The sequence below is a fragment of the Sorangium sp. So ce385 genome (genome assembly GCF_051474135.1).
In the GTDB taxonomy this organism is placed as follows: Bacteria; Myxococcota_A; Polyangia; order Polyangiales; family Polyangiaceae; genus Sorangium; species Sorangium cellulosum_D.
The window spans coordinates 6,035,661-6,266,346 of record NZ_CP150337.1; the positions used below are offsets into that span (position 1 = coordinate 6,035,661).

Annotated in this window: 177 protein-coding genes and 2 tRNA genes (2 of these 179 only partly in view); 100 read left to right on the forward strand and 79 right to left on the reverse strand. The window is 73.2% G+C overall.

Annotation, left to right across the window (positions count from 1 at the left end; genetic code table 11):
* From WME83_RS21935 to WME83_RS21945, 3 genes are all read left to right on the forward strand, one after another.
* Window positions 1-753, forward strand: the 3' portion of a protein-coding gene (locus WME83_RS21935) for a TolC family protein (protein ID WP_437321235.1). The gene continues 738 nt to the left of window position 1, outside the view; only the last 753 of its 1,491 coding nucleotides appear in the window; its start codon lies beyond the left edge, outside the window; the stop codon is at window positions 751-753.
* A gap of 161 nt (window positions 754-914) precedes the next feature.
* Window positions 915-2,510, forward strand: a complete 1,596-nt coding sequence (locus tag WME83_RS21940; RefSeq protein WP_437321236.1) for a 3,4-dehydroadipyl-CoA semialdehyde dehydrogenase — start codon at window positions 915-917, stop codon at window positions 2,508-2,510.
* Between the two features lie 63 nt (window positions 2,511-2,573).
* Window positions 2,574-4,130, forward strand: coding sequence for a protein kinase domain-containing protein (locus tag WME83_RS21945; RefSeq protein WP_437321237.1), 1,557 nt, complete (start codon window positions 2,574-2,576; stop codon window positions 4,128-4,130).
* Window positions 4,131-4,302: 172 nt separating this feature from the next.
* On the opposite strand, the gene WME83_RS21950 is transcribed toward WME83_RS21945, so the two are convergent.
* Window positions 4,303-6,975 carry a dynamin family protein gene (locus tag WME83_RS21950; protein WP_437321238.1) on the reverse strand — a complete coding sequence of 891 codons (2,673 nt, stop codon included), beginning with the start codon at window positions 6,973-6,975 and terminating at the stop codon, window positions 4,303-4,305.
* A gap of 162 nt (window positions 6,976-7,137) precedes the next feature.
* Between WME83_RS21950 and WME83_RS21955 the strand changes: the two genes are divergently transcribed.
* The 6 genes from WME83_RS21955 to WME83_RS21980 all read left to right on the forward strand — a co-directional run bounded on the left by WME83_RS21955 (window position 7,138) and on the right by WME83_RS21980 (window position 19,711).
* Complete coding sequence (locus WME83_RS21955) at window positions 7,138-12,342, forward strand: pentapeptide repeat-containing protein (RefSeq protein ID WP_437321239.1); 5,205 nt, start codon at window positions 7,138-7,140, stop codon at window positions 12,340-12,342.
* 169 nt (window positions 12,343-12,511) lie between these two features.
* Window positions 12,512-13,099, forward strand: coding sequence for a Uma2 family endonuclease (locus WME83_RS21960; RefSeq protein WP_437321240.1), 588 nt, complete (start codon window positions 12,512-12,514; stop codon window positions 13,097-13,099).
* 98 nt (window positions 13,100-13,197) lie between these two features.
* Window positions 13,198-13,992, forward strand: coding sequence for a helix-turn-helix domain-containing protein (locus WME83_RS21965; protein ID WP_437321241.1), 795 nt, complete (start codon window positions 13,198-13,200; stop codon window positions 13,990-13,992).
* Between the two features lie 24 nt (window positions 13,993-14,016).
* A complete protein-coding gene (locus WME83_RS21970; RefSeq protein ID WP_437321242.1) occupies window positions 14,017-14,478 on the forward strand; it encodes a DoxX family protein in 462 nt (153 codons plus the stop codon).
* A 332-nt stretch (window positions 14,479-14,810) separates the two neighbouring features.
* Window positions 14,811-15,851 carry a hypothetical protein gene (locus tag WME83_RS21975; RefSeq protein WP_437321243.1) on the forward strand — a complete coding sequence of 347 codons (1,041 nt, stop codon included), beginning with the start codon at window positions 14,811-14,813 and terminating at the stop codon, window positions 15,849-15,851.
* Between the two features lie 104 nt (window positions 15,852-15,955).
* Window positions 15,956-19,711 carry a TIR domain-containing protein gene (locus tag WME83_RS21980; protein ID WP_437321244.1) on the forward strand — a complete coding sequence of 1,252 codons (3,756 nt, stop codon included), beginning with the start codon at window positions 15,956-15,958 and terminating at the stop codon, window positions 19,709-19,711.
* Window positions 19,712-20,134: 423 nt separating this feature from the next.
* Here WME83_RS21980 and WME83_RS21985 read toward each other — a convergent pair whose 3' ends face one another.
* The 4 genes from WME83_RS21985 to WME83_RS22000 form a co-directional block, all read right to left on the reverse strand.
* Window positions 20,135-20,485 carry a hypothetical protein gene (locus WME83_RS21985; protein ID WP_437321245.1) on the reverse strand — a complete coding sequence of 117 codons (351 nt, stop codon included), beginning with the start codon at window positions 20,483-20,485 and terminating at the stop codon, window positions 20,135-20,137.
* Between the two features lie 530 nt (window positions 20,486-21,015).
* The gene (locus WME83_RS21990) at window positions 21,016-22,041 is read right to left on the reverse strand and encodes a hypothetical protein (protein ID WP_437321246.1); all 1,026 of its coding nucleotides are present in this window, start codon (window positions 22,039-22,041) and stop codon (window positions 21,016-21,018) included.
* Window positions 22,042-22,161: 120 nt separating this feature from the next.
* Window positions 22,162-25,020, reverse strand: a complete 2,859-nt coding sequence (locus WME83_RS21995; RefSeq protein ID WP_437321247.1) for a serine/threonine-protein kinase — start codon at window positions 25,018-25,020, stop codon at window positions 22,162-22,164.
* Between the two features lie 310 nt (window positions 25,021-25,330).
* Window positions 25,331-26,812 (reverse strand): hypothetical protein, encoded by a 1,482-nt coding sequence (locus tag WME83_RS22000; RefSeq protein ID WP_437321248.1) that lies wholly within the window; start codon window positions 26,810-26,812, stop codon window positions 25,331-25,333.
* A 370-nt stretch (window positions 26,813-27,182) separates the two neighbouring features.
* On the opposite strand from WME83_RS22000, the gene WME83_RS22005 reads away from it, so the two are divergent.
* Window positions 27,183-27,917, forward strand: a complete 735-nt coding sequence (locus WME83_RS22005) for a hypothetical protein (RefSeq protein WP_437321249.1) — start codon at window positions 27,183-27,185, stop codon at window positions 27,915-27,917.
* 85 nt (window positions 27,918-28,002) lie between these two features.
* Here the strand turns inward: WME83_RS22005 and WME83_RS22010 are convergent, their stop codons facing one another.
* The 4 genes from WME83_RS22010 to WME83_RS22025 form a co-directional block, all read right to left on the reverse strand.
* Entirely contained in the window at window positions 28,003-29,067 is a 1,065-nt protein-coding gene (locus WME83_RS22010; RefSeq protein ID WP_437321250.1) for an outer membrane protein assembly factor BamB family protein, read from the reverse strand.
* A 197-nt stretch (window positions 29,068-29,264) separates the two neighbouring features.
* Entirely contained in the window at window positions 29,265-29,855 is a 591-nt protein-coding gene (locus tag WME83_RS22015; protein WP_437321251.1) for a Uma2 family endonuclease, read from the reverse strand.
* Window positions 29,856-29,912: 57 nt separating this feature from the next.
* Entirely contained in the window at window positions 29,913-30,500 is a 588-nt protein-coding gene (locus tag WME83_RS22020) for a Uma2 family endonuclease (protein WP_437321252.1), read from the reverse strand.
* A gap of 204 nt (window positions 30,501-30,704) precedes the next feature.
* The gene (locus WME83_RS22025) at window positions 30,705-31,331 is read right to left on the reverse strand and encodes a CDP-alcohol phosphatidyltransferase family protein (protein WP_437321253.1); all 627 of its coding nucleotides are present in this window, start codon (window positions 31,329-31,331) and stop codon (window positions 30,705-30,707) included.
* Window positions 31,332-31,579: 248 nt separating this feature from the next.
* On the opposite strand from WME83_RS22025, the gene WME83_RS22030 reads away from it, so the two are divergent.
* Complete coding sequence (locus WME83_RS22030) at window positions 31,580-34,003, forward strand: PQQ-binding-like beta-propeller repeat protein (protein ID WP_437321254.1); 2,424 nt, start codon at window positions 31,580-31,582, stop codon at window positions 34,001-34,003.
* A gap of 45 nt (window positions 34,004-34,048) precedes the next feature.
* On the opposite strand, the gene WME83_RS22035 is transcribed toward WME83_RS22030, so the two are convergent.
* Window positions 34,049-34,630, reverse strand: a complete 582-nt coding sequence (locus WME83_RS22035; protein WP_437321255.1) for a septal ring lytic transglycosylase RlpA family protein — start codon at window positions 34,628-34,630, stop codon at window positions 34,049-34,051.
* Window positions 34,630-35,175, reverse strand: a complete 546-nt coding sequence (locus tag WME83_RS22040) for a hypothetical protein (protein WP_437321256.1) — start codon at window positions 35,173-35,175, stop codon at window positions 34,630-34,632. Before WME83_RS22040 ends, WME83_RS22035 begins: the two co-directional genes overlap by 1 nt.
* Window positions 35,176-35,379: 204 nt before the next feature.
* On the opposite strand from WME83_RS22040, the gene WME83_RS22045 reads away from it, so the two are divergent.
* From WME83_RS22045 to WME83_RS22055, 3 genes are all read left to right on the forward strand, one after another.
* A complete protein-coding gene (locus WME83_RS22045; RefSeq protein WP_437321257.1) occupies window positions 35,380-36,045 on the forward strand; it encodes an RNA polymerase sigma factor in 666 nt (221 codons plus the stop codon).
* Window positions 36,046-36,108: 63 nt separating this feature from the next.
* A complete protein-coding gene (locus WME83_RS22050) occupies window positions 36,109-36,987 on the forward strand; it encodes a hypothetical protein (RefSeq protein WP_437321258.1) in 879 nt (292 codons plus the stop codon).
* Complete coding sequence (locus tag WME83_RS22055) at window positions 36,975-39,467, forward strand: hypothetical protein (protein ID WP_437321259.1); 2,493 nt, start codon at window positions 36,975-36,977, stop codon at window positions 39,465-39,467. Before WME83_RS22050 ends, WME83_RS22055 begins: the two co-directional genes overlap by 13 nt.
* On the opposite strand, the gene WME83_RS22060 is transcribed toward WME83_RS22055, so the two are convergent.
* Window positions 39,468-40,241 carry a sigma factor-like helix-turn-helix DNA-binding protein gene (locus WME83_RS22060; RefSeq protein ID WP_437321260.1) on the reverse strand — a complete coding sequence of 258 codons (774 nt, stop codon included), beginning with the start codon at window positions 40,239-40,241 and terminating at the stop codon, window positions 39,468-39,470.
* A 237-nt stretch (window positions 40,242-40,478) separates the two neighbouring features.
* Window positions 40,479-40,976, reverse strand: coding sequence for a MerR family transcriptional regulator (locus tag WME83_RS22065; protein WP_236644707.1), 498 nt, complete (start codon window positions 40,974-40,976; stop codon window positions 40,479-40,481).
* 476 nt (window positions 40,977-41,452) lie between these two features.
* On the opposite strand from WME83_RS22065, the gene WME83_RS22070 reads away from it, so the two are divergent.
* Genes WME83_RS22070 through WME83_RS22080 form a run of 3 tightly spaced genes read left to right on the forward strand, consistent with a single transcriptional unit; the run spans window position 41,453 to window position 46,040 of the window.
* Window positions 41,453-42,244: an alpha/beta fold hydrolase gene (locus WME83_RS22070; RefSeq protein ID WP_437321261.1), complete on the forward strand. Its 792-nt coding sequence runs from the start codon at window positions 41,453-41,455 to the stop codon at window positions 42,242-42,244.
* Window positions 42,244-44,934 (forward strand): ABC transporter substrate-binding protein, encoded by a 2,691-nt coding sequence (locus WME83_RS22075; RefSeq protein WP_437321262.1) that lies wholly within the window; start codon window positions 42,244-42,246, stop codon window positions 44,932-44,934. Before WME83_RS22070 ends, WME83_RS22075 begins: the two co-directional genes overlap by 1 nt.
* On the forward strand, window positions 44,931-46,040 hold the full coding sequence (locus WME83_RS22080) for an ABC transporter permease (protein WP_437321263.1): 1,110 nt from the start codon (window positions 44,931-44,933) through the stop codon (window positions 46,038-46,040). Before WME83_RS22075 ends, WME83_RS22080 begins: the two co-directional genes overlap by 4 nt.
* Before the next feature lie 18 nt (window positions 46,041-46,058).
* Here the strand turns inward: WME83_RS22080 and WME83_RS22085 are convergent, their stop codons facing one another.
* The 3 genes from WME83_RS22085 to WME83_RS22095 all read right to left on the reverse strand — a co-directional run bounded on the left by WME83_RS22085 (window position 46,059) and on the right by WME83_RS22095 (window position 52,699).
* Window positions 46,059-49,130 carry a response regulator gene (locus WME83_RS22085; RefSeq protein WP_437321264.1) on the reverse strand — a complete coding sequence of 1,024 codons (3,072 nt, stop codon included), beginning with the start codon at window positions 49,128-49,130 and terminating at the stop codon, window positions 46,059-46,061.
* Between the two features lie 181 nt (window positions 49,131-49,311).
* The gene (locus WME83_RS22090; RefSeq protein WP_437321265.1) at window positions 49,312-51,348 is read right to left on the reverse strand and encodes a protein kinase domain-containing protein; all 2,037 of its coding nucleotides are present in this window, start codon (window positions 51,346-51,348) and stop codon (window positions 49,312-49,314) included.
* Between the two features lie 118 nt (window positions 51,349-51,466).
* The gene (locus tag WME83_RS22095) at window positions 51,467-52,699 is read right to left on the reverse strand and encodes an SPFH domain-containing protein (protein WP_437321266.1); all 1,233 of its coding nucleotides are present in this window, start codon (window positions 52,697-52,699) and stop codon (window positions 51,467-51,469) included.
* 358 nt (window positions 52,700-53,057) lie between these two features.
* Here WME83_RS22095 and WME83_RS22100 point away from each other — a divergent pair, with 358 nt between their 5' ends.
* Window positions 53,058-54,176 carry a hypothetical protein gene (locus WME83_RS22100; RefSeq protein ID WP_437321267.1) on the forward strand — a complete coding sequence of 373 codons (1,119 nt, stop codon included), beginning with the start codon at window positions 53,058-53,060 and terminating at the stop codon, window positions 54,174-54,176.
* Between the two features lie 192 nt (window positions 54,177-54,368).
* Window positions 54,369-54,812 carry a nickel-responsive transcriptional regulator NikR gene (nikR, locus tag WME83_RS22105; RefSeq protein WP_061627294.1) on the forward strand — a complete coding sequence of 148 codons (444 nt, stop codon included), beginning with the start codon at window positions 54,369-54,371 and terminating at the stop codon, window positions 54,810-54,812.
* A 61-nt stretch (window positions 54,813-54,873) separates the two neighbouring features.
* Here nikR and WME83_RS22110 read toward each other — a convergent pair whose 3' ends face one another.
* The 4 genes from WME83_RS22110 to WME83_RS22125 form a co-directional block, all read right to left on the reverse strand.
* Window positions 54,874-55,701 (reverse strand): SPOR domain-containing protein, encoded by an 828-nt coding sequence (locus tag WME83_RS22110; RefSeq protein WP_437321268.1) that lies wholly within the window; start codon window positions 55,699-55,701, stop codon window positions 54,874-54,876.
* 350 nt (window positions 55,702-56,051) lie between these two features.
* Window positions 56,052-56,225 carry a hypothetical protein gene (locus WME83_RS22115; RefSeq protein WP_437321269.1) on the reverse strand — a complete coding sequence of 58 codons (174 nt, stop codon included), beginning with the start codon at window positions 56,223-56,225 and terminating at the stop codon, window positions 56,052-56,054.
* Between the two features lie 100 nt (window positions 56,226-56,325).
* On the reverse strand, window positions 56,326-56,493 hold the full coding sequence (locus tag WME83_RS22120; protein ID WP_437321270.1) for a hypothetical protein: 168 nt from the start codon (window positions 56,491-56,493) through the stop codon (window positions 56,326-56,328).
* A 73-nt stretch (window positions 56,494-56,566) separates the two neighbouring features.
* Window positions 56,567-56,692, reverse strand: coding sequence for a matrixin family metalloprotease (locus tag WME83_RS22125; protein ID WP_437321271.1), 126 nt, complete (start codon window positions 56,690-56,692; stop codon window positions 56,567-56,569).
* Window positions 56,693-56,932: 240 nt separating this feature from the next.
* Here WME83_RS22125 and WME83_RS22130 point away from each other — a divergent pair, with 240 nt between their 5' ends.
* Together WME83_RS22130 and WME83_RS22135 are read left to right on the forward strand one after the other, a co-directional pair.
* Window positions 56,933-58,960, forward strand: coding sequence for a potassium transporter Kup (locus WME83_RS22130; RefSeq protein ID WP_437321272.1), 2,028 nt, complete (start codon window positions 56,933-56,935; stop codon window positions 58,958-58,960).
* A gap of 128 nt (window positions 58,961-59,088) precedes the next feature.
* The gene (locus tag WME83_RS22135) at window positions 59,089-60,501 is read left to right on the forward strand and encodes a hypothetical protein (protein WP_437321273.1); all 1,413 of its coding nucleotides are present in this window, start codon (window positions 59,089-59,091) and stop codon (window positions 60,499-60,501) included.
* Between the two features lie 256 nt (window positions 60,502-60,757).
* On the opposite strand, the gene WME83_RS22140 is transcribed toward WME83_RS22135, so the two are convergent.
* Window positions 60,758-61,309, reverse strand: a complete 552-nt coding sequence (locus tag WME83_RS22140) for a carboxymuconolactone decarboxylase family protein (protein WP_437321274.1) — start codon at window positions 61,307-61,309, stop codon at window positions 60,758-60,760.
* 728 nt (window positions 61,310-62,037) lie between these two features.
* Between WME83_RS22140 and WME83_RS22145 the strand changes: the two genes are divergently transcribed.
* Entirely contained in the window at window positions 62,038-62,655 is a 618-nt protein-coding gene (locus tag WME83_RS22145; protein WP_437321275.1) for a DUF47 domain-containing protein, read from the forward strand.
* 414 nt (window positions 62,656-63,069) lie between these two features.
* Window positions 63,070-64,731: an SBBP repeat-containing protein gene (locus WME83_RS22150; protein WP_437321276.1), complete on the forward strand. Its 1,662-nt coding sequence runs from the start codon at window positions 63,070-63,072 to the stop codon at window positions 64,729-64,731.
* A gap of 85 nt (window positions 64,732-64,816) precedes the next feature.
* On the opposite strand, the gene WME83_RS22155 is transcribed toward WME83_RS22150, so the two are convergent.
* On the reverse strand, window positions 64,817-65,485 hold the full coding sequence (locus tag WME83_RS22155) for a hypothetical protein (protein WP_437321277.1): 669 nt from the start codon (window positions 65,483-65,485) through the stop codon (window positions 64,817-64,819).
* A gap of 420 nt (window positions 65,486-65,905) precedes the next feature.
* Window positions 65,906-66,757, reverse strand: a complete 852-nt coding sequence (locus tag WME83_RS22160) for a nucleotidyltransferase domain-containing protein (protein WP_437321278.1) — start codon at window positions 66,755-66,757, stop codon at window positions 65,906-65,908.
* A gap of 761 nt (window positions 66,758-67,518) precedes the next feature.
* Between WME83_RS22160 and WME83_RS22165 the strand changes: the two genes are divergently transcribed.
* Window positions 67,519-70,668 carry a DNRLRE domain-containing protein gene (locus WME83_RS22165; protein ID WP_437321279.1) on the forward strand — a complete coding sequence of 1,050 codons (3,150 nt, stop codon included), beginning with the start codon at window positions 67,519-67,521 and terminating at the stop codon, window positions 70,666-70,668.
* Window positions 70,669-70,823: 155 nt separating this feature from the next.
* Here the strand turns inward: WME83_RS22165 and WME83_RS22170 are convergent, their stop codons facing one another.
* Entirely contained in the window at window positions 70,824-71,876 is a 1,053-nt protein-coding gene (locus WME83_RS22170) for a helix-turn-helix transcriptional regulator (RefSeq protein ID WP_437321280.1), read from the reverse strand.
* Window positions 71,877-72,072: 196 nt separating this feature from the next.
* Here WME83_RS22170 and WME83_RS22175 point away from each other — a divergent pair, with 196 nt between their 5' ends.
* Entirely contained in the window at window positions 72,073-73,026 is a 954-nt protein-coding gene (locus WME83_RS22175; protein ID WP_437321281.1) for an SDR family oxidoreductase, read from the forward strand.
* A 70-nt stretch (window positions 73,027-73,096) separates the two neighbouring features.
* Here the strand turns inward: WME83_RS22175 and WME83_RS22180 are convergent, their stop codons facing one another.
* From WME83_RS22180 to WME83_RS22200, 5 genes are all read right to left on the reverse strand, one after another.
* Window positions 73,097-73,873, reverse strand: a complete 777-nt coding sequence (locus tag WME83_RS22180) for a class I SAM-dependent methyltransferase (RefSeq protein WP_437321282.1) — start codon at window positions 73,871-73,873, stop codon at window positions 73,097-73,099.
* 5 nt (window positions 73,874-73,878) lie between these two features.
* Window positions 73,879-74,418, reverse strand: coding sequence for a TetR/AcrR family transcriptional regulator (locus WME83_RS22185; protein WP_437321283.1), 540 nt, complete (start codon window positions 74,416-74,418; stop codon window positions 73,879-73,881).
* Between the two features lie 293 nt (window positions 74,419-74,711).
* Window positions 74,712-75,149 carry a 23S rRNA (pseudouridine(1915)-N(3))-methyltransferase RlmH gene (locus WME83_RS22190; RefSeq protein ID WP_437321284.1) on the reverse strand — a complete coding sequence of 146 codons (438 nt, stop codon included), beginning with the start codon at window positions 75,147-75,149 and terminating at the stop codon, window positions 74,712-74,714.
* A 7-nt stretch (window positions 75,150-75,156) separates the two neighbouring features.
* A complete protein-coding gene (gene rsfS / locus WME83_RS22195) occupies window positions 75,157-76,044 on the reverse strand; it encodes a ribosome silencing factor (protein ID WP_437321285.1) in 888 nt (295 codons plus the stop codon).
* 59 nt (window positions 76,045-76,103) lie between these two features.
* A complete protein-coding gene (locus WME83_RS22200) occupies window positions 76,104-77,384 on the reverse strand; it encodes a glutamate-5-semialdehyde dehydrogenase (protein ID WP_437321286.1) in 1,281 nt (426 codons plus the stop codon).
* A gap of 70 nt (window positions 77,385-77,454) precedes the next feature.
* Between WME83_RS22200 and WME83_RS22205 the strand changes: the two genes are divergently transcribed.
* The 12 genes from WME83_RS22205 (at window position 77,455) to WME83_RS22260 (ending at window position 89,150) form a co-directional block, all read left to right on the forward strand.
* Complete coding sequence (locus WME83_RS22205; RefSeq protein WP_437321287.1) at window positions 77,455-77,820, forward strand: hypothetical protein; 366 nt, start codon at window positions 77,455-77,457, stop codon at window positions 77,818-77,820.
* On the forward strand, window positions 77,817-78,110 hold the full coding sequence (locus WME83_RS22210) for a hypothetical protein (protein ID WP_437321288.1): 294 nt from the start codon (window positions 77,817-77,819) through the stop codon (window positions 78,108-78,110). Before WME83_RS22205 ends, WME83_RS22210 begins: the two co-directional genes overlap by 4 nt.
* A gap of 122 nt (window positions 78,111-78,232) precedes the next feature.
* On the forward strand, window positions 78,233-79,807 hold the full coding sequence (gene guaA, locus WME83_RS22215) for a glutamine-hydrolyzing GMP synthase (RefSeq protein WP_437321289.1): 1,575 nt from the start codon (window positions 78,233-78,235) through the stop codon (window positions 79,805-79,807).
* Between the two features lie 2 nt (window positions 79,808-79,809).
* A complete protein-coding gene (locus tag WME83_RS22220; RefSeq protein WP_437322026.1) occupies window positions 79,810-80,127 on the forward strand; it encodes a PEGA domain-containing protein in 318 nt (105 codons plus the stop codon).
* Between the two features lie 172 nt (window positions 80,128-80,299).
* Window positions 80,300-80,722, forward strand: a complete 423-nt coding sequence (locus tag WME83_RS22225) for a hypothetical protein (protein WP_437321290.1) — start codon at window positions 80,300-80,302, stop codon at window positions 80,720-80,722.
* Entirely contained in the window at window positions 80,719-81,735 is a 1,017-nt protein-coding gene (locus tag WME83_RS22230; protein ID WP_437321291.1) for an RNA polymerase sigma factor, read from the forward strand. The genes WME83_RS22225 and WME83_RS22230 overlap by 4 nt, the downstream gene beginning before the upstream one ends.
* A 420-nt stretch (window positions 81,736-82,155) precedes the next feature.
* A complete protein-coding gene (locus WME83_RS22235; protein WP_437321292.1) occupies window positions 82,156-83,835 on the forward strand; it encodes a serine/threonine-protein kinase in 1,680 nt (559 codons plus the stop codon).
* A gap of 67 nt (window positions 83,836-83,902) precedes the next feature.
* Window positions 83,903-84,886, forward strand: coding sequence for a hypothetical protein (locus WME83_RS22240; RefSeq protein WP_437321293.1), 984 nt, complete (start codon window positions 83,903-83,905; stop codon window positions 84,884-84,886).
* Between the two features lie 135 nt (window positions 84,887-85,021).
* Entirely contained in the window at window positions 85,022-86,332 is a 1,311-nt protein-coding gene (locus tag WME83_RS22245; RefSeq protein WP_437321294.1) for a 3-deoxy-7-phosphoheptulonate synthase class II, read from the forward strand.
* 303 nt (window positions 86,333-86,635) lie between these two features.
* The gene (locus WME83_RS22250) at window positions 86,636-87,340 is read left to right on the forward strand and encodes a hypothetical protein (protein ID WP_437321295.1); all 705 of its coding nucleotides are present in this window, start codon (window positions 86,636-86,638) and stop codon (window positions 87,338-87,340) included.
* A gap of 362 nt (window positions 87,341-87,702) precedes the next feature.
* Complete coding sequence (locus tag WME83_RS22255) at window positions 87,703-88,026, forward strand: ribosome-binding factor A (RefSeq protein WP_437321296.1); 324 nt, start codon at window positions 87,703-87,705, stop codon at window positions 88,024-88,026.
* Complete coding sequence (locus WME83_RS22260) at window positions 88,023-89,150, forward strand: RtcB family protein (protein WP_437321297.1); 1,128 nt, start codon at window positions 88,023-88,025, stop codon at window positions 89,148-89,150. Before WME83_RS22255 ends, WME83_RS22260 begins: the two co-directional genes overlap by 4 nt.
* A gap of 83 nt (window positions 89,151-89,233) precedes the next feature.
* Here the strand turns inward: WME83_RS22260 and WME83_RS22265 are convergent, their stop codons facing one another.
* Window positions 89,234-91,831: a S8 family serine peptidase gene (locus tag WME83_RS22265; RefSeq protein WP_437321298.1), complete on the reverse strand. Its 2,598-nt coding sequence runs from the start codon at window positions 91,829-91,831 to the stop codon at window positions 89,234-89,236.
* A 408-nt stretch (window positions 91,832-92,239) separates the two neighbouring features.
* Here WME83_RS22265 and WME83_RS22270 point away from each other — a divergent pair, with 408 nt between their 5' ends.
* The 4 genes from WME83_RS22270 to WME83_RS22285 all read left to right on the forward strand — a co-directional run bounded on the left by WME83_RS22270 (window position 92,240) and on the right by WME83_RS22285 (window position 96,412).
* A complete protein-coding gene (locus tag WME83_RS22270) occupies window positions 92,240-92,872 on the forward strand; it encodes a class I SAM-dependent methyltransferase (protein ID WP_437321299.1) in 633 nt (210 codons plus the stop codon).
* Window positions 92,869-93,831 (forward strand): NAD-dependent epimerase/dehydratase family protein, encoded by a 963-nt coding sequence (locus tag WME83_RS22275; RefSeq protein WP_437321300.1) that lies wholly within the window; start codon window positions 92,869-92,871, stop codon window positions 93,829-93,831. The genes WME83_RS22270 and WME83_RS22275 overlap by 4 nt, the downstream gene beginning before the upstream one ends.
* A gap of 50 nt (window positions 93,832-93,881) precedes the next feature.
* Window positions 93,882-94,556 (forward strand): glutathione S-transferase N-terminal domain-containing protein, encoded by a 675-nt coding sequence (locus tag WME83_RS22280; protein ID WP_437321301.1) that lies wholly within the window; start codon window positions 93,882-93,884, stop codon window positions 94,554-94,556.
* Window positions 94,557-94,663: 107 nt separating this feature from the next.
* Window positions 94,664-96,412 carry a cation:proton antiporter gene (locus WME83_RS22285; RefSeq protein WP_437321302.1) on the forward strand — a complete coding sequence of 583 codons (1,749 nt, stop codon included), beginning with the start codon at window positions 94,664-94,666 and terminating at the stop codon, window positions 96,410-96,412.
* A 25-nt stretch (window positions 96,413-96,437) separates the two neighbouring features.
* Here WME83_RS22285 and WME83_RS22290 read toward each other — a convergent pair whose 3' ends face one another.
* A complete protein-coding gene (locus WME83_RS22290; protein WP_437321303.1) occupies window positions 96,438-97,376 on the reverse strand; it encodes a DMT family transporter in 939 nt (312 codons plus the stop codon).
* Window positions 97,377-97,678: 302 nt separating this feature from the next.
* Here WME83_RS22290 and WME83_RS22295 point away from each other — a divergent pair, with 302 nt between their 5' ends.
* Together WME83_RS22295 and WME83_RS22300 are read left to right on the forward strand one after the other, a co-directional pair.
* A complete protein-coding gene (locus WME83_RS22295) occupies window positions 97,679-98,554 on the forward strand; it encodes an MlaE family ABC transporter permease (RefSeq protein ID WP_437321304.1) in 876 nt (291 codons plus the stop codon).
* Between the two features lie 15 nt (window positions 98,555-98,569).
* A complete protein-coding gene (locus WME83_RS22300) occupies window positions 98,570-99,451 on the forward strand; it encodes an MlaE family ABC transporter permease (RefSeq protein ID WP_437321305.1) in 882 nt (293 codons plus the stop codon).
* 30 nt (window positions 99,452-99,481) lie between these two features.
* Here the strand turns inward: WME83_RS22300 and WME83_RS22305 are convergent, their stop codons facing one another.
* Complete coding sequence (locus WME83_RS22305; protein ID WP_437321306.1) at window positions 99,482-100,222, reverse strand: ABC transporter ATP-binding protein; 741 nt, start codon at window positions 100,220-100,222, stop codon at window positions 99,482-99,484.
* Between the two features lie 161 nt (window positions 100,223-100,383).
* Between WME83_RS22305 and WME83_RS22310 the strand changes: the two genes are divergently transcribed.
* Entirely contained in the window at window positions 100,384-101,406 is a 1,023-nt protein-coding gene (locus WME83_RS22310) for an MlaD family protein (RefSeq protein ID WP_437321307.1), read from the forward strand.
* 70 nt (window positions 101,407-101,476) lie between these two features.
* Here WME83_RS22310 and WME83_RS22315 read toward each other — a convergent pair whose 3' ends face one another.
* Entirely contained in the window at window positions 101,477-101,692 is a 216-nt protein-coding gene (locus tag WME83_RS22315) for a biotin/lipoyl-binding carrier protein (RefSeq protein ID WP_129576102.1), read from the reverse strand.
* Between the two features lie 453 nt (window positions 101,693-102,145).
* Between WME83_RS22315 and WME83_RS22320 the strand changes: the two genes are divergently transcribed.
* From WME83_RS22320 to WME83_RS22330, 3 genes are read left to right on the forward strand one after another with little or no spacing between them, the layout of a single operon-like run.
* Window positions 102,146-102,913: a hypothetical protein gene (locus tag WME83_RS22320; RefSeq protein ID WP_437321308.1), complete on the forward strand. Its 768-nt coding sequence runs from the start codon at window positions 102,146-102,148 to the stop codon at window positions 102,911-102,913.
* Between the two features lie 19 nt (window positions 102,914-102,932).
* Window positions 102,933-103,712 (forward strand): orotidine-5'-phosphate decarboxylase, encoded by a 780-nt coding sequence (gene pyrF / locus WME83_RS22325; protein ID WP_437321309.1) that lies wholly within the window; start codon window positions 102,933-102,935, stop codon window positions 103,710-103,712.
* A gap of 1 nt (window position 103,713) precedes the next feature.
* Window positions 103,714-104,460, forward strand: a complete 747-nt coding sequence (locus WME83_RS22330; protein WP_437321310.1) for a TrmH family RNA methyltransferase — start codon at window positions 103,714-103,716, stop codon at window positions 104,458-104,460.
* A gap of 672 nt (window positions 104,461-105,132) precedes the next feature.
* Here the strand turns inward: WME83_RS22330 and WME83_RS22335 are convergent.
* Together WME83_RS22335 and WME83_RS22340 are read right to left on the reverse strand one after the other, a co-directional pair.
* Window positions 105,133-106,383, reverse strand: coding sequence for a cysteine desulfurase family protein (locus WME83_RS22335; protein ID WP_437321311.1), 1,251 nt, complete (start codon window positions 106,381-106,383; stop codon window positions 105,133-105,135).
* Entirely contained in the window at window positions 106,383-107,651 is a 1,269-nt protein-coding gene (locus WME83_RS22340; RefSeq protein ID WP_437321312.1) for a hybrid sensor histidine kinase/response regulator, read from the reverse strand. Before WME83_RS22340 ends, WME83_RS22335 begins: the two co-directional genes overlap by 1 nt.
* Window positions 107,652-107,988: 337 nt before the next feature.
* Here WME83_RS22340 and lnt point away from each other — a divergent pair, with 337 nt between their 5' ends.
* Window positions 107,989-109,689 (forward strand): apolipoprotein N-acyltransferase, encoded by a 1,701-nt coding sequence (gene lnt / locus WME83_RS22345; protein ID WP_437321313.1) that lies wholly within the window; start codon window positions 107,989-107,991, stop codon window positions 109,687-109,689.
* A 62-nt stretch (window positions 109,690-109,751) separates the two neighbouring features.
* Here lnt and WME83_RS22350 read toward each other — a convergent pair whose 3' ends face one another.
* From WME83_RS22350 to coaE, 3 genes are all read right to left on the reverse strand, one after another.
* Window positions 109,752-110,402, reverse strand: coding sequence for a DUF72 domain-containing protein (locus WME83_RS22350; RefSeq protein ID WP_020736395.1), 651 nt, complete (start codon window positions 110,400-110,402; stop codon window positions 109,752-109,754).
* 115 nt (window positions 110,403-110,517) lie between these two features.
* The gene (locus tag WME83_RS22355; RefSeq protein ID WP_437321314.1) at window positions 110,518-112,086 is read right to left on the reverse strand and encodes a ribonuclease H-like domain-containing protein; all 1,569 of its coding nucleotides are present in this window, start codon (window positions 112,084-112,086) and stop codon (window positions 110,518-110,520) included.
* A 37-nt stretch (window positions 112,087-112,123) separates the two neighbouring features.
* A complete protein-coding gene (gene coaE / locus WME83_RS22360; RefSeq protein ID WP_437321315.1) occupies window positions 112,124-112,750 on the reverse strand; it encodes a dephospho-CoA kinase in 627 nt (208 codons plus the stop codon).
* Between the two features lie 318 nt (window positions 112,751-113,068).
* Between coaE and WME83_RS22365 the strand changes: the two genes are divergently transcribed.
* Entirely contained in the window at window positions 113,069-115,075 is a 2,007-nt protein-coding gene (locus WME83_RS22365; protein WP_437321316.1) for an EAL domain-containing protein, read from the forward strand.
* An 81-nt stretch (window positions 115,076-115,156) separates the two neighbouring features.
* Here the strand turns inward: WME83_RS22365 and WME83_RS22370 are convergent, their stop codons facing one another.
* Window positions 115,157-115,849, reverse strand: coding sequence for a cysteine hydrolase family protein (locus tag WME83_RS22370; protein ID WP_437321317.1), 693 nt, complete (start codon window positions 115,847-115,849; stop codon window positions 115,157-115,159).
* A 78-nt stretch (window positions 115,850-115,927) separates the two neighbouring features.
* Entirely contained in the window at window positions 115,928-117,304 is a 1,377-nt protein-coding gene (locus tag WME83_RS22375; RefSeq protein WP_437321318.1) for a nicotinate phosphoribosyltransferase, read from the reverse strand.
* Window positions 117,305-117,455: 151 nt separating this feature from the next.
* Here WME83_RS22375 and WME83_RS22380 point away from each other — a divergent pair, with 151 nt between their 5' ends.
* The 4 genes from WME83_RS22380 to WME83_RS22395 are packed head-to-tail and all read left to right on the forward strand — an operon-like array spanning window position 117,456 to window position 121,086.
* Window positions 117,456-118,319, forward strand: coding sequence for a bifunctional 5,10-methylenetetrahydrofolate dehydrogenase/5,10-methenyltetrahydrofolate cyclohydrolase (locus WME83_RS22380; RefSeq protein ID WP_437321319.1), 864 nt, complete (start codon window positions 117,456-117,458; stop codon window positions 118,317-118,319).
* A 2-nt stretch (window positions 118,320-118,321) separates the two neighbouring features.
* Window positions 118,322-119,596, forward strand: a complete 1,275-nt coding sequence (locus WME83_RS22385; RefSeq protein WP_437321320.1) for an alpha/beta hydrolase — start codon at window positions 118,322-118,324, stop codon at window positions 119,594-119,596.
* Window positions 119,593-120,345, forward strand: a complete 753-nt coding sequence (locus WME83_RS22390) for a class I SAM-dependent methyltransferase (protein ID WP_437321321.1) — start codon at window positions 119,593-119,595, stop codon at window positions 120,343-120,345. Before WME83_RS22385 ends, WME83_RS22390 begins: the two co-directional genes overlap by 4 nt.
* A 9-nt stretch (window positions 120,346-120,354) precedes the next feature.
* A complete protein-coding gene (locus WME83_RS22395) occupies window positions 120,355-121,086 on the forward strand; it encodes a hypothetical protein (RefSeq protein ID WP_437321322.1) in 732 nt (243 codons plus the stop codon).
* Between the two features lie 76 nt (window positions 121,087-121,162).
* On the opposite strand, the gene WME83_RS22400 is transcribed toward WME83_RS22395, so the two are convergent.
* From WME83_RS22400 to WME83_RS22410, 3 genes are all read right to left on the reverse strand, one after another.
* Window positions 121,163-121,801 carry an ATP-binding cassette domain-containing protein gene (locus WME83_RS22400; protein WP_437321323.1) on the reverse strand — a complete coding sequence of 213 codons (639 nt, stop codon included), beginning with the start codon at window positions 121,799-121,801 and terminating at the stop codon, window positions 121,163-121,165.
* Window positions 121,801-123,084 (reverse strand): hypothetical protein, encoded by a 1,284-nt coding sequence (locus WME83_RS22405; protein WP_437321324.1) that lies wholly within the window; start codon window positions 123,082-123,084, stop codon window positions 121,801-121,803. The genes WME83_RS22400 and WME83_RS22405 overlap by 1 nt, the downstream gene beginning before the upstream one ends.
* Before the next feature lie 192 nt (window positions 123,085-123,276).
* Window positions 123,277-126,681, reverse strand: coding sequence for a hypothetical protein (locus WME83_RS22410; RefSeq protein ID WP_437321325.1), 3,405 nt, complete (start codon window positions 126,679-126,681; stop codon window positions 123,277-123,279).
* A gap of 669 nt (window positions 126,682-127,350) precedes the next feature.
* Between WME83_RS22410 and WME83_RS22415 the strand changes: the two genes are divergently transcribed.
* The gene (locus tag WME83_RS22415) at window positions 127,351-128,442 is read left to right on the forward strand and encodes a DUF72 domain-containing protein (RefSeq protein ID WP_437321326.1); all 1,092 of its coding nucleotides are present in this window, start codon (window positions 127,351-127,353) and stop codon (window positions 128,440-128,442) included.
* Window positions 128,443-128,680: 238 nt separating this feature from the next.
* On the forward strand, window positions 128,681-130,246 hold the full coding sequence (locus WME83_RS22420) for a phytoene desaturase family protein (protein ID WP_437321327.1): 1,566 nt from the start codon (window positions 128,681-128,683) through the stop codon (window positions 130,244-130,246).
* A gap of 178 nt (window positions 130,247-130,424) precedes the next feature.
* Here the strand turns inward: WME83_RS22420 and WME83_RS22425 are convergent, their stop codons facing one another.
* Both WME83_RS22425 and WME83_RS22430 read right to left on the reverse strand, forming a co-directional pair.
* The gene (locus tag WME83_RS22425) at window positions 130,425-130,886 is read right to left on the reverse strand and encodes a hypothetical protein (protein WP_437321328.1); all 462 of its coding nucleotides are present in this window, start codon (window positions 130,884-130,886) and stop codon (window positions 130,425-130,427) included.
* A gap of 185 nt (window positions 130,887-131,071) precedes the next feature.
* Window positions 131,072-131,980 carry a sugar phosphate nucleotidyltransferase gene (locus tag WME83_RS22430; protein ID WP_437321329.1) on the reverse strand — a complete coding sequence of 303 codons (909 nt, stop codon included), beginning with the start codon at window positions 131,978-131,980 and terminating at the stop codon, window positions 131,072-131,074.
* A gap of 428 nt (window positions 131,981-132,408) precedes the next feature.
* Here WME83_RS22430 and WME83_RS22435 point away from each other — a divergent pair, with 428 nt between their 5' ends.
* From WME83_RS22435 to WME83_RS22450, 4 genes are all read left to right on the forward strand, one after another.
* Window positions 132,409-134,724, forward strand: coding sequence for a family 2 encapsulin nanocompartment cargo protein terpene cyclase (locus WME83_RS22435; RefSeq protein WP_437321330.1), 2,316 nt, complete (start codon window positions 132,409-132,411; stop codon window positions 134,722-134,724).
* A 21-nt stretch (window positions 134,725-134,745) separates the two neighbouring features.
* Window positions 134,746-136,152, forward strand: coding sequence for a family 2B encapsulin nanocompartment shell protein (locus WME83_RS22440; protein WP_437321331.1), 1,407 nt, complete (start codon window positions 134,746-134,748; stop codon window positions 136,150-136,152).
* 96 nt (window positions 136,153-136,248) lie between these two features.
* The gene (locus tag WME83_RS22445) at window positions 136,249-137,649 is read left to right on the forward strand and encodes a family 2B encapsulin nanocompartment shell protein (RefSeq protein WP_437321332.1); all 1,401 of its coding nucleotides are present in this window, start codon (window positions 136,249-136,251) and stop codon (window positions 137,647-137,649) included.
* Window positions 137,650-137,663: 14 nt separating this feature from the next.
* Complete coding sequence (locus tag WME83_RS22450) at window positions 137,664-139,349, forward strand: mechanosensitive ion channel family protein (protein WP_437321333.1); 1,686 nt, start codon at window positions 137,664-137,666, stop codon at window positions 139,347-139,349.
* 65 nt (window positions 139,350-139,414) lie between these two features.
* On the opposite strand, the gene WME83_RS22455 is transcribed toward WME83_RS22450, so the two are convergent.
* Entirely contained in the window at window positions 139,415-141,046 is a 1,632-nt protein-coding gene (locus WME83_RS22455) for a protein kinase domain-containing protein (RefSeq protein WP_437321334.1), read from the reverse strand.
* Between the two features lie 356 nt (window positions 141,047-141,402).
* On the opposite strand from WME83_RS22455, the gene WME83_RS22460 reads away from it, so the two are divergent.
* The 3 genes from WME83_RS22460 (at window position 141,403) to gyrA (ending at window position 146,555) form a co-directional block, all read left to right on the forward strand.
* Window positions 141,403-142,128, forward strand: coding sequence for a hypothetical protein (locus WME83_RS22460; RefSeq protein WP_437321335.1), 726 nt, complete (start codon window positions 141,403-141,405; stop codon window positions 142,126-142,128).
* Window positions 142,129-142,556: 428 nt separating this feature from the next.
* On the forward strand, window positions 142,557-143,678 hold the full coding sequence (locus tag WME83_RS22465) for a hypothetical protein (protein ID WP_437321336.1): 1,122 nt from the start codon (window positions 142,557-142,559) through the stop codon (window positions 143,676-143,678).
* 252 nt (window positions 143,679-143,930) lie between these two features.
* Window positions 143,931-146,555, forward strand: coding sequence for a DNA gyrase subunit A (gyrA, locus tag WME83_RS22470; RefSeq protein ID WP_437321337.1), 2,625 nt, complete (start codon window positions 143,931-143,933; stop codon window positions 146,553-146,555).
* Window positions 146,556-146,869: 314 nt separating this feature from the next.
* On the opposite strand, the gene WME83_RS22475 is transcribed toward gyrA, so the two are convergent.
* The 5 genes from WME83_RS22475 to WME83_RS22495 form a co-directional block, all read right to left on the reverse strand.
* Window positions 146,870-147,463, reverse strand: a complete 594-nt coding sequence (locus WME83_RS22475; protein ID WP_437321338.1) for a gamma-glutamylcyclotransferase — start codon at window positions 147,461-147,463, stop codon at window positions 146,870-146,872.
* Window positions 147,464-147,546: 83 nt separating this feature from the next.
* Entirely contained in the window at window positions 147,547-150,336 is a 2,790-nt protein-coding gene (locus WME83_RS22480; protein WP_437321339.1) for an nSTAND1 domain-containing NTPase, read from the reverse strand.
* 689 nt (window positions 150,337-151,025) lie between these two features.
* The gene (locus WME83_RS22485) at window positions 151,026-152,225 is read right to left on the reverse strand and encodes a saccharopine dehydrogenase family protein (protein WP_437321340.1); all 1,200 of its coding nucleotides are present in this window, start codon (window positions 152,223-152,225) and stop codon (window positions 151,026-151,028) included.
* Between the two features lie 37 nt (window positions 152,226-152,262).
* The gene (locus tag WME83_RS22490; RefSeq protein ID WP_437321341.1) at window positions 152,263-153,723 is read right to left on the reverse strand and encodes an amidase; all 1,461 of its coding nucleotides are present in this window, start codon (window positions 153,721-153,723) and stop codon (window positions 152,263-152,265) included.
* 292 nt (window positions 153,724-154,015) lie between these two features.
* Window positions 154,016-155,035: a hypothetical protein gene (locus WME83_RS22495; RefSeq protein ID WP_437321342.1), complete on the reverse strand. Its 1,020-nt coding sequence runs from the start codon at window positions 155,033-155,035 to the stop codon at window positions 154,016-154,018.
* An 808-nt stretch (window positions 155,036-155,843) separates the two neighbouring features.
* Between WME83_RS22495 and WME83_RS22500 the strand changes: the two genes are divergently transcribed.
* The 8 genes from WME83_RS22500 to WME83_RS22535 all read left to right on the forward strand — a co-directional run bounded on the left by WME83_RS22500 (window position 155,844) and on the right by WME83_RS22535 (window position 164,824).
* Window positions 155,844-156,263 carry a hypothetical protein gene (locus WME83_RS22500; protein WP_437321343.1) on the forward strand — a complete coding sequence of 140 codons (420 nt, stop codon included), beginning with the start codon at window positions 155,844-155,846 and terminating at the stop codon, window positions 156,261-156,263.
* A gap of 90 nt (window positions 156,264-156,353) precedes the next feature.
* The gene (gene ilvB, locus WME83_RS22505; RefSeq protein ID WP_437321344.1) at window positions 156,354-158,063 is read left to right on the forward strand and encodes a biosynthetic-type acetolactate synthase large subunit; all 1,710 of its coding nucleotides are present in this window, start codon (window positions 156,354-156,356) and stop codon (window positions 158,061-158,063) included.
* Between the two features lie 137 nt (window positions 158,064-158,200).
* The gene (ilvN, locus tag WME83_RS22510) at window positions 158,201-158,752 is read left to right on the forward strand and encodes an acetolactate synthase small subunit (RefSeq protein ID WP_437321345.1); all 552 of its coding nucleotides are present in this window, start codon (window positions 158,201-158,203) and stop codon (window positions 158,750-158,752) included.
* Between the two features lie 60 nt (window positions 158,753-158,812).
* Window positions 158,813-159,826 (forward strand): ketol-acid reductoisomerase, encoded by a 1,014-nt coding sequence (ilvC, locus tag WME83_RS22515; RefSeq protein ID WP_437321346.1) that lies wholly within the window; start codon window positions 158,813-158,815, stop codon window positions 159,824-159,826.
* A gap of 34 nt (window positions 159,827-159,860) precedes the next feature.
* A complete protein-coding gene (locus WME83_RS22520; RefSeq protein ID WP_437321347.1) occupies window positions 159,861-161,564 on the forward strand; it encodes a 2-isopropylmalate synthase in 1,704 nt (567 codons plus the stop codon).
* An 84-nt stretch (window positions 161,565-161,648) separates the two neighbouring features.
* Entirely contained in the window at window positions 161,649-163,295 is a 1,647-nt protein-coding gene (gene cimA, locus WME83_RS22525; RefSeq protein WP_437321348.1) for a citramalate synthase, read from the forward strand.
* The gene (leuB, locus tag WME83_RS22530) at window positions 163,292-164,356 is read left to right on the forward strand and encodes a 3-isopropylmalate dehydrogenase (RefSeq protein ID WP_437321349.1); all 1,065 of its coding nucleotides are present in this window, start codon (window positions 163,292-163,294) and stop codon (window positions 164,354-164,356) included. The genes cimA and leuB overlap by 4 nt, the downstream gene beginning before the upstream one ends.
* A 180-nt stretch (window positions 164,357-164,536) precedes the next feature.
* On the forward strand, window positions 164,537-164,824 hold the full coding sequence (locus tag WME83_RS22535; protein WP_437321350.1) for an antibiotic biosynthesis monooxygenase family protein: 288 nt from the start codon (window positions 164,537-164,539) through the stop codon (window positions 164,822-164,824).
* Window positions 164,825-164,885: 61 nt separating this feature from the next.
* Here the strand turns inward: WME83_RS22535 and WME83_RS22540 are convergent, their stop codons facing one another.
* Together WME83_RS22540 and WME83_RS22545 are read right to left on the reverse strand one after the other, a co-directional pair.
* Window positions 164,886-166,016, reverse strand: coding sequence for a PAS domain S-box protein (locus WME83_RS22540; RefSeq protein ID WP_437321351.1), 1,131 nt, complete (start codon window positions 166,014-166,016; stop codon window positions 164,886-164,888).
* On the reverse strand, window positions 166,013-166,396 hold the full coding sequence (locus tag WME83_RS22545; RefSeq protein WP_437321352.1) for a DUF7793 family protein: 384 nt from the start codon (window positions 166,394-166,396) through the stop codon (window positions 166,013-166,015). Before WME83_RS22545 ends, WME83_RS22540 begins: the two co-directional genes overlap by 4 nt.
* Window positions 166,397-167,021: 625 nt before the next feature.
* Between WME83_RS22545 and WME83_RS22550 the strand changes: the two genes are divergently transcribed.
* Complete coding sequence (locus tag WME83_RS22550) at window positions 167,022-167,528, forward strand: hypothetical protein (RefSeq protein ID WP_437321353.1); 507 nt, start codon at window positions 167,022-167,024, stop codon at window positions 167,526-167,528.
* 247 nt (window positions 167,529-167,775) lie between these two features.
* Here WME83_RS22550 and WME83_RS22555 read toward each other — a convergent pair whose 3' ends face one another.
* Both WME83_RS22555 and WME83_RS22560 read right to left on the reverse strand, forming a co-directional pair.
* The gene (locus WME83_RS22555; protein WP_437321354.1) at window positions 167,776-169,152 is read right to left on the reverse strand and encodes an MFS transporter; all 1,377 of its coding nucleotides are present in this window, start codon (window positions 169,150-169,152) and stop codon (window positions 167,776-167,778) included.
* A 225-nt stretch (window positions 169,153-169,377) separates the two neighbouring features.
* On the reverse strand, window positions 169,378-170,976 hold the full coding sequence (locus tag WME83_RS22560; protein ID WP_437321355.1) for a serine/threonine-protein kinase: 1,599 nt from the start codon (window positions 170,974-170,976) through the stop codon (window positions 169,378-169,380).
* 390 nt (window positions 170,977-171,366) lie between these two features.
* Between WME83_RS22560 and dusB the strand changes: the two genes are divergently transcribed.
* Window positions 171,367-172,353: a tRNA dihydrouridine synthase DusB gene (gene dusB / locus WME83_RS22565; RefSeq protein ID WP_437321356.1), complete on the forward strand. Its 987-nt coding sequence runs from the start codon at window positions 171,367-171,369 to the stop codon at window positions 172,351-172,353.
* Window positions 172,354-172,468: 115 nt separating this feature from the next.
* Here the strand turns inward: dusB and WME83_RS22570 are convergent, their stop codons facing one another.
* The 6 genes from WME83_RS22570 to WME83_RS22595 form a co-directional block, all read right to left on the reverse strand.
* Window positions 172,469-173,974 carry an HAD-IG family 5'-nucleotidase gene (locus WME83_RS22570; protein ID WP_437321357.1) on the reverse strand — a complete coding sequence of 502 codons (1,506 nt, stop codon included), beginning with the start codon at window positions 173,972-173,974 and terminating at the stop codon, window positions 172,469-172,471.
* Window positions 173,975-174,145: 171 nt separating this feature from the next.
* Window positions 174,146-174,709 carry an STAS domain-containing protein gene (locus WME83_RS22575; protein ID WP_437321358.1) on the reverse strand — a complete coding sequence of 188 codons (564 nt, stop codon included), beginning with the start codon at window positions 174,707-174,709 and terminating at the stop codon, window positions 174,146-174,148.
* A gap of 7 nt (window positions 174,710-174,716) precedes the next feature.
* Window positions 174,717-175,283 (reverse strand): SpoIIE family protein phosphatase, encoded by a 567-nt coding sequence (locus WME83_RS22580; RefSeq protein WP_437321359.1) that lies wholly within the window; start codon window positions 175,281-175,283, stop codon window positions 174,717-174,719.
* On the reverse strand, window positions 175,280-175,909 hold the full coding sequence (locus WME83_RS22585; RefSeq protein ID WP_437321360.1) for an ATP-binding protein: 630 nt from the start codon (window positions 175,907-175,909) through the stop codon (window positions 175,280-175,282). Before WME83_RS22585 ends, WME83_RS22580 begins: the two co-directional genes overlap by 4 nt.
* Window positions 175,910-176,134: 225 nt before the next feature.
* Window positions 176,135-176,785 carry a hypothetical protein gene (locus tag WME83_RS22590; RefSeq protein ID WP_437321361.1) on the reverse strand — a complete coding sequence of 217 codons (651 nt, stop codon included), beginning with the start codon at window positions 176,783-176,785 and terminating at the stop codon, window positions 176,135-176,137.
* Window positions 176,786-177,090: 305 nt separating this feature from the next.
* A complete protein-coding gene (locus tag WME83_RS22595) occupies window positions 177,091-177,363 on the reverse strand; it encodes a hypothetical protein (protein WP_437321362.1) in 273 nt (90 codons plus the stop codon).
* A gap of 41 nt (window positions 177,364-177,404) precedes the next feature.
* Here WME83_RS22595 and WME83_RS22600 point away from each other — a divergent pair, with 41 nt between their 5' ends.
* From WME83_RS22600 to WME83_RS22615, 4 genes are all read left to right on the forward strand, one after another.
* Window positions 177,405-178,232, forward strand: a complete 828-nt coding sequence (locus WME83_RS22600) for a nucleotidyltransferase family protein (protein WP_437321363.1) — start codon at window positions 177,405-177,407, stop codon at window positions 178,230-178,232.
* Window positions 178,229-179,224: a GHMP family kinase ATP-binding protein gene (locus WME83_RS22605; protein WP_437321364.1), complete on the forward strand. Its 996-nt coding sequence runs from the start codon at window positions 178,229-178,231 to the stop codon at window positions 179,222-179,224. Before WME83_RS22600 ends, WME83_RS22605 begins: the two co-directional genes overlap by 4 nt.
* A 61-nt stretch (window positions 179,225-179,285) precedes the next feature.
* The gene (locus WME83_RS22610) at window positions 179,286-179,906 is read left to right on the forward strand and encodes a D-sedoheptulose-7-phosphate isomerase (RefSeq protein WP_061621903.1); all 621 of its coding nucleotides are present in this window, start codon (window positions 179,286-179,288) and stop codon (window positions 179,904-179,906) included.
* A 7-nt stretch (window positions 179,907-179,913) separates the two neighbouring features.
* Window positions 179,914-180,525, forward strand: coding sequence for a D-glycero-alpha-D-manno-heptose-1,7-bisphosphate 7-phosphatase (locus WME83_RS22615; RefSeq protein ID WP_437321365.1), 612 nt, complete (start codon window positions 179,914-179,916; stop codon window positions 180,523-180,525).
* A gap of 23 nt (window positions 180,526-180,548) precedes the next feature.
* Here the strand turns inward: WME83_RS22615 and WME83_RS22620 are convergent, their stop codons facing one another.
* The gene (locus WME83_RS22620; protein WP_437321366.1) at window positions 180,549-181,835 is read right to left on the reverse strand and encodes a DUF4388 domain-containing protein; all 1,287 of its coding nucleotides are present in this window, start codon (window positions 181,833-181,835) and stop codon (window positions 180,549-180,551) included.
* A 124-nt stretch (window positions 181,836-181,959) separates the two neighbouring features.
* On the opposite strand from WME83_RS22620, the gene WME83_RS22625 reads away from it, so the two are divergent.
* Window positions 181,960-182,961 carry an AAA family ATPase gene (locus tag WME83_RS22625; protein ID WP_437321367.1) on the forward strand — a complete coding sequence of 334 codons (1,002 nt, stop codon included), beginning with the start codon at window positions 181,960-181,962 and terminating at the stop codon, window positions 182,959-182,961.
* Here WME83_RS22625 and dnaE read toward each other — a convergent pair.
* Window positions 182,954-186,592: a DNA polymerase III subunit alpha gene (gene dnaE, locus WME83_RS22630; protein ID WP_437321368.1), complete on the reverse strand. Its 3,639-nt coding sequence runs from the start codon at window positions 186,590-186,592 to the stop codon at window positions 182,954-182,956. The two genes, WME83_RS22625 and dnaE, sit on opposite strands and share 8 nt — an antisense overlap.
* A gap of 233 nt (window positions 186,593-186,825) precedes the next feature.
* Between dnaE and WME83_RS22635 the strand changes: the two genes are divergently transcribed.
* The 6 genes from WME83_RS22635 to WME83_RS22660 all read left to right on the forward strand — a co-directional run bounded on the left by WME83_RS22635 (window position 186,826) and on the right by WME83_RS22660 (window position 192,091).
* On the forward strand, window positions 186,826-187,905 hold the full coding sequence (locus WME83_RS22635) for a hypothetical protein (RefSeq protein ID WP_437321369.1): 1,080 nt from the start codon (window positions 186,826-186,828) through the stop codon (window positions 187,903-187,905).
* 462 nt (window positions 187,906-188,367) lie between these two features.
* On the forward strand, window positions 188,368-188,988 hold the full coding sequence (locus WME83_RS22640) for an OmpA family protein (RefSeq protein WP_437321370.1): 621 nt from the start codon (window positions 188,368-188,370) through the stop codon (window positions 188,986-188,988).
* A gap of 211 nt (window positions 188,989-189,199) precedes the next feature.
* Window positions 189,200-189,679: a c-type cytochrome gene (locus WME83_RS22645; RefSeq protein WP_437321371.1), complete on the forward strand. Its 480-nt coding sequence runs from the start codon at window positions 189,200-189,202 to the stop codon at window positions 189,677-189,679.
* A gap of 4 nt (window positions 189,680-189,683) precedes the next feature.
* Complete coding sequence (locus tag WME83_RS22650) at window positions 189,684-190,127, forward strand: hypothetical protein (RefSeq protein WP_437321372.1); 444 nt, start codon at window positions 189,684-189,686, stop codon at window positions 190,125-190,127.
* 599 nt (window positions 190,128-190,726) lie between these two features.
* Window positions 190,727-190,906 (forward strand): hypothetical protein, encoded by a 180-nt coding sequence (locus WME83_RS22655; RefSeq protein ID WP_020736450.1) that lies wholly within the window; start codon window positions 190,727-190,729, stop codon window positions 190,904-190,906.
* A gap of 93 nt (window positions 190,907-190,999) precedes the next feature.
* Window positions 191,000-192,091, forward strand: a complete 1,092-nt coding sequence (locus WME83_RS22660) for a TIGR04552 family protein (protein WP_437321373.1) — start codon at window positions 191,000-191,002, stop codon at window positions 192,089-192,091.
* Window positions 192,092-192,436: 345 nt separating this feature from the next.
* Here the strand turns inward: WME83_RS22660 and WME83_RS22665 are convergent, their stop codons facing one another.
* Window positions 192,437-193,177 (reverse strand): Crp/Fnr family transcriptional regulator, encoded by a 741-nt coding sequence (locus tag WME83_RS22665; protein ID WP_236644713.1) that lies wholly within the window; start codon window positions 193,175-193,177, stop codon window positions 192,437-192,439.
* A 233-nt stretch (window positions 193,178-193,410) separates the two neighbouring features.
* Here WME83_RS22665 and WME83_RS22670 point away from each other — a divergent pair, with 233 nt between their 5' ends.
* The 10 genes from WME83_RS22670 to WME83_RS22715 all read left to right on the forward strand — a co-directional run bounded on the left by WME83_RS22670 (window position 193,411) and on the right by WME83_RS22715 (window position 202,611).
* Window positions 193,411-193,923: a DUF507 family protein gene (locus WME83_RS22670; protein ID WP_437321374.1), complete on the forward strand. Its 513-nt coding sequence runs from the start codon at window positions 193,411-193,413 to the stop codon at window positions 193,921-193,923.
* A gap of 203 nt (window positions 193,924-194,126) precedes the next feature.
* Window positions 194,127-194,444, forward strand: coding sequence for a hypothetical protein (locus tag WME83_RS22675; RefSeq protein WP_437321375.1), 318 nt, complete (start codon window positions 194,127-194,129; stop codon window positions 194,442-194,444).
* A 23-nt stretch (window positions 194,445-194,467) separates the two neighbouring features.
* Window positions 194,468-195,514 carry an SDR family oxidoreductase gene (locus WME83_RS22680; protein WP_437321376.1) on the forward strand — a complete coding sequence of 349 codons (1,047 nt, stop codon included), beginning with the start codon at window positions 194,468-194,470 and terminating at the stop codon, window positions 195,512-195,514.
* 26 nt (window positions 195,515-195,540) lie between these two features.
* Window positions 195,541-196,410, forward strand: a complete 870-nt coding sequence (locus tag WME83_RS22685) for a YicC/YloC family endoribonuclease (RefSeq protein ID WP_437322027.1) — start codon at window positions 195,541-195,543, stop codon at window positions 196,408-196,410.
* Window positions 196,411-196,419: 9 nt separating this feature from the next.
* Window positions 196,420-197,058 carry a guanylate kinase gene (gene gmk / locus WME83_RS22690; RefSeq protein ID WP_020736457.1) on the forward strand — a complete coding sequence of 213 codons (639 nt, stop codon included), beginning with the start codon at window positions 196,420-196,422 and terminating at the stop codon, window positions 197,056-197,058.
* A complete protein-coding gene (gene mtnP, locus WME83_RS22695; protein WP_437321377.1) occupies window positions 197,055-197,942 on the forward strand; it encodes an S-methyl-5'-thioadenosine phosphorylase in 888 nt (295 codons plus the stop codon). The genes gmk and mtnP overlap by 4 nt, the downstream gene beginning before the upstream one ends.
* Before the next feature lie 154 nt (window positions 197,943-198,096).
* On the forward strand, window positions 198,097-199,023 hold the full coding sequence (locus WME83_RS22700) for a PfkB family carbohydrate kinase (RefSeq protein ID WP_061623735.1): 927 nt from the start codon (window positions 198,097-198,099) through the stop codon (window positions 199,021-199,023).
* 79 nt (window positions 199,024-199,102) lie between these two features.
* Window positions 199,103-199,765 (forward strand): hypothetical protein, encoded by a 663-nt coding sequence (locus tag WME83_RS22705; RefSeq protein WP_437321378.1) that lies wholly within the window; start codon window positions 199,103-199,105, stop codon window positions 199,763-199,765.
* A 141-nt stretch (window positions 199,766-199,906) separates the two neighbouring features.
* The gene (locus tag WME83_RS22710) at window positions 199,907-201,580 is read left to right on the forward strand and encodes a serine/threonine protein kinase (protein WP_437321379.1); all 1,674 of its coding nucleotides are present in this window, start codon (window positions 199,907-199,909) and stop codon (window positions 201,578-201,580) included.
* On the forward strand, window positions 201,577-202,611 hold the full coding sequence (locus WME83_RS22715; RefSeq protein WP_437321380.1) for a hypothetical protein: 1,035 nt from the start codon (window positions 201,577-201,579) through the stop codon (window positions 202,609-202,611). Before WME83_RS22710 ends, WME83_RS22715 begins: the two co-directional genes overlap by 4 nt.
* 97 nt (window positions 202,612-202,708) lie before the next feature.
* Here WME83_RS22715 and proS read toward each other — a convergent pair whose 3' ends face one another.
* Window positions 202,709-204,265 carry a proline--tRNA ligase gene (proS, locus tag WME83_RS22720; RefSeq protein ID WP_437321381.1) on the reverse strand — a complete coding sequence of 519 codons (1,557 nt, stop codon included), beginning with the start codon at window positions 204,263-204,265 and terminating at the stop codon, window positions 202,709-202,711.
* 272 nt (window positions 204,266-204,537) lie between these two features.
* Here proS and WME83_RS22725 point away from each other — a divergent pair, with 272 nt between their 5' ends.
* Both WME83_RS22725 and WME83_RS22730 read left to right on the forward strand, forming a co-directional pair.
* The gene (locus WME83_RS22725; protein ID WP_437321382.1) at window positions 204,538-205,434 is read left to right on the forward strand and encodes an isoaspartyl peptidase/L-asparaginase; all 897 of its coding nucleotides are present in this window, start codon (window positions 204,538-204,540) and stop codon (window positions 205,432-205,434) included.
* 16 nt (window positions 205,435-205,450) lie between these two features.
* Window positions 205,451-206,965 carry a phytoene desaturase family protein gene (locus WME83_RS22730; protein ID WP_437321383.1) on the forward strand — a complete coding sequence of 505 codons (1,515 nt, stop codon included), beginning with the start codon at window positions 205,451-205,453 and terminating at the stop codon, window positions 206,963-206,965.
* Between the two features lie 27 nt (window positions 206,966-206,992).
* Here WME83_RS22730 and WME83_RS22735 read toward each other — a convergent pair whose 3' ends face one another.
* Together WME83_RS22735 and WME83_RS22740 are read right to left on the reverse strand one after the other, a co-directional pair.
* The gene (locus WME83_RS22735) at window positions 206,993-208,693 is read right to left on the reverse strand and encodes a sigma 54-interacting transcriptional regulator (protein ID WP_437321384.1); all 1,701 of its coding nucleotides are present in this window, start codon (window positions 208,691-208,693) and stop codon (window positions 206,993-206,995) included.
* Window positions 208,694-208,899: 206 nt separating this feature from the next.
* The gene (locus tag WME83_RS22740; protein WP_437321385.1) at window positions 208,900-209,724 is read right to left on the reverse strand and encodes a hypothetical protein; all 825 of its coding nucleotides are present in this window, start codon (window positions 209,722-209,724) and stop codon (window positions 208,900-208,902) included.
* Window positions 209,725-210,166: 442 nt separating this feature from the next.
* Here WME83_RS22740 and WME83_RS22745 point away from each other — a divergent pair, with 442 nt between their 5' ends.
* Together WME83_RS22745 and murJ are read left to right on the forward strand one after the other, a co-directional pair.
* Complete coding sequence (locus tag WME83_RS22745) at window positions 210,167-211,723, forward strand: alkaline phosphatase family protein (RefSeq protein WP_437321386.1); 1,557 nt, start codon at window positions 210,167-210,169, stop codon at window positions 211,721-211,723.
* A 60-nt stretch (window positions 211,724-211,783) separates the two neighbouring features.
* Entirely contained in the window at window positions 211,784-213,439 is a 1,656-nt protein-coding gene (gene murJ, locus WME83_RS22750; protein ID WP_437321387.1) for a murein biosynthesis integral membrane protein MurJ, read from the forward strand.
* Here the strand turns inward: murJ and WME83_RS22755 are convergent.
* On the reverse strand, window positions 213,408-213,998 hold the full coding sequence (locus tag WME83_RS22755; protein ID WP_437321388.1) for a protein-tyrosine phosphatase family protein: 591 nt from the start codon (window positions 213,996-213,998) through the stop codon (window positions 213,408-213,410). The genes murJ and WME83_RS22755 overlap by 32 nt on opposite strands.
* A 105-nt stretch (window positions 213,999-214,103) precedes the next feature.
* On the opposite strand from WME83_RS22755, the gene WME83_RS22760 reads away from it, so the two are divergent.
* On the forward strand, window positions 214,104-215,795 hold the full coding sequence (locus WME83_RS22760) for a L,D-transpeptidase (RefSeq protein WP_437321389.1): 1,692 nt from the start codon (window positions 214,104-214,106) through the stop codon (window positions 215,793-215,795).
* A gap of 62 nt (window positions 215,796-215,857) precedes the next feature.
* Here WME83_RS22760 and WME83_RS22765 read toward each other — a convergent pair.
* The 10 genes from WME83_RS22765 to WME83_RS22810 all read right to left on the reverse strand — a co-directional run bounded on the left by WME83_RS22765 (window position 215,858) and on the right by WME83_RS22810 (window position 225,974).
* Window positions 215,858-215,934, reverse strand: a tRNA-Met gene (locus tag WME83_RS22765).
* Window positions 215,935-216,039: 105 nt separating this feature from the next.
* Entirely contained in the window at window positions 216,040-217,437 is a 1,398-nt protein-coding gene (locus WME83_RS22770; RefSeq protein ID WP_437321390.1) for an energy transducer TonB family protein, read from the reverse strand.
* A gap of 95 nt (window positions 217,438-217,532) precedes the next feature.
* Window positions 217,533-218,336: a TatD family hydrolase gene (locus WME83_RS22775; protein WP_437321391.1), complete on the reverse strand. Its 804-nt coding sequence runs from the start codon at window positions 218,334-218,336 to the stop codon at window positions 217,533-217,535.
* An 8-nt stretch (window positions 218,337-218,344) separates the two neighbouring features.
* The gene (locus WME83_RS22780; RefSeq protein WP_437321392.1) at window positions 218,345-220,618 is read right to left on the reverse strand and encodes a PrkA family serine protein kinase; all 2,274 of its coding nucleotides are present in this window, start codon (window positions 220,616-220,618) and stop codon (window positions 218,345-218,347) included.
* Between the two features lie 153 nt (window positions 220,619-220,771).
* Entirely contained in the window at window positions 220,772-221,296 is a 525-nt protein-coding gene (locus WME83_RS22785) for a hypothetical protein (RefSeq protein ID WP_437321393.1), read from the reverse strand.
* Window positions 221,297-221,527: 231 nt separating this feature from the next.
* On the reverse strand, window positions 221,528-222,814 hold the full coding sequence (locus WME83_RS22790) for a serine/threonine-protein kinase (RefSeq protein ID WP_437321394.1): 1,287 nt from the start codon (window positions 222,812-222,814) through the stop codon (window positions 221,528-221,530).
* 13 nt (window positions 222,815-222,827) lie between these two features.
* Window positions 222,828-223,583, reverse strand: a complete 756-nt coding sequence (locus WME83_RS22795) for a zinc ribbon domain-containing protein (protein WP_437321395.1) — start codon at window positions 223,581-223,583, stop codon at window positions 222,828-222,830.
* A 35-nt stretch (window positions 223,584-223,618) separates the two neighbouring features.
* Window positions 223,619-223,692 (reverse strand) — tRNA-Ile (locus tag WME83_RS22800).
* 232 nt (window positions 223,693-223,924) lie between these two features.
* Window positions 223,925-224,914: a formylglycine-generating enzyme family protein gene (locus tag WME83_RS22805; protein WP_437321396.1), complete on the reverse strand. Its 990-nt coding sequence runs from the start codon at window positions 224,912-224,914 to the stop codon at window positions 223,925-223,927.
* A 1-nt stretch (window position 224,915) separates the two neighbouring features.
* Window positions 224,916-225,974 (reverse strand): formylglycine-generating enzyme family protein, encoded by a 1,059-nt coding sequence (locus tag WME83_RS22810; protein WP_437321397.1) that lies wholly within the window; start codon window positions 225,972-225,974, stop codon window positions 224,916-224,918.
* A gap of 286 nt (window positions 225,975-226,260) precedes the next feature.
* Between WME83_RS22810 and uvrA the strand changes: the two genes are divergently transcribed.
* A complete protein-coding gene (gene uvrA / locus WME83_RS22815) occupies window positions 226,261-229,230 on the forward strand; it encodes an excinuclease ABC subunit UvrA (RefSeq protein WP_437321398.1) in 2,970 nt (989 codons plus the stop codon).
* A gap of 118 nt (window positions 229,231-229,348) precedes the next feature.
* Here uvrA and WME83_RS22820 read toward each other — a convergent pair whose 3' ends face one another.
* Entirely contained in the window at window positions 229,349-229,711 is a 363-nt protein-coding gene (locus WME83_RS22820; protein ID WP_437321399.1) for a TraR/DksA family transcriptional regulator, read from the reverse strand.
* 512 nt (window positions 229,712-230,223) lie between these two features.
* Between WME83_RS22820 and WME83_RS22825 the strand changes: the two genes are divergently transcribed.
* Window positions 230,224-230,686: the 5' portion of an NUDIX hydrolase gene (locus WME83_RS22825; RefSeq protein WP_437321400.1), read on the forward strand. 449 nt of this gene lie beyond the right edge of the window; 463 of the gene's 912 nt are visible here — the first part of the coding sequence; it begins with the start codon at window positions 230,224-230,226; the stop codon falls past the right edge of the window.

The following is a 230,686-nucleotide window of genomic DNA, read 5'->3' on the forward strand; positions in this document are numbered from 1 at the left end:
CTCGCCCGCGCGACGCTCGTGTCCGGCGACGAGTCGCTGCGCAGGGCGCGCGAGGCGCTCGGGGCCGCGCTCGGCCTGAAGGGCGAGGTCGGCGTGCCGCAGGAGTTCTCGCTCAACGGGATCGCGACGGAGCTCGGGTCCCAGTGCACCCAGACGCGGACGGATCAGCGCGCCGACGTCCGCGCCGCGCGCGCCGAGCTGGAGCTCGCCGAGCGCGGCCTCACCGACGCGAAGCTCGCGTTCGCTCCGTATGCCGAGGTGTCGAGCACGCTGGGGGCCGAGACCTACTTCGGCGGCACCGCCGTCGGCGGCGTCGGCGGCGTCGGCGGCGTCGGCGACGCCGGCGACGCCACGCGGTCCGGCTGGTCGTGGTCGATCCGCGCGGTGCTCACCGTGCCCATCTGGGACGGCGGGGCGCGCTACGGCGATCTCCGGATCAACCGGGCGGCCGTGGAGCAGCAGCGGGCCCGCCTCGGCGCGGTGGAGCGCTCGGCCGAGCTCGAGTCGACGCAGGCGGTCCGGAGCGTCGAGGTCGCCGAGCAGGCGCGCGCGGTCGCCGAGCAGTCGCGCGACCTCGCGCGCGAGACCGCGCGCCTCACGCAGGTCGCGTACGAGGCCGGCACCGTGACGAGCTTCGACCTCGTCGAGTCCAGCCGCAGGCAGCGCCAGGCCGAGATCGACCTCGCGGTGCGGGAGTTCGAGGTGGTGAAGGCGAAGATCTCGGCGCTGCTCGCGTCCGCTTCGTGCAAGTGACCGTTCGTGCCAAGGACCGCGCGCGGAGAGGAATGCAGCGGACCGAGGTGATGCGCGCCGCGTCGCGCGCGTCGCGCGCGTCACCAGCGCGGCGGACGATGCGGCGCGCCGCCCCGGGTGGGGGTTGTGCCGAGCGACCGCGCGAGTAGGCTACGCGCCCCATGGAGCGGCTCGAGAGCTACGTCGAAGGTCAGTGGATCGCCGGTCAGGGATCGCCGCACCCGCTCGTCAACCCCGCGACCGAGGAGCCGCTCGCCGAGACGAGCACGGACGGGCTCGACCTCGCCGCCGCGGTGGCGTTCGCCCGGACGGTGGGCGGGCCCTCCCTGCGCGCGCTCACGTTCGCCGAGCGCGGCGAGCTGCTCCGCGCCATGTCGCGCGCCGCGCACGCGCACCGCGACGCGCTCATCGACGTCGCCATCCAGAACGGCGGCAACACCCGCAGCGACGCCAAGTTCGACGTCGACGGCGCGATCGGGACGCTCGCCTACTACGCCGACCTCGGCGCCCAGCTCGGCGACGCGCGGCTGCTCGCGGACGGCGAGGGCGCGCAGCTCGGGCGCTCGCCGCGGTTCTTCGGCCAGCACATCCTCGTGCCGCGCCCCGGCGTCGCGGTGCACATCAACGCCTTCAACTTCCCCGCGTGGGGGCTCGCGGAGAAGGCCGCCTGCGCGCTCCTCGCGGGCATGCCCGTCATCACGAAGCCCGCGACGAGCACGGCCCTCGTCGCGTTCCGGCTGATGAAGATCTTCACCGAGCGCGCCCCGCTGCCGCGCGGCGCCCTCTCCTTCGTCGCGGGCCCGCCGGGCGACCTCCTCGCGCAGCTCGGCGGCGAGGACGTCCTCGCGTTCACCGGATCGAGCGCCACCGGCGCGGCGCTCCGGCTCCTGCCGAACCTCGCGCGGGAGAGCGTCCGCGTGAACGTGGAGGCCGACAGCCTGAACGGCGCGGTCCTCGGCCCCGACGTCGACCCCGGCTCCGAGACCTACGCGATGTTCCTCCGCGACGTCGTGCGCGACATGACCCAGAAGGCCGGCCAGAAGTGCACGGCGATCCGGCGCATCTTCGTGCCCGCCTCCGTCATCGCCACGGTGCGCGGCGACCTCGTCGACCGCCTCCGCGACGCGCGCGTCGGCGATCCCGCGCAGGACGGCGTCACCGTGGGTCCGCTCACCACGGCCGATCAGCTCCGCGGCGTGCGCGCCGGCATCGAGCGGCTCGCGGCGGGGGCGGAGGTGGCGCTCGGCGGCGACGGGCCGTTCGAGAAGATCGGCGTGCCCGAGGGAAAGGGGTACTTCGTACCGCCGACGCTGCTCGTCGCCAGCGGCCCGGACGGCGCGCCCGCCGCGCACGAGCACGAGGTCTTCGGCCCGGTGGCGACGCTCTTCCCCTACGACGGCGGCGCGGCGCACGCGGTCGCCCTGCTGCGCCGGGGCCACGGGAGCCTCGTCTGCTCGGTCTACAGCGACGACCGCGGCTTCGCGGCGGAGGTGCTGCTCGGCGTCGCGCCGTACCACGGCCGCGTCCTGCTCGGCAGCGAGCGGATCGCCGACCAGGCGCCCGGCCCCGGCACCGTCCTCCCGCAGACGATCCACGGCGGCCCGGGCCGTGCCGGCGGCGGCGAGGAGCTCGGCGGCCTGCGCGGGCTGCACCTCTACTCGCAGCGCACCGCGGTGCAGGGGTCGCGGCCGATCCTCGAGGCGATCCTCGGGACGAAGGGCGAGCTCCGGCCCGCGCCTGCCCCCGCGAAGCCGTAACGTGCAACCGCCGGGGTAGCCCTTCTAGAAGGACGCAGAGGACCCTATGGTGAAGTCTCGCACATGAGCGCGGGCCCGGAACTCATCGGCCGAACGATCGCGGGGCGCTTCCTCGTCACCGGGTTCATCGGCGAGGGCGCGATGGCGGCGGTCTACCGCGGCGTCCAGGACGCGGAGCCGCGCGACGTCGCCATCAAGATCATGCACCCGCAGCTCCTCGGCGACGAGACCTTCGTGACCCGCTTCTACCGCGAGGCGAAGGCGGCGTCGCGCCTCCACCACCCGAACACGGTGCAGATCCTCGACTCCGGGGTGGAAGGGCACCTGCCGTACATCGTGATGGAGCTCGTCTCGGGGCAGGACCTCTTCGAGCTCCTGCTCGCCGAGCGCCGCCTCTCGGAGGCCCGCGCCGCGCGGATCATGATCGGCATCGCCGACGCCCTCGACGCCGCGCACGCGCGGGGCATCGTGCACCGCGACCTCAAGCCCGAGAACGTGATGATCCTGAGGGATCCGGCGGATCCGTCGGTCGAGCGCGTGAAGGTGCTCGACTTCGGGATCGCGAAGATGGTCGAGGGCGGCACGAGGGCCGGCGACGACGGGCCGAACAGCGCGCCGATCAGCGTCTGGGGCTCGGTCACCACGGTCGGCGTGGTCGTCGGCACGCCGGCGTACATGTCTCCGGAGCAGTGCCGGGGCGACGCCATCGACGGGCGCAGCGACGTGTACGCGTGCGGGATCCTGCTGTTCCTGCTCGTCACGGGCCGCCTCCCCTTCCCGCCCACGTCGGTCGTGTGGGAGGTGGCCATGGATCACATCCGCAAGCGGCCGCCCCCGCCGAGCCTGTTCCTGCCGCAGATCCACCCCGCGCTGGAGGCGATCATCCTCACGGCGCTCGCGAAGATGCCGGCCCAGCGCCAGCAGAGCGCGCGCGAGCTGCGCGAGGAGCTCGAGCGGCTCCTGCCCCACCTGTCCGACGCGCTGCTCCCGGCCGCCACGGCGAGCGCGCTCGAGGACGCGCCGACCATGGAGTCGGCGATGCCGGTGTCGATCCGGAGCACGATGACGGCCGCGCCGCCGCTGCGCGACGTCGACCCGCCGCCGCCCGCGCAGCGGGGCGAGATGCTGGCGAAGGCCATGTTCCGCGAGGGCGCGCTCACGGAGGGGCCGGCGTCGAGCGCGATCTCGTCGCGCGCCGCGGCGCTGCCGGCCGCCGGCGCCCTGCGGCACGACCCGCTCGCCGGGCCGACGTCCGAGGATCTCTCGCGCACGCTCCCGCAGGCGCGGCTCAGCAGCCCGTCGAGCGATCCGCCGTCGAGCGACCTCGTGATCCACGATCGCAAGGACTTCGCGCCGCTCTTCTCCGGCGCGGGCGCCCGCGCGCCGTCCCCCGGGCACGAGGCGCCGCGCGGCGCCGGGCCGACCGGCGCCGCGGCGCCGCCGCGGCCTCCGTCGCGGCCCGCGGCCGAGCAGATCATCGAGATCACGCCGTCTCCGGTCCGCCGGGATCGCCGGCCGCCCCAGCGCCAGACCGATCTGTGGCTGGTCCGGCTGGTGGTGCCGCTGGCGCTCGTGATCGGGCTGGCGCTCGGGGTCCTCGCGTTCTTCCTGAGCCGCTGACGCAGCGCCTCCGAGCCGCTGACGCAGCGCCTCCGAGCCGCTGACGCAGCGCGACCGCGCGCCCGGCCTCGCTCAGGCGCCGATCGGGCCGCGCGCCCGGCCTCGCTCAGGCGCCGATCGGGCCGCGCGCCGGCCGCGCTCAGGCGCCGATCGGGCCGCGCGCCGGCCGCGCTCAGGCGCCGGCCGGCGGCGCCTCGGGCGCCTCGAACGCCGCCCGGAGCGCCTGCGCGCGCAGCTCGATCGCCGCCGAGGCCGCCGGCGGCACGGGCGCCTCCGCCTCGGCCGACAGCGCCATGGCGAAGGCGTCGATCGCGGCCTCGACCACGCCCTCGATCGAGCGCGCCGCGAGCTCGTCGGGGGCGTCGTGCACCGCCACCATGCCCATCAGGACCGCGCGCACGTGGGCCGCCGCCCGCGGCGACGGCGCGGCGGCGCTCGCCTCCTCGACGCCGCCCGCGGCGCGCGCCCCCGGCTCCACGCCCGCGCGGGCCGCCCGCGCGATCTCCGCCGAGAGCGGCCAGCTCAGCCGCGTGACGAGCCGCTCCTGCACGTAGGCGCGGACGCCGGCGTCCGCGCGCTTGCGCTCCTCGGGCAGCGCCGCGATCGGCCGCAGATCGGCCGCGAGCTCCCGCCGCGCGGGCTCGAGCGCCTTGTCGATCGCCGCGGCGATCGTGCGCCGGTCGCGGCGCAGGTACGCCGCGCTGGCGCGGAGCCGGTCGGCCTCGGCGCGCGCCCTCCGCCCGGCCTCGCGGTCCTCCGCCGCGCGCGCCGCGGCCGCCTGCGCGAGCTCGGCCGCGATGCGGCCCGCCTTGCGCCGGAGCGCGCGCTCGCGGAGCGCGTCGCTCGCGTCGACGATCTGCTCGGCGAAGAGCGCCTCGACCTCGGCCCACCCCGAGGCCGCGAGCGCCGCCTCGTCGCCGAGCCGCCCCTTCAGCGAGAGCCGCGCCGAGAAGGCGATCGGCGGCGTGAGCGAGGTGATGGCGCTCGCCGCGAGGCTGTCGCGCACGTGGGCGAGCACCGTCTCCAGCGCGTCGGGCTTGAGCCGGTCGGCCTTGTTCGCGAGGATCTGCACGGGCACGCCGAGCGCGCTGATCTCGGAGAGCACCCGCCGCTCCGACTCCTTCATCGCCTGGGGCGCGTCGAGCAGCCAGATGGCGACGTGCGCCTCGTCGAACGCGCGCCGCGCCTCCGCGATGTGGTCCGGGTCCGGCGCGTTGAAGCCGGGCGTGTCGAGGATCTCGACGCGCTTGAGCCGCTCGATCGGCGCGTAGATGAAGACGCGCGCCACCTTCGCCCCGGCCGCGGCGAGCGCGCGCAGCGTGTCCTTGAGCGCCGCGTGCGGCACGACGCGGTCCTGGCCGCCGCGCACGACGATGCGCGCGAACGGATCGGGCGCCCAGGCGACCCAGTGGAGCGTCGCGGTCGTCGGCAGGACGCCCGTCGGCGCCACGTCCTCGCCGAGCAGCGCGTTCAGGAACGTGCTCTTGCCGGCGTTGAACTCGCCGACCACGGCGGCGCGCAGCGGGCGCTCCCGCTCCACCGCGAGGGCCTCGGTCGCCGCCAGCAGGTCGAGCCGGTCGAGGAGCTTGGCCGTGCGGGCGAGCTCGCGCAGCACGTCGCCCCACGCGGCCGCCCGCGGCGCGGCCGCCCCCTCCGCGGCGGGGATCCACGCGCGCGCGATCGCGCGGCGCATGTCGTCGGCCCACGCCGCCCCCTCGCCGGTCACCGCGTCGAGCGCGTCGAGCGCCTCGCTCCCCTGCCCCTCGGACGCCCTCCTGGCGGCGTCGCGCAGCCGGGAGAGGTCTGGCGGGAGCGGCGGCGCCGCGCCGCCGCGCAGGTCCACGTCCGCTGCCCGCGCCGCGAGCGCGTCGAGCGCGCCGAGGTCGCGGGTCTCGACGGCCATGCGGAGCAGCGCCGCCGCGGCCGCGCGATCGCCGGCGGAGAGCCCGCGCGCGAGCGCCTGCCGCGCGTCGTCGCGCCGCCCCTCGGCGAAGGCGAACGCGGCGGCCCAGGTCGGCTCGTCGAGCGCGCCCGCGGCGCGGACCACGCGGCGCACGCGGTCGACGACGAGCACGTCGCGGGAGGCGGCGACGAGCGACGCGCAGAGCTCCGCCGCCCCGGGGACGTCGAGCACGAGCGCCCGCAGCCCGAGGTCGAGCGCCCGCGCCAGGTCGGCGGGCGGCAGCGCCGCGGCGGCGGCGCCCGCCGCGGCGCCCGCCTCGGCGAGCGCGAGCCGGGCGAGCACGAGGGCGGCGCGCCCCTCGATGGCGGTCGGCTCGCCCAGGATCGCCGCGGCGGCGCGCGCGCCGTCGAGGTCGCCGTGGGCGAGCGCGCACTCGGCGCGGCGGAGGGCGGCGTCGCGGTCGGGCACGGTCGAGAGCGGCGCCGGGATGCGGTCGAGCCAGCGCTGCGCGCGGGCCGGGTCGCCGGCGGCGAGGTCGAGATCGCAGAGGTCGAGCAGCGCGAGCCGCGCCGCGTCGCGCTCCTCGGGCGCCGCGGTGGCGCGCTCGAGCGCGTCGCGCGCGCCGTCCCAGCCGACGCGCTGCCCCGCGCGCCCGAGGCGGAGCCACACGTCGGCGCGCCAGGGCACGCGCTTCGCGAGGTCGGCGAGCGCGGTGACGACCTCCTGATCGAGCCACGCGTCCTCCGCGGCGTCGGCCCAGAGCGCGAGCCCGACGGCCGAGTCGGGCAGGACGGAGAGGATGGTGCGGGCGTGCTCGCGGGCATCGAGCGGCATCCCCTTCGCGAGCGCGGCCTCGGCGGCGCTGCGCTCGTTCTCGAGGCCGAGCGCGAGGATCTCGACCCGCCCGAAGAATCGATTCAGCGCCTCGACGAGCCTCGCCATGGGCCGGATGAAAGCCTTGCGCGCGGGCGGTCGTCCAAGAAAATCGGCCGGGCCGCGCCTCGAGCGGGGCCTTCCGGGCGAAGCTCGGGTCGTCCGCCGTGGCGGGGGCACGATGCCTCCACCCACCGGATGGCGCGCGCGCATATTTGTTAGGCTGACTAAGTGTCGCAGGACATCCCCAGAGGGCGCGTCGACACACGGCGCGTCGACGCAGGGCGCGTCGACGCGCTGGTCGTGACCGCGCTGCAGGACGAGCTCGAGGCGGTGCTTGCGCTCGGCGAGGCCGGCCGGGACGGCTGGCGCGAGGCGCGGGATCCGGCCGGCTTTCCGTACTACGTCCGCGAGCTCCCGAACGACCGCGGAGCGCCGCTCCGCGTCGCCGCCGCGTGGTCCGGGCGGATGGGCGAGAGCGCCGCGGCGGCGAGGGCGCAGGGGCTCATCGACGAGCTCGCTCCGGGGTGCCTCGCGATGTGCGGCATCTGCGCCGGGCGGCGCGGCGAGGTGTCGCTCGGCGACGTCATCGTCGCGGATCGGGTCTACAGCTACGACGAGGGCAAGCGCGTCGCCGCGCCCGGCGGGGGCGGCGACGGCGCGTTCTTTCACGACATCGAGACGTACAACCTCGAGCGGACGTGGAACATGGACGCCGCGCTCTTCGCGCGCGAGTTCGAGCGCCAGACGCCGCTCGCGGCCGCGCGCCCGCCGTCGAGGGCGTCGCAGGCGTGGTGGCTCCGGCACGCGCTCTACGCGAGCCAGGTCGAGGGCGGCCCGCCGCCCGTCGCTTGGCCAGACCGCGCGCGACGGTGCCCGGGCTGGACCGACCGCATCGGCGAGCTGGAGGCGGCGGGCGTGCTCCGCATCGGCGACGGCGGCCTCGAGCTCACCGAGGCGGGCATGGCGCAGGTCCGCCGGGAGCGCCTCCTCTACCCCGACGGCCCGCCCGAGGCCCGGCCGTTCCGCGTGCACATCGGCCCGATCGCCACGGGCAAGGCGGTGCAGGAGGACGCCGGGCTGTTCGATCGCCTGAAGTCGATCGGCCGCAAGGTGCTCGGCGTCGAGATGGAGGCCGCGGCGATCGGCTATGTCGCCGAGCGCCTCGGGCGGCGGTCGATCATCGCGAAGGCGGTCTCGGATCACGGCGACCACGACAAGGACGACAGCTTCCGCGCGTTCGCGTGCCGCGCGTCGGCGGAGTTCCTCTTCGCGTTCCTGCGGCGCACCCTGGAGCCCGCCCGCGCCGAGCGCGCCGAGGACACCGGGCGAGGCCGGCGGCTGCGCCGCTTCTCGGCGCGCGCGGGGGGCGGCAACGCCGAGCACCACGACGACATCCTCTTGCCGGGCGAGGGGCGCAGCGACGACTTCCTCTCGCGGGTCGAGCGCGTGTGCAGGCTCCGCGAGCCCGAGGGCGTGAAGATCGAGTGGTTCGACGCGCCCCTCCCCTTCGGCGTCTACCTGCGCGTCTCGGTCAACGAGGGCGGCATCGTCCGCATCGCGCCGCTCGCGGCGCTCGAGAGCGGCATCTCGACCGAGGCGGTCTCCGCGTTCCTGGAGGGCATCGACGCCTCGTACCGGCGCGAGGATCCCGGCCTCGTGTCCACGCTGGTCTACGGCGGCGAGCCCGCGCCGGAGGAGCTCGTCCGTTACGCGAGCGCGCGCCGCGTGCGCCTCGTGCGGTTCCTCGAGTACCAGGGGCTCATCGACTTCCGCGGCTACCTCGCGTGGCAGAACGCGAAGCTCGAGCGCGACCCCACCTATCCGCCGGCGCTCTACGTCGACCAGCGCATCGCGCTCACGGTGGGCCAGGAGGAGGTGCTGCACGAGCGCGCGCTCGACGCGTTCGCCGAGCTGCTCGACGCGGAGCACAGCCGGTTCGTCCTGGTGCTCGGCGATTTCGGCACGGGCAAGACGTTCCTCCTGCACGAGCTCGCGCGGCGGATGGGCAAGGCGGGCGGCCCGCTGACGCCGGTGCTCATCGAGATGCGGGCGCTGGAGAAGGCGCGCGACCTGAACGCGCTCATCGCGCAGCACCTCGCGCTCGCGGGGCTCGGCAAGATCGACCTGCCCGCGTTCCGGCACATGCTCGCCGAGGGGCGGATCGCGCTCCTGTTCGACGGCTTCGACGAGCTCGCGTTCCGGGTGACGTACGACCGCGCGGTCGAGCATTTCGACACGCTGATCCAGGCGGCGCAGGGCAAGGCGGCGAAGGTGGTGGTCACGAGCCGGAGCCAGCATTTCATCTCGGAGCAGCAGGTCCGGTCGGCGCTCGCGGAGCGGGCCGCGCTTTTGCCCGGGTACCGGCTCGCGCGCCTCCTGCCGTTCACCGGGGCGCAGATCCATCGGTTCCTCGTGAACCGGCTCGGCACCGACGAGGCGGCCGACGAGCGCATGCGGCAGCTCGCGGACGTCAAGGATCTGCTCGGCCTGTCGGCAAACCCGCGGATGCTGGGGTTCATCGCCGAGATCGAGGAGGCGCAGCTCCGCCAAGCGATGGCGGGCGACGGGGAGATCACGTCGGCGGGGCTGTACCAACTGCTCCTGGATCGGTGGCTCGTCTGGGAGTACGAGCGGGCGCACCCGAGGGGCGCGCAGCCTGGGCTGTCGGTGGCGCAGCGGTGGCGGGCGGTGACGGAGCTCGCGACGCGGCTGTGGCAGCGGACGGAGCAGAGCGTGAGCATCCGCGAGCTGCCGGCGGAGCTCATCGCAGCGCTGCAGGCGCTCGGGCGGCACGAGCTCGATGTGGACGTGACGCGTCACCAGATCGGATCGGGGACGCTGCTCGTGTGGGACGACCAGGAGAATTTCCGGTTCATCCATCAGTCGGTGCTCGAGTGGCTCGTGGCGCGGCAGGCGGCCGAGGAGGTGCAGCGCGCCGGCGAGGCGGCGGCGCTCGCGCAGCGGGAGATGAGCGACCTGATGGCCGACTTCTTCGGGGCGCTCGCGGGGCGCGAGGCGGCGGCGGCGTGGGTGCGGGCGGCGCTCGGCGGTGCGTTCGGCGCGGTGGCGGCGGGGAACGCGCTGCGGATCGACGCGCGGATGGGGCTCGTCGTGAGCGAGCGGATGAACCTCGCGGGGACGGATCTGCGGGGGCAGGATCTCTCGGGCAAGGACCTCCGCGGGTGCGACCTGCGGGGGACGGATCTGCGGGAGGCGAAGCTCGTGGGGGCCGACCTCCGCGGGGCGCTGATGGCGGGGGCGCTGCTCGACGGGGCGGATCTCTCGGGGGCGGCGCTCTCGGGGGCGGATCTGACCGGTGCGACGGCGGTGCGGGCGCGGATGGTGGGCGCGGATCTGACCGGGGCGAGGCTCGCGTCGGTGAGGCTGCGCGGGGCGAAGCTGGTGGGGGCGCGGGGCGCCGTGTTTGAAGAGTGCGACACGTTCGGCGCGGCCATGCCGGAGACGGCGAGAGCTGAGCCAGCATGGTTGCAGATAGGTCAATGCAGAGCTGTGGCGATCAGCCCCGACGGCGAGCTGCTCGCTTCCGGGAACCTTGGAGGAATCACGCTGTGGGACATGGCCACCCACAGCGCGCTGCGCGTGCTGAAGGGCCATTTCGACAAGGTCACGAGCGTCGCGTTCAGTCCTGACGGCACACTGCTCGCTTCCGGTTCAGAAGATCATACGGTCCGGCTCTGGGACGTACCGACGGGCAACGTGATCTGTGTGTTGAAAGGGCATCTGGATCATGTGACGTGCGTGGCCTTCAATCCCGATGGTGAGACGCTGGCTTCCGGTTCACTGGACCACTCCATCCGGATCTGGCAGGTGGCGACATGTCGGGAGCTGCGCACGCTCGACGGCCATACGAGCGGAGTGACGGCTGTTACGTTCGGTCTTCGATGTGAGAGGCTCGTATCCGGCTCGCGCGACGCCACTATCCGGCTCTGGGACGTCTCGACAGGCGATACGCTGCGCGTCTTGGAAGGTCACTCGACCCCGGTACTCAGCGTGGCAGCAAGTCCCGACGGCGAGTTGCTGGCCTCGGGCTCAATGGGCTGCAGCGTTCGACTGTGGAACGCGTCCACGGGGGAGAGGCTGCAGCTGCTTCTTGACTTCGGATCCCGAGTAAACAGCGTGGCCTTCAGCCCTGATGGCGCGACGCTCGCCGCCAGCTCTGACGACGGGACAGTGCAGATATCCGAGGTACCCAGCGGGCGCAAGGTGTTCACAGGGCATGTCGATCATCCTGTGCCAAGCATCGCCTTCAGCTCCGACGGCTCGATACTCGCATCCAGCAGCGACGACGGCACGGTACGACTGTGGCAGGTATCGAATTGGAGCGCGCTGCGCACGCTGGGCTCACACTCGAGCCCGCTCGCAAAGATGGTGCTCAGCCGTAACGGCATGATGGCCGCTTTTAGCTCGCACGCCTCCGACATTCACGTCTGGCACACGTCGGGACAAAGCAGGCCACTCTCCTTGAAAGAAGCTGGCGCATGCGCGAGCATGGCCTTCAGCCCTGACGGCGCGACGCTGGCTTTTGCCACGTCGAACGGAGCCGTACAACTCTGGCGACTCACCACTGGCATGGTGAATAGCCTTGAAGAGCACCTCTGCCATTCATACTGCATCGACTTCAGTCCTGACGGCAGGATACTGGCTTCCGGCTGCGCTCACAAGACAGTACGAATCTGGGACACCGCGACTGGCACCCTGTTGAGGGTGCTCACAGGTCATGGCGACGGCGTCAAGAGCGTGGCTTTCAGCTCTGATGGTACGATGCTGGCCTCCGGCTCGATCGATCAAACCGTCCGGCTCTGGCGAGTTACGGGAGACAGTCAAACATGCGTGCTTGAAGGACACCGGCAATCCGTCACGAGCGTGGCCTTCACCCGTGACGACAAGTTGCTCGCCTCCGGATCATATGACAATAGCATCCGCGTGTGGGATGTAGCAAGCGGCGAAGCCGTACAGATTCTGCGAGGACACTCGCATGCGATCATGGGCATCGCGTTCAGTCCTGACGGCAGGCTGCTCGCATCGGCGTCGCACGACAGCAGCATTCGCGTGTGGGATGTGGCGAGCGGCGAGGTCGCACGCGTTCTGCGAGGGCACTCCAGCCCGCTCATCAGCGTGGCCTTCACCCCCGCCGGTGAGACGGTAATCTCCAGCTCTATCGACAGCACCGTTCGTGTTTGGGACGTCCGCACCGGCGCGAACCTCGCCGTGCTCCTCAAGCTCCCGGAGGGCTGGGTCGCCTTCCGACCCGACGGCCGCTACAAGCTGGGCGGCGACGTCGCGGGTGGCTTCTGGCACGCCGCCAACCTCTGCCGCTTCGAGCCGGGCGAGCTCGACGCGCTCATCCCCGGCCTGCGCATCCCGGACGACCAGCCGCTGCTCCCGGAGCGGCCTTCGCTGCGCGCGGATTGAGCGCGGGTGGTCGAGAGATCAGCCGCTCCAGGCCAGTCTTGATCGATCCGCGTACGCCGCCGGCTTGCTCGGCGACCAGGGGCATCGCCTGTTGGCTGGCCGCACCGCTCTCGCGTTCGCGCGGGGCGTCCCGGGTGAGGTAAGCTCCGTGGGACCTGGGAGCCCCTCGATGAGCCTTGCCCGAAAGCTGGATCGCCCCGCGACGAAGGCGGACCTCGAGGCGCTGCCCGACACGATGCGCGGCGAGATCATCGACGGCGACCTCTACGCCTTCCCTCGCCCGCGCGCCCCGCATCGAAGCCTCGAGACCAGCATCGCCGCCGACCTCCACGGCCCCTTCCAGAAGCGGCGCAACGGTCCCGGCGGCTGGTGGATCCTGGTCGAACCGGGCGTCGAGCTCCCTCGTGCTCCGGAGATCTCGCCGGACGTCGCGGGGTGGCGGCGCGAGCGGCTGCCTCGCCTGCCCCTGAAGGAGCCCATCCGCGTCGTGCCGGACTGGGTCTGCGAGGTCCTCTCGCCCCGGACGCGTGCTTACGATCTCATCGTCAAGCGACGCTTCTACGCCGAGATCGGCGTGGGCCACCTCTGGTACGTGGATCCCGAGGCGAGATCGCTCGCGGTCAGCCGCCTCGTCGACGGCAGGTGGCTCGAGCTCGGCGTCCACGGTCCGACGGAGCGGGTGCGCGCCGAGCCGTTCGAAGAGGTGGAGATCGAGCTCTCCATCTGGTGGGAGGACCTCGAGCTCGAAGGCGATTGACGCACCACAGCCGATCGACCGCTGGGCCGCGAGCGCTCGTTGTCCAGCGCGCCGTGGTCGCGCGTGGCGCGCCGCCCGCCGAGCTAATCTAGAGGCCGATGCTCCTCCCGCCGAAAGCGACCGGCCTCGCCGCCCCCACCGGCGTCGCGCGGCCCTGGCCCTCCGTGCTGGCGACGTGGGGCCCTGGCGAGCGGAGCGCGCTCCACGCCCACCATTGCTGCCACCTCGTGCTGGCGCTCGACGGGGAGCTCCAGGTCAGGACGGCCGACAAGGGCCCATTCCGGCCTGGAGGCGCCGTCGTCACGGCCCCGGACGTGGCGCACGAGATCGACGCTTCGGGCGTGCGCGTGCTCCTCGTGTTCATCGAGCCGGAGAGCGACGTCGGCGATGCGCTCGCCCAGGCGCTCGGCGCCTCGACGATCGAGGTCGTGGACCGCGAGGCGGCGGACCGGCTGCGGTCGCGCGTCGCCGCGCCCGGCCAGGCCGACGTCGCGGCGGCGCTGCCCGGCGTGCTCGAGGCGCTGGGGATCGCGGTCCCGCCGGCCTCGCCGAGGCCGAGGCCCCCGGGGGTCCGGCGGGTGCTGCGCCACCTGCGGGCGGCCACCGGGGGCGCGGACACCTCGCTCGAAGCGCTGGCCCGCGTCGCGCGCCTCTCGCCCGGGCGGTTCATGCACGCCTTCACGGAGAGCGTCGGCGTGCCGCTGCGGCCCTATCTCCTGTGGCTCAAGGTCGAGCGCGCCGGCGCGGCCATGGCCGGCGGCGCGACGCTGGCGGAGGCCGCCAGCGCGGCGGGCTTCGCGGACGCGGCGCACATGACCCGGACCTTCCGCCGCATGTTCGGGGTGAGCCCCTCGGACCTGAGACGCCGTAGCCAGTTGGTTCAAGACCGGTGAGGCGCGGATGGCCACCGTGAGGGCATGGCACCTCTGCTCGTCCTCTCGATCTCGTTCGCGTTGCTCCTCATCCTCGGTCGGCTCGGCGTCAGACACCTCGCGAGCTGGATGACGTGCCTGCGGTACGCGCTCGCGGCGATGTTCCTGCTCACCGCGTCGGCCCACTGGGGGAGCCGGCGCGCCGAGCTCGTGGCCATGGTCCCGCCGGCGCTGCCCTACCCCGAGCTCCTCGTGACCGTCACGGGGGTCCTAGAGATCGCCGGCGCGGCGGCGCTCCTCGTGCCGAGGCTCGCGCCGTGGGCGGCCGCGGGGCTGACGATCCTGCTCGTGGCGATGTTCCCTGCCAACGTGCATGCCGCGCGCGCGGGGCTCACCCTCGGCGGCAGCCCGGTGACGCCGCTCGTGCCGCGGACGCTGATCCAGATCGTGTTCCTCGCGGCGACGGTCGCCGTGGCGATCGGCGGCCGTGGGCCGAAGCGGACGTAGGAGCGCGTCGCCTCGCTTCAGGAACGGTCTGCCCGCCGGATGGGACGCGGTCCTCCAAGCCCAACCACGGATTGCCCGTTGCCCAGGAGACAGGTTTGTACGCCAAAATACACATCCACCGCTGAACGGGACACAGCGCTGAGAGCGCGACAGCGCTGCGCGTGTCGCTGCGGCCGGAGGACGCAGGTCGCGCCTCCTGCGGCGGGGCCGCAGCGCGGGCACGATTTCGCCGGCGTTTGCGGTGCGCGGACAGTGCGTTCGGATTGAACAGGTCGCCGGCGCCGTGGCACGGTCGCCGGCTGGACAAACCGCGCTCACACGGAGGGAGATTCATGGGCGGAAACAAGGACAAGAAGTCTGACGCGAAGGACGCGAAGGCCGGCAAGAGCGATGGCGCGAAGGACGCGAAGGCCAGCAAGCGGGATGGCGCGAAGGCCAGCAAGAAGGACGCGAAGGCCGGCAAGAAGGACGCGAAGGCCGGCAAGAAAGAGGCTCGGAGCGCGCGCAAGCGGGATCGGTCCGGCGTGGATCCGGCGGCGCTCATCGCGGAGGCCCGAGCGGACGCGTTCACCGACGAGGCCCCCGAGCGCGCCTTCGCGCACTTCCGGCCGCTCGCGGAGCGCGTGCCGGCGGCGGATCTGCCCGTCTTCACCGGCCAGCCGCTGCTCATGCGCGCGAACGTCCGGGCCGCGCTCGACGCGCTCGATCCGCACTTGCCGGCCGCCGTGAGCGCGCTGCGCGAGCCGCGGCTCAAGGAGGTCTTCGAGCTGCCGGCCCTGGTCATGGCGCTCGACTTCAGCGCGGCGCGCGTGCCGGTCGCGACGCTCAGCGCGGGCGAGATCGACAGGATGCTGGCCGAAGGCGCGCCGTGGCGAGAGCTGATGCTGAGCTACCTCGAGGTGGCGTCGCACCCGCTGCTCGGCCTCCTGCCGCGCGAGCGCGTCGCGGCCGTGCGGGCGGGCTCGGGCAAGCTCGACAAGGCGCGCGACTTCGTCGCCCTCCCGGGGCTCTTCGCCGAGTTCTCCGGCGCGCTCGCCGGAAAGCACCCGTTCCCCGCCGACAAGCTCGACCTGCTCGCGACGCTGGGCGGCGCGCTTGTGCAGCAGGTGCGCCCAGGCAACGCCGCCGCCGCGGTGCCGAAGCGCACCGGAGAGTCGATCCTGCGCGACCAGCTCGCGGCGCTCGTCGCCGAGCGCTACGACCACCTCCAGGTGCTCGCGGCCGTCGCGCTCGGCAAGCGCAAGGCCGACGAGCTCTTGCCCGCGCTGCGCGCGGCGGTCGCGCTCGGCAGCAACGGGGCGGCCGAGGATGCGCCGGAGAGCGCGCCGGCCGAGGCGCCGGGAGGCGCGCCGGCCGAGAGGGCGGACGGATGACCGGTTGAACGACGAGGTGGAGGGCGCGCCGCGCGCTGCGCCCCCTCCCCATCTTGAGCAGGCCCATGCGTCGGCACGGGAACGCCGTCTGTTAGACTGGCGCCGTGGCGGCAGACCTCATCGACTTCGGCATCGAGCGCAGCCGCCACGAGCACTTCTTCGGTCGAGAGGACGTGCTCGCGGCCATCGATCGCCACCTCGACGGCGCGGGGGCGTCGGGCCGCTGGGTGCTCGTCACGGGCGGGCCCGGCATGGGTAAGAGCGCGATCCTCTCGCGATGGCTCGATGTGGAAGAGCAGCGCGGCCTCAAGGCGCCGCACCACTTCCTTCGGCGCGACGTGATGGACTGGGATCGACCCGAGGCGGTCGTGCGCTCCCTGTCGGCGCAGATCGAGACGCTCTATCCGGCGCAGAAGGACCCCGCGGCGCGGCCGGAGAGCCGCCTGATCGAGCTCCTCGCCAGGGTGTCGAAGCGCGAGCTCGTGCCCCGCGGAGAGCGCCTGGTGCTCGTCGTCGACGGCCTCGACGAGGCGCGGAGCGATGGCGCCGGCCAGAACCCGCTGCCGGGCTTCTTGCCCTACGCGCTGCCGCCGCGCGTGCACGCGCTCTGCGCCTCGCGCCCGCAGTATCCGCACCTCGCGTGGGTGGAGAGCCGCGGGAACGTGCGGCGCGTCGATCTCGACGCGCCCGCGTGGGCGAGCTCGAACGAGCAGGCCTGCCGCGCGTTCTGGGCTGACCAGGCGCCGCGGTTCACGCCGCGGCTCGACCCGAAGCTCGTCGAGGAGGCCGTCGCTCGGGCGGAGGGGAACCTGCTCTACGCGGTGAAGCTCAGGGAATGGCTCGAGGAGCAGCCGGTCGAGCAGCGGCGCGTGGAGCGCCTGCCGCGAGGGCTGAGCGGGTTCCTGGAGCAGATCTGGCATCAGCTCCGGAGCCTGCCGCGCGAGCAGTTCGGGCTTGTCGCCAACGGGCTCGGACTGATCTGTGCGGCGCGGGAGGCGCTGCCGCTCGAGGAGATCGAGGCAGCGTGGGGGTGGAACGATGTGGAGGCCGGCGAGGACTTCCTTCGCGCGGCGCCGGCGCTGCTCCTGGAGGAGCCGGCGTCGTGGCGCGGCGCGCGGGCCTACCGGCCGTACCACGAGGCGTTTCGCGCGTTCGTCGCGGAGAAGCTCGGGCCGAAGCGCATGTCCGAACTTCACCGACGACTGCTGGAGACGACGGCGCGCTGGCCGGTGGCGGAGGGGGAGAGCGGTTTCCGGAGGCTGTACGCTGCGCGCCACACGATCGCGCATGCGCTCGCGGCAGGCGGGCGCGAGAAGGTACGGGGGCTGTGCCGGGATCTGGGGCTGCTCGAGGCGCTCTGCCGCGAGGACGGACCGGCGGCGCTCGAGGAGGCGCTGCGGCTCGGCGCCAAGGAGCTCGGAGACGACGAGATCGACCTGCTCCACCGAGCGGTGCGGACCGAGTCGCACTGGCTCCGCGGAGCGCCGAAGGCGCTGCCGGAGCTGGTCTACAACCGGCTGCGCTCGGCCGGATGGGATGCGGAGCGAATCGCGCAGACGCTGCAGTTCCCGCGCGGCTTGCCGAAGATCCGGCTGCGACACCCCGTGCGGATGTGGACCGCAGAGGAACGCACGCTGCACGGCCACTCCGCTCGGGTCAATGCCTGCGCGGTCAGCCCCGATGGCCAGCGCATCGTCTCCGCCTCCTACGATAGCACGCTCAAGGTCTGGGACCTCGCGACCGGCAGGCTCCTCTCCACCCTCGAAGGCCACTCCGATCGGGTCAATGCCTGCGCGGTCAGCCCCGATGGCCAGCGCATCGTCTCCGCCTCCAGCGGTCGTACGCTCAAGGTCTGGGAGCTTGCGACCGGCAGGCTCCTCTTCACCCTCGACGCCCACTCCGGTTGGGTCAATGCCTGCGCGGTCAGCCCCGATGGCCAGCGCATCGTCTCCGCCTCCAGAGATCGCACGCTCAAGGTCTGGGACCTTGCGACCGGCGAGCTCTTCTCCATCCTCGAAGGCCACTCCGATCGGGTCAACGCTTGCGCGGTCAGCCCCGATGGCCAGCGCATCGTCTCCGCCTCACACGATCGCACGCTCAAGGTCTGGGACCTTGCGACCGGCAGGCTCCTCTCCACCCTCGAAGGCCACTCCGATCGGGTCAGTGGCTGCGCCCTCAGCCCCGATGGCCAGCGCATCGTCTCCGCCTCCTACGATAGCACGCTCAAGGTCTGGGACCTTGCGACCGGCAGGCTCCTCTCCACCCTCGAAGGCCACTCCGATCGGGTCAATGCCTGCGCCCTCAGCCCCGACGGCCAGCGCGTCGTCTCCGCCTCCAGAGATCGCACGCTCAAGGTCTGGGAGCTTGCGACCGGCAGGCTCCTCTCCACCCTCGAAGGCCACTCCGGTCGGGTCAATGCCTGCGCCCTCAGCCCCGATGGCCAGCGCATCGTCTCCGCCTCCAGCGATCGCACGCTCAAGATCTGGGACCTTACGGCCGACAAGCTCCTCTCCAGCCTCAACGTCCACTCCGGTTGGGTCGCTGCCTGCGGGCTCAGCCCCGATGGCCAGCGCATCGTCTCCGCCTCCAGCGATCGCACGCTCAAGGTCTGGGAGCTTGCGACCGGCAGGCTCCTCTCCACCCTCGAAAGCCACTCCGATCGGGTCAGTGGCTGCGCGGTCAGCCCTGATGGCCAGCGCATCGTCTCCGCCTCCAGCGATCGCACGCTCAAGGTCTGGGACCTTGCGACCGGAGGGCTCCTCTCCACCCTCAAAGGCCACTCCGATCGGGTCAATGCCTGCGCGGTCAGCCCCGATGGCCAGCGCATCGTCTCCGCCTCCTACGATAGCACGCTCAAGGTCTGGGACCTCGCGACCGGCAGGCTCCTCTCTACCCTCGAAGGCCACTCCGATCGGGTTAGTGGCTGCGCTGTCAGCCCCGATGGCCAGCGCATCGTCTCCGCCTCCTACGATAGCACGCTCAAGGTCTGGGACCTCGCGACCGGCAGGCTCCTCTCTACCCTCGAAGGCCACTCCAGTTGGGTCGCTGCCTGCGCGGTCAGCCCCGATGGCCAGCGCATCGTCTCCGCTTCATGCGATAGCACGCTCAAGGTCTGGGACCTTGCGACCGGCAGGCTCCTCTCCACCCTTAAAGGCCACTCCGGTTGGATCAACGCCTGCGCGCTCAGCTCCGACGGCCAGCGCATCGTCTCCGCCTCACACGATCGCACGCTCAAGGTCTGGGATATTTCGACAGGGGAATGCTTGGATACAGCGCATGGAACCAGCCCATTCGTCAGCGTGACTGTATCGCAGCAGCTTCTCTGTGCAGGCGACGCCAACGGCAATCTCTGGCATTTCTACTTCATGGCCAAGGTACCTGAAGAGAAACATCTATCGACGAAGAAGCCCATCCACCTCTTCTTCAGCTACTCCCACAAGGACGAGGCCCTCCGCGACGAGCTGGAGACCCATCTCGCCCTCCTCAAACGCGAGGGTCTCCTCCAGAGCTGGCACGACCGCCGCATCGGCGCCGGCACGGAGTGGGCTGGAGAGATCGACAAGAACCTCGACGAGGCCGAGGTGATCCTGCTCCTCGTAAGCGCCGACTTCCTCGCCTCCGACTACTGCTTCGACAAGGAGATGAAGCGCGCCCTCGCGCGCCACGACGCCGGCCAGGCTCGCGTCATCCCGGTCGTCCTCCGGAAGACCGACTGGCGCAGCGCGCCGTTTGCCAGGCTCCAGGCGCTCCCGAAGGACGGAACGCCGGTCACCCTCTGGCAGGACCGCGACGAAGCCTGGACTGAGGTGGCCCTCGGCATCCGGCGCGCCATCGAAGCGCTCCGAGGGCGCTCCGCATAGCTTTCCGGCCACGTCCGCGGCCGATCAGCCCCGAGCCTTCATGTCGCGACATGCCCGTCTGCCCCGCCGACCGGCCCTCACCCATGTCGCGACATGCCCGTCTGCCCCGCCGACCGGCCCTCACCCGTGTCGCGACATGCCCGTCTGCCCCGCCAACCAGCACCTCGGCCACGTCGCGACATGCCCGCCTGCCCCGCCGACCGGCCCTCACCCATGTCGCGACATGCCCGTCTGCCCCGCCGACCGGCCCTCACCCGTGTCGCGACATGCCCGCCTGCCCCGCCGACCGGCCCTCACCCATGTCGCGACATGCCCGCCCGCCCCGCCGATCAGCCGCCGGCCATGTCTCGACATGCCCGCCCGCCCCGCCGACCAGCCCTCCCCCATCTCCCATCCCCCGCCCGCCCTGCCACTCGCCGCCCCTCACCGGCACGGCCCTCCCCGCCGTTCCCCCCGCTTCTCGCGCGCCAGCGCCAGCATGAGCCGCAGCACCTCCCGCGCCGCCGCCGGATCCGCGAGCGGCCCCGCCATCACCACCGCGATCTCCCCCGGCGCCACCGCGCCCCCCTCCTCCGCGCCCGCTACGCCCCCGAGGCGCCCAGCCTGTTCCAGGATCGCCCCCGCGAACCGCTGCTCCGCCGCCCTCCTGGGCCTGCCCGCGCCCGCGATCGGCGGATCCAGCCGCAGCGCGAGCCGCGTCCCCGTCGGCGCAGCCCCCTTGAACAGCGTCTCCACCTCGAACACCGCCCCCTCGAACGTCCCCGAAAGCCGCATCGACCCGGAGCGCCCCGTCGCTCTCCTCCGCGAAGCGGCGCCACGCGGGCAGCCACGCGGCCATCGCCGTCGGCGGCGGAAGCGCCGCGCCGGCCTCCGCGATCGCCCGCGCGAGCGCGTCGACCCGCGCCAGGAACGCCGCGAGCTCCGGCTCGTCCAGCGCCGCGGCGGCGCTCCACACCTGCGCCCCCGCGTCGTCGACCTCGGCCCGGCCGAACGCGCTCAGCGCGCGACGCAGCGCGGGCGTGAGCGCCGCCAGCACCTGCGCCTCCTCTCGCCCCCGCACCCGGAAACGCCGATCGAAGCCGCTGTCCCCGGTCGCCACCCCGCCGAGCTCCAGCAGGGCACGCGGCCGCACGTCGAGATGCAGCCCCCAGGGCTCCGCGAATCGAATGTGTCGCCCGCGCGCACGACCCTGGGCACGCGGAGCGTGATGACAGGGCGACTCCTCATGGCCGCCTCAAAGCGCAAACGACGGCGACCCGGCGGGGGCGCCCCGCTCCGCCCGACATGCGGCGACGCGGCGGGCCCTACCTGCCCTGCAGCGCCCCTCCGCCCCGCGCCATGTACGCCGCGAACAGCGCCGGCGCGAGCCGCTTCATCGCGCGCCGCGCCTCGATCACCGCGTCGCCGGACCGCCGCGCCTCCGGCGACGACGCCGCGGCGAGCGCCGCGACGAAGCGCCGCGCCATCGAGAGCGCCTCGCCCTGCCCAGGCGACCACGGCCGATCCGGCGCTCCTCCGGACGCGGCAGCGCCCCCGGAGACCGCGTCGTCGAGCGCGATCGCGATCCCCAAGGGCGGCGGCAGCACGCCGGTCACGATCCCGACGGGCGCCGACCACGCCGCAGGCTCGTGCTCGATCTCGAGCTCGTAGCGCGCGACGTCGGGCAGGCCGCGCACCGCCTCGTCGCGCGCCGACGCGAGCGCCGCGTCGAACGGGTCGCCGAGGAGCGCCTCCAGGTAGAACCGCCGCGCCGCAGGCTCGCCGAGCGACGTGGCGGCGTCGCCGAGCAGGAACAGCGCGCGCGCGCTCCGCCGGACCTCCACCGCGCGCAGCAGCGAGGCGTGCGCCTCGGGTACGTCGCCCGCCGCGAGCCAGTAGTACCCGGGAGGCTGCCCCTCGAGCCGCCCGTCGTCGCCGTCCGCCGCGCGGAGCGCCGCCGCCACGCGGCCGAGGAGCACGCGGCGCAGCGACGCAAAGGCGCCGCTCTCGAGCTCGAGGCCGCGCGCGATCTCGAGCAGCGCGGCCGCCGGCGCGGCGGAGCCCAGGGCCCGCGCGAGCTGCCGCTCGAGCGCGGCGATCCGGTCGGACTGGCGGCGGATTTCAGCGTCGGCCGGGTGGAGCGCCGCGAGCTCCGCGAGCACCCGCCGCGCCTCGCCGAGCTCCCCCGCGGCGATCGCCCCGGCCGCGCGCGAGAGCCGCAGCGTGCGCTGCGCGAACAGGTCGAGCTGCCCCGCGGGCGCGCCGTCGCCGGGCGGCGGGCCGGCGGCGCCGTCGAGCAGGCCAGGCTCCGCCGGGAGCGGGCGGCCTTCGAAGAGAGAGAGCTGTCGCATCTCGAGGTCGGGCTCCGCGCAGGCACCCGACCCTACCTCGAGCGACGCAAGGCCGAGGGCATTGCATCGGCATGGGCCCATTTGCCGCCCGGTGGGCGCCGGTCCGCCGATCGCCTCGCCCTACTCGGCCGCCTCGCTCAGCCGCTCCCGCGCGAGATCGAGCGTGCAGGCGTCGTCCGCTGTGCAAGCGCCAGCCGCGCGCTCGCGGAAGCGCGCCTCGCCCTCGACGCGGCGGAGCTCGTCCGCGAGGGCCGGCGCCGGGTCACAGGCGACGCCGCGCGCCGCCCGCGCGAGCGCCGCGCCGGGGTCGCCGGCCGAGAGCGCCTGACGCGCCGCCTCGAGGTACGCGGCGGCCGCGCGCGCAGGCTCGCCGCCGCGCTCGAAGTGCTCGGCCAGCGCTATGGGATCGGCCTCGCCGCGCTCCGCGAGGAAGCCGCCCGCGAGCGCGTGGCCGAGCCGCCGATCGCCCTCGGTCAGCATGGCGTAGGCGGCCTCCCGGAGGAGCGCATGGCGGAAGCGGTACGCGGCGCCGCCCGCGCCGCCCGCGCCGCCCGCGCCGAGACGCACGATCGCCCCGCGCCGCACGAGCTCGTCGAGCGCGCGCGCGACGTCCGCGCGCCCGACGAGCGCGGCGACCCCCGCCCCGGAGAACGCCTCGCCGAAGACGCTCGCGGCCCGGAGCGCCCGGCGCGCCTCCGGATCGAGCGCGTCGAGATCCGACTGCACCATCGCGAGCACCGTCTCCGGCGGCGCCGAGATCCGCCCGCGGGCAGCGGCGCGGATCTGCTCCTCCAGGCAGAACGCGTTGCCGTCGGCGCGCTCGACGATCGCCCGCACGAGCTCCGCGCTCGCCCGGGCGCCGAGCGCCTCCCGCACGAGCCGCTCGCCGCCCGCCGGCGCGAGCGGCGGGAGGCAGACCTCCCTGCGCAGGTGCGGCGCCCAGAGCCCCGGAAAGATCTCGCGCACGCCGGGCCGCGCCAGCGCGAGCACCGCGAACGGCCGGCCCCGCAGGCGGCGCAGCGCCGCGTCGACGAGCGCCACGGTCGGCGGATCGCCCCAGTGCAGGTCGTCGAGCACGAGGAGCACCGGCCGCGCGGCGCACTCGGCGTCGAGGAAGACCTCCCAGGCGAGGCGGAGCTCGTCGCTCGAGATCGGCGGGCGCTGCGCCGGATCGAGCCGCGCGCCGCCGGCGTCCGGCAGCGGGGCGCCCGCGAGCTCGCCGAGCAAGGGCGAGATGCGCGCGCCGGCGGCGGCGCCGCCGCGATGCGCGGCGCGCGCGCGGAGCTTGCGCCGCCTCGCGGCGATCGGCTCGCCGTCGCGGAGGCCGAGCCCGCTGCGGAGCGCGCGCTGGAGCAGGCCGAAGGCGGAGCCCGCGCTCATCGGGTCGGCCTGGCCGATCCACACCTCGAGGGGCTCGCCGCGCGCCCGCAGCGCGCGGACGAGCTCGTAGCCGAGCCGCGACTTGCCCGCCCCGGCCGCGCCCGTCACCAGCACCGCGCCCGGGGCCTTGCCGCGGAGGCAGGCGTCGATCTCGGCCTCGACCAGGCCGAGCTCGCGCTCGCGGCCGACGTACGGCGTCGGCCGCCCGAGGAGCGCGGGCGGCGCGCCGAGCTCGTCGCGGGCGCCGTACAGCCAGCACCCCGACGCGTCCCGGGTCGCGCCGAACCGCGCGCCGAGCAGGCCCGCGGTCATGTCATCGATGCGGACGGCCGCCGGGCGGTGCGGATCGCGAGGGCCCTGGACGAGCTGCACCAGGCGGTCGATCACCGCGCCGACCGGCAGCCGCGCCGCGACCTCGGCCCGGCCGGTGACGAGCGAGAGCCGCGCGCCGCCGAGCAGCTCCCGGAGCGAGAGCGCGCAGCACGCCGCCTGGGCCGCGAGATCGGTGGGCGCGGAGGGCCCCGAGAGCGTGACGAGCAGCCACCGCGCCTCCAGGAGCTCGATCCGGCCGCGGTGGCGCTCGACGATCTCCCGGATGGCGCGCGACCGGCCCTCGTCCGCGGTCTCCGAGAGGGTCGCCTCGGCGTCGGCCTCGTCCTCGCGGGCGAGGATGAGGCACATGACCCGCCGCTCGCTGGCCGTGATCTCGCGCGCGCGGGGCGGGGGGTGGGACGACGAGGGCTGCGACCACGGCGGCGGGCCGCCGCCCGGGCGCCTGTCGAGCGCCTCCGACGCGAGCGCCGCCGCGACCGCGCCGCCGTCGCGCGGGCGGGCCTCGGGGGCCTTCGACAGCATCCGCGCGACGAGCCGATCGAGGCCGGCCGGCGCGTCGCCGCGGAGCTCCCTGAGCCGCGGCGGCTCCTCGAGGAGGACCTTCATGAGCACCGAGAGCGGGTCGCCGCCGGCGAAGGCGGCGCGCCCGGTCAGGCACTCGAAGAGCACGCTGCCGAGCGCGAAGACGTCGGCGCGCGCGTCGATGTGGGGCTCGCCGCGGGCCTGCTCCGGGGCCATGTACTGCGGCGTGCCGCGGATCTCGCCGAGCGTCGGGAACTCCTCCTCGTCCCCGGAGAAGCGCGCGGCGCCGAAGTCGATGAGCCGGGCGCGCTCGAGGTCGCCGCCCTCGAGGAGGAGGTTGCCGGGCTTCACGTCGCAGTGCACGAAGCCGCGGCGGTGGACGGCGGCGAGCGTCTCGGCCACGCGGGCGGCGAGCGTCAGGCCCTCGGCGATCGTGAGCGGCGCGCGATCGAGCCGCTCCGAGAGGGTCTCGCCCTCGATCCACTCCATGGCGAGGTAGAGCCGGCCTCCCGCGGTCGCGCCGTGCGCGACGTAGCGGGCGACGCCGGGGATCGCGAGCGTCGCGAGGGCGAGCGCCTCCCGCGCGAGGGCGCCGAGCGCCGGGGTCGCGGCCGTCTGCAGGAGCTTGAGCGCCACCTGCGCGCCGGACCGAAGGTCGCGCGCGCGGTACACGCGCGCCGTCGCGCCCGAGGCGGCGTGCTCCTCGACCTCGAACCGGTCGTCGACGACCTCACCTGACCGCATCGAGCTGACGCGCTCCTCTCGGGCGCACGGCGCGCTTCTCCACAGCGTGCCAGCTGCGCGCGTCCGGCGTCCACTGCCACCTGCCGCGACGCCGCGCGACGTGGCGCGGCGCGCGTGCCGGCACACCATCGCGGCCTACGTCGTCACGGAAGGGCGGCGCCCGCGTCGGTGCCGCGTGCACGCTGGCGCACCTCCGCGGCGCCCTCGCAGTCGCGCCGCGGCGTGGCGCGGCACGCGCGCCGGCGCACCTCCGCGGCGCGACCGCGAGGGCGCCGCACGCGCGTTGACGCACCGCCGCGGCGCGACCGCGTCAGCGCGGCGCGACGGCTGCGGCCTCGCCCCCGGCGCGGCGCCGCAGCACCACGTACCGGAGGTGCGGCACGCCGCTCACCGCCGCCGGAGCGAACGCCTCGCCGGCGTCGGGGAGGCGCGCGAGGTGCTGCTCCACCCCGCGCGCGAACCGCGAGGCGGTCCACGGCGAGGCGAGCGCCTGCCCCTCGGCGAGCAGCAGCACGAGCACGTCCACCCCGCGCGCGTCGAGCAGCGCGCCGGGGATCCGCTTCGTGGTGTGCCCGCCGGGCAGCGCCGCGATCGCCGGATCCGTGACGCCCGCGAGATCCACGAGCGTCGCGGCCGTCGCGGCGCCGAGCCAGCCGATGTCGAGCGCCGCGACGACCTCGGCCCCGGCGAGCGCGCCGCGGAGCTCCTCGATCACGCGCAGCCGGTCGCCGCCGACGCGCGCGGCGGTCGGCCCGACGCGGATCATCACGAAGAGCTGCCCGGCGAGCGCGAGCGCGATCCGGAGCGCCGTGGCGCGCGCGCCCGCGGCCGAGGCGACGTGGGCCGCCGCGAGGACGACCGCGGGCAGCGCCGGCACGGCGAGGCGCGACAGCGGCATCCAGTCGCCGCCCGCGGCCGCGACCGCGAGGAAGTGCACGGCGACCGCCGCGAGCAGCCCGCGCGGCCACGCCGGGAGCGCGCGCCACGCGACCGGCGCGATCAGCGCCACCGGCCCGGTCAGGAGGAAGCACGCGAGCGCGTACCGGGCCCCGAGCGCGGCGTCCGGCGCCTTGGCGAGCGCGGCGAGCGGCGCCGCGCGCCCGAAGATCGCGAGCCGCGTCGCGGCCACCGCGACGAAGGGCAGGCCCGCGAGGGCGAGCGCGGCGAGCGCGCGGGGCCACGCGGGCCGCGCCGGGGGCGCAGGCGGCGCGGCGCCTGCGCCGTCGGCGCGCGGGGCCGCCTGGGCCGCGAGCGCGACGACGAGCGCGAACGGCAGGAGCTCCGGCCGGAGCGCCGCCGCCGCCCCGGCGCAGGCCGCGCCGGCGAGCGCCCAGCCGAGCGCCGGCAGCGCGACCGCGAGGGCGCCGAGCGCCGCCACGACGCCGGTCTCCATGCCCGCCGCGGCCCAGGCCCCGAGCGGCGCCGACGCCGGCACGAGCGCGAGCGCCGCGAACCGCGCTGGCCTGCCGGAGGCCCGGTCGACCGCGAGCGCCAGCGCTCCGGCCGCGAGCGTCCACGCGGCGACGCCGATCGCCTTCGCGGCCGCGAGCGCGGCGAGCGGGCCTCCGGCCGCGAACGGCGCGAGCGCGAACGCCCACCCGAGCGGCGTCACGCCGTCGGTCACCGGCCCGGCCGCGTTGAAGCGGTAGCCCAGCCCGCGCGCGAGGTGGTGCGCGTAGCGCGCCGTGATCAGCGCGTCGTCGACCGTGAACCCCGAGAGCGCGAGCGCCGGGAGCAGCGCCGCGAGGGCGCCGGCGAGCGCGACGAGCAGCGAGCGCCTCCGCCCGGTCACGCGGCCCGTGCGTCCGCGCCGCACTGGAGCGGGCCGGAGGACCGCACGCCCGCCCTGGACCGGCGTTCGAGCTCTGCCGCGCGCGCTCCATCGCGGACGCATCGCCGGAGGCGCTGATGCTCGGGTCGCGCGGCCTTCATCACGGCCGGCGATCCTGGGACAGGCGCATGAAGGACGCAATTGCGCTCGCCTGTCCGCAGCCGCGCAAACGCGCGGGCGAGCGGGCGCGCGAGAGCGCGGACGTACGGTCGCGTGCACGCGCGAACGTCGAGAACGCCCGGGCGCGCCGCGCGTCGCGCGCCGCGGACAGCGACGGTGACGCTGCGCCTCGTGGCAGCCATGCGCCCTCGTGGACGGTATAGTTGCTCGCATGGCACTTCCCGCCGCGCTCCTGGCCGCCGTCGAGCGGCATTCCTGTTTCACCGGCTGCTATCGCAGCGAATCGGAAGTCCAGGTCTGCATCGATCCGGCGCAGGCGCTCGTGCCGACGGTGCCTGTCTGCTGCAGCGATTGCCTGAACTTCCACCCGGCGGCGCTCGTGAGCCTCCTGCCGCTCGGGATGACGTCGTACGCGCTGGCGAACGCGCTGACGGCCCATGTCCGCTCGCTGCGCGGGTACAAGTGGGCGACCGGCGGTTACCACACCGCGGGCACCGGCTTCTGGCTCAACGCCGCCTACTACGGCAACGGGCTCTTCCTCGTCGACGCCGCGCGCAACCGCAACGCGCGGACCGACGTCGACATGCTGATCGAGGCGTTCCAGCACGGCATCGTCCAGCCCGAGGACCCGCGCATGCTCGACCCGGCGCTCTACACGACCGAGCTCGCCTACATCAACATGTCGCGGCCCATCCTGCCGGTCCGCGGCAAGCAGGATCTCCTGGCCTCCCCGCAGCGCAGCGCCACGCCGAGGCAGGGGTTCTCGCGCGTGTCGATCGTGGAGTTCCAGCCGCTCGCCGCGGCCGGCGTCGCCGCGGGCGCGCAGCCGGCGAAGCCGGCGCCCCCGCCCCGCGAGCTCAAGCTCGGCGACACGTGCCCGACGTGCGGCGCCGCGGTCATGGAGCGGCCGCTGTTCTCCGGCACCTTCGTCGGCTGCCTCTGCTGAGCACGGCCGCCTGGCCCGATCACGGGGACGGCGGGGCCGTCGCCTGGACCGGTCACGGGGACAGCGGGGCCGTCGCCTGGCCCGATCACGGGGACAGCGGGGCCGTCGCGCGCCACACGGTGCCGCCGGTCGCCGGATCGATCGCGCGCAGCGCGGCGCCGCTCACCGCGGCGCCGCTCACGACGTACACGTAGGGGCCCGCCGCCTTCACCGCCACGACCCGGTCGCCGAGGTAGCCCGCCGCGCGCTCGTAGCGGCTGGCCCCGGTCGCGGGGTCGAGGGCGATGATGCGCAGCTCCGTGCCCCCGACGACATCGACGCCGACGACGATCGCGGCGCCGCCGCTCGCGACCAGGAAGAGGTCCGGCCGCCCGCCGGAGAGCGGCGCGCGCACCGGGAGCTCCTTCTTCCAGAGCGACGCGCCGCCGCGCCGCCCCTCGGCCGAGAGCCGCGGCGGCCCCTCGGCCGGCGCGGTGAGCGCGACCTCCACGTCGCCGGCGCGGACCACCTGGGGGTTCTTCTTGCGCTCCCAGAACTGCCCCGTGATCGCCGACGGCGGCGGCGCGGTCGGGCAGTCGGCCACCTCGCCCCCGCCGAGCTGGATCCCGGTCGACGTGCCGTCCTTCATCACGACGGTCGCGCAGCCCTCGCCGGCCGCGACCTCGTCGGGGGGCCCGGGCAGGCTCGCTGCCCAGCGCGGCTTGCCCGTGCGGGCGTCGAGCGCGTGCAGCGTGGCGCTCTCCCCGCCGGCGAGCACCGTGCTCTGGTCGGGGCAGGCGAGCGCGTCCGGCCGGTCGAGATCCGACGACGACCAGATCCCCTGCCCGCTGCGGCCGTCGACGGCGACCACCCGCCCGCGCGTCTTGCCGTCCTGCCACAGCACCGGGTCGGGCGCGTCGTCGCCGTTCGCGTCCACGAAGCAGAGCGCGTCGAGCTGCGTCGAGAGCTGGCGCGCGCGCGGGGCGGCCTCCTTCGGCGGCTCGACGCGGGCGAAGAACATCACCGCGAAGCCGACCCCCACCGCGGCCATCGCCACGGCGAGGAGCGCCTTCACCGCCCGGGGCGGCCCCGACGCCGGCGCGGGGGTGCCCGGCAGTGCAGCCGGCGCGGGCGCGGGGGTGCCCGGCAGCGCAGCCGCCGCGCCCGCCACGCCGGGGTTCTCGGCGCCGCAGCGCGGACACGTGATCCCATGACGGCTTGCCTCCAGCGAGGCACCACAGCTCCTGCAGGGCCGCATCGCGCCAGTCTATCGCCGCGGGGCGCCCGCGATCGAGAGCGACGGCGCGGGGCGCGCCGGCGAGCGCGCGTCCAGGCAGCGTCCTCGGCCGGGGCTCTGACCCGCCGCCTCTATTTGGCCCACAAGAGGGAGAGATCGAGCTCGATGGCGTCGAAGGGCTCGACGCGGACGCGCGCGGCGTCTCGATGGGTCGCGACGGGGGTCCACGCGCGCCCGGACGCGAGCGAGAAGACCTCGAGCGTGCGCGCGATCGGGTCGACCAGCCACGCGTGCCGCACGCCCTCGCGCGCGTAGATCGGCATCTTCTCGTCGCGGTCGAAGGCCGCGGTCGACGGGCTCAGGACCTCGCAGATCCAGTCCGGGGCGAGCGAGAAATAGGCCGTCTCTGGCAGCTCGGGCATGCGCGCGCGGCGCCAGCCCGCGAGGTCGGGCACGAGCGCGTCGATCTCGCCGGGCGCCTCCGGATCGGGGAAGTGCAGCTCGGGTTCATCCAGGATCCACCACCCGCCGGGGCCACCATCTCCGAGCCCAAACGGGCCGCCGAGCTTGATCCCGAGGACCGAGCTCGTGTTGGCGTGTCGTGGCGCCGGCCGGGGGAACACGTGCAGGGTGCCGCGAATGAGCTCCGCCACCTTGTTCGGCGGGACGGTTTCGAGATCGGCGTACGTGGCGCGGCGGGGCTTCTCGGCGGGCTGGCCCATGAGCCGAGCCTGCCCGGAGGCGTGCGGTGAGGCAAGGAACGCCAGCGCGGCGGCCAGCTACGCCCAGAGCACCGAGAGATCGAGCTCGATGGCGTCGAAGGGCTCGGCGCGGACGCGCGCGGCGTCTCGGTGGACCACCGCAGGTCCCCAGCGACGATCCTCGCCCAGCACGTAGACCTCGAGCGTGCGTGCGATCGGGTCGACCAGCCACGCGTGCCGGACGCCCTCGCGCGCGTAGATCGGCATCTTCTCGTCGCGGTCAACCTGCTCGGTCGACGGGCTCAGGACCTCGCAGATCCAGTCCGGGGCGAGCGAGAAATAGGCCGTCTTGGGCAGCTCGGGCATGCGCTCGCGGCGCCAGCCGGACAGGTCGGGCACGAGCGCATCGATCTCGCCGGGCGCCGCCGGATCCGGGAAATGCAGCTCGGGTTCCGGGAGAATCCACCACCCGCCCGGACCGCCGCGACCGCGATGGAAAGGGCCGAAGAGCTCTCCTTGCAGCGCGCCCTCGGCGTTTACGTGACGCGGCGCCGGTCGGGGGAACACGTGCAACGTGCCGCGGACGAGCTCCGCCACCTTGTTCGGCGGGACGGCCTCCAGGTCGGCGTACGTGGCGCGGCGCTGCTTCTCGGCGGGCTGGCCCATGGGCGAAGCCTGCCCGGTGCGCCGCGGGGCGGCAATGCGGCGCGGAGCAAGCGCCAGCGGCAGGCGCCGGCAAGGGCGGGAGCGACGGAGCATCCGTCACGTCACGGATGCCACCCTCCGGGCCGCTGGCCCTCTCCGGCCGCAATCCTCTGGAGCTCCCGTCGAAAGCGTCGCTTCGCGCCCCCGCCCGCCGCCCCCTCGCCGCTACGGCTTCGGGATCCGCAGCGTGCCGCTCACCATCGCGCTGCCGCTCACCACGTAGACCAGGCTGAGCGGGTGGAACGCCCAGGGGCCGAGCGCGATCGACCCGAGCCAGATCTGCTCGTGCACGCGCTCCTGCGCGAAGAGCACCCCGAAGAGCAGCACGATGAGCAGGCTCGTGGGAATGGGCGTGCCCTCGTAGTACCGCACCTTCCCGCGCTCGTCCGACAGCTCGGCCGCGGTCACGTTGTACCGCGCGAGGCGGCTGATCCCGCAGGCGACGAAGTAGACGAGCGCGGCGGCGTCCCACGGGCCGCGCAGGCCGAGCGCGTAGCCGAGCACCGCGGGCGCGACGCCGAACGAGACCACGTCGGCCAACGAATCGAGATCGGCCCCGAGCGGCGAGTGCCGGCGACGCCACCGCGCGATCGTGCCGTCGAGGACGTCGCACGCGAGCGCGAACGGCAAGAGCCCGAAGACCACCCAGATGTAGATGCGCTCGCGCTCGGCCACGTAGTTCAGGCAGAGCAAGATGCTCAGGGTGCCGCTCGCCGCGTTCGCCAGCGTGACGAAATCGGCCAGCGCGAACGACCGGAGCATCGAGAAGTGGGGCGGTCTTTCGGAAGGCATGGCGCTCGGGGTGCGGAGTGTTGCACGTCCGGTTGGATTGCCAACCATTCTACATTGCGCACGTCGCGCGCGTCGCGCGTGTCGCCGACCTCGCGCCGTCCTCGCGCCAGAGGCCCCGCTCCGCGGCGACAGCGGCGGGCGCCCGGCGCCGGCGCTGTCTAGTCAGGTGGCACCGGCTTGTCCACTCCGCGGCTATCCGCGCACAAAACTTAGGACCCGGCCTCACGCTGCCTAGCATCCCTCGGCGGATGCCCGGACTGTCTCTTGTCGCCGACAACACCCGATGCTCACCGGAGCCCGAGCGCACGTCGCTGCACGATGTGCTCGACTTCGTCCTGGAGGGGGCGCGCAACGCGCCTCCTCCGCTCGATGAGGCGGCGCTGCCGCTGCGCGCCGAGGCCGAGGCGCTGCCGCTGCTCTGCGATCTCGCCGAGGCCGCGGCGGAGCTCGCCTCCGGACGCCGCGCGCGCGCCGTCGTGCGGCTGTGCCTCGAGCCCGATCCCTGGGAGCTCGGCCTCGAGCGCGTGGGCCGCGATCTGCTCGTCACCGTCTTCCACGGCGGCGACGTGCCCGAGGTCGCCCTGCACGAGCGGCGCTTCGAGGGCGAAGCGCTCTGCGCGCGCGTCCTCGCGGCCATCGACCGGTTCGCCGCGCACCGGAGCCCCAGCGCCCGCCGCGACGCCGCCTTCTCCGACAACGACACGGGCGGCGGCCTCGGCGAGCACCGCCTCTCCGCCGCGCGGCGGTGCCTCGCCGCCGCCCTGCCGTTCTCGCCCGACGACCCGGGCGGCGAGCCCGCCATCGTCGGCGTCGAGCCGACCGGCGAGATCCCGATCGCCATCGCGGCCGAGGCGCTCCTGCGCACGTCCCAGGGCGCCGCGCTCACGCAGCCGGCCGTGCTCCGGGCCGACCTCTTCTCGCTCCTCTTCCGGGGCAAGATCCGCGTGCTCGTGGGCGAGGAGGCGCGGGAGCTGCCCGACGTCTTCATCTTCCCGTTCGCCGAGCAGCTCGCGTCGCTGTCGCTCGAGTCGCTCGACGCGTGGGCGCGGCGGCAGCCCTACCACCGGCGGCTGACCGTCGGCGGCGCGATCCTCGGCGTGCGGCTGCACAGCGAGGGGGCGCTCTCGCTCACGCTCGGCGTGCCCCGCGTGGGCCGCGTCCCGCCCGCCGATCCGCGCGCGCTCGGCCCGGGCCGCGGCTCGCCGTTCGCGGGGGCCGAGGAGCGGGCGCAGACCTGGACCTTCCCGGCCGTCGACGTGGCCGCGCTCGCCCAGGGCGTCGTCGCGTTCGGGCGCGCGCTCGCGCGCAGCCTCGTGCGCCGCGACCGCGCGCAGACCTCGAACCTGCGCCTGTTCGAGTTCCGGGCGCGCGTGCGCGAGCTCGCCGAGCGGCTCCGCGAGCTCACGCGCAACGACGCGAAGATCAACGTCGCCCCGGAGACGTACCGCGCCTTCGCCGCGGCGGCGCGCCCGCAGGCCGCGGCCGAGGACACGTTCGGGCGGACGCGGCTGCGCTTCACCGCCCGGTGGGTCGCGGCGATCCCCTCGGTCGACCTCCGCGCCACCTTCCTCTGCGGCGACGTGCTCGTCGTGGGCTCGACGCGCGAGCTCACCTGCATCGATCGGCGCACCGGCGAGTGCCTGTGGCGCAAGCAGGCGCCGCGCGCGGTCTCGGTGATGACGCCGGTCGGCCTCGGGCGGCTCCTGCCCGACGGCACGCTGCAGCTGCACGAGCTCTCGACCGGCGAGGTGGCCTGGTCGACGCGGCTGTCGCCGCGCGTCGGCGCGAACGCCTCGGGCGCGGTGGTGAGCGCCCCCGGGCTGCCCCGGATGCTCATCGTGAGCGAGGGGACGCGCCACCTCGCGGCGGTGGACCTCTACTCGGGCGAGGTGCGCTGGCGCTACGCCGCGCGGCGCGGCGAGAACTTCCGGCTGCGCCGCGCGGGCAAGCTCGTCGTGGTCGGCAGCGGCGAGCCGGCGCTCGCGGCGCTCGACGTGCTGAGCGGCGAGGTCGTCTGGCGCTTCTGCGACCGGCTGCCGTTCGCGTCGCCGGTGGCGGTCGATCACGACGCGCTCTTCGCCCTGGCCGGCGACGGGGCGTTCGTCGGCCGCGGCGGGGCGCGGCTGCACCACCTCGACCCGTGGTCGGGCGAGGCGCGGTGGACCGTCGACCTGCCGAAGCACGTGGCGCCGGTCGGCGCGCCGCTGCTCGGGCCCGAGACCGTGTGCGTGGTGACCCACGGGCGGCGCGGCACCGGGCTCGTGGGGCTCGATCGCCGCACCGGGGCGACGCGCTTCGACCTCACCGCGTGCGCGGCGACGGCCTCGTGCCTCATGGTCGACGACGTGGTCGTGGTGAACAGCGAGGCGGGCGAGATCGTCGGGGTCGGCGCGCACGACGGCGCGGTCCGGTACCGGCACGTGCTCGCGGGCGGCGTCGAGGGCGACCGGCCGCGGCGCCTCGAGCCGGTGCTGCGCTCGGGGGCGCTGTTCGTGCCGCAGAGCGAGGTGCACGTGGTGCGGCCGCGCGACGGCGCGCTGCTCGGCAAGGTGCCGACCGACCTCATCCCGGATCTCCTCCGGGTCGACGAGCGGTGCGACGTCTACGTCGCCGAGGAGAGCGGCCACCTGGCCGCCTTCGCCGCGGCCCCGCGGCTCAGCCTCGTCCAGTAGCCGTCCCAGAGCGGCCGCCCCCGGCCGCCCGGCGCCGCGGCGCGATCAGCGCCCCCGCCGGGCGGGCTTCCGGGCCGGCTTCCAGATGAGCTCGAGCGTCACATCGGTCACGCCGTCGTGGATGAGCCCGATCCGCTCGGCGGCCCGGCGCGACAGGTCGATGATCCGGCCGCGCTTGAACGGGCCGCGGTCGTTGATCCGCACGCGGACGCGGCGGCCGTCCCGGCGGACGACGTCGACGAGCGCGCCGAAGGGGAGCGTCCGGTGCGCCGCCGTGAGCGCGCGGGGGTTGTAGGGCTCGCCGCTCGCGGTGGCGCGGCCCTTGAACTTGTCGGCGTAGTAGGTGGCGCGCCCGCGCTGGATCGCGACCCCCTTCGCCGCGCCCCGGGCGCTCGCGGGGGCGATGGGCGTGGAGATGCGGCCGTCGTCCTCGCCCGCGTCGTCGTCTCCGGCCCGGTCCGGCGCGAGCGCCGCTCGGGGGCCCGGCGGGCGGGAGACCTCGGCGGAGAGGGGCGGCGCGCCGCTCGTCCGGGCTGGGGGCGGCTGGTGCGCGGCGCAGGCCGGGGTGCCGAGGAGGAAGAGGAACGCGAGCGCCCTCGCCGCGCCGCGACGCCCCGCCGGCGTCATCACGTCGCCTCGGGCGCGGCGCGGTCGGCCGACGAGGGGTCGAGGGCGGCCGCGGGCGGGGCCGCCGCGGCGGCGAGGGCCAGGTCGGCGGGCGCGCTCCCCTCCCCGTCCAGGGCCAGCGCGCGCGCGGCGCTCGCCTTGGACCGCACGAACCTGGCCAGCTCGCGGAACGGCACGCCGGTCGGGCAGGTCCGCTCTTTCTCGGCGAGCACCGCCTCGGGCACGTGCGCGAGCGCGAGCGCCGCGGCGTCGAAGTCCGGCATGCTCCGCGACGACGCGAGCACCACGGTCATGAGCCCGGGGTAAGCCCCCCTCGAGGCGGCGATGCGCTCGGCCTCGCCGAGATCGCAGCGCCCGCACGCGATGCAGCGGGAGAAGCCGGGCAGCGCCGCGCGCTCGGCGGGCGAGAGCGGCGGCAGGCCGTCGGCGTCGTAGTTCTCGCGGAAGAGGGCAAGCCCGCTCGGCCCGTCGAACAGACGGCGCACCACGACCTTGAGGAGCGACCACGCGAGGACCGCAAGGGCTAGAGCACGGCCGGAAAGCACCCTCGGTCCATAACCCGAAACAGGGCCGCGCGCAGACCCGATGCGCCCGGCGCGGCCCGGGCCGGGGCGCGCGGCTGGATCTTTCCACCTTGGTGGCGGTCGCGCGCAGTGAACCCTCGTTAACAGCGCCCGAGGTACGGCCGCAGGCCCACGGCGGCACGCCGCCGCCGCGCCGCCCGTCGATCCGGCGCTGGAGACGCTGGCATGTCGGGTGCACTGACCACCGGCATGTCCAACGGCTTGCCTCTCTGCGGTAAGGGATGCTCGGAAGACCTCGGCGACGTCGCCGAAGGGGTGCTGGTGAAGGAGATGATCGCGGGGAACGAGCGCGCCTGGCGCGCCTTCCACGCCCGGTACGATCGGCTGGTCCACCGATGTATCAGCGGCGTGATCGCCCGCTTCTCCGCCGTGGTGGCGCAGGACGACATCCGCGACATCCACGCGACGCTGCTGATGCAGCTGATCTCGAACGACATGCGCAAGCTGAGGAGCTTCGACGCCGAGCGCGGCACGCGGCTCGGCTCCTGGATCGGCACGCTGGCCGTCCACTGCGCCTACGACCACCTGCGCGGCGCCCGCCGCGCGCCGCGCTGCGCCCCGCTCGACGACGCGGCCGTCGAGCTCCCCTGCGAGCGCCCCTCCCCGCAGGACCACGCCGAGCGCCGCGAGCGCGCCGCGATCGTGGGGCAGGTGCTCCACGATTTCTCCGACAAGGACCGCGAGTTCGTCGCGCTCTACTTCGGCGAGGGCCTGCCCCCGGAGCAGATCGCGGAGCGGATGCGCATCAGCGTGAAGACGGTCTACTCGAAGCGGCACAAGATCCAGAGCCGGCTCGAGGCGATGCTGTCCGGCGCGAGCCTCGCGGCCTGAGCCGCCCCCGCCCCCGCGAAGGGGGCTCGGCGTCCGTCGGCCCTGTGGTATGAGCCGGAGAGGATGGCCGCCCCGCTCCGCATCACGACCGCCCTCCTCGCCGTCGCCGCCGCCCCGCTGCTCGCCGCGTGCGGCGGCGGCAACGGAGACGCCCCCTCGATCCCCCTCGCCGACGAGCGCGGCAGCGGCGCCCGCATCGCGGATCTCGTCGGCGAGGCCGCGTGGTTCAACGCCGATCCCGCGGCGCAGGACAGCGAGGACTGCGAGGGCGTGCCCGTCGATCGCCGCGTCCACGTCACCGGCGCGACGCTCGTCGCGATCGACCGGTTCGACGAGACCGGCGAGGGGGCGCACGGCAACCACTACGTGCAAGACAGCGCGGACGAGCCGGTCCCCTACTCCGGCATGACGGTCTTCCAGCCGGCGTTCAGCCCCCCGGACCTGCGGCTCTTCCCCGGCGATGTCGTCGACCTGCTCGGCGTGCTCACCGAGTTCCGCGGCCCCTCGTCCGGCCGGTTCCGCGGCTGCCGCACCCTGCCCGAGATCGGCGGGACCATGAGCTTCCGCTTCGAGGACCGCCCCGCCAAGCCGATCCGCGTGCCGCTCCGCGCGCTGACGAGCTACGCGACCGCGCGCAGCTACCTCGGCATGCTCGTGCGGGTCGAGGGGGTGACGACCGCCGGCGACCCGGCGAGGAGCGGCGGCCGGTACACGGCGCGGATCAACGTCGGCGCCGGCGTGCCCGCCGACGACGTGCCGAGCCTCTCGAACGAGCTCTACGACCTAGAAGCCGAGGGGCCGCCGCTCGCAGACGGCGCGGCGTTCGCCTCGGTCACCGGCGTGCTCACCTACTTCTACGGCTTCAAGATCGCCCCGCGATGCCCGGCCGACTTCCAGCCGGAAGGCGCCCCCCTGCCGGCCGACGACGCATGCGCTCCCTGACGCCCGCGCTCCCGCTGCCGCTCGTCCTGATCGCGGCCTGCAGCGGCGCCGCACCCGGCGGCCCGACGGCGCCGGGGCACGCGCTCGTCTCGACGCCCGAGGGCAGCGTCGGGCGCATCGAGGTGCGCAACCTCGAGGCCCGCCCGCGGCTCACGCTCGTCTCCCGCGACGGCGACCCCGCGCCCGCGCTCGTCGCCTCGGTCGCCACCGATCTCGGCTCGGTCGCCACGACGGCGCTCGCCAGCGTGGTCGAGGCGCGGCTCGTCGCCGCCGGCTTCGACGTGGACGCGCGCATCGACCGCAGCGCCTTCCGCGTGCGCCTGCTCGTGCGGGACGCGGCGCGCATCGCGCCGTTCCTGCGCGCGCTCTCGGCGGCGTTCGCGCAGCCCATCGCGGCCGGCAGCCCCGAGGTCGCCCGGGCCATCGAGCGGGTGCAGGCGCTCAGGGCGAGCCCGCTCGACGCGCCCGAGCTCTCGCCGATCGCGGCGTGCACCGGCCGGCTGGGCCTCGCCGGCGCCGAGCCCGTGGTCGACCTGGCGACCCCCGCGGGCGTGCGGGAGCTCGAGGGGTGGCGCGCCGCGGCGCTGCACGCCGGGCGCACCTCGATCGCCGCGGTCGGCCCGGCCGCGTTCTGCGCGGAGGCGGCCCGCGCCGCGGAGGGCGAAGGCGGCTGGCCCGCGGGCGGCCCGCCCGCGGACCCGTGGCCGGCGGCGGACACGGTCGGCGTGTACGCGACGAACCAGCTCGAGCGGCGGGCGGCCCGCGTCACCGTGGCCGCGCGCGTCGCGAGCCCGCAGGCGGCGGTCGCCGCGGCCGAGCGGCTCGGCGCGCCGGGGTCGCCGCTCCGCGCGCGGCTCTCGGCGCTCCCGTCCCCGTTCCGCACCGTCGAGGTGCTCGGGGTCGCCCGCCCGCGCGGCGGCTGCGTCAGCGTGACCATCGAGGCCTCCGACCTGCCCTCGGCCCCGCCCGTCGAGGCGTCGGCGGCGCTCGCCGCCGCGGTCGCGCGGCAGGAGATCCGCCGCGGCCTCGCGGCCCCCGCGAGCCCCGCCACCGCCACGCGGCAGATCCTCACCGCGCAGGACCCGCGCGACGCCGGCGCGCGCGCCGCCTGGTGGGCGCTCTCGGGCAGCGCCCCGAGCGCGCCGCCCGAGCGCTGGGCGACGGCCCTCGGCCTCCCCCCGAGCGCCGATCCGCCGCGGCCCGCCGCGCCGGGAGAGGCCGGCGAGCGGCGCTTCGAGGCGGAGCTCGGCCGCGCGCTCGCGGCGGGCGCCCAGCCCGCGCTGGAGCGGCGCACCCAGATCGAGCGCGGGCAGGGCGAGGTCTGGGTCCTGCTCGCGAGCCCGTGCGGCGTCGCGGAGGAGGGGGTGTACGACGCGGGCGCGACGGCGCTCGCCGCGCTCGCCGCCGTGCAGACCCGGCGGCGCGAGCTCGACGTGACGATCGAGCCGTGGATCACGGCGGACGCCGTCGGGGTCATCGCGCACGCGCCGTTCCGCGACGATCGCGAGACGCCGGCCGAGCTCGGGCGCCGCGTCGCGAGCGCCGCCGCGCGCACGATCGCGGCGACGACGCTGGGCCCCGAGGCGCTCACGCTGGCGCGCGCCGCGGCGCTCGAGCACCTGGAGCGCCTCTCCGGCGGGCGGGCCGCGGCGCTCGAGGCCTTCGCCTCGGCGGTCGCGCCCGACCACCCGTCCTGGATCGAGCCGTTCGGCGTCTGGGACCGGGTGGCGAGCGGCGCGCTGGAGACCGTGCAGCTCCGATGGCAGGCGCTCGCGACCGGCCCGCTCCGGCTCGCCGTCCTCGCGAACGCCGACGCCTCGCAGGCGGCCGCCGCGGCGGAGGCCGCCGAGCGCTGGCTCGCGCCGCGGCTCGCGCCGCGCGGGTGCGCCTCACCGGACGGCGCGGTGGTGCCCCGGCTCGGTCACCACGACGCCCGCCTCCCGGCCGGGACGCCGCTCTCGCAGGCCGTCGTCGGCGCGCGGCTCCCGGCCGCGCGCGAGGCCGCGAGCGCGACGCGCGATCTCGCGGAGCTCACGGTCGCCGCCCTCAACGGAGAAGGCGGCCTGCTCGCGGCCGCCCTCGGCGCGGCGGCTCCTCCCGCGGCGGACGCCGCGCCCGCGCGGCGGCAGCTCGCGGCCCGCGCGAGCGCCCGCGTCCTCGGCGGGTCGCGCGCGGCGGCGCTCGCGGTCGAGATCCGGGCGCCGAGCGCGGAGCTCGACGAGGCCACGGCCCGCGTGAAGGAGCTCCTCGCCGGCCTCGCGCAGCGGGCGGCCGACGCCGACCTCGACCGCGCCGAGGCGCTCGTCGCCCGGCGCGAGCGCGACGCGCTCGCGGAGCCCCGGCGCCGGCTCATCCACCTGTGGAGCGGCCGCGCCCCCCGCACGCCGCCGGCGAAGGCCACGCTGGCGGCGTGGCGCGCCTTCCTGGCGAGCGCGCTCGGCGCGGACGCGATCGTGACCGTCGAGGCCCGGCCCGACTGATCACTCCCCGCTGTCGAAGTCGCCCGCGTCCTCGATCTCCGCGGTCCGCCCGGCGGGCGCCGCCTCGAGGCCCTCGTCCTCCGCGTCCGCGTCCGCGTCGCCCTCGTCCTCGTCGAGCGCGACCTCGTCCTCGTCCTCGTCGTCCTCGGGCTGGGTCAGCACCGGGAGCCGGCGCTTGCCGACCGGGCCCTCGTCGACGTAGTCGCGCAGCGCCATCATGTCCTTCAGCGCCTCGAGCTTCGCGAGCGCCTTGACCTCGACCTGGCGGATCCGCTCGCGCGTCAGGTTCATGATCGCCCCCACGTCCTCGAGCGTGGTGCCGCCGCGATCGGCGACGTCGAGCGCGCACGTCTCGTTCATGTCCCAGACCTCGAGATCGGGGAAGTTCAGCTTGATGGCGCCCGTCCTGGCCGACACGTCGAGATAGAGGTGGTGCTGGCACGAGACGTACGGGCACGGCCTCGGGCCGTCGACGCACTCGGCGCGGGTCCGCGGCTTGTAATAATCGGTCTCCGGATAGAGCATCCGGCCGATCTCGAGCTCGCGCTTGGTCATGCGCTTGACGCTGATCGTCCGCGCCCGGATCTCGCGCTTCCTCCGGGACCTGCGCTGCTCGCGCGTGATGGCGTTCCCCGACGCCGCGGGGTCTGCCTGGAGCGCGAGCGCGCCCTCCACGACCGGCTCGCTGGAGCCCGCCGATTCGCAGTCACTCCCCGCCGCATCCGCTCCGTCTAGGCCGAAGATCTCGAGCTCGCTCTCAGACACCGTCGCCATGCGCTGCCTCCGTTTGGTAGCGTCTCCGCTCTCAAGCGCGCGCGTTCCCCACACGCCCGAGTCCCAGCTCGAACGCAAAGAGATCCCGCTCCTTGCCCGACGTAACGCCGGATGCCGTCCCTAAAAAATCGCGACGAAACGAGCCGGTGCCCGTCCCGTCGATCGCGTCAAACCCAGGCGGGGCCGCGATGCGGCCCCCTTCACTTCACGGAATCGAAGACCCTGCGACTCGGCACCTCAAGAGGATGCCGCCTGCTTCGTGAGCCGCGCCTGCGCCATCAGGCGCTCTTCTATCAACGACAGCTTCGCGACGAGCTCCCGCGCGAGCGTCTCCGCGCTCGCGAGGTCCTGGGCGATCGCCCTGCCGCTCGTCTCGCTCCGCCTCTCCTTGGCGGCGTCCCTGAGCGCGTTGAAGACCTTGGTCATCGTGCGCTCGAGCTCCTCGATATCACCTCTCACGAACAGGAATTCACGCTGGATCTCTTCGATGGTGTAGTCCTGGGCCATCATCTCTTTGATGCGCTGAACCTGGCGGACTACCGTGGCCGGATACATCCCCTGCGAGCCCTGATGCTTGCCCTTGCGCCCTACCCGCACGCTTCGCGGGAGCAGGCCGAGCTGCACGTACTTCCGGAGCGTCGCCTCGCTGAACTTGATGCCATGCGCTGCGAACAACTCGAGAATATCGCTCGAGGTAATCCCCTGGGCGTGCTCCCGCTCGATGCGCTCAAGCACGTCCTCGGGGATCCTCTGCACCGGTCCTCCCATCGATTGCCGGAGGCCCTACCCAACCGACGCGGGCGACTCTATTCCACTGAATGGAATACAGTCAATTGACGCGACTACGATTATTGTGTGGCTGTCGCGAGACGCGGTGCTTTCCCGGGGTTCTTGACACGCCTCGGACATTTTTCGTCCGTCGGCGTCGCGCCTCGATCCGCTCCGCACGTCGGGTTCCCGGGGTCGAGGAGGGAAAAACGGGACGCTGGGCGCAATGGGTGGGAGCGAGGGGGCGCCCGTCGGGCAGCGGGGCTCGGGGTGCGACATGGTCCTTACCCTGACACACATCGGTCCTTTCAGACAAAAGGGCTGATAGTCTGGTCGCCACCATGGCCAAGGCCCTTGCCAGCGAGGGTCGGGGCGCGGCCTCGCCCGCCGCCCCCCGACCCGTCGAGCGCGTCATCAGGGATGTCACCGCCCGGGGTGTCAGGATGCGGGTCCTGGTCGCCGGGGCCGGCAACGGCCCGGCGCTCCTCCTGATCCACAACTTCCTCGTCAGCCACCTGGAGTTCGACGACGTGATCGACGCGCTGGCCCAGCGCTTCCACGTCATCGCCCCGGACCTCCCGGGGTTCGGGGAGAGCGAGAAGCCGAGCCCGGCGCGGTACGCCTACGGGATCGAGACGTTCGCCGAGGCGGTGGCCGACCTCATCGCCGCCTTCGGCGTGGGCCGGGCGCACCTCGTCGGCCACGCCATGGGCGCCGCCGTCGCGATCACGCTCGCGGCCGAGCACCCGGAGCTCGTGCAGCGCCTCGTCCTGGAGGACGCGCTCTGTTACCCGTTCCCGATGAGCTTCCGGATGAAGCTCCCGCTCCTGCCGGTCGTGGGCGGCATCGTCTTCAAGCAGCTCCACGGCCGCAGGATGTTCCGGTCGTTCTTCCGCGACGATGTGTTCCGGGCGGACGCGGCGGTGCCGCTGTCGCGCATCGACCGGCACTACGACCTCTTCAACGCCCCCTCGGCGCGCGAGAGCGCCCACGCGGTCATGCGCGCGGTGCTCGACGCGCGCCCCGTCGTCGCGCGCCTCACGCGGATCACGGCGCCGACGCTCGTCGTGTGGGGGCGCGACGACCGCATCTTCCCGGCCGCGGGCGCGCAGCGGCTCGCCCGCGAGATCTCCGGCGCGATGCTCGAGATCATGGACGCCGGGCACTCGCCCCACGAGGAGCGGCCGGAGGAGTTCGTCGCGCTCGTGACGCAGTTCCTCGAAGGGAAGCGGTGATGGATCGCCCTGCCCGGCTCGCGTTCGCGCGCTGGGCGGCGCGGGCCGGCCGGCGCGCGGCGCGGGCCCTCCTCGGCGACGACGCGGCGGCGCGCCTGCTCGCGGACCGGTCGGCGCTGCTCGGCCTCGCGATCGTGGCGCTGCTCGCGCTGTTCGCCGCCCTGGGGCCGGTCGTCGTCGGCCACGACCCGAACGCGAGCGACTTCCGCCTGTCCCGCGACGCCTTCGGAGCGCCGCCGGGGCCGTCGGCCGCCCACTGGCTCGGGACGGACCCGCTCTTCCGCGACCTCCTCGCGCGCCTCGCGCACGGCGGGCGGCTCTCGCTCGGCATCGCGCTCGCGGCCACGGCGCTCGCCACGGCGCTCGGCGCGGTCGTCGGGGTCGCCGCCGGCATGGCCAGCGGCACGCGGGCCGGCGCGCTCGACGGCGCGCTCATGCGGCTCATCGACGTGATCCTCGCCCTGCCGTACCTCCTGCTCGTGACCGCGATCGGCGTCGCCGTGGGGCGCGCGGACGTGGGGACGATCCTGCTCGTGCTCGGCCTCACCGGGTGGACCTGGGTGGCGCGCGTCGTCCGGGCCAAGACGCTGGAGCTCGCGCAGCGCGAGTTCGTGGCCTCGGCGCGCGCGCTCGGCGCCGGGACGCTGCACGTCGTCCGGCGGCACGTCCTGCCGAACGTCGGCGGGACGCTGCTCGCGCTCGCGACGATCCTCGCCGGCCAGATGATCCTCGCCGAGGGCACGCTCAGCTACCTGGGCGTCGGGGTGCAGCCGCCGACCGCGACCTGGGGCCGGATGCTGCACGAGGCGGAGCCCTACCTCGGCGTGAAGCCGATGCTCGTCGCGGCGCCCGGCTTCCTCATCGTGCTCACCGTGCTCGGCTTCCACCGCGCGAGCGAGGGGCTCCGCGACGCGCTCGATCCCGCCGGCGACGAGCTCCCGCGCGGGCGGCGCCTGCCGGTCGATCTGCTCCTCGCCGGCGCGGTGCTCCTCCTCCTCTCGGGCGCCTCGCCGAGCCGCGTGCGGCCGCCGCTCGGCGGCGGCGAGGCGACGGCCGGCGCGCCCGTGCGCGGCGGGACCCTGCGCCTCGCGACCACGGGCCACATCCGCACGCTCGATCCCGCGATCGCCTACGACGAGGTCTCGGGCATCGTCGCGGAGCTCGTCTTCGCCCGCCTCGTCACGTGGGACCAGGGCGGCCGCGTCACGCCCGAGCTCGCGCGCGAGGTCGCGGTCGAGCGGGGCGGGAGGACGTACGTGTTCACGCTCCGCGAGGGCGTGCGCTTCCACGACGGCGCGGAGCTCCGCGCCGCGGACGTGAAGCGCTCGATCGAGCGGACGCTGCACCCGCGGACGCCGAGCCCGGGGGCCAGCCAGTACGAGATGATCGAGGGGTTCGCCGCGTACCACGCGGGCGCGGCGCCGCACCTCGCCGGCGTGCGGGTGCTCGGCGACCACGCCGTCGCGATCGATCTGAGCGCGCCGGACGCGACCTTCCTCTCGCGGATGACGCTCGGCTTCATGGCGCCGGTGTGCCCCTCGTCCGGCGCCGTGGTCGACGCGGCGAGCCCTCCCCCGCCGTGCGGCGCCGGCCCGTTCCGCGTCGAGCGGTGGGACCAGGACGCCGGCGTCCGGCTCGCGCGGCACGAGGGGTACTTCCGGCCGGGCCGGCCGTACCTCGACGCGATCGAGTGGCAGACCGGGGTGCGCGCGACGACCCAGCGCTACAAGTTCGAGGAGGGCGAGCTCGACTACCTGCGCGATCTGACGGGGGTCGACGCGGCGACCTACCGCGCCGACCCCGCGTGGAAGGGGTATACGCGCTGGGTGACCCGGAGCAGGACCAACGCCGTCTTCCTCAACACCGAGCTCGCGCCGTTCGACCAGCTCGCCGTGCGGCGCGCGGTCTCGTTCGCCGTCGACCCCTCCGTGCTCGAGAAGGTGCGCCCCGACATCTTCGCCCTCGACCGGGTGCTGCCGCCGTCGATCCCCGGCCCCCCGCGCGACGAGCCGATGCGAACGCACGATCTCCCGCGCGCGCTCGCGCAGATGGCCGCGGCCGGGTACGCGTTCGACCCGGCGACCGGGAGAGGCGGCTACCCGGGGGTCGTCGAGTACATCGCGATCCCGGACACCTTCGAGCAGGCGGTCGGCGAGATCCTCCAGCAGCAGCTCGCGAAGGTGGGCCTCCGCGTCCGCCTGCGGCTCGTCAGCTGGGCGACCTACCTCGCCGAGGCGTCGCGGCGCCGCGCCGTCCAGATGGGCTGGGCCGGGTGGCAGGCCGATTTCCCCGATCCCGCGAGCTTCTTCGAGCCGACGCTCTCGACGCGCGCCATCCGCGACGAGGGCTCGCAGAACTTCGCCTTCTTCAGCGACGAGGAGCTCGATCGCACGCTCGACGCCGCCCACGGCGAGCAGGACCGCGCGCGGCGCCTCGAGCTCTACGCGCGCGCCGAGCGCATCGTCCGCGATCGCGCGCCCTGGGTGCCCACGTACACGATCGGCATGCTCGAGCTCTGGCAGCCCTACGTGCGCGGCTACGAGGGCTCCGCCGTGGTCCCGTCGCGCTTCGACGGCGTCTGGCTCGACCCGGCCGCGCGGGCCGCGCCCGCCGCCGGGGCGCGCGCGGGCGCGCCGCCGCGCGGCTCGCCGCTCCGCGCGCTGCCCGCGCGCGCCGTGCCCCCGCGATGAGCGCCGCGCCCTCACGCCGCACCGCCGCGACGAGCGCCGCTCGCGCGGGCCGCGCCGCCGCGGCGGGCGCCGCGATCGCGCACCTGCTCCGGCGCCTCGGGTGGGCGGCGATCGTGATCGCCGGGGTCACCGCCGTCTCGTTCGCGATCGCGCACCTCCTGCCGGGGGACCCGGCGCGGATGCTCGTCGGGCCGCAGGCGTCCGCCGCCGACGTCGATCGCGTCCGGACGGTCTACGCGCTGGATCGGCCGGTCCCGGTGCAGTTCGCGCGGTTCGTGCGCCGGCTCGTCCACCTCGGCCCGGAGCCCGCTGCGCCGCACCCGCACGCGGGCGCGCGCGGCGACCCGGAGCACCGGAGCTGCGCGGCCGGGCCCTTCGGCCTGCACCTCGATCTCGGCTACAGCTTCCACTACCGAAAGCCGGTCGTGGACCTGCTGGAGGCGAAGGTGCCGCGCTCGCTGGAGCTCGCGCTGGCCGCCCTGTCGGTGCAGCTCCTGCTCGGGTTCGCGCTCGGGCTCGTCGCGGCGGCCCGCCGCGGGACGGCCTGGGACCACGCGGCGCTCGGCGTCACCCTGCTCGTCGCCAGCGCGCCGACCATCGTGATCGGCCCCGCGCTGCAGTACATGCTCGCCTACAAGCTCCGCCTGCTGCCCTACGACGGGTACGGCGTCACCGCGGCCGATCACCTGCGCTCGCTCGTCCTGCCGGCGCTGACCCTCGGCCTCTTCGGCAGCGCGCTCTACGCGCGCGTCGTGCGCGAGGAGCTCCGGGCGCTGCTCCGCCAGGACTTCGTCCGGACCGCGCGGGCGAAGGGCGCCTCCCGGTTGCGCGCGTTCGTCGTCCACGCGCTGCGCAACGCGCTGCTGCCGCTCGCCACGCTGGCGGCGCTCGACCTCGGCGCGCTGGCGGGCGGCGCGATCGTCACGGAGCGGCTCTTCCGCTGGCCCGGCGTCGGGAGCATGGCCGTCGAGGCGCTGCAGAACCGCGACGGCCCGCTCCTCGTCGGGACGGTGCTCTTCGCCGCGGCCGCGATCGTGCTCGCCACCGTGGCGCTCGACCTCGCGGCGCTGGCCCTCGATCCGCGGCTCAGGTCGCGGTCGCGCTGAGCGCCGCGCGCGGTCAGATCAGGGCACGCCGGCGAGCGCTCGGCACTCGGCGCCGAGCGAGGAGTCGGGCGCGACGAGCTCGGCGCACTTGCGGAACGAGGCCCGACCGCCGCGCCCCGCGGCCTGCTCGGCGGCGCCGCGCAGGTGCCACGCCGCGGCGCTCCCCGGCGAGGCGGCGGTGAGCTGCTGCGCGAGCTGCACCGCCTTGCCGGTCTGCCCCGACTCCAGGGCGCGCATCACGCGGGCCGACAGGGACCCGCCCTCCTCGTCCGGCGCGGCGGGCGCGGCGCTCGGCGGCGGCGCGGGCGCCCGCGCCGGCGCGGCGGCCTGGTGCGTCGGAGCGCCCGGCGGCGCCGCCGGGGCCGCAGGCGCGGGCGAGCCGTGCTGGGCGGTGGTCGTGGCGGGGCTCGCCGCGGCTGGCCCGGCGGCGGGGCTCGTCGAGGCCGCGGTGGCGGCCGCCGCGCGGTCGGACGGCGGGTCCGCCGGGGTGTCGGACGGGGGCGCCGTGGAGAGCCCGGAGGCGGCGGTCGGCGCCCCTTCCGGCGCGGCCGGAGCCGCTTCGATCGCGGCGCCGGAGCTCTGCTCCTGCGCCTGCTCGGGCGCGTCGATCGGCGCCGGGGGCACGGGGTGCCGCGCCTGGCCGATCAGCCAAACGCCGGCGGCCCCGATCGCGAGCGCCGTGACCAGACCGATCGCGATCCGCGCGACGCGCGCCCGGCGCTCCTCCTGGCGGGGGCGAAAGAGCGTGGCCTCGACGGCGCCGGCGGTCGTATCGGTGTCGTCGGCGGAGGGGTGCCCCTGCGCCGCGAGCCGCGCCGGCGCGTTCACCCCGCCGCCGAGGAAGAAGCGCTCGCTCTCGGTGATGGGCTCGGGGTCGCTCGGGGGCGCGTCGTCCAGCGCCGCCGAGAGGCTCGCCCCCGGGGCCGCGGCTGCGCCGGCCGGCGGCGCCGCGGCCGCCTCGAGCGGGCGCGCCTCCCCGCCCCCCGCCTCGCCGCGCAGCGGCGCCTGCGCCTGCTGCGCCTCGCGCGGGACGGCGACGGCCGGCGGCGCGTCGCTCGGCGGGCGGGGCCGCAGCGTGGGGACCGTCGACGCGGGCACCGCGGCGGCGCGCTCGTCGCCGGCGGGCGGCGGCGCGGCAACCGGCTCCCCCGTCGACGCGGGCTCGGGCGCCGGCGCGGGCGGGAGCGGCGGCGCGGGCTCGGGCGCCTCGGATCGGGCGCGCTGCTCGGCGGGAGCGCTCGCGGCCGCGGGACGGTCGCTCCTCGCCGCGCGGTGCTTCTGCGCGAAGCTGCGCGGCGTCACCAGCGGTCGCGTGAGCGGGGCCTCGTCGCTGCTGGCGAGCGTGGTGTCCTTGTCGATGTCGATCTCTGCGTGCGCGCGCGCAGCCCGGGCCTCGATGGCCGCTGCAGCGCTCCGCGGCGGCTCCGACGGCACCCGCCCCGCGCGCGGCGGCTCCGACGGCACCCGCCCCGCGCGCGGCGGCTCCGATGGCACCCGCCCCGCGCGCGGCGGCTCCGACGGCACCCGCCCCGCGCGCGGCGGCTCCGACGGCACCCGCCCCGCGGGCCGCGGCGGCTCCGACGGCGCCCGCCCCGCGCGCGGCGGCTCCGACGGCACCCGCCCCGCCGCGCCCGTGCGCACCGCGCCCGCGCCCGCGGCGCTCCTCGGCGGCTCCGACGGCACCCGCCCCGCCGCGCCCGCGCGCACCGCGCCCACCGCGGCGCTCCTCGGCGGCTCCGACGGCGCCCGCCCCGCCGCGCCCGCGCGCACCGCGCCCACCGCGGCGCTCCTCGGCGGCTCCGACGGCGCCCGCCCCGCCGCGCCGCCCGTCCGGCCGACCGCCACGGCCCCGTGGACCGCGCTGCGGGCCGTCACCGGGCGCCCGGCGGACTCCGCGTCGGGGTCCGCGGCCGGCGCGGGCAGCTCGTGCCCGGGCCGCGAACGCGGGAGCACCGCCGGCGAGTGGCGGTTCGAGAGCGGCGCGGGGACCACCGCGGCGTCCTCGAGATCGTCGGCGCCGGCGTTGCCGCCGTCCGGGAAATTGGAGCGCCGCGCGCTCGACGGCGACGAGAGCGGCGAAAACTCGTCGTGGAACGCCGCCTCCGGCTCGCTCGGCACCACGTCGTCGGGCGGGAGCGCCGCGGCGGGGACCAAGAGCCCCTCGAAGTAGAGCTTCGAGATGGTGGAGAGCGTCGAGAGATCCTCGAACGGCGACGCGTCGACCACCTGCATCAGCGTCCGCTTGCCGTCGAACAGGCGCAGGATGCCGTTCAGCTCGTCGGGGATCTCGTTCAGCCGCTCCAGGAGCTCCTCGCTGTCGACCTCGAAGACGGTGGCGAGCGACGGCAGCGCCTCGAGGAGCCGGCCCCACTCGTCGACCCGGCGCATGCCCTCCATGAGCAGCCCCTGGGTCGATGTCTCGATCACGTCGGGGTTGTCGACCTTGCAGAACTCGACCTCGAACGTCCCCTCGTTCCACAGGAGCGCGCGGTAGACGGCCTCCTCGCCGCAGAGCCGGCCGAGCGTCGCGTCGACGACCTTCCCCTCGCGGAAATAGACCTGCGCCTCGTTGTCCGCGTGCGACAGGTGGACGATCCCGCTCTTCCGGCTCACCTCGAAGGTCTGCAGGAGATCGACGACGTTCATGTCGAGGATCGACCCGGAGAACCTCGTCCGCCCGGTGGTCGCGAAATGCCGCGTCGTGATCCCCTCGCGCGTCCGCCGCGCGAGCAGCAGCGTCACCCGCGCGATGAGCTCCCGCACGAAGATCGGCTTGGTCAGGTAGTCCTCGACCCCGAGCTCGAGCCCGCGGATCTTGTCCTCGATCGACCGCTGGCTCGTGAGGAAGACGACCGGGATCGACGCCCAGTCGGCGTGCTCCTTCATCTTGCGGACGAGCGCGTAGCCGTCCACGTGGGGCAGGCGGGTGTCGCTGAGGACGAGGTCCGGCGTGGAGACCTCGAGCTTCGCGAGGGCGTCCGCTCCGTCCGTCGCGGTGGTCACGCTGTAACCGGCCTTCTTCAGGCTGACCTCGAGGACCCGAACGCTGCGTGGATCCGCGTCGACCAGGAGGAGCTGTTGCTTGGCCACTAGAGGTTTCCGCCTCGCGAAGGATGGCGAGCCCGAGCGGACGCTGTCAAGCGCTCTGCCCCGAGCGTCGCCGCTGGCGTCGATCGCTCGTCCCGCCGCCGTGGGCCCGGTGATCGCCGGCGCCCATCGTGAGCACAGGACGCCGAGGAAGGCCAGGTTTCGTCGTGGGTCGCTCGCGCGATCAGCGCTGCCAGGGATCGATGATATCGCCGGTCGCCGTCGGCCTCGAGGGGGGCACGGGCGGCGCGGAGGGGCGGGCCGTGGGCGCGGCCGGCTTCGCCGGAACGGCGGAGGCCGTGCCGTGCGAGCGGGGCGGCTCCGGATCCTGCGCGAGCGGCGCCGCGGACGCGGTCGGGGTCGGGGCCGCGGGCGGCGGCGGCGGCTCGTCGGGCGCGGGGACGGCCGCCGTCGCCGCGTGGAGGGCGCCGGGGACGGCGGCCTCGGGCGGGGCCTCGCGCGCCGAGGCGCGGAGCGCGCGGAACCCGAAGGCGATCGCGATGGGCACGAGGATCGCCGCGAGCGCGATCGCGACGCGCGCGGCCATCGAGAGCGGCTCGGACGGCTCGCTGGGCACCTGGACCGCGCCGAGCATCTCGTCGTGCTCGCGCAGCTTCAGCGCCTCGCGGCGCGGGGTCTCCTCCTGGAGCAGGGTCGCGGCGGCGCGGCTCGGCGCCTCGACGGCGAGCTCGATGGCCGCGGCGAGATCGGCCATCGAGGAGAAGCGCTCCTCGGGGTTCTTCGCGAGGCAGCGCATGACGATCGGGCCGAACGCGCCAAGCGCGGAGGCGTCGGGCATCACCTGCTCGAGCGGCTCGGGCGACATGTACATGTGCTTGGTCAGCACGCCCATGTACGTGTCCGCCTCGAAGGGGACGCGCCCCGCGAAGCACTCGTACATGAGGACGCCGAGCGCATAGATGTCGGCGCGCGCGTCGATGCGCTTCCCCTCCGCCTGCTCCGGGCTCATGTAGTGCGGCGTCCCGAACACCATGCCGATGCGGGTGAGCCGCTTGCCGCCGGCGACCTTCGCGACGCCGAAGTCGAGCAGCTTGACGAACTCCTGGTCGCCGTTGCGGACGAGGTACACGTTGTCGGGCTTGAGATCGCGGTGGATGACGCCCGCCGCGTGCGCGGCGCCGAGCGCCGCGGCGCACTGGAGCATGATCTCCCCGACCCGCGGGGCCGGCAGCGTCCGCTCGGTGCGCAGGAGCGCCGCGAGGGAGGTCCCGGTGAGGAACTCCATGACGAAGAAGGGCAGCTCCGGCTGCCCCGGCTCGACCTCGAGGGCGCCGAAGTCGCTGACGGCGACGATGTTGGGGTGGCCGATCGCCGCCGCGGCCTTGGCCTCCTGGATGAATCGGGCGACGAGCTCGGCGTCCTGCGCGATGTCGCGCCGGAGCACCTTGAGGGCGAAGAGGCGGCCGAGCGACTTGTGGCGCACCTCGTACACCGTCCCCATGCCCCCCTCGCCGACGACCGCCTGCACCTCGTAGCGGCCGTCGATCGTGCGCCCGAGCAGCGGATCGGCCGACGGGTTCCAGTCGGGCGCGTCGGCGAGCGGGTCGCCATCGAACGGGCAGAAGCGGGAGTCGCCGGAGAAGGTCAGCTTGCAGGTCGGGCAGCGCCGCGCGCGCGGGACCTGCTTCACCTTCCCCCGGCGCGCCGGGAACCCGTCGCCGCGCGCGGGCAGCGGCGGCAGCGGCGGCAACGCCAGGTGGGCCTCGCCGCGCGATGAGAGCGGCGGCGCAGAGCCACGCGGCGAGAGCGGCGGCGCCGAGCCGCGCGCCGGGGGCGTCGAGCCGCGCGGCGAGAGCGGCGGCGCCGAGCCACGCGCCGGAGGCACCGAGCCGTAGGCGGGGGGCACCGAGCCGTGGACCGGAGGCACCGAGCCGTAGGCGGGGGGCACCGAGCCGTGGACCGGAGGCACCGAGCCGTGGACCGGAGGCACCGAGCCGTGAACCGGAGGCACCGAGCCGTGAACCGGAGGCACCGAGCCGTGAACCGGAGGCACCGAGCCGTGAACCGGAGGCACCGAGCCGTAGGCCGGGGGCACCGAGCCGTGGGCGGAAGGCGCGTCGCTGCGCGGCGGCGGCTGCGAGGCCAGCGTGCCTCCGTGCGGCTGCGGGATATCCTCCCGATGGAACAGCTCGGCAGCTTCGGACTCGCCGTCGGTCATCTCGGGCGGTTCATCCCCGGCCATGCGGAGCGTGACGGGCACCCCGGCGAGTCTAGCCGAAAGCGCGTGCGGTGTTTCGGATCAGATGGCATCAGGTGGCGAACGCGGTGAGCGCCCCCTACGGGCCTGGGGGCGCGGCGGCCAGAGCGCCCGGAAAGACTCAGATCTCTTCGAGAATCTTGGCCTTGCGGGCCTGGAACTCCTCGTCCGTGATGAGGCCCTTGTTCTTGAGATCCGCGAGGCGCTCCAGGCGCTGCTCGATCGACGGCCCTGCAGCCGGGGCGGCCTGCGGGGCGCCCGGGTAACCCTGCTGCGGCGCACCCGGGTAGCCCTGCTGCGGCGCGCCCGGGTAGCCCTGCTGCGGCGCGCCCGGGTAGCCCTGCTGCTGCATGTGCGGCGGCACGAACTGGGGCTGCCCCTGCGCCGCGAGCGCCGGGTTCATCGCCTGCGCCAGGCCGGCGCCGATCGCCACCTGGGCGCCCAGCCCCGCGACGCCGCTGCCGTCGCCGCCCTGCGCCATGCCCTGGCCGGCCCCCATCATGGCCTGGCCGGCGGCGTAATTCTGCCAGTTGCCCGCCAGCTGCTGCACGTACCGCGCGTCCTGCTGGAACCGCTGATCGAGCTCGAACTGCTTCGCGCGGGCGGTGTCCTGCGCGACGCCGATGCCACGGCGCGCCTCGCCGCGGGCCTTGTTCGCCTCGCGGAGGAGCTTCTGGTCCTCGGCCGAGAAGTTGATGTTGAAGTTGCCGATCTCGAGGATCTTGCAGCCGATCTCCTCGAGGTTCGGCGCCGACTGCACGATGCGGGCGCCGAGCTCCATGCTCATGCCGCCGAGGTTGAGCAGGCTCTTCTGCTGCTGCGCGCAGACCTGGCCGATCACGGTCTTCACGCTCATGAAGAACTTGCCCTTGATCCAGCTCAGGACGACGTCGTTGTCGCCGCTGCCGCCGCACTGGCCGTGGTAGCCGACGACGAACCGCACCGGATCGACCACGACCAGCGAGAACTCACCGAAGATGCGCGGCGTCACGAACTCGTAGAGGATCGGGTCCTCCATCGACTCCAGCGGCCCGCCGAAGGGCACGCCGCGGACCGGCTGCGTCTTGACGAAGAAGATCTCGGCGATGAAGACGTCCCCGCCCGTGAACTTGTTGACGAGGTTGTTCAGGAACGGGATGTTCTGGGTCTGCAGGGTGTGGCGCCCCGTCGGCAGGTAACCGACGTACCGCCCGTCCTTGAAGAAGAGGGCACACTCATCGCTGTCGACGGTCAGCTGCGACCAGAAGGGGACGTTCTGGTCCGGGTGCTTGTAGACGATGAGATGCTTCGCCGCGTCCGGGCGCGCGATCATCATCTCGCGGACGCCGCTCTTCACGAAATCGAAAATCCCCATGTCGCGCTCCTCTTCGGTGTGCTGGATGTGACGGGCGTGCCGGTTCCCTGCCCCCCTGGACCTCGGGCTCGTTTTGACAGGCGGCGCGCTCGACCTGCGCTGTTCGTTCTCCGTTGACGATCGCCGCGCCTTTCAGGCACACAGCGGCCTCAGGATAATCCGCAGATCGCAGGGCAGCAATGCCCGCCGGGGAGGACCGCATGCCCGTCGCTTCGCTCGCGTCACCGGCGCAACGGACGAAACCCGCGCCGCGCGCGCCGGCGTCACCCGAGATCCCGAGGTCCGCCGCCCGGCAGGCGACGCGCTCGCCCCGCCGCCGCGCGCCCGCGGCGGCGGCGTCGGCGGGGAGGAGCGCGCGATGATCCCGCCGATCGACGCCTCCTCCCTCTCGCCGCCCGCGCAGAAGATGGCGCAGCCGGGGGCGCCGCAGAAGCTCCGCGAGATGGCCGCGCGCGGCATCGCCCCCGGGCTCAAGCCGGGCGAGGTGGTGACGCTGCTCGTGCTGCTCGCGTCGCGCGAGGACGAGCCCGCCCGCGAGACGGCGGAGAAGACGCTGTCGGCGCTCCCCGATCCGCTCCTCCAGGGCGCGCTCGGCGGGGAGCTGCAGCCGGCCGTCATCGACCGGCTGGCCCGCCTCTACGCGGACCGCCTCCCGGTCATCGAGCGGCTCTGCGCGATGCCGGGCATCGCCGCGGACACGCTGGAGGAGCTCGCGCGCACCGGGAGCGAGGCGGTGACCGAGCTCATCGCCGTGAACGAGGAGCGGCTGCTCAAGAGCCCGCGCGTCATCGAGCGGCTCTACCTCAACAAGAACACGCGGATGTCGACGGCCGACCGTCTCGTCGACCTCGCCTCCCGCAACGGGGTCGAGCTCACGGGCATCCCCGCGTGGCGCGAGGTGAGCATCGCGATCAAGGACGAGCTCATCGCCGAGCCGTCGCCGGAGCCCACGCCGGACGACGTGATGTTCGTCGAGACGCAGGCGCTCTCCGAGGCGCTCGCGGCCGACGAGCCGGTGGACACCCACGTCGAGGACGAGGAGGGGAAAGAGGAGATCAAGGCGCAGTACGTCCCGCTCTACAAGCGGCTCGCCGACATGACCATGTCGCAGCGGATCCGGCGGGCGATGCTCGGCTCGCGCGAGGAGCGCATGCTCCTCGTGCGCGACTCGAACCGCCTCGTGGCGAGCGCCGCCGTGCGCAGCCCGCAGATGCAGGAGGAGGAGGTCGTCCTCATCAGCCGCAACCGGAACATCTCGGACGAGGTGCTGCGGATCATCGCGACCACGCCGGAGTGGTTGAAGAGCTACACGGTGAAGCGGAACCTCGTGGAGAACCCGAGGACGCCGGTGCTCGTCGCGACGCGGCTGGTCCAGCACCTGCGCGAGTCGGACCTCCGGGGCATCGCGAAGAGCAAGAACGTGACCTCGCCGGTGAAGGACGCCGCGCGGCGGCACCTCGAGCGGCGCAAGAGCTGAGCGGCGAGCGGAGCGGCGCGCGAGTGGAGCGGCGCGCGAGTGGAGCGGCGCGCGAGCTGAACGGGGCACGAGTTGAGCGGGCGAGCGCTCGCGCGGCTGCCGGCGGGCGCTCGCCCCGCCGCCGGCGAAGCGCGCTCCGGGCGGCGAGCCCCCTTCCCGCCCCGACCCATGCCCCGCTAGCCTGCGCCCACGATGAGCGACCTGGTCCGCTTCGGCGTGGCGATGGATCGAGCGCTGCTGGCCGAGTTCGATCGGCGCATCACCGCGCAGGGATACGAGAACCGCTCGGAGGCGCTGCGCGACCTGGTCCGCGCCGACCTGACGCGCGCCGCGTGGGACGAGGGCGCCGAGGTGGCGGCGACGCTGACCGTCGTCTACGCGCCCGAGGTGCGGGAGCTCGTGCTGCGCATCTCCGAGCTGGAGGAGCAGCACGCGGGGTCGGTGGTCTCCAGCCTGCTGGTCCGCCTCGACGAGGGCCGGGTGCTCCAGGTCATGGTGCTGAAGGGCCGCGGCGCGGAGCTGTCCGGGCTCGCCGGGCAGCTCGCCGGGGCCAAGGGGGTCCTGTCCTGCGCGCTCACGCCGGCCGCGGCGCTCGCGGAGGCGCCGCCCGAGGCGCCGCGCCGGCCGCGGGGCTGACGCCGGGCAAGCCGGCGCCGCGCCGCTCGCCCGTGCGTGAGCGCCTCGCCGGATCCCCGGGCTACGCGTCGTCGCCGGGCGTCTCGGCCACCTTCACCGTGGTCTTCGGCGGATCGACGATGAACGTCACGAGGCGCTCCTTGGCCTCGAACTCCTGCCGGTAGATCACGGCCGAGCGCTTGTACTTGAAGGGGCCGATCCGCACGCGGTGCCACAGGCCGCGACCCTTCACGTACGCCGGCTCGACATACGCCTTGTGACCGCGCCGGCGCAGGGCCGCCGCGAAGCCCTCCGCGTCGGCGGGATCCTTGAACGAGCTCACCTGCAGCTGGTAGCCGCCCGGCCCGCCGCGCTCGGTCTCGGGCCCCTCCTCGCGGGAGACGTGGCGGGCCATCGCGGTGAGCGTGTCGTTCGGGGCGACCTCGCCCCCCGCGGGCCCGAGGACGTGCTGTGCCGGCAGCGGGACCACCGGCAGCCGATCCGCGGCGAGCGGCGGACCCGCATCGGCGGCCGGCGGCTGCGCCGACGCGGCCGCCTTGGCCGCCCGCGGGTCGCGCACGGCCTCGAGCGCCGTGGTCGGGTGCTCCGCGTCGGAGAGGATCGCGGGGAAGGTCACGTGCTCCCCGATCGTGGCGGGGCGCGGCGCCGGCTTCACGCCGGCCGGGTGCGCGCGCGCGACCAGATCGCCGAGCGGATCGGCGCTGACCGGCCTCTCGCGAGCCGGCGCGCGCAGGAGCGCCACCGCCGCGAAGACGATGCACGCCCCGCCGAGCGAGGCCAGCACCAGCGCGCCCGCGCGCGACGGGCGAGCCCCGGGATCCTCCTCCTGGATCTCCTCGAGGTTCCGCACCGCCCCGGTGTCCATGCTCTCGCCTTTGCTGCGCCTCATGCTTCCTCCTCGACCCGTCTACCCTGCCCGGCCGGGACGCGACAACTTTCGTGTCTTACTTTATCCCACATCCACCAACCAGGCCCGTTCGCTGGCTGCGCGGTCATCGACGCGCGCTGGACGGAGCGCTCGGCGGCGAGCCCGCGCCTCGGCTCGGGCCGGGCAGCCTCGCACGCGCGGCGGCCGCGGGGAAAGTTCTCGACGGGGCATCGCTGGGCCGGCGCGCTCGGGTGGGGCGAGACTCACGCCTATGCGGGAGCCTCGGGTGCCGCAGGAGCGGGATCCTCGTGAACCGCGGGAGCCTCGGGATCCCCGGGATCCACGGTAGCTACAGCGGAGATACGCTGGATTCATTGCCGGAAATAGGCGTTCGTGATGACCTCCGGCGCGAGATCGGTCGGCTCTCCGTTGCCTTGCGCCCACCGGGCCGCTCGCTCGATCAAGAGCGCCTCGTCGATGAGGCCCAGCGCCTCCGCCGGATTCCCATGGAGGCGCAGGTAGAAGGCCGGGAGTATGAACCCCATGATGCGTTCGTGGTGCGTGAGCTGCGCCAAGGATTCGCGTGCCGCGAGGAGCGCCCGTCCCACGTCGGAGAGCAGCGACCGTAGGCGCGCCCGGCGCCGCTCAAGTATACTGTTCTCGGATGAAGCGCTTGTCCTTCGACAACAGCGCCGTGTTGAAGCCCGTCGAGAATCCGTCCTCCGTCCAGCTCGCCGGGAGCGCATACCTCATGATCGAGTGCGGCTCGAAGGTCGAGTGCGCCGCCTCGGCCTCGCTGTAGGCCTCGAACATGTTGAAATCGATCGTCTCCTTGTCCCAGTCGTTGGGGGGGCCGGAGAGGTCCTCGTAAGACCTTCTCCTTGTTTCACTTGATCCCGTTCTCGGGGTGCTGGTGCTCGTGAATCAGGCCGAGCGCGTGGCCGAACTCGTGCAGGACCACGCTCTCGACGTCGGCCTGCGTGCTCTCGAGGGTCAGCCAGCCGAAATTCATCGTGGGTCTGCGGAGGTCCTTTATTTTCTTGCACGTCGTGCCGATGACAGACCACGAGCCGGGGTAGCGGAACGAGATCCGGATGTGGGTGTCGTTCGTGTCCCGCCTGAAATCGAAGGTCAGTTGGCGAGGCCAGCCCGCGGTCCACAGCCGCGCCGCCTCCGCGACCCTGTCCCATCGCTGACCGGGCGCGCGTGCTGCGGTGGGCTTTCACGACGGCCAGCGCTATGACTCCGCCCCATGGATGACCCGGGTTCCGCCGAGCCCCCTCCTCCCGGCGCTCGGCCGGCTCCTCCTGGAGCGATGAAACAAGAGGCGACGCGCGCAGGCGACGGCCCCGCGCAGAACGGCGCGGCGGGACAAGGCGCGGATGGAGGCGCGGCGCAGGCGCACGGCCACCGCGGCGGCGCCGCCGCGCTCGCGCTCGGCGCGCTCGGGGTCGTCTTCGGCGACATCGGCACGAGCCCGCTCTACGCGCTCAAGGAGTGCGTGAGCAGCGCGCACGGCGTCCCGCCCACGCCGGAGAACGTCCTCGGGCTGCTCTCGCTCATCTTCTGGTCGCTCGTGATGGTGGTCTCGGTCAAGTACGTCACCTTCATCACGCGCGCCGACAACGAGGGCGAGGGCGGCATCCTGGCCCTGCTCGCGCTGGTGCCGGAGCGGCTGCGCGCCCGCGGAACACAGGGCGTCGGGTGGGTCGCCGGGCTCGTGGTGCTCGGCGCCGCGCTCCTCTACGGCGACGGCGTCATCACGCCCGCCATCTCGGTGCTGAGCGCCATGGAGGGGCTCGCCGTGGCGACCGCCGCGCTCGAGCCGCTCGTCGTGCCGCTCACCTGCGCGATCCTCGTGGGGCTCTTCAGCGTGCAGCGCTGGGGGACGGCGCGCGTCGGCAAGATCTTCGGCCCGATCATGGCCGTCTGGTTCCTCGCGCTCGCCGCGCTCGGGCTCGCGTTCATCGCCCGAAACCCGGCGGTGCTCGCCGCGCTGAGCCCCGCGCACGCGGCGCGCTTCTTCGCCGCCCACGGCCTCCACGGGGTCGCGATCCTCGGGTCGGTCGTCCTCGTCATCACGGGCGGCGAGGCGCTCTACGCGGACATGGGGCACTTCGGGCGCCGACCGATCCGGCTCGCCTGGTACGGGCTCGCGCTGCCGGCGCTCGCGCTCAACTACTTCGGTCAGGGCGCGCTCCTCCTGCAGTCGCCCGAGGCCGCCGAGAGCCCGTTCTTCGCGATGGTGCCCAAGGGCCCCCTCACCTACGCGCTGGTCGCGCTCTCGGCCATGGCCACCGTGATCGCGTCGCAGGCGCTGATCTCCGGCGCCTACTCGCTCACCCACCAGGCGATCCAGCTCGGGTACCTGCCGCGGACCCAGGTGCTCCACACCTCGAGCACGGCCGAGGGGCAGATCTACATCCCCGCGACGAACTGGGCCCTCGCCGCCGGGTGCCTCGCGCTCGTGCTGATCTTCCGGCACTCGAGCCGGCTCGCCGCCGCCTACGGCCTCGCGGTGACCGGCACGATGGGGATCACCTCCATCGTCTACTTCGTGGTCATGCGGCACACGTGGGGCGCTCCGCTCGCCAAGGCGCTGCCGCTCCTGCTGCTCTTCCTGGCGTTCGATCTGCCGTTCCTCGGGGCCAACCTGCTCAAGTTCTTCCAGGGCGGGTACGTGCCGGTCGTCATCGCGGCGGTCCTGTTCACGATGATGGTGATCTGGAAGCGAGGGCGCGCGATCCTCACCGAGCGCTTCACGCGGGCGGTCCCGTCGATCGAGGCGTTCGTGCGCGGGCTCGACGCGTCCTGCGGCGCGCGCGTCCCGGGCACGGCCGTGTTCCTGAGCTCGCGCGCCGGCAAGACGCCGTACGTGCTCTCGCACCACCTCAAGCACAACAAGGTGCTCCACGAGACCGTGGTGCTGCTGACCGTGGTCACGGAGCACGTGCCGCGGGTCGCCGACGGGCAGAGGCTCGAGCTGACGAGCGTCGGCAAGGGGGTTCACCAGCTCATCGTCCACTCGGGCTTCATGCAGTCGACCGACGTGCCGGCCCTCCTGCGGCTGGCGGCGACGCAGCGCGGGGTGCCCATCGATTTCGCGGACGTGACGTATTATCTCGGCCGCGAGACGCTCCTCGCCACCGACAAGGGGCGCATGGGCAAGGTCGCGGAGACGATCTTCTCGGTGATGGCGCGCAACGCCGGCGCGGTGCCCGGCTACTTCCGGCTCCCGCCGGAGCGGGTGGTGGAGCTCGGCGTGCAGATCGACCTGTAGCGGCCTCGCCGCCGCCGCCGATCGCGCGGGCGCGGGCATGCTCGAGCGCCGTCGGCCTGCGCCGCCCCGCCGCCGCGCGGCGCCTCCGCGATGCTTTTGTGCGGCTGCGGCGCTAAGGATCCGCCCCCATGAAGATCCCGCCGATGGGCCGCGTCCTGCCTGCGCTCGGTCTGCTGCTCCCGGGCTGCGCTTCCGAGCCGCGCCCGCTCACGATCGAGGTCGTCCCCGGGCACGAGGCGGCCGCCTTCCAGGAGGACCCGCCCGTCGCCCGGATCGAGGTGACCGCGACGTCGGCCGAGGGGGATGTCGCCGTGTCCGCGGCCGCGGCGCCGGGCGGCGAGCTCGATTTCGGCGAGATCCCGGCGGAGCGGGCGTACACGTTCGAGGTGCGCGGCTTCGACGCGGGCGGGGCGACCGTGGTGCGCGGGCGCTCGGCGTCCGGGATCTACCTCGGCGGCCTCACCGGCGAGGTGCTGCCGCTCTTCGCCCAGCGGACCGGCGGGTGGGCGCGGCCCCCGGGCGAGCTCGCGGCGTCGCGGGTCGGCGCGCCCGGCGCGGCCCTCGCGGAGCGCTACGTGGTGCTCACCGGCGGCGACGCGGCGGACGGCGCCGCGGCGGCGGACGTCGACCCGGCGCGGCTCGACGCCTACGACCTCGCGTTGTGGGGCGGCGGCGCGTCCCGGGGCGCGCTCCCGAGGGCGGCGCGGTCGCTCGTCGTCCGGGGGAGCCTGCTGCTCACCCTGGACGGCGAGGGCGCGACCTGGACCGACGTCGTGTCGGGGCAGAGCGCCGAGGCGTCGCTGCCCGCGGGGCTCGGCTCGTTCGCGGAGGTGGCGGGCGGCCGGACCGTGGCGGCGGCGGACGGGCGCTCGTTCGTGGTGGGCGCCGCGCGCGGGGTGGAGCCGGCGGAGGCGCCGGGCGAGCCCTCGGACGCGGTGCTCGTCGTCGCCACGAACGGGGCGCTCTCGGTGGCGAGGCTCCGCCACGCGAGGGCCGGCGCGGCGGCGGTGTGGGTCGACGGCGTGGGGCTCGTGGTCGCGGGCGGCAGCGCCGAGGACGCGGACGCCGCCGGGCTGGAGGTGCTCGCCGACGGCGCGACCGCGTTCGAGCCGCGGCCGTTCCCGCCGGACGCCGTGAAGGGCGCGGGCGCCGCCGTGACGGGGCCTGGCGAGATCGTGCTGGTCGGCGGCGTGCAGGGCGGCGCCGCGGCGCCGACGCGGCGGCTCGCGCCGGGGTGCGCCGGCGCCTGCGCCGCCGCGGAGGTCGCGGGGGCCGCGGTGCCGGCGGCGATCGCGGACGTCGCGGCGTTCGCGCTGCCCGGCGGGCGCCTCCTCGCCGTGGGCGCCGAGGCCGGCGCGGGCGGCCTGACCAGGAGCTTCGTTGTCGACCTCGCGGCGGCCCAGGTCGAGGAGCTGCCGCTCCGGGAGCCGCGGCGCGGGGCGACCGTGGTGCCCGCGCCGAACGGGACGCTCGCGCTGCTCGGCGGGGTCCACGCGGAGGGGACGCCGGCGCTCACGGTCGAGACGTTCTTTCCGGAGTGAGCCGCGGGCGCGCTCGCCGGCGGCGGCGCGCCGAGAGGGCCGGAATGGATCGAGAGAGGATGCGTCGAGACCCGAATCAGAACGAGGACCCGAGCGCGCGCTTCAAGCCATTTCAGCGGAAGGGGCTGACGCTCGAGAACCGACGACCCGGCCCGCCGTGGATCTCGTCGACCAGGTCCCGACATGAGCGCGAGGAGCGCCCTGCCCGGCTCGGACTTCTGGAACGAGGCGTTCGCGATGCAGGTCGATGGCGGCCTCACCGGGCGCCGCCGTCGCCGGCCCGCTCCGCGAGCACCTTTTCGAGCACGGCGAGCCCCTTCACCGCGCGCGGGAACCCCGCGTAAACCGAGACCTGCATGATCGTCTCCACGATCTCCTCGCGCGTGCACCCGACGTTCAGCGCGTAGCGGAGGTGGTTGCCGAGCGGCACCTCCGAGTCGCCCACCGCGGCCAGGGCGGCGACGGCGGTCAGCAGCCGAGTCCGCAGGTCGAGGCCCGGACGAGCGTAGATATCGCCGAACGGATATTCGATCACGTACCGGCCGAAGTCCGGCGCCACGCCCGCATACACCTCCATGACGCGCCGGGGGGCCGCCGGGTCGAGCCGGCCGAGCACGGCCTCGCCCCGGGCGAAGCGGTCGCCTGCCGCCGCGGGCGCCGGCGACGCGGCCGGCGGCGACGCGGGGGGCGGCGACGCGGGGCGGGCCGGCCCGGTCGCGGCGCAGCCCGCGAGCGCCGCCGCGGCGAGGGCCGCCGCGGCGAGCCGTGCCGCGCGGCCGCAGCGCCCCAGGGGACGGCCGGTGCTCATCGGACCTCCCCGAGCCGAACGGCGGACGGAGAGGTGTGGATTCCCGTGACGAACCAGATCGTCTGCGCCAGTTCCATGGGACGAAGGGGCTCCTCTGCTTGCGGCGCACTTCGCCGCCGGCAGGGCGAATTCAAAGCACGCCCGGGGGCGCCGACAATGCCGGATCCTGGCGGGACCTTGCCTGATCCTGCAAGGTACGGGGCGCCGCGGCCGCCCGTGTCGCCCTGGCGCCGGATGCGAGCGCCGAGCGCGCCGCGGCGCTCGGGCCCCCCGCGGCACGCGCGAGCTCGACCTCGAGGGCGTTGCCTTCCACCGGCGCGCGCTCTACCTCGGCGTCAAGGCCCCGCTCGTCGCGCAGGGCAGCGCGAGGATCCTGGCGGGTCGTCTTCGACGCCTGCGGCGGCGCTCCGTCCTTCCAGGAGCTCCCCTGGGGCCGCTGAGAGGAGCGCGCCCGCCTCGCCCCGCCGGGCCTCGTGCTCGCGCGCCGCGGCGCGCCCAGGGGAGCCGCCGGGACGCACCGCTCCGGAATCGGGAGCTTGCGCTCGTGACACTCGATAATGCCTTCCAGAGCGGACGAGGAGCGATCCGTCTTCAGCGTGCTTGATCGTGGTCCCCGGCGGTGGGCATCGCGAGAGGCGAGGCGGCCGCCGTTGTCGTCGTTGATTAACGGGGTGTCTGGTTCGTTGGCACGCATTGACGCCCCGGCCAGCACCGGGGTATCACACGGCATGGGATTGACGAAGGACGCCATCTTCTTCGACGCCCTCGCCGAGCACGCACAGAAGAGCGTGGCCGCCAGCAAGCTCCTCCTGGAGATGCTCGACCGGATCGAGGATGCCCCGGCCATCGCGAGGAAGATCAAGGACATCGAGCACGAGGGGGACCGGATCACGCATCGCTGCCTCGCCGCGCTGCACAAGACCTGGATTACCCCCCTCGATCGGGAGGAGATCCACGCGCTGATCACCCGGCTCGACGACGTGCTCGACTTCATCGAGGCCGCCAGCGAGCGAATCGTCCTCTTCGAGATCCAGAGTGCGACGCCGGAGGCGCGCCGCCTCGCAGAGTCGCTCCTGGCCGCGTGCATCGCCATGAGCACGGCCACGAGCTCGCTCCGGGACGTGAAGGACGGCGCCCGGCTGCTCGAGCTGTGCGTCGAGATCAACCGCCACGAGAACGACGCCGACGCGCACTACCGCGTGGCCTTGGCGGCGCTCTTCAAGCAGGGCAACGACCCGCTGCTCGTGCTGAAATGGCGTGACATCTACGATCAGCTCGAGAACGCCAGCGATCGCTGCGAGGACGTCGCCAACGTCATCGAGGGCGTGGTGCTCGAGCACGCATGACGGCCGGCGCCGTCTCCGCCCTCGCCGTGGCGACCTAGGGTCCGCGCCGGATCGCGATGACGTGCCGCAGGAGGACGGGGGCGGCGTCGACTGCGGGCAGCTCCTCGGGCGGCACGTCGGCCCGCAGCGACCGCCTCGCAACGTGGGTCGGGTCGCGACCGACGCGAGCTCAACCTGGGGCGGCTCGCCCCCGGGGCGGCGCGTTCCGGCTGCGGCCGGCGGGTTGAATCCCTGCCCCACGGCGCGCAACCAACGGGCATGAGCAATCGTGATGCACTGCGGAGGTCATCCTCCGGCCTGATCTGTCTCATGAGAGGCGCTGCCTCAGCGGTCCTGGTCCTCGCCATCGCGTGTGAGCCATCGGAAGGCGCGGGGGGCCCCGGGGGTGGGCCGGGGACCGGCGGCGGCGATGCGGTGAGCAGCGTGTCTTCGGGCGGGGACGGCGGCGAGGGCGGCGGCGCTGAAGGCGGCCACGGTGGTGGCGAGGGCGGCGCCGGCGTGGGCGGCCACGGCGGCGAGGGCGGCCACGGCGCCGGCGAGGGCGGCCACGGCGGTGAAGGCGGCCACGGCGGCGAAGGTGGCCACGGCGGCGAAGGCGGCCACGGCGGCGAAGGCGGCCACGGCGGCGAAGGCGGCCACGGCGGCGAAGGTGGCCACGGCGGCGAAGGTGGCCACGGCGGCGAAGGTGGCCACGGCGGCGAAGGCGGCCACGGCGCCGGCGTGGGCGGCGCCGGCGTGGGCGGCGCCGGCGTGGGCGGCGCCGGCGAAGGCGGCCACGGCGGCGAAGGTGGCCACGGCGGCGAAGGCGGCCACGGCGAAGCGACCGGCGCGCCGCGCTGGTCCGCGCGGTTCGGCGCCGCGGGGAACGACGTGGGCTACGGCGTCGCCGTGGACGCGTCAGGCAACCTGTACGTCGCGGGGTGGTTCACCGGGACCGTCGACTTCGGGGCGGGTCCGCTCGTGAGCGCGGGCGGCGAGGACATCTTCCTCGTCAAGCTCGATCGGCTCGGCAACGTGATCTGGAGCAAGCGATTCGGGACCGACACCCATGAGCGAGGAGGCGCCGTGGCCGTCGACGCCGCCGGCGATGTCCTCCTGACCGGCTCCTACGTCGCGAGGGATCCCAGCTTCTCGGACACGCCCCCGGCGACCGTCGACCTCGGCGGCGGCCAGCTGCCTCACGCCCCCGCGCTGCGCTTCATCGAGAACACTGAGCCCCTGTTCGTCGCTAAGTTCGACGGAGACGGCGAGCACCTCTGGAGCAGGGGATATCCGCCGGTCGACGTGGCATGGGAGCCCGAGACGTACGATGTCGCCGTCGACGCGACAGGCAACGTCGCGATCCTGTACGGCTCGCTGCACGATAGCGGGCTCCCGAGCCCCGAGGGGAACAGCGCCGTCAAGGTGCTCGACGCGTCAGGCAATCAGCTCTGGGAGGCGCAGAACGACCTGGGCGACGGGATCGAGGGGAGCGTCGCGTTCGACAGCGCCGGCCACCTCGTCGTGGTCGCCTGGCGGCATGACGGCTACGGTTCCGGATGCCCCTGCGAGCAGGCCATCGTGGTGAAGAAGCACGACGGAGCCGGCGCCCTGCTCTGGAGCAACACCTTCGAGGGCGAGGACATCACGGTGTTGGGCGGCGGCTCCGCCAGCAGCGTCGCGATCGACGCGTCGGACAACATCCTCTTCTCCGGCTATGTCGCGGAGGCGATCGACCTCGGAGGAGGACCGTTGCCCCCCGCGTCGACGTTCGTGGCCAAGCTGACGCCCGCGGGCGAGCATCTGTGGAGCAGGGTCGCCCCCCACGGCGATCGCCTCGCCCTGGATCCGGGCGGCAACATCGTCGAGATATCCGACGGGGCGGCAGGCCAGGGCTTTCGCCTCACGAAGCTCGATCCAGATGCGGCGGAGCTCTGGAGTCAGGATTTCGCCGGCGCCTTCGCGCGCCACCTGACGATCCACCGCGACGGGTGGATCGCGGTGACAGGCCACCTGACCGGTACGGCCGATCTCGGCGGCGGCCCGCTCGTCTCCGCCGGCGCGACGGACGTCTTCATCGCCGCGTTCGATCCCTGAGCCAGGCTTCGGGCCCGAGCGAGCTCCGCAGCGTCCCGCAGGCGCGCGGAGCTCAAGGGCCTGGCGGGGTCTCTGGCACCCGAGCCTACGGGTAATCCACCTCGACGACGTTGCCGTACGCGTCCACCGAGATCTCGAACTCCACGCCCCCGATCACGATGTTCGCCTCGTAGGAGAGCTTGCCGTCGTGCAGCTCCTCGTCGAGCTCCACGATCCAGCCGCCCCGGGCCGCGAGGACGAGCGCCCAGTAAGCCCCCGGCGGGAGCATGTCCATCGTGATGTCGCGCTCGATCAGCGTGCCGCGGCCGTCGATCCTGAGCGCGTAGGTTCGCCGGCCTCGCTGGATGTCGGCCTCGTAGACGGCTTCCCCGATGTCCTCCTCGATCTCCATGCGCACCTCCAGGATCACCGCGCCGGCCGCCTCCTCCGCGATCGCCGCGCGCGCGCCCTCGGGGATGCTGGCCAGGGGCACGATCCAGGCCTCGATCTCGCTGGCGATGATGGCGCCCCCGGCGTCGAGCTCCACCTCGTAATAGGTGTCTCCGATCAGCAGGTCGATCTCGTAGGTCGCGCCGCCCCCGTCGATGCTCTCCTCTATCTGCAGGATTTTGAGGTTGCTCCCGAGGCTCATCAGCGCTGCATAGACGGGCGCCGGGAGCTGTTCGACCGCGATGAGCCGCTCGATGTCCTGGGTCTGGCCGGGCTTCGAGTCCTCCTGCCCGCTCGCCGCCGCGGGGCCGTGCTCATCGGCCATCGCGCTCGGGGAAGCAGCGGAGAACGCGCACAACGCACAGGCCAGGACGACGGACGTCGACGCACTCACGACAGCTTTACGCATGTTCACTGGACCCCCTCAACTACGTGCCTGCTTTATCATGACATGAAGCAGCGACGTTGGCGCGATCCATTGGACATTCTCGTGCGAAGACATCAAATGATGAGCGTCTGTGCCGGACATAGCCAGCGCATTTCGCCGAGCGCGACGCTCTCTCTTCTTCGCACCTAGACCGATGATGGATTCAAACGACGCTCGCGCCGGCGGCTCTGCGGCAGAGAAAGCGGGCCTCTGAGACGATCGCGCCAGGGACCGCGAACCTGAAAAGATTCACGTTACATCGCAGGATTTCTCTGATCCGGGAAATCTCTGAGCTGCGATGTCGCTCTTCCAGTGAGATCAACGTTGACGCGCAGGGGAATTCATCGCGTCGAAGGAGCTCACGTGTGCCGCAGCGCGACCCGGGCCGGCGTCGCCGCCGGGCGCCGCCACGGGGATCCGCTCGGACTCCCACGGGAAGAACCCCCGCGCCCCGATGCACGCGTCGGCGATCGCGTGGGCGGCGCTCATCCGATCTTCCAGGGCGGCGGCCTCGAAGAACCCGCGCGCGCGGCGGGCGACGTCCGGGTCGCTCCGATCGAGCTCGGCGAAGAGCTCCTTGGTGCGGGGCAGGACGCCGTTGCGCGCACGGAGGTGGTACCGGAGGATCGCCAGCACGGCCTCGGCGAGCAGGGCGCTGGCCATGACCGGGTCGCGCTCGGCGACGTCGACGGCGTCTTCGAGGAGCGTCGCGGCGCTGTACCGCTCCCACGCGTCCTGATCCGGCGTGAAGTCAGAGCGCTTCGCCAGCCACGCGGCGGCCTCCGCCCTGAGCTCGTCGAGGAGCGGAGACCCGAGGACCGGAAAGCCCGTGGCGATCATGTGGGCGGCGGACGGCCGCGCGTGCTGGTGCTCGGCGGCCCAGTACTCGCGCACGGCCGCGGGCGGATTCACGAAGATCTCCACGGGGACGTCCTCCCCGAACCAGCGCTGCAACCGCTGCTTGTACGGAGCGCCGTGGATCACGAAGAGATCGAGATCGCTCGACCGATCCCCGTGGCCGCGGACGATCGATCCGGCCGCCACGATGGCCAGGGGCTCGAACCGCTCGAGCACGAAGCCGACCGCCGCGCGGAGGGCGCTCGCGTACCTCGGCGACAGCTCCGGCCAGAGGCATCGCGCGAGAGCGTCGGCTTGCGCGTCGGGGGTCACCGGGATCGTGCCCCCGCGTGGGAAATGAATACGTCGATGGGCTTCAGCACGATCGCTCGAGGTGTCAGCTGTCCAGTCGGCCTTTGCGGTGCATCGATCGGGGAAGCAACTAGGAAGAGCAAACGACATCCGAGAAGTCAAGTCCATCGCACCGCCCGAACCCGTACAGTCTCGCTGGAGATCTCGGTCTCGACGCGCGATCTCGGCGCACGATCTCGGCGCACGATCTCGGCGCGCGATCTCGACGCACGATCTCGACGCACGATTCCGAACCACGCTCGAGCGTGGGCCTGCGGCGTTCAGGCCCCCATGCTCGCCGCGCACAAGGCGGCAGCAGCCCCCACAGGCTGGAGCTGCCCGTGCCTCCCCGGCGGGCGGCCGCTCGTCGATGGGCCTGATTCGCCGGGCGACGACACGCGGTCTGGCCGGCCAGGGGGCGGCAGCTCAACCGACGACAACCGACGAACGCCTCGACGACAAGGGCGGCGCGCGGCTCCGCCCCGCGTCCGGGACACAGGATCTTCTCCTTCGCGGCCTTGACACGACTGAATGCGCCGCGCGACGATGAGCGGATATCTGTCTTGAGCCTCATCATCGATTCACGCCGCGCGCTCGCGTCGTACCAGCGGTCGTGACGGCGAGGCTCCAAGACTCCGGCCTCGCATCCGGCGGGGCTCGGCGGGGCTCACCACGAAGCGTGTCAGGGGGAATCTCTGCCTATGAGAAATAAAAAGAAGATATTCACGACGTTATGCGCCGGTGTGACGAGCGCCCTCGCGGCCGGCTGCACCGCCGATCCCGGCGGCGCCGGCGACGAGGGCGCGGGCAGCGCCGCGCTCGCGCTGTCGACCGAGGGACAGGTGTGCACCACGATCCAGCGCGGCGCTGGGCCGGCGGGCGTGGCCGACGCCGTGCTCTGGCAAAGCTCGCCCAGCTGGAACGATGGCGCGGGCGTGACGCTCAGCACGGGGACGAGCGCGGGCGGCGGGCTCCGGCGCAGCCTGCTCCGGTTCGATCTCTCCGGCCTGCCCCCGGGCGCCGAGGTCGTGTCGGCGAGCCTGTCGCTCTCGCAGACGTTCAAGACGGTCGACAGCACGGTCCGCGTCCACCGCGCCACGAGCGCCTGGGAGGAGGCGGCCGTGACCTGGGCGAGCTTCGGCGAGGCGTTCGATCCGGCGATCGCCGCGTCGTTCACCGCCGGCGGCGGCTCCGGCTTCCGCTCGTCCGACGTCACCGAGCTCGCGCGGGCGTGGGCGAGCGGCGAGGCCGCGAATCACGGCGTCCTCCTCGAGGAAGACCCGGTCCAGCGGACCGATTTCCGCAGCAGCGAGAAGTCGGTCGTCGAGGAGCGGCCGAAGCTCGAGCTCTGCTACGTCACGTGCGACGACGGGATCCAGAACGGCAGCGAGAAGGGGGTCGACTGCGGCGGCGCGTGCCCCGCCTGCGACGGCCAGTCGTTCGAAGGGCCGCCGGGCGGGAGCGCCGTCGATCTCGAAGGGAGCGGCCCGGCGTACGCGTGGTCGGTCGGGGACATCGACGAGCTGCCCGAGTCCGTCGCGCGGCAGGGCACGCACGAGCCCTGCACGACCAGCGAGGATTGCCAGTTCGACCAGTACTGCGAGCACCCCGCGCAGGGCGCGTGCGCCCACGACCCGTGCGACACCGGCGGCGCCCTGCTGACGACCTGCAGCGGCTGCGTCGCGAAGGTCTGCGACGCTCGGCCGAGCTGCTGCATCCAGCCGACGATACCGGCCGACTGTGGACATGACGCCTGCCAGACCGGCACCGCGACCAACATGACCACGACCTGCGGCGACCCGTGCATCGAAAACATCTGCGCGGTCTGGCCGCTCTGCTGCGAGATCCACCCCACGAGCTCGGCGGAGTGCGCGGCGCTCATCGGAGTGGGCAGCATCTTGCTCGCCGGCGGCAGGTGCGATCCGCCCAACTCCGGGATTTGCCCCCCGCCGACCATCCTCTCCGGCGGCGCGTGCGTGCCGCAATGGAACACCACCTGCAGGAACCTCGTCGCGACCCAGTGTCCTGGCAAATCGTGCACCCCGCCGACCGCTTCGTGGGACGCGACGTGCGTCGCCCTGGCCGAGCAGGAGTGCGGCGCCGCGTGCGGCGCCGATCCAGGCGTGCAACAGGGCCTCTGCAAGTCCTACCTGCCGAACCAGACGAACCCCGCGTGCAGCGGCGTGGATCTCACGGTCGGCGTGCCCTGCGACGGGACCATCCCGGTCTGCAACCGCGGCACCATGCCGGCGCCCGCGGGCATCGCGATTCACCGCTATCCCGCGGGCGCGGGCCAGCTCCCCTCCTCGGCTCCGAGCCGCATCCTGAACTCCTGCAGCCCGACCGGCGGGACCCTCGCCTGCACGACCGCGCAGCCGATCGCCCCGGGCGAGTGCATCAGCGTGGCCGGCTGTACGGGCGTCGCCGACGGCATGGAGCTCATCGTCAACCCCCCGGGCCCGGGGCAGATCGCCGAGTGCCAGTGCGGCAACAACGGGAGCATCTATCAGCAGTCGGCCATGTGCGAGTCGCCGGCGTGCATCGCCACGGCCAGCGTCTCGATGATCAGGCCGGCCACCCTGTTCGTGGCGCTCGATCGGTCCGAATCGATGGCGCTCTCCGGGGGAACCAACGTGAGCGCCTCCCGATGGAACCCGGCGCGCGCCGCCCTCAGGGCGTTCTTCGAGGATCCGGCGTCGGCGGGGCTCGGCGTCGCGCTCCGGTTCTGGCCGCACAACAACCCCGGCCCGTGCGACGACATCGCCGGCGCCTGCCCGCCCGACGCCGTCAGGGACTGCGACATGCCGATCGTCCCCTTCGATGGCACGGCGGCCCGGAGGCTGACCGCGGACCCCTGGCCGATGGATCAGCAGGAGCTCGCGCTCTACAACGCGCTCTACACGAGCAGCCCGGGCACTGGCGGCGATACGCCCATGTACCCGGCGCTGGACGGCGCCACGAGCTGGGCGATCAACTACAAGAACGCCCACCCCGAGGAGGAGGTCGCGGTCGTGCTCGTGACCGACGGCATCCCGTCGGACTGCAACACCGTCCCGAACCAAATCGCCGAGCTGGCGCGCAATGCCTACGACAACCACGGCGTCCGCGTGCACGCGGTGGGCTTCGGCAACTCGAACGCGGAGATCATCAACCTCATCGCGATGCGAGGCGGCGGGCGGGCGTTCAACCTCACCGCCGGCACGGGGCTGGCGACGACCCTCCGCGACGCGCTCGTCTCGATCCGCGGCCAGGCGCTCGCCTGCGACGTGACGGTCCCCCTCGCCGGCGCGTCGGATCCCGCCTCGGTGTCGGTCGTCCACGTGAACAGCGCCGGCACCGAGACCGTGCTCACGCCCCGGGCCGACCTCGCCAGCTGCGGCCAGGGCTGGTACTTCGCCGACGCGTCGAACACGAGCGTCAAGCTCTGCCCGCAGACGTGCACCGCTCTCCGCGCCAGCCCGGGGAAGGTCCGCGCGACCGTCCCGTGCGCGGCCGAGGCCCTCACGCCCATGACCACGAGCTGGGAGCGCTACCACGGCGTCTGCCCGCCGGGGACCAAGGCCCGGTGGGAATACCTCACCTACCGGACCGTCACCCCGGAGGACTCGAGCGTCGAGCTCTTCGTGCGCGCGGCGGACGACCCCGCCGACCTCGACGCCGCGCCCGTGACGCTCGCCGCGACCGCCCACGCCACGCCCGCCGACACCCAGGTGTGCGACGAGACCTCGACGCCGCCGTGCGCGGTCGATCTCGCCGGCGCCCTCGGAGGGCCGCCGGGAGCGCAGGCGGATTACCTGGAGCTGCAGGTAAAGCTCAATCCGACGAGCGACGGCGCGGGCGGCGTCCAAGTCCAGGGCTGGGAGATCGGCTATTCGTGCCCCGACGCGGAGTAACCCGGGGCAGGACCGCGAGATCTCCGTGAGACGCTCTCCTCGTCATGCCCTCGCGCCGAAGCCGCGTCCCTTGACCCTCTCCGCCGGCATCCCGTGAGCTGACCGTCCTCGCCCCCGCATCGCCCTTCCCGCGCGCGAGCCGCCTCCGCGCGCAGCTACCTCGCCGCCTTCCTGCCTCCCCGCCTCCGCGGCGGCGCCGCCGCCCCGGCGCTCGCGCGCGCCCGCGCCGCCGGGCGCGGCCCGTACACCGCGCGGAGCTCCGCCGCGATCGCCTCGAGGCGCGCCCGCAGCGCCGCCGGCTCGAGCGCCTCGACGCCCCGGCCCAGCCCCACGATCTGCGAGACCGCGATCGACTCCCGCTCGAAGTCGACCGTCACGGTCCTCGTCCCGTCGCGCCCGCGCTTCCCCTGCCCCCACCGCTCGTGCTCGCCGCTCGGCCGGATCCGCCGGAGCGCCGCCTCCCCCTCCTCGGTCACGCGCAAGGTCGCCACGTAGCTCGCCCGGCGCTCCGCGAAGCGCTCGCACCACGCCTTCCAGCACGAAGGCAGGTCGAACCCCTCCGGCCGCGCGAACCCCTCGTCGAGGAGCCGCGCCCCCTCGACCCGCGCCCCCCGGAACACGCTCGGCCCCCGCTCCGCCGTCCCGGCCACGAGGTACCAGCGATCGGCCTTGATCACGAGCCCGTACGGCTCCACCACCCGCTCGCTCGCCGCCCCGTCGAAGTCCCGGTACGCGAGCCACACCTTGCGATCCTGCCAGACCCCCTCCCGCAGGACGTCGAGGTGCGGCACCACCTCCCTCCCCTGGAACCACCCCGACGCGTCGACGTGGAGCCGCTGCCGCGCGTGCTCCGCCATCGACCGCTGCACCACCGGCAGCGCCGCCGACAGCTTGATGAGCCCGCTCTGCAGCGCCGCCGACAGCCCGATGTCCGCGAGGGCGCCCGGCGCCGCGACCGCGGAGAGCGCCTGCACCTCGGCCTGCGTCAGCCCCGTCAGGCTCGTCTGCCACCCCTCCAGCAGCGCGATCCCGCCGTTCGGGCCGCGGTTCGCGTAGACGGGCACGCCCGCGGACGACAGCGCGTCGAGATCCCGGTAGATCGTCCTCGCCGAGACCTGGAGGCGGCGCGCGAGGTCCTCGGCCGTCAGCTGCCGGCTCTTCGCCTGCTGGAGGAGCAAGAGCAAGCTGAGCAGCCGATCCGCGCGCATGAGCGATCCTCTCTCCGTGGCTCGTGGACGGCTCCGCGCCCGTCCGATTCCCGTCCGATCCGGCGATCAGCCTACGCGCAATTCATGACAGAAGGTGTCAGGAATCGTCCCGTAGCGTCCCCGGAGGATGAGCCGCGGCGCCGCGCGCACCACCCAGCGCCGCCGCGAGCTCCGGCACGCAAGGAGGAGACAGCGTATGAGACCGCTTGAAGGACAGATCGCCCTCGTCGCCGGCGCCACGCGCGGCGCGGGGCGCGCCATCGCGTGCTCGCTCGGCGAGGCCGGCGCGACGGTCTACTGCACCGGCCGCAGCGTCCGCGGCCGGCCCGCCACGGGGCAGCGCCCCGAGACCATCGAGGAGACCGCCGAGCGCGTGAGCGCGGCCGGGGGGCGCGGCGTCGCCGTGCAGGTCGACCACACCGTCGAGGAGCAGGTCGAGGCGCTCTGCGCCCGGATCCGGCGCGATGAAGGGCGGCTCGACGTGCTGGTCAACGACGTCTGGGGCGGCGACGAGCTCACCGAGTTCGGCCAGCCGTTCTGGAAGCTCTCCCTGGCCAAGGGGAAGCTCCTGCTCGAGCGGGCCGTCACCTCGCACATCATCACGAGCCGCCACGCGGTGCCGCTCATGCTCGAGCGCGACCGTGGCCTCATCGTCGAGGTCACCGACGGCGACACGTTCGGCTACCGGGGCAACCTCTTCTACGACCTCGCGAAGATGTCGGTCATCCGCCTCGCCTTCGCCATGGCCTGGGAGCTGCGCCGCCACCCCGCCATGACGGCGCTCGCGATCACCCCCGGCTTCCTGCGCTCGGAGGCGATGCTCGACGGCTTCGGCGTGACCGAGGAGAGCTGGCGGGACGCGACCGCCAAGGACCCGCACTTCATCGCCTCGGAGACGCCGTTTTACGTGGGCCGCGCGATCGCGGCGCTCGCCGCCGATCCGAACGTCGCGGCGAAGTCCGGCCGCGTCTTCAGCTCGTGGGATCTCGCCAGGGAGTACGGCTTCACCGACGTCGACGGCCGGACGCCCCACTGGGGCGAGTACTTCGCGAAGACGTTCGGTGAATGCAAGAAGGCCGACGAGGCCGCCTATGCGTGGTGGTTCAACGGCCCGATGGACCTCGCGGCGCCCGACTGGCCCAAGGAGTGACCGGCGCGCGCGGCGCTCAGCGACCGGCGCGCGCGGCGCTCAGCGACCGGCGCGCGCGGCGCGCCGCGGATCAGGCGCGCGGCTTGGGGTAGCCGACGAGGTAGGTCCCGTGGAGCGGCGCGTCCCCGAGCTTGATGGTGCCGATATCCCAGACCCAGTCGGGCGCGTCGATCTCTGCGACCAGCGCCCGCAGCTCCTCCACGCTGTAGATGCGCAGCCAGGACACGAGGCCGTCCCAGAGCACGAAGGCCTGCATCACCGGGACGAGCCACGTCCACAGGAGCCACGCCCAGCGAAACGGGCGCCAGAAGGGCATGGAGACGGTGACCGTGAGCGGCGTGAAGAGGAGCCCGAGGAGCATGGGGAGCTCACGGCTCACGACCTCGAAGACGCCGATGGGCTGCCGCCGCGCGACCGCATCGGCGAGGACCTTCCGCGCCTGCTCGGGGGGAAAGTGGTGGAACGCGTTGAAGACCGTGCGGAAGCCCGTGAGCTCTGCGGGGACGGCGGTCGCGTCCACCGGCGCGGCGCGGCCCACCACGGCGCCTCCGCTCCCGCGGGCGGCGTGCTCGAACGCAGGGAGGTTGGGGTAGAGATCCGTGAGCGTGACCGTGACCTTGCGACCGCGCTTCGCGAGCTCGTCCGCGACGGCGGCGGCCGGCACTCCGCCGCCCGAGCACAGGTCGACGAGCCGGGTCTCGCCGGTCGCGTCGATCGCGCGCTCGAGCGGGCCGACGAGCATCCGCGCATGGCCCGAGGCGCGCTCGGCGAGGTTGAGGAAGGCGGTGCCACCGTCGCGCAGGACGCGGGGAAACCAGGGGAGGTCTTCGAGCTCAACGAGCTGCATGCGGCTCATAACGGCTCCTTGGCGGGCACACCGCCGTGCTGGTGGACAAGGCGCTCGATGACGGCGTCGAGCGGGTAGCTCGCAGGGTCGAGCACGTAGTGCTGGAACACCCCGTCGAGCGCGGCGAAGAGGAGGCGCGCCTCGAGCTCCGGCTCCGGCCGTCCGATCTCGGCGAGCAGCGCGGTGAAGAGGCGAAGGTAGAGGGCTGACTGGGCGGCGATGCCCTCGGCCAGGCCGGCGACGACGGCGTGCTGGAAGCGAACCCCGTACGACACCCGCCAGAATTGCTCGTGCTCGCGCACCAGACGCGCGCTCACGCCGACCAGCGCGCCGAGCCGGGCGCGCGGCTCCGGGACAGCCGCGGCGCGGGCGAAGGCTTCCATGACGAGCCCCGCGCTCCGCTCGAACAGGGCCTCTAGCACCGCCTGCTTGGAAGGGAAGTAGTGGTACAGCAGCCCCGAGGCGACCTGAGCCTCGGCGGCGATGTCGCGCACGCTGGCGCCCTCGTAGCCGTGACGGGCGAAGACCCGGAGCGCGGCGTCCATCAGGTGCGTACGGGCGTCTTCTGGTTGGGGGTGCCGGCGTCGGGGCGACATTTGATTGAACGTTCAATCAATGACCTGGGTCGAGGCGATCCGCAAGCTCCAGAGCAAGGAAAAGGCGCGAAGACGTGCGCGCGAGGCGGAACGCGACGAGCCCGAACGCCGCCCCGGCCGGAGGTCGAGCGACCGCGCGCAGCGCACGGGCAGGCGCTCGCACGCGGAAGGCGCCCCGTGCGGCCGGCGGCGCGCGCGCCCGCAGGGGCCGTGACGCGCGCCTCGGCGGGCGTCGGTGGACGTCAGTGGGCGTACGGTTCGCCGCGCAGCAGCGTCATCGAGCGGTAGAGCTGCTCGATCAGCACGAGCCGCGCGAGGCGGTGCGGGAACGTGAGCGGCGACAGGCTCCAGCGATCGTCGGCCGCGGCGGACAGGTCGGCCGGCAGCCCGTCCGCCCCGCCGATCAGGAACGCGACCACCCCCTTGCCGCGCGAGCCCCACCGCTCCACCCCGGCCGCGAACGCCTCGCTGCCGAGCGGCTTGCCGTTCACCTCCATGGCGATGACGCTGGCCCCCGCCGACGCGCGCGCGAGCAGCGGCCCGACCTTCGCCGGCGGGCCGTCCGGGATCTCGATCTCGTCGCACGCGACGTAGCGGCGGACGCGGCCGAGGTACTCGTCGATCGCCGCGCGCAGCGGCTTGTCCTTCACGCGCCCGACGGCGGCGACGATGAGTCGCACGGCGCGCTCAGCTCGGATCGAACCGCGGGGCGGGCTGCGCCCCCGGCGGCGGACTCTCCTCCGGGACCGGGACGCGGCCCGCGTCGATCCAGAGCCCCTCGATGTCGTACACGCGGCGCGTCTCCTCCTGGAACACGTGCACCACCACGTCGCCGAAATCGATCAGCACCCAGGTCGCCGCGGCGAGGCCCTCCATGGACAGCGGCGCGAGCTTCTGCTTGCGCACCGCCTCCTCCAGGCCCGTCGCGATCGCGTGGACGTGCCGGTCGGAGCGGCCGGTCATGATCACGAGGTAGTCCGCGTAGTCGACGCGCCCCACGACCTCGAGGATCTCGACGCCGATCGCCTTCTTGTCGAGCCCCGCCGCGGCCAGCGTCAGCGCGAGCTCGCGCGCCGGCGCCGACGGCTCGGGCGGCGGCGGCGCGCTCCGCCGCGCGGCGGCGCGCTTCGGGCCGGCGAGCGGCGCCTTGCTCCGCGCCGGAGACCGCCCCGCGAGCGGCAGCATCGCCTTGGCCGAGCCCTCGCCGCCGCCCCGCGCAGGCCGCGGCGCGTCGCCCGCGTCCCGCGCCGAACGCCGCGGCCGCGCCGCCGGCCGATCCGCCGGGATCGGCCGCTCCGGGCGGTCCAGCTGCTCGACCTCGTCGCCTCCGCCGAGCGCGCGGCGCGCCGTCTTCTTCGCGCCGGCCTCGCCCACGCCCGCGTGCGAGGCGCGGATCCGGGGCGACGCCGGCCGCTTCGTCTTCGCCGCGGACGACGCCCGCCCCGTCGCGCCCGCCTTGGCCGTGCTCGCCTTCTTCCGCGCCGGAAGGCGGGGCTCCGCGCTGTCGCCCGCCTTCGATCCCGACTTCGCCCGCGGCTTGCTGCTCCCTTCGCCTGCGTCCTTCTTCGTCGCCAACGTTCTCTCGCTTTCTCTTGCGCCCCTGAGGTCGCCGGGCGCCCCTCGTCTCGCCCGCGTCAGCGGGTCTGCCCCTCGCCGTATGCGATCCACTTGAGCGCCGTCAGGCTCGCGAGCCCCATCGGGCCGTAGGCGTGGAGCTTCGTCGTGGAGATGCCGATCTCGGCGCCGAGGCCGAGCTCGCCGCCGTCGTTGAACCGGGGCGACGCGTTCACGAGCACGCAGCTCGCGTCGACCTCGCGCACGAACCGCTGCGCGTGATCGTAGCGCGGCGTGCAGATGACCTCGGTGTGCAGCGACCCGTAGCGGCCGATGTGCTCGAGCGCCTCGTCGAGCGACCTCACCACCCGCACCGCGAGGATGGGCGCGAGGAACTCCCGCCCGTAGTCGTCCTCCGAGGCCCTGCGCGCCGACGGCACGAGCGCGCAGGTGGCCTCGTCGCCGCGCAGCTCGAGCCCGCGCTCCGCGAGGGCGGCGACGCGGGCGAGCAGCGGCGCGGCGACGCTCTCGTGCACCAGCAGGCACTCGAGCGCGTTGCAGACGCCGGGGCGCTGGAGCTTGCCGTTGTCGACGAGGCGGAGGGCCATGTCGACGTCGCAGCCCGCGTCGGCGTAGAGGTGGTTCACGCCCTTGTAGTGCTGGATCACGGGGACGCGCGCGTTCTCGGCCACGAACCGGATGAGCCCCTCGCCGCCGCGCGGGATGGCCAGATCGATGAGGCCGGTCATGCCGAGCAGGAGGCGCGTGGCCTCGCGATCGAGCGAGGGGACGATCTGCACCGCGTCCGCCGGGAGCCCGACCGAGCGCACCGCGTCCGAGAGCAGCGCGCCGAGCGCCGCGTTCGAGCGCGCCGCCTCCTTGCCGCCGCGCAGGATCGCGGCGTTGCCGCTCTTCAAGCAGAGCACCGCGGCGTCGACCGTCACGTTGGGGCGCGACTCGTAGATCATCGCGATCACGCCGAGCGGGACGCGCACCTGCCCGACGAGGAGCCCGTTCGGTCGCCGCTCCATCCCGATGACCTGCCCGACCGGATCGCCCGCGGCGGCGACCTCGAGCACCGCGCCGGCGATCGACGCGAGCCGCGCCTCGTCGAGCACGAGCCGGTCGACGAGCGCCTCGGAGACGCCCGCGGCGCGCGCCGCGGCCACGTCCTCGGCGTTCGCGGCCAGCACGGCGGAGCGCTTGCCCTCGCCGGCCTCGGCGCGCAGCCGCTCGGCGATGGCGCGCAGCGCGCGGTCCTTCTGGGCCCGGTCCAGGGGGGCGAGGGCCCGGGCAGCCGCCCGGGCGCGCAGGCAGAGGGCGCGCAGCGTGCCCTCGAGATCGACGTTGCTCTGTTCCACAGCGGGAACCTAGCTCGCCTCCCTGCGCGGGCCAACCGTTCTCCTGCGCCTCCGTGCTAGCGTACCGGCCGTGTCCGGCGATCTCCGAAGCTCGAGCCAGGCGTCCTTCGCACCCCGCTCCCGCCCGGCCCGCCCTGCGCCGCGGGCGGCGCTCCTCGCGGGGGCGCTCGTCGCGGCGCTCGCGCCCGCGGCGTGCGGCGGGGCGGACGCCGCCGAGGACGCGCCCGCCCCGCCGAGCACGGGCATCCCGCGCGCGGCGCCGAACGCGCGCGGCGCGCCGCTCGAGGCGCCGCCGGCGCCCCCCGTCCCCTCCTCGCCGTTCGCCGATCCGGAGAGGCTCCAGATGCCGCCCGATCCGTTCGGTCCTCCCGAGTTGCCGCCGCATCCTGTTCCTCCCGTGAACGCCGGGGGGAGCGGCAGCGGAGTCGAGCTATGACACGCCCTCGCCACGCCTCTCAGGTCGCCGCGGTCGCCGCGGCCGTCGCCGCGCTCCTCGCCGCGGCGTGCTCCTCGTCCTCCCCGAAGCCGCTCCCGGCCGGTCCGCCGCCCGAGTACGAGCGCCCGCGCGCGTACGACGGCGGCGTGGGCGACGCACCCGCGGCGCCGGCCTCGCCGGACGAGCCGGCGGCGACGCCAGGCGCGCCGCTGCTCGCCCCGTCACCGGGCGCGCCGCCGACGGGCGCGCCGCCGGCGCCCTCGCCGCCGCCGCCGCCCACGCAGCCGTGACGCCGGCGCAGCCGTGACGCCCGCGCGGCGAGCGCCTCGCCTGCGCGGCGAGCGCTTCGCCTGCGCGGCGAGCGCTTCGCCTGTGCCCCGGCCCGTCCGACGCTGGCGGATCCAGCCCCGCCATGCTAGCGGCAGCCATGCTCTCACCCCGTCGGGACTTCGTCGTCATCCTCGATTTCGGCTCTCAGTACACGCAGCTCATCGCCCGGCGCGTGCGCGAGTCGGGTGTCTACTGCGAGATCCACCGCTTCGACGTGCCGATCGCCGAGCTGCGCCGGCTCGCCCCGCGCGCGCTCATCCTCTCCGGCGGCCCCGCCAGCGTGTACGGGGACAACGCGCCGCACTGCTCCCGCGAGGTGCTGGAGCTCGGCGTCCCGACGCTGGGCATCTGCTACGGCCTCCAGCTCATGGCGCACCACCTCGGCGGCAAGGTCGAGCGCGCGCACACGGGGGGCGAGTACGGCCCCGCCACGGTGCGGATCGACCGCCCGACCGGCATCTTCTCCCGCTTCGCCGAGGGCGACTCCATCGACGTCTGGATGAGCCACGGCGATCGCCTCACGTCGATGCCGGAGGGGTTCGTCGCGCTCGGCACCACGGCCGGCAGCCCGCTCTGCGCCGTCGCCCGCGAGCGCGACAAGCTCTACGGCCTGCAGTTCCACCCCGAGGTCGTCCACACCCCGCGCGGCAAGGAGATCCTCCAGGCGTTCCTCTTCGACGTCGCCGGCCTCTCCCCGACGTGGACGCCGGCGTCGTTCGTGGAGGAGGCGATCGCCGCGGTCCGCGAGAAGGCCGGCCCGCACGACCGCGTCATCCTGGGCCTCTCGGGCGGCGTCGACTCCTCGGTCGCCGCGGTCCTCTGCCAGCGCGCCCTCGGCGACCGGCTGACGTGCATCTTCGTCGACAACGGCCTGCTGCGCGAGGGCGAGGCCGAGACCGTCGAGCGGACGTTCCGCGGCCACTTCCACATGAACCTCGACGCGGTCGACGCGTCGGCGCGCTTCCTCGAGGGGCTGCGCGGCGTCGTGGATCCCGAGCAGAAGCGCAAGGTGATCGGCCGCCTCTTCATCGAGGTGTTCGAGGAGGAGGCGAAGCGCGTCGAGGGCGCGAAGTGGCTCGTCCAGGGCACGCTCTACCCCGACGTGATCGAGAGCGTCTCGTTCAAGGGGCCGAGCGCCGTCATCAAGAGCCACCACAACGTCGGCGGCCTGCCCGAGCGGATGAACCTCGGCCTCATCGAGCCGCTGCGGGAGCTCTTCAAGGACGAGGTGCGCGCCGCCGGCGAGGCGCTCGGCATGCCGCGGGAGATCCTCTACCGCCAGCCGTTCCCCGGCCCGGGGCTCGCGGTGCGGTGCCTCGGCGAGGTGACGCCGGAGAAGCTCCGCGTGCTCAGGGCGGCCGACACGATCTTCGACCAGGAGATCCGCGCCGCCGGGCTCTACGAGTCGCTCTGGCAGAGCTTCTGCGTGCTCCTCCCGGTCCGCTCGGTGGGCGTGATGGGCGACGAGCGCACCTACGACGAGGCGATCGCGCTCCGCGCGGTGCACTCGACCGACGGCATGACCGCCGACTGGGCGCGGCTGCCCTACGACCTCATCGCGCGGGTGAGCTCGCGCATCATCAACGAGGTGCGCGGCGTGAACCGCGTGGTGCTCGACGTGTCGTCGAAGCCCCCCTCGACCATCGAGTGGGAGTGACGATGGCCGGCGGCAACGCGAGGCGGCCCCGCGCCGCGCTGGCGCTCCTCCTGCTCGGGCTCTCGTCGTGCGTCGCGCGGACGCCGGCCACGGTCTCGCTGCGGATGAAGGGGAACGTGCCCGACGCGTCGGTCACGATCGACGACCAGTACATCGGCGCGCTCGCCTACGTCGCCGCCCGCGGCGTCGCGCTGCCGCCCGGCGCGCACCGCATCACCGTGGAGAAGGCCGGCTACTTCGCCTGGGATCGCCTCGTCGAGGCGAAGAGCGGCGACCCGCCGCTCCAGCTTCAGGTGCAGCTCACGCCCGTGCCGGACTGACGCCTCGCCGGGCAGACGCCGCTCGGGCCATGAACGCGGTCGCCTCGTCGTCGCCTCGCGGGCGCGCGACGGCGCAGGACGAAATCATCTCCAGGCGCTCTCCGTAATCCAGGGAGATGGATGCGCGCAGCGCGCATTCGCCTTCAACCTCAGGCTTACGGTGGACAGGAACATGCCGAATCGGACCCGTCCGAGGGCGCTGTCGCGCGCGCCTTCCACGCAGAACATGGCCCGGCGCGCCCGCCGGCGCGCCACCCTCGAGGTGTGCGGTCCCGGGAGTCACCGCCCGGGAGGCCGCCTGTTTCATGCCCTGTGCGATCTCGCGGATCGCTTCCTGCAGCGCCGGGGGGATCCGCGCGCGACGCAGCTCGGCACCGTGCTCTTCTATGTCGCGTTCCACGGCGCTCGAGCGGCCGAGGACGAGGACTTCCGCCTCTCGCTCCGGACCTCCCTGGACATGCTCGTCGAGCTCGAGCCGCTCGAGCGATGGCAGCGCCCGCCTCCGGCGTCCGATCCGCCCGCCGGCCGGCCCGCGCCGCGCCCCTACCCCACCTACGCCGGCGCGGATTTCCCGCAGGTGCGGGGGGCCGGATGACGTCGCCCTCGCCGCCTTCTCCGCCGGCGCACCCGTCGTTCGAGACGGTCTACGCCGTGGGCCTGCCGTTCTTGCACCGCGCGCTCCGCTGGCTCGGCGTCGAGACGAACGATGTCGACGACATGCTCCAGGAGATCTTCCTCGCGGCCCACCGAGCCCTGCCCGGCTACGAGCCGTGGCGTTACCACGGCGCGCCCTCCCCCGGGCTCCCCGCGGACGGGCCGCCGCCCCTGCGCATCACGCCCGAGGCGGCGCTGCAGCGGTGGCTGTTCGGCATCGCGTGGCGGAAGATGAGCCACTACCACGCGCGCGCTCACCGGCGCCGCGAGATCCCGTCCGGCGCCGGCGCGTCCTGGCCGTTCGACGGGCGCGATCCGACGCCGTCGCCGGAGCAATCGCTCGCGAGCGACGACCGCGCCGAGGTCGTGACGGCGCTGCTCCGGAAGGTCGCGCCCGAGCGGCGCGTGATCCTCGTGATGTACGAGATGCTCGGCGTCGCGGTCGCGGACATCGCCCGCGAGCTCGAGCTCAAGGAGAACACGGTCCGCTCCCGCCTGCGCCTCGCCCGCGAGGACTTCCGCGCCGCGGTCGCGCGCCAGTCGTCCGAGCGCCGGAGCGCCCTGCGTGCCCTCACCGCGTCGGAGCGCCCCCTCCACGCCGCGGCCGCGTCCTTGCTGCGCGCCGCGGCCGTGTTCCCGACCGTCCCCGCGGCCGATGCGGGCGCGCTCTGGCTCCGTCTCCAGCACCGGATCGCGATGTGCGACGGCGCTGCCGACGCGCCCGCCGTCGTCACCACCTCGCCGCGGAGCGGCGAGCGCCCGACCTCGCCGCGGAAGGGCGAGCGCAACAAATATGAAGCGGACGACCGCACTGTCAGCTTGACGCCCCCGCACGTTTGTGTAGTCTCCGCCCCCCTCGCAGAGAAAGTCCTACGATCATGGCCAATACTCCGAAGTGGAATGTCCGTCTGCGTCACGAATGGCTCGCCACCCCGCTCAAGAAGAAGCGCCTGAAGCGCTGCCAGAAGGCGCGGATCGGTCTCCTCGACGCGGAGCAGCGCAAGGCCGCCAAGCAGAAGCCGGCCCCGGTTGAGCAGCCCGCGGGCTGACCATCCGACCACCGTGCGGCGATAACCGGACCGGCCGCGCGAACGCCTCGACATCGCATACCGATCGCGGTTCGGTAGGTCGGCGCCCTCGCGCGGCGCGATCCGTGGTAGCGTCGCTTCGCGGTGTTCGCCCGCGCGTTGGCGTCGAATCGTCGGTCCCCGCCTCCGGCGAGGATCGACCCGGATCCATGGGAGCGAGGCCCTGAGCGTGTCGGATTCGAGCTTTTCGCCCGGTCGCTCGGGCAGCCCTGCCGTACCCGCGTCCCGCGCTGCTGGCGGCGCGCCCCCGTCGCCTCCTGAGGAGGGCGAGGGCCCGACCCGCGTCATGAGCGACACGGAGCGGCAGGCCGCCCTGGCCGCCGTCCGCGCCGCACAGGCCCAGGCCGCCGCAGCCGCATCCCCGTCCACGACCGCGGAGACGGTGCGCCCGCCTCCTCCCCCGGGGGGAAGCGCGGCGGCGCACGACGTGGCCCCGGTGACGGTCCGGCCCCACAACGTCCCCATGGGACCCGCTGCGGCGGCGCACTACGCGACCGCCGATACGGTCCGTCCCCCCGCTCCGCCTGCGGCGAGCGCGCCGGGCGAGCCGCCGGTCGAGGCGGATCCGCTGGTCGGCACCACGGTGGCCGGGGCGTACCGCATCGTCCGCCTCCTCGGAGAAGGCGGCATGGGCCGCGTCTACGAGACGCACCACACCCGCATCCCGGGCAAGCGCTTCGCCCTGAAGACGCTCCACGCCGAGCTCGCCCAGCAGCCCACCATCCTCGCGCGGTTCCAGCGCGAGGCCGAGGCGGCGGCGTCGGTCCGGAACCCGCACATCGTCGAGATCTTCGACGTGAACCGGCTGAGCGACGGCCGGCCGTGCATCATCGCCGAGTACCTGGACGGCCAGGGGCTCGGCGAGCTCCTCGCGGCGTCCGGGGGCCGGCTGCCGGTCGGCACCGCGGTGCGGATCGCGCGCGAGGTCTGCGACGGCATCGCGGCCGCGCACGCCGCGGGCGTCGTGCACCGGGACATCAAGCCGGAGAACATCTTCCTCACGGGCGACCCGGCGTGCCCCACCGTCAAGGTCCTCGATTTCGGCATCTCGAAGACCTCCGCGCCGTCCGGGCTCACGCGGACCGGCATGATCCTCGGAACGCCGGCCTACATGGCCCCGGAGCAGGCCAAGGGGGACGAGATCGACGCGCGGGCCGACATCTACGCCGTCGGCGCGGTCCTCTATCACGCGCTCACCGGGCAGCGCCCCTTCGAGCGCAGCGACCCGACGGCGATGCTGCTCGCCGTCATGACCGAGGAGCCGCCGGCGCCGCGGACGGTGAACCCGGAGATCCCGCCGGACCTGGAGGTCATCGTCCAGCGCGCCATGGCGAAGGAGAAGGAGGGCCGCTACGCCTCGATGGCCGAGCTCGCGAGCGCGCTCGCGCCGTTCGAGGAGGCGCCCCTGCCCGCGCAGCCGCCCAGCGCGCGCGCGTCGCTCGCGCGCCCGTCCGTGACGCTCGGCAGGCCCTACGCGCTCTCGCAGGCCTTCGGCGTGCCCGGGTCGGCTGCGTCCGAGGCGTACCTGACGCGGCAGATGGTCTTCCTCTCGGCGAGCCTCGGCCTCGGGTGGCTCGGCGCGGGGCTCGTCAGCTGCCTCGCCGGCCTCGCGCGCGCGGCGCGGAGCGACAGCGCCGCGCTGTCGGGCCAGGGCGCCACGCTGCTCACGCTCGGGGTCCTGTGCGCCCTGTTCGGCGTCGGGCTGCTCGGCGGCTTCTACGTCTTCCGCCACGTCTGGCGGGACGACACGAAGCTGAGCGCGCTCGCGCCGCGGCTCACGACGCCCGTCGTGCTCGCCCTCGTGGCCTACGGGGTGGCGTCGCTGCTCGTGCGGCTGCTCGAGGCCGTGTTCCTGCAGCGCGCCGTCGGCATCGCATGGCCGGTCTGGGACGCGCTGCTCTTCCTGATCAGCGTGGGCGCCGCGCTCGCGGCCGCGCTGTTCCAGTGGCGAGCCGAGCGGCGATGAGCCCGCGGCCCGGCCGCGCGACGCCGCCCATGGGCCGCAGCCAGCGCCTGTGTTAGGGGAGCGGGGCATGCCGCCGCAGGCCTCCGGGACCAGCGCCAGCCAGGGCAGCCCCCCCGATCGACCGGGCTCGCTCCCCGGGACGACCACCGTCCTCACCGCGGGCCGCGGCGCCCCGGCCGGCCGCGCCGCCCTGCTCTCGCGGGCGCCCGCCGCGGCGCGATGGCTGGTGGCCGGCGCGGTCGCCGTCGTGGCCCTCGTGCTCGGCGCCGCCCTGCTGCGCGACGACGGCTCGCTCGCCCGGATCGAGGCTGCCGTGAACGCCGAGCGCGCGGGGCCCGCGGGCTCCGCGCCCCGGCGACCGGTGGCGCCGCGGCCGAGCGACGCGGTCCCCGCCGACGAGCTCGCCGCTGCGGCCGCGGGCGGCGTGCTCCAGCTCGAGGCGCTCGCCGCGCGCTACCCCAAGGATCCGTCGATCTTCCGGGCGCTCATGCTGCGCCACGCGCTCCCGCCCCCGTACCACGCCGCCGCGCTCGCGGCGGCGAAGCGGCTCTTGGAGCTCGATCCGGGGGCGGCGGCGGACGACGACGTGAAGCGCGTCGTCTCGAGCGCCGCCGGCGGCCCTCCCGAGGCCGCGTCGGCCGCGCTCGACCTGATGGCGACCGGCATGGGGGGCCACGGGGCCGACCTCCTCTACGAGCTCTCGATCGGCAGCTCCGCGCTGAAGGAGCGCGCCGCGAAGCGGCTGGCCGAGGCCGCGGTCCTCGCGCGGGCGACGCCCGCGCTGCGCGTCGCGCACGAGCTCCGCGCCGCGCCCTCCTGCAAGGCGCGGCAGGCGCTCCTGGGGCGCGCGGCGGCCGACGGCGATCGGCGCGCGATCGACGCCCTGACGCCGCTCGTCTCCAGCAAGAGCAAGGGGTGCGGCTTCCTGGGGATGAGCCGCTGCGCGGCGCCGTGCGCCTCGATCGCGAAGGAGATCAAGGCGGCCATCCAGGCGATCGAGGCGCGCGTCGGGCCGTCGCCCGGGGCGGCCGACGCGCCGGAGAGCCGGTGATCGCCCGCGCGCGCCGATCGCGTTGACCGAAGGTTGCGCGGGTGGGAGCCTTGCCATATCAGGGCTCAACGCATGTACGTTCCTGCTCAACCTTGGTCGCCTGATTCATGGCGTGAACGTCCCAACGCGGCGCCCATGCCGTACGACGATGCCGCGGCCGTCGACGCGGCCGTCGAGAAGCTCCGGGCGCTGCCGCCGCTCGTGACCTCGTGGGAGGTCGAGCGGCTCAAAGGCCATCTGGCCCAGGCGCAGCTCGGCCGGAGGTTCGTGCTGCAAGGGGGCGACTGCGCGGAGACGCTGGACGACTGCCGCCCGAACATCGTCACGAACAAGCTGAAGATCCTGCTGCAGATGTCGCTCGTGCTGGTGCACGGCGCCCGCCGGCCGGTCGTGCGCCTCGGGCGCTTCGCCGGGCAGTACGCCAAGCCGCGATCCAGCCCGATCGAGACGCGCGACGGCGTGAGCTTGCCGAGCTATTTCGGGGATCTCATCAACCGCGCGCCCTTCGAGGCCGTCGCCCGGCGCCCGGATCCGGGCCTGATGGTGGCGGGATACCAGCACGCGGCGCTCACCCTGAATTTCATCCGGTCCCTGTCGGAGGGCGGCTTCGCCGATCTGCATCACCCGGAGTACTGGGATCTGAGCTTCCTCGAGCGGGCGGATCTGCCCGGCGAGCTGCGCGAGCGTTACCAGCGGATGACCGAGCAGGTCGGGGAGGCCCTCCGGTTCATGGAGGCGCTCGCCGAGGTGCCTGTCGGGGAGCTGTCGCGGGTCGAGTTCTTCACGAGCCACGAGGGGCTCAACCTGCATTACGAGTCGGCGCAGACGCGGAAGGTCGCGCGCCGCCCCGGCTACTACGACCTGACGACCCACCTGCCCTGGATCGGCGAGCGCACGCGGCAGCCCGACGGCGCGCACGTCGAGTTCTTCAGCGGCGTGGCGAACCCGGTGGGCATCAAGCTCGGCCCGAAGACGGTCCCCGGCGAGGTGATCCGCCTCCTCGACCGGCTGAACCCGGCGGACGAGCCGGGCAAGATCGTGCTCGTCGTGCGCATGGGCGCGGGCCGGGTGCGCGAGGGGCTCCCGCCGCTCATCGAGGCGGTGCGCTCGGCGGGGCGCAAGGTCCTCTGGATGTCCGACCCGATGCACGGCAACACGCAGACGACGGCCGGCGGGATCAAGACACGGAATTTCGAGGACATCCTCACCGAGATCGAGGCGAGCTTCGAGGTGCACGAGGCGCTCGGGTCCCACCTCGGCGGCGTCCACTTCGAGCTCACGGGCGACGACGTGACCGAGTGCATCGGGGCGGGGCTCACGGAGTCCGATCTCGACCGGCGCTACGCGAGCCTGTGCGATCCGAGGCTGAACTACCGCCAGTCGCTCGAGATGGCGTTCCGCATCGCCCACCGCATGTCGGAGTCCTCCCGGCGCTCGAAGGGCTGAGCGCCGGCTCCGCCCCGGAGCGGCGCTCGGACGAGAATCGGACGATGAGAGATGAATTGCCAAGGCGCCAAGGGCGCCAAGAGAAGAAAAGCATCTGAGTTCTCTCGGCGCCCCTGGCGCCTTGTTTTTCTCACTTTCATCGAGAGCACAGCGCACTTGCCGTGATTCCCGCTGTGGCCTCGACAGGTCTCGCGGTATTTCAACCCTCTCGCGTGCTCCGAGCGCTCCTCACCAGGAGCAGGAGACGCCCGCTGGCGATCCGTCGAGGCTGCCCCAATGAACTCGCGCAGGGGGTAGCTCGCCATGCAGAACATCTCGACAGAACAGGGTGAGAGCCGACAGGGAGAGGGACAGACCATCACGGAGAGCTCGTTCGAGGGACAGCAGCGCTCCGCCGCCTGCCCGACGCTCCTCGAGTCTTTCCTGCCGGTGGCCGACATCGTCTTGAACGAGCAAATCGTGGTGATGGCGACGCCGGAGGCGACGTACGCCGCGCTGAAGCGGGTGGACTTCGCGAGGAGCCCCTCGCTGCTCCTGCGCGCGTTCCTCGCGCTCCGCGTGGCCGAGGCGCGTCGCGCCCGGCGCAGGCTCCGGCTCGCGCCGCTGCCGGCGCCCGCGCGCGTGTCGCTCCAGAACGTCGAGGACTACGGCCAGGTCAGGCTCGCCGAGAAGGAAGGCTCCGAGATCGTCGTCGGCGCGATCGCGCGCCCGATGAACGCGAAGAGCCTGTACGTCAGGCGGTCCGCCGCCGAGTTCAAGGCGTTCGACTGCCCGGGGTACATCAAGGCGGCGGGCAGCTACGTCGTGACGCCCCACGGCCAGCGCCGGACGATGCTCTCGTACGAGGTGCGGATCCGCGCGACCGACACGCGGACGCGGCGGCAGCTGTTCCTCTGGGACGCGCTGACCGCGCCGCTCATGAGGGCGGTCACGCGCCAGACGCTCCGCTACGCCGCGAAGGTCATCGAGCGCCAGTGCGCCGCGCCGGCGCACCGCCAGGCCCTGTAGCTCCGCCCGCCAAGAGGTCCGGCCAAGGATGGCCGGACGTCGCACGCGCGGCGCCGAGCGCCGGAGCGGCAGGCGCGCGGGGCCCGCGGAAGCGCGGCCGCGCGCGCCTTGCGCGCCTGCCCTCGCTCGTGCACCCTTCGCAGCGAAGGAGGCCCGCCATGCGCCCGATTGCATCGACGAGCCTCGGTCTGACGCGCCGCTGAGCGCGCCAGCGAGGCTCACATCCCCGAGCTCATCTCGCGTGTCGCTGGAAACCGCGCGGCAGACGCGTGGGTGCGTCGCCGCGCCCTCGGGAGCATGGCATGGGCAAGGATCGATCGCGGAGCCGCGAAGACGCGCGCTCCGTCGTGGATGCAGGTTCGTTGTTCGGTGGGACGGCGGCGCGGAAGGCGCAGCGCAAGGAGCGCCAGCTCTGCCGTCAGGTGCAGGAGGCGGTGAGCGACGCGCTCGCCGCGCTCCGCGATGACGTCCTGCAGGACGTCTGGGTGGTACAGGTGGAGCCGGCGCCCGACGCGAGCCGGCTCGCTGTGGTCGTGCAGGTCGGGCCGGGCACGCCGCCGGACGCGGCGGCGGCGCGGCTCGCGCGGGTGGCCGGCTACGTGCGCGCCGAGGTGGCGGGGGCGATCACGCGCAAGCGCGCGCCGACGCTCGCCTTCCAGGTGATGCCGCCGGAGGAGGAGCCGTGAGCGCGCGCATCGCCGCGTGGCTCCCGGACGGCGCGGGCGCGGCGCTCGACGCCTCGCTCGCGCGGCTCGCGCGCACCGAGGACGTCGCGCACGTCGCGGTGATGCCCGACGCGCACGTGGCCGACGACGTGTGCGTCGGCACGGTGACCGCCACGACGCGCCGCCTCCTCCCGGCGGCGGTCGGCGGCGACATCGGGTGCGGCATGGTCGCGCTGCGGCTCCGCGCGGGCGCCGATCTGCTCGCGGATCGCGACCGCGCGGCGCGGCTCCTCTCGGGGCTCTGCCGCCGCGTCCCGCACGTCCTGCACCCGGCCGCCGGCGCCCCGCCGCTGCCGGACGACCTCGCCGAGGCGCGGCTCGGCGCGCCGCGGCTCGAGGCGATGAAGCGCCGCGAGGGCCGCATGGAGCTCGGCACGCTCGGCCGCGGAAACCATTTCCTGGAGGTGCAGCGCGACGAGGAGGGCGCGCTGTGGCTGCTCCTGCACAGCGGCTCGCGCGCCATGGGGCCGGCGATCCGGGAGCACCACGAGGCGCTCGCGGCGCGCGATCCCTCGGGGGTCCGCTTCCTCGAGGCCGACAGCGAGGCCGGGCGCGCGTACCTCGCCGACGCGGCGTGGGCCGCGAGCTACGCGCGGGCGAGCCGCGCCCGGATGGCGGCCGAGGCCGCGGGGCTCTTCGGCGAGCTGTTCGGTGTCGAGGTCGACGCGCCGTCGCGCATCGAGGTCGATCACAACCACGTCCGGCGCGAGGAGCACGGCGGGCGCGCGCTCTGGGTGCACCGCAAGGGCGCCATGGGGCTCCGCGAGGGCGAGCTGGGCGTCGTGCCCGGGTCGATGGGGAGCCCGAGCTTCCACGTGGCGGGGCGCGGCCACCCCGACGCGCTCGGGTCGTCGGCGCACGGCGCCGGGCGCGCGCTGCCCCGGGGCGAGGCGCGCCGCCGCATCGGCGCGCGGCAGCTGCTGCGGGAGGCCGAGGGCGTGTGGTTCGATCATCGCCTCGCCGACCGGCTCCGCGAGGAGGCGCCCTCGGCTTACAAGGACATCGGCGCGGTCATGCGGGCGCAACGCGCGCTCGTGCGCGTCGTCCGCCGGCTCCGGCCGGTGCTCGTCTACAAGGCGCCGTGAGCGCGACGCTCACGGCCGCTCGTACAAGGCGCCGTGAGCGCGACGCTCACGGCCGCTCGTACAAGGCGCCGTGAGCGCGACGCTCACGGCCGATCGAGCGTGAAGACGGGCGACGTCCACGTGTCCCAGTGCGCCTCGTTGTCCGGATCGCCGAGCGCCCTGAGCGCGCGGAGCTTGATCCGATAGTCCCCGTCCGGGACGACGGTCGGCCGCCCGTCGAGCTTCGTCGTGCCCTTCCATCCGTACCGCGTGACCGCCGTCGCCGACGAGCTCTGGCCGACGTGCGAGAGCGAGAGCGCGCGCCCCCACGGCTTCGCGGTCGCGGCCTCGACAACGTCGAGGGTCACGCGCTCCGCGCCGTGGTCGAAGTGGACCATCACGTACGGCACGTCGTCCGACGCCAGCGTGTAGGTCGCGCCGCTCCGCTGCGGGACCATGCGCGTCCCGCTCAGCTTGCCGAGCCACGGCGCCTCGCTGCCCGACAGCTTGAGGACTGGGACGCTCTGGTAGTCGCCCTTGAAGCCCGCGTACGGCACCCGCAGCGGGCCGTCGGCCGCGCCGCCCCGCGGGGTGAACACGAGGTAGCCGCCGAACAGGCCTCCGTCCGCGAGCGCGTCGCTCGCCCTGACCGTGACGGTGACGGTCGCGCGCCCGCGGGCGGGCACGGTGACGCTCGTGGCGCTGAAAGCGACGACCGCGGCGCCGGCCGTCGCGCTCGTCGGCCTCCAGTGATCGCCGCCGGTCGCGCACGCGGCGGGCGCGTGCGACAGGTCGTAGGTGACGTCGTGCGCGGCCGCGTTCTCGAGCGTCAGCGTGCGTGCGGCGGGGCCGGCTGCGCTCTCGCCGAGCGCGAGCTTGCCGGGGCTGATCACGGTCGTCGCGCGGATCGCCCGGTCGACGCGGATCACCCCCGCCCCCTGCCGGTGCGCTCCCTCGGGCACCTGCCCGCTCGGATCGCCGCTCCGCGGCGCGGGGACGGCGCTGTTCTGCAGGACGTCGCGCACGCGCGGCGCCGAGAGCTCCGGGCGCGCGTCGAGAAGCAGCGCGACGGCGCCCGCCACGTGCGGCGCCGCCATCGACGTGCCGCTGAGCGTGTCGTACGAGCCCTGCTCGACCGGGACCGTCGAGTAGATCGCGCCGCCGGGCGCGGCGAGGTCGGGCTTGAAGGAGAGCGCCGCGCTCAGGCCGTGCGAGCTGAAGCCGGAGATGAGGCCCGCCGTGCTGCTCTGCGCGGCCACGGCCCGATCGGTCCAGCTGTGGGTCAGCGGCCCCGCGTCGAGGCGCGCGCTCAGCAGCTCGCCGTCGGCCTGCGCGATCCCCACCACCGGGATCGAGATCGGGCCGCCCGCCGCGACCGACGGGTTCATCACCCCGCCGCGGTCGTTGTAGATCACGACGCCGGCCGCGCCCGCGGCCTGCGCGCGCGCGGCCTTCTCGTGGAAGGGGCAGCCGCCGCGCCGGACGAGCGCGATCTTGCCGGCGAGGCTGCCCGCGGGGAGCTCGTCGCACGCGTCGCGCGCGCTCGCGGGCGTCCCGGTGCGCGCGAGGGGTGCGCTCCCCGAGAGCGGCGGGGGCGGGCTCCCCTCCGCGCGCGTGTAGCCGATCGCCGCGTTGCCCGGCGCCACGGTGAACGACAGGCGGGTCACGCGGGTGCCGTCGATCGACGCTGCGCCGATGACGGCCTCGCCCACGCCGGGCGCGCCCGCGGCCCAGAGCCCCTTCTCGCCGCTGTTGCCGATCGACGCGACGACCACGACGCCCCGCGCGACGAGCGCGGTCGCCGCGGCCGCGGTCGGGTAGTCGGGCCACTGGAACGGTGTTCCGATGCTGATGTTGACGACGTGCATGCCGTCCTCGGCGGCCCGCTCCATCGCCTTGAGGATGATGTCGGCGCGCGATCCGCCGCGGCAGCCGAACACGCGGTAGGCGCCGAAGGTCACGCCCGGCGCCACGCCCTGCACGATCCCGTTCGCCCCGATGATGCCGGCGACGTGCGTGCCGTGGCCCAGGCAATCGTCGGGGTCGCCGTCGGGCGCCGGCGGCTTGCTCGCGTCGCTGGGGACGAAGTCGTCGCCGACGAAGTCGTGGCCGAACGCCACGCGGCAGCCCTGGCCGAAGCAGCCGCCGAGATCGGGGTGATGGTAGTCGACGCCGCTGTCGATCACGCCGACGCGGATGCCCTCGCCGGTCACGCCGAGGTCGCGGCGCACGAGGTCCGCGCCCGACATGTCGCTCGCGACGGCGAGGTCCGGATCGACCGCGGTCGCGGCGCGCGCGACGTCGAGCTCCACGGGCACGACGGGGTAGACGGCCTTGACCCCGGGCATCTCGGAGAGCGCGACGGAGCCCCCGCGCGCGACGCGAACGGAGAGGCCGTTCCAGAGCTCCTCGAACGAGAACCGGAGCGTGTACCGGAGCCCGCGCTCCACGGCCGCCCGCCGGAAGAGCGCCCGCTCCTCCTCGGCGAGGCCCTTCACGCGCGCGCGCCCGCCGCTCCTCGCGGCCGGCGCGCCCTCGAGCTCCACGAACCAGAGCTCCGTCGGCTCCTCGGGCGCGAACGTCGCCTCGCCCGCCGCCGCGCCGTCCGGAGGGGCGTTGTTCTGGCCCGCCCCCTCGACTCCAAGCTCTCCGCTGCACCCTGAAAGAGCGATGTGGAGGCAAGCCAGACCGAACCAGCGCACACCGTATTTCAGTAGCCCTGTTCCGCGCGTGCCGATCATTGAGTCAGCTATGTTCGATGGCGCGAATCGGTCAAGCGAGAGCGCGGCGAGAACGCCTCTGAGAGCGAGCCTCACCACGTCATCGTCGTAGACCCTGGAAGAGCGGCCGTTTCGGGTCAGCCCTCCTTTCGCGCCGGGCGTAGCGCCTCACGACATCATCGCCGCGGGCCCTGGAAGATTGGTTGTTTTGGGTCAGCCCTCCTTTCGCGTCGGGCATACAGAGATAAAATTTGTTCCCCCTGCCCCTCGCGTCCCTTGCGCCTTTGCGGTCCTCTCCCCATCTGCCGATTTTCTCTGGATTTTGACGTGATCGGTGTTCTAGGGTCGCGCGGCTCTCCGGCGCGGACGGCGCCAGGGCTCGGATGTGGAATGACGGTCCTCGCGCGCGCCCTGTTCTCCTTGCATCATCGCCTGGTCCACGTGCCGCGCGTGGGCCGCGTCGCGCGGGCGCTGGCCGCGCAGGTGGGCCGCGCGTCGTCGCTGCTCGACGTGGGCGCGGGCGACGGGACGGTCGCGCTCGAGGTCGCGCGCCGGGTGGGCGCGCAGCGCGTCGTCGGCGTCGACGTGAAGGCGCGCCCCGGCGCGGCGCTCCCGGTCGTCGCGTACGACGGCGAGCGCCTCCCCTTCCCCGACGGGTCGTTCGAGGCGGTGCTCCTCTCGGACGTGCTGCACCACTGCGCGCGCCCCGCCGCGCTGCTCGCGGAGGCGCTCCGGGTCGCCGCGCGCGTCGTCGCGCTCAAGGACCACTTCCGGTTCGGCCCGGTCTCGGACAAGGTCCTGCTCCTCATGGACCTCGTCGGCAACGCCGCGCCGGGCGTCGAGGTGCGCGGCACCTACTTCACGCCGGGCGAGCTCGTCGAGCTCGTGCGCGGCGCCGGCGGGCGCATCACCGGCCTCGAGTGGCCGCTCCGGATCCACGACATGCCGTTCCGCCTGGTGACGCAGGATCGGCTGCAGTTCGCGGCGCGGGTCGAGCGCCTGGCCGAGGGAGGCGGGCGATGACCGGGCTCAGGTCGTTCGTCGTCGGCGGCGCCGGGTTCATCGGGAGCCACCTCACCGATCGCCTCGTCGAGCGCGGCCCCGTGACCCTGTACGACAACCTCTCGGTCGGGCGCCGCGCGTTCGTGGCCTCGCACCTCGCCTCCGGGCGCGCGACGCTCGTCGAGGCGGACGCCCTCGACCTCGAGCGCCTCACCGAGGCCATGGCGGGCCACGACCTCGTCGTGCACCTCGCCGCGAACCCGGAGGCGCGCTGGGGGCTCGCGCGAACGCGGCTCGATCTCGAGCAGGGGACGATCGCGACGTACAACGTGCTCGAGGCGATGCGGCGCACGGGGGTGAGCCGGCTGATCTTCTCGTCCTCCGGGACGGTCTACGGCGACACCGCGCGGCGGTGCGCCGAGGGCGATCTCGGCGCCCTGCCGATCTCGCTCTACGGCGCGAGCAAGCTCGCGGGCGAGGCGCTCATCAGCGCCTATGTCGAGTGCTTCGGCCTCACCGCGTGGATCTACCGCTTCGGCAACGTGGTCGGCCCGCGCGGGACCCACGGCGCGGCGCTCGATTTCCTGAAGAAGCTCCGCGACCGCCGCACCGAGCTCGAGGTGCTCGGCGACGGGCGCCAGTCGAAGCCCTACCTCGACGTCCGCGACTGCGCGGAGGGGATCCTGTTCGGCTTCGATCGCGCCGGGGAGCGGCTCAACATCTTCAACCTCGCGCCCGAGGACGCGACGAGCGTCTCCCGCATCGCGGAGCTGTGCGTGGCGGCGTCGCCCTATCCCGACGCGGTGATCCGGTATCAGGGCGGCGAACGCGGGTGGCCCGGCGACGTGCCGCGATCGCGGATGGATCCGGGCAAGCTCGCCGCGCTGGGCTTCCGGGTGCGCCACACGAGCGACGAGGCCGTGCGCATGGCGGTGGAGGTGCTGGCGAGCGAGGTGTTCGGGGGCGAGCCGGCGGGGTGAGGGCCCGGGCGGCGGCGCGCCCGTGCGCGCCGCGGTGGTAGACTCCGCGCATGGCTGAGCTCACTCTGTACATCGGAAACAGGTCCTATTCCTCGTGGTCGCTCCGGCCCTGGCTCGCCCTGAAGCACGCCGGCGCCGCGTTCGACGAGGTGGTGATCCCGCTCCGGGCGCCGGGCGTCCGCACCCCGGAGATCCAGCGCCACTCGCCCTCGGGCAAGGTGCCGGCCCTGAAGCACGGGTCGCTCACGATCTGGGAGTCGCTCGCGATCGCCGAGTACGTGGCGGAGAGCTTCCCCGAGGCGAAGCTCTGGCCGGAGGCGCGCGACGCGCGCGCCGTCGCGCGGGCGGTGAGCGCCGAGATGGCGAGCAGCTTCGCCGCGCTCCGCACCGCGCTGCCGATGAACGTGCGGCGCAAGATCCAGGGCGTGGCGATCACCGAGGCCGCGTCGCAGGACATCGCGCGCGTCCAAGCGATCTGGAACGACTGCCGCTCTCGCTTCGGCCAGGGCGGCGAGTTCCTGTTCGGCCGCTTCAGCGTCGCGGACGCGATGTACGCGCCGGTCGCGACGCGCTTCGACACGTATGGGGTCGAGCTCGACGCGGTCTCTCAGCGCTACGTTGCGTCGATCCTGGCCCTCCCCGCGATGCAGGAGTGGATCGCGAAGGCCAGGGAGGAGCCGCACATCATCGAGGCGTACGAGGCGATCGGCGTCGTGGGCAAGTAGGGGCCGGCACGCCGCGGGCGCGACGGTGGCGATGTCGCGCAGGTTCCGCCGCCGCGTCGCGCGGTAACGGCTGCGGCCGGCGGCGAGAAGCGCTACTAGACGCGGCCATGCCGCACGAACTCGACCTGATCCTCACGCTCACGGGCGGGCTCACCGCCGCCCTCGCGTTTGGCTTCATCACCCAGCGGCTGAGGCTGTCGCCCATCGTGGGTTACCTGCTGGCCGGCATCCTCGTCGGCCCCTTCACGCCGGGGTTCGTCGCCCACAAGGGGCTCGCGGATCAGCTCGCCGAGATCGGGGTCATCCTGCTGATGTTCGGGGTCGGCCTGCAATTCCACGTCCGCGAGCTCCTCGCCGTGCGCAAGGTCGCCGTGCCGGGCGCCCTCATCCAGATCGCCGTCGCCACCGCGCTCGGGGGCCTCGTCGGCCGCGCCGCGGGCTGGTCGTGGGCCGCGTCGATCGTCTTCGGCATCGCCATCTCCGTGGCGAGCACCGTCGTGCTCACGCGCGTCCTCAGCGACAGCCACGTCCTGCACACCCCGGCCGGCCACCTCGCCATCGGCTGGCTCGTGCTCGAGGACGTCTTCACCGTGCTGGTGCTCGTGCTGCTCCCGGCCCTGCTCGGCGAGGACGCCGGCGCGGGCGCGACGGGGATCGCGTTGTCCGTGGGCATCGCGGTGCTCAAGCTCGCCGGGCTCGTGGCCTTCGTCTTCATCGTCGGGCAGCGCGTCATCCCCACGCTGCTCGGGTACGTGGCGAAGACCGGCTCGCGGGAGCTCTTCACGCTGACGGTGCTCGTCGTCGCGCTCGGCGTCGCCGTCGGCTCGGCGACGCTCTTCGGCTCGTCGATGGCGCTCGGCGCCTTCCTGGGCGGCCTCGTCGTCGGCCAGTCCGACTTCAGCTCGCGCGCCGCCTCGGAGGCGCTGCCGATGCGCGACGCGTTCGCCGTGCTGTTCTTCGTCTCGGTCGGCATGCTCCTCAACCCCGCGCAGCTCGCCATCGGCTGGCCGGTCGCCGCGGCGACGCTCGCCGTGGTGCTGATCGGCAAGCCGCTCGCCGCGCTCTTCGTCGTCGTGCTGCTCCGCCGCCCCCTCCAGACCGCCTTCGCCGTGGCCCTGTCGCTCGCGCAGATCGGGGAGTTCTCGTTCATCCTCGCGACGCTCGGCCGGCAGCTCGGCATCATGCCCGACGAGGCCTCGCAGGCGCTCGTCGTCGCGTCGATCGCGTCGATCACCTTGAACCCCCTGCTCTTCAGCCTCCGCGATCGCATGGCGCGATCGACGTCGGCGCTCCTCCTGCGCGGCGGCGCCGCCGCGCAGGCCGGCGCGGAGCCCGCGCCGGTGGACGAGAGCGCGCACCGCACGGTCGTCGTGGGCTACGGCCCGGTCGGGCGGACGCTGACCCGCCTGCTCCGGGAGAACGGCATCGAGCCCACGGTCGTCGAGCTGAACCTCGACACGGTGAAGCACCTGCAGAGCCAGGGCATCCGCGCGATCTACGGCGACGCGACGCAGCGGGAGATCCTCGAGCGCGCCGGGGTCGGGACGGCGGACAGCCTGCTGTTCACGTCGGCGGGTCCGTCCGGGGACGGGGTGATCGAGCAGGCGAAGGGCCTCAATCCCGGGCTGTTCGTCCTCGCCCGCGCCTTCTACATGCGCGAGGTGTCCGCGCTGAAGAAGGCGGGCGCGGACGTCGTCGTGACCGGCGAGGCCGAGGTCGCGTTCTCGATGACCGAGCGCCTCCTCGTGCGGCTCGGCGCGACGGCCGAGCAGGTGGAGCGCGAGCGCGAGCGCGTCCGGAGCGAGCTCTTCGGCACCAGCGCCCCGGAGCCCCAGCCCGCGGCGCCCGCGGGGTGATCCCGCGGCGGGGCGGCGGTCCGGCTCAGCGCGATTTGCCGAGCGAGGTCACGCCGCCGACGACCAGCGCGAGCCCGACGACCTGCTGCCACGCGAACGGCTCGCCCAGGATGACCCAGGAGAACGCGATCGTGAGCACCGGGCCGAGCGTCGAGAACGTCGCGGCCCGGCCCGCGCCGAGCCGCCGGATCGCCGCCGCGAGCAGGACGATGGGGAGCACCGTGCTGATCGTCGCCATCGCCGCCGCGTACCACCACACCGCGGCCGGGAGCTCCGCCAGCCGCGCGGGGCTCCCCGTCGCCGCGTAGTGCGCGAGCACCATCACGCACGAGGTCGCCCCGCAATACGCGGCGAGGCGCGTCGAGCCTACCCTGGAGGCGAGCTTGCCGACGCCGATGTAATAGAGCGCGTAGGTCACCGCGCTCGCGAACACCCACGCTCCGCCGACGGCGACGACCCGCGCGTCCCCGGTTTGCTCGAGATCGTGCCAGACGGCCGCCGCGAGGCCGAGGTAGCACACGGCGAGCGCTCCCCAGGCCTTGGCGCGCACCGGCTGCTTCAGCCACACCGCGCCGATCAGGAGCACGAGCGTCGGATACACGAACAGGATCAGGCGCTCGAGGCCGGTGCTGATGTACGTGAGCCCGATGAAGTCGAACAGGCTGGACAGGTAGTACCCGAGGAAGCCGACGAGCAGCACGCCGCCCCAGAGGCGGGGCGTCATGCGCTCGGCGGCCTCGCCGCGCTCCCTCCGGGCGAGCCACAGGAAGAACGGCAGCGCGATGCCCATCCGCAGCGCCAGCAGCGACACCGCGTCGATCGGGTGCGCGGCGTAGGCGAGCTTCACGAAGATCGCCTTCAGCGCGAACGTCGCCGCGGAGAGGACGGCGAACGTCCGGCCATCGTCGAGGAGGCCAGTCGGCAGCTCGCCGGTCAAGGTGTGTGCGCGCTCGGATTGGGACATGGAATCGCGTCTCTCGTCGTCACAGGCTCACAGGTCGACCCGCGGGAGACCTGGCATCGGCCGCCGCGCCGCCGCGCCGCCGCGGCCCCGCCCCGCGGGCGCGCTCCTCGAGCGGGAGACGAGCCAGCATTGCGCGTGGAAGTCCGCGTTTGCCATCGCACAGGACGGCTTCAGGGCGAGGCAGGCATTTTTCAGGTAGGGGACGATCTCCCGGCTGGGTAGCTGTCCGGGCCGCTGCGCGCGCGGATCGCGTCGGATCGGGCCGCGCTCCCCGGGGGCCTTGGGCTAAGCTCCCCGTTCCGATGACGTCTCCCGCTGGCCCAGGCACCGCCGCGCGCGTCCCGGGTGCGCTCCCCGCCCCCGGAGGGCCGCCCCCGCCGCGGCGGCGCGCGCCGCTCGCGCAGGAGCCCTCCGGCGTGCACGAGCTCGGCGCGTCGTTCCTGCAGATCGCCGCCACGGTGGGCGGCATGGCCGTGCTCGCGGGGCAGATCGCGGCGCGCGTGGCCACGCTCCGCGTCGACGGCGCCGAGTTCATGCGCAACCTCTACAGGATGGGCGTCAAGTCGATGCCCATCGTCGTCGTGACGGCGCTCTTCACCGGCGCGATCATGGTCATCCAGGCGGCGCCGCTGGTGGAGCGCTTCGGCGCGCACGGCCTGCTCGGCTGGGGCGCGGGCTTCGGCACGCTCCGCGAGATCGCCCCGCTGCTCACGGCGCTCATGATCAACGGCCGCGTCGGCGCCAACAACACCGCGGAGCTCGGCACCATGGTCGTCACCGAGCAGATCGACGCCCTCCGCGTCCTCGCGATCGACCCGGTGAGCTTCCTCATCGCCCCGCGCTTCCTCGCGATGGTGCTGACGCTGCTGCTCTCGGCGATCTTCGCCGACGCGCTCGCCCTGCTCGGCGCCGCGTTCACGGGCGACCTCCTGCTCGGCGTCGCCCCGGCGGTCTTCTACAACGGCCTCACGAGCGGGCTCCTCGGCATCGGCGACGTCATGAGCGGCCTCGTCAAGAGCGTCGTCTTCGGCGTCGTCCTCGCGCTCTCCAGCTGCCAGTATGGCCTCGGCGTGACCGGCGGCGCCCCCGGCGTCGGCCGCGCCGTCAACGCGACCGTCGTGGCCTCGGCCGCCGGCATCTTCATCCTCGACTACTTCGTCTCCTTCACGCTCGACTGATCGACGGCGCCGCGCATGCCCCCCTCCCACCCGAGCTTCCCGGACCGCGCGAGCGCTGGCCCCCTCACCGGCCCCCCCACCGGCCCCCCCTCGAGCGAGCTCCGGGACGTCGCGCCCGAGCTGTCCGGCGTCGCCGCGCTCGGCGGCGCCGCGCTGTCCCTCCTCGCGTCCGCGCGCGAGCTCTACTCGGTATTCGTAAGGACGCTTTACTACTGCGCGAAGGGCCGCCGCGAGCCGGGCGCCGTGCTCGTGCAGATGTACGAGATCGGCAACAAATCGCTGTTCTTCCTCACGGTCGTGATGGGCTTCATCGGGATGATCATGGTCTTTCAGGCCGGCCAGCAGGCCAAGCGGGTCATCCCGGATCTGACCATGCTCGGCGCGACCTACCTCGAGCTGCTCGTCCGCGATCTCGCCGCCTCGATCGGCGCGCTGATGCTCGCCACGCGCGTCGGCGCCGGCATCGCCGCCGAGATCGGCTCGATGGTGGTGACCGAGCAGGTCGACGCCCTGCGCATGTGCGCGGCCGATCCGATCGACTACCTCATCAAGCCGCGGTTCATCGCGAGCCTGCTCATGACGACGTGCCTCATCGTCTGGAGCGCCGCGGTCGCGTTCACCACGGGGATGGTCACCGCGTACAGCATGTTCGACGTGAGCCCCGAGACGTTCATCAACGTGAGCCTCGTCGACGCGGGCGACCTCGCCACCGGCCTCGCCAAGTGCGTGGCGTACGGCGCCGCGATCCCGGTGGTCTCCGGCCACTCCGGCCTCTCGACCTTCGGCGGCAGCGAGGGCGTGGGCTGGGCGACGACGCGGGCGGTCGTGAACTCCTCGCTCGCGGTCATCGTCCTCAACATGCTGATCTCGGCGGCCGCGTTCCTGATCTTCCGCTAGCCGAGCCGCGCAGCCGCGCCGCGTCGCGCCTCACTCGATCGGCCCCTCCGCGCTGCCGGTGATGAACTGCCGCACGATCGGGTCCTCGGAGCCCTGGAACACCGCTCGATCGCCGAGGAGGCGGACGAGCCCTTGATAGAGCATGACGATGCGGTCGGCGATGGTGAAGATGCTCACGAGATCGTGGCTCACGACGATGCTCGTCACGCCGAGCGTGTCGCTGAGCTCGCGGATCAGCTTGTCGACGCGCCGCGCGCTCACCGGGTCGAGGCTCGTGGTCGGCTCGTCGAAGAGCACGTAGCGCGGGTCGAGCGTGAGCGCGCGGGCGATGGCGACGCGCTTGCGCATCCCGTCGCCGAGCTCCGGCGGGAAGCGGTCGCCGAACTCGCGCATGTGCACCTGCTCGAGCCGCCGCCGCGCCTCCGCGAGCGCCTCCTTCGGCTTGAGCCCCTTGTGCTTGCGGAGCGGGAGCGCGACGTTCTCGGCGCACGTCATCGAGTCGAACAGCGTCGAGTGCTGGAACACCATCGCGCACTTCATCCGGACCGGGTACATCCGGGCCTCGTCGAAGCGGCTCACCTCCTCGCCGTCCAGCCAGATCTCCCCGCCGTCCGGGTAGAGCAGGCCCACGAGGTGCTTGATCAGCACGCTCTTCCCGACGCCCGACTGCCCGATGATGAAGAACACCTCGCCGTCCTCGACGTCGAACGAGACGTCCTTGAGGACCTCTTTGGGTCCAAAGGATTTTCTGACATTCCGGAACGAAATCATCGCGACCTGCGGGGTAATTGCGGTTGCGTCAGGGCAAAGGCAGCGCGGAGCGTCACGACGCGCGCCGGAAACAATGCGTCAGAGGCGAGCAGGGACGCGCGGCTGGATCCCGGCCTATTTCCCTCACCTTCTGCCGCAAGATCGGACAAGATGAAGCACCCATGGCAAGCCCCCGATCGATCGAGGTCAAAGTCGGGATCCTCATACTCACGGCGATCGGGCTCCTCGCCACGTTCATCCTCGTGATGGGCGGGGTCAACTTCCAGCCGAAGTACTCGATCTACGTCGAGTTCGACAACCCGGGCGGCCTCCAGACCGGGGCGCCGGTGAAGATCGCCGGGGTCGAGGTCGGCAAGCTCAGCGAGATCCACTTCCGCGGCGGCCAGGTCGGCAAGGACGGCCGCCGCGAGCCGCTCGTGCGCATCCTGCTGCGCATCGAGGAACGTTACCAGCAGAGCATCCACGACAACGCCACGTTCTACGTCACGACGCAGGGCGTGCTGGGCGAGCAGTTCCTCGCGATCGAGCCGGGCTCGACCGATCGGCCGGTGCTCCCGGCGAACGCGGTGGTCCGGGGGCTGGATCCGCCGCGCCTCGACATGCTCCTCGCCGAGGGCTACGAGCTCCTGCACGCGACCGTCACGGCGATGCGCGAGCACCGGGAGGAGGTCGGCGAGGCGTTCGACGGGCTCCGGAAGACGCTGAAGGGCACCGGCGACTTCATGCACCGGAACCAGGACCGGCTCGATCGCATCGCCGAGAACGTCGAGCAGATCAGCCTCGACGGCACCGATCTCGTGAAGGACGCCCGGCAGAAGTACGTGAACAACCCGCAGATCGACCGGATCCTCGCGAACGCGGATCAGGTGAGCAGCACGGCCGCGCGCGATCTGCCGCCGCTCATGGCGGACGCGCGCGAGACGCTCGCCAACGCGCGCCGGCTCTCCACCACGGTGGGCGGCGAGCCGGAGCAGGCGAAGATCAGGAAGACGCTCGACGACATCGCCGAGATCGCGGGCAGGGCGAGGTCGGCGACCGCCGACGCCCAGGAGGTCCTCGCCCACGTCAAGCGCGGCAAGGGGACGGTGGGCGCGCTGGTGATGGACGAGCAGCTGTTCGACGACCTCCAGGAGCTCGCCCGCGACCTCAAGCACAACCCCTGGAAGTTCTTCTGGCGCGAGTGAGCGCCCGCCGCGCCCTCTCGGAGGCGGCGGGCAAGTCCGCGAAAGCGCGGACGCCGGCCGGCCCGGGCGGTCAGGCCAGCTTGATCAGCGGGGCGCCTTCGGTGACCGCGGCCCCCTCGGTGACGAGGATCTCCTCGACCGTCCCCTCGTCCTCGGCCTCGACGGGCATCTCCATCTTCATGGACTCGAGGATGACGACGACGGTCCCCTCTTCGACCTTGTCGCCCGGCTTGACCTCGATCTTCCACACGGTACCGGTGATGTGCGCCTTGATGACGTTTGCCATGGGCGCGCGAACCTACCGGAGAGCCGCCGAGAATCCAACGGGACCGTGGCGCGCGGCGCCGCGACCTCGGGAGGCGCGGTGTCGGGCGTTCCCTGCTCGGGCGTGCCCGCAGCCCCTCTCTGGACGGTACAGGTCGCTCGGCGGCGCGGGTGCGCGCGGCGGCGCGGGTACACAGGTGCGCGGACAACGGACGTTGACGGCGTGGAAGCGTGGAAGGAACGGAGCGCTGCGATTTCCGCTGGTACCTGCCGTTCACCACGGCGATAATCTGGCCGGCGGCCCGCGGTTCCTCGACGTCGCGAGGGTCGCGGTGATCGCGAAGATTTGCGTGAAAGCCGCGCTGCGGGTCAGAATCGTCTTGCTCGGTGCCCTCACCCAGGGCGACCTGCAGGTTCTCCGCACCGCCCCTAGGTAGCCCAACCGCACGCGCTCGATCGAAGGAGCCACGAGGTCATGTCGGAACAGAAGGAAAGCTCGGTCCTGTTCTCGCTCAAGGAGCTGATGAACCTCGAGGAGGATCGCATCAAGACCGAAGAGGCCCAGAAGGCCGCCGCCGCCGCCGCCGCCGAGAAGGCGCGGGTCGAGGCGGAGCGCGCCGCGCGCGAGGCCGAGGAGCTGCGCATCCGCACCGAGGAGGAGCGCCGCCGCAACGAGGAGCGGCGCGCCCGCGAGGAGGCGGCGCGGCTCGAGGCGATCCGGCAGGCCGAGATCGAGAAGGCGCGCGTCGAGGCCGAGCAGAAGGCGCGGCTCGAGGCGATGGCGGCGCAGCAGCACCACGAGCGCTCCCTCGCGGCGCTGCAACAGGACGAGTCGAAGAAGAAGCTGCGCAAGCTCCTCATCGGCGGCGCCGTCGCCAGCGTGCTGGTCATCGGCGGCATCACCGTCGCTGCGGTCAAGTCGGCCCAGGAGAACGAGGCGCGCATCGCGGCCGAGGCCGCGCGCGCCCGCGAGCTCGAGGAGGCGAACAAGCGGCTCGAGGCGCAGATGAAGGAGTCCGAGTCCAAGATGTCGGGGCTCCGCGACCAGCTCGCGAGCGCGAAGGACGAGGCGACGCGCCTCGCCCTGCAGAAGCAGCTCGAGGCCGAGCAGCAGAAGCAGGAGCAGCTGCGCCGCGGCGGCGGCGGCGGTGGTGTGCGGCCGTCCGGCGGCCAGCCGGCGAGCGGCGGCAACAGCAAACCCTGCAACTGCGCCCCTGGCGATCCGCTCTGCAGCTGCTTCTGATCGGGGACGGGATCACCGCATGACGAACACCGGCTACGTCAGGCAGAGGACGAGCCTCGGCGGCAGCTCGCTCGACGAGGCCCGGCGCAGGCTCGTCTTTCCGCTCGACTTCGCGACGCTCGACGAGGCCCGGGCGGCGGCGACCCGCGTCGCCCCCTCGGTCGGCGTGCTCAAGGTCGGCCTGGAGCTGTTCGTCCGCGAGGGGCCGGCCGCGATCGAGATCGGCAGGTCGCTCGGCCTCGATGTCTTCCTCGATCTGAAGCTGCACGACATCCCCGAGACGGTGGCCCGCGCGGTGTCGAGCGCCGCCGCGCACGGCGTCCGCTACCTGACCGTGCACGCGGCCGGCGGCGCCGAGATGCTGCGGCGCGCGGCGCAGGAGGCGGCGCGCTCCCAGGATCTGATCCTCCTCGCCGTCACCGTGCTCACGTCGCTCGACGCGGGCGATCTGGCCGCGCAGGGCATCCAGGGGAGCGCGTCGGATCACGTGGTGCGGCTGGCGCAGCTCGCGCGCGGCGCCGGCATCCACGGGTTCGTCGCCTCGCCGCAGGAGGTGCCGGCGCTGCGGGAGGCGCTCGGGCGTGGCGAGCTCATCGTGACGCCGGGCATCCGCCTCGGCCCCGGGCAGGACGGCGCGCGCGCCGACGATCAGAAGCGCATCGCCACGCCGTCGGCCGCGATCTCGGCCGGCGCCGATCTCCTGGTGGTCGGCCGGCCGATCCGCGACGCGGCGGATCCGCTCGCCACCGCGCGCTCCATCGTCCAGGAGATCGCGCACACGCTCCACCCGCCGCGCTGACGTGAGCCGACTCGTCTACGGTCTCCAGCCCGTCCGGGAGGCGATCCGCGCGCACGGCGCCCGGATCGGCTGGGTCCTCGTCCAGCGCGACGGCGGCCCGAAGCTCGACGCGCTCGCGCGCTTCGCGGAGGGTCAGGGCATCCCGACCGAGCGCGCGCCCCGCGGCGAGCTCGATCGCCGCAGCGCCGGCGGCCGCCACCAGGGCGCCGTCGCGTCGGCGCCCGAGCTAGAGATCGTCGGGGTCGACGCGATCCCGGTCGTCGAGGAGGGCCAGCCCGGCGTCGGCACGATCACGGTGGCGCTCGACGGCGTGATGGACCCCCAGAATTTCGGCGCGGTGATCCGCAGCGCCGTCGCCCTCGGCGCGCGGGCGATCCTGTGGCCCGAGCACAGCTCGGCGCCGCTCACGCCGGCGACGTTCCGCGCGTCCGCCGGCGCGATCGAGCACGCGAGGCTCTGCCGTGTCCGCTCCTTGCCCGACGCGCTGGAGTCGCTCGCCGCCCGGGGTGTCGCCGCGATCGCGCTCGACGCGCAGGGCCCGGTCGAGCTCGGCGAGCTGCCCCTGACCGGCCCGGTCGCGATCGTCATCGGCGCCGAGGACAAGGGCACGCGCCGCTCGGTCCGCCGCGTCTGCCAGCACGTGGCCCGGCTGCCGATGACCGGCCCCATCTCCTCGCTGAACGCCTCGGTCGCCGGCGCGATCGCGCTCTACGAGGTCGTCCGGCAGCGCCGCGCACCCCGCGCGTAGCCCGAGACCGAAAGCGCTCGTCGCATCGCCTGCGCCCGTCGCGGCGCGCGCGCCTGCGCCCGTCGCGGCGCGCGCGCCTGCGCCCGTCGCGTCGCCTGCGCTCGTCGCGGCGCGCGCGCCTGCGCTCGTCGCGGCGCGCGCGCCTGCGCCCGTCGCGTCGCCTGCGCTCGTCGCGGCGCGCGCGCCTGCGCTCGTCGCGTCGCCCGCGCCTGCGCTCGTCGCGCCTCGCCCGCGCGCCGCCCGGCGGGCGCGCGGCGCGCGCGCCGCGTGATCGCACGGCCCGCACCGTAGGCCATTCCCAAGGGCTCCCCGGCACCTGGAGCGATCGATCGCCCGCAATGGGATGGGGCTCGGCGCAACGCGCGCTCCGAGGTCGTCCGGAAGCGCCGTAGGTCCATTCCTGATTTCAGGAAAATGAGCAACAAATTTCCATAGATACGAGGAACACTTGAAGCGGATTCGAGCAGGGGGCCCATCGCTGAACAGGCTCGCAGCAGGACGGCCGATTCAATCCATTCAATGGATCGACGAAAAGAATCCACACCCCCCTCAAAAAGACGAGTCGTTGCGCGAGGTTACCCCTGTGGACTCACCCTTTTCTGCGCGGGAATCCGGAATGGCTCGAGGGATGGTTCAAGAATCGACGGGCTCCCGGTAAGCGGCTGGATCGGCTCAGCTTCCGGCTGGAAGCGACCGGAGGCGGGAGAGCACGCGGGCGACGCGGAATGCGGCCTCGACCACGTCGGCGTCGGTCGTGTCCTCGCCGATCGAGAAGCGCACGGCGGAGGCCGCGCGGTCGGGGCCGAGCATCGCGGTGAGGACCGGGGACGGCTCGGCGGTCCCGGCGCTGCAGGCCGCGCCGCTGGACACGGCGACGCCCTCCAGGTCGAGCGCGGCGCAGAGCTCGTCGCCGCGCCAGCCGGGCCAGGAGAGGTTCACGACGTGGGGGGCGCGCGCGCCCTCCCCGTTGCGGACCGGCGAAGCGCCGGCGGCGCGCCCAACCTGGGTGAGCTCGGCCTCGAGGCGATCGCGGAGCGGGGCGAGCGCCGCGTACCGGGCGGGGGCGCCGAGCGCTCGACGGGCGGCGACGGCGAAGCCGGCTGCGGCCACCGGGTCCTGCGTCCCGGGCCGCAGCCCGCGCTCCTGGGCGCCGCCGAGCAGGACGGGCCGGAGCCGGACGCCGGGCCGCACCGCGAGGGCGCCGATCCCCTTCGGGCCGCGGATCTTGTGGGCCGCGACCGACACGAGATCCGCCCCGGCCCACGCCTCGGGCGGCAGGCGCCCCACCGCCTGGACGGCGTCCACGTGGAGCCGCGCCCCGCGGGCGTGGACGATCGCCGCGGCCTCGGCGACCGGCTGGACGATCCCGGTCTCGTGGTTGACCGCCTGGAGGCTGACGAGCCGCACGGGCGCGACCGCCGCCGCCCGGTCGATGGCCGCGGCGATCGCCTCCGGCGCGACCCGGCCGGACGGCGCGGGATCGACCCAGGCGACGTGCACACCGCGGCCGGCGAGCCCCTCCGCGGCGCGGGTCACCGACGGGTGCTCGATCCGCGAGACCACGAGCGCGCCGTGGAGCCGCCCGGCGGCCAGCCCCCCGGCCGCGCCCGCATCGGTCGCGCCTGCCGCGCCTGCCGCGCCTGCCGCGCCGGCCTCGTCGCCGAAGGCGTGCAGGAGCGCGAGGTTGTTGGCCTCGGTTCCGCCCGAGGTGAGGGTCACGTCGCGCGCGTCGAAGCCGGTGAGCCGGGCGACCGCCTCCCGCGCCTGCTCGATGAACGCGCGCGCCCGCCGCCCCGGCCCATGCACGCTCGCCGGGTTGGCCCAGGCCACCTCGGCGGCGGCCTGCATGGCCGCCAGGACCTCGGGGTGCGGCGGCGTCGTGGCGTTCCAGTCGAGGTAGATGACGCTGGACGCAGGGCGCATCAGGCCGACGAATCGATGGGCGGCGACGAGGGCGGGCCGAGCCGGCCCGGCGAGCTGCCGTCGTCCTGGAGGGGCGCCCGCCGGGCGACGGTCAGGTAGAACGCGGAGCCGGTGAGCGACTCGCCCTCGATGACCTCGTTGCTCGGCGAGACGACGCGCACGTCGCCGCCGAGCCCGCGGGCGGTGCGCCGCGCGATCGCGAGCCCGACGCCGACGCCGCCGTAGGCGCGCGTGGCCGAGCCGTCGACCTGGTAGAACGGCTCGAAGATGCGCGGCTGGCGGTCGGCCTTGACCCCGGGCCCCGTGTCCGCGACGCAGAGCTCGTAGTGCCCCGACTGGAGCACGCTGACCCGCACGCCCGCGGTGCCGCCGGCCGGCGTGAACTTCGCGGCGTTCTCGAACAGCTGGATCATCGCCCGCTGCAGCCGGCCCGCGTCGCCCCACGCGGGCAGCGGGCCGCGCGGGAGATCCTCGACGAGCTGGACCTTCCCCTCGGCGAAGCGGTCGGCCACCTGCGCGAGGGCGCGCCGCGTGGTGTCGAGGAAGTCGTACTCCGAGTGCATGAAGCGCATCCGGCCCGTCTCGATGCCGGTCACGTCGAGCAGGTTGTCGATGAGCGACCGGAGCCTGCGCACGCAGTCCTCCATCGCGAGCAGCGCCTTCTTCTGCGCCTTGTTGAGCGGGCCGAGCTCCTCGTCGGCGAGCAGCTTCACGTACCCGACGATCGGGGTCATCGGCGTCGCGAGCTCGTGCGAGATGTTGCGGTAGAACTCGGTGCGCGCGGCGTCGAGCTCGCGCAGCCGGGCGTTGGCGCGCGAGAGCTCGGCCACCTTCTGCTCGAGGTGGGCGACGATGCGCTGGCTCTGCTCGCGCAGCCGGAGCGGCCCCTGCGACGCGGGGAGCTCCTCGCGCGCGCCGCTCAGGTAGCGGGCGATGACGGCCGAGAAGGAGCGCGCGTCGATCGGCTTCTGGAGGAAGCCGTCGCAGCCGACCGCGAGGCTCGTGTCCCGGTCGCCCTCGGCGGTGATCGCCACGATCGGGACGCCGGCGAGCGACGCCTCGCCGCGCAGGCGCAGGGTGACCTCGAACCCGTCGAGGCCGGGGATGTTCAGATCGACGAGGACGAGATCCGGGCGGTGCGCGCAGGCGAGGCGCACCCCTTCGAGCCCGTCGGCGGCCTCGAGGACCTCGTAGCCTGCGCTCTGGAGCAGCTTGCGGACGAGCAGGCGGTTCGCGGGATCGTCCTCGATGTGAAGTATCTTCGACATGGGCTCTGCGTGCGGATAGTAGTCACGAACGGCGGGGTTCAGGCACGTTCTGCGCTACTTTCCACCGCATGACCAGGCGCGCCGGCGCGATCCGGGCCCGGTTCGTCCGCTTGGGGCGCTCGCTTGCAACGAGCTTGTTCCTTCGCGCTCGCTGAGCCCGGCGGCGGCCCTCGCGGAGCGCGTGCCAGGCGCGCGCCGAGCGGGTTGCCAGGCGCGCGCCGAGCGGGTTGACGAGCGGCGGCGCCCATCCAATACGGGGGGCCGCCATGCTCGGCCCCTTCAAGTTCGACCGCGCCGTCACGGCGGCGCGCTGCTCCTCGTCCCCCCGGTTCTCCCGATGACGACCACGCACCAGCAAGAGAGCGAGGCCGCCGACGCAGTCGTCGGCGGCGGAGAGGCCGAAAACCTCCCTCGGCCGGCAGCGCCTCCCGGCGCGGGCGCGCCGCGCGAGGGCGCCGGCGCCACGGCGCGGCCGCTGGCCGCGCGCCTCTCCTACGGGCTCGCGGCCCTCAGCGGCCTGTTCTACTTCCTCGGGTTTCCCGGGATGGACCTCTGGCCGATCTCGTTCTTCGGCCTCGTCCCGCTGATCGTGGCGCTGCGCGGGCAGACGCCGGGGCGCGCGGCGCTGCTCGGCTGGATCGCCGGCTTCGTCATGACGATGACCGGCTTCTACTGGCTGCTCGAGATGCTGCGGGTGTTCAGCGGATTCCCCACGATCCTCTGCGCGCTCTTCATGGCCATCCTCTGCGCCTACCAGGCCGGACGGATCGCCCTCTGCGGCTGGCTCTACGGGCGGGCCGAGGCGCGCGGGTGGCCTGGCGCCGTGGCGTTCGCGCTCGCGTTCGTGACGAGCGAGCTCGTGTATCCGCTGCTCTTCCCCTGGTACTACGGCGCCTCGGTCCACAACGCGCCGGTCATGGGCCAGGTCGCGGATCTCGGCGGGCCCTACCTCGTCGGACTGGTGCTGGTCGCCGCCAACCTCGCCATCGCCGAGCTGGTGACCTTCCGGCTCGATCGCGCGCCGCGCGCGGGCGCCGGCGCCGGCCGACGAACCGGCCGCCCGCTCCGCCGCGCGGTCGTCGCGGTGGGCGTCGCGGCCCCCGCCCTCGCGGCCGTGTACGGCGTGATCCGGATGCGCGCCGTGGACGCGGCCGCCGCCGCGGCCGAGCCGATCAAGATCGGGATCGTCCAGCCGAACCTCGCCCTCTTCGACCGGCGGAACGCGCTCAAGATCCACGTGGACCGCACCCGGGCGCTCGCGAAGCAGGGCGCGGGGCTCGTCGTGTGGAGCGAGGCCGGCGTGCCGCAGGCCTTCCGCGAGTCGTCGTACAAGAACGACGTCCAGCGGTCGCTCACGAGCCGCCTCGGCGTCCCCACCGTGGTCGGCACGGTCATCCACCGGCTCCCGGCCGATCGGAACGAGCGCGGCGTGAGCTTCAACACGGCGCTCATGGCCGGCGAGGGGGGCGAGATCCTCGGGCGCTACGACAAGCAGTACCTGCTCGCGTTCGGGGAGTACCTCCCGCTCGGCGAGACGGTCCCGTACCTCTACACGCTCTCGCCGAACTCGGGCCGCTTCAGCCCCGGCACGTCGCTCGCCCCGCTCGAGTGGGACGGCCACCAGCTCGCGACGATGATCTGCTACGAGGACATCCTCCCGCACTTCGTGAACAAGCTCGTCGCCGCGGGCGACCCCGACCTGCTCGTCAACCTCACGAACGACGCCTGGTTCGGCAACACGACGGAGCCGTGGATCCACCTCGCGCTCGCGAAGATGCGCTCCATCGAGCACCGCCGCTACCTCGTGCGCGCCACGAACAGCGGCGTCTCCGCGATCGTCGACCCGGTCGGCCGGGTCGTCGTGCACAGCGACACCTTCAAGGAGCAGTCGCTGCTCGGCGAGGCTCGGTTCATGCGCGCGCAGACCGTCTACGGGACGGTCAAGGACATCCCGTGGTACGTCGCCGCGGCCGTGAGCGCCGCGATGGCGCTGTTCACGCGGCCGGAGCGCTGGCGCCTCCGCGGCGCCGCGCGCTGAGCCTCACCGCCGCGCGCTGAGCCGCGCCGCGCGGGCGCACGCCCGCGGGCAGCGCGCCCGCGTCAGATCTTCATCGCCTTCTTGAAGCGCTTCGCGTCGGCGAACATGTCGACGTTCGTGAACACGTACGTCGCGTCGTCGTGCTTCGCGCCGCGCGCGATCTCGGCGAGCCGCTCGATCGCCGGGTCCTCGTAGCGCGACTTGTGCCCCGCCGGGCCGTGCAGGCGGTAGTAGGCCACCTTCAGCCGCGAGAGCCCCGCGGTCAGCGGATCGCGCGCGGCCAGGGCGCCGACCTCCTGGGTGAGCTCGTCGCTCTCGTCCGGATCCCACCCCGGGGGCGGCTCGAAGACGACGCGCTCGAAGCGCTTCTTCACGTTGACCAGGAAGTCGCGCAGGATCGCCTTGTTCGCGCGCGTCGGCGTGAACTCCGGGGGACCGACGAAGACGGCGCTCTTCGCCTCGAGCTCGTCCGCCACGGCCTCGATGCTCTTCAGCGCCGTCTCGATGACCTTGCCGTCCCGGAAGCCCTCCTGCCCGATCTCGCGCGGACCGAGCAGGGCGAAACGAAAGCCGACCGGAGCTTCGCGCCGCCAGCGCCGGATCGTTCCAGGTCCCGGAAGGGACACATGGGTCTCCTGCACCTCCACGAACATGAACTCGCGGAAATAGCGCGTCGCTGGGACGGGGAAACCGGCGCAGCCGACGGTAATCATCGCCCCCACCCTAGCCCACGCGCGCGCCGGCGAGAAGCCGGACCGATGGATTTCTCGATCGGCCCCGCCTGGCCCTCCTCCGGGAGCCCGCGCCGCGGGGCCGCGGGGGGCCCGCTCACTCCTCGCCCTCACGCTCGGGCGCGGCGGCGGGCTGGGCGCAGGGCCGCGCTCCGTCCGCTCCGCCGGCCACGGCGCGCTCGAACGGCAGCGCCAGCGCGGCGGCGCCGCCGGCCGCGCGATCGAGCTTCCGCCGCAGCCGGGCTCGGCGGCGCGCCTGCGCGGGCTCGGGCTCGGCGGTGCCCTGGTCGGCCAGGTCGAGGGCGCGGGCGAAGGCGCGCACGTGGTGCTCGTAGAGCTTCGCCAGCTCGAGGCGCACCGCGGGGTCGTCGATCTCGGCGGCGAGCGCCTCGTAGTCCGAGAGCGCCCGCGCCTTGTCCCCGCGCGCCTTCGCGATGTCGCCGCGCGCGCGGCGCGCCGCCGCGCCGCCGCCGCGCTCGACGGCCGCGTCCGCGAGCTCCGCCGCGCGCTCGAGCGCGCCCGCCCTCCGCAGCGTGGCCGCCACGCCGGCGAGATCGCCGGCGGCGAGGCTGCCGAGCGGCTCGCCGTAGAGGCCGACCAGCGCGACCATCGCGAGCACGTCGGCCGCGTTGTGCTCGACGACGCCGAGCAGCGCCTCCTCGTCGCCGGTGCGCAGGAAGTGGGCGTAGCACGCGACGATCTCGCCGCCGGGCACGTCCCCGACGCGCACCCGGCCGAGCACGTCGTGCTCCAGGGCGATCAGCGTGCGCGTCTTCAGCCGGGCCTTGTGGATGCGGCGGGCGACGTGGACGAGGTCGAGGTGCGGCAGCTCCGGCGGCGGCGGCAGGCGGTTCATCACGTAACGCGTGCGCAGGAGCGGCATGTCGAACGCCTTGCCGTTGTACGTGATGATCATCGAGGCGCCTTCGAGGCGCTCGGCGAGGCGGCGCAGGATCGGCTCCTCCTCGCCGAGGCGGCGCAGGAGGAGCTGCTCCATGACGAAGCCGTCGGACGAGGGCTCGCCGAGCGGCCCCGCGCTCGCCGCCCCGGGGTCGAACCAGGCGAGTCCGATCAGGAACGGCACGGTGCCCGTGCCGCCGGCGAGGCCCGTGGTCTCGGTGTCGAGGAACAGCGCCCTCCGCACGTCGCAGCCGGCGAGCGCGGGGTCGAGCGCGAGCAGCGCGAGCATCGCCGGGTCGGCGTCGCGCGCGGCGACGAGCGGCGCGCGGCCGACGCGGGCCGCCGCGAGCGAGCGGGTGCGGCTCACGTAGAGCGGCCCGCCGGGCGTCTGCTCGACATGGAACGGGAGCTCGCCGCGCGCCGGATCGGCCCGCGGCGTCGGCGGCGCGCCCCGGGCGACGATGCGGGAGATGCGGTCGCGCAGCTCGTCGAGCGACGGCCGAGCGCCGCCCCCCGCGGGCGCGCCTGGCGCCGCCGGCCGCGGCCGCGCCGCCTCGGCCGAGACCTCGCCGGCAGCGGCCGGGACCGCGCCGACGGCGTCTGCCTCGCCAGGGACCGGCGGCGCGGGCGGAGGGGCGGATGCGCGGTCGTCCTCCGCGGCGGGATCGCGGGCGAGCGGCGCCGGCGCGGGGGCGAGCGGCGCGCTGCCCCGCCGCTCCGCCGGGAGCGGCCTGAGCCGCGCGAGCTTCGACTTGAACGACGTCATCGGCCGGCCGCGAGACTTCCACGCCGGGCACTGCGCATCAAGTCAGTGGTCCGGCGCGGCCGAGCTTCGCCCGGATCGCGGCGAGCACCTCGTCGGCCTGGCGCTCGGTCGCGGCGCGATCGCCGGCGTTGTCGATGACGTGGTCGGCGACCGCGACCTTGCTGGCGAGCGGGAGCTGCGCGGCGAGCCGGGCGCGCACCTGCTCCTCGGTCGCGCCGTCGCGCGCCATCGCGCGCGCGATCTGGACGGCCTCGGGCACCGCGACGACCACGAGCGGGCGGAACGCGTCGGCGACCCCGTTCTCGACGAGGAGCGCCGCCTCGTAGCACGCGAGCGGCTCGCCCCGCGCCTCGAGCGCGGCGGCGCGCTCCAGGAGGAGCGCCCCGATGCGCGGGTGCACGATCGCGTTCAGCCGCCGGCGCTTGTCCGGATCGTCGAAGACGATCGCGGCGACGCGCGCGCGATCGAGCGAGCCGTCCGGCGAGAGCACCTCCGGACCGAAGGCGCGGACCACCTCGGCGAGCCCGTCGGTCCCCTTCGCGACCACGTCGCGGGCGAGCGCGTCGGCGTCGATCACCGGGAGCCCCTGCGCGCGAAACCGCGCCGCCACCGTGCTCTTGCCGGATCCGAGGCCGCCGGTGAGCCCGAACAGGACGAGCCCCATCGCCGCTTCACCCCCCGCCGGGAGCGATCCGCGCTCCCACACCGCCATCCCACCCCGACACACCGCCGCAACGCATCGCGTCAGCACCGGCTTTCGCCGGCCGGTGGCCGGAATTTTTCCGCTGGAGAGCGACAGATCGCCGCGACGCCGGGGAAATGGTGGCGGCGCCGGCGCCGAGACCCGGCCGGGAGCGCCTGCTCTCCTCGTGACCACCCATGACCCGACCTTACCCCAGCGGGGGGCGTGGCCGTCGAGTTTCCGCGCCGTCGGCGCTTAAGAAGTCCGCTTCTCCGGGAATGCAACTACCATAACGGGGTGGTGGCAAAGATCGATGACCGGCCGGAGTCGAGCCTGCACGCCGCGTTCGATCGCTCGGACGCGCACCGCGGCTCGCCGGACAAACAGCTTGCTGCGTGGCTGTCCGAGGTCGACGTCGGCCTGATCGAGGTCGACGCCGAGCAGCGCATCGTGCGCTGCAACGGCGCGGCGGAGCGGCTGACCGGCTGGTCGATCGTCGAGGCGCGCGGCGCGCTGCTCGATCGCGTGCTCCGGCTGATCCCGGCGGCGGGCACGACGAGCGGAGATCCCGACATCGACGTCGGAGAGATGAACGAGCTGTTCGACGAGGGCGCGCCCGCGAAGCCCTCTCCGCCGCCGCCCGGGCTCACGCCGCGGCGCGAGCCCGTGGTGCCGCTCTCGCCGGTGATCATCGACGAGGGCGCGCTGCGCACGCCGGGCGCGCCGCTCGCCGCGCCCGAGGCGGCCGCGGCGAGCCGGCCGCCGGCGCGGTACACCGCGCTGCTCGAGCGCCGCGACGGCTCCGTGATCCCGATCCTCCACACGATCGGCACCGTCGCCGCGCGGCCCGCGCGCGAGGGCCACCGCGACTCGAAGCCGCCGCCGCCGCCCGGGCAGATCATCCTGTTCCGCGAGCTCGGCGCGCCGGGGCCCCTGCCGATCCACCCGGCCAAGCCCCGCTACGACGCGCTCACGCGCCTCCTCGATCGGTACGCGATCATCGATCGCATCGAGGAGGCGCTGAACGACTGCCGGAAGACCGGCACGCCGTACGCGCTCTGTTACATCGACCTGGATCGCTTCCGGCTCGTCAACGCGACGTGCGGCCACGAGGCGGGGGACGATCTGCTCCAGTGGGTCGCGACGCGCGTGCACGAGATCGTCGGGCCGAAGGACGCGGCCGGGCGGATCGGCGGCGACGAGTTCGTCCTCTTGCTCGCGGACAAGAGCGAGCGCGAGGCGGAGCGCATCGCGCGCGATCTGCAGATCTGCCTGCTCGAGTTCCGGTTCGGGTGGGCGGAGAAGACGTTCTCGATCGGCGCGAGCATCGGGCTCGTGGTGCTGACGCCGCACTTCGAGCGCGCGGTCGACGTGCTCGGCGCCGCCGATCACGCGTGCCGGATCGCGAAGGAGAACGGGCGCGGGCGGCTGCAGGTCTACCTCGACGACCAGCAGATGACGACGAGCCGGCGCTCGATGCAGTGGGTCGCGAGCCTGCAGCGCCACCTCGCCGAGGGGCGGCTCCGGCTCTACTCGCAGGGCATCCACCCGCTCGTGAAGCCGGGCGCGCCCCACACCCCGCGCGGCGCGCACTTCGAGGTGCTCGTGCGGCAGCTCGGCGAGGACGGCCGGTTCTACTCGCCGGTCGGCATCATCCAGGCGGCGGAGCAGAGCGGCCTCATCCACGTCATCGATCGCTACGTCGCGCGGCAGGCGTTCCGGCTGATCGGCGCGCTGCCGCAGCACGCGCTGCGGCGCCTCGACACGTGCTCGATCAACCTGTCGGGCGTGTCGCTCCTGCGCGAGGGCCTGCTCGACTTCCTGGTCGAGCAGCTGCACCGGGCGCAGGTGCCGCCGAGCAAGATCTGCTTCGAGATCACCGAGACGGCGGCGCTCGCCAACCTCGGCGAGGTGCTGTGGTTCATGCAGGAGCTCGGCGCCATGGGGTGCCGGTTCGCGATCGACGACTTCGGCAGCGGGCACGCGTCGTACGGCTACCTGGAGAGCCTGCCGGTCGACTACGTGAAGATCGACGGCATGTTCGTGCGCGACCTGCAGGACAACACGCTCCACCGCGCGATCGTGGAGTCGGTGCACCGCATCGGCGACACGCTCGGCATCAAGACCGTCGCCGAGCAGGTGGAGAACCAGGAGATCGCCGATCTGCTCACGTCGATGGGCATCCACTACGCGCAGGGGTGGCACTTCGACAAGCCGCAGCCGCTCGTCGACCTCTGCGCGTCGCTGCGCGCCCAGGGCGACCCGAGCGATCCCGACCCGACCGGCGGCGCGCCGCAGGGCCGCTGACCGCGCGCGCCGACGACCGACGCGCGCGCGTCGAGGCCCGCCGCGGGCGCCCCGGCGGGCCCCGCCGGCCGCGCGACGACGTCAGCCGAGCACGGCCGACGACGTCGCAAGGGTGACGCCGGCGGCCCGCATCTCGGCGAGCGCGGCGGCGACGCCCGCCTCGGTGATGCCGGCGACGGCGTCGGTCAGGACCGTCGTGCGGTAGCCGCGCTGGGCGAGGCCGAGGGCGGCGGCGCGGACGCAGTAGTCGGTCGCGACGCCGTAGACGACGAGCTCCGGCGCGCCGCCGAGCGCCGCGGCGAGGTCGCGCAGGAAGCCCTCGGCGAGGGGGTTCGCGAACAGGCTGTAGACCTCCTTCTCGAAGTAGACCGCGTGGGTCTTGCCCGTCGCGAGCTCGCGCACCGCGGCGTCGATCGGCGCCTCTTCGACGTTCGGCACGTTCGGCAGGAAGCGGAAGCGCGGCGGCAGCGTCCCCTCGACCTTGAGCCAGCCCGGCGTCCCCTTCACGCAGTGGTCGGGGAAGCCCGGCTTTTCGCCCTCGGGCGCCGGGGTGTCGTTCGACCCGAACTCCCACGCGTCCCACGCGTGCGAGTCGACCGAGCCGACGATCGGGATCCCGCGCGCGACGGCGTGCTCGGTGAGCCGCCGGAACAGCGCGTTCGGCGAGCCCTTCACGTAGAGCGCGCCGTTCTCGTCGCAGAAGTCGCGCTGCACGTCGACGTCGACGAACACCCTCGGGTGCGGAGATTGCCGGGTCGGATCGCTGCTCGCCATGTCCTCTCTCCTCTCGCGTTCCCCTCGAAGGCGCGCGCCGCCCCGCGGCCTCGCCGCGCGGCGCCCCGCTGGCCCTCGCTACCCTGCGCCGGCGACGACGCGGGCGCGCACCGCCTCGACGAGGGCGCCGAGCCGCGACGACACCTCGGCCGCGAAGGGCGCGCCCGGCGCGGGCTCGTCGTCGATGCGCCGCAGCGCGTCCGGCAGCCCGGCGATCTCGGCGCGCACCCGCGCCCGGACGGCGTCGAGCCCCTCGGGCGGCGCGACGCGGGCGCCGCGCTTCATCAGGGGGGCGAGCAGCGGCTCGGCCCCGGGGCCGACGGGCTCGCCGTCGAGCGCGATCACGTCGCGGGCGAGCTTGCCGGCCGGATCGCGGAAGCGGTGCACCTGGTGCGCGCCGGGCAGCGTCGCCTTCCCTTCCGAGAACTTCGCGATGGGCGTGCGCTCGCCGCCGGCGCCCGCCTCGGCGCCGCCGATCTCCACGAGCTTGTAGACGCCGCCCAGCGAGGGCGCGTCGATCGACGTCACGAGGTCCGTCCCGACGCCGTAGAGGTCGATGGGCGCCCCGGCGCGCCGGAGCTCGGCGATGCGGTGCTCGTTGAGATCGCCCGAGGCCACGATCTTCGCCGACGCGCACCCGGCGTCGTCGAGGATCTTCCGCACGGCCACGCTGAGCGCGGCGAGGTCGCCGGAGTCGATGCGCACCCCCTTCAGCTTGTCGCGCGCGACCGCGGCGGCGCGCGCGGCGCCGACGAGCGTGTCGTACGTGTCGATGAGCAGGATCGCCGCGCTCGGGAAGACGGCGACGTAGCCCTCGAACGCGGCCTCCTCGGTCGGGTGGGCCATGGTCCACATGTGCGCGGCCGTCCCGAGCACCGGGATGCCGAAGCGCATTCCGGCCTCGACGTTCGAGGTGCCGACGCAACCGACCGCGTACGCGGCCCGCGCCGCGTCGACCGCCGCCTCCGGGTGGGCCCTCCGGGTGCCGAACTCCATGACCCCCGCGTCGCCGGCGGCCAGCACGATGCGCGCGGCCTTCGACGCGATCGCGGTGGCGTGGTTGACGGCGGACAGCGCGAACGTCTCGATGAGCTGCGCCTCGATGATCGGCGCGGTGACGCGCAGGAGCGGCTCGTTCGGGAAGAACACGGTCCCCTCGGGGACGGCCCAGACGTCGCCGTGGAAGCGGAAGTCGCGCAGGTAGCTGCAGAACGCCGGCGTCATCGCGTCCGCGAGGGCGGGGAGCCCGCGCAGGTAGGCGATCTGCTCGTCGGTGAAGCGGAGCCCTTCGAGGTAGCGCACGACGCGCTCGATGCCCATCGCGACGAGGAAGCGCCGGTGCCTGGGCAGCCGCCGCACGAAGAGCTCGCACGTCGCGACGCGCGAGGCCATGCCGCGGTGGAAGTACCCCGCGGCCATCGTCAGCTGGTAGAGGTCGGTGTGCAGCGCGTCCACCGCTCATGGCTAAAGACGCTGGACGGAAGGGTCAACCTGAAGATCGCGCCGCGGACGTATCGGTCGCTTCACGCCGCGCCAGGCAGTCCGGCGCGCGGGCCGTGCGGGCCGCGCCCCCAGGGCGGCCGCGGCTGGTCTAAGCTCCGCGGCCGTGGCAGCGAAGATCCTGGACGGCAAGGCGATCGCTCAGAAGGTCCGCGACGAGGTGCGCGAGGGGGTGGCGCGCTTCGCGGCCGCCCACGGCCGGCCCCCCGGCCTCGACGTGGTGCTCGTCGGCGAGGACCCGGCCAGCGTGAGCTACACGCGGAGCAAGGAGCGGATGTCGAACGAGGTCGGCATGCGCGGCCGGCTCCACGCGCTCCCCGCCGATACGACCGAGGCGGAGCTGCTCGCGCGCATCGCGGAGCTCAACGCGGACGACACGGTCGACGGGATCCTCGTCCAGCTGCCGCTGCCGCGGCACCTCCGCGAGCACGCCGCGCTCGACGCCGTCGATCCCGCGAAGGACGTCGACGGCCTCCACCCGATGAACGCGGGCCTGCTCGCGCTGGGGCGACCCGGCGGGCTCGCGCCGGCCACGCCGGCCGGGTGCATGCGCCTGCTCGCCGAGGCGGGCGTCCAGCTCGCCGGCGCCCGCGCGGTCGTGGTCGGCCCGAGCGACCTCGTGGGCAGGCCGATGGCGCTGCTGCTGCTCGCGCAGGGCGCGACGGTCGCGATCGCCCACGCCGACACGCGCGACCTGCCGGCGCTCTGCCGCGAGGCCGACGTCGTCGTCGCCGACGTCGGCAAGGCGAAGCTCATCCGGGGCGACTGGATCAAGGAGGGCGCCGCGGTGATCGACGCCGGCACGAACCGCGACGACGCGGGCAAGCTCGTGGGCGACGTCGATTTCGAGGCCGCCAGGGAGCGCGCCGGCTGGATCACGCCGGTGCCGGGCGGCGTCGGCCCCATGACGATCGCCTCGCTGCTGGAGACGACGCTGCGCGCGGCGGAAGCGCGGGTCGCGAAGCGGTAGCCGTGGCCGCGCCGGGCTGGGTCGCGGCGATCGGGCGGGCGGCGGCGGCCGCGGGGCTCGCCGCGCTCGCCGGCTGCGGCGACGCCGCGGAGGCCGGCGGCGCGCCGCGCGCGTCCAGCGCCGCGGGCGCGGGCGCGGGTGGGCACGGCGGCGGCGCGAGCGGGACCTCGGTCGAGGCGATCCTCGACGAGTTGCGGGGAGACCGCGACGCGGCGCTGCTCTCGCACGCGGCGCGGACCGGCTGGCCCGTCCCGGTGGAGGGCGGGTATCTCTTCGTCTCGACGAGCGCGAGCCTGCGCCTGCTCGCGGGCGATCACGACGGGTGGACCGGCGCCGAGATGACGAGCGACGCCGGCTTCCACTGGATCGTGCTGAACGTGCCCGCGGGCGCTCGCTACAAGCTCACGGACCGCGCCGCGTGGGCGGCCGATCCCTGGTCGCGCGCGATCACCTACGACGCGTTCGGCGAGATGAGCCTCGTCGCGCCCAGCGCGGCGCACCTCGAGCGCCACTTCGGCGTGGGCGACGCGGCGATGGAGCCGCGCACCGTGCGCGCGTGGGTTCCGGAGGGGGACGTGGAGCGCGTCCTCTACGTTCACGACGGCCAGAACCTCTTCGATCCAGCGGGCCCGGCGGGCGGCTGGCACCTGCAGGATCACGCGCCGCCCGGGGTGCTCGTCGTCGGCATCGACAGCACCGCGGCGCGCCTCTCCGAGTACACCCACGTCACGGATCGCATCGAGGACGGCGGCGCGCTGATCGGCGGGAGGGGCGACGCGTACGCGGACTTCGTGCGCGACACGGTCCGGCCCCTGATCCGGGCGCGCTACGGCGAGCCGGGTCCGGTCGGGATCATGGGCTCGTCGCTCGGGGGGCTCATCAGCTTCCACGCCGCCGACCGCCACCGGGGCGAGTACGCGTTCGCCGCGAGCCTGTCCGGCACCATGGGCTGGGGCAGCGTCGGGGCGGGCGTGCGCCACGAGACGATGATCGAGCGGTACGCGGCGCACGCCGAGCCGGCGGCGGCGCTCTACCTGGACTCGGGCGGCGGCGGGGACTGCGTGGACGACGACGGCGACGGCATCGAGGACGACGACCCGGCGGCGACCGACAACTACTGCGAGAACCGCCAGCTGCGCGGCGCGCTCGCGGGGGCGCGGTCGCCGTACGTGGAGGGCGAGAGCGTGTTCTACGCATGGCACCCGGGGGCCGAGCACGACGAGGCGGCGTGGGCCGCGCGCGTGGCCGAGCCGCTCCGGATCTTCGAGGCGCTGTGACGCGGGATCTCGATCCGGCGCCGGAGCCCCGCGGGCCCGCCGTGGTCCTCTCGCCTGCCGGGAGCGCCGCGGCGTTCGTGGCGCGCGAGACCGCCGTGGCGAGCCCGCCGCTCGTGCCCGAGGTGAAGCTCCACCTCGCGACCGAGGTCACGCCGCTCTGGCACGCGACCGAGGCGGCGCTCGCGCGCGCGGGCGTGCCGCCGCCGTACTGGGCGTTCGCGTGGGCCGGCGGGCAGGCGCTCGCGCGGTACCTGCTCGACCGCCCCGCCGCGGTCGCGGGCAAGCGCGTGCTCGACCTCGCCTCCGGCGGCGGCATCGTCGCGATCGCCGCGGTCCTCGCCGGCGCCGCGCGCGTGAGCGCCGCCGACATCGACCCGTTCGCCGCGGCCGCGATCGCGCTGAACGCGGCCCTGAACGGCGTCGCCGTCGACGTGATCGCGGAGGATCTCACGGCGAGCGCCGCCCGCGGCGCGTGGGACGTCATCGTGGCGGGCGACATCTTCTACGAGCGCGCCATGGTCGACCGGATGCTCCCCTGGCTGCGGCGGCAGGCCGCGGGGGCGGCGGACGTGCTCGTCGGCGATCCGGGGCGCGCCTACTGCCCCGCGGAAGGCGTCGAGGAGCTCGCGCGTTGCCTCGTCGCGACGTCGCTCGATCTCGAGGGGCGCGAGGCGCGCGAGGCGCGGGTGCTGCGGCTGCTCCCGCTCCCCGGGGGCGCCGAGGTGGATTCAACCCACGATGGAGACTAGGGCCTCATCATGAGTCGATTGGCGATGATCTTCGCGGGCGTCCTGCTCGCCGCCGGCTGCGGGCGCGGCGCCACGGCGCCTGCCTCCTCCTCGTCGAGCGCAGCTGCGGCGAGTGGCGGCGAGCGCGGCGCTCCGCCGCCCGCGGCCAGCGCCCCGGCGACCGCCCAGCCCGCGCCGCAGACGGCGGCCCCCGACGCGGCGGCGGACGCCGAGCACCAGAGCGCCGCCCCGGAGGCGTCAGGCGACCCTCGGATCGATGAAATCCGGAAGAAGTACGCGGAGATCCAGGCGGACAAAGGCCTGCAGACGAGCGATCTTCGCATGGACTGCCCGAGCAGCGAGGGGAGCGCCGAGGTCCGGCTACACCAGAAGAACGGCGCGGTCTCCAAGGCCGTGCTGAAGGACATCGCCGCGGGAGACGCCGGGTCCACCTACCAGTTCTATTATGATGGCGGCCGGCTCATCTTCGCCCTGAACGACGCCTTTCCCTTCGGCGAGCCCCCGAAGACGCTCCTCGTGCAGCGCCGGTACTACTACCACCAGGGCAGCCCGATCCTCTGCACGAGGAAGAGCGCCGAGGGACCCTCCGACAAGGTCGAATCGGCGCTGCACCAGGCGCCGAACGAGCCGGTCGACTGCTCCTTCGCGCCCAAGGTGGAGCGGCTGGCTTCGATGGTGTCGAAGGGCGCGGCGGGGATGGACGAGCTGAAGAAGCAGCTCTGCCCGCGGCCGCCCCGGTAGACCGGCCAGCAGGCGCGGCCCGGGTCCTCACGGATCGCGAGCGCCCTGCGCCGGGATCACGCCATCCGCGTGCACCTCAAGGAGCGACCCCGGCCGCGCCGAGCCGCCCCTCGCTCAGCCAGCGCGGCCGATCGCCGAGCGCCGACGCGAGCGCCGGATCGTTCGTCGTGAGCAGGGTCGCCTTCCCCCCGGCGCGGCGCTCCGCGATGAGGTCCAGCACCACGCGCGCGCCGCCTTCATCGAGCCCGTTCGTCGGCTCGTCGAGCACGAGCAGCCACGGGTCGCCCACGAGCGCGGCGAGCAGGAGCGCGCGCTTGCGCTGCCCGAACGAGAGCCCGGAGAGCCGCTGACGAAAGAACGAGCCCGCGCCGACGCGCTCGACCCACGCGCGATCGAGCGGCGGCGCCTGCTTGAGCGCCGCCACGAGGGCGACGAGCTCGCAGACCTGCAGGTCGGGCAGCGCCTCGGTGGCGTCGGGCGCGTAGCCGAGCCGGCGCCGCGCCGCGACGCCGCCGCCGTGGATGGGATCGCCGCCGAGGACGACGGCGCCGCGATCGGGCTCCAGCAGCCCGGCGACGATCCGCAGCAAGGTCGATTTGCCGGCGCCGTTGCCGCCCATCACCACGACCACGTCCGAGGGCCCGCAGCGGAGGTCGACGCCCGACAGCACGTCCCTGCCCGCGAGCCGCTTGTGGATCCCCGTCGCTTCCAGCATCACCCCGCCCTCCTCTCCCCTGCCCTGGCGCCGCGCGGCGCGGGCCAGCGCGCGCCGGCGGGCCCCGCGAGCAGCGCGGCCGCAGGGGCCCAGGCCGCGAGCGCGATCTCGTCCAGCATCCACGCGGCCACGGTCGCCGCGATGACGGCGGCGAGCACCGAGAGGAGCACCCGGCTGCTGTCGCGGCCGTCCTGCCGCACGGACCAGCGCACGCAGCCGAGCGCGACCCCGGACAGGAGCAGCCCCGCGAGGCCCGCGCCGCCGAGCAGGCGCAGCGCCGCGAGGGGCGCCGCGCGGGTGAGCGCGGCGACCGCCGCCCCGTGCGCGAGCCCGAGGGCGACGAGCGGCGCGGCGACCGCGGCGGCGGCGGCGGCCGCGCGGAGCGGGGCCGACGCGCCGCAGGCGTCGAGGAGCCACGCGATCCGCCGCTCCTCGCGCAGCACCGGGCCGGAGAAGCCGGCGCCCGCGCAGAGCGCGAACGGCGCGAGCGCGACGAGCGACGCGCCGGCGAGCGACGCGTCCTCGAGCGGCTCGCTGCTCCGCGCCCACGCCGCCGCGGCGAGCGCGCCGAGCAGCGTGAGCGCCGCGCCGCGCAGGAGCACCGCGCGATGGCCGCGCAGGAGCGCCGCCAGGTAAGCGAGCGAGAGCGCGAGGGGCGCGCCGCCGCGGACGGGCGCGGTCCGCGGGAGGAGCGGGAGCTCGCGGCCGGGCGGGACCTCCGGGGCGCGGACGACGGCCGCGCGGAGCCCGAGGGCGAGCGCGGGCGCGGCGCACGCGAGCAGGAGCGGCGCCGGCGCCCCGAGCAGGATCGCGATGGCGAGCAGCGAGAGCGCCGCGAGCTCGCGGCCGCCGCGCGGCCGCGCGACGAGCATGCCGTGCGCCGCGAGCGCGGCGGCGCAGGCGGCGCAGCCGGCGAGCGGGCCGGCGCCGAACGCCCAGAGCAGCGCGAAGGGGAGCTCGGCGACCACGAGGAGCAGCGCGTGCGCGGCGAGCAGCTGGGGGCGCGGGACCGGCAGCGCGCGGAGGAAGAAGGTCGCCGGGGCGCGGAGCAGCGCGCGCGCCGCGGGCGTCCCGACGAGCAGCCACGCCGCCCACAGCGCGAGCCGGAACGGGAGCGACTCGCCCGCGAGGCCGGTGAGCTGCGCGGGGTGCATCCCGTTGCCGCCGAACACGACCGCGCCGACGACGCCGAGCCCCATGTAGAGCGGCATGGCGCGGGCGAAGGCGTCCTTGCCGGCCGTCGAGACCAGGACGCGCAGGACGAGGGCGAAGCGGCGCAGCACGTCAGGTGCTTGTACCCGCCGCGGGCGGGCGCTTCCCACCGGAAACGCGACCAGGGCCGCGCCACGCACGAACGCAGCGAGGGGGCCGTGGCCCCCTCGCTGCGACGATGTTCTACGGGGATGGATCCGGATCGGAGGCGCCTGCCGCGCCGGCAGGCCGGCCGGGGCCGCGGCGCGGCCCCGGCGCCGACCTCACCGGCGGGCGGGCTCGCGCGGGAGCGCGGCCGCCCTGGCGTCGAACGAGCAGGTCAGGCCGCAGACGTTGTTCGCCGTGCCGACGCAGCGGTCGTCCCACGCGTTGTTGCAGCAGTACGGATCCTGCGCGCAGACCTCCGAGACGCACCAGTCGCACCCGGCGTCGAGCGCCACGCCGGTGTCGCACACGTCGTGGCTGCAACCGCAGGAGAGGCCGCACGCCGACGCCGCCTGGTCCACGCAGCGCGCGTCCCACGCGTTGTCGCAGCAGTACGGATCCGCCGCGCACACCGCGCTCGCGCACGGATCGCACGCCGGGTCGAGGCCGTCGCCCGCCGAGCACAGGTCGTGGCTGCACGCCTGCGTGCAGGTCAGCCCGCAGGTGTTCGCGGCCCGCTCGACGCACGCGCGATCCCACGAGTTGTTGCAGCAGTACGGATCCGCCGCGCACACCGCGCTCACGCACGGGTCGCACTGCGAATCGAGCGCGCCCCCGGGCGAGCACAGGTCGTGCTCGCAGGCGTCCTGGCACACGACGCCGCAGGTGTTCGCGGCCTGCTCGACGCACACCCGATCCCACTCGTTGGAGCAGCAGTACGGATCCGCCGCGCACACCGCCTGAGCGCACGGATCGCACCCCGGGTCGAGCGGCGCGCCCGGGTCGCAGACCTCGTGCTCGCAGGTCGGGCACGACCCGCAGTCCAGCGAGCAGCTGCCGCAGTCCTCGCCCTCGCCGCACACGCCGTCGCCGCACGTGTTGGCCTCGCAGGTCTCGCCGCAGATCGACGCGACCTCGCTCACGCACGCGGCGTCCCACGCGACGTCGCAGCAGAACGAGTCGATCGCGCAGATCGACGCGACGCACGGGTCGCAGGCCGGGTCGAGCGGGCCGCCCTCCTCGCACTTGCCGTGCGCGCAGGAGGTCGTCTCCTCGCCGATGACGCGCACGTTGTCGATGTACCAGCCCTCGAGCTCGTTGATGGCGCTGTCGATCGTGTCGAAGCTGAACGCGATGGTGATGCGCCGATCCGCGAAGCCCGCCAGCGACTCGAAGCGCGGCTCGAACACGCCGTTGGTCCACGAGGTGGTCCTCGGGAACACCGCCACGTTGCCGGGGTCGTCGACGTCGGTCACGACGATGTTCGCCGCGTCGTAGTACAGGCTGCCCTCGACCTGGATGAACTGGTCGACGACGAGGAACGGGCTCGACACGCCGGTCAGATCGATGACCGGCAGCGTCAGCGTGCCCGCGTTCGTCGTGCCCGTGTCGTAGGTGCCGGTCTCCTCCAGGCCGTACCAGAACGACCGCTCGCCCTCGGACGCGCGGCGCGTGGTGATGTGCCACAGGCCATCGGAGGTCCAGCCGCCCGAGTCGCCCTCGAAGCCCTCCGAGTACACGACGACGCCGCCCTCGGTCGTGACCTGGACGTTGTTCGACACGGGCCCGACGTTGCCCGCCTCGTCGACGGCGCGCATGGCGACGTACACGGTCGCGGTGGGCGGCAGGCCCTCGACCTGCGCCTGCACCAGCCATCCCGCGGGCTGCGCCGGGGGCGCCGACGTCAGCTTCGCGGAGGAGAAGTTGCTGTCGTCCAGCGGGTACAGCGACCAGCCGATCTCGTACGCCGTCGGCGTGCCCTCGAGCCCGTCGTCGCCGGGCGAGGTGAACTGGACGACCGCCGACGTGGCCCCGGCGTCGATCGCGGTCAGATCCGTGACCTGCCCCGGCGGCGTGACGTCGGTGGTGAGCGCGAAGGTCAGCCCGTGCAGCTGGGCGGAAGCCCAGAGGGCGCCCCAGTGGAGCGTCCCGTTCTCGAGGTTGCCGTCGTCGTCGTCGCGCAGGAACACCTCGCGCACGGCCGTCGGGATGTCGGGCGCGTTCGACGGGAAGGACGGCAGCACCAGGGCGCGGGCGAGCGCGTCGCCGGCCGCCTCGCCGAGCTCGGCGATCAGGTTGGCGCGGGCGTGCCACACGAAGCCGGCCCACGACTGCCCGAGGTTGTGCGACTCGTCCCAGCCGCCCGGCGGATATACGTAGTCGTTGTCGCACGTGCGGATCAGCCCGCCGTCGTCGGTGATCCCCCCGCCGACGAGCGGGTCTTTGAGCAGCAAGCAAGCCAGCGTGTCGCCCCACCCCTCCGACAGGCCGCCATCGAAGATCCCGCCGAACTTATCATCGACGAAGTGGCCGTACTCGTGGGCGATCACGCTGTCGATCGCGGAGTTGTTGCAGCCGCCGCCCGACAGGAAGAAGTTGATGCTGATCGCGCCCGGATCGTAGTACGCGTTGCACCAGTCGTTCAGGTTGACGTTGGTCGGCAGCGGCTCGCCGAGGGCGTCCGGCGCGAGGCCGTTCGCCTCGAGGAACGAGCGCGCCGCGTCCACGTAGCGGTAGGCGGTTGTCTGCGCGATCTCCTGCTCGCCCGCGCCGGCCGACGAGAACACGAGGCCGGCCCCCGGGGCCGCCGCGGCGGTGGCCACGAGGTTCGGCCCCGACACGTTCTCGACCGTCGCCGCGCGGCCGTTCAGGGTCGCCTGGAGGGGCGAGCCGAGCGGCACGTCGATGCTGAAGGCGCCCGCGGCGTCGGCGTGGACGAGGGTCCCGGGGCCCGTGACGCGCGCGTGCGGGAGGCTCGTCTGCGCGACGGTGCCGCCGGACGCGCCCGGGGCGCCGCCGCTCACCGTGAAGCCCGACACGGAGCCGCTCACGACCTCGAACACGCGGTCGTCGATCGTGAGGACCCGGCCGGTGGAGGGGCCGTTGGCGATCACGAGCACGCGCTCGTGACGGCCGGCGAGGCTGATGTCCCAGACCATCTGGAGCGCGCCCGCGATCGGGCGGATCACCCGCTCGGCCTTCGCCACCCGCGCGTCCGGCTGCGCGCGCAGGATCGTCCGGGCGAGCGCGTTCGCGCGCTCCTCGCCGACCTTGTCCTCCGTGTCGACGACGGCGTCCTGGTAGAGGTGGTGGCTCGACGCCGCCAGCTTGCTCCCGCCGTTCCGGTCGGCGCGCAGGGTCAGGTTCAGGTACGTGCCGACGATCGGCACGCCGTCGCGGACCTGACGGTAGCTCACATGGCTGAGGGTGGCGCGGGCCGGAGTGCGCTCGACATGCTGGCTCGCGGTCTCGAAGTCGCTCGCGGTGAGCGGGCCGAGCGCGACCTTCAGCTCGTCCTTCACCAGCGGCAGCACGTCGGCCGCGTTCAACGAGCGCGTGGCCGGAAGCGCGATGTCCCTGCCCTGGTGCACACGGCCGCCCTTCACCTCGCGGCCGTACGTCTTGGCCGCCTGGGGGGGATTGCTGGCCGGAGGAGCGATGGAAGAGGGGGTGTCCTCGCCGCCGCAGCCGGCCATCCCGAGCCCCAGAAGAAAGAGAGATACCAGTCCACGATAACTACGCATTCATCCCTCCGATCGTACTTGATCAGGTTCGAATTAGGACAATGACAACCATGCAGCGACCCGCCGGTCCGCCGCCGCATCGACTCGAGATCTCGCACCCGCGCGCCCGGCGTCGGCCGGGCGATCGCGCGGCCGGCAGGCATCGGCGAGCCGCCGTCCCGGGAGAGGCGGCGGCGCCATCGCTTGCGGTCTGCGATCTCCGCGGCTTGCTGCGCGCGTAAGAAAAGCGGCGTCGCTCTGAGGAGCGCCGCCCTAGTCTTCACCTCCGAGCAATTGCACGCGATGTACCAACGACGTCGCTCCCTCCCCCGCGCCGTGGCGTTCACGAGTTAGAGCCAAAATCAGAACGTCCCTTGGCTCAGGCGAGCTGGCCAAACGCTGGCCGGCCAGCTGGCCGGCCGCGTCGCAACATTGCACCTTGCGTACTTGAGCAAGAAGTTGCGGCAGTTCCTGGAAACCGCGCCTCCCGCCGCGCGTACGCAAGCGACGCGCGTCGGAAAGCTGCGGTGGGCCCAAGGCGCGAGCGGCGGACGCCCGCGGCTCGGCCAGCGCGGCCTGCGCGGGCCAGCGCCGCCGCGCGCTCGGCGCGCATCGCCGGCGCGAGCGCCTCCCGCGCCGGCCGGCGCGGCCGCGCTCCCGGTGGGCGGCGGAAGCGGTAGACTCGCCCGGGTGAGCCGCTCTCCCGGGCGCCGTGGCCCTGTCCCCTCGCAGCTCTCGCTGTTCGGCGAGGCGCCGCGGCCGGCCGCCGCCGGGGCGCCCGCGGCGCCGGAGCCCGACGCGATGGCCGCGGTCTACGACGACGCCGCCCGCCTCGCGGCGCGGCTGCCGGCAGGGCTGCACCTCGGCACGAGCTCGTGGAGCTTCCCGGGCTGGCAGGGCCTCGTCTACGCCCGGCGGCGGAGCACCGAGGAGCTCGCGCGCGACGGCCTCGCCGAGTACGCGCGGCACCCGCTGCTCACGACGGTCGGCATCGACCGGAGCTTCTACGCCCCCATCCCCGACAGCGACTTCCTTCGTTATAGAGCGCAGCTGCCGGACGGCTTCCGCTGCGTGCCGAAGGCGCTGCACGCCGTCGTGTCCCAGACGCTCCAGCGCTCCGAGGCGCCGCCGGGCGACGAGGAGGGGCGCGGCGCGAACCGCGGCCGCGCCGAGCCGAACCCGGACTTCCTGTCGGTCCCGCTCTTCCTGTCGCGCGTCGCCGCGCCGCTGCTCTCGGTCTTCCGGCCGCACGCGGGCCCGGTGCTGCTCGAGCTGCCGCCGGTCGGCCCGCCCCACCGGCTCCCGCCGCGCGCCTTCTTTGAGCGGCTCGACGCCTTCCTCGGCGCGCTGCCGCGCGAGCTCGCCTACGCCGTCGAGCTCCGGGAGCGGGCGTATCTCACCGGCGAGTACCGGGAGATCCTCGGCGCGCACGGGGTCGCCCACACCTACAGCTACTGGCGCAACATGCCGTCTCCCGGCGCGCAGGCCGAGGTGGTGCCCGTCTCGAACGCGCCTTTCGCCATCGTCCGGCTCTTGCTCGGGCCCGGTCGCCGCTACGAGGCAGAGCAGCGGCGGTTCCACCCGTTCAACCGGATCGTCGAGCCCGATCCCGCCATGCGCGCGGAGGTCGCGCGGCTCCTCTGCGAGGCCGCGGCGCTGCGCATCGAGAGCTTCGTGCTGGTGAACAACAAGGCCGAGGGCTCGGCCCCCCTCACCGTGCGCGCCATCGCCGAGGAGGTCGCCGCGGCGTGGCAGGGGTCCACCGCGGCCGCTGGCGGGTGATCCGACCCGGGCCGATCGCCCGCTGCTCCGCAGAGGGCGCCGGCCGACCGCGCGCCGCGGCGGGGACAGGCTGGAAAGGCGCCCCGGGCGGGCGGCCCCGGGGCCGGCGCGGCGCGCTCCTCAGGATTCCGGGGCGAGAAAAGGGCTCTCCTCGCCGGGCCATCCGTGCAACACCTCGCGCGCCGCGGCCCGCGCGCCGGCCGCGGCAGCGGACGCGCACAGCGCTTGGAGGTGCCCAGTGAAACGCAGTGAAGCTCCGGCCCGCGCCGACGTCGTCATCGTCGGCGCCGGCCACAACGGTCTCGTCGCCGCCGTCCTCCTCGCCCGCCGCGGGCTCGACGTCGTGGTGCTCGAGGAGAAGGACGCCGTGGGCGGCGCCGTGAAGACCGAGCGCCCCTTCAAAAAGGCGCCGTCCCTGGGCGTCTCGAGCGGCGCCTACCTGCTCGGGCTCGCCCCGCCCGAGCTGCTCCGCGAGGTCGGCGTCTCGCTCCCCCTCCGGCGGCGCGATCCGCACTATTTCCTCCCGACGACCGACCGGCGCTACCTGCTCTTCGGCTCGGATCAGGCCGCGATGAAGCGGCAGTTCCTCGAGTTCTTCTCCCAGGAGGACTGGGACGCGAACACCGCCCTCCAGGCCGAGCTCGCCGCGCTCCGGGACGACATCGCCCCGACCTGGCTCGAGGAGCCGCTCTCCATCGAGGAGACCGCGGAGCGCTACGTGCGGCCCGCCCTCCGGCAGACGTTCGTGGCGCTCTGCCGGGGCACGATCTCGGACTACCTCGCGCGGTTCCCCTGGAAGAGCGATCTCCTCCAGGCGATGTACGCCGCGACCGACGCCTTCTCGGGGCTCGCGGGCGGCTTCGACACGCCCGGCACCGGGATGAACTTCCTCGTCCACAACATGTGCCGCCTCCCGGGCGGGGACGGGACCTGGATGATCGTCGAGGGCGGCATGGGCACGGTCACCCGCCTCTTCGCCGAGAAGGCGCGGGCCGAGGGCGCCACGATCGTCACCGGCGCCCGCGTCGCGCAGATCGAGTCGTCCGGGGGCGCCGTCTCCGGGGTGCTCCTCGAGGACGGCGCGCGCATCGCCGCCCGGGCGGTCGTCTCGAACGCCGATCCGTTCCGCACCCGGGCGCTGGCCGGCGGCGCGGCGATCGGGGCGGCGCTGTCGGCGCGGCTCGACGCGCTCGCGAAGGACGGCTCCACGCTCAAGGTCAACATGGCGCTGACCGGCCTGCCCCGGTTCACCTGCCTCCCGGAGGACCGCGGGCAGTTCGGGCCGACCATCCACCTCCTGCCGGACGAGGGCGTCGTGATGGACGCGCTGCGCCAGGCCCACCGCGACGCGATGAGCGGGCGTCTCCCCGAGTTCCCCGCGATTGAGTGGTACTTCCACACGCCGATCGACCCGAGCCTGCGCGACGCGGAGGGGCACCACAACGCCGCGCTCTTCGTGCAGTGGGTGCCCTACGCGCTCGCGAGCGGCGAGACGTGGGACCAGGCCGCCCCGCGCTACGTGAAGCACCTCCTCTCGATCTGCGACCGGTTCGCGCCGGGGATGAGCGATCTCGTGCTGGAGACGTTCACGCTGGCGCCGCCGGACATCGAGCGGCACTTCGGGATCACGCGGGGGCACATCCACCACATCGACAACGGCTTCGGCTTCGCCGATCGCGTGCCCTACCGGTTCGGGCTCGCCGGGCTCTACTCGTGCAGCGCCGGCACGCACCCGGCCGGGTCGGTGATCGGCGCGGCGGGGCACAACGCCGCCAAGGCCGCGCTCGCCGACCTCGGCAAGTGACCCTTCCCGCCCTGTCGGGAGGATGGAGCCGCCAAGGCGCCATGAGACGCCAGGAGTGTCGTGATGTTCTTGGCGTCCTTGGCGCCTTGACGGTTCCCCGAGACCCCACCTTCCGCCGGAGCACCCCAAGGCCGAGCTCGCGCTCGCGTGCGTGACGTGGCGCGCCCGGCGCCCGGCGCTACCCGCCGGCGCCCAGCCCGCCAGCGCCGCCCAGCCCGCCAGTGCCCAGGCCCCCGCCGGTGCCCAGGTCGCCGCCCGTGCCCAGGTCGCCGCCCGTGCCCAGGTCGCCGCCGGTGCCCAGGTCGCCGCCCGTGCCCAGGTCGCCGCCCGTGCCGAGCTCCCCGCCGGCCCCGAGCCCACCTGCGCCCAGCCCGCCGGCACCGCCCAGCCCGCCGGCGCCCTGGTCGCCGGGCCCCGTTCCGTCGGAGCTCCGCCCGCCGGCGCCCTGCGCGCCGGCCCCTGACGCGGGGCCGCCGTTGCCGCTGTTCTGCCCGCCAGGAGGCGTCGTGGGCGGCGCCGAGGGCGGGCTCGGGGGCGGGAGGTCCGACGGCGATGGATCGTTGATGCACGCGGCGCCGATGAGCGCCGACAGGAGCAAAGGCAGCCGCAGGAGCCGGCGCCGCAGGGGCATGGAAGACATCGAAAGCATCGTTGCACCGTGCCTTTCTGGTCGGGTTTCCGGACACATGGAGCGAAGGCGGTCGCATGCCCAGTGTCCCGGCGCTCGAGGCGCTCCTCCGCCGCGCGACGTCGCTGCAGCGGGGGCGGCCTGTGGCGCCGGCTGCCCACCGCGGCGCACCTCGCGGCACGGCCCCGGACGGGCGATCAGCTGGCCGCGCGCACGATGCGTCCCTGCGTCGTCACCACCGCGCGCTCGCCGGGCGCGCCCACGTCCACGCCGACGGCGACCCGCGCGCCGGGCCACACCACGCACCCGCGCAGCGCCCCGGCCCCCTCGACCCGCGCCCCCGCGCCGACGATGCTGCCGGTCACGTCCACGCCCTCGGCCACCGACGCCCCCGGGCCGACGTAGCTCGGCAGGCCGCGCTGCGCGAGCCAGCGCGCGCTCGCCGCGAGATAAGCGGCGAGCGTGCCGATGTCGTGCCACACGGCGGGCGCCGCGAACGTCGCGAGCGGCCGCCCCTCGCGCAGCCACGGCAGGTACACGTCCCCGACCATGCAGCCGCGCGGCGGCAGCCGGCGCCGGAGCGCCTCGCCGACCACCTGCACGCCCACGAAATCGCCGCCCGCGACCTCGTCGCCGAAGCGCTCGCCGCGCAGCCGGACCACCTCGCCCCGGCCGCCGACGCCCACCGTCCCCTCTCCGACCGGCCGCGGCGCCACCGCGAGCGTCGCGACCGCGCTGAGCTCGCCGTGCGCCGCGCGGAGCGCCGCCACATCGAGGTCGATGAGGATGTCGCCGTTCCAGAGGACCACGTCGCCGTCGCCGAGCGCGCCCGCCGCGTTCGCGAGGCCCCCCGCGGTGCCGAACGGCTCCGGCTCGTGCAGGACCTCGACCGGCAGCGGGAACGCCGCGAGCAGGTCGCGCGTGAAGCGCTCCGCGAGGTGGGACTTGTTCAGCGCGGCGCGCCGGACGCCGCCCGCGGCGAGCTGCCCGGCGATGTGCGCGACGAGCGGGCGATCGCCGAGCCACAGGAGCGGCTTCGGCAGCTCGTCGGTGAGCGGGCGGAGCCGGGTCCCGAGCCCCGCCGCCAGGATCATGGCAGAGGCCATGCGCCGGAGGATCGCCCCCTCCGCGAGGAACGTCCAAGAAATCGAGGGGGCGACCGCGGATAGCTCCGTGCGTGCATCGACGAGCGTCGGACGGAGCTCGGCTCCGAGTCACGTGGCAGGGCTGGGACCGATCCGCGCGACGCTCGTGGTCGCCGCGGTCGTGGCGCCCGAGCGGTTCCGCATCAAGCAGCAGTTTTGGAGCTAACGCGGTCTGGGGCTGGTCACCAACTTATTTGGTCGAAGCCGCTGAGCTATCCTAGAAGCGCCCGTACGAAAAATCCCGATCGGCCTGTATGGACAAGCCCTAAAAACTCGTCGTCGCACGTCTGCGTGCGAGCGGCCGAGCTACGCCGGGATACACACCGCCGAAGACATTCAGGTCGCCCCGCGTCGCCCCTATCGACGACGCACGAGAGAAGTCAGCGAACATGCAACCTTTCACGCTGCCCGACTTCTACATGCCGTATCCGGCGCGCATCAATCCGCACCTCGAAGGTGCGCGCGCGCATACCAAGGGCTGGTCCTATGAGATGGGTATCCTGGAGGAGACCCCGCAAGGAAAACCCATCTGGACCGAGAGCGACCTCGACGCGCACGACTACGCGCTGCTCTGCGCGTACACCCACCCCGACGCGCCCGCGCCCGAGCTCAATCTGATCACGGATTGGTATGTCTGGGTGTTCTTCTTCGACGATCATTTCCTCGAAATCTACAAGCGCACCAGGGACATGCGCGGCGCGAAGGCGTACCTCGATCGCCTGCCGCTCTTCATGCCCGTCGTGCCCACGGGGACGCCGCCGGAGCCGACGAACGTGGTCGAGCGCGCGCTCGCGGACCTCTGGGCGCGGACCGTCCCGCTCACCTCGGTCCACTGGCGCGCGCGTTTCCTCGAGGCGACGAAGAACCTGCTGCTCGAATGCATGTGGGAGCTCGCCAACATCCAGGAGAACCGCGTCGCGAACCCGGTCGAATACATCGAGATGCGCCGCAAGGTCGGCGGCGCGCCCTGGTCCGCGGGCCTCGTCGAGCTCGCCGTGGGCGCCGAGGTCCCGGCCGCCGTCGCCGCGACGCGCCCCCTCGAGGTCCTGCGCGACACGTTCTCGGACGGCGTCCACCTGCGCAATGACCTGTTCTCGTACCAGCGGGAGGTCGAGGACGAAGGGGAAAACGCCAACTGCGTGCTCGTCCTCGAGCGTTTCCTCGGCGTCCCGACGCAAAAAGCAGCCGATTTGACGAACGAGATCCTGACGTCGCGGCTCCAGCAGTTCGAGAACACGGCGCTCGTCGAGGTGCCGGCGCTCTGCGTGGAGTACGGGCTGACGCCGGCCCAAACCCTCGACGTCGCCAAGTATGTGAAGGGGCTGCAGGATTGGCAGTCCGGCGGCCACGAATGGCACATGCGATCGAGCCGCTACATGAACGAAAACGCGGACAAATCCGCGAGCGCCCCCGATTTCCTCGGGGCGCCGACGGGGCTCGGCACCTCGGCGTTCCGGATCAGGCTCACCCCCGGCGCCCTGGGTTTGCAGCGGCTCAAGACCCTCACCCACGCCCCGTTCCGGCCCGTGGGCAGGATGCCGCTCCCGAAGATCTACATGCCATTCAAGCTCCGCTTGAGCCCACACCTGCCCGCGGCGCGCCGGAACACCCTCGAGTGGGCCCGCAAGTTCGCGATGCTCGACGTGGTGCCGGGCGTCTTCGGCTCCGGGATCTGGGACGAGCGCAGGTTCATCGGCTTCGATTTTCCCATCTGCGCCGCGGGGATTCACCCGGACGCGTCCCCGCACGAGCTCGATCTGAGCTCGGGTTGGCTGACTTGGGGGACGTACGGCGACGATTACTTCCCGCTGGTGTTCGGCGCGACGCGGGACATGGCGGGCGCGAAACGGTTCAACGCGCGGCTCTCGATGTTCATGCCCCTCGACTGCGCGGGCGCCCCGGCGCCCGAGAACCCGGTGGAGAGCGGCCTGCTGGATCTCTGGATCCGCACAGCTTCCCCCATGTCGATGAGGTCGCGGCAGACGCTCCGCCGCAGCATCGAGAACATGACCGGGAGCTGGCTCTGGGAGCTCCTGAACCAGACCCAGAACCGGATCCCGGATCCGGTCGATTACGTCGAGATGCGCCGCAAGACGTTCGGCGCCGATCTCACGATGGGCCTGTCCAAGCTCACGCTCGGCGACGTGGTCCCGGCCGAGGTCTTCCGCACGCGGACGATGCGAGGGCTCGACAACACCACCGCCGACGTGGGCGGGTGGATCAACGATCTCTATTCGTACCGCAAGGAGATCGAGTTCGAGGGCGAGCTCAGCAACCTCGTGCTGGTCGTCGAGCGGTTCCTCGAATGCGACGCGCAGCGGGCCAAGGAGGTCGTCAATGACCTGATCACGGCGCGTGTGCTGGAGTTCGAGCACATCGTCGCGACCGAGCTGCCCCGCATCCTCGATGAATTCGACCTCGACAAGGCGGCCCGCGAGGCCGTGCTCGGATACGTCGAGAAGCAACGATCGTACATGGCTGGCGTCCTCAACTGGCACGTCGCGACGAGCCGGTACGTGGACGCGGAGCTCGAGCGCCACCCGATCGAACGGGCGATCGAGGGCGCGCGTGGGTTTGGCGCCTCTGCGGCGCGTATCAGCAGCTTCTTCGGCGCCGGAAAAGCCGGTGCCGCGGCTCCTGCTGCGAAGGCGGATCTTTCGATGGGTACGGCCCGGTCCGTGCCGGCGAAGCACGGGCGGTCCTAACCGTCCGGGAAAGAGGGACTCATGTCTATCTCAGGGAATTTGGGTTCGATCGATCAGCAGCAGACCAGCCTCGCGACGGCGGCCGCGAGGCAGCTCGCCACGACGACCAAGTCGGCGCCGCAGATGCAGGGCATCTCGTCGCGGTGGCTGCTCAAGCTCCTGCCGTGGGTGCACGTCAACGGCGTATACCGCGTGAACCGCCGCCTGAGCTATGCGGTGGGCGACGGGCGCGTGACGTTCACGAGCACCGGCGCGAAGATCCACGTCATCCCGCAGGAGCTCTGTGAGCTGCCGCTCCTCCGCGGTTACGAGGACGTCGAGGTCCTCACCGCGCTGGCGAACCGCTTCGTGCAGCGTGAATACAAGCCCGGCGACGTCATCTCCGAGCGCGGCAAGGAGGCCGATCACATCTGCCTCATCGCGCACGGCAAGATCAACAAGATCGGCGCGGGCAAGTACGGCGATGAGACGGTGCTCGCGGTCCTCGCGGACGGCGATCATTACAGCTACCAGGCGCTCCTGGAGACGCAGGATTACTGGACGTTCACGGCCAAGGCCGTCACGGCGGTCACGGTGCTGACGCTCCAGCAGAACGTCTTCGAGGAGCTCGTCGCCCAGTACCCGTCGCTGAAGCAGCACCTCGAGAACTTCAAGGCGCTCGCGACGAAGAAGCAGGACAACACGGGCGAGGCGGCGATCGAAATCGCGGCGGGCCACTCCGGCGAGCCCGTCCTCCCCGGCACGTTCGTCGATTACGATACCTCGCCCCGCGAGTACGAGCTCAGCGTGGCGCAGACCGTGCTCCAGATCCACACGCGCGTCGCGGATCTGTTCAATGAGCCGATGAACCAGACGGAGCACCAGCTCCGCCTGACCATCGAGGCCCTGAAGGAGACCCAGGAGCACGAGCTCATCAACAACCGCGAGTTCGGCCTCCTGCACAACGCCGACCTGAAGCAGCGCATCCACACCCACAGCGGCCCCCCGACGCCGAACGACATGGACGAGCTCCTCGCCAGGGTCTGGAGGGAGCCGTCGTTCTTCCTCGCGCCCCCGCGCGCCATTGCGGCGTTCGGCCAGGAGTGCAGCCGCCTCGGCATCTATCCGCAGAGCGTCGAGGTGAACGGCAACCACGTCCCGGCGTGGCGCGGCGTGCCGATCTTCCCGTGCAACAAGATCCCGATCTCGGAGACGCGGACGACCTCGATCCTGCTCGTGCGCGCGGGCGAGAAGAACCAGGGCGTCATCGGCCTGCACCACGCCGGCATTCCGGACGAGGTCGAGCCGAGCCTCAACGTGCGCTTCATGGGGATCAACGAGAAGGCCATCATGTCGTACCTCGTCAGCCTCTATTACTCGGCGGCCGTGCTGGTCCCCGACGCGCTCGGCGTCCTGGAGAGCGTCGAGATCGGACGCGCCTACGAATGAGCCGCGAGCGGTAGGCGCTCCGCGTGTGCCCCGCACAAACGCGGGGGATACGCGGAGCGCTCTGCTCTCCGAAGCGCGCAGAAGGAAAGGCACATCATGGCAAACGCCGAAACACCTGGGATGGGGAACGAGGTAGAGCGTTCGAGCCTCGGGACGCTGGGGGCGCGAAAGCTCGCGACGACGACCAAGTCGCATCCGCAGATGCAGGGGATCACGTCCCGGTGGCTCTTGCGGGTCTTGCCCTGGATCGAGGTCACGGGCGGCACGTATCGCGTGAACCGCCGCCTGAGTTATGCCATCGGCGACGGGCGGTTGAGCTTCGGCAACATCGGGGCGAACGTGCAGGTGATCCCGCAGGAGCTCTGCGAATTGCCGCTCTTGCAAGGCTTCTCGGACGACGCCGTGCTCGACGCCCTGGCGAGCCGGTTCATCCAGCGGGAGTACAAGCCCGGCGCGCTGATCGCCGAGCGCGGAAAACCCGCGGAGACGATCTTCCTGCTCGCGCACGGGAAGGCCCAGAAGCTCGGCGCCGGCAAGTACGGCGCCGACACGATCCTCGACGTCCTCGCGGACGGGGACCATTTCGGGGATCAGTCCGTCATCGAATCGAACGACGTCTGGACGTATTCGGTCAAGGCCGTCACGCCGTGCATCGTCCTCGAGCTGCCGCAGCGCGCCTTCGAGGAGCTGATCTCGCGATCCCCGGCGCTCCGCGCGCACGTCGAGTCGCTCAAGGAGCGGCTGAAGAAGCCGCAGGACAAGCTCGGACAGGCGGCGATCGCGATCACCGCGGGTCACAAGGGCGAGCGCGCGCTCCCGGGGACGTTCGTCGATTATGAGGCCGCGCCGCGTGAATACGAGCTCAGCGTCGCGCAGACGGTCCTCCGGCTCCACACGCGCGTCTCGGATCTCTTCAACGATCCGATGGATCAGCTCCAGGAGCAGCTCCGCCTGACCGTCGAGGCCCTGCGCGAGCGGCAGGAGCACGAGCTCATCAACAACCGCGACTTCGGCCTCCTGCACAACGCCGACCTGAAGCAGCGCCTCCATCCCCGGAGCGGCCGCCCGACGCCCGACGACATGGACGAGCTCCTCTGCCGGCGCCGCAAGTCGCAGTTCTTCCTGGCGCACCCGCGCACGATCGCCGCCTTCCACCGGGAGTGCAGTCGCCGCGGCGTCTACCCGACCAGCGTCGTGCTCTCCGGCACGAGAGTCACGGCGTGGCGCGGCGTCCCGATCCTGCCTTGCGACAAGATCCCGATCAACGGGGACGACACGAGCTCCATTCTCGTCATGCGCACGGGGCAGGAGCATCAGGGCGTCATCGGACTCCACCGCACGGGCCTCCCCGAGGAGATCGAGCCCGGTGTCTCGGCCCGCAAGATGGAGACCGACCCGAAGGCCATCAGCTCGTACCTCGTGAGCACGTACTACTCCGCCGCTGTGCTGGTGCCCGACGCTCTCGGCGTCCTTGAGAACGTCCAGATCGGGCGGTAGGCTCGTCAGCCTCGATGACGCTGCATCTCGACCTGCTCCTCCACAACCTCGTCGCGCTGTGCATCGCGATCGTGGTGCTCCTGCTCCTCTCGGAGCTCGTGGTCAGGCTGATTCATCGGGGCTACGCTTTCGTCTTGCGCTCGCCGACGCTGGAGCACGTCACGGCGGACGAGCGCAAGTCGTTCCGGCGTCGCGTCCGTCGCCGCGCGCTCGTCTGGGTCGCGCTCGTCGGGGCCGTGCTCATGGGCGGCGCGGCGTTCGCCATGGTTCGCGGAATTCGCGCCCTCGACGTGGTGAAGAGCGCGCTCGTCGGGCTCGTCGGAGACGAGCCTGCGCTCGCCAAGATGCGGTTGCTCACCGCGCTCGGCATCGTCGTCGGCGCGCTCTTCGTCGACGCCCTCGCCCGGGGGCTCGCCGACGCGCTGGGAAAGGCGGTCGCGCGCTCGGACTGGCTGGAGAAGCGGCGCGAGCCGGTCGCAGAGGTCACGATACGCCTGCGCAAGGCGCTCCGCGTGGTCGTCCTCGGCGCCGCCGCGGTCGTCCTCACCGAGAAGCTCGCGCTCGGGCCGGGGCCCCAGCGCGCCGTATTGCTCGCCAGCTACACGCTGGGCGCGTTTTACGTGAGCCGCCTCGCGACGGGGATCGGATACCTCCTCCTCGACGTCATCTTCGACAACTCCACGAGGCTCGCCCGCGTCGAGAGCCCGCTCAGGTACCTCGGGAACCTGTCGCACCTGCTCGGGATCACGAAGCGCGTCGTCGATTATTGCGTGTACATCACGGCGGCGACGTGGGTCGCGGACGCGCTCACACCCGACACGTGGCTCTCGCAGGCGGGGCGGGTCGGGCTCCGGATCATCGCGATCGTTTATGCGAGCCGGGTCCTCGTCGAGATCTGCGTGCTCCTCATCAACGACCTCTTCCTCGGGAAGGTGGCGGAGGAGAACCCCCAGACGCTCCAGCAGCGAAAAACCCTGGTCCCTGTGGCCATGGGCTTCGTGCGGTACGCGATTTACTTCTCGGCTCTCGTGCTGGGCCTGCGCGAGGCGTCCGTCGATCCCACGCCGCTGCTCGCCGGCGCCGGCGTCATCGGCGTGGCCATCGGCTTCGGCGCGCAGACGTTCGTGGGCGACATCGTGGCCGGCTTCTTCATCCTCTTCGAGAACCTGCTCCTCGTCGGGGATCTCGTCGAAATCGGCGGCATCCAGGGGCGCGTGGAGGAGATCGGCGTTCGTATCACGAAGATCCGCGACGAGACCGGCGTGCTCCATTCGATCCCGAACGGCGAGGTGCGCAAGGTCGCGAACCATTCGCGAACCTACGTGAACGCGGTGGTCGACGTGCACGTGCCTTACGAGGAGGACGTTCAGCGGGTGCGTGAGCTCCTCGCGAGGGTCGCCGAGAAGGAGGTCGAACTGCAGACGGGCGCTCCGGGGCAGGTGGACGTCGGCGTGGAGGAGCTCAACGAGGGATCGATCGTCCTGCGTATCAGCGCGCGCGTGCCGCCCGGCAAGAACAAGGAAGTGAACGACGCGCTGCGCGGCCGCGTCGTGGAGGAGCTCTGCAAAGCTCAGGTCAGCGCGCCGCGCCCGCGCCGAGCCGTCCTCATCGACAGCACGCTTTCCGTCAAGAACCCGCCGAGGCGAGAAATCGAGGAATCCGCGCCCGTCATGCCTTTCTCGCCCGCGAACGACGACTGACGAGCGGTTCGTCTCGCGTGGTCGGGCTCATCCCGAGCATGAGCCGCGGGGATCCCGCCGGGCGCTCACTCGCCCCGCTCGAGGAGGTCCCGCGTCGCGCGCTCGAGCAGATCGTGCGCGGTCGTGTCGTCCTCCTCGAGGTGGGCGACGCCGATCCGGAGGGTCATCCGGAAGGGCATCGACGGGATGCGCCGGAACCGGTGCTGGCGCACCTTCTCGCCGAGCACCTTCGCGAACGCGGACGCCCGCGTCCGGCCGATCCCGGGGCGGACGATCGCGAGGAGATCGCGGCGGTACCGCCCGAGCAGCCCGCCCTCGGGCACGTAGACGCGGACCACGCGCGCGAGGTCGTTGAGGATGCGGTCGACCGCCGCCCGCCCGTGGTTCTCCTCGACCTCCTGGAGGCCGTCCACGCCGAGCAGCAGCAGGGACAGCCGCCGGGGCCGCTGCTCCCGGGCGCGCTGGACCTCCTTCTTGAGGAAGGCCCGGAGCCGCTCCTCGTGGACGACCTCGGCGAGATCCTCGTCGCGGTGCCGCGCGTCGCCCGCGAGCTTCAGCGCGGCGTCCTGAGGCTTCGGCCCGGGATCGGGCTCGACGGCGCGGGCGCGCCGGTCGTCGAAATCGAGGCTGCGGCGCGACTCGGGCTCGACGGCGCGGGCGCGCCGGTCGTCGAAATCGAGGCTGCGGCGCGACTCGGGCTCGACGGCGCGGGCGCGCCGGTCGTCGAGATCGAGGCTGCGGCGCGACGACGGCGGCGGGCCCGTGGGCGGAACCGGCGTGGGGGGCGGGCTCGACGGCGCGGACGCGCCGAGGGCCTCGGCCATCTGGGTGACGGCCGTGGTGGCGCGATCGAACCGGTCCCTCGGATCGATCGCGGTCGCCTGCTGGAACCAGGCGTCGAAGGCGGGCGGCAGCCGCGCGCTGCGGCGCCGCGCGGCGCGGGCGCTCGCGGGCTCGGGCAGCCCCGCCGCCATCCGCTGGAGGAGCGCGAAGACCGAGGGCAGGACGTTGGCCTCGGTCAGCCAGTAGGGGCTGCCCACGAGCAGCGTGAAGGCCACGTGCGCCAGCGCGTGGATGTCGGCCTTCGGCCCGACGGCGCCGTCGCCGCGGATCTGCTCGGGCGCCATGTAGAGCGGCGTCCCGAGGATCGCGGTGCGGTCCGCCATGCTGCTCTGCGCCGCGATCTTCGCCAGGCCGAAATCGAGGACCTTGACGCACGGGGAGCCGTCGTCCCGCCGCGTCAAGAAGAGGTTCGCCGGCTTGAGGTCGCGATGGACGATCGCCGCCGCGTGCATCTTGTCGAGCGCCCGCGCGACCTGGGAGAGGTAGAGCACCACCTCCGCCGGCGGCAGCGGGCCGCGGCGCGCCGACAGGCTCGCGAGCTCCTCGCCCTGGAGCAGGTCCATGACGAGGAAGGGCATCCCGGAGTCGGCGTCGATGCCGGCGTCGGAGACCGGGACGATGTGATCGCTCTCGATCGCGCCGGTGATCTTGGCTTCCTGGGCGAACCGGGCGCGCATGCCGGGGTCCTGGATGGAGCCCGGGAGCATCACCTTGAGCGCGCGGCGGCGGTCGGTGACCTCGTCGACGACCTCGTACACCGCCCCCATCCCGCCCGCCTTGATCGAGCGGACCACGCGGTATCGCGCGTGGAAAAGCGTGTCGGGTCGGAGCTGCGCGAGGCTCGGCGGATCCATCGGGAGATCGAGGCCACAGGAGCATAGATCGGACGGGGCCCGGGCCGGGCACCGTTCGCGACGAGCGCGGCGCCGCGCCGCGGCCGTCGTCGCGGAGGCGCTCGCGGAGGCGCGGCCCTCGTCGCGGAGACGCGGCGCTCGTCGCCGGGGCGCGGGGGCCCGGCGCTGCGGCCGAGTCGGCTCGGTTGAGCCCTGTTTGCGCCCTGTTTGCGCCCTGATTGCGCCCTGATTGCGCCATGGACGCGAGCCGGCGTGCGGGCGGCGGCGCCGTCGCGGGCACGGCGGTCGCGCTCCCTGCGGGGTGGTGGGCGGCGGAAAACTCGACGCCCCCGGCGGCCACGTGGTAGCTCGGCCGGGTGGGTTCGTCTGCGCTCGCCGTCCTCTCCGCCGCGAGGCGGAGCTCCGCAACGTGGGTCGCGGCCGTGTCGCTCGGCCTCGGGGCCGTGACCCTCGCCATCCAGAGCTGCGGCACCGCCGCCGTGGGCATCGACGCCTGCCGGCAGATCGAGACGGCCCGGTGCGAGGCCGCCGCCGCGTGCCCGGCGTGGGTCGGCTCGGCCGATGCCGACGAGAAGGTCGACGCCTGCGTCGAGTTCGTCTGGGACCAGTGCCTCCACGGCATCGAGAACGCCGGCACCGAAGACAACCCCGCGCCGGAGCCGACGGCAAGCCAGATCCAGGCCTGCGTCGATGCCATCGGCGCGACGCGCAAGTGCGCCGCCGACAACGTCGCTTCCATGGCGGAGTGCTCCGCTGCGCCGCCCGCGGACGGCGCCGATGGCGCGCTCAGCCCGTGCGAGGTGATCACCGAGCGAGCTCATGCGCTGAAGGCCTGCGCGTTCGTGGTCAGGCCGCCCGACGCGGGCGGCGGCGCGGGCGATGGCGGCGGCGGAAGCGCCGGCGCTGGCGGTGAAGGCGGGGGGAACGGCGGCGGCGGAGGCGCCGGCGCCGATGGTGAAGGCGGCGGCGGTGGCGCCGGCGGTGCGAGTGACGGCGGCAGTGGAGGCGCCGGCGCTGGCGGTGACGGCGGCGGAGGCGCCGGCGGTGCCAGTGACGGCGCTGGCGGCACTCCTGATCCCTAGTTCTTCGGGCCCACGACGCGCGTCTCGCTCGATCCGCTCCGCAAGCCGCCCATCTCAACGCTCGAATGGGCCCACTCGGCCCCCGAGTCGCACAATTCAAGCGTTGAAACGCCCCACTCGGCCGCCGAGTCGCACAATTCCAGCCTTGAAAAGGCCCACTCGGCCGCCGAGTCGCCCATCTCAACGCTTGAAATGGCCCGCTCGGTCCCCGAGTCGCCCGTCTCAACGCTTGCCTCAAGCCTTGCAACGGCCGGCGCCCTCCCCGCGCGGGGCGGGCCGCGTTTCATGTGGCGCCGTTCCCCGGCTTGGACTAGTGCCCCCTGCCGATGGGCCGAGCTCGAGCTGGTTGTGGAACCTCGTCCGGTGCGGATCGCGAAGGCGGGCTCTCCCCGCAGCCCTGGCCCGGCCGGCGCGCCCTGGCGCTCGCCGTGCTCGCGCTCGCGGCCTGCACCAGCGGGAGCAGCGACGACGACGACGACGGCGGGCAGATCCAGACCTCGCTCGCCCTCGACCCGCTCGCCTTCCTGGGCGACGTGCGGTGCTCGAACGAGCCGGGGGCGATCCGCAGCTACGTCGCCACCCTCACGGACGAGAGCGCGGAGGGCGGTCCGTTCACCCTCCCCTCGTCGCCGCCGGTCCCCTGCTCGTCGCGCGTGTCGTTCACCTACGTCGTCGAGGGGCACGAGTACACGGCCAGGATCGACGGCTACGCGCAGTACGCCGAGGAGCTCACCCCCGTCGGCGACGAGACCTCCGGGAGCCCCCACATGCTCGTCGACGGCGCCCCGGTCGCGCCGCGCTGGACGTGGGCGTGCCCCGGCCCCGACGCCGCGGACGACGCCGGCAAGCTCGTGGCGAAGACGGGCGTCAACGTCGTCGTCCAGGGGTGCGCCGCGGTCTCCGGCCCCGACGACACGCAGCGCGCGGCCATCGTGCTCGACCCGGCGAGCGCGCTCGGCGCGCTGCGCTGCGGGGCCGGCGACCGGGAGATCGCGTCGTTCGACGTCCTCCCCCAGGACGGCGCGCTCCTGCCGGTGCTCGGCGTCGGCTGCCCGCCGGCCGAGCCCATCGTCTACGACCTCGGCGCCGCCCCGGCAGGGGCCCACGTCTTCCGCCTGGAAGCGAAGAACGCCGCGGGCGATGTCCTGTTCGGGTCGCGCTGCTTCGCCGCGGCGAGCGCGGGCGTCACGGCGACCGCGACCTGCGATCCGCTGTCCGACACGGGAGCGCTCGAGCTCGACCTCGGCGCGCTCCTCGAGGCGGAACAGCTCGCCTGCGGGGCCGGCGCGGCCAGCTACACGGCGACCGAGCCGCGACCCCAGGGCGAGCAGCCCGGGACGGAGGAGCCCCCCCACGTCGGCCCCGTGCCCTGCGGCGAGCGCGCGCGCCTCTCGGCCCTCCCCCCGGGCGCGTACACGACGGACGTCGACGTGCTCGACGCGAAGGGGGCGCCGGTGCTGTGCGCCGACTGCAGCGGCGAGGTCCGCCCCGGCGCGACCACGCGCGCCGCGTGCGCGCGCCGTCACGCCGGGGCGTGCGCCGCCCCCTGACCGGAGCGACGTCCAGGGGCCGGCAAACCCTTTGCGCCGGCCTGCCCCTTGGAGTACCTGAACGCATCCGTCGCATCCCCTGAACAGCGCGGGTCAAGGGCGAGCGGCGGAGGCCGGATTCGACCTCGTCGCTCGCCGATCGAGGCCTGAGACGCCTCTGCCGCCCCGCTCGACGCTCGAGCCGCGCTGTGACGGGCCTCTACAACGGGGCCGCGCGCGCCGCGCCCGCCCCGCGCCTCGGGTGCAGATCCCATGGAAGAGACGTCGAACATCCAGCAGAAGGTTCCGGTCAGCATCCAGGACGAGCTCCGGACGAGCTACCTCGACTACGCGATGAGCGTGATCATCGGCCGCGCGATCCCGGACGTGCGCGACGGCCTGAAGCCGGTGCACCGCCGGATCCTCTACTCGATGAACGAGCAGAAGATCGGCCCCACCGGCGCGCACAAGAAGTGCGCGCGCGTCGTCGGAGACGTCCTCGGCAAGTACCACCCCCACGGCGATCTCGCGGTCTACGACGCGCTCGTCCGCATGGGGCAGACCTTCAGCCTGCGCTACCCGCTCATCGACGGGCAGGGCAACTACGGCTCGATCGACGGCGACTCGCCCGCGGCCATGCGGTACACGGAGTCGCGCCTGTCCCGCATGGCGGTCGAGCTGCTCGCCGATCTCGACAAGGACACGGTCGACTTCGTCCCGAACTACGACGACTCGGAGCTCGAGCCGAGCGTGCTGCCGGCGAAGTTCCCGCAGCTGCTCGTCAACGGCTCGGGCGGCATCGCCGTCGGCATGGCGACGAACATCCCGCCGCACAACCTCGGCGAGATCATCGACGCGACGATCGCCATCATCCGCAACCCCGACATCACGCTGGAGGAGCTGCTCCACCTGGTGCCGGGCCCCGATTTCCCGACCGGCGGGCTCATCTACGGCAAGAGCGGGATCGTGCAGGCGTACACGACCGGCCGCGGCTCGATCACGATGCGCGGGCGCAGCCAGGTCGAGAAGACGATGAAGGGCGACCGCGAGCAGCTCGTGTTCACCGAGATCCCCTACCAGGTGAACAAGGCCCGGCTGGTCGCGAAGATCGCCGAGTGCATGAAGGAGAAGCGCATCGAGGGGATCAGCGAGGTGCGCGACGAGAGCGATCGCGAGGGGATGCGGATCGTCGTCGAGCTGAAGAAGGACATCTTCCCGCAGGTGGTCCTGAACCAGCTCTACCGGCTGACGGATCTCCAGGCGACGTTCGGGGTCATCAACCTGTCGATCGCGAACGGGCGCCCGGCGGTGCTGAGCCTGAAGGACACGCTCTCGCACTTCATCGAGCACCGGCGCGAGGTCGTGACGCGGCGCTGCCGCTTCGAGCTGCGGCAGGCGGAATCGCAGCGCGAGCTCGTCGAGGGGCTCGGGATGGCGACGAGCGACATCGATCGCATCGTCGCGACGATCCGGGCGTCGAGCGACACGGACGAGGCGCGGGAGAACCTGCAGAGGCTGCCGCTCCGCGGGCTCGGCGAGTTCCTGCGGCGCGCCGGCCGGCCGGAGCCCGAGTGCGCCGAGGCCGACACGCGCGGCGACTACTTCCTGTCGGAGCGGCAGGCCAAGGCGATCCTCGAGATGCGGCTGTCGCGCCTGACCGGCCTCGAGCGGGAGAAGCTCGCGAAGGAGTACGGCGAGCTGTCGCAGACGATCGAGCGGCTGCGGGCGATCCTCGCGGACATGGGGCTGCTCATGAACGTGATCGTGATGGAGCTCGAGGAGATCAAGGCGCGCTTCGGCGACAAGCGGCGCACCGAGATCGTGCCGGCCGAGGCCGAGATCCAGATGGAGGACCTGATCCAGGAAGAGGACATGGTCGTGACCATCTCGCACGCCGGCTACCTGAAGCGGACGCCGACCTCGACGTACCGGGCGCAGCGCCGCGGCGGCAAGGGGATGGTGGGGATGGAGGCGCGCGAGGAGGACTGGGTGAGCCAGCTCTTCGTGGCGTCGACGCACTCGTACGTCTTCTTCTTCAGCGACAAGGGCAAGGTCTTCGTCAAGAAGGTCTACGAGATCCCGCAGGCGCCGCGGAACGCGAAGGGCCGGGCGATCGTGAACTTCGTCGGGATGGAGCCGGGGGAGAAGGTCGCGGCGATCACGCCGGTGCCGAGCTTCGACGGCGAGACGTACGTGGTGACGCTGACCCGCCGGGGGCAGATCAAGAAGACGGCGCTGAACGAGTACGAGAACTACCGGGACAAGGGGATCATCGGGGTCCGGATCGAGGAGGGCGATCAGCTGTTCACGGCGGCGCTCACCGACGGCAAGCGCGAGCTCGTGATCGCGACGCGGAGCGGGATGAGCATCCGCTTCCCCGAGGATCAGGTGCGTCCGACGGGCCGCGCGACGATGGGCGTGAAGGGCATCGAGCTCGACGAGGGCGACGTGGTGGTGGGCCTCGGCGTGAGCGGCGACGGGCGCGACCGGGTGCTGGCGGTGTGCGAGCGCGGGTACGGCAAGCAGACGCCGCTCGAGGAGTTCCGGCTGCAGAGCCGCGGCGGCAAGGGCGTGATCCTGATCGACGCGAGCGAGCGGAACGGGCCGGTGGTGGGCGTGGCCATGGTGAGCCCGAGCGACGAGGTGCTGATCGTGACCGACCGCGGGCAGATGATCCGGACGAAGGCGAGCGAGATCCGCGAGACGGGGCGCAACGCGCAGGGCGTGCGGATCATGCACGTGGGGCAGGACGAGCGGGTGGTCGCGGTCGAGGCGTTCGCGGCGGACGCGACCGAGGGCGAGGACGGCGGAGGGTCGACGCCGCCGGCGGCGGGGGCCGACGGGACCAACGGGGTCGCGGACCACACGGGTGGAGACGGGGGCGGAGAGGTCAACTAGAGCGGTTTTCGCTTCGGTTGACGTTAGACGACCTGGGTGCTTCGTCTTTCGTCTTCGTCTCTCGTCCCCGTCTTCGTCTCTCGTCCCCGTCTTCGTCTCTCGTCTTCGTCTCTCGTCCCCGTCTCTCGTCCCCGTCTCTCGTCTTCGTGCGCGTGCGCGTGCGCGTGCGCGATTCCCCAGAGTCAGCGCGCACGCGCACGCGCACGCGCACGAAGACGAGCACGGGAGACGGAAGACGGGAGACGGAAGACGGGAGACGGGAGACGGGAGACGGGGCGGGAGGCGGGAGGCGGGAGGCGGGAGACGAGAAGCCTTTAAGGCGCAACGGCCGGCGCGGGGCGGCTCTCGGAGCGAGGCGCGCGGGCGACGGAGCCCTGGCCGACGAGCTGCGCGAGCTCGGTCACGTGATCGTCCGTCGCCTTCATCGCCGCGAGCGCGTCGGCGAGCCGAAGGACGTACTCGACGTTGGAGCCGCTCGGCCCGTGGGACGCGAGCACCTGCGCGGCAATCTCGGCCAGCGGCGCCTCGCCGAGGTAATCCGGGTTGTCGGGCGTGGCCACATACACGATGGCCGCCCGAGGCGCGCTCTCCGCGTGGGTCTCCTCCGCCAAATAGAGCGGCACGTCGCAGCGCGCATATCCGCCCTTCTCGCGGTGATCCAGCGCGCGGAGCACCTCGTCCACGTCGGCGGCGGCGACCCGATAGGCCATCCCCCAGCAGCGCGCCAGCGGCGCAGGGATGAGCGTGACCACCCGCCCCGGCGCCCCGGGAACACCCCGGTGATCGGTGGAGCCCTGCCAGAACCGGCGCGCCCAGCCGGTGATGTACCCGGGCGCCATCCGCTCGAATCGAAACGCCGGCCGCCAGATCAGCGAGCCGTAACCGAAGATCCAGGTCTCGCGATGCACGAGACCATCCTATCAAACGTCGCCGCCCGCCAGAACCGCCGCGCTCGCCTGGAGGGCTCGCCCCAAGCGGCCTGCACGGGCTGCTAGCGGAGATCCTCCCGGATGTTCCCCACCGATCGCTGGATCAGCTGCTCCAGCGCCTCCCGGCTGCGGCGCTCGTGCTCGGCCGCCTCCTTGGCCCGCCGCTCCTCGGCGCTCGCCCTGGCCTCGGCGTCGCGCGCCCCGCTCTCGGACGCCCGCGCCATGTCGCGCGCCGCCCGGGCGTCCCGGGCCGCCTTCCGCGCCTGCTCGGCCGCGGACTCGGCCCGGTACCGCGCCTCCTCGGCCTCCTTCTGCAGGACCTCCGCCAGCCGCCGCTGGTCCTCCGTGTTCCTCCGGGCCCGCTCGGCGGCCTCGCGGGCCGCCCGCTCGTTCGCGAGCGCCTGCTCGAGGTTGTACTCGGTCTGGCGGATCTCCTCGAGCTGCGCGGTGATGACCTGGTTCTGGCGGACCACCTTGATGATCCCCAGGGCGGCCATCGCGACCAGCAGGGCGAGCCCCGTCATCGTGCCCGCGATCAGCGTGCGCCGCCGGCGCTTCGCCTGGCTCGCCAGCCGGAGCACGGCGTCGAGATACCGCTGCTCCCGCTCGGGCAACTGGCCCTGATAATAGTACCTGTCGCGGAAGCGGCGCGCCTCCTGGGCGATCTTGCCGCGCCAGAGGGTGTCGTCGGCGCAGCCGCTCGACTCCCACTGCCGCGCCGCCACGCGCAGCTTGTCGAGGAAGGCCGCGTCCTTCTGGTTCTCGTCGAGCCAGCGCTGCAGCGTCGGCCAGCGCTCGATGAGCGACTCGTGCACGATCTCCACGCGGCTGCCGGCGTCGTCGCGCCCCGTCTCGACCGCCAGGAGCCGCGCGTCCGAGAGGACGTGGACCACCCCCTCGATCTCGTCCGGCTCCCCCGGCAGCTCGCGGATCTCCCGCAGGCTGGCGATGGCCCGCGTGCGCTCGGGCGTCACCAGGCGCTCGAACACCGCCCGGCAGAGCTTCGCCTGGCGCACGCTCATCCCGGCCAGCACCGTGTCGGCGTGGCTCGCGAGCGTGCCGGCCACGCCGCCGATCGCCTCGTAGCTCGCCCGCGTCAGGAGCCGGCGCTCGCGATCGCGCAGATCCCACCACCGCGCCGCCATGAACTGCAAGAGCGGCAGCGCGCCGCGGGTCGTCTCCAGCACGTCGAGGATGTCCTCGACCAGCGCCGGGTCCTCGATCTCGTACCGCGCCGCCTGGACGGGCCTCGTGAGCGCCTCGCGCAGCCCGGCGCGGCCGATGGGCGGCAGGACCACGAGCCCGCGCGTCACCGCCGCCATGAAATGCCTGTCCTCGGCCACCCGCTCGATGAAGTCCGACCGCATCGAGAGGATGACGCGCAGGGGCGAGGACGCGTCGTCCGCGACGCCCCCGAGGCACGAGAGGAACGCGGCGCGCTCGCCGGCGTCGCACGAGAGCGTGTAGAGCTCCTCGAACTGGTCGACGAAGAGCACGACGCGGCGCTGCTTCCGCGCCGCCCACGCGCGCAGCTCGGCCCCGAGGTAGCCCGGCTCGGCGCGCAGCCGCTCGACGAGCATGCGCCCGCGCGAGGCGTCGCCGCCCGGCGGCTCCGGCCGCTCCGAGCCGCCCCTCGTCAGCAAGGAGGGGTGGCTGAGCAGCTCGGCGAGCGCCGCCATGGGCTCGCGCCCCGGCCGGAGGATGAGCGACTCCCACCCTCCGCCCGATCGCTTGAGCGCCGGGACGATCCCCGCCCGGACGAGCGACGACTTGCCCACGCCCGACGCGCCGACGATCGCGAGGAGCGGCTGGCTGCGCAGCCGCGTCACCATCCTGGCGACGTCCTCCGCGCGGCCGAAGAAGCGGTCCGCGTCGGCCTCCTGGAACGCCGACAGGCCCGCGAAGGGGCTCTCGTCGGCCCCGAGGACGATCTCGTGGCGCCCGGGCAGGAGCGGCAGGAGCTCGGCGAGGAGCTGCTGCGCCGAGGCGGTGCGCTCGGCCTTCCGCTTGCGGAGGCAGCGATCGATGATCCCGCCGAGCGCGCCGAGCTCCGGCCGCGCGCCGTCGAGCTCGGGCATGGGCTGGTCGAGCAGGGCGACCTGCATGAGGCTGTGCACCGTCACCGGCGCGAGCGGGTGCGCGCCGGTGGCGAGCTCGTAGAGCATGATGCCCACGGCCCAGATGTCGCTGGCGTGGTCGATCCCCTCCCCGAGCCACTGCTCCGGGGACATGTACGGTATCGTCCCCATCATCGCGCCCTCGCGCGTCAGCGTCGTGCGGATCGAGATGGGCGCCCGATCGACCGGGCCGGCGACGTCGGTGTCGAGCAGCTTGGCGATGCCGAAGTCGAGCACCTTGATGGCGCCGGACGCCTCCAGCATGATGTTCTCGGGCTTGAGATCGCGGTGGACGATGCCGAGCTTGTGGGCGCACGACAGGGCGCGCACCACCGGCACCATCATCTCGACGGCGGCGCTCGCCGACACCGGCGCCGTCGCGACCGCCTCGTCCGCGCCGGCCGGCCGGCGCTGATCCATCCACGCGCGGAGGCTCTGGCCGTCGATGTACTCGAGCACCATGTACGGATATCCGTCGTGCTCGTTCACATCGTGGATCGTCACGATGTTCTCGTGCTTGCAGAGCGCGGTGGCGCGGGCCTCGACAAGGAACCGCTGGAGCCTGGCGCCGGTCAGGCTCGTGACGACCTTGATGCCCACCAGGCGCCCCAGGCGGACGTCGCGGCCGAGGAAGACGGTGCCCATGCCCCCTCGGCCGAGCTCGCGAATGAGCTCGTAATGCCCGATGAGGGTCCCGGCGCGGATGGCCGGCCCTGTGGCCTGCCGGCTCGACATGGGCGGGCCGAAAGGCTCCTGCGCCGTCGAGGATCGCCGCAGCGGGCCCGTCCTGCTCGCGGGGCTCTCCTCCGGACGCGGCGCGGGCTCGGTGGGCCCGAGAGGCGCCGCGCCGAGGACCGGCGATTCCGTCGTCGAGGTGCTCGCCAGACCTGCCCCCGGGCCCGGCGCCAGGGTCAGCGTCTCCTCCCCGCGAAGGCCGTGCTCCTCGGTGCCGGTCACTTCCCGCGAGGATACCCCAGGGACTCCGCGTTTCACAATGTCACGGGCCGTTGACATCGAGAAATCCACCAGGGACACGCGCTCTCTGTCGCGTCGAGCGTCGAGCGCGTCGAGCGCGTCGAGCGCGTCGAGCGCGTCGAGCGCGTCGAGCGCGTCGAGCGCGTCGAGCGCGTCGAGCGCGTCGAGCGCGTCGAGCGCGTCGAGCGCGTCGAGCGCGTCGAGCGCGTCGAGCGGGCGTCGATAACGTGCGATCCGCCGGCAAGGCGGAGAGCGAGCGCCGCGGCTTCTCGGCCTGTCATGGAGCCTGTTCCTCCGACTGCCCTCCTCCGCGCCGAGCGCGGGCGCCGGGGCGCTCGCGGCCTCGATCGATGTCTGTGGCCGGCGGCGGGCCGCCGCGGTGCGATGGAGATGGGCAGCGCCAGGTACGTTGAGAGCGGCGCCGATCTCCCTCGGACCGCCGCCGGCGCTCACCCCTCGAGCAGCTCGAACCGGATCCCCGCCGCCTGCAGCCGCTCGATGAGCCGCTCCCCCATCGCCACCGCCGGCGTGAGGACCCCGGCGCGCGCCGGCAGCCGCTCGCGGTCGAACGCCATGCAGAGCGCCGACTCCGCCACCATCTTCGCCGTCTCCGAATAGCCGGGATCGCCGCCGCTCACGCGCGTCACCACCTTGCGCGACGCGCTCTTGCCGTGGAAGGTCACCTGGAACCAGCCGCGCGCCCGCTCCTCGGCGCTCGGCCCTTCCCCCGGGCTGCGCACCTTGCGGAGCAGGTCCCGCGTCGGCCCCACCTTGGCGAGCGCCGCCACGGCGCCGAAGCCGGCGATCCCGATCACGAGCTGCAGCCCGGACTTGACCTGCACGTAGTGCCCGTACTGGAAATCGGGGCCGTAGACGTCGAGCTCCCGCGCGCTCCGCAGCACGATCTCGGGATCGATGCTCGGCAACGGGCAGACCCAGGCGCGCAGCCCCTTCTCGTAGCGGATGCGCCCCTTGAGCCCCCGCGCCTTCCGCCCGCCGCGCGCCTCCTCGGAGCGCGCCTCGCGCCGCCTGCGGCCGCCGCGCGCCATGACCTCGAGCACCGACTGCCACGTGCCGCCGGAGAAGCTGCCGTGCGCGCGCACGACGCCCTCCACCGCGATCGGCTCGCCCGCGGGGAGCTTCGTCACCGTGAAGAGCGCGCCGAGGTCGTGCGGGATGCTGTCGAAGCCGCAGCAGTTGACGATCTTCACGCCCGCCGCGCGGGCGGCCTCGTGGTGGCGCTCGAGGAGGCGATCGACGAACTCGGGCTCGCCGGTGAGATCCGCGTAGTCGGTGCCCGCGCGGATGCACGCCTCGACCAGCGGCTCGCCGCGGCTCGAGTACGGGCCCACGGTGGTGATGACCACGCGCGCCTGGCTCGCCATGCGCTCGAGCGACGCCGCGTCCTCCGAGGTCGCCTCGATGACGCCCACGGCGGCGCAGGCCGGATCGATCGCCTCCAGCGCCGCCTTCACCTCGGCGAGGCGCCCCGCGTTCCGGCCGGCGATCGCGAAGCGGGCGGGTCGCGCCGAGGCGTCGTCCCGGGCGGAGGCTTCCTTGCCCCGGGTGGCGAGATACTCGGCGACGAGGCGACCGGTGAAGCCGGTCGCGCCGTAGACGATCACATCGTACGTGCGGTCGAGGGTCATGGGGGGAGCCTTGATACCACGACCGCGGGCGGGAACGTCACCGTCGGCACCAGGAGAGAGACGGCGGGACCCAGCCGCCGAACGAGCGCTCCAGGTGCTGCGCCACGGCGATCGTCACGTGATCGTTGCCGTGGATCGCCGCCACCTGGACGCCGAGCGGCAGCCCGTCGGCGTTGAGGCCGAGCGGGACCTGCGTCGCCGGCATCTCCATGACGTTGAGCACCGCGGTGTACGTCCACTGGAAGGGCGGCAAGAGCGGCGCGTAGTGCCGCGGCGCGGGCCGCGGGTACGACGGGTAGAGCATCACGCCCCGCTCGCCGATGCGCGACACGAGCTCGGCGCGGAGCGCCTCGCCGAGCTCCAGGGCGCGCGCGATGCGCGAGGGGACGAGCCGGCCGACGTCCTCGAGCAGCGTGAGCCCGAGGGCGGGCAGCGTGTGCGCCGAGCGGCGGAGCGACCAGCGGGCGAGCTCGCGCGGCAGGCTGACCGGGCGGCCGTCCCCGAGCAGCGCCCGGAACGTGACGCCGCCGGCCACGCCCAGCATCGCGGTCCAGATGTCGAGCGCCCGCGCGAGGAGCTCGATGCGCGCCTTCTGGACCGTGGCCCCGCGCGCGGCGAGCGCCTCCACCGCCCGCTGCTGCGCGGCCAGGAGATCGCCGCTCACCCGGCGCACGCCGTCGTGCTCGACCGAGAGCACCGTCAGCCCGCCGAGGTCGACCGAGGCCGGGTCGCCGAGGGGCAGCGGCGCGCAGGCCGGGTCGCGCGCGTCGGGGCCCGCGAGGACGCGGAGCACCGGCATGAGGTCCTCGGCGCGCCGCGCGATCGGCCCCGTGGTCATGTAACGGAGCCCGCGCTCGCCGGGCAGCGGGAACTGGCCCGACGTCGGCACGAGCCCGCCGGTCGGCTTGTGGCCGAAGACGCCGTTGAAGAACGCGGGCATCCGGATGGACCCGCCGATGTCCGAGCCGAGCCCGACCGGCGCGCCGCCCGCGCCGACCACCGCGGCCTCGCCGCCCGAGCTGCCGCCCGCGGTGCGCGCCGGGTCGTAGGGGTTGTTCGTCCGGCCGTAGAGCCGGTTGTTCGTCTCCATCCACATGCAGAGCTCCGAGACGTTGGTGACGCCGAGCGGGATGAAGCCGGCGGCGCGCATGCGCGCGACCGTCACCGCGTCCTCCGTCGCGCGCACGCCGGCGCGGGCGACGAGCCCCGCGGAGTTCGGCATGCCCGCGACGGCGAAGCTCTCCTTGATGGAGCACGGGACCCCGAGGAACGGCGGCGCGGCGGCGGCGTCGCCCCGATCGAGGAGCGCGTCGGCGGCGCGCGCCTCGGCGCGGGCGGCGTCGAACCGGTCCGCCACCATCGCGTTGAGCGTCGGGTTCACGCGCTCGATGTGCCGGATATGGGCCTCCACGACCTCGGCCGACGTCACGGCCCGGGCGCGGATCAGCGCAGCCAGCCGGGTGGCGGAGAGCAGGAGCAATGGATCTCGTGAAAGCATGGGCGTGGGTGCGATAAGGGATCAGGCGCGGGACGGCGACCCGGGTCAAGGGGCCGCCCCGGGGCTCGACAATGGCCCACCCGCCCTCCCCGGCGCCAGCCGCGCGTGGCCCTCGCCGAGCGCGCGCCGCGCGTGGCCCTCGCCGAACGCGCGCCGCGCGCCGCCCTCGCCGGGCCCCGTCGCCGCCCCCGCCGCGCGCGCCGCCCCCCGCCGCGCGCGCGCCGCCCCCGCCGCGCGCGCCGCTGAGCGCGCCCGCACGGCGGCGCGGCGGCGCGCGGACCACCGCCGCCCGCTACTCGCCCGAAGCGGTCGCCGCTGGGGCCGCGCCCTGCGCCGGCGCGGCCGCGACCGCGCGCCCCCGCGACCGCTGCGGGAAGGCCCACCGCACGGCCCCGGTCAGGAGCCAGTCGACCCCCCCGCGGCTGTCGACCTGGACGCCGGGATCGACGTACACCTGCACGCGATCGCTGAGCTCCGCGCCGACCTCCAGCACGCTCGTCGACACGACGCGGGGCGCGCCGCGGTGGTTGAAGTGGAAGCTCTGGTCCGGGCTCACCCAGAAGCCGCGCGGCAGCTCGACGATCGCGAAGGGCCGCACCACCGACGTCTGGATGTCGTCGCGCAGCGGATCGCCGCCGAACGAGACCGCGTGCTGCAGCTGCAGCCCCAGCCGCGCGGGCCGCGCCACGCGGACGTACGCTTGAACGAGGGGCGCGACCTGGTTCTTGCCCGAGCCCAGCGCGGGGCGCGTCGCCGAGTCGAGGATGAGATCCGAGCCGAGGACGAGCGCGTACCGCGGCGTGCCGATCGCGCGGACGAGCGGCCGGATCAGGACGTCGCCGAGCCCCGCGTCGCGCTGGCCATCGACCCCGCTCACGACCGCGAACGGCACGTCCGCGCGCAGCGAGAAGCTCCTGTCGAAGGCGTAGTCCCCCCGGATCACCGCGGCGTTGAAGAAGCCGCTCTTGCCGCGCGAGACGAAATCGTCCCGGACCTCGATGAACGTGCTCAGGTTGGCGGCCGCCGGCGCCTGCGTCCGGGGCGGCGCGGCGCCGCGCGGCCCCGGCCCGGGGCGCGACGGCGCGGGGCGCGACGGCGCGGGCGGCAGCGGCCGCGCGGGCTGGGCGCTCGCGAGCGCCGCGACCTCCGCTCGTCGCGCGGGCTCGACGCGATCCGCGGCGGCGCCCGCCCGCGCGCTGCACAGCGCGACGAGCCCGATCGCGGCGGGAGAGGCCGCGCGGCGGCGCCGGCGACCGCAGGGCGAGATCGTTCGACTGGCAGGGCGCGCCTGCGCCACGCGATGCGCTTGCATGGCGGTTCCATGGTGGAGCCGCGCGAACTGGCGGCAGTCGGTGCAAAGCAGCACTCCGCACTTCGGGCGCGCACGAGACGAGGTCCGGTGTTTGCTCACACCTCCCCTGGGGCTCCGCATCCGCTCGTCTCCGCGCGATCCCTGCGATGCGCGCGGTGCGCGCGCCGCGCTCGATGCGCCGCGCAGGGCCCGCCGAGCGCCGCGATCGAGCGACGCATCCCTGCACACTGCGCGCATCCCCGTCGCGCAGTCGCACGGTCGCGCCGTCTCCACGAGAGCGGCGCATCGGCGAGCGAGAGCGGCGCATCGGCGAGCGACACGGACAGCGAGCGTTCGTGCGGAACGTCGCGCGCTCGCTGCGGGCGTGCGCGAACTTGCGCGAACAAAAAACTGCACGAAATGCCGCAGAAACACGCGATCTGTAAAGAAACAACTTGACGCGACGCAGCAGCTCTGCAAGCTAGAGGCACTCACGCTATGCAGAAGTCGACGTGCACCGCCAGCGCCCACGCCTCCGGCGATGGGACCCCCGCTGTGAAGCTGGTGCACCGCGCTTCGTCGGCGACCTCGGCGGCGCGTTCGCTCGTCGTCGAGGGCGGCGTGTCCGTCGGGCTCCTAGCGGGCCTAACCATTCCTGCGCTCGTCAGCCTAGTCGACGTCGTCGGGCTGATTCGCGTCGGGAACGGGTGCGGGCCGCCGCTCTGAGCTGAGCAGCATGGAGATAGGCCCCCGCACCGAGAAGGTCCGGGGGCTTTCGTTTTTCTGGCCTGTGGGTTCACGAAGAGCAGCCGTCGTCAAGGAGGATCAGGTGAGCAAGGAACATTCGAGGAAGAATCGCGAGGACGCCTCGAGCGAGGCCGTTGGCCAGCGCATCGCGGAGCTCGCAGAGCTCGTCGCCGCGGGCTGTGGGATGCCCGTCGCCTCGAGCGCCGTACGCGAGGAGTTCGAGGCGCTCGTCGACGAGATCCGCGCGCGCGCGAGCGGCGGCGCCGTCCGCGCGCCCCAGCGCTCCTCGACGCACCTGAAGGGCGCGCGCCCGGGCGGCGACGCCGAGGCCTCGTTCGAGTTCCACTCCGACCCGCCCTCCGCGCGGCCCGGCGCGGCCCCCGCCGCGGGCTCCTCGCGCGTCGTGTCGCTCGACGACGCGCGGCGGGTGCTCGACGCGCTCCGCCGCGAGGAGAGCAGCGGCGGCGGCCCGCGGGAGGACCTGCAGCGCGCGATCGCCTAAATTGCCGAGCCCCTGAGAGACGGCGGAACCCGCGGCCACGGCGCCCACGGCGCCACCTTCCACCAGCATGACTCGATCGGAGTCGAGACTATGAAACGAACCGGCGCACAGATTATCTGGGAAGTCCTCGTCCGCGAAGGCGTGGACGTGGTCTTTGGCTACCCCGGCGGCGCGATCATGCCCGCCTACGACACGATCCTCGGCTACCCGATCCGCCACGTCCTCGTCCGGCACGAGCAGGGCGCGGCGCACATGGCGGACGGGTACGCCCGCGCCTCGGGCAAGGTCGGCGTGGCGGTCGCCACCTCGGGCCCCGGCGCGACGAACCTCGTCACCGGGATCGCGACGGCGATGCTCGACTCGTCGCCCATCGTCTGTATCACCGGGCAGGTGTCCTCGAAGCTGCTCGGGACCGACGCCTTCCAGGAGACGGACATCACCGGCGTCACCCTGCCCATCACCAAGCACAACTACCTCGTGACCGAGGTCCAGGACATCGCCCCCGCCATCCGCGAGGCGTTCTACATCGCGCGCTCGGGCCGCCCGGGCCCGGTGCTCGTCGACATCACCAAGGACGCCCAGCAGGCGTCGATGGACTTCGAGCTGCCGAAGGGCGAGGTCCGCCTGCCCGGCTACCGCCCGGGGTATCACGCCGTCCAGACGGACATCGAGAAGGCGATCGAGCTCATCGACGAGGCCGAGCGGCCGCTCATCCTCGCCGGCCAGGGCATCGTCCGGGCGGAGGCGACGCGCGAGCTCCTCGCCTTCGTGGAGAAGACGGGCATCCCCGTCGCGTCGACGCTGCTCGGCCTCGGCGGCTTCCCGGCGACCCACCCGCTCAGCCTCGGCATGATGGGCATGCACGGCGAGGCGTGGGTGAACACCGCCATCCAGGAGGCCGACCTCCTCATCGCGCTCGGGATGCGCTTCGACGACCGCGTGACCGGCAACCTCAAGACCTACGCGGTCAAGGCGAAGAAGATCCACGTCGAGATCGACCGTTCCGAGATCAACAAGAATGTCAAGGTCGACGTCGGCCTCGTCGGGGACGTCCGGGACACGCTCCTGTCGCTCATCCCCGGGTGCAAGCAGCGCAACCGGAGCGCCTGGATCGAGCGCATCACCACCCTGAAGGGGGACTCGGCGGTCCGTGACATTCAACAATTGCCGTACCACGACAAACTGTACGCCGCGCACGTGATGCACGACCTCTGGCGGCTCACCGACGGCAAGGCGCTTGTGGTAACCGACGTCGGCCAGCACCAGATGTGGGAAGCGCAGTACTACAAGCACGATCACCCGCGGAAGCTCATCACCTCCGGCGGGCTCGGCACGATGGGCTTCGCCCTGCCGGCGGCGATCGGCGCGCGCTTCGCGAAGCCGAACGACGAGGTCTGGGTGGTCGTGGGCGACGGCGGCTTCCAGATGACCGCGTGCGAGCTGTCGACCTGCGCGCAGGAGGGCATCAAGGTCCACGTGGCCATCATCAACAACGGCTACCTCGGCATGGTGCGCCAGTGGCAGGAGTTCTTCTACAACCGGCGCTACTCGGCGACCCCGATGCGCAGCCCGGACTTCGTGAAGCTCGCCGAGGCCCACGGGCTGACCGGCATCCGCGTGACGAAGCGCGAGGAGATCGCCGGCGCGGTCGAGCGCGCCCGCGCGACGCCGGGCACCGTGGTCATCGACTTCCGCGTCGAGCAGGAGGACAGCGTCTACCCGATGGTCCCCGCGGGCGCCGACCTGAACGACATGATCCGCCGCCCGAGCCCGATCCTGGAGACCGGGGAGGATCCGTGAACGCACCCGTAGAGGCGCGCGCCCCGAGCGCTCGATCCAACGCGAGCGCGCGCTCGCTGGACGAGCGGGGCGCGTCCGAGCGCGTCGCGGCCGCTGCCGGGCGCCCCAGAGACAAGAGGGACTTTCAAGAGGCATCCATGGATCGACCCATCCTGCGCACGTTCATCGCCTACGTCGAAGACCGCCCCGGCGTGCTCAACCGCGTCGCGTCGCTGTTCCGGCGCCGCGCGTACAACATCGAGTCGCTGAGCGTCGGGCGCACCCACATCGCCGGGGTCTCGCGCCTCACCCTGGTCCTCGAGGCGGACGAGGACGGGGCGCGCCGCCTGGAGGCGAACCTGTACAAGCTGGTCAACACCCTCTGGGTCCGCGACGTCACCCACACGGCCTCGGTCGCGCGCGACCTCGCGCTGATCAAGGTGAAGGCGAACGCGACGACCCGCGCGCAGGTGCTCCAGCTCTGCGAGGTGTTCCGCGCGCGCACGGTCGACGTCGCCCCCGAGGCGCTCACCATCGAGATCACCGGCACCGGCGACAAGATCGAGGGCCTGCTCGACGTGCTCCGCCCGTTCGGGATCATCGAGATGGTGCGGACCGGGATGATCGTGATGACCCGCGGCGCCGAGGAGGCCGAGGCCAGGCTCGACACCGTGCTGCCTGCGCGCCCTGGCGACAGCAGCGCGCCCTGATGACGGATGACGTGAAGGACGGGAGCCGCGAGGTGCGGATCCCTGTTGAAGGAGAGTGAGATGGCGAAGATTTTTTATGATAACGACGCGGATCTGTCGCTCATCCAGAGCAAGAAGATCGCGATCGTCGGCTATGGCTCCCAGGGGCACGCCCACGCGCTGAACCTGCGCGACAGCGGCGCGACGGTGATCGTCGCCCTGCCCGAGGGGAGCAAGAGCCGGCCCAAGGCGCAGGCCGCGGGGCTCCAGGTGGCCACGGTGTCCGAGGCCGCGAAGGCCGCCGACGTCATCATGATCCTCGCGCCCGACACGTCGCAGGCCCGCATCTACAACGAGCACATCGCGCCGCACCTCGGCCCGGGCAAGACGCTCATGTTCGCGCACGGGTTCAACATCCGCTTCAACACGATCGCGCCCCCCGCGTCGGTCGACGTCACGATGATCGCGCCGAAGGGCCCCGGGCACCGGGTGCGCGAGACGTACGAGGCCGGCGGCGGCGTCCCGGCCCTGCTCGCCGTCCACCAGGACGCGAGCGGCAAGGCGGAGGCGCAGGCGCTCGCCTACGCCAAGGGCATCGGCGCGACGCGCGCCGGGGTGCTCCTCACGACGTTCGCGGAGGAGACCGAGACCGACCTCTTCGGCGAGCAGGCGGTGCTCTGCGGCGGCGCGAGCGAGCTCGTGAAGGCCGGGTTCGAGACGCTCGTGAACGCCGGCTACCAGCCGGAGATCGCGTACTTCGAGTGTCTGCACGAGCTCAAGCTCATCGTCGACCTCATGTACCGCGGCGGCCTCAACTACATGCGGTACTCGATCAGCGACACCGCCGAGTACGGCGACTACGTGTCCGGCCCGCGCGTCATCACCGACCGCACCCGCGAGGAGATGAAGCGCATCCTGGCCGACATCCAGAGCGGCGAGTTCGCGCGCAAGTGGATCGCGGAGAACGAGGAGGGCCGGCCGAAGTTCGAGGCGACGCGGGCCAAGGAGCGGGAGCAGCGGCTCGAGGTCGTGGGCGCCAACCTGCGCAAGATGATGCCGTTCATCGACCCCGTCACCATCAAGCCCGGCGACTGAGCGTCTCCACTCGTGGGAGGCGGCGGAGAACACCATGCCTGAGATGATTGCGAATCAAGCGATGCCCCCGTCCGATTACGTGCGCATCTTCGACACCACGCTGCGTGACGGCGAGCAGTCGCCGGGCGCGACGATGACGTCCTCGGAGAAGCTCGAGATCGCGCTCGCGCTGGCGAAGCTCGGCGTCGACGTCATCGAGACGGGCTTCCCCGCCGCTTCCCCCGACGACCTGCTCGCCGTCCAGACGATCGCCGAGCGCGTGGGCGCGGCCGCGGTCCCCGGCCGCCCCGCCGCGACGCCGCCGATCATCTGCGCGCTCGCCCGCGCCACCAAGGTCGACATCGACAAGGCGTGGGAGGGCGTCTCCCGGGCCGCGCACCCGCGGATCCACACCTTCCTCGCCACGAGCGACATCCACCTCAAGCACAAGCTCCGGATGACCCGGCCCGAGGTGCTCGACCGCGTGCGGGCCATGGTCGCGTACGCGCGCGACCTCTGCGCCGACGTGGAGTTCAGCCCCGAGGACGCCGGCCGGAGCGAGCCCGAGTTCCTCTACCAGGTGCTCGAGGCCGCGATCGCCGCCGGGGCCACCACGCTCAACATCCCGGACACGGTCGGCTACACCATGCCGAGCGAGTTCGGCGCGCTCATCGCCGGCATCCGCAAGAACGTGCCGGGGATCGACCGCGCCATCATCTCGGTGCACTGCCACAACGACCTCGGGCTCGCGACGGCGAACGCCCTGGAGGGCATCCGCGCGGGCGCGCGCCAGGCCGAGGTGACCATCAACGGCATCGGCGAGCGCGCCGGCAACACCGCGCTCGAGGAGGTCGTCATGGCGCTCGCGACGCGGCGGGCCGTCTTCGGGCTGCGCACCGGCATCGACACGACCCAGATCGCCACCGTGAGCCGCCTCGTCAGCGCCGCCACGGGCTTCAACGTCCAGCCGAACAAGGCGATCGTCGGCGCCAACGCCTTCGCGCACGAGTCGGGCATCCACCAGGACGGGATGCTGAAGCACCAGGAGACGTACGAGATCATGCGGCCGGAGATGGTCGGGGTGACGCAGACCCGGCTCGTCCTCGGCAAGCACTCGGGCAGGCACGCGCTCAGGAACCGGCTCGAGGAGCTCGGCTACCACCTCGACGAGGCCCAGCTCGCGGCGGCGTTCGCCAGCTTCAAGGCGCTCGCCGACAAGAAGAAGCACGTCACCGATCCCGACATCGAGGCGATCGTCTCGACCACGCGGGCGCAGGGCGACGAGCTCTACACGCTCGACGCGCTCCAGGTCGCCTGCGGAACCACCGGGATGCCGACGGCCACGGTCCGCCTCCGCGGGCCGGACGGGGCGCTGCACGTGCGCGCCGCGATCGGCACCGGGCCGGTGGACGCGGCCTACCGGGCGATCGACGAGATCGTCCGCGTGCCGAGCAGCCTCCTCGAGTTCTCCGTGCACGCGGTGACCGAGGGGATCGACGCGCTCGGCGAGGTGAGCGTCCGGGTCCGGGCGGACGCGACGTCGAGCAAGCGGCACCCGCAGCACGACGCCTCGCACCGGGTGTTCCACGGCCACGGCGCCGACACGGACATCCTGGTCGCCAGCGCGAAGGCGTACCTCACCGCCCTGAACCGGCTCCTCGCGACCTACGGCGTCGAGCCCCGGGAGGACGCGGCGGCGTCCGAGAGCAACGAGAGCAACCAGAGCGGCCGCGGCGCCGCCGTCGAGAGCGCGAGGTAGGCCGGTGAGCCGAGCGCACGAGGGCCCCGAGCGGGGCCGGCGAGCTCGGCGGCCTGCCCGCGCCGCACAAGGAAGTCGAAGCTTATGAATCCGCCTCTCAACGGCGCGGAGCAGGGCGCCCGCCCCGCGGACCGCGTCGAAATCTACGACACGACGCTACGGGACGGCACCCAGCGCGAGGGCATCTCGCTCGCGTGCGAGGACAAGCTGCAGATCGCGCGCCACCTCGACGCGTTCGGCCTGACCTTCATCGAGGGCGGCTGGCCCGGCTCGAACCCGAAGGACGCGCAGTTCTTCGAGCGGGCGAAGGACATCGAGTGGAAGCACGCGAAGATCGCCGCGTTCGGCTCGACGCGCCGCGCCTCGCTCGCCCCCGAGGACGACCCCGGCCTGCGCGCGCTGCTCGCCGCCGGCACGAGCGTCTGCACGATCTTCGGCAAGAGCTCGACGCAGCACGTGACCGCGGTGCTGCGCACGACGCTCGACGAGAACCTCCGGATGATCGAGGAGACCGTCGCCTACCTGCGCGCGCACGGCCGCCGCGTGGTCTACGACGCCGAGCACTTCTTCGACGGGTTCGCGCTCGACCGGTCGTACGCGATCGAGACGCTGCGCGCCGCGGCGCGCGGCGGGGCCGAGGTGCTCACGCTCTGCGACACGAACGGCGGCTCGATGCCGTGGCAGATCGAGGCGATCGTCGCCGAGATGAAGGCGCTGCTCGGCCACCCGCTCGGCGTCCACGCGCACAACGACGGCGAGCTCGCGGTCGCCAACTCGCTCGCCGCCGTGCGCGCGGGCGCCCGCCACGTGCAGGGCACGATCAACGGCTACGGCGAGCGCTGCGGGAACGCGAACCTGTGTGCGATCATCCCGAACCTCGAGCTGAAGCTCGGCCTCCGGGCGCTGCCCGAGGGGGCGCTCCGCGGGCTCACCGAGCTCTCGCACTACGTCGCCGAGCTGGCGAACCTCGCCCCCGACGATCACATGGCCTACGTCGGGCGGAGCGCCTTCGCGCACAAGGGCGGCGTGCACGTCGCGGCGATGCGGCGCGAGCCGGCGTCCTACCAGCACATCGACCCCGCGCTCGTCGGCAACGCGATGCGCACCGTGGTGAGCGAGCTGTCGGGCCGCGGCAACCTCCTCAGCAAGGCCGAGGAGTTCGGGCTCGAGGTGAAGGCGGGCGCCGAGGTGGAGGTGCTCGAGCAGATTAAGGAGCGCGAGGCGCGCGGCTCGTCGTTCGAGGCGGCCGAGGCGTCGGTCGCGCTCTTGCTGCGCCGGAGCTCGCCGGGCTACAAGCCGCCCTTCCGGCTGCTCGATTTCAAGGTGATCGCGGGCCAGCGCGAGGGCGTCGGCACCTTCGCCGAGGCGATGATCAAGATCGCGGTCGGCGACGAGGTGGTGATCACGGCGGCCGAGGGGTCCGGCCCCGTCAACGCGCTCGACGGCGCGCTCCGCAAGGCGCTCGCGCCCGTGTTCCCGGCCGTGCGCGACATCCAGCTCGTCGACTACAAGGTCCGCATCCTCGACGGGCGCGACGGCACCTCGGCGACGACGCGCGTGCTCATCGACAGCCGCGACGCGCACCGCCAGTGGAGCACCGTCGGCGCCTCGACGAACATCATCGACGCTTCCTGGCATGCGCTCGCGGACGGGATCGAGTATGGGCTCACGCTCGCAGCGCGAGAGCCAGCGCAGTACACATCCACGTTGCCTGCCAGCGAGGTCGCATGAAGGCCAATATCGTTCTTTTGCCCGGTGACGGCATCGGCGGCGAGGTCGTCGCCGAAGCCCGCGTCACCCTCGATGCCGTCGCCGCCCAGTTCGGCCACAGCTTCACGTACTCCGAGCACCTCATCGGCGGGTGCGCCATCGACGCGACCGGCACCGCGCTGACGCCGGAGACGCTCGACGCGTGCCGCGCGGCCGACGCCGTCCTCCTCGGCGCGGTCGGCGGCCCGAAGTGGGACAACCCGAGCGCGAACGTCCGGCCCGAGCAGGGGCTGCTCGCGCTGCGCCAGGGCCTCGGCCTGTACGCGAACCTGCGGCCGATCCGCCTGTTCCCGGAGCTCGTGCAGGCCTCCCCGCTCAAGCCGGAGCGGCTCGCGGACGTCGACATCCTGGTCGTCCGGGAGCTCACGGGCGGGCTCTACTTCGGCAAGCCTCGCCTCCGCGAGGAGGTGAACGGGCGCAGGCGCGCGGTCGACACGCTCGAGTACACGGACGAGGAGATCCAGCGCGTCGTCGAGCTCGCGTTCCGCCTGGCCGCGCCGCGCCGGCGGCTCGTCACGTCGGTCGACAAGGCGAACGTCCTCGAGTCGTCGCGGCTCTGGCGGACGGTGGCAACCGAGGTCGCCGCGCGCCACCCGGAGATCCGCATCGAGCATCAGCTCGTCGACTCGTGCGCGATGCGGCTGATCACGGCGGCGGCCGCGTTCGACGTCATCGTCACGGAGAACATGTTCGGCGACATCCTGACCGACGAGGCGGCCGTGCTCGCCGGCTCGCTGGGGCTCTGCCCGAGCGCGTCGCTGGGCGAAGGCACGCGCGGGGTCTACGAGCCGATCCACGGCTCGGCGCCCGACATCGCCGGCAAGGGGATCGCCAACCCGATCGGGACGATCCTGAGCGCCGCGATGCTGCTCCGGCACTCGCTGCGCCTCGACAAGGAGGCGGCGGCGGTGGAGCGCGCCGTGGCGCAGGCGATCGCCGCCGGCGCCAGGACGGCGGACCTCGGCGGCAAGCTGTCGACCCAGGCGATGGGCGAGGCGGTGCGGGCGAAGCTCGCGGCCTGATCGCCCGCGCGGGGCGCGATCCCCCGCGCCGCTGGAGCGACAAGCGGGTTGAACCCGCTCGAAAGCGCAGAAATTCGAGCCGCCAAGGACGCCACCGACGCCAAGATCTTCTTCTCTTCTTGGCGTTCTTGGCGTTCATTTCTCGGTCGCTCGACGTGATTGGTGTTCTAGAACGGCACCATGTTCATCGTCGTCAACACCATCACCGCCTCCGGTCCGGCGCTCCAGGCCATGGTGGAGAGCTTCCGGCGAGCAGCGCCGGAGATGCGCCAGTTCTCCGGCTTCCTCGGCCTCGAGATCTGGCTGGGCGACGGCGGCCTCCGGGCGGTCTCGCGGTGGGAGAGCCGGGAGGCGTTTCAGCAGTACCCGAGGTCCGAGGTGTTCCGGCGCCATCACCGCGGCATGGGCGGCGAGCAGGCGCTCCGGGCCGCGCACATCACGTTCTACGAAGGCGAGATCATGGCGTGAGCCGCCGCTGAGCCGCCCGGCGGTCAGCCCGCTGCCCGGCGGTCCCTGAGCCGCCCCGCGGTCAGCGCGCCGCGCGCCGGCCCGCGGCGGCCTGGCCTGCGCCCTCGGCGTAGGCGATCCCGTCCTTGAGCGTGCCGCACGTGACGACGCCGCCGAGCTCGATGTCGAGCGCCGTCATGGTCCTCGCCACCTCCGCCCGTATCCCGGTGAGCACGACCTGCGCGCCGATCAGGCGGGTCGCGCGCACGGCGCGCAGCAGCGCGCTGGCGACCTGCTGGTCGACCCCCGAGACGCCGGTGACGTCCAGGATCGCCACGCGGGCGCCGTGGGCCGTGATGCCCCGGAGGAGCGTCTCCGTGACCTGCGTCGCCCGGTCCTCGTCCAGCGCGCCGACGAGCGGCAGCACGACGGTCCCGTCGCTGATGGGGATGAGCGGCGTCGACAGCTGCATGAGCATCTGGGCCTGTCGCCGGACGGCGGCCTCCAGCCGCTCCCTCTCCTCCTCGGCGCGCTTCCGCTCGGTGATGTCGCGGGCGACGAGGACGAGCCCCAAGAGCTCGTCCTGGGGCCCGCGCAGCGTGCTGGCCGAGAGGGCGACGGGGACCCCCGCGCCCCCCCGGGTCACGAGCGCCGACTCCTCGTTCACGATCCGGCTCGCCTGCCGCAGGCGCTCGATCACCGAGGCCGCCGCGCCCTCCCCGAGCACCCGCTCGGCCGGCAACTCCAGGATCTCGTCCCTCGAGTAGCCGAGGAGCTCCAGGGCCGCGCGGTTCGCGCTCTTGATCGACCCGTCCACCTCGAGCACGAGGAGCGCGTCGGGCATCGCGGAGAGGACGTTGTTGACGAACGCGGTCGAGGACTGGAGCTCCTCGATCATCATGTTCATGCCGGCGGCGAGCCCGTCGAGCTCGTCGACATCGCTGCTGATCTCGGCCTTCCTGGAGAAGTCGAGGGAGGCGACCGCGAGCGCGACGTCGGTCAGCTCGGAGAGCCGCGCCGACGCCTTCGCCTTGAGGGCGCGCAGCGCCTCGAGCTCCTCCGCCAGCGCGTTGAGCCGCGCGAGCGCCGGATCGAGCGGGCCGCCGCGCAGCGCCGCCGCGCGGGCCGCCGAGTTGCCCGCGGCGAGCTCCTGGATCACGCGCTCGATCTCGCCGCGGTCGGGGTGCCCCTCCGCCTGCGGTCCGTCGTTCAACGGAGGAACCCCCGCAGCCAGCCGATGGCCTCGTCCTCGGACGTGAACAGCTTCCGGGGCACGGGGGCCTGGGACAGCCCGAGGAAGAAGTTCCCGATGGCCTTGCTCACGGGCGAGTCCACGAGCAACGCGAGGGCGCAGTGCCCCTTCGCCGCCTCCGCTCCTGCGAAGTACTCCCGCGCTGCCCTGTCCACCGTCTTTTGCGCGCGGATATCGACCAGAACGGGGCGCGGCGTGCCATCGGCGAGCTCGATGGTGGCCCTGACGACCTCCTGTGCGAAGCCCAGGCTCATGTGCACAGGAAACGCAGTCGCGCGGATGATTCCATCGTCCTCGAGCCGGAGTATCTGGGCGGACGTCACGATCTCGCGAGCCTTCATGCCGCATCCTCTACCGCGCCGCGCCAGCCGCACAGCGCTCGCCCAGGGGGCCGGAGCCTCGGGTGCTCCGCGTCACCTCGGTTGATCGAGCGGCTTGTATTCCAGGGCACGACCACGGCAGTCTTGTGACTATAAGGCAACTCTCGCCGGCTTGTCCATAGCGCCGCAGTCCGACGCGTATTTACGTCTGCGCACGCCTGCGTCTGCGCACGCCTGCGCGCCCGCGCGCTGTGTCTTGCGCCCGTGTGCGCGCTCGCCAGCCGCAGCGCCGCAGCGCTTCGCCCGCGTTCGGCCTCAACCTCCCCGCGCGCCCTCTGTCTGCACGGCGCGCCGCGCGCCGCGCGCCGCGCGCAAGCTGGGAAAGCGCGTATCGCCGCCCGGAGGATCTCCCGGGAACCGGCGAGGGACGCGCGGCGGGCCCTCCCCGCGCGCAGCAGCGCCGAACGCGAACACCGAAAGCGTCCATGGTGTCTCAGGTGTCCTTTCTGGGGTAATCGACATCACTCCCCTGACACCACACATGATCTCGCGACGGGGAAGCTCAGGTCCCCGCGTGTCGACGCTCGTCGTCGCGACGGGCGTTGGCGCCATCCACATGAATCGATGTGCACAGGAGAATGGGAACATGAGCCATTTGACGAAGTTCGCATCGCTCGTCGCGCTCTCGACGGCGCTCTCCGCGGCCGGCGTGGCCGTGGCGGCCGAGCCGACGACGGAAGACACGATGGTCCAGCTCGACGAGGCGAATGAGGCGGTCCAGGGCGACGAGATGGACTCCGCAGATCAGGAGTCGAGCGCGGCGCCGGCGATGGGCGTGAGCCCGGAGGACGCGAGCGCAGCAGACCCCGGCCCGGCGGGCCCCGGCTCGACGACCTCCAGTGAGGAGAACGCCGGCGCGACCCCCGACACGGCATCGCGCTTCTGGTGGGGCGGCGGCTGGGGCGGCTTCCGGCCCTGGGGCGGCTGGTGGGGCGGCTTCCGGCCCTGGGGCGGCTGGTGGGGCGGCTTCCGGCCCTGGGGCGGCTGGTGGGGCGGCTTCCGGCCCTGGGGCGGCTGGTGGGGCGGCTTCCGGCCCTGGGGCGGCGGCTGGTGGGGCGGCGGCGGCTGCGGCGGCGGCTTCTGCGGTTGGTAGCGAGCGCTGGCGACCGCACGGCTCGGTGACGCCGACGCGCGGCCCTCGATGAGCGGCGGCAGCGCCGTGGCCCGGTCCTCGCCATGGCGCTTCACGCCTTCGGGGACGCCACGGTCGGCTCCAGGACGGTCAACGGCTCGGGTTCCCGTAACGCCGAGGCCCCTCGCGCAGCCCCGCGGGGGAGCCTCGGCGCCAGGAGGCGTCCGGGGACCGCCGGCGCGCTGGGCGGCGCGCCGGCCCGCGCGGCTCAGGCGTCGGCCTCGGCGAGGCTCGGGATGCGGTTCACGAGGAAGCGGGTCCTCATGTAGCACCACCACGTGAGCCCCATGCAGGTGAGATAGAACACGAAGAAATACATGACCGCCGTCGTGGCCCCGCCCGTCGCCTTGATCGAGGCGCCGAAGCTCCGCGGGATGAAGAAGCCGCCGAGCGCCCCGACCGCCGAGGTGAACCCGAGGACGGCGGCGCTCTGGCGGCGCGCCATGATCAGCGCCTCTTCGCGCGCCGCCTCGCCCCTGCCCTGCGCCGCGCGCAGGAAGTCGCGCCGGAAGAGGACGGGGACCATCCGGAAGGTCGAGCCGTTGCCGATGCCGGTCGAGACGAACATGATCATGAACATCGTCACGACCCCGGCGTAGCTCTTCTCGTTGAGGAAGTGGATGATCCCGAGCGACGCGAGGCCCATCACCACGAAGTTGCTGAACGTGATGCGCGCCCCGCCGATCTTGTCCGCGAGGTAGCCGCCCAGCGGGCGGGCCACCGAGCCGATGAGCGCGCCGAGGAACGTGAGCTCGAGCGTCACGGCGGGGAACTGCATCTTGAGCAGCAGCGGCAGGGCCGCCGAGTAGCCGATGAACGAGCCGAACGTCCCGACGTACAGCCAGGCGATGATCCAGGTGTGCTTGTTCCTGGCGGCGGCCGCCTGATCTTTCCAGTTCGACTTCGCCGACGCCAGGTTGTTCATGAAGAAGTAAGCGCCGCCCGCCGAGAGGAGGATGAACGGGATCCACATCAGCCCCGCGTTTTGCAGGTAAATCCCAGACTCGGTGTGATACCCGCCGATCGCCGTCGCGATCGCGCCGGGCCCGATGAGGAGCGGCACGAGCAGCTGCACGTTGCTGACGCCGATGTTGCCGCCGGCGGCGTTGAGCCCGAGCGCCAGCCCCTTCTTCTTGTCCGGATAGAAGAACGAGATGTTCGCCATGCTGGAGGCGAAGTTGCCCCCGCCGAGCCCCGCGGTCGCCGCCGCGAGCGCCATGAGCCAGAACGGCGTGTCCGGCCTGGTCACGAGCACCGAGAGCGAGATCGTGGGGATCAGCAAGAGGAGCGCGCTGACGATGGTCCAGTTGCGCCCGCCGAACTTCGGGACGGCGAACGTGTACGGGAACCGGATCAGCGCGCCGACGAGGCCCGGGATCGCGACCAGCAGGAAGAGCTGGTCCGTGGTGTAGTTGAAGCCGACCTTGGGGAGCCGGGTGGCCGTCACGCTCCAGAGCAGCCAGACGGAAAAGCCGATGTTCTCGGCGATGATCGACCAGATGAGGTTCCGACGAGCGATCCGCTTCCCTGTCTTCTCCCAAAATGCCTCATCGTCGGGATTCCACTCGGTAATCAACGTCGACATCTGTCCTCCTCACCGAGATCGGGGCGCGGCGGCCATCCACCATGGCGCACGAGGCGGCCGCGCTCCGATCAATTCCTGCTCTGCATCGGCCACTCCGTCATACGAGCTGCGATTCAAAATCGCAGTTTCTCGTGTGTTTCCGAACCGTTTCGACGCACTTTTCCCGTGCGTCGCCGGTCTCGTGGACGGCCGCCTTCGCGGCGAAGAGCGCGCGGCGTCTCGGTGTTATCGCGCTGAGGCGGTTTGCGTGGAGCCGCCCCGCGCCGGGGCGAGGCGCTCGGGCGGCGCCTCGAGCTGGCCGAGCTTCTCCGCTCGATCGGCCACCCAGAAGCGCTCCGCGTCCGCCGCGCTCCAGGCGGACTCGTCCAGCAGCGGGAGGAGCGCGTCGTACAGCGCGCGCGCGCTCTGGAAGCGGTGGCGCGGGTCCTTGGCGAGGCAGCGCAGGACGAGGCGATCGACCGCGCGCGGGACGACCGGGCCGCGGCGCACCGACGGCGCGAGCGGGGCCTTCGTCATGTGCGCGACGAACAGCTGCCCCGACGACGAGCCCTCGAACGGCAGCTCCCCGGTGAGCAGGAAATAGAGCGTGCCGCCGAGCGCGTAGACGTCGCTGCGCGCGTCGGCGCGGTCGCCGCGGCACACCTCGGGCGCCATGTAGGCGGGCGTCCCGCAGAGCATCCCGCTGTTCGTCAGCTCGGCGTCCCGGCCGCCCTCGACCATCCGCGCGACGCCGAAGTCGAGCAGCTTGAGGAAGTCGTGATCGTCGCCGACGCGGGTGACGAAGAGGTTCTGCGGCTTGATGTCCCGGTGGATGATCCCGGCCTCGTGCGCCTCGATGAGCGAGCGGCAGGCCTGCAGGGCGAAGCGCACGGCGCGCGCCACGGGCATGGGGCCGTAGCTGCGCACGATGGCGGCGAGATCGGCCCCGCGCAGGTGCTCCATCGCGATGTAGTAGATGCCGTCGTCGCTCGCGCCGAAGTCGAAGATCCGGATCGTGTGCGGATCGCTGAGCTTGCTGGCCGCGTGCGCCTCCTGCTCGAAGCGCTTCAGCACCGCCGGGTCCGGCGCGTCGCGGGTCCGCAGGAGCTTGAGGGCGACGCCGCGCTGGAGCGTCTCGTCCCAGGCGAGCCAGACCTCGCTCATCCCCCCTTTGCCGATCGGCGCCTCGAGCCGATACCTGCCCAGCTTGCGCGCCTGATAGACCTGCTGCTGCGCGGCCCAGACCACGTGGCTCGACAGGGCCCCGATCACCCCCGAGGAGGGGACGAAGATGTAATGGCTCGCGGCCGTGAGCAGCGTCGTCGGGTCGAGCCACGCCGAGAGGACGTCCGGGGAGAAGATCGCCGCGACGCCCATGACGGCCGGGAAGGCGAGGAACATCGGCGCGGAGGCGAGCAGCGCCTTGCCGAACGGCGCCGGCACGAGCGCGGTGCGCAGCAGCACGACGATGGAGAGGCCGTGCATGTACGCGCTCGTCAGGCCGCCGAAATCGAGCGCCATGAGCGAGATGAAGATCGCGGCGATGAGGAACGCCGCGTCGTACCCGAGCAGCACGACGCGCCCCGAGACCGTCGGGCGGCCCGAGAGCCGGTACACGGCGAAGGCGATCGCCTGCTCGATCATGCGCATCACGATGAAGCGCCACATCGGCGCCGCGGGGTACAGCACGGTCGCCATGAACACGTCGACGAGCGTGAACGCGGGCCATATCCACAGCGCGACCCGGAATGCGCGGCGGACGGCGCGGCGGACGCTCTCGGTGTCGTGGGCGGTCAGCGTGCCGCGCCGCGCGCCGATCGCGCGGGTCTCGCGCTCCCTGAGCATGCGCGACGACGCCGAGCGCTCAGCGCGGAGAGCGTCTCTGAGCAGCGCGCGCTTCATGGCAATCTCGAGGGTCGCCAGAGCCGCGCCGCACGTCAAGCGAGCGTTGCGGCCATCGGCGCGGCTGGTTTCCTCGGTCACGATGGCGGTCTGCGCCGCGCGCCGTCTCCCACCCAGGATGTCATACCAACAAGGCCGCTCGCCGCCGGACCTGCCGTGTTCGTGCGCTGCCGGCACACACGTCCCGAGATCCGAGGTGGCGAATGCCGGCCGCGCCCCCGCGCCCCCGCGCCTCCGCGGCGCCACCCCGGCGGGCGGCGCCCGGGGGGCCGCCCGCCCGAGGGCGCGTCGCCCTGGTCAACCGGCCGGATCCGTGCTTGAAAGCTCGCCACCGTGCCGCTCTCGCCCGAAAGCTTTCGCCGGCTGTTCCAAGGCCGCCCCGTCGTCCTCGCGCCCATGGAGGACGTGACGGACGCCGTCTTCCGCCGCATCTGCCGCGAGCTCGGCGCCGAGCTGTGCGTGACGGAGTTCGTCAACGTCGAGGGGCTCCTGCGCGGGTGCAAGACCGCGCGGCGCAAGCTCGCCCTGTCCGCCGCCGATCAGCCGACGGCGATCCAGATCTACGGCGCCAACCCGGAGCGCCTCGCCGAGGCCGCGCGGGTCGCCGAGCAGGCGGGGCCGGCGTTCCTCGACATCAACTGCGGCTGCTGGGTGCCGAAGATCGCCGGCCGCGGCGCGGGCGCGGGCTGGCTGCGCGATCCGGAGGCGATGGTGGCGATGGCCCGGCTCGTGGTGCGCACGGTCTCGCTCCCGGTCACCGTGAAGACGCGCATCGGCTGGGGGCCCGAGTCCCACATGCCGATCATCGACCTGGCGCGCCGCCTCGAGGACGCCGGCGTCGCCGCGCTCACGATCCACTGCCGCACGGCCCAGATGGGGCACAGCGGCGCGGCCGACTGGAGCTGGGCCGCCCGCGCGCGCGAGGTCGTGTCCATCCCCGTCGTGGTGAACGGCGACGTCAAGACCGCCGACGACGCCGCCCGCGCCCTGCGGGAGACGGGGTGCGCCGGCGTGATGGTCGGCCGCGCCGCGATCGACCACCCCTGGGTCTTCCGCGAGGCCCGGGCGCTGCTCGACCACGGCGCGCGGCTCCCGCCGCCGACGGCCGAGGAGCGCCTCGCCCTGTGCCGCGCGCACCTCATCGCGAACACCGAGGCGCGCGGCGAGCCGCACGGCGTGCGCGTGACGCGGCGCCACCTGACCGGCTACCTCCGCGGCCTCCCCGGCGCGTCCGCCCTGCGGCGCGAGCTGCTCTTCTGCGACAGCCTGGCGGGGTGCCTCGACATCCTCGACAGCGCCGCGCAGCGGCTCGCGGCCTGAGCCGCGCCTGGGCCCGGCCGCCCCCGCGAGCCGCCGCGCAGCGGGCTCGCGGCCCGAGCCCGCCTGGGCCCGGCCGGCCGCGCGCCGCAGGGTGTCCGAGCCGCGCCGGGGCCGCCTACATCCCCACGGGCGTCGCGTCGTCGACCGGGGCGGGCTCGCCGTTCTGCCGGTCGGCGCCCGGCGGCGCGCCCATGGGGTCGTGCGGCAGGCTCCCGCGGTGCGAGCGGAGCAGCACGTGGGGCGTCGCCAGGAGAAAGTTGGAGACGCGCGACGTGTAGATGTCGGCCGAGCGCTCGATTTGCCGGGCCAGGTGGCTCTTGTCGTTCCCCGTGCGGAGGAGCGGCCCCCACCGCGGGTTCATCGTCTCGGCCGACGCCTTCGCGAGCGGGGCGATCCGCGCGTCGAGCGCCGCGAGGCTGACCTTGAGCTCGTTCATCTTCGCCTGGACCTCGGCCTCCGTCGCCCCGACGACCGGCCCGTAGCCGGCGCGCATGCGCTGGAGCTCGAGGCGCAGCCTCGCGTAGATGCGCTCCGCGCCCTCCTTCTCCCGCATCCAGAGATCGAGCCGCGCCTCGGCCCCCCGCGCCTCCTCGATCGCGACGATCTCCTCCTCGAGCTCCCGGATGATGAGCGCGGTGCGCCACCGGAGGACGCTCTTCGACACGTGCACGTCTCCATAGATGTGATCGCCGATATAGAGGATCTCGTCGCCGGACAGCCTGAGGTGGTGCTCGACGAGGCCCGCGTTGCCGCCGAGGTAGTGCCCGCCCTCGCGCAGCCGGCCGGCCGGGCGCAGGAGGCCGTCCTCGGTGACCACCTCGAACAGCGGGCTGCGGCTCGAGAAGAACTCCGGCTTCCGCGCGGACACGATGACCACGTCGAACAGATCGCGCCACGTCATGCCGTCCGGCAGGAAGCGATCGAAGGCGTAGCTCATCATCGCGCGCGTGTAGACCCACTCGGAGTTCGTGATCAGGACGAGCTTCTTGCCCGCCTCCTTCTGGTCGAGCAGCGTGAGCGGGGTCTCCGGATCGAGCAGCACGAACCGGTCCGGATCCGCGATGATCTCGGCCTTGAGCTGCCCCTCCATGTGCGTCGCGTCGAGGCGATCCTTCACGCGGCGGTAGAGGTCGCTGTAGCCGAGCACCTCGGGCAGCCGGCGCTGATCGAGCAGATCGACGAGCTTCGCGTACATGCACCCTTCCGAGAGCGAGAAGAGCGTGTTCAAAAAGACGTAGCGCCCGTCCGCGAGGTCGACGATGGTCCGCGCGTACGTCGCGCGCTGGGTCTCGAAGTCGATCGGCTTCGTGCCGTGGTACGCGCGCTTCACGTACCCGAACCGATTCACCTTGAGGAGGTTGCCGAGCTCGGTGTCCAGGATGAGCCCACGGATCACGAGGTCCGGCTCGAACGTCAGGTCTCCGACCGGCCAGCCCTCGCTCTCCAAGAGGTGTCGGAGGTGCTCATAGGCCCGACGCTCCCACGCCTCCACGCGGTAGTGGATCAGCGTGTAATCCATGTCGTACCCGATCGCCTTGATCGAACGGAGGTTCAGCGTCCGGTTGCAGAAGATCCCCCGCTGCTTGGGCGGCGGAGCGGTGAGGCAATCCAGCTTGTCCATGGTGAGATCGCCCGGAGAGCGGTCGTGAGGCATACCAGGGACCCGCGGCGTTGCCCACCGGGACCATCGCCGTCACCCGGCCGTCAGCAGGGCGCGTCCGGTGCGTCGATCACGTGGACGGCGTGGATGGCGCGATGTCGTTCCGGCCGTCTCGGCCACCTCCGCGCGGGCTCAGCGGCGCCTGAGCCGGCTCTTGCCGCCGCCTTGCCGCCGGTCGGCGCTCGCGGCGGGCCGCGGCGAGCGCGCGGCCTGGGGCGCGCGCCTCGAGTCGCCGCGATCGTCCGCCTCCCATCCGTCGTCGTCGTCCTCGTCGTCCTCGTCGTCGAAGAGATCGTCGTCGTCGTCCTCGTCGTCCTCGTCGCGCGCCTCGGCGCGGCGCACCTCGAGCCCGAGCATGGTGAGCGCCTGCTCGAGCGTCAGCGCCGTCTTCACCGCCTCGAGCTCGACCCCCATCGCCTGCAGCGTCATCGCGATCTCGGGGCTCAGCCCGGACAGGATCGTGGGCGTGCCCATGAGCCGCGCGGCCGACGCCAGGTTCGACAGCACGGCGCACAGGTGGCTATCCATGATCCATACGGCCGTGAGATCGATGACCAGCCCCTTCGCGCCGCTCTCGTGGATGGCCCGCAGCACCTCGGTGTTCAGCTGCTCCGCGAGGTCGTCGGTCACGTCCCCCTGGATGGGCACCAGGATCCGGTCCCACAGGTTGATGATCGGAAGGCGCTTGAGCTCCATGGTCATCCTAAGGTTCGATGTCGGCGATCAAGACCGTTGAGTCGTCGTGCGAGCGCCGGTGTCGGCTCATGAGGACGCGGCAGGCCTCCGCGGCCTTCATCCCACGAAACAGCGAGAGGTCGAAGCGGGGCGAGATCCCGTCGGAGAAGACGACGAGCCGGTCGCCCGGCGCGAGCTGCGCGTCGAAGATCCGGGCCTTCCCGAGCGACGCGCCGAGGATGCCCGGGCTCTGGAGCCACTGCACGCGCGTGCCGTGGGACATCAGCTCGACGTTCCCGACGCCGCAGCCCTGGAGCCGCCCCTCCCGGAAGCGGCACACCATGCCGGCGGCGCCCCGGGTCCCGCGGAGCCGGACGTGGAGGCGGTCGATGAGGGCGCGGACGTCGTCGCCGCTCGGCGCGTCGGCGAGCGCCTTGAGCGCGACGTTCGCCGCGGCCGCCGCGTGCTCGCCGTGACCCAGCGCGTCGATGACCGCGAAGACGACCCCATCCTCGCCGGCCCGGACGTAGGCGGCGTCGCCGCTGACGCGCTCTCCATCCTTGGGAAGAACGGCGTACTCCACGGCCAGCTTCACAGGTGGACCTCGATCTCCACCCGCGTCCCCTTCGGCCCCGAGTCGATCTGGAAGCGATCGGCCAGCCGCTTGACCCCGATGAGGCCGCGGCCCATGCCGGTCTTGCTCTTGTAGCGGCCGGCGAGGATCTCCTGCAGGTTCTGGATGCCGGCGCCCTCGTCCACCGCGACGATGAGGAAGCGGACCGGGCTGTCGCGCTGCACGGCGATCTCGATCGTCCCGCCCGGAGTATAATGGACGATGTTCCGGGCGAGCTCGCTGACGATGGTCGCGACCTTGTGCGAGGTGAAGCTCTTCGCGCCGGCCGCGTCGCAAACTGCCTTCGCGTTCAGGCGCGCCTCGCTGATGTCCGCCTCCACGTTGATGGCCATGACCTTCGAGCGCCGCGAAGGTCGATCGCCGCCGATCGCCGAAATTTCCGACTTGAGCCGACCGAGCCGCGCCGGATCGACATAAAGGCGGGCGCGGCGCTCGATGCTCGGAATGATGTCCGGGAGGTCGTCGAGCGAGAACTTCTCGGGCTGGATCTCCGCCTCCCGCATGGCCCGGAGCAGGACTCCCTCTGCGTTCATCGCCGAGAGATAGCCGAGCAGGACGTTGAGAATCTGTTCGTGCGCGGGAGTCATCCGGGAAGAGCCTGGAAGGGCAGGTTACCGGGGCCCCGCGTCCGCGTCGAGTGCGCGGCGACGGCCTCGCCGGGTACGTCAGCCAACACACGAGAGCGCGGCCTCGAGCCGGCCCTCGCCGCAGGGCTCGCTCGCGCGTCGCCGGCGGCGCGTTTCGTGAGGCCACGGCGGCGCCGGCCCGCTCAGGCAACGCTCATGCCCGGATGACCGGGGCGCCGATGTCGCTCAGGCCGGGTAGTACGACGTCTGACCCTGGTTCAGCTCCTCGGTGATCTTGTTTTCCTCGAGAAGCTTCTTGATCGGCTCCTGGAGCTCGGCTGCAGGGGTGCCCATCGCCAGCGCAAGATCGTCGATGCCCTGGCCCGGCTCGATTTCCACATGGGCGAGCAGCGCCTCGGCGATCTCGTCCCCGGGGATCCCGGAAGGCGCGTTCTCCGGGCTCGCCGGGCGGGCTTGCTCGGCGTCTTTCGCGCCCGCCCCGACGGCGGGCGCCGCCGGGGCGGAGGCGGCGCTCGCGCCGCGCGCCTTGGCCGCCTTGGCCGGGGCGGCCGCCGAACGCGCGCCGCCCGCGGTGGCCCGCGGCGTGGGCGCCTTCTTGCGCGGCGCAGCGCGCTTCGGGGCGGGGGCGGGGGCCTTGCGCGACGGCGCGCTGCGGACCGGCGCGGCCGGGCGGCGCGGCGCCGGAGCGCGCTCGGCCTTGGGGGCCGGCTTCATGGGAGTCGCGACGGGCCCGGATATCCCTGCGGCCTTGATGTCGACTTCCAGGTACCGCGCTGCGTTCTGGAGAACGTCCTTACGGGCCAGCGCTCTCATGCCCTCCAGGAACGCGGCCACCAAAGCACGAATCTCATTCTCGATCTCGACATCGGATATCACGCAGCCGCCGTCTCACGAATCCCCCGGAATGTCAACGTCTTCCGCGCGGAGTGACGCGCAGAGACCGGAGAAACCCGGACGATCTCGCGCCGGCCGCCGCCCCCGTCCCGGCGCTCGATCGGTGGCTCGGGCGCCTGTCCAGTGTGAATTTGCCGCTCTACCAAATGAAATGCGGCAAGATCCGAAACTCATCGACAATCCATGTCGACCGTCCGCCCGCGGCGCCGGCGGGGGCCACGCCGGTGGGCAGAGGTCGACTCGCTGCTCGCGGCGACCCCGGCGCGGCGGGGCGCGGGGGCGGTCGATCAAGCCGCCTTGACCGCACGGAGCGACGGGCGGCGCAGGGGGCGGAGCGGCGCCGCCGCGAAGGCCGCGCCGAGCGCGAGCCCGCGGAACGTCAGCCGCATCCGCAGGGCATCGAGGTAGCCCTCCCGGTGGAGGGCGGTGATCACCCGGCGGACGTCCGTCCGGCGCACCGCGAGGGCCGTGGTCAATGTTTCGAGGGTCACCGCCTTGCCCTCGCTCTGGAGGGCGAGCAGCGTCCGGAGAAGATGCGGAACGAGGTCCTTGTCGGTCATGGCGCCGACCCTAGTTCAGTAGCTGAACGACCGTACAGTTTGTGGCGACGATTTCTTGGGGCCGCCGGCGGGAGCGCCCGAGGTGCGCCGAAGGTGGCCGTCGTCTGTGGTACGTCCCGCTGGTGCGCCCCGACGCCTCGTCCCCTCAAGCCGTGATCCTCGCCGGCGGGCTCGGCACCCGGATGCGCCCGCGGACGGAGCGCACGCCGAAGTTCCTCTTGCCGGTGGCCGGCAGGCCGTTCGGGGCGTGGCTCCTCGATCGGCTCGCCGCCGCGGGCGTCGGCGAGGTGGTCCTCTGCGTGGGTCACCTGGGCGAGGCCGTGCGCGCGGCGATGGGCGATCGGTTCGCGGGGCTGCCGCTCCGTTACGCCGACGACGGCCCCGAGCTCCTGGGCACGGCCGGCGCGCTGCGGCGCGCGCTGCCCCACCTGGCCCCTGTGTTCCTCATGACCTACGGCGACTCCTATCTCCCCTTCGATTACCTGGCCCCGCTCCGGGACCTCTGCGCGCACCCGGGCGCGCTCGGCACGATGGCCGTGTACCGGAACGAGGGTCGGCTGGACGCCTCGAACACGGCCGTGTCGGGCGACCTCGTGGCGCGTTACGAGAAGCGCCGCGCGGACGCCCCGCCCGACCCTGCCCTCGATCACATCGACTACGGCGCGACCGCGCTCCGCCGCGAGGTCGTCGAGGCGCTGCCGGCGGACACGCCGCTCGGCTTCGATGCGGTGCAGCGCGACCTCGCGGCGCGCGGCCGCCTGCGGGCGCTCCCGGTCGCGGCGCGCTTCTACGAGATCGGCTCCGAGCGGGGCCTCCGCGATCTCGAGGCCGCCCTCGCCGCCCCGGCCGCGGCGGTGGAGCGGGGATGATCGTCTCCCGCGCCCCGGTCCGCTTCTCCCTCGGCGGCGGCGGGACCGATCTGCCCGCCTACTCCGACCGCTTCGGCGGCTACCTCGTGTCGGCCGCCATCGACAAGTACATCTACGTCACGGCCAACAAGCGCTTCCACCGCGACATCCGCCTCGCCTACTCGAAGACCGAGATCGTCCCCTCGGTCGACCGGATCGAGCACCCCATCTTCCGGGAGGCGCTCCGGATGATGGGAATCGAGCACTCGATCGAGCTCACGAGCGTCGCGGATCTCCCCGCGAACTCGGGCCTCGGCTCGTCGAGCTCGTTCACGGTCGCGCTCCTCAACGCCCTGCACGCCTACAAACGTGATTTCGTGTCGTCCGAGCAGCTCGCGCGCGAGGCGTGCGCCATCGAGATCGAGCGCCTCGGGGAGCCGATCGGCAAGCAGGATCAGTACATCGCCGCCTACGGCAACGTCACCGCGTTCACGTTCTCGCCGGACGGCTCGGTGCACGTCGAGCCCGTGCCGGTCCGCGACGAGGTGCTGGACGAGCTCGAGAGCAACCTGCTCATCGTGTGGAGCGGCATCGAGCGACCGGCCAGGGTCGTGCTCTCCGAGCAGGGCCGGCGGCTGCACGATCTCGAGCCCGCGGTGGTCGAGCGGATGCACCGCATCAAGGAGATCGGCCGCGATGTGCACCGGATCCTCGTCTCCGGCAAGCTCGACGACTATGGCGAGCTCCTGCACGCCCACTGGACCCAGAAGCGTAAGCTCGCCTCCAAGATGACCGACGAGGTCCTCGACGAGATCTACGAGATCGCCCGGAGCGCCGGTGCGCTCGGCGGCAAGCTGATGGGGGCCGGCGGCGGCGGGTTCTTCATGTTCTACGTCCGCCCGGCGGAGAAGCGCCGGGTGCTGGAGGCGCTCGCCGCGAAGGGCCTGCGCGTGCTGCGCTTCCGCTTCGATCTCGACGGGGCGCGCATCGTCGCGAACCTGCACCGATCGTGAGCCGGCGCGCCGGCGCGCCGCTCGCTGGGCATCCCGCGGGGATTCTGGCTATAGATCGATCATGCCGCAGAGCACGCACGACTTCGTGGAAAAGTACCTTCGCGAGACGGCCGAGATCGCCCTCGCGACGAGCCCGGACGACATGGCCCGGGTCATCGAGATCCTCTTCGAGGCGTACCGGAACGATCGCACCATCTACACGTGCGGCAACGGCGGCTCGGCCGCGAACGCGAGCCACCTCGCCTGCGACATCGCCAAGTTCACGTGGGTCGAAGGCAAGCGCCGCTTCAAGTGCACCTCGCTCTGCGACAACGCGGCCCTCCTCAGCGCGCTGACCAACGACGTCGGCTTCAACCGGATCTTCCTCGAGCAGCTCGACGGCCGCATCGTCGCCGGCGACGTGCTCGTGTGCCTGAGCGTGCACGGCGGCTCGGGCGCCGATCGGGCCGGCCCGTGGTCGCAGAACCTGGTGGCCGCCGCGGACTTCGCGAGGAAGGCGGGGGCCAAGGTGGTCGCGCTCGTCGGCTATGACGGCGGCGCGCTGCGCCAGATGGCCGACGCCAGCGTGATCGTGCCGAGGACGCGCGCCGGCTACACGTCGACGCCGCACGTCGAGGGCTTCCACGAGGTCTACCACCACCTGATCTGCGAGCGGCTCCTGCAGCTCGTGGCCGAGAGCTGAGCGCCGCGTGGCGAGGCGCGGGATCGTCCTCGACCGCGACGGCACCCTCATCGACGTGGTGCGCGATCCCGAGCTCGGCGTGGTCGTGACGGCGTTCCACCCCGATCAGATCCGGCTCCTGCCGGGCGCGCTCGAGGGCCTGCGGCGGCTCGCGGACGCGGGGTTCTTGCTGGCGATCGCGACCAACCAGCCGGGGGCGGCGAAGGGCCAGGTCCCCTGGCGGGCGATCGAGCGCACGAACCGCGCGCTCGTCGACGGGCTGCGCGCGGCCGGCGTCGAGATCGCGGCGCTCGCGGCGTGCCCGCACCACCCCGAGGGCGGGCCCGGGGGCGATCCGGCGCTGATCGGCCCGTGCGACTGCCGGAAGCCGAAGCCGGGGATGCTCACGGGGCTCGCGCGCGATCTCGATCTCGACGTCGCCGCGAGCTGGATGATCGGCGACGCGCCGAGCGACGTGGCGGCCGCGCGCGCGGCGGGCATGCGGGCGGGCCTGCTCCTGGATCGGCGCCGCTGCGAGCTGTGCCCGCTGCGGGGCGAGGCCGACCTCCCCTGCCCCGATCGCGCGGCGCCGCGGCTCGATCTCCTGGCCGCGGAGATCCTCGCGGAGCCGCGCGGCTAGCGGCGCGCGCGGCTCCGCGACGGCTACCTGGGCGCGAGCGGGCCCACGAGCGCGGCGACGCGCTTCGACAGCGGCGGCTGGTTGTCGCTGCGCCGCGAGAGCGGGATACCCTCGGGCGACAGGCGCAGGCACGGCTCCGCGACGAACATCGCGAACGAGACGTACTCGCGCAGCCATTGCGAGAGCATCGCCTCGGCCTGCTCGGCGCCGGCGATGAGCGTCGCGTTCTCGAGCAGCCTCGCGGGCTCGAACGTCCCGTCCGGCGCGGGCCCTGCCCCGCGGAAGAGGGCGTCGTAGATGCCCGCGCCCGCGACGAACGCGGCGAGCTGCCAGCGCACCTCGTCGCCCCGCTGGGCCCCGTCGACGGCGGAGAGGATCGACGCGATCGCCTCGTTGAAGAGCGCGATGCCGGCGGCGGCGCCCGTCGGCCCCGGCGCGCGCACCACGACCCGCCCGGACTGCGCCAGCTGGAAGAGCGCCCGCGTGGCCTCGAACTCCCCCTGCCCGAGCGCGCGCGCCACCTCCGCCACCGATCGCTGCCCGTCGACGGCGTCGTACACCGCGCGGAGCTCCTCCGGCGGCGGGCCGCGATCCGGCACGCGCGCGGGCACGTGCTGATCCGACGGGATCCGCTCGCGGAAATAGCGCAGCTCGTCCATGCGGCGCACCGCCTCGAGGAGCAGCGCGTGGACCGGGAGGTCGTGGCGCGTCGGGATCTGCTCCTCCTCGAAGCCGGCGAGGAAGTAGAACATCCCCTCGCCCGCGAGGAGCACCCGGTAGGCGATCTCCTCCGCCTGCGCGCTGAGCAGCTGGTAGAGCCGCTCGCGCGGCACGAAGCCGAGCTTCACCGCGGTCTCGCCGAAGCGCACGTCCGGCGCCGCGGCGGCGAGCGTCGCGTCGACCTGCGGCCGCGAGAGCGCGCCGTAGCGGTAGAGCACCTCGCCGATGCGCTCGCCCGGCGCGCTCGAGCGCGCGGCGATGGCGCGGCCCGGCTCGAAGAACAGCGACCGGCTCTCCGCGCCGTCGATCACGGCGAGCTCGCCGGACCACCCCGCCTGCCCGATGAGCGAGACGACGTCGCAGAGCGCGCCCGGCCCCACGATCTGCCCCGCGAGCCGGAGCGGCGGGGCCGCCGGCGCGTCGGCCGGCGCCTCCTTCCCCACGTGGCGCATCACGACGAGGTGACCGGGCGCGGGCAGCAGCTGGAACACCCCCTGCCGCGCGCGCAGGCGCTTGCTGGCGTCCAGGTCGACGGGGTGAGCCGTGCCAGTGGCGTCGATGCGCACGAGCGAGCGGTGCTCTTCGGTCATCGACGCGATCTCTAACCCAGCGCGGAGGGGGCGGCCACGGCCGGCCGGCGGCCACGGCCGGCCTCGCGCGCGCCGCGCCGCGCCGCCGCCCGGGCGACCGCGCGCGGCGTGCTACCGTCCCGCCGTGACGCCCCCCCCGGATCACGACGGCGGCGCGCCCGGCGATCGGAGCGCCCGCGACGACACCCCCGCCACCGCGGACGAGCTCGACGCGCGCCTCGCGGCGGCCCGCTACATCGCCGATCCGGCGACCTCGCTCGCGCTGTGGCTCGCCCTCCGGATGGCGCGGCCGCTCCTGCTCGAAGGGCCGGCCGGCGTCGGCAAGACCGAGCTCGCCCGCGCCGCGGCCGAGGCGCTCGGCCGCGGGCTCATCCGGCTCCAGTGCTACGAGGGCCTCGACGAGGCGAAGGCGCTGTACGAGTGGGACTACGCGAAGCAGATGCTCTACACGCAGCTCCTGCGCGACGCGGTCGCGAAGGAGATCGCCGGCGCCGCGAGCCTCGCCGCCGCCGCGCGCGCGATCGCGGGGAGCGAGGCGTCGTTCTTCAGCGAGCACTTCCTCATCGCGCGTCCGCTCCTCGCGGCGCTGCGCAGCGCCGCTCCCGTCGTCCTCCTCATCGACGAGGTCGATCGCGCCGACCCGGAGTTCGAGGCGTTCCTGCTCGAGGTGCTCGCCGACATGCAGGTCACGATCCCCGAGCTCGGCACGATCCGCGCCGCGCATCCTCCGCTCGTCCTGCTCACCACGAACGCGACGCGCGAGATGACCGAAGCGCTGCGCCGCCGTTGCCTGCACGCGTTCCTGGACTACCCGCCGCCGTCGCGCGAGATCGCCATCCTGAGGGTCGCCATCCCGGGGATCGAGCCCCGCCTCGCCGCGCAGATCGTCGCGTTCGTCGCCGGCCTCAGGGCCATGGATCTGCGGAAATCCCCCGCCATCAGCGAGACGATTGACTGGGCCCGCGCGCTGCTCCTGCTCGGCAAGCGCGCGATCACCCCGGAGCTCGCCCGCGACACGCTCGGCGTCCTCCTCAAGCACCAGGGCGACCGCGCCGACGCCGAGGCGAAGCTCGGCGCCCTCGCGCGGGCCGCCGAGGACGCGGGCGCGGTCGAGCCGCCTACCTGAGCTCGGCCACCTTCTCGCCGAACAGCTTCTCGAGCCGCCCCAGCATCGCGTCGTTCGGCTCGACGCGGAGATCGCGCCCCAGCGCCAGCACCGCCTCCGCCCCGTCGTCGAGCTGGATCACGAGCTGCACCGGGCACACCCCCGGGCTCGCCCGCAGGAGCGCGCCGAGCCGGTCGATGTGCTCGCGCCTGGCGCTGCGCGACTTCAGCGTGATCGCCACGCTCCGCGTCTGCGCGAGGATCGCGTCGGAGAGCGGCTGCACCTCGTCGAGCAGGAGGGTCGGCTCGCGCGGCGCGGACTCGGCCTCCTCGGCGCCCTCGTCCACCATGGGGAAGCTGACCTTGCCCGAGATCAAGACCGGCTCTCCCCGGTTCAGGAGCTCGCCGTAGGCCTCGATCTGCTTCTCGCGCACCTTGACCTCGACCCGGCCGGACGTGTCCTCGAGCACGAAGAACGCGATCTTGCCGCCGCCGCCCTTGAAGATGCGCTCGCGGTACCCCTCGACCATCCCGCCGACGCGCACCCTGGCCCAGGCATCCAGGCCGGCCAGCGCGCTCACCGCGGTCACGTCGAAGCGGTTCAGATCCACGCCGTACCGATCGAGCGGGTGCCCCGAGACGTAGAACCCGAGCGACTGCTTCTCCCGCGAGAGCGTCTCCCGCAGATCCCAGTCCTCGATCATCGGGTAGTCGTCCAGCCGCACCTCGTTCTTGGACGCGACGGCCGCGAACAGGCCGATCTGCGCGCTGTTCCGCTCCTTGCTCGCGGAGCGCGAGCGATCGAGCGCCCTGTCGATGGCCGCGAACGCCCGCGATCGCGAGATGCCCCGCGCCCGGAGGCTCGCGTCGAACGCGCCGCACTGCACGAGCGCCTCGAACACCCCCTTGTTGACCCGCCGCGGATCGACGCGCTCGGCGAAGTCGAAGAGATCCCCGAACGCGCCCCCCGCCTCCCGCGCCTCGAGGATCGCCTCGAGCGCCGACTCGCCGACGCCGCGGATCGCCCCCATCCCGAAGCGGATCTTCGGGTCGTACGGATCCCTCGCCCGCGAGCCGCCGCGCCGGGTGCCGGTCACGCGCTTGCCGTTCGTCACCGGCGTCGCGCTGTACACGACGGTGAAGTCCGTCTTGGACTCGTTGATTTCGGGCGGCAGGATCTCGACCCCCCACGCGCGCCCCTCCGCGATGATCCGCACGACCTTCTCGATCTTGTCGCGGTCGGCCGTCATCAGGGCGCACAGGAACTCGACCGGGTAGTGCGCCTTGAGGTAGGCCGTCTGGTAGGTGAGCAGCGCGTACGCGGCCGAGTGGCTCTTGTTGAAGCCGTAGCCCGCGAAGTACTCGAGGAGCCCGAAGATGCGCTCGGCGTCCTCCGCCTTCACCCCGTTCTTGAGCGACCCGTCGACGAACGTCGCCTTCTGCTTCGCCATCTCCTCGGGCTTCTTCTTGCCCATGGCGCGCCGGAGCAGGTCGGCGCCGCCGAGCGTGTAGCCCGCGAGCCGCTGCGCGATCTGCATGACCTGCTCCTGGTAGACGATGACGCCGTACGTCGGCTGGAGGAGCTCGTCGACGAGGGGGTGCATCTTCTCGATCGGCTTGCGTCCGTGCTTGCAGTCGACGAAGTCCTTCACCATGCCGGTGCCGAGCGGCCCGGGCCGGTAGAGCGCCACGGCGGCGACGATGTCCTCGAAGGCGTCGGGCTTCAGGTCCTTGAAGAGCTGCTGCATGCCGCTCGACTCGAGCTGGAACACCCCGGTGGTCTCGCCCGACTGGAGGAGCGCGTAGGTGGCGGGGTCGTCGATCGGCACCGTGTTCACGTCGAACCGCGCGCCCTCCTTGCCCGCGCGGTCCGGACGCGCGTTCACGAGCCGCACCGCGATGTCGATGACGGTGAGCGTCTTCAGCCCGAGGAAGTCGAACTTCACGAGCCCGGCCAGCTCGACGTCGTCCTTGTAGTACTGCGTGACGACCTGCTCGCCGTTCTTGAAGCACGGGACGTGATCCCAGAGCGGCCCCTCGCTGATCACGACGCCGGCGGCGTGCATGCCGGCGTGCCGCGTCAGCCCCTCGAGCTTCTGCGCCTGCTTCAGGAGCTCCGCGACCGTGGGGTCGCTCTCCTTGAGCGCCTTGAGCTTCGGCTCGATGTCGAGCGCCTCGGGGATCGTGTACGTGATCCCCGGCCCCTTCTGAGGGATGAGGCTCGCGATCTTCTGCGCCTCGTTGGCGGGGAACGCCATCGCCCGGGCGACGTCCTTGATGACGCTCCGCGCCTTGAGCTCATGGAACGTCGCGATCTGCCCGACGGAGGGTTTGTCGGCCTCCTTGCTGTACTTCTTCGTGACGTACGAGATGACCTCGTCGCGCCGGTCCATGCAGAAGTCGACGTCGAAGTCGGGCATGCTGATGCGCTCCGGGTTCAGGAAGCGCTCGAACAGCAGGTTGTACGGGAGCGGATCGAGATCGGTGATCTCCATCGCGTAGGCCACGAGCGAGCCCGCGCCCGAGCCGCGGCCCGGCCCGACCGGGATGCCGTGGTCCTTCGCGTACTTGATGAAGTCCCAGACGATGAGGAAGTAGCCCGGGAAGTCCATCTGGACGATGACGTTCAGCTCGACGTCGAGGCGCGCCCGGTAGACCGCCTCGTCCACCGTCCGGCCCGTCCGGGCGATCTGGGCGAGCCGCTTCGTGAGCCCCTCGTGCGCCACGTGCCGGAAGTAGCTCCCCGGGTCGTCGAACCCGCTCGGCAGCGGGAACCGCGGGAGCATCGGCTTGCCGAGCTTGAGCTTGAGCCCCGCGCACCGCTCGGCGATCTCGAGCGTCGAGCGGACCGCCTGCGGGTGGTCGCGGAAGAGGTGCGCCATCTGGTCGGCGGGCTTGAGGAACATCTCGAAGCTGCCGTGGTGCGCCTCGCTCGCCTCGGCGAACGTGCGGTTCGCCGCGATGCACGACAGGTAGAGCTGCCCCTCGCCGTCCTCGCGCGCGCCGAAGTGCGCGTCGTTCGTCGCGACGAGCGGCAACCCCAGATCGCCCGCCGCGCGCGCGAGGATGCCGTTGAGCACCGACTGCTCGACGAGCCCGTGGTCCTGGAGCTCGACGTAGAGGCTCCCCGGCTCGAAGCAGTCCCGGAGCCGGCTGAGCGCCTCGCGCCCCTCCTCCTCGCCCTGCTCCAGGATCCGCTGGGCGACCACGCCGCCCATGCAGCCGGTCAGGCCGATGAGCCCCGCGCTGTGCTGCGCCACCATGTCGAGCCGCACGCTCGGCGCGAGCCCGCTCGCGGGCTCGACGTGCCCCAGCGAGACGATGCGGACGAGGTTCTTGTAGCCCTCCTCGGACGTCGCGAGCAGCACGAGGTGATCGACGGGCGTCTCGTCCGCGCCCGAGCGCGACACCTGCCCCGCGGACGCGCCCCAGCTGCGCGCCACGTTCACCTCGCAGCCGATGATCGCGCCGATGCCCTGGTCCTTGCAGGCCTTGTAGTGCTGAATCGCCCCGAACATGTTGCCGTGGTCGGTCAGGGCGACCGCGCGCATCCCGAGCGACTTGGCGCGCGCGGCGAGGTCCTTGACGCGCAGCGCGCCGTCGAGGAGCGAGTACTGCGAATGCACGTGGAGGTGGATGAACTCAGCGGTCACAGCGGGCTTCCAGGTGGCTTCTCATCGTCGTGCGAATCGGGAAAGACCGGTAATCAGGGAGAACGAAATCGGAAGGCATTTGGACGACCGACCGTCACGTGCCTGCGAGCTCACATATAGCGCATTGCGCAGCGGGGATCGTCCTTGATGAGGCGCGCGGGCCAGCGCTAGCATGTGCGCCCGTTTGAGAGCACTTGCCTGATTTGGGGTGGGGTTTCCAGAAAGTGAGGTCGATGATGCGCCATTCCCGTATCGCCGTCGCGGTCTATTTGGCGACGGCGCTCCTGTCCGTCGCCGGCTGTGGTTCCGAAGAGGCCACGCCGCCGCCCGCTGAACAAGACGTCGACCTCGGCCAGCCGCCCGGGCCGGGTCCGGAGCAGGCCGGTGACGGCGAGGGGGTCGCGTTCGCGATCGACCGCCTCTTCCTCGGCGACACGGATCGCAACGGGGACAAGGTGCCCGGCAGCTGGAAGCAGTACGGCTTCAACATCGACGGCAAGGTGTCCAGCACCATCTCGGAGGACCTGTGCAAGCCGGTCGACGGCGCCGCCCCTTCGGACGTCTATCCGGACGGCGTCGACGGCATCGACAACTCCTTCGGAAACAAGCTCGTCGCCCTCATTGCGACTCTCCTGCCCGAGCCGTCGACCAAGGTCAGCGACGCCATCGCCAACGGCGATTTCACGGTGATCCTGAAGGTCGACGGGCTCGGCGCGCAGTCGTCCTACAACCCGCTCACCGCGAAGCTCTATGGCGGCGCCACCCTGGGCTCGGCGCCCGTCTGGAACGGCAGCGACAAGTGGCCCGTCGTCCCGGAGCTGCTCGAGGACGCGCAGGACATCGAGAGCGCCAAGGTCGTGTTCCCGGCCAGCTACGTCGTCGACAACACGTGGGTTTCGGGCCCGGAGTCGCAGGTCACCTTCAAGCTGAACCTGACGATCTCGGGGACCACCATCGGCCTCACGATCCGCAACGTGAGGATCGCGATGGACCTCGAGCCCGATCGCAAGTCGGTCGTCAACGGCACCATCGCGGGCGTGCTCGAGACGGCCGTCCTCGTCGAGGAGCTGCGCAGCGTCATCGGCGCCATCGAGCCGACCTTCTGCGAGGGCGCGGGGCTGGAGACGACCCTCGACCAGGTCCGTCGCGCCTCGGACATCCTGAAGGACGGCAGCCAGGACCCGGGCCAGGAGTGCAACGCCATCTCCATCGGCATCGGGTTCACGGCGCGACAGGTCCAGCTGGGCGAGATCGCGCCCCCTGCCGAGACGAGCGGCGTGCCGTGCGGGGAAGCGCCCCCGGACGAGGGCTGAGCGCCGCGCGACTCCCATCCAGCAGCGGCGATCCCGACGGAGCCCTCGTCGAGGGCTCCGCGGGCACCTCCCGGGTGCCCCTCGCCAGAGCTCCCACAGCCTGCGACGTGCGCCCCGCTCAGCCCGCTCGCGCGGTGCGCGAAGATCGTGCTCGCCGTTGAGCCATCGCGCGCCCTGCAAGCGTCTCAGGAATCGACCCCGCCCGTCCAGGGTACGCGCTCCAGCGAGGGAGGCCTTGGCGGCGTGCTCTCTCGGTCCGCCCGCTTGTGGGGGTCCGTGAGGCGCCCTCTTCCTGGTTTCGTTTGTCCCAACTTTTCGCTAGAAGGCGGCATCGCTTCGAGCGTCCACCACGCAAATACCCGATGGCAGTAAAGATTCATGGCGAGCTGCCGTCCCAGGGCGTCAGCCCGGCGGGTTGCCGACGCGAGCTCTGGCTCGTGCCCTCAGAGGAGAACAACGTCCATGCGTAGATACGTCGCTTCCGTTCTGTGCGCCGTGATGATGGTTGGCACTGCCGCCGCGACGGCGGGTTGCACGGCCTCGTTCAAAGCCGGCAGCAAGGAGCCGGAGGCCCCCCCGCCCCCGCCCCCGCCGGAGCCGAAGCAGGAGGAGCCGAAGGAGGAGAAGAAGCCCCGCCCGCGCTTCAAGCTCACCTTCAAGCTGAAGGGCAACCAGGTCGAGCTGCCCGGCCCGGTGGTCTTCGAGACCAACAGCGACAAGCTCCTGCCCGAGAGCGACGAGGTCCTCAACATCGTCGACGACTTCCTGAAGCAGCGGAAGGACGTCACCCTCCTCCGCGTCGAGGGGCACACCGACTCCGACGGCGAGGACGCCGCGAACCAGGTGCTGTCCGAGAAGCGCGCGATGTCGGTCGCTCGCTGGCTCGTCGCGAAGGGCCACGACTGCAAGCGCTTCATCGCCGTCGGCTTCGGCGAGAGCAAGCCGATCGCCGACAACAACACGCCCGACGGCAAGGCCCAGAACCGCCGCACCGGGTTCTTCATCGCGGCCATCGACGGCAAGGCGGTCGACAAGCAGCCCGTGGACGGCGGCGGCAAGGTCGCCGGCGATTCCTGCAAGTGACGGCGCTCCGCCTGGCTGCGCCCCTCCGGGCGTGCCGCGATCGTCGCGGCGCGTCCGCGGCGCGCCCGGCAGCCTGACCGTTCGACGACGCAGCCCCGCTCGCCGCCGCGCCGCGCCTCGCCATTCCGCGCGCGCCGGCGGCGGACGTCGTCTTGTTGTCCTTCTTCGCTTGCCTCCCCCATCATCTTCACTATCCGTACTCCTCCACCCCATGCGGCGACGCCACGACAGCTCCCTGGGCCGCCTCCTCATCACGGCCGTCCTCTCGCTTGGCCTCTTCGGCTGCGACCCCGGGCCGGGCGACGTTCGCGAGTGGACGCCGGCCGATCACGATCCGCCGAGCCCCAACGAGGGGCAGGGCGGCAAGGTCGCCGCGCGGCCGGTCGCCTCGAACGAGACCGACCCGGGGCTGATCGAGCTCGCCTGGCAGCGGAACTGCTCCAGCTGTCACGGCAGGGCCGGTCGCGGCGACGGCCCGCAAGGTCCGATGGTTCGCGCCCCGGATCTCACCGACGCCGCCTGGCAGGAGCGGGTGACCGACGCCCAGCTCGCCGAGGTGATCCGGAAGGGCAGGAACAAGATGCCCGCCTTCGATCTGCCGCAGCAGGTGATCGATGGCCTCGTGAAGCGAATCCGCACCAGCAGAGCGGGCGGCTCCGCACCGGCCGGCTCCGCACCGGCACAGCGCTAGCCCGATGAGCTCGACCCAGCAGGAGGACCTCGATCAGGCGCCGGAAGAACGGCCGGCCGCGCCGGACGGTCGCCCCCCCTGGGCTCGTCGGCTCGCGCCGGTGATCCTCGTCGCGGGCGCGCTGTTCGCGGGGAGCGTCCTCTTCAAGAGCATGCCCGAGGAGCGCGAGGTCGAGCTGAAGCTGGACGACGCCGCGACGGTCGTGGGGCTCGACGTGACCTGGACGGATCCTTCCGCGGGCCAGCGCGCGACCGAGGCCGCGCCGGTCATCGACAGCTCCTGGCGGTTCGCCGAGGGGACGGCGCCGAGGACAGTCCTCACCAAGGTGTCGCTCCCGGACGGCCTCTACCATGTGGAGATCGCGGTCGACCGGAAGCGTGGGCACGACGTCACGAGCCGGACCGTCACGCTGGGAGACTCCTCTCGGATCACGCTGTTCGTGCGCTGAACGGCGCGCGATTGCCGCGCGCTCTCGAAAGATCCCCCCGGACGCACGCGGCGCGTCGGCGGGTCGCTCGTGTTCAGCCCCTGCTTCCGCTCGTCGGGACGCCGCATCGCAGCGCCACGGATGCGCCATCGCGCAGGCTCGCGCCGGCATCGCCGAGCGACCGGCGTCCCGGACCGGCGATACGCGCCCTTTCCTCCTCGCGGTCGGTCGGCGCACGAGACCGTTGACGCCCGGAAACTGACAAGCCAGGCAGTGCCGTGAGTTGGAAGCGTGTCCTTGAGGCACCACCTCGCGTCCGGCGGGCCGCGTGCAGCCCGTGATGCAAGAGCTTCAACTTCGGTGACAAACCGTTGTTTTTGTTCAGTGTTTCGTGTAAGCAGGGGCCGCGGTTCGGATGGGAATGGAATATGAGAACGAATTCCCTTGATGCGTTCACCCCGGAACCGCTACTTCTTGGCCCGCAGCAGCAGGGCGTGGCACCTTATCCTACAACAACTTACACGCTCTGACCGGGACAACCGTGAAGCATCGTGGTGCCCCCCCGGAGGGAGCGACCATGCGACCTGTACAGTGTCGCTGGAGGCGGAGAAGGAGAACCGATGAGGATCACCCCGTGGTATCTGGCTGCGCTTGCCCCGTTCGCCGCCATTGGTTGCAGTGGCGCGTACCTCGGCCACGCCGCGGTCGTGGCGTTGACGATCGGCATCTTCCTCGGGACCCTGTCGCTCGGCCGCACTCCGAGCTCTCGCCCCGCCCCGCCGAACGCCCCTGTCTCCTGATTTTCTCGCCCAGCTGCCGCCCGCTGCACGCCGCCGCGACGCTTTCCCGAGCGCTCGACAGCGCCGGCGCCTACGCTCGGGGGGCGTGAGGTCATGACGCACGACGCCTCCGTCGGCCGGCTCAAGCGGCTCGAAGAGTTCTCGCTCATGGACCTGGAGTCCGTGCACCTCATCCTGCGCGGCGATTCGGTCATCGACTGGCGACGGCTCAACCTCCAGAGCGAGCAGGACGCGCGCGATCTCCTGCTTGCGCAGGAGTTCCACCCCGACGAGCCCGGGGATCGCGCCCACCTCGAGAGCGTCAAGAACGAGGCGATCGCGTACCTGCGTCGCCACTTCGAGTTCCCGATCCCGAGCCCGGTCGCGCGCGCGTCGGTCGAGGAGATCCTGATGCTCGCCTCGGCCAAGGGCCATCGCCAGCTCTGCGCCTGCACGATCCTCAAGGCGATGCACATCATCCATCACCTGGCCGGGCGCGAGCTGCTCTTCTCGATCCCGATGTCGGACCAGGACGTCTTCCACCTCGTCGAGGAGAAGGTGTACCGGGTGATCGGCGGCATGCTCGCGGCGGGCTTCCCCATCACCGAGTTCATCGGCGGGCGGAAGAACAAGGACTCGCTCTACACGAAGCTCCTGTCGAAGACGGACACGACCGCGGCGGCCATCTACGACAAGCTCCGCTTCCGCATCGTCTGCCGCACGGTGGACGATCTGCTGCCCGTCCTCCTCTACCTCTCGGAGCGCCTGTTCCCGTTCAACTACGTCGTGCCCGGCGAGAGCACGAACACGATCCTGCGGTTCCGGAGCTACTGCGAGACGCGGCCGTTCCTCCAGCCGATGCTCGAGGCGCTGCAGACGGACGTCGACGACGGGCTGACGGCGGGCGACAACAGCTTCAGCGATCGGAGCTACCGCGTGATCCACTTCGTCGTCGATCTGCCCGTGCGCCTCCCGGCCGAGATCCTCGACATGGCGCCGCCCGCGGCGTGGGCGCTCGGGCCGATCATCTTCGTCCTCTGCGAGTTCCAGCTGATCGACCGTGAGACCGAGGCGGCGAACGAGGTCGGCGAGGCGAGCCACGCCAGGTACAAGGAGCGGCAGAAGCAGGCGGTCATGCGCAGGCTCAAGCTCGGCGTCCGCTCCACCCGCGACCCGGTGAGCGGCGGCCCCAAGCGCGATCGCTAGGCGCGCTGCAGCGCGGATCGCGCTCCGGATCGATGGGGTCATCGCCGCGCGGTGCGCCGCGCGGCCGTGCGCCGAGCGCGCGGTCCCCTCCCCGCGTGCGTGGCCGCGGCACGCGGCGTGGGATGGAGCTGCCCAGCGGGGAGCCGGCAGAGAGGTCCGCAGGATCTCTGGACCCGGGGTCCCTTGGAGGAAGCAGCGCTTGGAGCAGGGAGGCGGACGCCGCTGCGAGGCCGGGAGCAGTCGGGCTTGTCGGAGCGGAGGCCGCCGAGCGAGCAGCCTGGGCGGCGACGGGCGGCGCTCGGGAGGAGACCGCGGTCCCTCAGCGATGCCGCCGGGCGAGCGAGCTCAGATGCGGCTCTTCAGCGCGTCGCGATCCAGCACCACGATCCGGCGGCGATCGATCTCGATCACCCCCTTGCGGCGGAGATCGCCGAGCGTGAGCGTGACGGTCTCGCGCGTGGAGCCGATCATGCTCGCCATCTCCTGATGGGTGAACGGCGCGGAGATGAGCACCCCGCGCGGATCGGGGATGCCCCAGCGCGTCGCGGCCTTGAGCAGGAACTCACAGAGGCGGGCCTCCACGTTGCGGAAGAGCATCGAGGCCAGGCGCTCCTCGGTGTCCGTGTGGCGCTCGACCAGCGTGGTCACGATCGCGGCGGCGAAGTTGGCGTCGCTCGCCATCAGGTTGCGCACCGTCGCCAGCGGGACGATGAGCGCCTCGACGTCCTCGGTGGCGATCGCGCTCTCCCGGTGGGCCGTGACGCCGCCGAGCGCGGCCTCGCCGAGCACGTCGCCGGCCCCCCTGTAACCGAGCGACAGGCTGCGCCCGTCGCTCATCCCTCGCACCAGGCGGACCCGGCCGAGGCTGAGCATCGCGAGGGCGGTCGCCGCGTCGCCCTGCGTCACGAGGTGACGCCCTTTCGCGACGCGTTGAATCGTGCCCCCGTCGGCCAGCGCCGCCTGCGTGGCCGGGGATGCCGCATTGCCGATCGCCCCGCGCCGGACGACCCGTCGTTTGCGCGAGTCTAGGTCGAGTCCACCGTCGTTCCCGAGCGCGCCAGGCTGAACCCTGACGCTCCGTGCCATCGCATCCTTACCCATCATCATCGCGGCTGCTCCTGCGGTTTGCGGTGTCGCGGTCCTGCTGTTTCCGGGAGGGCCCCGCCGGCCGGGGGGCTCCGACTTGTGCCGGGACCTCCCACTTGCGTTGACATCTCGGAGACGCGGCCCGTACCTTTCGGTTTGAGCCGGGCACGCCCCGTGAATGAACCCCTGCACGGGGGAGCCAGTTCGACCGCTCCTCCAGCTACGGACGTTGGATGCGCCTCTTTAGCGGCAAAATTACTCCTCTCACAGAAGAAATCGTCCGCGCGCTCGTGGACAATCGCGATATCGAGTGCACGTCGAAAAAAGAGGTCGCGCTCGACATCGAGTCGGTGTTCACGAGCTACCTGCAAGCCGAGCGGGAAGCGACCGAGCGGGCGAAAGAGATCCTCCAGGCTCGCGGGCTGCCCCAGGGCGAGTTCAACCGGGTCAAGCGCCTGGCCGCCGAGCAGAAGGGGATCAAGGTCGGCGAGGAAACGATGGATTATCTCCTCGACCAGCTGCTCGAGATGCTGATGCACTCGAACAACGTCGAGGAGGTGTTCGTCGAGGACCACGACCTGCGGCGCCGGGTGCGGCCCATCCTCCGGAAATATCTGGAGATGGACGAGGCGCTCGAGACCGAGGTCCGCGGCAAGCTCCGCCACGTGCAGGAAGGCACCCGCACCTGGGAGATCGAGTACCAGCGGGTCATGGGCGAGATCCAGCGCCGCAAGGGCATGCTGTAGCCGGCGGTGCCGTGCGGGCGGGCTCGTCGCAAAGCGAGCGGGCCGCCCGTGACGTCCGCCGGCTCAGCGAGACCTCACCCGAACCGCCCCGCGCCTCGGCACGGGGACACCATGTAGGAGGATGGCGCACTATTTACGACCATTCCTCCTCGTGGAACGTTCCGCCTGCCAGATCGGGCTCCGTCGTGGTACCGGAGGACATCATGAGCTGGATTCCCAAGGTCGAGGCGAAGCGGCACTTCTGTCATAAATGCAAGAACGAGCTCATCTTCGAGGTGAAGCTCCAGCGCGCGGACACCTGCCCCCACTGCGGTGTCGACCTCCACTGCTGCAAGAACTGCGAGAACTGGGACCCGGCCGCGCACAACCAGTGCAAAGAGCACATCGCCGAGTACATCCCGGACCGGGAAAGGGCGAACTATTGTACTTTCTTCACGTTCAAGAACGGCGTACCGGAAGATAACTCGAAGCGCATCGCGGATGCGCGCTCCAAGCTCGACAACCTTTTCAAGAAGAAGTAGGCGCCCGCTGGGGGAGCACGCACATGTCCACGCCTCGCTACTTGGTCACCGGCGGAGCCGGGTTCATCGGAAGCAACCTCGTCGCGGCGCTGACCGCGGCCGGGGAGCGGGTCCGCGTCCTCGATAACCTCGCGACGGGCCGGTGGGAGAACCTCGACGGGCTCCCGCACCAGTCGCTGATCGAGCGCATCACCGGGGACATCCGGGACGCGGCGGCGGTCGCGGCGGCGGCGAAGGGGGTCGAGGTCATCCTCCACCAGGCCGCGCTCGGCTCGGTCCCGCGCAGCGTCGAGACGCCGGTCGAGTCGAACGCCGTCAACGTCGGCGGCACGGTCACGGTGCTCGACGTGGCGCGCCGGCAGGGCGTGCGCCGCGTGATCTTCGCCGCGTCGTCCAGCGCGTACGGCGAGACGCCCGTCCTCCCGAAGCACGAAGCCATGGAGCCGATGCCGCTCTCGCCCTACGCCGTCACGAAGCTCGCGTGCGAGCATTACATGAAGGTCTTCGCGGGGATCTACGGCCTCGAGACCCTGAGCCTGCGCTACTTCAACGTCTTCGGGCCGAACCAGACGCCGGACGGCGCCTACGCCGCGGCGATCCCGCGGTTCATCGACGCCGCCCTGCAGAACCGGCCGATCCCGATCTACGGCGACGGGGAGCAGACGCGCGACTTCTGCTTCATCGAGAACACCGTCCTCGCGAACCTGCTCGGCGCCACGTCGCCGAAGAAGTTCAGGGGCGAGATCATCAACATCGCCGGCGGCCGCAGGATCGGGCTGAACGAGCTCTGCAGGGAGATCTCGCGGGTCCTCGGGCGCGACGTCGCGATCGAGCACCTCCCGCCCCGCGCGGGGGACATCCGCCACTCGCTCGCCGACATCTCGCGCGCGGCAGAGCTCATCGGGTACGAGCCCCGCGTGCGCTGGGAGGACGGCATCGCCCCCACGGTCACGTACCTGCGGACGCTCCGCGAGAAGGGCCCCGCGGCCGCGTCGGCCACGGTCACCTGTGGCAAGGTTCCGCTGCCCAAGGCCCAAGCGGCCACGGACACCGGGCACCAGGCGAGCTAGGTAGAGCGGAGCGGCTCGTGCGGAGCATGACCGGCTTCGGGCTCGGTGACGCTTCGCTCACCGAAGGGCGCGTCGTCGCCGAGATCCGCTCGGTGAACCAGCGCTTCCTCGACGTGCGCGCGCGGCTCCCGCGCGAGCTCGTCGATCTGACGATGTTCGCCGAGCAGGTGGCGCGCGAGCGGCTGCGCCGGGGGCGCATCGAGATCATCGTGCGCACCGAGGGGGCGGTGCTGGCCCCGAGCACGCTCGACAAGTCGAAGGCGCGCGCGGCGTTCCGCGCGCTCGCCGAGCTCCGCGACGAGCTCGCGCCGGGCGCCGACGTGCCGCTCTCGCTGCTCTGCGCGGTGCCGGATCTCTTCGCCCCCGCGGGCGGCCACGAGATCGCCGCCGTCCGCGCCGCGCTCAAGCTCGCGATCGAGCGCGCGATCGACGCGATGGAAGGCATGTGCCACCGCGAGGGCGAGGCGCTCGCCAGCGACATGCGCGGCCGCGTGGCGACGCTCCGCGCGCTCGCCTCCGAGGTGGTCGCGCGCGCCGACGACGCGCGCGAGGCGCTCCGGCGGCGCCTGCGCGAGCGCGTCGAGCGCCTGCTCCAGGGGATCGAGACCGGCTTCGAGGCGGCGCGGATCGAGGCGGAGGTGATGCTGCTCGCCGAGCGCAGCGACATCACCGAGGAGGTCACCCGCCTCCGGAGCCACCTCGACCAGTTCGGCGGCGCGCTCGCGGCGCCGGGCGGCGACCCCTGCGGAAGGAGGCTCGACTTCCTGCTCCAGGAGATGGTACGCGAGGCGAACACGCTGGGCTCCAAGGCGCAGGACGCCGCCATCTCCCAACACGTCGTGGCGATGAAGGTGGAGCTCGAACGCCTGCGGGAGCAGGTCCAGAACATCGAGTGACAGGAGAGCATGTCGACCGAAGCACTCAGTGACGACTTCCTCCTCCTCATCGTGTCGTCCCCGTCCGGCGCGGGGAAGACGACGCTCTGCGGGAGGCTGCGCAGCGAGTTCCCCGACCTGCGCTTCTCGGTCTCTCACACGACGCGGCGCCCGCGCCCGAACGAGGTCGACGGGCGCGAGTACCACTTCGTCGACCCGAGCACGTTCGAGCAGATGATCCGCATCGGCGCGTTCGCCGAGTGGGCCCGCGTGCACGATCACCTCTACGGCACGAGCCTGAAGGAGATCGAGATCGCCCGGGCCACGGCGCGCGGCGTCCTCTTCGACATCGATCACCAGGGCGCGAGGCAGATCAAGGCGAGCCTGCCCGAGGCGGTCGCCGTGTTCATCCTGCCCCCGTCGCTCGCCGAGCTCGAGCGGCGCCTGCGCGGCCGCGGCACCGAGGACGAGCCGACGACGCTGCGGCGCCTCCGCAACGCGAAGGGGGAGATCGAGCACTACGGCTTCTTCGACTACGTGATCGTGAACGACGAGATCAACCGCGCGTACGAGCAGCTGAGGTCGCTCGTCTTCGCCGAGCGGTGCCGCCGGCAGCGGCGCGCGGCGCTCTGCGAGCGGCTGCTCTCCGAGCGGAGGTTCGAGCGATGAGCGAAGGCGCGACGCGCGACGTGCTCGCCATCATCGGCGGCAGCGGGCTCTACGAGATGGGGTGGCTGGAGGACGTCGAGGAGGTCTCGGTGTCCACGCCCTTCGGGCTGCCGAGCGACGCGGTGCTCCGCGGACAGGTCAAGGGCGGCGACGCGACCGTCCTCTTCCTGCCGCGCCACGGCCGCGGGCACCGCTTCTCCCCGTCGGCGATCAACTACCGCGCGAACATCTGCGCGCTGAAGATGCTCGGCGCGACGCACGTGCTCAGCGTGAGCGCCGTGGGCTCCCTGCGCGAGCAGATCGAGCCCGGCGACCTCGTCGTCGTCGACCAGTTCCTCGATTTCACGAAGCGCCGGATCTCCACGTTCTTCGACGACGGCGTGGTCGCCCACGTGCCGTTCGCCGATCCGGTGTGCCCGTTCATGGCGAGCGCCGTCTACGAGGCCGCGCGCGCCACCGCCGCGCGCGTCCACCGCGGCGGCACGTACGTCTGCATCGAGGGCCCGCAGTTCTCGACGCGGGCCGAGAGCCGCATGTTCCGGTCCTTGGGCGCGGACGTCATCGGGATGACCAACCTGCCCGAGGCCAAGCTCGCGCGCGAGGCGGAGCTCCCCTACGCCACGCTCGCGCTCACGACGGACTTCGACTGCTGGCACGTGACCGAGGAGGCGGTGAGCGTCGAGGCGGTCATCGCCGTGCTGAACCGCAACATCGTGCACGCGCGCAACGTCGCGAAGGCCCTCGCCCACGGCCTGCCGGACGTGTCGCAGAGCCCGGCGCGCCATGCGCTGCGGAGCTCCATCATGACCTCGGCGAGCGCGACCTCGCCCGACGCGCAGGCGCGGCTCGAGTGGCTCATCGGCCCCCGGCAGAAGGCGGACTGAGCGTGCTCCCCGGCGAAGGCTGTCGCCGCGCCCGCCCCGCGGCAGCGAGCCGCGGGCGGGCGCCGTCTCGCCCGGCCCCGCGGGCGCGGCGACGGCGCCGCTGAAACGAAACGCGCGGCTAGCGGCTGCGCGAAAACCCGAATAAGAGGCTTCTGTGACGACCTCCTCCGCGATCCTCATCATCGGCTCGATGGCCTTCGACGACCTCGAGCTCCCCTCCGGCAGCGCCAAGAACGTCGTGGGTGGCTCGGCCACGTACTCGGCGTTCGCTGCCTCGTGCTTCGCTCCGGTGCGCACGGTGGCCGTGGTCGGCGACGACTTCCCCGAGGAGACGCTCGCGGCGATGCGCGCCCGCGGCATCGCCGTCGAGGGCATCGAGCGCGCTCCGGGGAAGACGTTCCGCTGGGCCGGTCGCTACGACGTCGATCTCATCCACCGCACGACGCTCGACACGCAGCTCAACGTGTTCGCGTCGTTCGCGCCGAAGCTGCCGGAGGCGTACCGCGACACGCCCTTCCTCCTGCTCGGCAACATCCACCCCGCGCTCCAGCTCGACGTGCTCGAGCAGGTCCGCTCGCCGCGCTTCGTCCTCGCGGACACGATGAACTTCTGGATCGAGGGGGAGCCGAAGGCGGTCGCGGCGATGCTGCGCCGCATCGACACGCTCGTCGTCAACGACGAGGAGGCGCGCCAGCTCTCGGGCAAGTACAACATCCGCCGCGCCGCGAAGGAGATCCTGTCCCGCGGGCCGCGCCGGCTGATCATCAAGCGCGGCGAGCACGGCGCGCTGCTCTTCGACGAGGAGGGCGTGTTCGCGGCGCCCGGCTTCCCGCTCGAGGATGTCGTCGATCCGACGGGCGCCGGCGACGCGTTCGCCGGCGGGCTCATCGGTTACCTCGCGGGACAGCCGGAGGTCACGCCGCTCGCGCTCCGGCGCGGCATGCTCCACGCGACGGCGACGGCCTCGTTCTGCGTCGAGGCGGTGGGCACGCAGCGGATCGCGAAGGTGACGCGCGCCGACATCACGGCGCGGCTCACCGAGATCCGGGCGCTCTACGAGTTCGGCGCGAGCACGATGTGAAGCCCGCCCCGGGGCGGACCGGAGGCGAGGGCCTGCCGTGTGCGGTCGCTGTTCACCTTCCGGCGCATAGCCGTGCTAGATGACCGTCAAAGTGAACATGAACCTCACCACCCGTACACTCGCAGGCATCGCCTTGCTGGCACCCCTTGTCACCGGTTGCGCGGCCCGCACGGCGCCGTTCGACGAGATGGACAAGGCGCAGATCACCGTGCTCCGCCTCCAGGGGCAGGAGCTGGCCCCGACGCCGACGGCGACCGCGGCCCCCACCCTCATCCCGGGGATCCCGCCCGAGCTCCAGCAGATGGGGCAGGCCGCTCTCCAGGGGCTGCAGCAGGCGCTCCCCGGCCTCATCCCGCCCAACCTCATCCCGGGGCAGACCGCGACCGCGCCGACCCTGCCGGCTCAGCCCCGCTTCAAGAACTTCGTCATCCTCCAGCAGCGTCAGCTCACGACCAGCGACGCCGACGAGGAGCTCAAGGACCAGATCCTCGACGTCTTCGGCGACGAGGACAGCTTCACGGCGGACCGCGGCAACTGCTTCTACCCGGGCCTGGGCATCTCCATCATCCGGCCGAACAACCCCACGCCGGTCGATCTGCTCGTCTCGTTCTCGTGCAACCAGGCGATGGGAGACGGCTTCCGCTGGCCCTACGCGGTCAACGGCTTCTCGCAAGAGACCCACCAGAAGCTCAGCGAGATCTACCAGCAGCTGTGGGGACAGGCGGTCCCGCCCGGCGCGTGATCTCCCGACGCGGCGGGGCGCTCCTCCGCGCCGCATTTCTGTGATCAGCCTCACATAGCGTGCCTGCCGGGCCCGGATGCTAGACTTGCTCAAGCTTTCCGGGCTCCCTGCATTTCGGTCCGGAGCGCGCCGCACGACGTCATGATCCCCCAACCCCAGCTGTTGCCGGGAAAGGAGCTCGGGCATTACGAGCTCCTCCTGCCCATCGCGCAGGGGGGGATGGCCACGGTGTGGGCCGCGCGCCGCAAGGGCCATCGCGGCTTCCAGAAGACGGTCGCCATCAAGACGATGCTGCCGTCGCTCTCGGAGGACGCCCAGTTCGAGTCGATGTTCCTCGAGGAGGCGAGGCTCGCCTCGGGGATCCACCACCCGAACGTCGCCGAGATCCTCGACCTCGGGGAGCAGGGCGACGTCCTCTACATCGTGATGGAGTGGGTCGACGGCGAGGCGCTGTCGGTCATCGCGCGGGCGGCCAACAAGAGCGGCGTGGCGATCCCGCTGCGCATCGCGCTCCGCGTCCTGAGCCGCGCTTGCCTCGGCCTGCACGCCGCGCACGAGCTCCGCGACCCGCAGAACGACGATCAGCTGCTCGGGCTCGTGCACCGCGACGTGTCGCCCCAGAACATCCTGGTGACGTACGACGGCCACGTGAAGCTCGTGGACTTCGGCGTCGCCAAGGCGACCAACCGCTCCGGCAACGACACGACCGCGGGCCAGATCAAGGGCAAGGTCCCGTACATGTCCCCGGAGCAGGCGCGGGGCGAGCGGGTCGATCGGCGCACCGACATCTTCGCGATGGGCATCGTGCTCTACAAGCTCACGACCGGGGATCATCCGTTCACCGCGGAGAACGATCTCCTCACGCTGCAGCACATCACCTCGCGGCCAGCGCTGTCGCCCCGCCTGAAGAACCCGGATTTCCCCGCCGATCTGGAGCACGTGCTGATGACGTGCCTCCAGAAGGACCCGGACAAGCGGTACCAGACGATGCTCGAGCTGGAGGGCGCGCTCGAGGCCGTGCTGGCGAAGGAGCCGACGGTGACGGACCACGACGTCGGGGCGTTCGTGCGCGGGCTCCTCGGAGAGCGCAACCAGCGCCGGCGCGCCGCGCTGCGCGACACGGTCCGCATGCTCGACGAGCGCGCGTCGCACCCGCCCGAGGTGATGCTCGTTCGCGACAGCATCAGCGAGTTCTTCTTCACGCAGCTCCCCCCGGGCCACCCGAACGCACAGCTCCCCACGATCCGCGCGAGCGCTCCCTCGCTCTCGCAGCCGGTGCTGCTGCTGCCCGAGGCGCTGCCGCAGAGCTCGCCAGGCCAGGAGACGCCGCTCGGCCCGATCGAGGTCCCCGCGGCGCGGCGTCGCTCGGGGACCTTGGCGGCAGCCGCGGCGCTCGCGCTCGTCACGGCGCTCGGCGCGGGCGTGGTGTGGCTCCGGCAGCGGTCCGCGCCGCAGCCGATCGCGCCCGAGCAGGCCGCGGTGGTCGACCGCGGCGCGGGGGCCGCGGCGGCAGCCGCCCCGGCGTCGGCCAGCGCCGCCGCGATCCTGGCCGACGGCAACGAGGCCGACACCGTACCGGCGCGCGACCCGAGCGCCGCCGCCGGTCCCGAGGAACGCGGGACCGGTGCTCCGAGCCAGGCGGCCAAGGGCGCGCCGGCCGCCGCCGGCCCCGCGGCGCCGAGCGCGGCGGCCGCCGGCCCCGCGGCGCCGAGCGCGGCGGCCGCCGGATCGAGCGCCGCGAGCGCGCGCAAAGCCATCCCGACCAAGCCTCCTTCGACGCGGTGGGTGCCGACCGTCACCGATCCCGGGTTTTGAGCGGCCGGAGGACGCGGCAGCTCCGCGACGCGCTCGTCCTGGCGGCGAGCCTTGGCGTCATGGGCGGCGTGCTGCTGCTCCGCCGGAGCCGGGAGCCCAGCGCGTCGCCGGTCCCGGCTCCGGCGAGCGCACCCGCAGCGCCGTCGCCGCTGCCCAGGGGCGGCGAGCCCGAGCGGATCGCGCTCGAGGAGCGCGAAGCGCAGGCGGGCTGCGACTTCGCCGACCACGGCTTCGGCGGCTACGAGCGCTGGCGCCCCCTGCCGCTGGGCAGGCTCCTCGTCCCGCCCGCGCGCGCGATCTCGGCGGACGGCGGCTACGCGCTGCTCGTCCACTTCCACGGCGCAGAGGCCATCCGAAAGGTGCTGGCTCCCAGGGACATGGAGCTGGTCATCGCCGGGATCGACCTGGGGACCCGCTCCAGCGATTACGCGCGCGCCCTCGAGGTCGGCGGCTGGGACGCGCTGCTCCAGGCGATCGACCGCGAGGTCGGCGCCGCGACCGGGATCGCGGGCGCGCGCGCGCGCCGCCTCCTGCTGTCGTCCTGGAGCGCCGGATCGGGCGCGATCGGGAGGATCGTCGAGCGCGGGAGCAGCCACGTGGACGCCTTGATCCTGCTCGACTCGCTCTATGCCTCTTACATGCCGGGCCAGACGTCGCTCGTGCAGGGCCAGCTCACGCCGTACGTCGCCCTCGCGAGCGCCGCCGCGCGCGGCGCGCCGGTCTTCTACCTGACGCACACCGAGATCCCGACGAGCGGCTACGCGTCGACGAAAGAGGTGGCCAGCTTCCTGCTGAGCGAGCTCGGCGCGAGCCCCATCGCGGTGACCTCCAGCGGCGACGGCGCGCCGCCTGGAGCGCCCGGCCTCGGCGCCGAGGGCGCGGGAGAAGCGCTGCGGCTCACCCGGATGTACGACGGGGGCAGCCTTTACGTGCGCGGCTACGCCGGCTCGGGCCCCGGCGAACACTGCGCGCAGCTGCGGCTGCTCCCCGCGATCCTGGCGGAGCACGTGCTGCCCGCGCTCGGCCGTTGAGGCGCCGCTGCTCCGACGACGCGCGCGGGGTCCTCCCCGCGGCGGCGGGCGCGCCGGCGACGCCGCGCGCGCCCGGTGAGCCGGCGGCTGCCGCCGCTCAGTACGACCTGGCGAACACCACGCGCCGCGGGCTGGGCTTGCCCGTGAAGATGCACGTCCCTTCGCCGGTCACCGCGTCGGCCCACGGCGCCCCTTCGAACCCGCCGGTCGGGATGCAGCGGATGGTCACCTTGTGCGCGTCCTTCACCGCCGCCTCGACCTCGGGATCGCCGGACCAGTGCGCCAGCGCGAAGCCGCCCGGCGCCTCCTTGCCCCCCTTCGACCCGAAGAACGCGTCGAAATCGGCGCGGCTGTCGATCACGTGCGTGTTCGCGTCGCGCATCGCGAGCGCGCGGGCGTAGAGCGTCGCCTGGATGTCGGCGAGGATCTCCGTGATGCGCCCCGTGAGCTCCGCGCGCGCCATGCTCGCCTTGTCCTTCGGCGAGCGGTCCCTGCGCATGACCACGGCCACGCCGCCGTCGACGTCGCGCGGCCCGATCTCGATCCGCAGGGGGACGCCCTTCTTCACCCACTCCCACTGCTTCTCGCCGCCGCGGATGTCGCGCCGGTCGATCTCGACCTCGACGCGCCGCTCGCCGAAGCGCTGCGCCCGGAGCTCCTTCGCGAGCCCGTCGATGTACTCGTCGATCTTGGCGCGCGTGTCGTCGCCCCGGTACACCGGCAGGATCACGACGTGCGCCGGCGCGAGCCGCGGCGGGAGCACCAGGCCGTCGTCGTCGCTGTGGGTCATGATCAGGCCGCCGACGAGGCGCGTCGACACGCCCCAGGACGTCGTCCAGGCGTACTCCTCGGTCTCCTCCTTCGTCTGGAACTTGATGCCGCTCGCCTTGGCGAAGTTCTGGCCCAGGAAGTGGCTCGTCCCGGCCTGCAAGGCCTTGCGATCCTGCATCATCGCCTCGATGGCGTAGGTGTCGACCGCGCCGGGGAAGCGCTCGCTCGCCGTCTTCGGGCCCTCGAGGACGGGCATGGCCATGAAGTCGCGCGCGAACGTGGCGTAGACGCCGAGCATGCGCAGCGTCTCCTCGCGCGCCTCGGCCTCGCTCGCGTGCGCGGTGTGCCCCTCCTGCCACAGGAACTCCGCCGTCCGCAGGAACAGGCGCGTCCGCAGCTCCCACCGCACGACGTTCGCCCACTGGTTGATCAGCAGCGGCAGATCCCGGTAGCTCTGGACCCAGCTCGCGAACGCCGCGCCGATGATCGTCTCGGACGTGGGGCGCACGATGAGCGGCTCCTCCAGCCGGGCCTGGGGGTCGGGGATGAGCCCGCCGCCGGGGCCGGGCACGAGGCGGTGGTGGGTGACCACCGCGCACTCCTTCGCGAACCCCTCGACGTGCTCCGCCTCCTTCTCGAGGAACGACTTCGGGATGAACAGCGGGAAGTACGCGTTCTTGTGCCCGGTCGCCTTGAACATGCTGTCGAGCTCGCGCTGGATGTTCTCCCAGATCGCGTAGCCCCACGGCTTGATGACCATGCAGCCGCGGACCGGCGAGCTCTCCGCGAGGTCGGCCGCGCGCACGACCTGCTGGTACCACTCGGGGTAATCCTCGTTGCGCGTGGGCGTGATGGCGGTCTTCGGCGCTTCGTTCTTGGCCACGGTCTCTGCTCTCCTCGATTCCTCGATGGGCGGCTTCGCGGCGGCCCTGGACCTGGCCGCGCTCGTCCCGCAGCGGGCGGTCGGCTGGCGCCCGCCGCGCTCCGGGCTGAGCGCGCGACGTATCAGGAGCGCGGCAGGGTGTCGAGCGCAGCGCTCCTGCCCCGGGGCCGAGCGGCCTCCCCGCTCGGCGGCGCCGCGCCCGCCCCCCCGGCGGCCGCGGGCCCGGCCGGCTTCGCGGCGGCGCGCGGCCGTGGTACGCGCGGGAGAGCGACGTGAGATACGCCATCCTCACGCACGGCGGGGTGTCCGCGCCGCGAGACGGCGCGGACAGCTGCGCCAGGGCCGCCGACGAGGCGCTCGGCGCGCTCGACGCGGGCGGAGAGGCGCTCGCGGCGGCCATCGCGGCGACCGCGCGCCTGGAAGACGACCCGCGCTTCAACGCCGGGACGGGCTCGAACCTCCGCCTCGACGGGCGCACGATCGAGATGGACGCGGCCGTGATGGCCAGCGACGGGCGGTTCGGCGCCGTCGCGTGCGTCGAGCGGGTGAAGAACCCCGTCCTCGTCGCGGCGAAGGTGATGGAGACGCCCCACCTGATCCTCGCCGGCGCGGGCGCGACCGCGTTCGCGCGCCGGCTCGGGTTCGCCGACCACGATCCGGTCACCGAGGCGGCGCGCGAGCGGCACGGCCACGCCCTCGCCGCGCTGCGCGGCGAGGGGGGCGACGGCGACGCCACGAACGACGCGGCGCGGTTCCACGCGCTCACGGCGAAGCGGTTCTGGAACTTCGACGCCGAGCCGATCGAGTGCGACACGGTCGGGGCCGTCGTTCGCGACGCGCACGGCCGGTTCGCCGCCGCGGCGTCGACCGGCGGGTCGACCTTCTCGCTCCGCGGCCGCGTCGGCGACGTGCCGCTGATGGGCGCGGGGATCTACGCCGGCCCGCACGGGGCGGTGGCGGCGACGGGGGTCGGCGAGGAGATCGCGCGCCGCCTCCTCGCGCGGACGGTCTACGACTGGCTCGCCGACGGCGTCGCGCCCGCCCGCGCCGCGCAGCGCGGCGTCGCGATGTTCCCGGACGTGATCGCCGTCGGCCTGCTCGTGGTGGGGCGGAGCGGCCAGGCGATCGCCTCGAACCGCACCATGCCGAGCGCGCAGCTCGTGGGCTGAGGAGCCGCAGACGACGATGCAGAGCGGAGACCCTGATGTGATCGTGGTGGGCGCAGGACCGAACGGCCTCACCGCGGCGGCGTACCTCGCCCGCGCGGGCCTGTCGGTGCTCGTGCTCGAGGCGGAGCAGGAGCCGGGCGGCGCCGTGCGCACGCGCGAGGTGACGCTCCCGGGGTTCCGCCACGACCTCGGCGCGGCGTTCTTCCCCTTCGGGCAGACGAGCCCCGCGCTGCTGCCGCTCGACCTGCCGGGGGCCGGCCTCGTCTGGCGACACGCGCCGGTCGACAGCGCCCACCCGGCGCCCGACGGGACCTGCGCCGCGATCGCGCGGGACGTCGAGGCGACGGCGAGGTCGCTCGGCGAGGACGGCCCCACGTGGCGCCGGATCGCGGGCTGGCACGCCGCGACGGTCGAGCGGCTGCTCAAGGCGCTGCTGTCCACGCCGCCCGCCCTCGGGGCGCTGCTCCGTTTCGGGCCCCTCAACCTGCTCCGCCTCGCGCAGGTGGCCCTCTCGAGCGGCCGCGGCTTCTCGACGCGCACCTTCCGGACCGAGGCGGCCCGGCGCGTGATCCCCGGCCTCGCCCTCCACACCGACGTGGGCCCCGAGGACCCCTGCGGCGCCATCGTCGGCTTCATGCTCACCCTGCTCGCCTCCAGCGGCGGCTTCGCGGTGCCCGAGGGCGGCGCCGGCTCGGTCACGCGCGCCTTGCTCCGGCGCATCGAGGAGCGCGGCGGCAGCTTCCGCTGCGGCGCCCGCGTCGAGCAGATCATCGCCAGGCAGGGCCGGGCGGCCGCGGTCCGGCTCGCGGACGGCGAGGAGATCCGCGCCCGCCGCGCCATCGTCGCCGACGTCGCGGCGCCGACGCTCTACCTCCGCCTGCTCGCGCCCGAGCTCGTCCCCGGCCGGATCCAGCGCGCCATGCGCCGGTTCCGTCAGGGGTTCGGCACCTTCAAGATGGACTGGGCGCTCGACGGCCCGGCGCCGTGGTCCCACGAGGACGCCGCGCGCGCCGCGGTCGTGCACGCGGGCGACAGCCTCGAGGACCTCGCCGAGTTCACGCGCCAGGTGCGCGCCGGCGCGCTCCCCGAGCACCCCTACCTCGTCATCGGGCAGCAATCGCTGGTCGATCCGACCCGCGCGCCGGCCGGGCGCCACACCCTATATGCCTACTCGCGCGTCCCCTCCTCCATCGACGGGGGCTGGGCGGCCTCCCGCGAGCGCTTCGCCGACCGCATCGAGGCGCGCATCGAGGAGCTCGCCCCCGGCTTCCGGCAGCGGATCCTCGCGCGGAAGATCTGGGCGCCCGACGACCTCGAGGCGATGGACGCGAACCTCATCGGCGGCGATCTCGGCGGAGGCTCGGCCGACATCCGGAATCAGCTCATTTTCCGGCCGGTGTTCCCCTACTTCCGCTACCGGACGCCGGTCCGCGGCCTCTACCTGGGCTCGTCGTACGCGCACCCCGGCGCCGGGGTCCACGGCGCGTGCGGGCACAACGCGGCGCTGGCGGTGCTGGAGGACGAAGGCTGAGCGGCCCGGGCCCCGCTCGCCCGCGCCCTACTTCGATCGCGAGGGCGGGCCGTCCCGGTAATCGGAGCGCTTCAGCCCGTGGCTGGTGATCTTCTCCTGGAGCGTGCGCAGCGGCATCCTGAGCCGCCGCGCCGCCATCGCCAGGTTGCCGTTCGTCGCGCGGAGGGCCTCGAGGATGATCTCGGCCTCCAGGCGATCCATCTGCGCCTTGAGCCCGATCATCGGCCCCGTGCTGGTCGGCGCGATCTCGACGAGCGGCCGGTCCGGCGGCGGCGGCGTGGAGCGCCGGCGCGCCGCGAGGGCGTTGATGCTCTCCGGCAGGTCGAGCGGGGTGATGACGCTGCCCCGCGCGATGACGACGGCGCGCTCGATGGCGCTGCGCAGCTCGCGCACGTTGCCGGGCCAGGGGTATTGCTCCAGGAGCGCGAGGGTCTCGGGATCGATCGAGCGCACGTTGCGGCGATGCGCCTCGTTCGCCTGCCGGAGGAAGCGATGGGCCAGGGGCCCGATGTCCTCGCGCCGCTCGCAGAGCGGCGGGATGCGCAGCGGCACCGCGTTGAGCCGGTAGAGCAGGTCCGAGCGGAACGCGCCCGCCTCGCACATCGCCTCGAGATCGCGGTACGTGGTCGCGACGATCCGCACGTCGACCTCGATCTCCCGGGTCGACCCGATGCGGACGATGCGGCCGGTGTCGAGGAGGCGCAGCAGCGCGGCCTGGGAGGAAGGCGGGAGATCGCCCACCTCGTCGAGCACCACGGTGCCGCCCGCGCACGCCTCGAAGACGCCCTCCTGCGCCTCTGCGGCGCCCGGGAGCGCGTCGGCCTCGTGGCCGAAGAGCGTGCTCTCCAGGAGCTGCGCGGGTACGCCGCTGCAGCCGACGTGGATCAGCTGCTTCTTGTGGCGCGGGCCGGCCTCGTGGATGAGCCGCGCGAGCACGTCCTTGCCGGTCCCCGTCTCGCCCTGGAGCAGCACGGGGGCCGACGAGCGCGCGAGGCGCATGGCGGTCTCGAGCACCGGCCGCATCGCGGGGCTGCGCATCACGAGCCCCTCGTCGCTGACCGCGCGCACGCCGCCCACGGGCGTCGGCCCGCCCATCAGGTTGTCGGCGCTCGGCAGGCGTCGCGGGTCCAGGGCGGCGCGGCGCGCGTCCAGCGCGTCGAGGTGGAGCACCGGCAGCTCCGCGCTCGCGATGACGCGCAGCGAGGCCGTGATCTCCCCGAGCACCACCTCGTCGCCGGGCTTCAGGATGCCCTGCTCCACGCGGTGGCCGCTCAGGAAGGTGCCGTTCGTCGAGCCGAGGTCCTCGACGAGCACGTCGCCGCGCTGGAACGTGAAGCGCGCGTGGCGCCGCGACAGGCTGCGCTCGGGGATCGCGACGTCGGCGCTCGGATCGCGGCCCACGACGACCCCGACCCCCTCGTTCAGCCGCACCGTCTCGGCGCCCTGCTTGTGGTAGATGATGAGCAGCACGTGCGGCTGCGTCCCGCGCTCGCGGCTCAGCTGGTTCAACGCGTCACGGACCTGCGACATCGCGATCGGATCCGTCACGCCCAGCTGCGAATCGAGCTGAGCCTCCTGCGCGTCAGGGTCTTCGGCCGGCGCGGAGGGCTGGGCGGCCGAGGCCTCGGCCGGCGACGCGTCGCCGCGGTGCCCCTCCTCGGACGCGCCCGGCTCGCGGACGTCCGGCGACGGTAGACTCCTCGGAGCGGCCGGACGCGAGTGATTCATGCGTTCTCTCTCATGCGTGCCCGAGGAACCCCCGGCGGCGGATGCTGGCCCGCGAGCCCTGCTCGCGATCATCCTTTATCTCATGACCATAAGCCGCAGGTAGGCCGGCGCGCAAGGCGCGAGCAGCCGATCGTCGGCGCTTGTTGCAGCTCCCCGCGCAGCCCCCGCGGTCCCTCGGCGGCGCGGCCCCTCGGCGCACGCGCGGCTCAGGCGCCGCGCGCGACCTGCTCGCCGGGGATGGGCGTGCGCGCGGAGGGCGTGGGCGGATCCTCGGCGCGGCAGTGCGCGGCGAAGCGTGGGCACGGGGCGTCCTCGATCGGCGGGAGCTCCGCGTAGCCGCGGGGGCCGGCGATCTCGTTGAAGCAGCGGCCGAGCCAACCCGGAATCACGAGCGCGTAGGTGCGCGCGAGCCGCCGTGGATCGTCCAGGGTGCGCAGCATCGCGTGGTAGGTGACCTCGCCGTAGGTCGCCTTGAAGGCGGCCGCCTGCTCGGGCCGCGCGAGCCAGCTCATGACGCCGGCGCGATCCGCTTCCGGATGGAACTGGACCGCCTCGACCCCCGGCGCGACCTGGAGCCCGAGGATCGCCCGGCCCTTGGAGATGCCGTCGCGGCTCTCGCGGGCAAGGAGCTGGCCCCCGAGGCCGCCGAGGCGGCGCTCGTCGAGGTTCACCGCCTCCCAGTTGCGGTGCTCGAAGGCGAAGAGGCGGTCGCCGAACGGAGACAGCAGCGGGTGCTGCTGGCCGACCGGGGTCGTGTAGATGGGCATGACGCCGAACTTGCGGTCGGCGCGCGGCACCACGTCGGCCAGCCGGTAATGGTGCACGACGAGCTCGAACGAGTAGCAGATCGCGAAGAGCGCCCGCCGGTCCGCGCCTCCCTGGATCGTCGACTCGACAACGCCGTCCAGCAGGCGCGCGAAGTCGAGCGTCCACGGCTCGCCCTCGCCGTCGAACGGAGAGCCGGGGCCGCCCGACGAGAGGTACAGATCACAGTCCGTGGGGATCGGTGCGTTGGTGTCCCGGGGCGACACCTCGACAACCTCGCAAGATATGCCCGGATTGTGCTTCTGGACACGTTCGAAGAAGGCTGAGGTAAGCCCGCGCAGGCAGCGCATCGCCTGGTTCACGTGGCCATTGTTCATGTCCACGATGCACAGCCGTAGCGGTCTCAGCGGCCCCATCGACCGGACGTTCTCGACGGTATCTATCCCTGCAGGCGTAGGTGGGAGCGGATTCGAGCTCATCGGAAGGTGGCAGAGTGCAAACGTAGGCCCCCGCGATTTCTACCCATATCACCCTGCAGACCTCGCGAAAAGAAAGGTTTTCTTGGTTACGTCGGTCTTACGCCGGCCGTACGCCGGTTGTCGCGCCGGTGTTCGCGGAGGGTCACGTGGGTTACTCGACGGTTACGTCGAGTCGAGGGGACATCAAAAGTCCTTTCTCGGCCCCGCGTTCCTGAGGATCCTGTGTGTGATGAAAAAACGGAATGTACCGCCGCGTGATCCCCTGACCCGGCGGCATGTGCTGACGGGGATCGGCGCGGCGCTCGGCGCCGCGACCTTCGGATGCAGCGCCACGGAGGGCGCGACGATGCTCGAGGACGCCGGCTCGAGCTCGGGCAGCTCGGGCGGGAACGACGGAGCCGGAGGTGCGGGCGGCGGCGCTGGAGGCGCGGGCGGCTCGGGAGGCGCCGGCGGCGCTGGGGGGGCGGGCGGCTCGGGACAGGCGGGAGCAGGCGGCGCCGGCGGCGCGCCTGCGGATGGCTGCGTCGACACGGCGGGCCTGAGCCCTGCAGAGCTGCTCGCGCCGATCAGCACGATCGTCGTCCTGTGTATGGAGAACCGGTCGTTCGACCACTACCTCGGCTCGCTGCGGCTGAAGGAGGGCAGGCCGATCGACGGCCTGACAGGCAACGAGTCGAACCGGGCGCCGGACGGCGCGCTGGTCTCCCCCTTCCAGCTCGACAACTTCACGCCCGCCGACCCGCCGCACAGCTGGGACGCGGCCCACGCGCAGTGGAACCAAGGGAGGAACGACGGGTTCGTCGTCGCTCACGCGGGGCCGGATCAGCGCGACGTGATGGGCTATCACGTGCGCGAGCACCTGCCGATCCTCTACGCGCTCGCCGACGCGTCGGCGATCTGCGAGCGCTGGTTCAGCTCGGTGCTCGGCCCGACCTGGCCCAACCGGTTCTTCCTGCACGGCGCCACGTCGAGGGGCGTCTCCAGGAACGTGCCGGTCACCGGCTTCACGAGCGTGTTCGAGCTGCTGAGCGACGCGGGGATCTCGAGCAGGAACTACTACCATGACGTGCCGTGGTGCTCGGGGGCGTACTTCAAGTTCAAGGGCGTCTCCGGGATCGAGCGCTTCTTCGAGGACGCAGCCGCGGGGCTCCTCCCCGCGTTCTCCGTCATCGATCCGCAGTTCTTCGGCGCCACCGCGAACGACGATCACCCGGACCACGACGTGCAGCTCGGGCAGGTGCTCATGGCCAGCGTCTACAACGCGCTCGCGAAGAGCCCGCAGTGGGGCCAGTGCCTGCTCGTGATCACCTACGACGAGCACGGAGGCTTCTTCGACCACGTCCCGCCGCCCACGGCCATCGACGACGATCCGCTGTTTTCTCAGCTCGGGTTCCGGGTCCCGTCGATCGTCGCGGGCCCGTTCGTCCGGAGGGGCTGCGCGGTGAGCACCGTGCTCGATCACGCGTCGGTGATCCGCACGCTCGAGGCGCGCTTCGATATTCCCAGGCTGAACGCGCGCTCCGGCGGGGCGAACGACCTGTCGTGCTGCATCGACCCGGCGCTCCTCCGCGATCCCCAGGCGCCGATCGCCCTCCCCACGGTCGAGGTCTCCCTGTCGCAGCTGCGCTCGCGGACCGAGACCGGGATCTCCCAGCCGGAGCTGTGGGACGCCGCGGAGCGCGGGGTCATCCCGCGGCACCTGGACCGCCGGCGCGAGGGGCCGGACGTCGCGCGGCGGGTGCTGGCGCACGCGGAGCGGCTCGGCGCCGCGAGGCTCCGGGACTGAGCCGCCGGCCGGCCGGCGCCGAGGTCGCCCGGGGGCGGGAGGTCTGATAGAAGCGGCGCCGTGCCGCCCGACCCCGATCCGCCCGCCGCCACGCAGGCAGGGACCACGCCGGCGAGCGCTGCCCCCGGCGCCGCCGCGGCGGCCGGCGCGAGCCGGCCGGCCGCCGGACACGAGGCGGCGCCCAGCGCGGCGCGATCGACGGCGATGGTCACCGCGGGGATCATCCTCTCACGGCTCGTCGGGCTGATCCGCCAGCGGGTGACGGCGCACTTCTTCGGCACCTCCGAGCTCGCCGACGTGATCGCGGCGGCGTTCCGCGCCGGGAACATCACCCAGAACCTCCTCGGCGAGGGGACGCTCTCCGCGACCTTCATCCCCGTCTACGCGCGCCTCCGCGCGGCGGGCGACGCGCGGCGCGCGGCGCACTTCGCGCTGTCCGCCCTCGGGCTCCTGCTCGTCGCCGCCGCGGCGGCGTCGCTCCTCGGCGTGCTCGCGGCGCCGTGGCTGTCCTTCCTGGTCGCCGCGGGCTTCGACGAGGACAAGCTCGCGAGCACGACGCGCGTCGTCCGGATCATCTTCCCGATGACCGGCCTCCTCGTGCTCTCGGCGTGGGGGCTCGGCGTGCTGAACGCGCACCGGCGGTTCTTCCTCCCCTACGCCGCGCCCGTCGCGTGGAGCGCCGCCCAGATCGCCGGGATGCTCGCCTGCGGGGCGTGGCTCGGCATGCGCGGGGAGCCGCTCGCCGAGGCGCTCGCGTGGAGCGCGTTCGCCGGCGCCGCGCTGCAGCTCGCGCTGCTGCTCCCCTCGGCGCGCGCGCTGCTCGGCGGCCTCGCGCCGCGCCTCGACGCGCGCGACCCGAGCGTCCGGGAGGCGGCCGGGAAGCTGCCCGCCGCGCTGCTCGGCCGCGGGGTCATCCAGGTCTCCGGGCTCGTCGACACGCTCCTCGTGAGCTTCCTCGGCGCCGGCGCGAACGCGGCCTTCAACTACGCGCAGACGATCTACCTCCTGCCGATGAGCATCCTCGGCACGGGGGAGGCCGCGGTGGCCCTGCCCGAGATGGCGCGCGACACGGCCGAGGCGGACGTCGCGCGGCGCAACGAGGCGCTGTCGCGCCGCCTCGGCGCCTCGCTCGCGCGGATCACGGTGCTGACCGTGCCGGCGACGGCCGTGTTCCTGGTGCTCGGGCGGGAGCTCATCACGCTGCTCTTGCAGACCGGGACGTTCGATCGGGCGTCGACGGCGCGGGTCGAGCCGCTCGTGGGCGCCTACGGGCTCGCGCTGCTCGGGAACGCCGCGGGGCGCGTGCTGATCACCGCCTCGTTCGCGCTCGGGGACACGAGGACGCCGGCGCGCTACGCGCTCTACCGCGTGCTCGTCAGCACCGCCGTCGCGCTCGTCCTGATGCGGCGGCTCGACGTGCTCGGCGTGGTGCTCGGCGCCGTGATCGCCGGGTGGGTCGAGGCGATCGCCCTCGCGCTCCGCGTGCGGCGCGAGATCGGCGGGCTCGGGCTGGATCAGATCCGGGTCGGCCGCGTCGCCGCGCTCACGGCGGTCTCGGTCGGATGCGGCGCGGCGCTGCGGGCGGCGCTGCCGGAGGCGATCGCCGCCACGCCGTGGGGCGCCGCGCTCATCCTCGCGGCGTGCGGCGGGGCCTTCGCGGTCGCGGCGCCCGCGCTCGGGCTCTTCAGCCTGAGATCGCTCCTGCGCAGGAGGTGAGCGCGCCCTCGCGGTGCCAGGCGACGTAGCGCTCGACGAACGCGCGCTGCGCGCGGCTCAGCGCGACGCGCGGCCGCCGCCGCTCGAGCAGGGCGATCGCCTCGCCGACCTCGAGGCCGCCGCGGGTGGCGAGGTAGCAGAGCGCGATCGTGACGCTCCGCCCGACGCCGCTCGCGCAGTGGACGTGGACGCGATGGCCAGCGCCGAGGTGGCGCTCGAGGAACGCCACGCCGCGCGCGGCCTGCTCGAGCGTGGGCGCGCACATGTCCCAGCACGGGACGCGGAGGTACTCGACGCCCGCCGCGCGCAGCGCGAGCACCGGGTCGTAGAGCTCGCGCGACACGTTGATCACCGCGCGGACGTCGAGGCGCCGGAGCTCGGCGACGTCGCCGGGGAGGAGGAACCCGCCGATCAGGAGGTTCGGGCTCACCCACGTGCGCCACGGGTGCCGCGGTCGGAACGACGCGGCGGCGCGGCGCAGCGCCAGGAATCCATAGAAAACCACGGCATAGGGCGCGAGCAGGAGGAACACCAGCGCGGGGCGGAGGCGCACGCGCATCTCATGGCGTCGGCGTGCGCGCGGCGCCAGCGGCCGGGCGGCGCGCGCGCCGCGCTGGGCCCCGGAACTTGGCCCGGGGCGCGCAGGTCGGGCATGCGTCGGCCGATGCCGCTCGCTTCCATGCCGACGGAGCTCTCCCGGCCGGTGTCGCCTCCGGACCCCGGGGCGCCGCCGCCCTGCGCGCCGCGACGCTCCGCGCGCGGCCAGCGGCCCCGTCGCATCGACGGGCTCGCGGGCCTGGTCGTCGTGCTGGCCGTGTCCGGCTGCAAGGCGAAAGCCGCGTCGGTGGAGCTGTCGAAGGACGAAGCGGGCGGCGGCGAGCTCGAGATCGTCGCGGTGCCCGCGGACGGGCCCAAGCTGGTCGCCCTGCGCGCGGGGACGCCCGTGCTCGCGCGCCCGCAGGCCGGCGCGCGCACGATCGGCGAGCTCTATCCTGGCGCCGCCGTGGTGCGGTCGTCGGAGCCGTACGGGCGCGCGGGGTGCAGCGGAGGGTGGTACGCGATCCGCCCCCGCGGCTTCGTCTGCGCGGGCGACGGGGCGACGCTGCACACCGACGTCGTCGCGGTGCTGCCGGCGCCCCCCGACCTGTCGCGGCCCCTGCCCTACCGCTACGGGCGCGCGAGGACGCAGGGCACCCCGGCGTACTCCGGGGTGCCGAGCCGCGAGGAGCTGCGGCACGCCGAGCCGGATCTCGATCGCCACCTCGAGCGCGCGCAGCGCAGCGACGCGCAGCTCGGCGCGTCGGCCAACGACGTCCCGCTCGACGAGCGCGGCGTCGCCACCGGGCCGCCGGTGCTGCTGCCGCAGCAGCACGGCGTCGGCGAGGACGGGCGGAGGACCGAGTCGGGCTACTTCGTGTTCCCGCTCGCCGACGCGGTCGCTCCGCTCCCGCCCCTCGCCGCGCTCGGGATCGAGCTCGGCGCGAAGGACGGCGCGCCCGTCGACCTGCGCGCCGCGATGAAGACGGCGGCGCTGCGCAAGGGCAGCGGGGTCGCGATCACCCGCACCTTCACCGCGGGGGAGGCCGACGGCCGCAGGCTCGGCGTGACGCCGGACGGCCGCCTCATCCCGACCGATCGGCTGCAGGCCGCGCTCGGCTCGCCGTGGCACGGCCTCGACGTCGAGAAGGTCGGGCTGCCCGTGGCGTTCGTGCATCGCCACGACGTCACCACGTGGTCGATCGGCCGCGGCAAGGCGACGCCCAACGATGAAGAGCTCGAGCGGCGCACGGGCGTGCCGCTCACGGGCAAGTTCAGGACGGTGGACGGCACGCGCTTCGAGGAGGCGCGCGACGGCTTCTGGTTGCGCGCGCAGGACCTCGTCGTCATCGTGCGGCGCTCGAAGTTCCCCGAGTTCGCGAAGGGCTCTCAGCGCTGGCTCGACGTCAGCCTGGCCAACCAGACGCTGACGGCCTACGAGGGGCAGAAGCCGATCTACGCCACGCTGATCTCCTCGGGCCGCGATCAGCTCCGCGACCCGGAGTCGAGCGCGTCGACGGCGCGCGGCACCTTCCGCGTGCGGAGCAAGCACGTGACGCGCAACATCGATCCGCGCGAGGTCGCCGACAGCTTCGACGTCGCCGACGCCCCGTGGGTGATGGACTTCGCGCCGGGCCACGCGATCACCGGCATGTACTGGGGCGCCGGGGTCGGCGAAGCGCAAGGCTTCCACGACATCGCGCTGACGCCCGTCGACGCGCGGCGGCTCTTCCTGTGGGCAGAGCCGGAGCTCCCCGACGGCTGGCACGCGGTGCACAGCAGCGGCGAGGAAGGAACCCTCGTCCACGTCCGACCTTGAGGAGCATGTCGCGAGCGCTGGTACCCGATTCAGGGATACCAGCGGACGACTGTCACCATTTCTGGTGCCGAAGGAGGGAATCGAACCCCCGACCCGGCGCGTATGAAACGCCTGCTCTAGCCAGCTGAGCTACTTCGGCAGAAGCGAGGGCGGACTAGTACCGCCCCGTTCCCACCCTGTCAAGCGATGTCTTGCGCGCTGCGACGCTGTCGACGTGCTCGGGCGACGTGCTCGGGCGACGCGCTCATCGCTCGTCGTTCATCGTGCGCGCGGGGAGCTGCGGCAGGACGGCGGGGTTCCTCGCCTCGAAGGGCATCGACCACCGGAAGCTCTCGCCGAGCTCGGGGGGCACCGGCGGGTACGGCGCGCCGCGCAGCACGGCGCGCCGGCAATTCTCGTCGAACTCCGGGATGCCGCTCGGCCGCGTCACCGATGCGCTGCTCACGGTCCCGTCCGCCCGGATCACGAAGGTCACGATCACGGTCCCCTGGAGCCCCTCGCCCGCAGCCCACTTGGGGAACGCGTCGGCCCAGAGCGGGTGCAGCTTGGCCATGACCTGCCGCATGTAGAGGCTGCGGCGGCGATCGAGCGGATCGTTGTCGAGCAGCCGGCCGCGCCCCGAGCCGAGCGCGCTGGAGCGCGCGCCGCTGCCCGCCACGCCGCCCGAGCCGGTCGCGCCCGGCCCCGCCTCTCCGCCCGGACCGAGCCCGCGCGCGCCGCCGGCCGAGCTCGCATGAACGAGCGACTGGATCGCCGTCGCCACCTCCTGCTCGCTGTCGACCGTGTCGTTCGGGCGCCCCGCGACGTCGGCGGGGACCGAGGGCGTGCCCGCGGCGACCATCGGCCGCGCCAGCGGGACCGCCGCGCTGTCGCGATGATCCGCGCCGGGCCGCCCGTCGCGCACGCCGAGCCCCGCGGACGAGCGCTCGCCCCCCTCCACGGCCCCGCCGACCGCGCGCGGCGTCGCTCCGAGGGACAGCGTCGCGCCGGGCGCGCCGGCCTCGTCGGCCGCGCCCTCGGCGCCCGCCGGCCGCGCCGCGGCGCCGAGCGCGCCGCCCCGACGCTCGGGCGCGCCGCTGTCGCGCGCCCCGACCGACGGATCGCGCTCGGCCGCGGCCCGTCGCTCGGGCCGGCTGCCGACGCGGCCGCCGGCGAGGAACGTGAGCTCCATGGGCTCCCGGCTGGCGCGCCAGTCCTCGCGCGACGCGCGGCGCGACGACGAGCGGATGCGCTGGATCTGGCTCCTGTCGAGCCGCGAGCGGACCTCGGGCGACAGGAAGGTCGCGTCGTCCCTGTCCGCGAGGTTCAGCGCGGGCAGCGCGGCCGCGTCCGTGCCGCCGCGGCCGCGCGTGCCCGTGTCCGGCCGCGCTGCGGCTTCGCCTCCGCCGCGCGCGAGGCTCGCGGGCAGCTCGGGCGCGATCGCCGGCGCGCTGTCGAGCGTGCCGTCCGAGACCACCGGCAGCTCGATCTCGATCGTCGCGCTCGGCGCGGCCGGCGCGCCGGCGATGCGCGCGACCGTCACCTCGCGCGTCGAGAGCGAGCCCGCGACGATCGCCGCGCCTGCCCCGACGAGCCCGGCGTGAGCAGCGACGGAGAGCGCCCACGCGGATGCGATCCGGCGGCCGTCGCGAGATCTCTGCATCGTCCTGTCACTATGGCTCGAAACGAACACGAGGCGAGCCCGGAGGCGGAACCGCCGGAAGAAGCGCGGCGCTCATGTCCCACGTCGGGCGCGGCTCAGATAGCGGGCGCGGCGGGCGCGTCTCCCTTCGGGAGCCGCAGCCGCCGGCGGGTGTTCTCCGCGGTGCGCGCGGCGAGCGCCTCGAACGGCTCGCCCCGGAGCTCCGCGACGAAGCGGGCCGTGTGCAGCACGTGCCCCGGCTCGCACCGCTTGCCGCGGAACGGCACGGGCGCGAGGTAGGGGCTGTCGGTCTCGACCAGGATCCGGTCCCCGGGAGCCCACGCCGCGACCTCCTGGATCGCCCGCGCGCTCTTGAAGGTGACGATGCCCGAGAACGAGAGATCGAAATCGAGCGCGAGCGCCCGCTCGGCGAACGCGCGATCCTCGGAGAAGCAGTGGATGATACCGCCCACGTCGCTCGCGCCTGCGCGCTCCAGGATCGCGAGCGTGTCCTCCGGCGCTTCGCGCGTGTGGATGACGATCGGCTTCCGCACCCGCCGCGCGAGGGCGACGAGGTCGGCGAAGACGCGCTGCTGTGTGTCCTTCGGCGAGTGCATGTAGTGGTAGTCGAGGCCGATCTCGCCGACGGCCACGACCTCGGGGCGGCGCGCCAGCGCCTCGAGCTCCGCGAGCATCCTGTCATCCAGGGCGGACGCGTCGTGCGGGTGGACGCCGACCGCGGCGTGCACGTCGGCGCGCCGCGCCGCCAGCTCCGCCGCGAAGCGCGCCGCGGACAGGTCCGCGTCGACGCCGACGACCACGAACGCGTCGACGCCGGCGGCGCGCGCGCGGTCGAGGACGGCGTCCGCGCCCTCGCGGAAATGGTGAGGGTCGACGTGGCAGTGCGAGTCGATGAGCATGCTTCGGCTCAGGTGACGAGCTCCGCGAAGCGCGCGCGGAGCAGCGCGCTCGCGGCGTCGAGCGCGCAGCGATCGCAGTAGCCCATCCCGTGCAGCCGCTCCAGCGCGCGCGTCGCGTTCCTGCGCTCCTCCTCGCGCAGCTCGCCCCAGCCCTTCTCGGACTTGCCGTCGCCCTGCGCGTCTCGGAGGAGCGCGACGAGGTCGCGCACGAGCAGCGCCACGCCCTTACGCCGCTCCGTGAACACCGCCTCGCGCAGCTTGCGGATCTGCTGCGGGAACACGACCGCGTTCACGATCTTCTGACCCGGGTGGTCGATGGCCCACGCGGCGATCGCCGAGATCAGGCCGCGCCGGTGGTCGTCGTGCTTCGTGCGGACGCCGAGCAGCGCCTCCACCTCGCGCATCATGCGCTCGTCCGGGTTCTCGAAGTCGCCGGTGTGCGGGTTCCGGATCTTCTCGCCCTTCACCCAGACGCCGACGTGGGAGATGTACCGATCGAACAGCTCGGCGTAGCGGGTCTCGTCGACGAGGCCGCTCGCCGACCGCATCTCCTCCTCGATCGTGTCGAGCAGGCGCGTGCGCACGACCTCGCGGAAGAGCCGGTGGTCGTGGTAGCCGCCCGCGAGCTGCTTCTCCTTGAGCCAGTCGTACTCCGCCTGCCGCTTGCAGAGCGCGTCGAGCTCCGAGAGCACGGCGAACGGCGATAGGCACGCGTGGTCCGGGCTCTGCGCCGCGTCGAGCAGGAGCGTCCGAACCTCGCGCGGCGAGACGCCGAGCCGCCCCTCGAAGTCCACGGACGCGTCGCTCTCGTGGTAGATGGCCTCGATGCCCGCGCGCAGGACCTTCTGCGCCTCGGCGTCGAACCGCTCCGGCGCCGTGCCCGTCGCGAACAGCTCCATCTTCTCGACCGCGGTGAGGCTCGAGACGAGCGGCGCGAGCGCGTCGGGGTACCGCTTCGCCTCCGGCTGGCGCATGCGGGTGAGCACGGCGAACTGCGCGGCGACGCGCGTCGCGTGCGGGGCGACGTGGCGGGTCACGAACGGGACGATCTGCCCGTCGTAGATCGTCTGCTCGTCGAGGTAGCTCCGGAGGTAGGGCGCGCGCAGGAGCTCGAAGCGCCCGCGGAAGCTCGGGAACTCCGGGTGCTCCCGGAACGCGTTGAGGTGCACGTCGTTGGCGCTGCCGATCATGACGACGTTCGTCTGCAACGTCTGCTGCGGCAGGCTGACCTCGCCGGTCTCCAGCGTGAGCTGGAGGTAGCGGAAGGCGTCGAGCGGGCGCTTCAGGAGATCGCTGAACTCGAGCACGCCGCCGGCGGCCTCGATGAGCTCGCCGTGCGCCTCGAAGAGCGTCGTCGCCTGGAGGGAGGTCGGCAGCGAGGCGAGCGAGCGATCCGCCGTGATCTGCCGCTCGCCGGCGTCGACCGAGAGCTCCGGGCCGATCGTGACGGCGCCGACGCGGTAGCGGCGCGAGATGAAGTACCGCTCGACCTGGACGTGCCGCAGCGTCTCGACGAGCGAGCCGTTGCTCGCCACGAGGAGCGCCTCGAAGACCTGCTGGTTCTTGTGGGACAGCTTGCCGCTCATGAGCCACTCGGGCGGCGGCTCCGTCGCGCCGGCGTCCTCGTAGAGCTTCAGGATGAGCGCGCGCCGCTCGCGCACCGGGAGCAGGAACAGCGGGTGGTCCCGGAGCTCGATCACGAGCCGCGCGTCGATCTGATCGTCCTCGAGGTGGGCGTAGCTCGCGCCGTCCGCGGCGCTCGCCTTCACGTCGCCGCCGAAGCCGATCGAGCCGCGGGTCGTCTTGCGGCTCGGGAAGACCCAGTGGAAGCGGTACAGGGCGCCCTCGTCGAGGGTCGAGTAGTGCTCCAGCGCCCGCAGGATGCAGGCGGCGAGCGTGCTCTTCGCCGAGCCGTTCGGCCCGTGCATCAGGATGAGCCGGTTGGCCCTGCCCTCGCGCACGAAGTTGCAGAGCACCCGGTAGACCTCGGCCTGGAGCTCCTCGTGGCCGATCAGCGCGAAATCCCGCCCGTGATACGCGGCCGACGACGTCGCGCCCTGCTGCGCCGCCCCGTCCGCGGGGAGCTCCCACGGAAGATCGAACAGCTGGAAGCGGGTCAGCTCACCCCAGGGCTTCTTGATCGTCCGCGTGCCGAAATGATCGAACATGTCGCGGACGTAGCGAGCCGCGTCGCGCCCGAAGCGGACCGGGTTGGAGGCGAACAGCTCCAGGTACTGCTGGAAGGAGAGGACCCGCTGCTCTTCGTTGAAGCGCCGGGCCATCGATATGGCGATGGTGTCGAGCTCGGAGAGGGCCTTTCGAGCCCGCTCCGCCGCACTGCCTTGAACTGTCTGGCTGGGGCCGACCGCGCTGGGCTGGCCCCCCCGGCTACCGGAGGTGTCGTTATTCACGTGAGGCCGAGTTTACCGTTGGGCCTACTGCACGTCGATGACCGCCTCGAGCTCCTGCTTCTGCATCAGGCAGTTCGCGGCGCTACAGATGCTGAAGGAGAGCACGCCCGCCACCTTGGACTTGCCCTTCTTGGCCGCGACGAACGGGACCTTGAGGACGCCCTTGTTCTCCTCGAACGCGCCGTCTTCTCGCTTGAGCAAGGGCTTCGGGTAGGAGACGCCCTCGGCGGCCGGCTCAGTGACCTTGAACTTGATGGGGTATTTGTCGTTGATGTGGTAGTCGCCCTTCGACAGGAGCGAGACCTCGACGACCCCCTCCTGGCCGGCCTTGTACGTCCCCGTCGGCTTCATCTCGAGGGTGTAGACCGCATCCTCGACCTTCGATTTTCCGCCCTGGGGTGACGCCGCAGGCACATCCGCGACGCCGCGGGAGGTCGCCGCTTCGCTCTGGCTACACCCCGAGCCGACGACGGCGAGCCCGGAGAGGGCGATCAGGCACATCGCGGCGGGGAGAGGCTTGCGGGTCCGAGTTGAAGGATGAGTGCTCATGGTCAACACAAATAACACAGCGGCGGCTTCCGCGCGAACAGGGGGCCCCCCGCGCCCGTGAGGACGGGCGCCGGTGCCGCGGCGGCCGCAGCGCGCTGCGGCGGCCTCACGCGCTGCGGCGCCGCCACGGCCTCACGCGCCGCGGCGCTGCGGGGGCCTCCCGCGGCGCGACGGCCTCATGCGCCGCGGCGCCTGACGTGCGCGCGGTCGGAGGCGCCTCCACCCGCGATTTCAGCGCGAGATCAGCAGGGCGACGAGCGCACAGAGCAGCACGGCCGCGCTGGCCACCGCGGGGACGACCCACCGCGGCATGCGCTGGGGCACCCCCATGACGATATCCTCGGCGAACGCGTCGGTGGCCCCCGCCGACGGTGCGGCGACCGCGGCGGCGACGGGCGATCGCTCGGCGCCGGCGGCGGCCGCGCCGGCGAGCGCCGCGCCGGCGCCCGCCGCCCCTTGCCGGTGGCGGGCCAGCACGGCCGGCATCGCGGCGCGGATCCGGGCCGCGAGCTCCTTCTGCGGCATGTACGCCCAGTCGCGGTGAGACCCCGCGAGGCCGTACGCCTGACCGACGCGGTCGGCCAGCAGGCCGACGGACGGGAGGCGCGCCTCCGGGCTCTTCATGAACGCCTCCTCCATCACCGGATCGAGCGACGCCGGCACCCCGTACGCCTTGCCCGCCTCGCTCGGGGGCACCGGGTTGCTGCCCATGATGGCGACGAGGATCATCGGGCCGGTCGGCGCGTGGAACGGGACCCGCCCGGTGACGCACTCGAACACGATCGCCGCGACCGACCAGACGTCGGCGCGGTGGTCGAGCGCGAGCAGCCCCTGCGCCTGCTCGGGCGACATGTAGAAGGGCGAGCCGATCGTCGTGCCGACGACGGTCAGCTTCTTCGCGCCCTCGCTGTTGTCGCGCACGCTGCCGAAGTCGAGGATCTTCACCCGGTCGCCGTCGTGCGTGCCGACGAGGAAGATGTTGTCCGGCTTGAGATCGCGGTGCACGACCTTGCGCTCGTGGGCCTCCACGAGGCCCAGCGCCACCTGCGACAGCATCCGCACGAGGCGCTCGGGGGGCAGCACCTTGTCGCGCTTCAGGACCGTCCGCAGCTCCTCGCCCTCGAGGTACTCCATCACCAGCGCGAAGCTGTCGTCCTCGGTCTTCTCGAAGGCGAGCACCTCGACGATGTGCTCGTGGGGCAGCGACGCGCTGACCTCGAACTCGCGGTGGAAGCGCTCGACGCTCACCTCGTCGAGCGCGACCTCGGGGTGGAGGATCTTCAGGGCGACGCTGCGGCCAGCGCGGAGATCGAGCGCCTGGTAGACGCGCCCCATGCCCCCGTCCGCGACGATGCGCCAAACCTGATAGCGCCCGCCGCAGAGGGTCGCGCCGACGCGCCGGTCGTCCGGGTGCCGCGGCGGCGAGGCCTGCGCGACCGGGATGAGGCGCTGCCCGTCGACCGGGCAGAAGCCGCTGTCCTGCGAGAAGAGCCTGAAGCAGGCGGAGCAGGTCTTCAAGCCGCACCCGGGGTCAGGCGCGGGAGGGGTCCGCGGCCGGCGAGCTGCCCGGCGCGGGCTCTGGCGGCATGTAGTAGAGGATCCGGTTGCAGTTCGGGCACCGCTCGAACTCCTCCTGGCGGCGCATCTTCTGGAACATCATCGGCGGCACGGACAGGTGGCAGCCGAGGCACGTGCCGTCGTAGGTGCGGGCGATCGCGACGGGCCTGCGCGTGCGGATCGACTCGTAGCGACGGTACAGCACGACCGGCAGCTTGCTGACCACCTGCTGGCGCGCCTCGGCGCGCTGGGCGCGCTCGGCCTCGAGCGCCGCCAGCGACGCCTGCGTCCCCGGCGCGCTGCCGTCGATCGCCCCCGCGAGCTCGACGCGCTTCGCCTCGGCCTGATCGATCGCCCCGCGCGCGCCCTCGGAGGCGGCGTTCAGGCGCTCGATCTCTTCCTCGCGATCGCGGTGCAGCTTGCGCAGCTCCTCGATCTCGCGCTGCGCCGCGTTCGACTCGCGCTCGTTGCGGGAGCGCTGCAGCTTCTCCCGCGATCGCTCGATCTGGGTCGACATCTGACGGAGCTCGACGACGAGCTCGGAGCGCGTCTTCTCCATGGCCGCCAGGGTCTCCCGATCGGCCTTCAGCCGCTCCTCTAGCCGCTTCAGCTCGGACCGCATCCCTTCCAGGCTGCCGCGCTGCTTGTCGAGCTGCTCATCGATGCGGCGGATATCGCTGTCGATGGCCGACAGCTCTTCGAGGAATGCGATCTGCTCGCGGATGCTCACGTGCTTCCTTGTCTCCTTCTGTTTCGTGGCTTTCGTGGGCCCACCTGGACTCGAACCAGGAACAGCCCGGTTATGAGCCGGGGGCTCTGACCGATTGAGCTATAGGCCCTGGTGCATGAGCGAAGCCCCTTCGGGTCCGCCCACTTTCGCACCGGCCGACAACGTAGTCCAAGCGGCGCGCAGTTGGAAGGGGAGCGCTTCGGCCGTCTAGGTCCACGGCGGCTTCACGGCGGCGCCGCGGCGGTCCGGGGCGGCTCGGCCGCGCGAGAGCGCCGCGGCGGGGGCGAGCCTAACCGGGCGGCGCCGCGCCGGCGGCGCGGGTCCGCTCGGGCAGCGATCGCTCACGGACCCTGCCGCCCGGCCGGATCGGCCATCGGGCTGCGGCGCGGGATGCGGGCCGTCTTCGCGGCGGGGGACACGGCCTTGCCCCCGTCCAGCGCGTCGGCGCAGCAGCGGAACCCGACCTGATAGAAGCGGAACCACCGGTTGTGCGTCGAGGTGACCGGGCGGCATCGCGAGCGGATCGGCCCCCAGTACCCGCCCTTCAGCGTCGATCGAAACGGCTGCTCGTCCAGGTGGCCGAGCTCGTTGTTGACCCACTCGTCGACGTTGCCGGTCATGTCGCGCACGCCGAAGGGGCTCACGCACCGGTGCATCTCCCCGGACGCGACCCGGCGGTCAAGCCGCTCGACCTCCGCCGAGATCTTCCAGGGGTCGCCGAACACCTCGAGCACGGGCATCGCGATCTTCCGGTCGATGTTGCAGGCCTCGGGATCGCGGGCGATCCCGTAGGGATAGGGCCACATCTGCGGGCCCTCGCACGCGAACTCCCACTCCTCGCCGGAGCAGAGCCGCTTGCCCTCGATCTCGCAGGCGCGCTTCGCCTCCAGCCAGTTGACCATCACCGCCGGGCGGACGCCCTCGATGTTCGGGTACTCGAAGACGTCGATGCAGAAGCGCCGGTGCTGGAGGCGCCCCTCGCAGAGGACCTCGGGCTCGAACCGCGCGCAGATGTCCTTCTCCTCGTCGATGTAGGAGGCGCAGTGGTGGCCGACGTAGGGGCAGTAGATGCCGTCCACGAGCACCATCCCGCCGAGGCACGCCGTGGCGCTCGCCGGGTTGACGCGCACGTACGCGGGCAGCGGCGGGGGCGGAGGGGGCGCGAGCGCGGGCGCGGGCGGCGCAGGCTCCGGCGGCGGGACGCTCGCCGGCGGCGCCGCGCTCGAGAGGTCGAGCGGCTCCGGCCGCCGCTGGAAGCGCGGGGCGAAGAGGAGCGCGCTCACCAGGGCGGCGACGGCGAGGGCGGCGAGGAAGGCGAGGCGCTCGCGCATGTCAGTCGTACACGCCGTCCTTCTCGCGGTCGCGCTCGATGAACGGCCGCGGCGGCGGCGTGACGACGCCGTCGATCGTGTCGGCGCAGCAACGGAAACCGGCCTGGTAGAACCTGAAGGTCGGCCCGTGCCCCCCCGTCGTGAGGCGGCAGGTGTTCCGCACGGGACCCCAGTAGCCGCCGTTGAGCGTGGCCGGTCGCGACGTGCCCGGATCGTCGGCGAGGTTGTCGGTCCACTCGTCGACGTTGCCGGCGAGGTCGTACGCCCCGTACGCGCTGATGCAGTTGGGGTGCGATCCGATCGGATCGGCCTGCCACAGCCGGGCGATCTCGCCCTCGCGGGTCTCCTCGTCGACCATCGCGTCGATGTCGAACGCGATCGCCGCGCGATCGATGTTGCAGGGGCTCGGCGTGCGCACGAATCCCCAAGGATAAGGCAAGCGCTTCGGTCCTTCGCAAGCGAGGATCCACTCGGAGCGCCGGCAGAGCCGCTTGCCGATCGAGGCGCAGAGCGACCTCGCCTCGTGCCAGTCGACGTAGACGCGCGGGAGCTCGCCGACCCGGTTCGGCCACTCGTGGCGGTCGATGCAGAAGCGCCGGGGGTCCACGGCCGCCCGGCAGCGCGCGCCGCGCGCGTACTCGGCGCAGCCGTGGCCGATCCCGTCGCCGGCGCGCGCGCAGACATACGGGAGGGACGGGCAGAAATCGCCCTCCACGAGGGTCATGTCGGCCGGACACGCGGCGCGCGCCGCCGGATCGTCCGCGAAGCGGTCGACCGGCGGGGCCGCGGAGGCCGGCGCGCCCCGGGGCACCGGCGCCGGCCCGGGGGGCGCGCCTTCCGCGGACGCCGCCGGCTCCCCCGGGCGAGCGGGCGCGCCGGGCGCGTCGGACGCGAGCGGCGGGGAGGCCGGCGCCGCGGCGTCCGCGGAGCGCGGCGCGGCAGGCAGGGCCGCGGAGCGCCCGGGCGGAGCCGGCGGCATGAGCAGCAGCGCGTCGAGCTCGGGGGCGTACCGCGCGAGGAGCGCGACCGCGCCGAGCGCAGCGCCGGCGCCGACCGCCATCAGGATGCTCCTACGTTGCGCTTCCACGTCACCCCGCGCGCCCCCTCATAGTCCAGCTCGCGGCGCAGCGACGTGAGAAGAATTGCAGGACCTCCGGAACACCACGTCCGGCGCGGCGCGTCTCGACGCGCTGCGCACCGGAAGAACGGGAAGACGCGCCGCGCATCGAGCAAACGGGAAACGCGCCTCGCCCGCCGGGAATGCGGGACGCCACGGCGGGAGGGCGGCGCGCGCGCAGGAGCGCGCCCCGCCCGCTGCCGTGTGTGATAGCTCTCCGGTTCCCCCTATGGATCGACTGGTCGTTCGAGGCGCTCGGCAGCACAACCTCAAGAACGTCAGCGTGTCGCTTCCGCGCGACCGCCTGGTGGTGATCACCGGCCCGAGCGGCTCGGGCAAATCGTCCCTGGCGTTCGACACCATCTACGCGGAGGGGCAGCGCCGCTACGTCGAGTCGCTCTCCGCGTACGCGCGGCAGTTCCTCGAGCAGCTGTCCAAGCCCGACGTGGAGTCGATCGAGGGCCTCTCGCCCGCGATCGCGATCGAGCAGCGCGCGCTGGCCAAGAGCCCGCGCTCGACCGTCGGCACGGTGACCGAGATCTCGGACTACCTCCGCCTGCTCTTCGCGCGGGTCGGCACCCCCCACTGTCCCGCGTGCGGCAAGCGGATCGAGGCCCAGACCGTGCAGCAGATCGTCGACCGCATCCTCGATTTCGGGGACAAGACGCGGGTCACGATCATGGCGCCGATCGCGCGGGGCCGCCGCGGCGAGCTGAAGCTCGACATCGAGCGGCTGCGGCGCGAGGGGTTCGTGCGCGCGCGCATCGACGGCGAGATCGTCGACCTCGGCGACGAGATCGTCCTCGACCGCACGCGCGCCCACGACCTCGACGTGGTCGTGGACCGGATCGTGGTCAAGGAGGGCATCAAGGGCCGGCTCACCGACTCGGTCGAGCTCGCCCTCAAGCTGGGCGAAGGCCGGCTGCTCGTCGACATCTCCAGCGACGGCATGAAGATCGAGCCGCTCTGGATGAGCGAGCGCTTCGCGTGCATCGACTGCGGCATCTCCTTGCCGCCGATCGAGCCGCGGATGTTCTCCTTCAACGGCCCGCACGGCGCCTGCCCCGCCTGCGACGGCATCGGCGCGAGGACGCGCATCGATCCGGACCGCGTGGTCCCGGATCCGCGGCGGACGCTGCGCGAGGGCGCCGTGGTGGCGTGGGGGCGCCGCGGCTCGCTCTCGCTCGCCACCGAGACGGAGCGGGCCGTGAGCGCGCTCGGCTGCGATCCGGACGTGCCGTGGGCGAAGCTGCCGGCGGCCGTGCGGCAGGCGATCCTCGAGGGGAGCGACGCCTCGGGCGCCGGCGGCCGAGGGAAGAAGAAGGCGGCCTACGAGGGGATCATCCCGCGGCTCGAGCGGCTCCTGAGCAGCGGCGAGCCCGCCCTCGCCGACGAGGAGGACGCCGACCCCGACGAGGACAGCGCCGCGCTCTCCGACGAGATCGGCCGCTTCGTCATCACGCGGGTGTGCGACGCCTGCGACGGCAGGCGCCTGCGCCCCGAGGCGCTCGCCGTGCGCCTCGGCGATCGCAACATCGCGGAGGTCGGCACCCTGCCGCTGCGCACGCTGCGCACCTTCCTCGAGGGGCTCATGCCGCCGAAGGACGGGGCGCCGCGGCCCTCCGGCGGCGGCGACGCCGCGGGCGAGCCGCCGGCCGACGGCGGGCTCGCGCCGCGCGAGCGCGCGATCGCCGAGCCGCTGCTCCGCGCGGTGATCGCCCGCCTCGGCTTCCTCATCGACGTCGGCCTCGACTACCTCACGCTGGATCGCTCCGCGCAGACCCTCTCCGGCGGCGAGGGCCAGCGCATCCGCCTGGCGACGCAGATCGGGGCCGCGCTCGTCGGCGTGCTCTACGTGCTCGACGAGCCCTCGGTGGGCCTGCACGCGCGCGACAACACGCGCCTGCTCGAGGCGCTCCGGCGGCTCGTGGATCTCGGCAACACCGTCGTCGTCGTCGAGCACGACCGCGACGCCATCCTCGCGGCCGACCACGTCGTGGACATGGGCCCGGGCGCGGGCGTGCACGGCGGCAACGTCGTGGCGCAAGGCACGCCGGAGGAGCTGAGCGCCGATCCCGCGTCGATCACGGGCCCCTACCTCAGCGGCAAGAAGCAGCTGGCGATCCCCACGAAGCGCCGGCGCCCCGACGGGCGCTCCATCCGCGTGGCCGGCGCGCGGGCGCACAACCTCCGCAACGTGACGGCCGAGATCCCGGTCGGCCTCTTCTGCACGGTCACGGGCGTGTCCGGCTCCGGCAAGTCGAGCCTCATCGTCGACACGCTCCTGCCGGCCGCGAAGAACGAGCTGTACCGGAGCTCCGCCCCGATCGGAGCGTGCGACGGCATCGAGGGCCTCTCGCACATCGACAAGGTGATCTCGATCGATCAGGCGCCCATCGGCCGCACGCCGCGCTCCAACCCGGCGACGTACACGGGGGTCTTCGGGCTGCTCCGCGAGCTCTACGCGGGCCTGCCGGAGGCGAGGACGCGCGGGTACAAGGCCGGCCGCTTCTCGTTCAACGTGAAGGGCGGCCGCTGCGAGGCGTGCCAGGGCGACGGCGTGCTCCGGATCGAGATGCACTTCCTGCCCGACATCTTCGTCACGTGCGAGACGTGCGGGGGCCGCCGGTACAACCGCGAGACGCTCGAGGTGCTCTACCGCGGGATGTCGATCGCGGACGCGCTCGACCTCACGGTCGAGCAGGCGATCGAGCAGTTCGAGGCGCTCCCCCGCGTCCGCGAGCGGCTGGCCGCGCTCGCGCGGGTCGGCCTCGGCTACATCACGCTGGGCCAGCCCGCGACGACGCTCTCGGGCGGCGAGGCGCAGCGCGTGAAGCTCGCGCGCGAGCTCGCGCGCAAGGCCACCGGCCGCACGCTCTACGTGCTCGACGAGCCGACCACGGGCCTGCACTTCTCGGACATCGAGGTGCTCACCGCGAGCCTCATGAGCCTGCGCGACGCCGGGAACACCGTCCTCGTCATCGAGCACAACCTCGACGTGATCGCGTGCAGCGACTGGGTGATCGATCTCGGCCCCGAGGGCGGCGAGCGCGGCGGGACGATCGTCGCTGCGGGCACCCCGGAGGACGTCGCCCAGGAGGAGGCGTCGTTCACCGGCGCGTACCTGCGCGAGGTGCTCGCGGCGTCCAAGCGCCGCGGCCCGCAGGCGCCGCGCGGCCGGGCGTCGGCCCGCAAATAACAGAGCGGGCGTGGCCCCGCCCGGTCCCCGCGAGGTGGACCGGAGGCGGAGCGCACGCCCGACGGCACGGCGGCACCACCGCGCGGAGGCCGAAGGTGCGGACCTCCGCGCGCGGCGTTCAGCCGTAGTCCTTCTCGACCCGCTCCTGGTCCTCTTTGCAGCGGATGCAGAGGGTCGTCTCGGGGCGCGCCTCGAGGCGCTTCGTCGAGATCTCCTCCTCGCACTCCTCGCACTGGCCGAACGTGCCGTCCTCGATCTTCAGGAGCGCCTTGTGGATCTTGTCGAGGAACGACTTCTCGCGGCCGCGGAGCCGGAAGGTGAACGACTGCAGGTACTCGCTCGACGCGAGGTCCATCTCGTCCGGGAGATCGTTCGCGTCGAGCATCATGTCTTCGGTCAGCGTTTGCTTGGCCTTCTTGACGATCTCGTCGCGCTTCGTCTCAAGCAGGGTCTTGAACTTTTTCAGCTGGGCCTTGTTCATAGGTCCTCTCGCGTCGAATGCGCCGTTCGGCGCCGCCGTCTGAGCTCCCTGGCGCATGCAAGCCGCGGGGCGTCGACCCCCGGGCTGCCGGAACGGGGCTTACGGCTCCGCGACATGTCCGGAGAGGCCAGATAGCCCCCCGAAATAGCGAGGCGCGGGATTCTAGGCGTGAGCGCCGTGCCCGTCAACGACGCCTCCGTCGGTGGCAGAGTTCGTCCGATGCACGCGGCGATCTCCGCTGCATTCACCGCCGTATCAACGCAACGGCCGCGACCGATCGCTCGCGGCGGCATCGATGTCGGGAGAGCATGGAAAGCGCCTGCGGGAACGCCCCGAGCTGCAAGAAAGGGCGGCGGTTTTGGCCTCAAACCCGCATGCTCACCGCAGAGCACGCCGGAAAAGAGACGCAGCGGACGGTTTGACGAAAGACAGCTCACGTGGAACAAATTTATCCCATATTGCTGGATTTCGATCAGAACCGAACCCCGATCCGACCTCGCGATGCCGCCACGGTGATCGTCCTGCGTGACGGTCGCGTGGGGGTCGAGGTGTTCTGCGTCCGCCGCCACGCGAGCTCGAGCTTCATGGGCGGCGCCGTGGTGTTCCCGGGTGGGAAGGTGGACGCGCAGGACGGCGCGGAAGTCTGGAGGGATCGGGCGACCGATCCGCCGGCGCGCGCCGCTGCGCTCGCGACGGACGCGATCGCGGCGCGAGCGCTGTGCGTGGCGGCGTGCCGCGAGACGCTGGAGGAGGGGGCGATCCTGCCGACGGATCCGCCGCTGTCCGACGGCGAGATCGACGCGGTCGCGCGGGAGCTCGCCGCCGGGACGCCGCTCGACGCGAGCCTCGAGCGGCGTGGCCTGAAGCTCGCCCTCGCGGCGCTCGTGCCGTGGGCCCGGTGGATCACGCCCGCCGCCGAGGCGCGCCGCTTCGACGCGCGCTTCTTCCTGCTGCCGCTGCCGCGCGGCCAGGTCG

Excerpts from the sequence above, each read along its gene's own strand:
- WME83_RS22035 (WP_437321255.1), bottom strand. The coding sequence starts at position 34,630 with ATGACGCCGGCGGGGCGTCGCGGCGCGGCGAGGGCGCTCGCGTTCCTC.
- WME83_RS22735 (WP_437321384.1), bottom strand. The coding sequence starts at position 208,693 with ATGAATCACTCGCGTCCGGCCGCTCCGAGGAGTCTACCGTCGCCGGAC.
- WME83_RS22210 (WP_437321288.1), top strand. The coding sequence starts at position 77,817 with ATGACACGCCCTCGCCACGCCTCTCAGGTCGCCGCGGTCGCCGCGGCC.
- WME83_RS21995 (WP_437321247.1), bottom strand. The coding sequence starts at position 25,020 with ATGCGGTCAGGTGAGGTCGTCGACGACCGGTTCGAGGTCGAGGAGCAC.
- WME83_RS22005 (WP_437321249.1), top strand. The coding sequence starts at position 27,183 with ATGGCACTTCCCGCCGCGCTCCTGGCCGCCGTCGAGCGGCATTCCTGT.
- WME83_RS22245 (WP_437321294.1), top strand. The coding sequence starts at position 85,022 with ATGCCGTACGACGATGCCGCGGCCGTCGACGCGGCCGTCGAGAAGCTC.
- WME83_RS22410 (WP_437321325.1), bottom strand. The coding sequence starts at position 126,681 with ATGCGTAGTTATCGTGGACTGGTATCTCTCTTTCTTCTGGGGCTCGGG.
- WME83_RS22680 (WP_437321376.1), top strand. The coding sequence starts at position 194,468 with ATGTCCACGCCTCGCTACTTGGTCACCGGCGGAGCCGGGTTCATCGGA.
- WME83_RS22080 (WP_437321263.1), top strand. The coding sequence starts at position 44,931 with ATGAGCGCCGCGCCCTCACGCCGCACCGCCGCGACGAGCGCCGCTCGC.
- WME83_RS22685 (WP_437322027.1), top strand. The coding sequence starts at position 195,541 with ATGACCGGCTTCGGGCTCGGTGACGCTTCGCTCACCGAAGGGCGCGTC.
- WME83_RS22180 (WP_437321282.1), bottom strand. The coding sequence starts at position 73,873 with ATGCAGCTCGTTGAGCTCGAAGACCTCCCCTGGTTTCCCCGCGTCCTG.
- WME83_RS22705 (WP_437321378.1), top strand. The coding sequence starts at position 199,103 with ATGACCGTCAAAGTGAACATGAACCTCACCACCCGTACACTCGCAGGC.
- WME83_RS22645 (WP_437321371.1), top strand. The coding sequence starts at position 189,200 with ATGCGGCGACGCCACGACAGCTCCCTGGGCCGCCTCCTCATCACGGCC.
- WME83_RS22270 (WP_437321299.1), top strand. The coding sequence starts at position 92,240 with ATGACGGTCCTCGCGCGCGCCCTGTTCTCCTTGCATCATCGCCTGGTC.
- WME83_RS22570 (WP_437321357.1), bottom strand. The coding sequence starts at position 173,974 with ATGGACAAGCTGGATTGCCTCACCGCTCCGCCGCCCAAGCAGCGGGGG.
- WME83_RS21985 (WP_437321245.1), bottom strand. The coding sequence starts at position 20,485 with ATGCGGCTTTCGGGGACGTTCGAGGGGGCGGTGTTCGAGGTGGAGACG.
- WME83_RS22640 (WP_437321370.1), top strand. The coding sequence starts at position 188,368 with ATGCGTAGATACGTCGCTTCCGTTCTGTGCGCCGTGATGATGGTTGGC.
- WME83_RS21970 (WP_437321242.1), top strand. The coding sequence starts at position 14,017 with ATGGCACCTCTGCTCGTCCTCTCGATCTCGTTCGCGTTGCTCCTCATC.
- WME83_RS22125 (WP_437321271.1), bottom strand. The coding sequence starts at position 56,692 with ATGAATTTCGGCTGGCTGACCCTCGAGAGCACGCAGGCCGACGTCGAG.
- lnt (WP_437321313.1), top strand. The coding sequence starts at position 107,989 with ATGACGACCACGCACCAGCAAGAGAGCGAGGCCGCCGACGCAGTCGTC.
- WME83_RS22785 (WP_437321393.1), bottom strand. The coding sequence starts at position 221,296 with ATGAGCACTCATCCTTCAACTCGGACCCGCAAGCCTCTCCCCGCCGCG.
- WME83_RS22370 (WP_437321317.1), bottom strand. The coding sequence starts at position 115,849 with ATGGCGAGCAGCGATCCGACCCGGCAATCTCCGCACCCGAGGGTGTTC.
- ilvC (WP_437321346.1), top strand. The coding sequence starts at position 158,813 with ATGGCGAAGATTTTTTATGATAACGACGCGGATCTGTCGCTCATCCAG.
- WME83_RS22170 (WP_437321280.1), bottom strand. The coding sequence starts at position 71,876 with ATGCGCGCGGATCGGCTGCTCAGCTTGCTCTTGCTCCTCCAGCAGGCG.
- WME83_RS22450 (WP_437321333.1), top strand. The coding sequence starts at position 137,664 with ATGACGCTGCATCTCGACCTGCTCCTCCACAACCTCGTCGCGCTGTGC.
- WME83_RS22780 (WP_437321392.1), bottom strand. The coding sequence starts at position 220,618 with ATGGCCCGGCGCTTCAACGAAGAGCAGCGGGTCCTCTCCTTCCAGCAG.
- nikR (WP_061627294.1), top strand. The coding sequence starts at position 54,369 with ATGAGCGACCTGGTCCGCTTCGGCGTGGCGATGGATCGAGCGCTGCTG.
- WME83_RS22665 (WP_236644713.1), bottom strand. The coding sequence starts at position 193,177 with ATGGCACGGAGCGTCAGGGTTCAGCCTGGCGCGCTCGGGAACGACGGT.
- WME83_RS22440 (WP_437321331.1), top strand. The coding sequence starts at position 134,746 with ATGTCTATCTCAGGGAATTTGGGTTCGATCGATCAGCAGCAGACCAGC.
- WME83_RS22280 (WP_437321301.1), top strand. The coding sequence starts at position 93,882 with ATGGCTGAGCTCACTCTGTACATCGGAAACAGGTCCTATTCCTCGTGG.
- WME83_RS22320 (WP_437321308.1), top strand. The coding sequence starts at position 102,146 with ATGTCGGAACAGAAGGAAAGCTCGGTCCTGTTCTCGCTCAAGGAGCTG.
- WME83_RS22760 (WP_437321389.1), top strand. The coding sequence starts at position 214,104 with ATGCCGCTCGCTTCCATGCCGACGGAGCTCTCCCGGCCGGTGTCGCCT.
- WME83_RS22250 (WP_437321295.1), top strand. The coding sequence starts at position 86,636 with ATGCAGAACATCTCGACAGAACAGGGTGAGAGCCGACAGGGAGAGGGA.
- WME83_RS22775 (WP_437321391.1), bottom strand. The coding sequence starts at position 218,336 with ATGCTCATCGACTCGCACTGCCACGTCGACCCTCACCATTTCCGCGAG.
- WME83_RS22675 (WP_437321375.1), top strand. The coding sequence starts at position 194,127 with ATGAGCTGGATTCCCAAGGTCGAGGCGAAGCGGCACTTCTGTCATAAA.
- WME83_RS21940 (WP_437321236.1), top strand. The coding sequence starts at position 915 with ATGGAGCGGCTCGAGAGCTACGTCGAAGGTCAGTGGATCGCCGGTCAG.
- WME83_RS22585 (WP_437321360.1), bottom strand. The coding sequence starts at position 175,909 with ATGACTCCCGCGCACGAACAGATTCTCAACGTCCTGCTCGGCTATCTC.
- WME83_RS22670 (WP_437321374.1), top strand. The coding sequence starts at position 193,411 with ATGCGCCTCTTTAGCGGCAAAATTACTCCTCTCACAGAAGAAATCGTC.
- WME83_RS22155 (WP_437321277.1), bottom strand. The coding sequence starts at position 65,485 with ATGGCCGATGAGCACGGCCCCGCGGCGGCGAGCGGGCAGGAGGACTCG.
- WME83_RS22355 (WP_437321314.1), bottom strand. The coding sequence starts at position 112,086 with ATGACGTCGTTCAAGTCGAAGCTCGCGCGGCTCAGGCCGCTCCCGGCG.
- WME83_RS22315 (WP_129576102.1), bottom strand. The coding sequence starts at position 101,692 with ATGGCAAACGTCATCAAGGCGCACATCACCGGTACCGTGTGGAAGATC.
- WME83_RS22520 (WP_437321347.1), top strand. The coding sequence starts at position 159,861 with ATGCCTGAGATGATTGCGAATCAAGCGATGCCCCCGTCCGATTACGTG.
- WME83_RS22075 (WP_437321262.1), top strand. The coding sequence starts at position 42,244 with ATGGATCGCCCTGCCCGGCTCGCGTTCGCGCGCTGGGCGGCGCGGGCC.
- WME83_RS22045 (WP_437321257.1), top strand. The coding sequence starts at position 35,380 with ATGTCGGGTGCACTGACCACCGGCATGTCCAACGGCTTGCCTCTCTGC.
- WME83_RS22610 (WP_061621903.1), top strand. The coding sequence starts at position 179,286 with ATGCCGCAGAGCACGCACGACTTCGTGGAAAAGTACCTTCGCGAGACG.
- ilvN (WP_437321345.1), top strand. The coding sequence starts at position 158,201 with ATGGATCGACCCATCCTGCGCACGTTCATCGCCTACGTCGAAGACCGC.
- WME83_RS22810 (WP_437321397.1), bottom strand. The coding sequence starts at position 225,974 with ATGGCGGTCGGCGCCGGCGCTGCGCTCGGCGCGGTCGCGCTCCTCGCG.
- gyrA (WP_437321337.1), top strand. The coding sequence starts at position 143,931 with ATGGAAGAGACGTCGAACATCCAGCAGAAGGTTCCGGTCAGCATCCAG.
- WME83_RS22605 (WP_437321364.1), top strand. The coding sequence starts at position 178,229 with ATGATCGTCTCCCGCGCCCCGGTCCGCTTCTCCCTCGGCGGCGGCGGG.
- WME83_RS21990 (WP_437321246.1), bottom strand. The coding sequence starts at position 22,041 with ATGCGACAGCTCTCTCTCTTCGAAGGCCGCCCGCTCCCGGCGGAGCCT.
- gmk (WP_020736457.1), top strand. The coding sequence starts at position 196,420 with ATGTCGACCGAAGCACTCAGTGACGACTTCCTCCTCCTCATCGTGTCG.
- leuB (WP_437321349.1), top strand. The coding sequence starts at position 163,292 with ATGAAGGCCAATATCGTTCTTTTGCCCGGTGACGGCATCGGCGGCGAG.
- WME83_RS22055 (WP_437321259.1), top strand. The coding sequence starts at position 36,975 with ATGCGCTCCCTGACGCCCGCGCTCCCGCTGCCGCTCGTCCTGATCGCG.
- WME83_RS22275 (WP_437321300.1), top strand. The coding sequence starts at position 92,869 with ATGACCGGGCTCAGGTCGTTCGTCGTCGGCGGCGCCGGGTTCATCGGG.
- WME83_RS22235 (WP_437321292.1), top strand. The coding sequence starts at position 82,156 with ATGAGCGACACGGAGCGGCAGGCCGCCCTGGCCGCCGTCCGCGCCGCA.
- WME83_RS22130 (WP_437321272.1), top strand. The coding sequence starts at position 56,933 with ATGGATGACCCGGGTTCCGCCGAGCCCCCTCCTCCCGGCGCTCGGCCG.
- WME83_RS22230 (WP_437321291.1), top strand. The coding sequence starts at position 80,719 with ATGACGTCGCCCTCGCCGCCTTCTCCGCCGGCGCACCCGTCGTTCGAG.
- WME83_RS22310 (WP_437321307.1), top strand. The coding sequence starts at position 100,384 with ATGGCAAGCCCCCGATCGATCGAGGTCAAAGTCGGGATCCTCATACTC.
- WME83_RS22295 (WP_437321304.1), top strand. The coding sequence starts at position 97,679 with ATGACGTCTCCCGCTGGCCCAGGCACCGCCGCGCGCGTCCCGGGTGCG.
- WME83_RS22455 (WP_437321334.1), bottom strand. The coding sequence starts at position 141,046 with ATGGATCCGCCGAGCCTCGCGCAGCTCCGACCCGACACGCTTTTCCAC.
- WME83_RS22070 (WP_437321261.1), top strand. The coding sequence starts at position 41,453 with ATGCGGGTCCTGGTCGCCGGGGCCGGCAACGGCCCGGCGCTCCTCCTG.
- WME83_RS22285 (WP_437321302.1), top strand. The coding sequence starts at position 94,664 with ATGCCGCACGAACTCGACCTGATCCTCACGCTCACGGGCGGGCTCACC.
- WME83_RS22025 (WP_437321253.1), bottom strand. The coding sequence starts at position 31,331 with ATGCCTTCCGAAAGACCGCCCCACTTCTCGATGCTCCGGTCGTTCGCG.
- WME83_RS22430 (WP_437321329.1), bottom strand. The coding sequence starts at position 131,980 with ATGGCCTCTGCCATGATCCTGGCGGCGGGGCTCGGGACCCGGCTCCGC.
- ilvB (WP_437321344.1), top strand. The coding sequence starts at position 156,354 with ATGAAACGAACCGGCGCACAGATTATCTGGGAAGTCCTCGTCCGCGAA.
- WME83_RS22225 (WP_437321290.1), top strand. The coding sequence starts at position 80,300 with ATGCCGAATCGGACCCGTCCGAGGGCGCTGTCGCGCGCGCCTTCCACG.
- WME83_RS22435 (WP_437321330.1), top strand. The coding sequence starts at position 132,409 with ATGCAACCTTTCACGCTGCCCGACTTCTACATGCCGTATCCGGCGCGC.
- WME83_RS22535 (WP_437321350.1), top strand. The coding sequence starts at position 164,537 with ATGTTCATCGTCGTCAACACCATCACCGCCTCCGGTCCGGCGCTCCAG.
- pyrF (WP_437321309.1), top strand. The coding sequence starts at position 102,933 with ATGACGAACACCGGCTACGTCAGGCAGAGGACGAGCCTCGGCGGCAGC.
- WME83_RS22020 (WP_437321252.1), bottom strand. The coding sequence starts at position 30,500 with ATGGGCCAGCCCGCCGAGAAGCAGCGCCGCGCCACGTACGCCGACCTG.
- WME83_RS22290 (WP_437321303.1), bottom strand. The coding sequence starts at position 97,376 with ATGTCCCAATCCGAGCGCGCACACACCTTGACCGGCGAGCTGCCGACT.
- WME83_RS22490 (WP_437321341.1), bottom strand. The coding sequence starts at position 153,723 with ATGCTTTCACGAGATCCATTGCTCCTGCTCTCCGCCACCCGGCTGGCT.
- WME83_RS22560 (WP_437321355.1), bottom strand. The coding sequence starts at position 170,976 with ATGCTCAGGGAGCGCGAGACCCGCGCGATCGGCGCGCGGCGCGGCACG.
- WME83_RS22745 (WP_437321386.1), top strand. The coding sequence starts at position 210,167 with ATGAAAAAACGGAATGTACCGCCGCGTGATCCCCTGACCCGGCGGCAT.
- WME83_RS22595 (WP_437321362.1), bottom strand. The coding sequence starts at position 177,363 with ATGACCGACAAGGACCTCGTTCCGCATCTTCTCCGGACGCTGCTCGCC.
- WME83_RS22140 (WP_437321274.1), bottom strand. The coding sequence starts at position 61,309 with ATGAGCACCGGCCGTCCCCTGGGGCGCTGCGGCCGCGCGGCACGGCTC.
- WME83_RS22445 (WP_437321332.1), top strand. The coding sequence starts at position 136,249 with ATGGCAAACGCCGAAACACCTGGGATGGGGAACGAGGTAGAGCGTTCG.
- WME83_RS22015 (WP_437321251.1), bottom strand. The coding sequence starts at position 29,855 with ATGGGCCAGCCCGCCGAGAAGCCCCGCCGCGCCACGTACGCCGATCTC.
- WME83_RS21965 (WP_437321241.1), top strand. The coding sequence starts at position 13,198 with ATGCTCCTCCCGCCGAAAGCGACCGGCCTCGCCGCCCCCACCGGCGTC.
- cimA (WP_437321348.1), top strand. The coding sequence starts at position 161,649 with ATGAATCCGCCTCTCAACGGCGCGGAGCAGGGCGCCCGCCCCGCGGAC.
- WME83_RS22650 (WP_437321372.1), top strand. The coding sequence starts at position 189,684 with ATGAGCTCGACCCAGCAGGAGGACCTCGATCAGGCGCCGGAAGAACGG.
- WME83_RS22135 (WP_437321273.1), top strand. The coding sequence starts at position 59,089 with ATGAAGATCCCGCCGATGGGCCGCGTCCTGCCTGCGCTCGGTCTGCTG.
- WME83_RS22060 (WP_437321260.1), bottom strand. The coding sequence starts at position 40,241 with ATGGCGACGGTGTCTGAGAGCGAGCTCGAGATCTTCGGCCTAGACGGA.
- WME83_RS22050 (WP_437321258.1), top strand. The coding sequence starts at position 36,109 with ATGGCCGCCCCGCTCCGCATCACGACCGCCCTCCTCGCCGTCGCCGCC.
- WME83_RS22350 (WP_020736395.1), bottom strand. The coding sequence starts at position 110,402 with ATGATTACCGTCGGCTGCGCCGGTTTCCCCGTCCCAGCGACGCGCTAT.
- WME83_RS22635 (WP_437321369.1), top strand. The coding sequence starts at position 186,826 with ATGATGCGCCATTCCCGTATCGCCGTCGCGGTCTATTTGGCGACGGCG.
- WME83_RS22660 (WP_437321373.1), top strand. The coding sequence starts at position 191,000 with ATGACGCACGACGCCTCCGTCGGCCGGCTCAAGCGGCTCGAAGAGTTC.
- WME83_RS22805 (WP_437321396.1), bottom strand. The coding sequence starts at position 224,914 with ATGCGCGAGCGCCTCGCCTTCCTCGCCGCCCTCGCCGTCGCCGCCCTG.
- WME83_RS22620 (WP_437321366.1), bottom strand. The coding sequence starts at position 181,835 with ATGACCGAAGAGCACCGCTCGCTCGTGCGCATCGACGCCACTGGCACG.
- WME83_RS22030 (WP_437321254.1), top strand. The coding sequence starts at position 31,580 with ATGCCCGGACTGTCTCTTGTCGCCGACAACACCCGATGCTCACCGGAG.
- coaE (WP_437321315.1), bottom strand. The coding sequence starts at position 112,750 with ATGGGGCTCGTCCTGTTCGGGCTCACCGGCGGCCTCGGATCCGGCAAG.
- mtnP (WP_437321377.1), top strand. The coding sequence starts at position 197,055 with ATGAGCGAAGGCGCGACGCGCGACGTGCTCGCCATCATCGGCGGCAGC.
- WME83_RS22175 (WP_437321281.1), top strand. The coding sequence starts at position 72,073 with ATGAGACCGCTTGAAGGACAGATCGCCCTCGTCGCCGGCGCCACGCGC.
- WME83_RS22220 (WP_437322026.1), top strand. The coding sequence starts at position 79,810 with ATGGCCGGCGGCAACGCGAGGCGGCCCCGCGCCGCGCTGGCGCTCCTC.
- WME83_RS22755 (WP_437321388.1), bottom strand. The coding sequence starts at position 213,998 with ATGCGCGTGCGCCTCCGCCCCGCGCTGGTGTTCCTCCTGCTCGCGCCC.
- WME83_RS22145 (WP_437321275.1), top strand. The coding sequence starts at position 62,038 with ATGGGATTGACGAAGGACGCCATCTTCTTCGACGCCCTCGCCGAGCAC.
- WME83_RS22095 (WP_437321266.1), bottom strand. The coding sequence starts at position 52,699 with ATGGGGATTTTCGATTTCGTGAAGAGCGGCGTCCGCGAGATGATGATC.
- WME83_RS22485 (WP_437321340.1), bottom strand. The coding sequence starts at position 152,225 with ATGACCCTCGACCGCACGTACGATGTGATCGTCTACGGCGCGACCGGC.
- WME83_RS22395 (WP_437321322.1), top strand. The coding sequence starts at position 120,355 with ATGAGTCGATTGGCGATGATCTTCGCGGGCGTCCTGCTCGCCGCCGGC.
- WME83_RS22820 (WP_437321399.1), bottom strand. The coding sequence starts at position 229,711 with ATGAACAAGGCCCAGCTGAAAAAGTTCAAGACCCTGCTTGAGACGAAG.
- WME83_RS22770 (WP_437321390.1), bottom strand. The coding sequence starts at position 217,437 with ATGCAGAGATCTCGCGACGGCCGCCGGATCGCATCCGCGTGGGCGCTC.
- WME83_RS21945 (WP_437321237.1), top strand. The coding sequence starts at position 2,574 with ATGAGCGCGGGCCCGGAACTCATCGGCCGAACGATCGCGGGGCGCTTC.
- WME83_RS22555 (WP_437321354.1), bottom strand. The coding sequence starts at position 169,152 with ATGTCGACGTTGATTACCGAGTGGAATCCCGACGATGAGGCATTTTGG.
- guaA (WP_437321289.1), top strand. The coding sequence starts at position 78,233 with ATGCTAGCGGCAGCCATGCTCTCACCCCGTCGGGACTTCGTCGTCATC.
- WME83_RS22110 (WP_437321268.1), bottom strand. The coding sequence starts at position 55,701 with ATGAGGCGCAGCAAAGGCGAGAGCATGGACACCGGGGCGGTGCGGAAC.
- WME83_RS21960 (WP_437321240.1), top strand. The coding sequence starts at position 12,512 with ATGAGCCTTGCCCGAAAGCTGGATCGCCCCGCGACGAAGGCGGACCTC.
- WME83_RS22550 (WP_437321353.1), top strand. The coding sequence starts at position 167,022 with ATGAGCCATTTGACGAAGTTCGCATCGCTCGTCGCGCTCTCGACGGCG.
- WME83_RS22335 (WP_437321311.1), bottom strand. The coding sequence starts at position 106,383 with ATGCGCCCTGCGTCCAGCGTCATCTACCTCGACTGGAACGCCACGACG.
- WME83_RS22710 (WP_437321379.1), top strand. The coding sequence starts at position 199,907 with ATGATCCCCCAACCCCAGCTGTTGCCGGGAAAGGAGCTCGGGCATTAC.
- WME83_RS22575 (WP_437321358.1), bottom strand. The coding sequence starts at position 174,709 with ATGGAGCTCAAGCGCCTTCCGATCATCAACCTGTGGGACCGGATCCTG.
- WME83_RS22120 (WP_437321270.1), bottom strand. The coding sequence starts at position 56,493 with ATGTTCGAGGCCTACAGCGAGGCCGAGGCGGCGCACTCGACCTTCGAG.
- uvrA (WP_437321398.1), top strand. The coding sequence starts at position 226,261 with ATGGATCGACTGGTCGTTCGAGGCGCTCGGCAGCACAACCTCAAGAAC.
- WME83_RS22425 (WP_437321328.1), bottom strand. The coding sequence starts at position 130,886 with ATGTCTTCCATGCCCCTGCGGCGCCGGCTCCTGCGGCTGCCTTTGCTC.
- WME83_RS22185 (WP_437321283.1), bottom strand. The coding sequence starts at position 74,418 with ATGGACGCCGCGCTCCGGGTCTTCGCCCGTCACGGCTACGAGGGCGCC.
- WME83_RS22480 (WP_437321339.1), bottom strand. The coding sequence starts at position 150,336 with ATGTCGAGCCGGCAGGCCACAGGGCCGGCCATCCGCGCCGGGACCCTC.
- WME83_RS21975 (WP_437321243.1), top strand. The coding sequence starts at position 14,811 with ATGGGCGGAAACAAGGACAAGAAGTCTGACGCGAAGGACGCGAAGGCC.
- WME83_RS22100 (WP_437321267.1), top strand. The coding sequence starts at position 53,058 with ATGATCCCGCCGATCGACGCCTCCTCCCTCTCGCCGCCCGCGCAGAAG.
- WME83_RS22400 (WP_437321323.1), bottom strand. The coding sequence starts at position 121,801 with ATGCTGGAAGCGACGGGGATCCACAAGCGGCTCGCGGGCAGGGACGTG.
- WME83_RS22655 (WP_020736450.1), top strand. The coding sequence starts at position 190,727 with ATGAGGATCACCCCGTGGTATCTGGCTGCGCTTGCCCCGTTCGCCGCC.
- WME83_RS22730 (WP_437321383.1), top strand. The coding sequence starts at position 205,451 with ATGCAGAGCGGAGACCCTGATGTGATCGTGGTGGGCGCAGGACCGAAC.
- WME83_RS22240 (WP_437321293.1), top strand. The coding sequence starts at position 83,903 with ATGCCGCCGCAGGCCTCCGGGACCAGCGCCAGCCAGGGCAGCCCCCCC.
- WME83_RS22340 (WP_437321312.1), bottom strand. The coding sequence starts at position 107,651 with ATGTCGAAGATACTTCACATCGAGGACGATCCCGCGAACCGCCTGCTC.
- WME83_RS22495 (WP_437321342.1), bottom strand. The coding sequence starts at position 155,035 with ATGCAAGCGCATCGCGTGGCGCAGGCGCGCCCTGCCAGTCGAACGATC.
- WME83_RS22300 (WP_437321305.1), top strand. The coding sequence starts at position 98,570 with ATGCCCCCCTCCCACCCGAGCTTCCCGGACCGCGCGAGCGCTGGCCCC.
- WME83_RS22545 (WP_437321352.1), bottom strand. The coding sequence starts at position 166,396 with ATGAAGGCTCGCGAGATCGTGACGTCCGCCCAGATACTCCGGCTCGAG.
- WME83_RS22115 (WP_437321269.1), bottom strand. The coding sequence starts at position 56,225 with ATGGGGTTCATACTCCCGGCCTTCTACCTGCGCCTCCATGGGAATCCG.
- WME83_RS21950 (WP_437321238.1), bottom strand. The coding sequence starts at position 6,975 with ATGGCGAGGCTCGTCGAGGCGCTGAATCGATTCTTCGGGCGGGTCGAG.
- WME83_RS22305 (WP_437321306.1), bottom strand. The coding sequence starts at position 100,222 with ATGATTTCGTTCCGGAATGTCAGAAAATCCTTTGGACCCAAAGAGGTC.